This is a genomic window from Chryseobacterium sp. 3008163 (assembly GCF_003669035.1).
GTDB lineage: Bacteria > Bacteroidota > Bacteroidia > Flavobacteriales > Weeksellaceae > Chryseobacterium.
This window is the reverse complement of sequence record NZ_CP033070.1, coordinates 1-230,686: the sequence shown is the minus strand read 5'-3', so window position 1 is coordinate 230,686 and position 230,686 is coordinate 1. Positions and strand designations below refer to the sequence as shown.

At 35.1% G+C, this 230,686-nt stretch carries 180 protein-coding genes and 10 pseudogenes; 130 read left to right on the top strand and 60 right to left on the bottom strand.

The window, feature by feature from the left end:
* Positions 1-469: 469 nt before the first annotated feature.
* The 3 genes from EAG08_RS00900 to EAG08_RS00890 form a co-directional block, all read right to left on the bottom strand.
* Positions 470-2,560: a M4 family metallopeptidase gene (locus EAG08_RS00900; RefSeq protein WP_129533836.1), complete on the bottom strand. Its 2,091-nt coding sequence runs from the start codon at positions 2,558-2,560 to the stop codon at positions 470-472.
* Positions 2,561-2,647: 87 nt separating this feature from the next.
* Positions 2,648-3,463: a hypothetical protein gene (locus tag EAG08_RS00895; protein WP_129533835.1), complete on the bottom strand. Its 816-nt coding sequence runs from the start codon at positions 3,461-3,463 to the stop codon at positions 2,648-2,650.
* Positions 3,464-3,480: 17 nt separating this feature from the next.
* Positions 3,481-3,981 (bottom strand): RNA polymerase sigma factor, encoded by a 501-nt coding sequence (locus tag EAG08_RS00890; RefSeq protein ID WP_129533834.1) that lies wholly within the window; start codon positions 3,979-3,981, stop codon positions 3,481-3,483.
* 764 nt (positions 3,982-4,745) lie between these two features.
* Between EAG08_RS00890 and EAG08_RS00885 the strand changes: the two genes are divergently transcribed.
* The 31 genes and pseudogenes from EAG08_RS00885 to EAG08_RS00750 all read left to right on the top strand — a co-directional run bounded on the left by EAG08_RS00885 (position 4,746) and on the right by EAG08_RS00750 (position 34,024).
* Positions 4,746-6,146 carry a helix-turn-helix domain-containing protein gene (locus EAG08_RS00885; RefSeq protein WP_129533833.1) on the top strand — a complete coding sequence of 467 codons (1,401 nt, stop codon included), beginning with the start codon at positions 4,746-4,748 and terminating at the stop codon, positions 6,144-6,146.
* Between the two features lie 90 nt (positions 6,147-6,236).
* A complete protein-coding gene (locus tag EAG08_RS00880; RefSeq protein WP_129533832.1) occupies positions 6,237-7,292 on the top strand; it encodes a hypothetical protein in 1,056 nt (351 codons plus the stop codon).
* A gap of 360 nt (positions 7,293-7,652) precedes the next feature.
* Complete coding sequence (locus tag EAG08_RS00875; protein WP_129533831.1) at positions 7,653-8,513, top strand: T9SS type A sorting domain-containing protein; 861 nt, start codon at positions 7,653-7,655, stop codon at positions 8,511-8,513.
* 123 nt (positions 8,514-8,636) lie between these two features.
* Positions 8,637-9,077 (top strand): helix-turn-helix domain-containing protein, encoded by a 441-nt coding sequence (locus EAG08_RS00870; protein WP_129533830.1) that lies wholly within the window; start codon positions 8,637-8,639, stop codon positions 9,075-9,077.
* Between the two features lie 4 nt (positions 9,078-9,081).
* The gene (locus EAG08_RS00865) at positions 9,082-9,402 is read left to right on the top strand and encodes a helix-turn-helix domain-containing protein (RefSeq protein WP_129533829.1); all 321 of its coding nucleotides are present in this window, start codon (positions 9,082-9,084) and stop codon (positions 9,400-9,402) included.
* 72 nt (positions 9,403-9,474) lie between these two features.
* The gene (locus EAG08_RS00860; RefSeq protein ID WP_129533828.1) at positions 9,475-9,933 is read left to right on the top strand and encodes a hypothetical protein; all 459 of its coding nucleotides are present in this window, start codon (positions 9,475-9,477) and stop codon (positions 9,931-9,933) included.
* 492 nt (positions 9,934-10,425) lie between these two features.
* A complete protein-coding gene (locus EAG08_RS21225; RefSeq protein ID WP_164998501.1) occupies positions 10,426-10,563 on the top strand; it encodes a hypothetical protein in 138 nt (45 codons plus the stop codon).
* 104 nt (positions 10,564-10,667) lie between these two features.
* Complete coding sequence (locus EAG08_RS00855; protein WP_129533827.1) at positions 10,668-11,000, top strand: hypothetical protein; 333 nt, start codon at positions 10,668-10,670, stop codon at positions 10,998-11,000.
* 25 nt (positions 11,001-11,025) lie between these two features.
* The gene (locus EAG08_RS00850; protein WP_129533826.1) at positions 11,026-11,388 is read left to right on the top strand and encodes a hypothetical protein; all 363 of its coding nucleotides are present in this window, start codon (positions 11,026-11,028) and stop codon (positions 11,386-11,388) included.
* A 944-nt stretch (positions 11,389-12,332) separates the two neighbouring features.
* Positions 12,333-14,240 carry a polysaccharide biosynthesis protein gene (locus EAG08_RS00845; RefSeq protein WP_129533825.1) on the top strand — a complete coding sequence of 636 codons (1,908 nt, stop codon included), beginning with the start codon at positions 12,333-12,335 and terminating at the stop codon, positions 14,238-14,240.
* A gap of 220 nt (positions 14,241-14,460) precedes the next feature.
* A complete protein-coding gene (locus EAG08_RS00840) occupies positions 14,461-15,171 on the top strand; it encodes a polysaccharide biosynthesis/export family protein (protein WP_228446698.1) in 711 nt (236 codons plus the stop codon).
* Between the two features lie 7 nt (positions 15,172-15,178).
* Positions 15,179-17,533: a GumC family protein gene (locus tag EAG08_RS00835; RefSeq protein WP_129533823.1), complete on the top strand. Its 2,355-nt coding sequence runs from the start codon at positions 15,179-15,181 to the stop codon at positions 17,531-17,533.
* 56 nt (positions 17,534-17,589) lie between these two features.
* Positions 17,590-18,932: pseudogene (locus EAG08_RS00830) on the top strand (nucleotide sugar dehydrogenase).
* Positions 18,933-18,948: 16 nt separating this feature from the next.
* On the top strand, positions 18,949-19,860 hold the full coding sequence (locus tag EAG08_RS00825) for a nucleotide sugar dehydrogenase (protein ID WP_410493290.1): 912 nt from the start codon (positions 18,949-18,951) through the stop codon (positions 19,858-19,860).
* 2 nt (positions 19,861-19,862) lie between these two features.
* Positions 19,863-20,114 (top strand): UDP binding domain-containing protein, encoded by a 252-nt coding sequence (locus tag EAG08_RS23030; protein WP_410493289.1) that lies wholly within the window; start codon positions 19,863-19,865, stop codon positions 20,112-20,114.
* A gap of 213 nt (positions 20,115-20,327) precedes the next feature.
* Entirely contained in the window at positions 20,328-21,458 is a 1,131-nt protein-coding gene (gene wecB / locus EAG08_RS00820; RefSeq protein ID WP_129533822.1) for a non-hydrolyzing UDP-N-acetylglucosamine 2-epimerase, read from the top strand.
* Entirely contained in the window at positions 21,455-22,924 is a 1,470-nt protein-coding gene (locus tag EAG08_RS00815) for an oligosaccharide flippase family protein (RefSeq protein WP_164998500.1), read from the top strand. The genes wecB and EAG08_RS00815 overlap by 4 nt, the downstream gene beginning before the upstream one ends.
* A complete protein-coding gene (locus EAG08_RS22855) occupies positions 22,921-23,475 on the top strand; it encodes an acyltransferase (RefSeq protein WP_129533820.1) in 555 nt (184 codons plus the stop codon). The genes EAG08_RS00815 and EAG08_RS22855 overlap by 4 nt, the downstream gene beginning before the upstream one ends.
* On the top strand, positions 23,465-24,598 hold the full coding sequence (locus EAG08_RS00805; protein ID WP_129533819.1) for a polysaccharide pyruvyl transferase family protein: 1,134 nt from the start codon (positions 23,465-23,467) through the stop codon (positions 24,596-24,598). The genes EAG08_RS22855 and EAG08_RS00805 overlap by 11 nt, the downstream gene beginning before the upstream one ends.
* 15 nt (positions 24,599-24,613) lie before the next feature.
* Positions 24,614-25,753: a glycosyltransferase family 4 protein gene (locus EAG08_RS00800; protein ID WP_129533818.1), complete on the top strand. Its 1,140-nt coding sequence runs from the start codon at positions 24,614-24,616 to the stop codon at positions 25,751-25,753.
* Entirely contained in the window at positions 25,743-26,963 is a 1,221-nt protein-coding gene (locus tag EAG08_RS00795) for an O-antigen ligase family protein (protein WP_129533817.1), read from the top strand. The genes EAG08_RS00800 and EAG08_RS00795 overlap by 11 nt, the downstream gene beginning before the upstream one ends.
* Positions 26,920-27,720, top strand: coding sequence for a hypothetical protein (locus EAG08_RS00790; protein ID WP_129533816.1), 801 nt, complete (start codon positions 26,920-26,922; stop codon positions 27,718-27,720). The genes EAG08_RS00795 and EAG08_RS00790 overlap by 44 nt, the downstream gene beginning before the upstream one ends.
* Positions 27,721-28,149: a hypothetical protein gene (locus EAG08_RS00785; RefSeq protein ID WP_129533815.1), complete on the top strand. Its 429-nt coding sequence runs from the start codon at positions 27,721-27,723 to the stop codon at positions 28,147-28,149.
* Positions 28,150-28,297: 148 nt separating this feature from the next.
* Complete coding sequence (locus tag EAG08_RS23025; protein ID WP_129537184.1) at positions 28,298-28,705, top strand: glycosyltransferase; 408 nt, start codon at positions 28,298-28,300, stop codon at positions 28,703-28,705.
* A gap of 117 nt (positions 28,706-28,822) precedes the next feature.
* The gene (locus tag EAG08_RS22850) at positions 28,823-29,371 is read left to right on the top strand and encodes an acyltransferase (RefSeq protein ID WP_129533814.1); all 549 of its coding nucleotides are present in this window, start codon (positions 28,823-28,825) and stop codon (positions 29,369-29,371) included.
* Positions 29,368-30,573, top strand: a complete 1,206-nt coding sequence (locus EAG08_RS00770) for a glycosyltransferase family 4 protein (protein ID WP_129533813.1) — start codon at positions 29,368-29,370, stop codon at positions 30,571-30,573. The genes EAG08_RS22850 and EAG08_RS00770 overlap by 4 nt, the downstream gene beginning before the upstream one ends.
* Before the next feature lie 11 nt (positions 30,574-30,584).
* Positions 30,585-31,193, top strand: coding sequence for a sugar transferase (locus tag EAG08_RS00765; protein WP_129533812.1), 609 nt, complete (start codon positions 30,585-30,587; stop codon positions 31,191-31,193).
* Between the two features lie 784 nt (positions 31,194-31,977).
* A pseudogene (locus tag EAG08_RS21220) lies at positions 31,978-32,152 on the top strand (sugar transferase); the annotation flags it as partial.
* Positions 32,153-32,247: 95 nt separating this feature from the next.
* Positions 32,248-32,481: a hypothetical protein gene (locus tag EAG08_RS22845; protein WP_317126296.1), complete on the top strand. Its 234-nt coding sequence runs from the start codon at positions 32,248-32,250 to the stop codon at positions 32,479-32,481.
* The gene (locus tag EAG08_RS00755; protein WP_317126339.1) at positions 32,442-32,858 is read left to right on the top strand and encodes a NeuD/PglB/VioB family sugar acetyltransferase; all 417 of its coding nucleotides are present in this window, start codon (positions 32,442-32,444) and stop codon (positions 32,856-32,858) included. Before EAG08_RS22845 ends, EAG08_RS00755 begins: the two co-directional genes overlap by 40 nt.
* Positions 32,855-34,024, top strand: a complete 1,170-nt coding sequence (locus tag EAG08_RS00750) for an aminotransferase class I/II-fold pyridoxal phosphate-dependent enzyme (RefSeq protein ID WP_129533811.1) — start codon at positions 32,855-32,857, stop codon at positions 34,022-34,024. The genes EAG08_RS00755 and EAG08_RS00750 overlap by 4 nt, the downstream gene beginning before the upstream one ends.
* 283 nt (positions 34,025-34,307) lie before the next feature.
* Here the strand turns inward: EAG08_RS00750 and EAG08_RS00745 are convergent, their stop codons facing one another.
* The 7 genes from EAG08_RS00745 to EAG08_RS00715 form a co-directional block, all read right to left on the bottom strand.
* Complete coding sequence (locus EAG08_RS00745; RefSeq protein ID WP_129533810.1) at positions 34,308-35,183, bottom strand: helix-turn-helix domain-containing protein; 876 nt, start codon at positions 35,181-35,183, stop codon at positions 34,308-34,310.
* Positions 35,184-35,711: 528 nt separating this feature from the next.
* The gene (locus EAG08_RS00740) at positions 35,712-36,779 is read right to left on the bottom strand and encodes a hypothetical protein (RefSeq protein WP_129533809.1); all 1,068 of its coding nucleotides are present in this window, start codon (positions 36,777-36,779) and stop codon (positions 35,712-35,714) included.
* A gap of 14 nt (positions 36,780-36,793) precedes the next feature.
* On the bottom strand, positions 36,794-38,467 hold the full coding sequence (locus EAG08_RS00735; protein ID WP_129533808.1) for a hypothetical protein: 1,674 nt from the start codon (positions 38,465-38,467) through the stop codon (positions 36,794-36,796).
* A 53-nt stretch (positions 38,468-38,520) separates the two neighbouring features.
* Positions 38,521-39,555: a hypothetical protein gene (locus EAG08_RS00730; protein ID WP_129533807.1), complete on the bottom strand. Its 1,035-nt coding sequence runs from the start codon at positions 39,553-39,555 to the stop codon at positions 38,521-38,523.
* Positions 39,548-40,393 (bottom strand): molecular chaperone, encoded by an 846-nt coding sequence (locus EAG08_RS00725; protein WP_228446697.1) that lies wholly within the window; start codon positions 40,391-40,393, stop codon positions 39,548-39,550. Before EAG08_RS00725 ends, EAG08_RS00730 begins: the two co-directional genes overlap by 8 nt.
* 33 nt (positions 40,394-40,426) lie before the next feature.
* The gene (locus tag EAG08_RS00720) at positions 40,427-40,948 is read right to left on the bottom strand and encodes a hypothetical protein (RefSeq protein WP_129533806.1); all 522 of its coding nucleotides are present in this window, start codon (positions 40,946-40,948) and stop codon (positions 40,427-40,429) included.
* Between the two features lie 300 nt (positions 40,949-41,248).
* On the bottom strand, positions 41,249-41,701 hold the full coding sequence (locus tag EAG08_RS00715) for a hypothetical protein (RefSeq protein ID WP_129533805.1): 453 nt from the start codon (positions 41,699-41,701) through the stop codon (positions 41,249-41,251).
* 543 nt (positions 41,702-42,244) lie between these two features.
* Between EAG08_RS00715 and EAG08_RS00710 the strand changes: the two genes are divergently transcribed.
* The 41 genes and pseudogenes from EAG08_RS00710 (at position 42,245) to EAG08_RS21595 (ending at position 106,391) form a co-directional block, all read left to right on the top strand.
* Positions 42,245-44,833 (top strand): substrate-binding domain-containing protein, encoded by a 2,589-nt coding sequence (locus EAG08_RS00710; RefSeq protein WP_262696778.1) that lies wholly within the window; start codon positions 42,245-42,247, stop codon positions 44,831-44,833.
* A 516-nt stretch (positions 44,834-45,349) separates the two neighbouring features.
* The gene (locus tag EAG08_RS00705) at positions 45,350-46,660 is read left to right on the top strand and encodes a sugar porter family MFS transporter (RefSeq protein WP_129533803.1); all 1,311 of its coding nucleotides are present in this window, start codon (positions 45,350-45,352) and stop codon (positions 46,658-46,660) included.
* A 95-nt stretch (positions 46,661-46,755) separates the two neighbouring features.
* The gene (locus EAG08_RS00700) at positions 46,756-48,318 is read left to right on the top strand and encodes a glycoside hydrolase family 32 protein (protein WP_129533802.1); all 1,563 of its coding nucleotides are present in this window, start codon (positions 46,756-46,758) and stop codon (positions 48,316-48,318) included.
* A gap of 11 nt (positions 48,319-48,329) precedes the next feature.
* Entirely contained in the window at positions 48,330-51,431 is a 3,102-nt protein-coding gene (locus EAG08_RS00695) for a SusC/RagA family TonB-linked outer membrane protein (RefSeq protein ID WP_129533801.1), read from the top strand.
* 18 nt (positions 51,432-51,449) lie between these two features.
* On the top strand, positions 51,450-53,147 hold the full coding sequence (locus tag EAG08_RS00690) for a RagB/SusD family nutrient uptake outer membrane protein (protein WP_129533800.1): 1,698 nt from the start codon (positions 51,450-51,452) through the stop codon (positions 53,145-53,147).
* A 12-nt stretch (positions 53,148-53,159) separates the two neighbouring features.
* Complete coding sequence (locus EAG08_RS00685) at positions 53,160-54,554, top strand: DUF4960 domain-containing protein (RefSeq protein ID WP_129533799.1); 1,395 nt, start codon at positions 53,160-53,162, stop codon at positions 54,552-54,554.
* Positions 54,555-54,565: 11 nt separating this feature from the next.
* Entirely contained in the window at positions 54,566-56,107 is a 1,542-nt protein-coding gene (locus EAG08_RS00680) for a glycoside hydrolase family 32 protein (protein WP_129533798.1), read from the top strand.
* Positions 56,107-57,018 carry a carbohydrate kinase family protein gene (locus EAG08_RS00675; RefSeq protein WP_129533797.1) on the top strand — a complete coding sequence of 304 codons (912 nt, stop codon included), beginning with the start codon at positions 56,107-56,109 and terminating at the stop codon, positions 57,016-57,018. Before EAG08_RS00680 ends, EAG08_RS00675 begins: the two co-directional genes overlap by 1 nt.
* Before the next feature lie 786 nt (positions 57,019-57,804).
* Positions 57,805-58,530 carry an NUDIX hydrolase gene (locus EAG08_RS00670; protein ID WP_129533796.1) on the top strand — a complete coding sequence of 242 codons (726 nt, stop codon included), beginning with the start codon at positions 57,805-57,807 and terminating at the stop codon, positions 58,528-58,530.
* A gap of 15 nt (positions 58,531-58,545) precedes the next feature.
* The gene (locus EAG08_RS00665) at positions 58,546-60,030 is read left to right on the top strand and encodes a xylulokinase (RefSeq protein ID WP_129533795.1); all 1,485 of its coding nucleotides are present in this window, start codon (positions 58,546-58,548) and stop codon (positions 60,028-60,030) included.
* A gap of 106 nt (positions 60,031-60,136) precedes the next feature.
* The gene (gene xylA, locus EAG08_RS00660; RefSeq protein WP_129533794.1) at positions 60,137-61,465 is read left to right on the top strand and encodes a xylose isomerase; all 1,329 of its coding nucleotides are present in this window, start codon (positions 60,137-60,139) and stop codon (positions 61,463-61,465) included.
* Positions 61,466-61,650: 185 nt separating this feature from the next.
* Positions 61,651-64,407, top strand: coding sequence for a SusC/RagA family TonB-linked outer membrane protein (locus EAG08_RS00655; RefSeq protein WP_228446899.1), 2,757 nt, complete (start codon positions 61,651-61,653; stop codon positions 64,405-64,407).
* 13 nt (positions 64,408-64,420) lie between these two features.
* Positions 64,421-66,370, top strand: a complete 1,950-nt coding sequence (locus tag EAG08_RS00650) for a RagB/SusD family nutrient uptake outer membrane protein (protein ID WP_129533793.1) — start codon at positions 64,421-64,423, stop codon at positions 66,368-66,370.
* Positions 66,371-66,453: 83 nt separating this feature from the next.
* Positions 66,454-67,623 (top strand): mannonate dehydratase, encoded by a 1,170-nt coding sequence (gene uxuA, locus EAG08_RS00645; RefSeq protein ID WP_129533792.1) that lies wholly within the window; start codon positions 66,454-66,456, stop codon positions 67,621-67,623.
* 67 nt (positions 67,624-67,690) lie between these two features.
* Positions 67,691-68,505, top strand: a pseudogene (locus tag EAG08_RS00640) (SDR family oxidoreductase).
* 112 nt (positions 68,506-68,617) lie between these two features.
* A complete protein-coding gene (gene uxaC, locus EAG08_RS00635) occupies positions 68,618-70,036 on the top strand; it encodes a glucuronate isomerase (RefSeq protein WP_129533791.1) in 1,419 nt (472 codons plus the stop codon).
* 4 nt (positions 70,037-70,040) lie between these two features.
* Positions 70,041-71,048: a sugar kinase gene (locus tag EAG08_RS00630; protein WP_129533790.1), complete on the top strand. Its 1,008-nt coding sequence runs from the start codon at positions 70,041-70,043 to the stop codon at positions 71,046-71,048.
* Positions 71,045-71,680, top strand: coding sequence for a bifunctional 4-hydroxy-2-oxoglutarate aldolase/2-dehydro-3-deoxy-phosphogluconate aldolase (locus EAG08_RS00625; RefSeq protein WP_129533789.1), 636 nt, complete (start codon positions 71,045-71,047; stop codon positions 71,678-71,680). Before EAG08_RS00630 ends, EAG08_RS00625 begins: the two co-directional genes overlap by 4 nt.
* A complete protein-coding gene (locus tag EAG08_RS00620) occupies positions 71,681-72,967 on the top strand; it encodes an MFS transporter (RefSeq protein WP_129533788.1) in 1,287 nt (428 codons plus the stop codon).
* A gap of 22 nt (positions 72,968-72,989) precedes the next feature.
* Positions 72,990-74,708: a glycoside hydrolase family 43 protein gene (locus tag EAG08_RS00615; RefSeq protein WP_129533787.1), complete on the top strand. Its 1,719-nt coding sequence runs from the start codon at positions 72,990-72,992 to the stop codon at positions 74,706-74,708.
* A gap of 216 nt (positions 74,709-74,924) precedes the next feature.
* Positions 74,925-76,544: a glycoside hydrolase 43 family protein gene (locus EAG08_RS00610; RefSeq protein ID WP_129533786.1), complete on the top strand. Its 1,620-nt coding sequence runs from the start codon at positions 74,925-74,927 to the stop codon at positions 76,542-76,544.
* A gap of 91 nt (positions 76,545-76,635) precedes the next feature.
* Positions 76,636-77,508 (top strand): alpha/beta hydrolase, encoded by an 873-nt coding sequence (locus EAG08_RS00605; RefSeq protein ID WP_129533785.1) that lies wholly within the window; start codon positions 76,636-76,638, stop codon positions 77,506-77,508.
* A 35-nt stretch (positions 77,509-77,543) separates the two neighbouring features.
* On the top strand, positions 77,544-80,009 hold the full coding sequence (locus EAG08_RS00600) for a TIM-barrel domain-containing protein (RefSeq protein ID WP_129533784.1): 2,466 nt from the start codon (positions 77,544-77,546) through the stop codon (positions 80,007-80,009).
* Positions 80,010-80,065: 56 nt separating this feature from the next.
* On the top strand, positions 80,066-81,457 hold the full coding sequence (locus tag EAG08_RS00595) for a glycoside hydrolase family 43 protein (RefSeq protein WP_129533783.1): 1,392 nt from the start codon (positions 80,066-80,068) through the stop codon (positions 81,455-81,457).
* A 31-nt stretch (positions 81,458-81,488) separates the two neighbouring features.
* Positions 81,489-82,856, top strand: a complete 1,368-nt coding sequence (locus EAG08_RS00590; RefSeq protein WP_129533782.1) for a glycoside hydrolase family 43 protein — start codon at positions 81,489-81,491, stop codon at positions 82,854-82,856.
* A gap of 6 nt (positions 82,857-82,862) precedes the next feature.
* Positions 82,863-84,806: a glycoside hydrolase family 97 protein gene (locus tag EAG08_RS00585; RefSeq protein ID WP_129533781.1), complete on the top strand. Its 1,944-nt coding sequence runs from the start codon at positions 82,863-82,865 to the stop codon at positions 84,804-84,806.
* A 64-nt stretch (positions 84,807-84,870) separates the two neighbouring features.
* Positions 84,871-86,496, top strand: a complete 1,626-nt coding sequence (locus EAG08_RS21610; RefSeq protein WP_228446695.1) for a glycosyl hydrolase 115 family protein — start codon at positions 84,871-84,873, stop codon at positions 86,494-86,496.
* Entirely contained in the window at positions 86,493-87,398 is a 906-nt protein-coding gene (locus tag EAG08_RS21605; protein ID WP_228446694.1) for a hypothetical protein, read from the top strand. Before EAG08_RS21610 ends, EAG08_RS21605 begins: the two co-directional genes overlap by 4 nt.
* 91 nt (positions 87,399-87,489) lie before the next feature.
* The gene (locus tag EAG08_RS00575; RefSeq protein WP_129533780.1) at positions 87,490-90,237 is read left to right on the top strand and encodes a T9SS type A sorting domain-containing protein; all 2,748 of its coding nucleotides are present in this window, start codon (positions 87,490-87,492) and stop codon (positions 90,235-90,237) included.
* A gap of 242 nt (positions 90,238-90,479) precedes the next feature.
* A complete protein-coding gene (locus tag EAG08_RS00570; protein ID WP_129533779.1) occupies positions 90,480-93,107 on the top strand; it encodes a beta-glucosidase in 2,628 nt (875 codons plus the stop codon).
* A gap of 100 nt (positions 93,108-93,207) precedes the next feature.
* Entirely contained in the window at positions 93,208-95,190 is a 1,983-nt protein-coding gene (locus tag EAG08_RS00565) for an alpha-L-arabinofuranosidase C-terminal domain-containing protein (RefSeq protein WP_129533778.1), read from the top strand.
* Positions 95,191-95,399: 209 nt separating this feature from the next.
* Positions 95,400-97,097, top strand: coding sequence for a ribulokinase (locus tag EAG08_RS00560; RefSeq protein WP_129533777.1), 1,698 nt, complete (start codon positions 95,400-95,402; stop codon positions 97,095-97,097).
* 338 nt (positions 97,098-97,435) lie between these two features.
* Positions 97,436-98,134, top strand: a complete 699-nt coding sequence (locus EAG08_RS00555; RefSeq protein ID WP_129533776.1) for an L-ribulose-5-phosphate 4-epimerase — start codon at positions 97,436-97,438, stop codon at positions 98,132-98,134.
* Positions 98,135-98,251: 117 nt separating this feature from the next.
* Positions 98,252-99,748, top strand: a complete 1,497-nt coding sequence (gene araA, locus EAG08_RS00550) for an L-arabinose isomerase (RefSeq protein WP_129533775.1) — start codon at positions 98,252-98,254, stop codon at positions 99,746-99,748.
* A gap of 116 nt (positions 99,749-99,864) precedes the next feature.
* Positions 99,865-100,926, top strand: a complete 1,062-nt coding sequence (locus EAG08_RS00545) for an aldose epimerase family protein (protein WP_228446693.1) — start codon at positions 99,865-99,867, stop codon at positions 100,924-100,926.
* 3 nt (positions 100,927-100,929) lie between these two features.
* Positions 100,930-102,657, top strand: a complete 1,728-nt coding sequence (locus EAG08_RS00540; protein WP_129533773.1) for a sodium:solute symporter family transporter — start codon at positions 100,930-100,932, stop codon at positions 102,655-102,657.
* A gap of 123 nt (positions 102,658-102,780) precedes the next feature.
* The gene (locus tag EAG08_RS00535; protein WP_129533772.1) at positions 102,781-103,362 is read left to right on the top strand and encodes a Crp/Fnr family transcriptional regulator; all 582 of its coding nucleotides are present in this window, start codon (positions 102,781-102,783) and stop codon (positions 103,360-103,362) included.
* A gap of 63 nt (positions 103,363-103,425) precedes the next feature.
* A complete protein-coding gene (locus tag EAG08_RS00530) occupies positions 103,426-103,794 on the top strand; it encodes a DUF4260 domain-containing protein (RefSeq protein WP_228446692.1) in 369 nt (122 codons plus the stop codon).
* A 40-nt stretch (positions 103,795-103,834) separates the two neighbouring features.
* Positions 103,835-104,479 carry a 3'-5' exonuclease gene (locus EAG08_RS00525; protein ID WP_129533770.1) on the top strand — a complete coding sequence of 215 codons (645 nt, stop codon included), beginning with the start codon at positions 103,835-103,837 and terminating at the stop codon, positions 104,477-104,479.
* Between the two features lie 5 nt (positions 104,480-104,484).
* Positions 104,485-105,138, top strand: coding sequence for a cyclic nucleotide-binding domain-containing protein (locus tag EAG08_RS21600; RefSeq protein WP_228446691.1), 654 nt, complete (start codon positions 104,485-104,487; stop codon positions 105,136-105,138).
* A gap of 53 nt (positions 105,139-105,191) precedes the next feature.
* Positions 105,192-106,391 (top strand): DUF294 nucleotidyltransferase-like domain-containing protein, encoded by a 1,200-nt coding sequence (locus EAG08_RS21595; protein ID WP_228446690.1) that lies wholly within the window; start codon positions 105,192-105,194, stop codon positions 106,389-106,391.
* Positions 106,392-106,393: 2 nt separating this feature from the next.
* Here the strand turns inward: EAG08_RS21595 and EAG08_RS00515 are convergent, their stop codons facing one another.
* Positions 106,394-107,071, bottom strand: coding sequence for an NUDIX hydrolase (locus EAG08_RS00515; protein WP_129533769.1), 678 nt, complete (start codon positions 107,069-107,071; stop codon positions 106,394-106,396).
* A 515-nt stretch (positions 107,072-107,586) separates the two neighbouring features.
* Between EAG08_RS00515 and EAG08_RS00510 the strand changes: the two genes are divergently transcribed.
* The 6 genes from EAG08_RS00510 (at position 107,587) to EAG08_RS00485 (ending at position 118,050) form a co-directional block, all read left to right on the top strand.
* Positions 107,587-109,962, top strand: a complete 2,376-nt coding sequence (locus tag EAG08_RS00510; protein ID WP_129533768.1) for a glycoside hydrolase family 127 protein — start codon at positions 107,587-107,589, stop codon at positions 109,960-109,962.
* Positions 109,963-109,989: 27 nt separating this feature from the next.
* Positions 109,990-111,903, top strand: a complete 1,914-nt coding sequence (locus tag EAG08_RS00505; RefSeq protein WP_129533767.1) for a sialate O-acetylesterase — start codon at positions 109,990-109,992, stop codon at positions 111,901-111,903.
* A gap of 82 nt (positions 111,904-111,985) precedes the next feature.
* Positions 111,986-113,440 carry an MFS transporter gene (locus tag EAG08_RS00500; RefSeq protein WP_129533766.1) on the top strand — a complete coding sequence of 485 codons (1,455 nt, stop codon included), beginning with the start codon at positions 111,986-111,988 and terminating at the stop codon, positions 113,438-113,440.
* A gap of 272 nt (positions 113,441-113,712) precedes the next feature.
* Positions 113,713-114,834, top strand: coding sequence for an endo-1,4-beta-xylanase (locus EAG08_RS00495; RefSeq protein ID WP_129533765.1), 1,122 nt, complete (start codon positions 113,713-113,715; stop codon positions 114,832-114,834).
* 41 nt (positions 114,835-114,875) lie between these two features.
* A complete protein-coding gene (locus tag EAG08_RS00490) occupies positions 114,876-115,844 on the top strand; it encodes a glycoside hydrolase family 43 protein (RefSeq protein WP_129533764.1) in 969 nt (322 codons plus the stop codon).
* A 172-nt stretch (positions 115,845-116,016) separates the two neighbouring features.
* Positions 116,017-118,050 (top strand): alpha-glucuronidase, encoded by a 2,034-nt coding sequence (locus tag EAG08_RS00485; protein ID WP_129533763.1) that lies wholly within the window; start codon positions 116,017-116,019, stop codon positions 118,048-118,050.
* Between the two features lie 56 nt (positions 118,051-118,106).
* On the opposite strand, the gene EAG08_RS00480 is transcribed toward EAG08_RS00485, so the two are convergent.
* The gene (locus tag EAG08_RS00480) at positions 118,107-118,700 is read right to left on the bottom strand and encodes a hypothetical protein (RefSeq protein WP_129533762.1); all 594 of its coding nucleotides are present in this window, start codon (positions 118,698-118,700) and stop codon (positions 118,107-118,109) included.
* A gap of 177 nt (positions 118,701-118,877) precedes the next feature.
* Here EAG08_RS00480 and EAG08_RS00475 point away from each other — a divergent pair, with 177 nt between their 5' ends.
* From EAG08_RS00475 to EAG08_RS00450, 7 genes are all read left to right on the top strand, one after another.
* Positions 118,878-119,750, top strand: coding sequence for an AraC family transcriptional regulator (locus EAG08_RS00475; protein ID WP_129533761.1), 873 nt, complete (start codon positions 118,878-118,880; stop codon positions 119,748-119,750).
* 89 nt (positions 119,751-119,839) lie between these two features.
* Positions 119,840-120,493 carry a fructose-6-phosphate aldolase gene (gene fsa, locus EAG08_RS00470; protein WP_129533760.1) on the top strand — a complete coding sequence of 218 codons (654 nt, stop codon included), beginning with the start codon at positions 119,840-119,842 and terminating at the stop codon, positions 120,491-120,493.
* A gap of 3 nt (positions 120,494-120,496) precedes the next feature.
* Entirely contained in the window at positions 120,497-121,345 is an 849-nt protein-coding gene (locus EAG08_RS00465; RefSeq protein ID WP_129533759.1) for a transketolase, read from the top strand.
* A gap of 279 nt (positions 121,346-121,624) precedes the next feature.
* Positions 121,625-122,578, top strand: coding sequence for a transketolase family protein (locus EAG08_RS00460; RefSeq protein ID WP_129533758.1), 954 nt, complete (start codon positions 121,625-121,627; stop codon positions 122,576-122,578).
* 112 nt (positions 122,579-122,690) lie between these two features.
* Complete coding sequence (locus EAG08_RS21590) at positions 122,691-122,864, top strand: hypothetical protein (RefSeq protein WP_228446689.1); 174 nt, start codon at positions 122,691-122,693, stop codon at positions 122,862-122,864.
* Positions 122,786-123,877, top strand: coding sequence for a galactokinase (gene galK / locus EAG08_RS00455; protein ID WP_228446898.1), 1,092 nt, complete (start codon positions 122,786-122,788; stop codon positions 123,875-123,877). The genes EAG08_RS21590 and galK overlap by 79 nt, the downstream gene beginning before the upstream one ends.
* Entirely contained in the window at positions 123,837-124,919 is a 1,083-nt protein-coding gene (locus tag EAG08_RS00450) for a UDP-glucose--hexose-1-phosphate uridylyltransferase (RefSeq protein WP_129533757.1), read from the top strand. The genes galK and EAG08_RS00450 overlap by 41 nt, the downstream gene beginning before the upstream one ends.
* Before the next feature lie 477 nt (positions 124,920-125,396).
* Here EAG08_RS00450 and EAG08_RS00445 read toward each other — a convergent pair whose 3' ends face one another.
* The 3 genes and pseudogenes from EAG08_RS00445 to ccoN form a co-directional block, all read right to left on the bottom strand.
* Entirely contained in the window at positions 125,397-127,169 is a 1,773-nt protein-coding gene (locus EAG08_RS00445) for a hypothetical protein (RefSeq protein ID WP_129533756.1), read from the bottom strand.
* 147 nt (positions 127,170-127,316) lie between these two features.
* Positions 127,317-128,192, bottom strand: a complete 876-nt coding sequence (locus tag EAG08_RS00440) for a cbb3-type cytochrome c oxidase N-terminal domain-containing protein (protein ID WP_129533755.1) — start codon at positions 128,190-128,192, stop codon at positions 127,317-127,319.
* A gap of 24 nt (positions 128,193-128,216) precedes the next feature.
* Positions 128,217-130,495: pseudogene (gene ccoN, locus EAG08_RS00435) on the bottom strand (cytochrome-c oxidase, cbb3-type subunit I).
* A 302-nt stretch (positions 130,496-130,797) separates the two neighbouring features.
* On the opposite strand from ccoN, the gene EAG08_RS21585 reads away from it, so the two are divergent.
* Positions 130,798-130,971, top strand: a complete 174-nt coding sequence (locus EAG08_RS21585; RefSeq protein ID WP_228446688.1) for a hypothetical protein — start codon at positions 130,798-130,800, stop codon at positions 130,969-130,971.
* Positions 130,972-131,050: 79 nt separating this feature from the next.
* On the opposite strand, the gene EAG08_RS00425 is transcribed toward EAG08_RS21585, so the two are convergent.
* The 10 genes from EAG08_RS00425 to EAG08_RS00385 form a co-directional block, all read right to left on the bottom strand.
* Positions 131,051-131,455 carry a hypothetical protein gene (locus EAG08_RS00425; RefSeq protein ID WP_129533754.1) on the bottom strand — a complete coding sequence of 135 codons (405 nt, stop codon included), beginning with the start codon at positions 131,453-131,455 and terminating at the stop codon, positions 131,051-131,053.
* Positions 131,456-131,603: 148 nt separating this feature from the next.
* Positions 131,604-131,819 (bottom strand): hypothetical protein, encoded by a 216-nt coding sequence (locus tag EAG08_RS00420; RefSeq protein ID WP_129533753.1) that lies wholly within the window; start codon positions 131,817-131,819, stop codon positions 131,604-131,606.
* Positions 131,820-132,029: 210 nt separating this feature from the next.
* Positions 132,030-132,392, bottom strand: a complete 363-nt coding sequence (locus EAG08_RS00415) for a two-component system response regulator (protein WP_129533752.1) — start codon at positions 132,390-132,392, stop codon at positions 132,030-132,032.
* Between the two features lie 152 nt (positions 132,393-132,544).
* The gene (locus tag EAG08_RS00410; protein WP_262696777.1) at positions 132,545-133,669 is read right to left on the bottom strand and encodes a TolC family protein; all 1,125 of its coding nucleotides are present in this window, start codon (positions 133,667-133,669) and stop codon (positions 132,545-132,547) included.
* Positions 133,651-133,830: a hypothetical protein gene (locus EAG08_RS21580; protein WP_228446687.1), complete on the bottom strand. Its 180-nt coding sequence runs from the start codon at positions 133,828-133,830 to the stop codon at positions 133,651-133,653. Before EAG08_RS21580 ends, EAG08_RS00410 begins: the two co-directional genes overlap by 19 nt.
* A 96-nt stretch (positions 133,831-133,926) precedes the next feature.
* Complete coding sequence (locus tag EAG08_RS00405) at positions 133,927-136,356, bottom strand: ABC transporter permease (RefSeq protein WP_129533751.1); 2,430 nt, start codon at positions 136,354-136,356, stop codon at positions 133,927-133,929.
* 80 nt (positions 136,357-136,436) lie between these two features.
* A complete protein-coding gene (locus EAG08_RS00400) occupies positions 136,437-138,854 on the bottom strand; it encodes an ABC transporter permease (RefSeq protein WP_129533750.1) in 2,418 nt (805 codons plus the stop codon).
* A 115-nt stretch (positions 138,855-138,969) separates the two neighbouring features.
* Complete coding sequence (locus EAG08_RS00395; protein WP_129533749.1) at positions 138,970-139,692, bottom strand: ABC transporter ATP-binding protein; 723 nt, start codon at positions 139,690-139,692, stop codon at positions 138,970-138,972.
* 154 nt (positions 139,693-139,846) lie between these two features.
* Entirely contained in the window at positions 139,847-141,109 is a 1,263-nt protein-coding gene (locus EAG08_RS00390) for a S41 family peptidase (RefSeq protein ID WP_129533748.1), read from the bottom strand.
* A 7-nt stretch (positions 141,110-141,116) separates the two neighbouring features.
* Positions 141,117-142,358, bottom strand: coding sequence for an efflux RND transporter periplasmic adaptor subunit (locus EAG08_RS00385; RefSeq protein ID WP_129533747.1), 1,242 nt, complete (start codon positions 142,356-142,358; stop codon positions 141,117-141,119).
* 205 nt (positions 142,359-142,563) lie between these two features.
* Here EAG08_RS00385 and EAG08_RS00380 point away from each other — a divergent pair, with 205 nt between their 5' ends.
* The 4 genes from EAG08_RS00380 (at position 142,564) to EAG08_RS00365 (ending at position 148,892) form a co-directional block, all read left to right on the top strand.
* The gene (locus EAG08_RS00380; RefSeq protein ID WP_129533746.1) at positions 142,564-143,865 is read left to right on the top strand and encodes a DUF2268 domain-containing putative Zn-dependent protease; all 1,302 of its coding nucleotides are present in this window, start codon (positions 142,564-142,566) and stop codon (positions 143,863-143,865) included.
* 15 nt (positions 143,866-143,880) lie between these two features.
* Entirely contained in the window at positions 143,881-145,224 is a 1,344-nt protein-coding gene (locus EAG08_RS00375; protein WP_129533745.1) for a sigma-54-dependent transcriptional regulator, read from the top strand.
* On the top strand, positions 145,225-146,541 hold the full coding sequence (locus EAG08_RS00370) for a sensor histidine kinase (RefSeq protein ID WP_129533744.1): 1,317 nt from the start codon (positions 145,225-145,227) through the stop codon (positions 146,539-146,541). It begins immediately after the preceding gene.
* Between the two features lie 194 nt (positions 146,542-146,735).
* The gene (locus tag EAG08_RS00365) at positions 146,736-148,892 is read left to right on the top strand and encodes an outer membrane beta-barrel protein (protein ID WP_129533743.1); all 2,157 of its coding nucleotides are present in this window, start codon (positions 146,736-146,738) and stop codon (positions 148,890-148,892) included.
* Positions 148,893-148,986: 94 nt separating this feature from the next.
* Here EAG08_RS00365 and EAG08_RS22520 read toward each other — a convergent pair whose 3' ends face one another.
* The 3 genes and pseudogenes from EAG08_RS22520 to EAG08_RS00355 form a co-directional block, all read right to left on the bottom strand.
* Positions 148,987-149,505 carry a cytochrome-c peroxidase gene (locus EAG08_RS22520; protein WP_262696865.1) on the bottom strand — a complete coding sequence of 173 codons (519 nt, stop codon included), beginning with the start codon at positions 149,503-149,505 and terminating at the stop codon, positions 148,987-148,989.
* Between the two features lie 12 nt (positions 149,506-149,517).
* Positions 149,518-149,975: pseudogene (locus EAG08_RS22515) on the bottom strand (cytochrome-c peroxidase); the annotation flags it as partial.
* Positions 149,976-150,363: 388 nt separating this feature from the next.
* Positions 150,364-150,723, bottom strand: coding sequence for a response regulator (locus EAG08_RS00355; protein WP_129533742.1), 360 nt, complete (start codon positions 150,721-150,723; stop codon positions 150,364-150,366).
* 712 nt (positions 150,724-151,435) lie between these two features.
* On the opposite strand from EAG08_RS00355, the pseudogene EAG08_RS00345 reads away from it, so the two are divergent.
* A pseudogene (locus EAG08_RS00345) lies at positions 151,436-152,235 on the top strand (Cof-type HAD-IIB family hydrolase).
* A gap of 17 nt (positions 152,236-152,252) precedes the next feature.
* Here EAG08_RS00345 and EAG08_RS00340 read toward each other — a convergent pair.
* The 6 genes and pseudogenes from EAG08_RS00340 to EAG08_RS00315 all read right to left on the bottom strand — a co-directional run bounded on the left by EAG08_RS00340 (position 152,253) and on the right by EAG08_RS00315 (position 156,908).
* Entirely contained in the window at positions 152,253-153,230 is a 978-nt protein-coding gene (locus tag EAG08_RS00340; protein ID WP_129533741.1) for a hypothetical protein, read from the bottom strand.
* Positions 153,203-154,309 carry a hypothetical protein gene (locus tag EAG08_RS00335; RefSeq protein ID WP_129533740.1) on the bottom strand — a complete coding sequence of 369 codons (1,107 nt, stop codon included), beginning with the start codon at positions 154,307-154,309 and terminating at the stop codon, positions 153,203-153,205. Before EAG08_RS00335 ends, EAG08_RS00340 begins: the two co-directional genes overlap by 28 nt.
* 55 nt (positions 154,310-154,364) lie before the next feature.
* Complete coding sequence (locus EAG08_RS00330) at positions 154,365-154,733, bottom strand: hypothetical protein (RefSeq protein ID WP_129533739.1); 369 nt, start codon at positions 154,731-154,733, stop codon at positions 154,365-154,367.
* A 140-nt stretch (positions 154,734-154,873) separates the two neighbouring features.
* A pseudogene (map, locus tag EAG08_RS00325) lies at positions 154,874-155,637 on the bottom strand (type I methionyl aminopeptidase).
* A 183-nt stretch (positions 155,638-155,820) separates the two neighbouring features.
* Positions 155,821-156,321, bottom strand: a complete 501-nt coding sequence (locus EAG08_RS00320; RefSeq protein WP_129533738.1) for a hypothetical protein — start codon at positions 156,319-156,321, stop codon at positions 155,821-155,823.
* The gene (locus tag EAG08_RS00315) at positions 156,318-156,908 is read right to left on the bottom strand and encodes a class I SAM-dependent methyltransferase (RefSeq protein ID WP_129533737.1); all 591 of its coding nucleotides are present in this window, start codon (positions 156,906-156,908) and stop codon (positions 156,318-156,320) included. The genes EAG08_RS00320 and EAG08_RS00315 overlap by 4 nt, the downstream gene beginning before the upstream one ends.
* A gap of 229 nt (positions 156,909-157,137) precedes the next feature.
* Between EAG08_RS00315 and EAG08_RS00310 the strand changes: the two genes are divergently transcribed.
* Entirely contained in the window at positions 157,138-158,271 is a 1,134-nt protein-coding gene (locus tag EAG08_RS00310) for a 1-acyl-sn-glycerol-3-phosphate acyltransferase (RefSeq protein WP_129533736.1), read from the top strand.
* Here the strand turns inward: EAG08_RS00310 and EAG08_RS00305 are convergent.
* Positions 158,268-158,498, bottom strand: coding sequence for a hypothetical protein (locus EAG08_RS00305; RefSeq protein WP_129533735.1), 231 nt, complete (start codon positions 158,496-158,498; stop codon positions 158,268-158,270). The two genes, EAG08_RS00310 and EAG08_RS00305, sit on opposite strands and share 4 nt — an antisense overlap.
* A 321-nt stretch (positions 158,499-158,819) precedes the next feature.
* Between EAG08_RS00305 and EAG08_RS00300 the strand changes: the two genes are divergently transcribed.
* Genes EAG08_RS00300 through EAG08_RS00275 form a run of 6 tightly spaced genes read left to right on the top strand, consistent with a single transcriptional unit; the run spans position 158,820 to position 166,115 of the window.
* The gene (locus EAG08_RS00300; RefSeq protein WP_129533734.1) at positions 158,820-160,289 is read left to right on the top strand and encodes an ATP-binding protein; all 1,470 of its coding nucleotides are present in this window, start codon (positions 158,820-158,822) and stop codon (positions 160,287-160,289) included.
* Between the two features lie 4 nt (positions 160,290-160,293).
* A complete protein-coding gene (locus EAG08_RS00295; RefSeq protein WP_129533733.1) occupies positions 160,294-163,917 on the top strand; it encodes a response regulator in 3,624 nt (1,207 codons plus the stop codon).
* 15 nt (positions 163,918-163,932) lie between these two features.
* Positions 163,933-164,298: a response regulator gene (locus tag EAG08_RS00290; RefSeq protein ID WP_129533732.1), complete on the top strand. Its 366-nt coding sequence runs from the start codon at positions 163,933-163,935 to the stop codon at positions 164,296-164,298.
* Positions 164,299-165,129, top strand: coding sequence for a CheR family methyltransferase (locus EAG08_RS00285; protein WP_129533731.1), 831 nt, complete (start codon positions 164,299-164,301; stop codon positions 165,127-165,129).
* A 7-nt stretch (positions 165,130-165,136) separates the two neighbouring features.
* Complete coding sequence (locus EAG08_RS00280) at positions 165,137-165,709, top strand: chemotaxis protein CheB (RefSeq protein ID WP_185145174.1); 573 nt, start codon at positions 165,137-165,139, stop codon at positions 165,707-165,709.
* Positions 165,710-165,749: 40 nt separating this feature from the next.
* Positions 165,750-166,115 carry a response regulator gene (locus EAG08_RS00275; RefSeq protein WP_129533730.1) on the top strand — a complete coding sequence of 122 codons (366 nt, stop codon included), beginning with the start codon at positions 165,750-165,752 and terminating at the stop codon, positions 166,113-166,115.
* Positions 166,116-166,260: 145 nt separating this feature from the next.
* Here EAG08_RS00275 and EAG08_RS00270 read toward each other — a convergent pair whose 3' ends face one another.
* The 4 genes from EAG08_RS00270 to EAG08_RS00255 form a co-directional block, all read right to left on the bottom strand.
* Positions 166,261-166,854, bottom strand: a complete 594-nt coding sequence (locus EAG08_RS00270) for a hypothetical protein (RefSeq protein ID WP_129533729.1) — start codon at positions 166,852-166,854, stop codon at positions 166,261-166,263.
* Entirely contained in the window at positions 166,841-167,335 is a 495-nt protein-coding gene (locus tag EAG08_RS00265; protein WP_129533728.1) for an RNA polymerase sigma factor, read from the bottom strand. The genes EAG08_RS00270 and EAG08_RS00265 overlap by 14 nt, the downstream gene beginning before the upstream one ends.
* A gap of 286 nt (positions 167,336-167,621) precedes the next feature.
* Positions 167,622-168,317: a DUF421 domain-containing protein gene (locus EAG08_RS00260; RefSeq protein WP_129533727.1), complete on the bottom strand. Its 696-nt coding sequence runs from the start codon at positions 168,315-168,317 to the stop codon at positions 167,622-167,624.
* A 173-nt stretch (positions 168,318-168,490) separates the two neighbouring features.
* Positions 168,491-168,757 carry a hypothetical protein gene (locus tag EAG08_RS00255; protein WP_129533726.1) on the bottom strand — a complete coding sequence of 89 codons (267 nt, stop codon included), beginning with the start codon at positions 168,755-168,757 and terminating at the stop codon, positions 168,491-168,493.
* Between the two features lie 179 nt (positions 168,758-168,936).
* Between EAG08_RS00255 and EAG08_RS00250 the strand changes: the two genes are divergently transcribed.
* Positions 168,937-169,314: a hypothetical protein gene (locus tag EAG08_RS00250; RefSeq protein WP_129533725.1), complete on the top strand. Its 378-nt coding sequence runs from the start codon at positions 168,937-168,939 to the stop codon at positions 169,312-169,314.
* A gap of 103 nt (positions 169,315-169,417) precedes the next feature.
* On the opposite strand, the gene EAG08_RS00245 is transcribed toward EAG08_RS00250, so the two are convergent.
* The 6 genes from EAG08_RS00245 to EAG08_RS21575 form a co-directional block, all read right to left on the bottom strand.
* Positions 169,418-171,628 carry a xanthine dehydrogenase family protein molybdopterin-binding subunit gene (locus EAG08_RS00245; protein WP_129533724.1) on the bottom strand — a complete coding sequence of 737 codons (2,211 nt, stop codon included), beginning with the start codon at positions 171,626-171,628 and terminating at the stop codon, positions 169,418-169,420.
* 35 nt (positions 171,629-171,663) lie between these two features.
* Positions 171,664-172,641: an FAD binding domain-containing protein gene (locus tag EAG08_RS00240; protein WP_129533723.1), complete on the bottom strand. Its 978-nt coding sequence runs from the start codon at positions 172,639-172,641 to the stop codon at positions 171,664-171,666.
* Positions 172,638-173,231, bottom strand: a complete 594-nt coding sequence (locus EAG08_RS00235) for a (2Fe-2S)-binding protein (protein WP_129533722.1) — start codon at positions 173,229-173,231, stop codon at positions 172,638-172,640. Before EAG08_RS00235 ends, EAG08_RS00240 begins: the two co-directional genes overlap by 4 nt.
* A 226-nt stretch (positions 173,232-173,457) precedes the next feature.
* Positions 173,458-174,267, bottom strand: a complete 810-nt coding sequence (locus EAG08_RS00230) for a DUF4249 domain-containing protein (RefSeq protein WP_129533721.1) — start codon at positions 174,265-174,267, stop codon at positions 173,458-173,460.
* 4 nt (positions 174,268-174,271) lie between these two features.
* The gene (locus EAG08_RS00225) at positions 174,272-176,212 is read right to left on the bottom strand and encodes a TonB-dependent receptor plug domain-containing protein (RefSeq protein WP_228446686.1); all 1,941 of its coding nucleotides are present in this window, start codon (positions 176,210-176,212) and stop codon (positions 174,272-174,274) included.
* Between the two features lie 11 nt (positions 176,213-176,223).
* Positions 176,224-176,601, bottom strand: coding sequence for a carboxypeptidase-like regulatory domain-containing protein (locus tag EAG08_RS21575; protein ID WP_228446685.1), 378 nt, complete (start codon positions 176,599-176,601; stop codon positions 176,224-176,226).
* Between the two features lie 539 nt (positions 176,602-177,140).
* Between EAG08_RS21575 and EAG08_RS00220 the strand changes: the two genes are divergently transcribed.
* From EAG08_RS00220 to EAG08_RS00210, 3 genes are all read left to right on the top strand, one after another.
* Positions 177,141-179,645, top strand: coding sequence for a PIG-L family deacetylase (locus EAG08_RS00220; protein ID WP_129533720.1), 2,505 nt, complete (start codon positions 177,141-177,143; stop codon positions 179,643-179,645).
* Between the two features lie 100 nt (positions 179,646-179,745).
* A complete protein-coding gene (locus tag EAG08_RS00215; RefSeq protein ID WP_129533719.1) occupies positions 179,746-181,437 on the top strand; it encodes a sodium:solute symporter in 1,692 nt (563 codons plus the stop codon).
* A gap of 32 nt (positions 181,438-181,469) precedes the next feature.
* On the top strand, positions 181,470-181,988 hold the full coding sequence (locus EAG08_RS00210; protein ID WP_129533718.1) for a DUF2911 domain-containing protein: 519 nt from the start codon (positions 181,470-181,472) through the stop codon (positions 181,986-181,988).
* A 164-nt stretch (positions 181,989-182,152) separates the two neighbouring features.
* Here EAG08_RS00210 and EAG08_RS00205 read toward each other — a convergent pair whose 3' ends face one another.
* Positions 182,153-183,334, bottom strand: coding sequence for an MFS transporter (locus EAG08_RS00205; protein WP_129533717.1), 1,182 nt, complete (start codon positions 183,332-183,334; stop codon positions 182,153-182,155).
* A gap of 176 nt (positions 183,335-183,510) precedes the next feature.
* Here EAG08_RS00205 and EAG08_RS00200 point away from each other — a divergent pair, with 176 nt between their 5' ends.
* From EAG08_RS00200 to EAG08_RS00175, 8 genes are all read left to right on the top strand, one after another.
* The gene (locus tag EAG08_RS00200) at positions 183,511-185,601 is read left to right on the top strand and encodes a SusC/RagA family TonB-linked outer membrane protein (RefSeq protein WP_228446684.1); all 2,091 of its coding nucleotides are present in this window, start codon (positions 183,511-183,513) and stop codon (positions 185,599-185,601) included.
* Entirely contained in the window at positions 185,556-186,293 is a 738-nt protein-coding gene (locus tag EAG08_RS21570; protein WP_228446683.1) for a hypothetical protein, read from the top strand. The genes EAG08_RS00200 and EAG08_RS21570 overlap by 46 nt, the downstream gene beginning before the upstream one ends.
* An 11-nt stretch (positions 186,294-186,304) precedes the next feature.
* Positions 186,305-187,675: a RagB/SusD family nutrient uptake outer membrane protein gene (locus tag EAG08_RS00195; protein ID WP_262696774.1), complete on the top strand. Its 1,371-nt coding sequence runs from the start codon at positions 186,305-186,307 to the stop codon at positions 187,673-187,675.
* A complete protein-coding gene (locus EAG08_RS22505) occupies positions 187,663-187,764 on the top strand; it encodes a RagB/SusD family nutrient uptake outer membrane protein (RefSeq protein WP_262696773.1) in 102 nt (33 codons plus the stop codon). Before EAG08_RS00195 ends, EAG08_RS22505 begins: the two co-directional genes overlap by 13 nt.
* 2 nt (positions 187,765-187,766) lie before the next feature.
* Positions 187,767-189,197 carry a glycoside hydrolase family 30 protein gene (locus EAG08_RS00190; protein ID WP_129533716.1) on the top strand — a complete coding sequence of 477 codons (1,431 nt, stop codon included), beginning with the start codon at positions 187,767-187,769 and terminating at the stop codon, positions 189,195-189,197.
* Positions 189,198-189,364: 167 nt separating this feature from the next.
* Positions 189,365-191,587 (top strand): beta-glucosidase BglX, encoded by a 2,223-nt coding sequence (gene bglX, locus EAG08_RS00185; RefSeq protein ID WP_129533715.1) that lies wholly within the window; start codon positions 189,365-189,367, stop codon positions 191,585-191,587.
* Between the two features lie 191 nt (positions 191,588-191,778).
* Positions 191,779-192,588: a family 16 glycosylhydrolase gene (locus tag EAG08_RS00180; protein ID WP_129533714.1), complete on the top strand. Its 810-nt coding sequence runs from the start codon at positions 191,779-191,781 to the stop codon at positions 192,586-192,588.
* 90 nt (positions 192,589-192,678) lie between these two features.
* Positions 192,679-194,118, top strand: coding sequence for a glycoside hydrolase family 30 protein (locus EAG08_RS00175; protein WP_129533713.1), 1,440 nt, complete (start codon positions 192,679-192,681; stop codon positions 194,116-194,118).
* 565 nt (positions 194,119-194,683) lie between these two features.
* Here the strand turns inward: EAG08_RS00175 and EAG08_RS00170 are convergent.
* Entirely contained in the window at positions 194,684-195,244 is a 561-nt protein-coding gene (locus tag EAG08_RS00170; protein WP_129533712.1) for a tetratricopeptide repeat protein, read from the bottom strand.
* 187 nt (positions 195,245-195,431) lie between these two features.
* On the opposite strand from EAG08_RS00170, the pseudogene pepE reads away from it, so the two are divergent.
* From pepE to EAG08_RS00130, 8 genes and pseudogenes are all read left to right on the top strand, one after another.
* A pseudogene (gene pepE / locus EAG08_RS00165) lies at positions 195,432-196,123 on the top strand (dipeptidase PepE).
* Between the two features lie 5 nt (positions 196,124-196,128).
* Positions 196,129-197,004, top strand: a complete 876-nt coding sequence (locus EAG08_RS00160; protein WP_129533711.1) for a hypothetical protein — start codon at positions 196,129-196,131, stop codon at positions 197,002-197,004.
* Between the two features lie 47 nt (positions 197,005-197,051).
* A complete protein-coding gene (gene dacB / locus EAG08_RS00155; RefSeq protein ID WP_129533710.1) occupies positions 197,052-198,425 on the top strand; it encodes a D-alanyl-D-alanine carboxypeptidase/D-alanyl-D-alanine-endopeptidase in 1,374 nt (457 codons plus the stop codon).
* A gap of 7 nt (positions 198,426-198,432) precedes the next feature.
* On the top strand, positions 198,433-199,590 hold the full coding sequence (locus EAG08_RS00150; protein ID WP_185145173.1) for a sensor histidine kinase: 1,158 nt from the start codon (positions 198,433-198,435) through the stop codon (positions 199,588-199,590).
* A 76-nt stretch (positions 199,591-199,666) separates the two neighbouring features.
* Complete coding sequence (locus EAG08_RS00145) at positions 199,667-200,335, top strand: ABC transporter ATP-binding protein (protein ID WP_129533709.1); 669 nt, start codon at positions 199,667-199,669, stop codon at positions 200,333-200,335.
* Positions 200,336-200,408: 73 nt separating this feature from the next.
* Positions 200,409-200,984 carry a murein L,D-transpeptidase catalytic domain-containing protein gene (locus tag EAG08_RS00140; protein WP_129533708.1) on the top strand — a complete coding sequence of 192 codons (576 nt, stop codon included), beginning with the start codon at positions 200,409-200,411 and terminating at the stop codon, positions 200,982-200,984.
* Between the two features lie 28 nt (positions 200,985-201,012).
* A complete protein-coding gene (gene radC, locus EAG08_RS00135) occupies positions 201,013-201,690 on the top strand; it encodes a RadC family protein (protein WP_129533707.1) in 678 nt (225 codons plus the stop codon).
* Positions 201,687-202,580: a hypothetical protein gene (locus tag EAG08_RS00130; RefSeq protein WP_129533706.1), complete on the top strand. Its 894-nt coding sequence runs from the start codon at positions 201,687-201,689 to the stop codon at positions 202,578-202,580. Before radC ends, EAG08_RS00130 begins: the two co-directional genes overlap by 4 nt.
* Positions 202,581-202,586: 6 nt before the next feature.
* Here the strand turns inward: EAG08_RS00130 and EAG08_RS00125 are convergent, their stop codons facing one another.
* On the bottom strand, positions 202,587-203,378 hold the full coding sequence (locus EAG08_RS00125) for an FkbM family methyltransferase (protein ID WP_129533705.1): 792 nt from the start codon (positions 203,376-203,378) through the stop codon (positions 202,587-202,589).
* 170 nt (positions 203,379-203,548) lie between these two features.
* Between EAG08_RS00125 and EAG08_RS00120 the strand changes: the two genes are divergently transcribed.
* The 3 genes from EAG08_RS00120 to EAG08_RS00110 all read left to right on the top strand — a co-directional run bounded on the left by EAG08_RS00120 (position 203,549) and on the right by EAG08_RS00110 (position 207,869).
* Positions 203,549-204,061, top strand: coding sequence for a hypothetical protein (locus EAG08_RS00120; protein ID WP_129533704.1), 513 nt, complete (start codon positions 203,549-203,551; stop codon positions 204,059-204,061).
* A 23-nt stretch (positions 204,062-204,084) separates the two neighbouring features.
* Positions 204,085-204,696: an inorganic pyrophosphatase gene (locus EAG08_RS00115; protein WP_129533703.1), complete on the top strand. Its 612-nt coding sequence runs from the start codon at positions 204,085-204,087 to the stop codon at positions 204,694-204,696.
* A gap of 437 nt (positions 204,697-205,133) precedes the next feature.
* A complete protein-coding gene (locus tag EAG08_RS00110; RefSeq protein WP_129533702.1) occupies positions 205,134-207,869 on the top strand; it encodes a sodium-translocating pyrophosphatase in 2,736 nt (911 codons plus the stop codon).
* A gap of 77 nt (positions 207,870-207,946) precedes the next feature.
* Here the strand turns inward: EAG08_RS00110 and EAG08_RS00105 are convergent, their stop codons facing one another.
* Complete coding sequence (locus EAG08_RS00105) at positions 207,947-208,249, bottom strand: hypothetical protein (protein WP_129533701.1); 303 nt, start codon at positions 208,247-208,249, stop codon at positions 207,947-207,949.
* A gap of 130 nt (positions 208,250-208,379) precedes the next feature.
* Positions 208,380-209,519 (bottom strand): aminotransferase class I/II-fold pyridoxal phosphate-dependent enzyme, encoded by a 1,140-nt coding sequence (locus EAG08_RS00100; protein WP_129533700.1) that lies wholly within the window; start codon positions 209,517-209,519, stop codon positions 208,380-208,382.
* Between the two features lie 78 nt (positions 209,520-209,597).
* Between EAG08_RS00100 and EAG08_RS00095 the strand changes: the two genes are divergently transcribed.
* From EAG08_RS00095 to EAG08_RS00075, 5 genes are all read left to right on the top strand, one after another.
* Positions 209,598-210,653: a M28 family metallopeptidase gene (locus EAG08_RS00095; RefSeq protein ID WP_129533699.1), complete on the top strand. Its 1,056-nt coding sequence runs from the start codon at positions 209,598-209,600 to the stop codon at positions 210,651-210,653.
* A gap of 67 nt (positions 210,654-210,720) precedes the next feature.
* Positions 210,721-211,524 (top strand): GNAT family N-acetyltransferase, encoded by an 804-nt coding sequence (locus EAG08_RS22840; protein WP_129533698.1) that lies wholly within the window; start codon positions 210,721-210,723, stop codon positions 211,522-211,524.
* Positions 211,525-211,527: 3 nt separating this feature from the next.
* Positions 211,528-212,031 (top strand): endonuclease V, encoded by a 504-nt coding sequence (locus EAG08_RS00085; RefSeq protein ID WP_129533697.1) that lies wholly within the window; start codon positions 211,528-211,530, stop codon positions 212,029-212,031.
* 83 nt (positions 212,032-212,114) lie between these two features.
* Positions 212,115-212,606 (top strand): hypothetical protein, encoded by a 492-nt coding sequence (locus EAG08_RS00080; protein WP_129533696.1) that lies wholly within the window; start codon positions 212,115-212,117, stop codon positions 212,604-212,606.
* A 506-nt stretch (positions 212,607-213,112) separates the two neighbouring features.
* Positions 213,113-213,748 carry an NAD(P)-dependent oxidoreductase gene (locus tag EAG08_RS00075; RefSeq protein ID WP_129533695.1) on the top strand — a complete coding sequence of 212 codons (636 nt, stop codon included), beginning with the start codon at positions 213,113-213,115 and terminating at the stop codon, positions 213,746-213,748.
* 138 nt (positions 213,749-213,886) lie between these two features.
* Here EAG08_RS00075 and uvrA read toward each other — a convergent pair whose 3' ends face one another.
* Positions 213,887-216,679 (bottom strand): excinuclease ABC subunit UvrA, encoded by a 2,793-nt coding sequence (gene uvrA, locus EAG08_RS00070; protein WP_129533694.1) that lies wholly within the window; start codon positions 216,677-216,679, stop codon positions 213,887-213,889.
* A 395-nt stretch (positions 216,680-217,074) separates the two neighbouring features.
* Between uvrA and EAG08_RS00065 the strand changes: the two genes are divergently transcribed.
* Positions 217,075-218,886, top strand: coding sequence for a TonB-dependent receptor plug domain-containing protein (locus EAG08_RS00065; RefSeq protein ID WP_129533693.1), 1,812 nt, complete (start codon positions 217,075-217,077; stop codon positions 218,884-218,886).
* Between the two features lie 52 nt (positions 218,887-218,938).
* Positions 218,939-219,658, top strand: coding sequence for a DUF2490 domain-containing protein (locus tag EAG08_RS00060; protein WP_129533692.1), 720 nt, complete (start codon positions 218,939-218,941; stop codon positions 219,656-219,658).
* Here EAG08_RS00060 and EAG08_RS00055 read toward each other — a convergent pair.
* Positions 219,655-220,101, bottom strand: a complete 447-nt coding sequence (locus EAG08_RS00055; RefSeq protein WP_129533691.1) for a phosphohydrolase — start codon at positions 220,099-220,101, stop codon at positions 219,655-219,657. The genes EAG08_RS00060 and EAG08_RS00055 overlap by 4 nt on opposite strands.
* A gap of 102 nt (positions 220,102-220,203) precedes the next feature.
* Positions 220,204-220,500, bottom strand: coding sequence for a hypothetical protein (locus EAG08_RS00050; protein WP_129533690.1), 297 nt, complete (start codon positions 220,498-220,500; stop codon positions 220,204-220,206).
* Positions 220,501-220,703: 203 nt separating this feature from the next.
* Between EAG08_RS00050 and EAG08_RS00045 the strand changes: the two genes are divergently transcribed.
* The gene (locus EAG08_RS00045; protein WP_129533689.1) at positions 220,704-222,317 is read left to right on the top strand and encodes a Na+/H+ antiporter; all 1,614 of its coding nucleotides are present in this window, start codon (positions 220,704-220,706) and stop codon (positions 222,315-222,317) included.
* Between the two features lie 24 nt (positions 222,318-222,341).
* Here the strand turns inward: EAG08_RS00045 and EAG08_RS00040 are convergent, their stop codons facing one another.
* From EAG08_RS00040 to EAG08_RS00030, 3 genes are all read right to left on the bottom strand, one after another.
* On the bottom strand, positions 222,342-222,833 hold the full coding sequence (locus EAG08_RS00040) for a YdeI/OmpD-associated family protein (RefSeq protein ID WP_317126338.1): 492 nt from the start codon (positions 222,831-222,833) through the stop codon (positions 222,342-222,344).
* A gap of 94 nt (positions 222,834-222,927) precedes the next feature.
* The gene (locus tag EAG08_RS22835) at positions 222,928-223,782 is read right to left on the bottom strand and encodes a DoxX family protein (protein ID WP_129533687.1); all 855 of its coding nucleotides are present in this window, start codon (positions 223,780-223,782) and stop codon (positions 222,928-222,930) included.
* Position 223,783: 1 nt separating this feature from the next.
* Positions 223,784-224,107, bottom strand: a complete 324-nt coding sequence (locus EAG08_RS00030) for an ArsR/SmtB family transcription factor (RefSeq protein WP_129533686.1) — start codon at positions 224,105-224,107, stop codon at positions 223,784-223,786.
* Between the two features lie 173 nt (positions 224,108-224,280).
* Here EAG08_RS00030 and EAG08_RS00025 point away from each other — a divergent pair, with 173 nt between their 5' ends.
* The gene (locus EAG08_RS00025) at positions 224,281-225,078 is read left to right on the top strand and encodes a hypothetical protein (protein ID WP_129533685.1); all 798 of its coding nucleotides are present in this window, start codon (positions 224,281-224,283) and stop codon (positions 225,076-225,078) included.
* 8 nt (positions 225,079-225,086) lie between these two features.
* On the opposite strand, the gene EAG08_RS00020 is transcribed toward EAG08_RS00025, so the two are convergent.
* The 4 genes and pseudogenes from EAG08_RS00020 to EAG08_RS00005 all read right to left on the bottom strand — a co-directional run.
* Positions 225,087-226,205, bottom strand: coding sequence for a lactonase family protein (locus EAG08_RS00020; RefSeq protein WP_129533684.1), 1,119 nt, complete (start codon positions 226,203-226,205; stop codon positions 225,087-225,089).
* Between the two features lie 147 nt (positions 226,206-226,352).
* Positions 226,353-228,138: pseudogene (locus EAG08_RS00015) on the bottom strand (acyl-CoA dehydrogenase family protein).
* Positions 228,139-228,159: 21 nt separating this feature from the next.
* Entirely contained in the window at positions 228,160-229,341 is a 1,182-nt protein-coding gene (locus EAG08_RS00010; RefSeq protein WP_129533683.1) for a thiolase family protein, read from the bottom strand.
* Positions 229,342-229,447: 106 nt separating this feature from the next.
* Positions 229,448-230,686, bottom strand: a pseudogene (locus EAG08_RS00005) (enoyl-CoA hydratase/isomerase family protein); the annotation flags it as partial.

Here is a 230,686-nt window from a genome sequence, read left to right as displayed (position 1 = left end):
TCTATGTACAAGGTTCGTATCAGGATAGAATGGATATTTTTACTCTTTTTCACAGTGGCAACGGCATCATTAGCTTCTACTACTTACTGCAATAACAACTTCATCATAACGTCAATGTGTTCTTCATTAGCAAGCTTGAAGAGATATTTTTCAAAACCTATAAATCCATTTTCTTGTAGAAGAGTAGGGCTCTTAGATTTTGTTCTCAAACGCCCAACCAGACAAAATCTACATTTTTTTCTTTAGCTACTTCAATTGCTTTTCCAGATAGTATTTATCCTGCTTTTATTCCATGAAACTCTTTCAACACGTAAATTTATTCAATTTCTAACCCATTTTTATGTTTTATTTCAGCTTGTGAATCTTCGCAGTTTACTTTTAAGTAAGTGTATTGAAAATGAGATATGTAATAAGACAACCCCCGACAAATTTAGCCGAGGGTTGTCAGTTGTGTTTTAATCAATATATATTAACTAATAATAATCTTCTTTGAAATAGTTTTACCTTCTATTTTAATTTTTAGTATATATACGCCTCTCTGTAATTCGCTAACGTAAACCGTGACAGTTCCTTTTTCGAACTTTTGTGAAGGCTTTATAAGCTTTCCAGATAAATCATAAATTTCATAGCTACCATTACCTTGCAGATTAGATTCAATTGTAAACTGTCCGTTCGTAACAGGATTTGGATAAATTTTTATAAGATCTGAATCGGATTTTACAACATCACGTACAGATAATAAATTGGCACAGTTGCCTAATCCTACTGCACACCAAGCATTCTCAACCTGCTGTAATTCGTTTGATCCTGCTCCATACAAATCCGTTGCTGCCTGTTTAGATGCGGTATAGGCATTGGTGTATTGACTATTTGCTGTTAGATAAGTCGCTAAAGTTCTATATGCAATCTTTTCAGCTTTCTGAATGGTAATTCCTGTGACATTATAACTGGTTCCTGAATCGTTAGTGCCAGTTCCTCCTACAGATAACAAATAAAACCAAAAATTTCCCACTCCGCTGTTGGTGTGCACGCCGCCATTATCGGCAGATCCCAAAGCGGTATTTGCCCAATAGGTACCAAGATAGCTATCCGGTTGTTGTGATCCCAATGCTACGGGTCCCGAGTTTGGATTCGACATACTTCTTAAAAATGTAAAACCAAGAGCAGGGTTGGGAATTCCTTCACCTATATTCCAGTTGGGTGAAATTCCTGAATAAAATTCAATGGCAGCTCCGAACATATCTGCAAAAGCTTCATTTAAAGCTCCCGATTCTCCCTGATAAGCAAGGTTTGCCGTTCTGCTGACCATAAGGTGAGAATATTCGTGACCTGCAACATCTATTCCGACAAAAGGGCCAAAATATCCTGCCTGTCCCTGATACGCTCCGTTTCCATAAATCATTCCTACTACATTAAAGCCTTGTTGGGTTACATCAAATGCAGCAGCATTGGCGCCGTTAATGGGTTGCATTGGCGCTCCAGTAGTAGGATCGGCATTAAAATTTATATCGTAGTAATTTTTAATGATGGATCCGTTGCCATCATAGCTGTTCCTGTTGTGTCTCGCAATATAGTAGTCTTTTGATTTTTCCATAGCCCAATGTGCTTCTACCGGTGCTTTGGTTGTATTGGCAGTATAATTCGCTGTGGTGCTTGTTATTTCCGTGATTGTTCCTGTTAACTCATTGGTTGCAAGATTTGCGCTACCGTCCCATCCTGCACCATTTCTTGTGTGAATGTTTTTAGCATTATCCTTTAATCTGAATGCACCACCGTTAGAATCGACTGTGACTGTCTGATTTCCTTTATAATAGGTTGCACTTGTAGAAGGGGTATCAACAAATAACGGACTGTAGTCAAAACTGTTGACTAAATTTTTAGCGGGTAAATTCAGCTTGATTTGGAACTCCGGATTGTAATCATAAATTTTTGAAATCTTATTAACAATTTTTCCGGTAGTATTATCAATATAGTAGTCAAATGCTTTTAAAGATCCCAAAGCTGCAGCCTGTACTTTAGTGGCTGAGTATAGTTTAATTCCGTCTCTTGTGTTTACTTTAGCGATAACATTTTCGAAGTCTCCAAATGTCGTTTTATTATTTTTTATATCAGCGAATATGATGTTTTTCACCTCAGTCTGTGGTAATGGCTGAGAAATATTAATTTTAATCTCGTTGATGAGTTCTCCATTGACATACGTTACTTTGCCATCTTTTTCATGGAGATATACGACATCATCGTTTACTTTTATTCCTTTATATAAATGCTGATAAATACTTCTTTTAAAGCCGAGTTCATCAACAGAACTTGTTACAAATTGATAACTGTGATCTGAGTTTGTCTGAAACCATTTTCCTAAATGACTGACAAGGGCTTCCGTGGAAATATTTTGCCCTTCAAAACTTACCTGAAAATTTCCCATTGCAGATGTTGCCGTGATTGGTGGCAGATTTTGCGAAGAAACTTCCGTACGATGACTTTGTGCGTTTAAAGATTGGGAAGTAGCCCCCAAAGTCAACACAAAAGCCAAAGCTTTCACAATTGTAACTGTCTTTTTCATAATATTTATTTGATTAAATTCGACAGTTAGTATAAAAAAAGCAAAAATGTTACAATATCTGTTAATTATTTTTTTCTAGCAATACTATTAATGAAGATTATTAAGCGTTTGTCTCAAGGTCTCGAGATCGAAAAGATGCATTTTAATCCCTAGGAAAATGATGACCAAAATGATGATCAGGAAGGAAAAAATTATAAAAAAGTATCCTGAAATAAACCAAAGCACTGTATTGATAACATTCCCTTTCACACCTAATTTCTGCATCCAAAATCTTTGGCTTCTCTCAAACCATGATTTTCCTCTCCGGATTAATGGTTTTGTTTCTACATCATTGAGTTCGTCGATAATTCGTACAACATCTTCAATGTATTTCCCATACATGTAGTACATCCAGTATTTTAAGATAACTGAAATGACTAGAATGGTAATCACAAATGAAAAAATAAATATGGCAAGATTATATTTAAAATCGAACTGAAAATTGATATGGATCAGCGATAATAAAAATGCCATCGGAATATAAGAGATGTAATACGAAATATAAATCTGTTTTGAAATCAATAACTGCGTTTTTAGGCTGAAAAGATCATAGTTCGTATTGGTATTTTTGCGTTTCAGAAGTTGATAAAGCTTGAGAAACCTCGAGTAATAATATACAATGATCAATAAGGTCAGTACAGAGACCAGCATTGAGGTTATTCTGATATTATGATCGTCGCTAACGGACGGGAGCCCTGTGAAAAGAAAAGGCAGCGTAATGATCATCAGCCAGAATTCTGTCTGCATATTGATTCGGAGCATCTGAAGAGGCGAGTGAATCTCATTCTGTTTCTCAAGAGATGTATCAGGTAGAATCTGGCTGTTTTCTTTTTTCCAGAGTTCTTTAAAGTTATCTAAGTCCATGATGATGTATTAAACTTTTAAAAGTTTGTTTGTTTTTCAATAATATCTTTAAGCTTTGCTTTTGCACGGTTGAGTTTCACTCTTGCATTGACTTCCGTAATTCCCAATTGTGATGCAATCTCTTTGCCTGAAAAGTCTTCCAGAAAGAAAAAGATTAAAGCCTTATCAATGGGACTTAGTTCGTGAATGGCATCATACATGACTTTCATGTTCCGATCGTCCTCTTCATTGTAAATTTCATGATCTACCAGCAGATGCTCAATGCGCTGATTCTGTATAAAACTCCTTCTTTTTTCGCTTTTTAGAAATATGATTGCCGTATTGAGTGCGGTTCTGTATAGCCACGTCGAGAAACCGCTTTTTCCTTTGAACTCTTTGTAGGATTTCCACGCCTGATAGATGATCTCCTGATAGAGATCATTCTGATCGTCATAATTATCCATGTACATCTTTGAAATCTTGAAAATTACCCCTTTATGTTTTTCAATTTTTTCCAAAAACTCCTTTTCCTGTGACATTGTAGGTTCGGCTCTGCACAGTTAGTATCATTTTTTCAAAAATGTTACATATTATTAACAAATTAATTAAAAAGTTGATGTATTGAATTCGATTATTATAATAGTTTTAATTTGTTATACCATTTTTTGAAATTGTTTTCAGGATATATGTTGAAAAGTATCAGTTAAATCATTTTTTTTTGATTTGGAATAAAATCTTATCACTTTATTGACCAATAAACTAAAATTCTGATTTTGAAAGACAAAGAGGGATTTCTGGTCTTAAAATTCTTAAGATTGACTTCCAAACCATACCGGTTCCATAGATAATTAAAATATTTGAATGCATTTTTTTTACAAAACTAAAGAGTCGCTATTCAGCTTAACAAGATATTTGTCTAAAAAGACACTTCTTTCCGAATTCGGTTTTGGGAAATTTAACCATAAGAGAGTATCAAAATTTAATGTCTAATCAATCTAAAAATGTAGCATAAAGAGTATATAAATTTTGTTTAAAAATAGTTACAAGTTCAACTTGTATGTGTTAAAATTAGTAAGAAGCAGAAAACTAATTATCAATAATGATAAGTAATCTTAAAAAGAATTATTGAAGTCTTTGTATTTTTGTTGTTACATTAAGTATTTATAGTATTTTTGAATTATGGTAATATTTTTTATAACCGATCACTTTGTCCTCTAATATTAGTAGTGAAGTTATTTATTTCTGAGAGATTTATACAATTAAAACTTATTTAATCTGCTATTAGCGAAATTTATTTAATAAAATGAAGCTTTTTCTTGCGTATGTTTTCGGATTACTCTTTCAGCAACTGTCGGCACAGCATGCATCAGATAAGAATCAGATATTTCACAAAATAGATTCGCAAATGATTGTGAATCCCGCGAAAGCAAGAGATTTAATCAGTTTTGTTAAAATAAATTATAAAAATAAGGAGGTTCTAAATAAGTGTAACAGGCTTTTTGCCCAGGCTTATTATTATGAAAACAATTATAATGAAGCACTTCAGGAAATAATTCAAACAAAAGATCAACAAAATGTTGGCGGAGTTGTTTCTTATCGGAATATTTTATATTCAGCGGGTATCAAGAAAATAGATTTTGGCACAGATTATAATCAGAATTCTGAGTTTAAGCTTAACGAAGAAATTTTAAATGCAAATGAATTAATCTTACAGGGACGAAAAGAAAAAGCACTTAAAATAATTTTAAATATTCTCCCAAAAATCACTAATGAAAGTTTACATAATTATAGGGATAGTTTTAGTTTTGTCTTAATCAATTTGGGTGAAGATGATTGGATAAGTAAATCTCCTGAATTCCGTATTCCCGTTTTAAAAATTCTATCCTATTACCCTGATGATATGGGATTTGATATTTTAAAAAAGAAATTATATCCTGCAAATATTTCTGATGTCTGGTTAAAAAAAATCAAGAAAGAGATAAATAATACTACTAATTTCCAACTGAGAGCTATTTACTACAATTTTTTACTAGATTATTATCTTAGTAAAAAAGATGTTTCAAATTATATTTTAATCTCAAATCAAAGGGATGAACAAATCAGGATAAAGAATAAAGCAATAACGCAGGCTCGCTCTCAATGGATTTATTTGACTGAAACTAAGCACGCCGATGAATATATTTTTGCAAAGAAAAGAGGAATTATTATATTGATAAGTATAATTCTTTTATCATGCATTGTATTAATTCTATTGGTTGTCAAAATACGACAGGAAAAACTAAAGGGTAAAACATATCTGTTACTTTCAGATAAGTTAAAAAATTTGGTTAAAAAAAAGACACCTCAGGTCATTTCAGAAAACGTAAAACTTATTCTTTTAGAGAGGCTAGAGAAATTGGAATCGACGAATTTCTATTTGGATCCAAACATTTCTATCCAATCATTGGCTAATAAACTTGATTCCAATTCAAAATATGTTTCTGAAATCATCAATACTTACAAAAAGAAAAATTTTACAGCTTACATTAATGAGATGAGAATCGAGTATATCAAGCAGAAACTCAATAATGAATTGGTTTATCGAAGTTATAAAATAAAATATCTAGCAGAAGAGAGCGGATTTTCATCTCACAGTGTTTTTTCCTCTGTGTTCAAAAGTATCGAAGGTGTTTCTCCGGCGCAGTACATTCAACTTTTAAAATAATTAGTCCTGAGATTTATATATATACTTATTTTACTGTTATGTTCTGATGATATTTATTGTCAGAAATATGATTCTATAAATGTAAAAGAGATGGAGGAATATCTTATTTCAAATCCTGAAAAATCATATAATTTAGGTGTTAAAATATATAATGATAGCGATTTGGATGACAATTTCAGGACACGTTTATTATTTTCATTGCTCAATGTCTGTAATCAAACACGAAGGTTTAATGAGGCTATACGCTATGGAACAGAAGGGCTGAGTTTAGCAGAACAGGCAAATAACAACGTTTCTCAAGTAAAGTTTTTAGGAATCCTAGGAAACATTTATCAGTCACTTCAAGTCAATGATAAGGCTAAATATTATCTTAACAAAGCAGAGGGTATTCTTGAAAAAACTAAACTACCAAGTTCAATGCAGAATATTAAAGGCAATATACTCTATTTAAAAGGGATGAATTATGCCTATACGCTTGATTGTGATATAGCATTGAAATACTTCGACCAAGCAATTTCAGCTTATCGTTCATCAAATAATCCTTTATCTAAAATGAATGTCAAGTTGGCTTATCTTAATAAAGCAAATTGTTTAATAGAGATGAATAATCTGAAAGACGCAGAAATTTATCTGAACCTTTCAAAAGTAAATTATTCAGAAAGTGATTGGTCATCAGGTATTCATCAGATTTATTCTAATATATTAAATCAATCTGCTGACTTAAGTTTTGCTAAAATTTTAGCCTTGAGAAATGATTTTATTCAATCGAACAAAGTGTTGCTTTCTATTTTAAAACTCCAAGATAAACAAAATATTTCTGAGACCGATACTGATACTTATTTTCAGTTATCTCAGAATTTTTTGAAACTGAGAGATATTGAAAAGAGTAAATATTACGATGCTCTCTATCAACAGAAGATGGCAGAAAAAAATAAAATTCAGGTTGAGGTACTTAATAATCTACTCTTGCAAGATCAGAAAAACGCTGATCAAAAAATACAGGAACAAAACAATAAAATTTTAAAATGGTCCATTATTGTAATCTTGTTTTCTTCTGTTTTACTCCTTATTCTTACCATTACATTTCGGAAAATTAAGAGGGCTAATATTTTAATTGAGAAAGGTTTGTATAGTTCTGATAATTAATATTTTGTTGTTTTTTTTCTACTATAGAATTCATAGAATATTCATTAAAACTGATACCCTTCTTAATTTTCATGATGCTTTTGTTAGCTATTATTGCATTAAGATTTTAAGGTTATTGAAATGTAAAAATTGAAGATTAAAACTTCTTTTGTAAATCATAATTTTTTCATTCATGGATTCTTTTCTAAACATTCTGTAAATAAGTTTTCTTAATTACAGAAGTTTTTGGAGATGATAACCCATTACTTAACACAAAATTAATTACTTCCATATTTAGACTTTATAAGAGCTATTGGTTAAAATTCTCAAGTAATGTTTATGGTTAAAAAGCAAATAAGCTATATAAATTTTTAGAAAAATATGAAAACAATCTATTCTTTAGCATTAAGTCTGCTGGCTTATATTGGTGTACTTGGGCAAACAACAGTTTATTCACAAGATTTTGCGACGTTTCCCCCGCAAAATTGGTATTTAGGGTATTCATATGATGCCAATTTAGGAAATGGTCCAGAATATGAGGACTTGTACACAGTCTACTGGACACAAAGATCTTTTCTCAGCAATCAAACAATTAATAATCCTTCAATGTCAGTAGAAATATACAGCGGAGAACTTTCTTCTTGGGCAATTAGCCCAGCCAGTGATTTATCGGCTGGAGGATACAGTGTATCTTTTGATTTTGCATCTGGTGACGTATTTTATTCCAATAATCCTACAGGGCCTGCTTCTCAGACTGTAACAGATGATGTTTTCAAATTTTTGATTTCTCAGGATAATGGGGCAACCTGGCAAGAGTTGGAAAGCATTGCTTCTCCCAATATTGGAATACCCAATACCAGAACAACAAAAACATATTCTCTAAACAACTATACCAGTGCAACGACTAAGTTTGCATTCTATACATCAAACGGAACAGATCCTAATTTTGGAGTAGACTATATGCTTTATTTCGATGATTTTAAAGTGACCAACAACAATCTTTCCACTGCGGATATAAAACTTAAAAATAAGACGTTTCAGTTGTATCCTAATCCCACAAAAGGTTACGCTTACATAAAATCGGACAAGAAAATACATGTTGCCGAGGTTTACGACTTAACAGGAAAACTTATTTCTAAAGGAAAGGAGATTGATTTATCTTCAGTTTTGGCGGGAACTTACTTGGTGAAAGTCATTTTTGTTGATGGAACAATAGCCACAGAAAAGATTATTAGAAAGTAATTATAGTCTGGAAGGTAGTGTCTATAGCATAATTGGTTTGTTTTTAAATTTAAACTAAGTATTGTCACCTATGATTAAGCATGTGGTGTGGATATAAAGTTCATTCATATATAAAACGTGAGTATGTTTAATGAGCAAATAAAAGATATACATATCGGTAATTTTATAAAGCAGGCTGTATTTGAAAAAAATATAGAACTGACTAGGATCTGTAATTTTATGGAGTGCAATGAGGATGAAGTGCAAAAAATGTACACAGCTGAAGATCTTTCCACAAAAGTTTTACTAAAATTGAGCAAACTTCTCGAATATGATTTTTTTCGACTGTACACGTACCATCTTTTACTATACACATCTAATCCTATAGCAAAAAAAAATAGTAAAGCTATTAGATCCGAACTTCCTCAGTTTCGTAAAAGCATGTACAGTACTGAAATAATAATGTTTATACTTGAAATAATTGACAATAAAGAGATGACGTTGGATCAAATCGTTGCAAAATATAACATAGGTAGAACAACGATTTACAGATGGATGGCAAAGTATAAACGAACTGAAAAATAAGAGTATGGATTTTGAGGGTGTAAACTATAAAGTACTGTACACAGATCTGATTAATAAGAAATTTCCTGAGAAAATGAGGATATGCCAAAATATTCTTAAAAAAAAAGTATCTGTACTTGATGCTATTAAGATGAATGACTTATTATTCCCACAAAAATTGCTAGAAGATGAGCAGTTTAATCAAAAACATAAGTCTTATATGGAAGATGATATCATGAAAATACTGGAATATCAAAGAATAAATAATTTAACAAACACACAAGTAGCATTAAAATATAAGTTAAGTAGAAATACAGTTGCTAAATGGAAAAGATTGTTTTTATAGTTGCAATATCCTTAAATTAAATTCATGCATTACATGAAAAATTGACTCCTGATTAAAAAAACACCGTACGAAATGTTAGTAACCAATAAACACAGGGTAGTTAGAAAAACATATTTTCTTTTAATTATTCTGGCATTAATTCTTTGCTCAACAGTTATAGGTTTTGCTCTTAAATCTACAATCAACTATAATTTAAGGATACCATTATTGATACTGATGATAATAGTGACTGTTGCAATTTTTAATTCGATTAAAAACTTAAGGGTATTCCAGTTTGAAAATATAGGTTCTACGTTCAGTATCAAGTACTATCACCCATTTAAAGGAGGTATTATATCTCCTTACCTCGAATTTCCCATTTCTAATATTACAAGGTTTAAAATAGAAGAATATTTTTTTAAATCTGACCTTCTAAAAATTGATATTTTGATTAAAGAGAAAAAAAAAACTATAAAAATTAAGCTGAAAATTTCACACCTTAACAATAGTGACTATCGAAAAATGGAAAACTCATTAGAACAGAACTGTTAAATTACAAAATCGCTATTAAGGAAATGAATGAATTAGTTAAGTTAATTTTGAATCATCTTTTGCTGAATCAAAAGAACATTCAGCTATTATCATAACCTTGCTAATGCCGTTCTTAATGTAGGATACGAAAATAATGCAGATGTTTCTTTACAAAGAGGATAAATTAGAGCCTAGCCTTTTTCGTTAACTATATTGATTGTTTTGGAAAGGTATTATGAATAATCGATCTATCGATGGTAAAGCAATCCATTTAAATCTACTGAATATAACTAATGTGCTTATAAATAAAAATTGATGGCGAAACTGAGAAAGATTTTCTAAACCATTAGTTTTTAACAGGAGTTATGTAATAAAACAGTTTGATATCAAAGTTATGATAGTGGTGGCTGAAGATATTATTGATATGTCAGTAAATCTTTTTGCATAGGATTTACGAAACTTAGATAATTAAATTATTTTATAATAAAATCAAAATTTCACTTTTTAATTTTCATGAGCGTTCTTTCGCTCTTTAGATTGCAGACACCGGAATTGCTATATTATAAATTTGAAGGTACAGCATCAAGTATTCCTAATCTTGCCAGCAACCCTCCCGCAGGTACTCAAACCGGTGAGATTGTGGGAGTCTAAATTTGGAAACGAATACAAAGTATCAGGCAACCAGTTCCTTAGGGACTTTAAATTATTTTGACACAAAGTAGAATCTTAGTCTAAGAGGCTCGTGGAAAATGCATATGAAGTTACATAATTATGTACGCACAGATAATTCGGTATATTATCTTTTAGGGGATACGCTCAGCCCGGGAAGTTCTTTCAGAGTGTTTACAATTGGAATCCTATCGTCTGGGAATATCAATGCTATCAGGATTTTCGCTACCGGAATGAGGAGTGTGCTGATTACAAATGTTTTTCCTTCAAACAATCCCATAGATTTGATCGTTATTTATGACAGTGCTTTACAGCAGATGAAAGCTTATGTGAATGGCATCCTTAATTACCACTACTCAATCACTTCCGCTTGTTTTCAATTGCTGGCTTTTCCGTTTAGGTGGATTCGGTGGAAGTAGGACCGGAATGAAGACCGGAATGGTAATGGACGAATTCGGACTTTTCAACCGGGTTATAACAGATGCCGAAATAGTTTCTTTAAATAGTTTCTGTTCTGTCTTAAGCACTGGCGAAATGATAAAAAGTTCGGAAAAAAAATTACAGTGCACAAAGACACTTCAATCCTGGAAAAAGGAAATTTTGAAAAATACCAAATTTTTTATTATTCCGGCAGAGTGGTTCTTTCAGGTAATGAATCTTCAAATTCTATTAATATTGGCTATTTGCAGAAATGAAATTATATTGTTGGGTTTGACTCATCATCATCAGATATTTCTTCATTTTGAGTATCATCATGCTCATCGTCAGAGCTTCCATCAACAACAAAATCCATTAAAAAGTGATTAGTTCTAAATTACAATTATATATTTTGACAAAGTGTAAAATTAAAGAACATTAATTTCCCGAAAAAATTAATTTTTTTTAAGCTGAATATTTATAAATTTTAAGGGACGAATTCGAGACCGAAAATACATTAATCTGCTGAAACCTTTAGAATATGAGGTTTTTAAAATTGCTCGAATTCCCGTCCGTACTTATCATGATAAATTAAATAATCTAGATTTTAAACGACTATTCATACATCAAATTTTATTGGGCCTAAAAAATTAAAGTCTGCTAGGTCTTAAATCTCATATTTATATCACAATATTATTTTATGTGTCATTATATTGAAAATAATTATTTATGAATAAGATTTTGTATTTTTACAAATGAATTAGCTGCTTTAAATCTTGTTATTTTTGCAAATAATATGTTATTTTTTAATAGCTAAATTTGTAGCATGATCGTGGCAATGATGACTTTACAGTTAAAAAAAATAGATTTAATAGTGTTTTTTTACTATAGGTTCAAGTTCTTCTCTCTCCGCTGGTGGAGAGACTAAAATAAGCTGAAATGCTGTAAATATCATTGTTTACAGCGTTTTTTGTTTTTACGCAGTGATGAAAAATTGAAAAAGGTCACGATTTGTATGACCTTTTTAGTAATCCATCTTAAAAATTGGAAAATAGGTCACGAAAAATTCAAGGAAACCCCGACCAATAGACAGTTTAACGATTGTGCATCTTGCAGGAAATAGCTTTTTATCAAATTCAACCAAAATAAAAGGTCAATTTGATTTTTTAAGTTCAATGTAATAAAAACACATCAATAACTTCCTACATAAAAAATCATATAGTGTGGAAATAAAAAAATAAGCGGATGAATTAATAATAATTATTTATCTTTGCCTAAAATTGATAAGAAATCTATTATTGCATAAAATAATGTATTAATAAGCCTTTTGTAGTATGGAGAATGTATTTAGAATCAAGGAGTTAAGGTATGTGCCTAGGTGGCTGGTTTTTTTTATCGACGTTTCAATTGTTTCTTTTTCAATCTTAGTCTCAAATTTGTTTTTAGAAAATCTGGGCGTAGCGATAAATTTTAATGAATATCAGAGCCAAAAGATATTTCTAACTATTGCTGTAAACATTTTATTTATGCTGGTGTTTAAAACATATGCGGGCATTATAAGATATTCTACTTTCTTTGACTTTTTTAAGATTGTATGGTCGTCAAGCTGTACTATGATTGTAATGCTGGCGATAGATTTTACATCAAAATTGATATTTGGTATTTTTTTAGATTTGTACCACGAACTTTTTTTATTCTTTTTTATATCTGTTTTTCTAATGTTTTTCTTTAGAATGATGGTCAAGCGAGTGTTTAAGATATTCATGGCTCCTAAAGAGGCTTCGTCCAAAATAAGGATTGTGGTCGTAGGTATAGAGGGTGAATCTGTATCTTTAGGAAATGCTATTATTCATAATCCTACGCATCCTTATCAATTAAAAGGATTTGTTAATACAGAATCTACTTCTAAAAAAGCGATCTTACTGGGGTGTAAGATTTATAATAAAAGGGAGTTTCTTAAAATCAATAATTTAAGCAAACAGTTTGATGCAGTGCTCTTAAAAGGGTGTATGTTAAATTTTGAAATGGAAGAATGGACGAATTTTGCATTAAGTAAAGGGCTAAAGGTGTTAAAGGCACCTGTAATTAATAATACTCATGAAGGTAGTATAATAGGAGATATTCGTCCCATTCAGATTGAAGATTTACTTGAGCGTACACCTATAATAATTGAAAAAGAAAATGTCGGAAACTATCATTTTGATAAAAGTGTTTTAGTAACGGGCGGGGCTGGATCGATAGGAAGTGAAATTGTAAGACAAGTTGCTTTGTTAAACGCATCAATTATTGTTGTAGTTGATCAGGCTGAGTCTCCTTTGCATGAACTGAAGCTTGAGTTGTTAGAGAAATTCCCAAATCAAAGATTCAAATTTATATTGGCTGATATTTCAAATGTTTACAGACTTGAAAAACTATTCGAAGAGTATGACTTTTCAATAGTTTATCATGCTGCTGCATATAAACATGTACCTTTAATAGAAGATAATCCACATGAAGCTATTTTTGTAAATGTTGCAGGAACAAGAAATTTAGCACTATTATCAAAAAAATATATCGTTAACCGTTTTGTAATGGTTTCTACGGATAAAGCTGTGAATCCTACCAATGTAATGGGGGCTTCGAAAAGAACGGCGGAACTTTTTGTACAGTCTTTACAGAATTCATACGGGAATCAAACAAAATTTATTACAACTCGTTTTGGAAATGTTTTAGGGTCGAATGGTTCGGTGATACCACATTTCAGGAAGCAGATTGCGAAAGGAGGCCCTGTTACAATTACTCATCCTGATATCATCCGTTATTTTATGACTATACCAGAAGCTTGTGAGTTGGTTCTTCAGGCCGGAACAATGGGAGAGGGAGGTGAGATCTATGTTTTTGATATGGGTAAACCAATTAAAATTTTGGATTTAGCGAAAAAAATGATAAAATTATCAGGGTATACTCCGGATGTTGATATAAAAATTGATTTCATCGGCTTAAGACCTGGCGAAAAGCTTTACGAGGAACTATTAACCAATCATTCGACAACTGTCCCAACACATCATGAAAAAATCATGATATCAAAAGATCCGTTAATGGAATTTGACGATATAGAATTCTTATGCAAACAAATTATAAGATCAACTATAAAAAAAGATGGATTTCAGGTCGTTAAATTATTAAAGGTTATAGTACCTGAATTTATAAGTAATAATTCAGAATTTGAAATTTTAGATAAGATCCCTGAACATGAAGTCTAGCATAAAGGCTAGCCAGTTTAAATATACCAATCACCAAAATATAGAAGAAATTAGCATTAATGCCCTCAATTGGAATGAAAATTGCTTAGAAAAACGATTGCTTTAAAATTTGAGCGTTTAAATTTGCTAGAATAATTATCATATGAAAAGAACTATTATTACGTATATAGTACTGTTATTTACTTTATTATCCTGTAAACCAAAACAGAATATGGTTTACATGTCATCACAACATAATATGGAACAGGAAGTTGTGCAGGCAAAATTTCTGGGTCTCCAAATACAACAAGGGGATGTACTTTTGATTCTTGTTTCAGCACTAGATGAAAATGCTGTTAAGCCTTTTAATCTTAATACTGCCAATAAAGTAGGAAGTGAATCTCAAACGGGAATTAATCAATATGTACAGCCCAGTGAATATATGGTCAATGATGATGGATATATTAATTTTCCTGTTTTAGGAAACATCCATGCGAAAGGGATGACCCAAATACAGCTCAAAGATGATATTGAGATGCGTCTCAAAAGATATCTATTAGATCCTTTGGTGACCGTAACCTTGAAAAACTTCAATGTCAGCATTATCGGAGAAGTTAAAATACCAGGACAGAAACAGAGTGTATCGCAGAAGCTCAATGTATTTCAGGCATTAAGTCTTGCAGGCGATATGACGGATTTTGGAGACCGAAAAAATGTAAAAATTATCCGCACGGGTGATGACGGATCCGAACTGGTAATCAATCTAGATATGTCAAGGGAAGATATAGTAAGTTCACCCTATTACTATATGAAGCAGAACGATGTGCTTTATATACAACCAGACAAAAATAAACAAGTACAAGCAAATTCAAATCCTAACAGAGCGTTGACATTCCAGATCATTGGTGCATTATTGACCGCAGGTACTCTTATCATTGCTTTAACAAGATAATATAAATATGCAGCAGATACAATTTAATGATCAAGGGGAAGAGCCTTTAAATTTAAAAAAAATTAGTGGTAAATATCTTCGAAAATGGCCTTGGTTCAGCTTTTCAGTTCTATGTTTTATAATAGCCGCTTATCTTTATATTAGATACACAGTTCCTCAATATCAGTCTACTACGACTCTTAAATTCGACAAGAAACAGTCAGATATTACTTCTGCATTATCAGATCTTGATAATTTGGGAATAGGTCTTGGTACTGCAGATGAACTCAAAAGCGAAGTGGCTGTAATCACCTCAAGGCCCATTCTGAAGGAGGTTGTTAAAAATTTGAACCTGAATGTCCAGTATTTTAGCGGTGGTGAAATCAAAGATTCAGAATTGTTTACCAATTTACCTGTCACTGCTAAAATTATTGCTTACCATGAAAAACCGGCTAAAAAATTTGTTTCTTCAGAATATCTGATTAAAAAGAGTGACAATACAACATTTGTTCTTTGGAATGAAAAATATGGAACTATCACAGGAACGTATAACATACCAGTAAAACTTGATTTCGGAACCGTTATTTTCAATAAAAATAATGCAATCCCTTTTAAATCGAAATATATTATCGTGTTTTGGAATGAGATCGAAAGGGTTAAAAAATTAGAACAGAAAATCAATGTTGATCTTCCTGATCCAAAAGCAATGCTGATAAATATAAGTCTTGTAGGAGCGGTTCCTGAAAAGTCAGAAGCGATTCTTAATGAGGTTACCAAACAGTATAATCTGGATGGTCTGCGTGATAAAAATATGCAGTCAAAGAACACTCAGGATTTTATTGATAAAAGGCTGGAGGTTATTACCCGCGACCTTTCCGGTGTTGAAAATCAGAAGGAGAATTTTCAGAACAGCAACCGAATTTTTGATCTTCAGGCACAGGCACAGTTAGCGCTCCAAAATACCAGTGAAAATACGAAAGCGCTATTACAGCAGCAAACTCAGCTGGATCTGCTCAATTCACTTACAGCAGAAGCGTCCGGAAATAAGAACAATCAGCTGATGCCATCCAATTTAGGGCTCAGTCCTTCATTGGAAGGTGCTATTTCAAAGTATAACGAACTTTTGATCATCAGGAATAAAACACTTAAGCAGGCAACGAATGAAAACCCTGCTGTAGTGGAAATGAATAGAGAAATTGCTTCCTTGAAAGAAATTGTACAAGATAATATTCGTGAGCAGAAACAGTCCGTGCAGACATCTATTGCAAAGCTAAATGGTGAAATTTCTTCGAGCAATGGGTTGATGAACAAAGTTCCCGGTCAAACCAAAATATACAGAGGGATAGAACGTCAGCAAAATCTGAAAGAGCAGCTTTTTCTTTTTCTTTTGCAGAAACGAGAAGAAAACGCAATTAATTTATCAATCAATGTTCCCATAGCAAAGATTGTAAATCCAGCCTTTACTCAAGACACTGAGGTTGCACCAAAAAGAAAAGCAATTTTCTTAGCAGCAATAATCTTAGGTTTACTTTCCCCTATTGTGGTAATATACTTACTATCTATGTGGGATGATAAGATTTATAACCGAGATGATATCAAAGCTAAATCATCACTAGGTATACTAGCAGATATACCATCATTGAAATCGAAAGATATTCATTTGGTACAGCAGAATGATTTTTCAGAATTGGCCGAGTCCTTCAGGATTCTCGTGTCTAATCTTAAATTTGTACTTCCTACAAAAGATTCTGCAAAAGTTATCATGGTCACATCTTCTGTAAAAGGTGAGGGTAAAACACTCGTTTCAGTAAATCTAGCTTTGACCCTGGGAAACAAAAACGGAAGAAGTTTATTGATTGGTTCTGACGTTAGAAATCCACAGATTCAACGATATGACAGCGAGCCTGTCAAGAGAAAAGGATTAACAGAATATCTGTATGATGATACAGTAGATGTGGATAATCTTATTCATACATCAGACACCAATTCATATTGTGATGTTATTTATGCAGGTACAATTCCTCCTAATCCACAAGAGCTTCTTTCTAATGGTCGATATCAGAATCTGATTGAGAAATTATCCTCTAAATATGAATATATAATCATTGATTCTGCACCTTTAATGCTGGTTTCAGATACCCTCAGTATTGCTGATGTTGCAGATGCTACATTGTATGTTGTTAGATCTGGTATTTCCAGAAATGTGCTTGTAGATTTTGCCAATAATTTGGTGAAAGAAGCAAAAATTAAAAATGTGTCATTTGTAATCAATGATGTTTCTAAAAATGCAGGAGGTTACGGTTATGGATACAATTATGGTTACGGCTATGGCTACAGTACAGATCAAGGAAAAAGATGGTGGATCAAAATTTTCAAAAAATAATTAATGTAAGGCTTATAATTTATGTAATTGCATAATGAGCAATATTGTATACCAAAATGGATAAAGAAATTAAAATCAGCATCATTGGGTTAGGGTACGTAGGTTTACCTTTGGCTCGTTTGTTCGCTACAAAATATTCTGTTGTAGGGTTTGATATCAACCAACGTCGAATTGAAGAGGTTAATGCAGGAAAGGATTCTACATTTGAAGTGGAAGATGACATACTCCAAGCTGTTTTGATAAAAGAAAATCCGTTCGGTTATTCTGAAAATCTGGAAAGGTCATCAAATGTTTCTACAGATACTCTTGGAAATATGAAAGGATTGTTTTGTTCTTCCAATCCTGAAGACATTAAAGAAGCAAATGTTTATATCGTTACCGTTCCTACACCTGTTGATAAGCATAATCGCCCTGACCTAACGCCTTTATACAGAGCGTCAGAAACCGTTGGAAAGGTACTTAAAAATGGGGATGTAGTGATCTATGAGTCTACAGTTTATCCCGGAGTGACTGAAGAAGAATGTATCCCTGTTCTGGAAAAAGTTTCCGGCCTGAAATTTAATGTCGACTTTTTCGCAGGATACTCTCCTGAGAGAATCAATCCAGGCGATAAAACACGTACGGTAGATAAGATCTTAAAAGTAACGTCAGGTTCTACTCCTGAAATCGGTACGTATGTCGATGAATTATACAAGTCAATTATTACAGCGGGGACGCATTTAGCTCCAACGATCAAGGTAGCAGAAGCATCCAAAGTGATTGAAAATTCCCAACGTGATATCAATATAGCATTTGTCAACGAGTTAGCAAAAATATTTAATCTTTTGGATATTGATACCCATGCAGTTCTTGAAGCTGCCGGTACTAAGTGGAATTTTTTACCATTCAAACCCGGATTAGTCGGCGGGCATTGTATTGGGGTAGATCCATTTTATTTAGCACAGAAAGCTCAGGATGTTGGTTATTATTCCGAACTAATTTTGACGGCAAGAAGGCTGAACGATTCTATGGGATCTTTTGTAGCGTCTCAGGTCGTAAGAACAATGATCAAAAAAGGAGTCAATATTTATGGAGCAAAAATTCTTAATCTCGGCATCACTTTCAAAGAGAATTGTCCTGATGTAAGGAATACAAAAGCTGCTGACGTCATTAAAAGCTTAGAAGATTTTGATTTTGAAGTGACCACATTTGATCCCTGGGCAAATCCTGATGAAGTAAAGCATGAATATGGATTTCGGTCAATCAATTCTCTAGATGAGATCAAAGATAAATTTGACGCAATCGTTCTTACTGTAGCTCATCAAGAGTTTTTAGATTTAGATTTAAAGCTATTATTGAAAGATGGGGGGTTGTGTATGATGTAAAAGGAATTTTGGAAGAATGTGATAACCGCCTGTAGAAGCATGAATAGACAAATGAAAATTGCCGTCGTAGGCACAGGTTATGTAGGCTTATCGAATGCTGTTCTATTAGCACAAAACAACGAAGTTGTGGCAGTAGATATAGTTGCAGAAAAGATTGATATGCTTAATGCAAAAATATCACCTATTGAGGATAGTGAAATAATAGATTTTTTGACAAACAAAGATCTTAATTTCAGAGCAACTTTGGATGTTAAAGATGCTTTTGAAAATGCAGATTTTGTGATCGTTGCAACACCAACTGATTATGATACTAAAACTAACTATTTTAATACAAATAGTGTAGAGTCTGTTGTAAAAGATGTTAAGCAACATAATCCTAGTGCTATAATCATCATTAAGTCTACAGTGCCTGTTGGTTTCACGGAAGACTTAAAAAAGAGATTAGAATTTGATAATATTATTTTCTCTCCTGAATTTTTAAGAGAAGGTAAAGCGTTGTATGACAATTTATATCCTTCTCGAATTATTATTGGTGAGCAAAGTGAAAGAGCTAAAGTGTTTGTTGATTTGTTGAAAGAAGGAGCAATAAAAGATGATATTTTGATCTTATTTACCAATCCTACAGAAGCAGAAGCAATTAAGTTATTTTCAAATACTTATTTAGCTTTACGTGTTGCTTATTTTAATGAGTTGGACAGTTATGCACAGATTCATCATTTAGACAGCAAACAAATTATCGAAGGCGTAGGTCTGGATCCTCGTATCGGATCTCATTATAATAATCCTTCTTTTGGATATGGCGGGTATTGTTTACCTAAAGACACAAAACAATTATTGGCTAATTATGATGCCGTCCCCAATAATATAATTCAGGCCATTGTAGATGCAAACCGCACACGTAAAGATTTTATAGCGGAGTCTATTTTAGAAAAAAACCTAAAAAGGTGGGTGTTTATCGATTGATTATGAAATCAGGTTCTGATAATTTTAGGGCTTCAGCGATACAAGGAGTCATGAAACGAATCAAGGCAAAAGGTATTGAAGTTGAAGTGTATGAACCTGTTTTGGAAGAGGAAACTTTTTATGGGTCAAAAGTTGTCAGAGATTTGGAAAAGTTTAAATTAGAATGTGATGTAATCATCTCTAATCGTAATGCTCCCGAATTATCAGATGTACAAGATAAAGTGTATACAAGGGATTTATTTGGTAATGATTAGAAAGGTTTTTAAAAGTTTTATTCTAAGTTTTAAATCCTATGTATTGAATGAAATTTATGGATTTGAGAGAGAAATGCACATATTTAGAGTAAATGATTTAAAAGTAGTATAAATGATAGAATATAGTATGTTCAAAAATAAAATTTCATTAAATACAGGAGGTATAGCATCTTTTGAAAATATATTGTTAAAAAAGGTTTTCTTAATTAAGATATGAAGAAAAAAAATTTGATCATATTTGGAACAAGACCAGAAGCTATTAAAATGGCTCCATTGGTAAAGGAATTTTTAAAGTATGAACACTTTGAAACAAAAGTCTGTGTAACAGCGCAACATAGAGAAATGCTGGATCAAGTGCTCGATTTTTTTGATATAGAGCCAGATTATGATTTAAACTTAATGAAACCTAATCAGAATCTGTATTCATTAACAGCTGATATTATCATGAGATTAAAACCAATTTTAGAAGAATTTCAGCCTGATTATGTTTACGTTCACGGAGACACTACAACTACAATGGCTGCAAGCATCGCCTCCTTCTATTCTGGAGCAAAAGTATGTCATGTAGAAGCAGGTTTAAGAACTCATGATAAAAGATCTCCGTTCCCTGAAGAAATTAACCGTCAAGTAGCAGGTCGAATCGCAGACTATCATTTTGCACCGACTTCCCAATCCAAAGAAAATTTGCTGTCGGAAAATGTAAAAGAGGAAGACATTTTAGTAACTGGAAATACTGTAATTGATGCTCTATTAGATAGTTCTGATCGTGTAAATATAATTTCAAATCAGGAAATAGATCATTTGAAAACAATTGTAGATACTTCTAAAAAACTGATTTTGGTAACTGGGCATCGTCGTGAAAACCACGGTCAAGGTTTTATCAATATCTGTGAAGCATTGAAAGAAATTGCTATTTCAAATTCTGATGTAATGATTATCTATCCTGTACATCTGAACCCTAATGTAAAAAAACCTGTTTATGAAATTTTATCAGGAATTGATAATGTAAAACTAATTAATCCTTTAGCTTATCCTGCTTTTGTATGGTTAATGAGCCAGTCTTATATGATTATCACCGACTCAGGTGGTGTACAGGAAGAAGCTCCAAGCTTAGGAAAACCTGTTTTAGTGATGAGAGATACTACCGAACGTCCCGAAGCTGTAGAAGCAGGAACCGTAATTTTAGTTGGAACAGATAAAGATAAAATTGTATCCGAAACACAGAGCTTATTAAATGATACAAAACGCTATCAATCGATGAGTGAGCTTCATAATCCATACGGAGACGGACATGCCTGTCAGCGGATCGCAGAGTTTATATTACTAAGAAGTACTACAAATTGAATATAAAAGCTTTATATAAGAAGGTTTTAGGATCAGGAAACCAACAGAAAATAATAAAAGGGGTTTTTTGGTCTTTTTTAGGAACATTGATTTCTAAAGGTTTTGTTTTCATATCTCTTTTTCTTGTTGCAAGAATTTTAACTGTCGATGATTATGGTAGATTAGGATTACTTCAATCTTATATTAATACATTTACAACAATAAGTTTGGCAAGTTTTGGAATTACGGCAACAAAATATCTTGCTTTATATGCTGATACAGATAAAAAGAAAGCTAGTGAAATTTATTCTTTAACTAGGATATCCGTGTTCTTGTTGGCCGTTTTAATACTTATTTTATCACTGATTTTCAATAAACAGGTAAGTGGGTATATTGTTGGAAATCAAAAAATGTCAAAAGAAGTTTTTCTTTGTGCGTTTGCTATTTTCTTTTCTTCATTAAATGGACTTCAGACTGGAGCTTTAGCAGGTCTTGAGAATTTTAAAAGTATATCATATGTTAATATGGTGAATGGCATACTTTCTTTACCATTAATCTTATTTGCAGCCTATAAATTTGGTGTCTATGGAGTTATAATTGCTCTGGTGATCATTAATTTTTCCATTTGGCTTTGTTCTGCAGTTTTGCTACAAAAAGAATTAGATAAAAAACAGATAAAATTTACGGTAAAAGATTTACAAAAACATCTAGAAACCGTATATAACTTTACCTTACCTTCTTTCATTAGTAGTATGATGCTGAGCCCTGTAGTACTTATATGTAATTCTATGCTGATTAAAAACCATATAAATGGTTATTATCAGTTGGGAATCTATAATGCCACTTTTAATTTTTCACAGGTTGCTACTTTGCTATTGGGAGTCATTGGTCAGGTGACCTATCCTCTTGCTATGAAAAATTTCGGAAAAGATAATAAGAAATTTGATTTTTTTAATATAAATCAATCTTATGTTATAGGAATTTTACTTTTTTTACCTATTCTCATTTTACCTGATATATTTTCTAGTTTGTATGGTGGGAAATATCAGAATGGTGAAATGTACTTTACTTTGATCTTAGTCTCAATTTCCACTATAATTATTGCTCAGAGACAAGGTATTGCCAGAAACTTTGCTGCAGGCAATTTTATGTGGTTCAGTGTATTTTCAAATATGACATGGGCAGTAATTACAATTATTGCTTGCTATCTACTGATTGATTACGGAGCTATTGGAAGAGCATTAGGCTTTTTGATAGGATATTTTTTAAATACAATTATATTTATTCCTTTTTACCTTAAAAAAGGACTTATTAGTAAAAAACTGATCATATCCAAAGAACATTTTTTTCTGGTTATTATTGTCATACTATCCTGTTTAACGTTTAGATATATTGATAATATATTACTTAGGATTTTAATAATATTTAGTTTTTTAAGTATGAGTTTATTAACTTTTTACAAATGGTATAAATCTTATATAAAATGATAGGAGAAATTTTATTTAAACTGAGAAATTTTGTAGATAAAAAAATACATATTTATAAAATACATAGGTTGAAAGGTAAAAATAATATCAGTGGAAAATCTAAAATTTCCAAAGGATTTAAGTTTACGGATATAAATAATATAAATATTGAAGACTATGTATATGTAGGGCCTGATGCTTTTTTTTCAAGCTTTGGTAAAATTGTGATTAAAAGAGGTAGTATTATAGGCCCCAGATTAATTATTCATACAGCTAGTCATAATTATATCAATAATATTCAGGCAATACCTTATGATAAAGAATTACTTATCAAAAATGTTTTGATTGAAGAAAATGTATGGATTGGGGACAGTGTAATTATACTGCCAGGAGTAACAATCGGGGAAGGTTCGGTTATTGCTGCAGGAAGTGTTGTAGTAAAAGATATTCCTAAATTTTCCATAGCAGGCGGAAATCCGGCAAAAGTAATCAAAGAAAGACCAAACATTGACGATTACCTCAAGAATAAAGAAAAGGATAATATATATTTAAAATTAAAAAATGGAAATTAATATAGTTATCAGAGGTGGTTATGGATTTGGCAATTTTGGAGATGATGCCTTAATGTACACTATAACTACAGAATTTCAGGAAGTTTCTCAAGAAATAATATTGCTGTGCCAGTCAGCTTCCTATATCAATAAGATTTTACCTGGAATTAAGGTGGTTGACTACCACAAGCTCAAAGAACCAATTTATTCAAAATTATTAGTATATGGTGGCGGAACACAATTTTACCATTTTAAAAAAAATAAAATTAATAAAGGATTAATTAATAAGATATTAAATCCGAAGTATATTAAAAGCTATATTAATAAAAGGATTCTTAAAAAAAACTTTATTGAGAATAAATTTCAGATAAGCAATTATGCTCAAAACATCGCATTGGTAGGTGTAGGTGTAGGGCCTTTTGATGTTGAAAATTCATCAGTAGAAAAACAGACGGCGGATCTTTTCTCCAAATCTAAATTCATTGGTGTGAGAGATGCTTTTGCGATGAATAAAGCAAAAGAATGGGGAGTTAAAAATCCTATTTTATCTCCTGATATCTGTTACTCATTTAAAAGTAAATTTTTAGAAACCTACACTAATAATTCGGATGGAATAAAAAAAATAGGTATTATAGTTCGTGATTGGAATTACGCCAATGGTGGCGGAGAATATTACGAAAAACTTCTGAAAGCATCAGAAAAACTAAAGAATGAAGGCTATTTGGTTACTTATATTTTGTTTGATACACAATCTGACCCTTATTGGTATGGTAAAAAAGATGATCTAGATATGATCGTATGGAATCCTGAAAAAGACACATTTGATTCTTTTTTAGAAAAAATTTCAGAATTTGATATCTTTATTACAGCACGTTTTCATGGAGCTATTTTTGCCTCATTGCTACAGACTCCCTTTATTACCATTGAAGTAGAGCAAAAATTAAAATTTATTGCTGAAACTTACAATCAGAGTTCTTATTGTTGGGAAAAACCATTTGATCTGGAAGATCTTTATTCAAAGATTAATCTTATTAGTGAAAATTATAATGAAAGGAAAAAATCTGTTACTGAAAAGATGATAGAATTCAAAGATTTATCAGATCAAATGTTTATAGAATTAAAGAAATATTATAATCAGTTATAATAGAAATTAGAGACGATGAGAATACATATTTTTTATTTGGCAGTAATGGATCGTTTGGGTGATCATATTACTGTGGGCGGAATTCAAAATTATCTAATTGGGCTAGGAACAGCTTTAAAAAATGCAGGTTATGAAGTGAGAATCTATCAGGGGGCTGATCAGAACTTTGCATCCAGCTATAATAATATTGAAATTATAGGAAAAAAAAATGATCTTAAAAAATCTTTAAAAGAACAAACAAAGCAAGTCTTTGAACAGGTTAAAAATGAAATTTCTTATAATGATATAGTAATTTTCGGAACCGATAAAATTGCATTTAAATTAAAAGGTTATTCTAAAACTATATCAATACAACATGGGATTTCCTTTGATTACATCTCCTATAATGCATTCCCGTCATTTTTAAAAAATAATCTTATCGGAACTTTTTACAAATGGATGCAATGTTATAAAAATGCCCGAGACTTTTTGGTATGTAAAAACGTAGTATGTGTTGATTATAATTTTGTCAATTGGATCAGAACAATATTACCACGCAATTATTCTGAAAATACAGTTGTTATTCCGAACTACGCTAATCCTTCTAAAGAATTAAGTATTAATCATAAATCGAATGATAAAATTAGAATTCTGTTTGCGAGAAGATTTGAAATGATGAGAGGAGTATTTATCCTGATAGATATCGTAAAAGAGATCAGTTCCAGATACCAAAATGTAGAATTTACAATATGTGGAGACGGACCATTAAAAAATAAACTAAATGACGAGTTAGGAAGCTTTTCAAATGTAACAATAACAAAATATGGAATAGGAGAAGCAGAAAAATTCAATCTCGAGCATCATATCACTTTGGTTCCTACTTATGGAAGCGAGGGTACTTCTTTTTCATTGTTAGAAGGTATGGCTGCCGGAGCAGTTCCTGTAGTATCGAACGTAGGTGGAATGACTAATATTATCATTGATGATTATAACGGATATATCATGAATCCTGATAGTAAAAGTTTTATTAATAGAATAAGCGATCTCATTGACAATCCTGAAACATTAAGAAGAATATCTGGAAAAGCAAAAGAAACGGTTAGTGTTTCTTTTAATGAAAGAAAATGGGAAAAAGAATGGATTAAAGTAATAAATAAAGTCAGTAATGGAAGTTGAAAAAAAGTTTTATAATTTCTATGTAATCTTTTCTTTAGTTGGGTTTTTAATATCAAGCTTTATTCCTTCTATACTCAAAATTGAAGGTGGGGGTATTAATATCTTATATCGTATCATAATGTTATTATTAAGTGTTGTAATACTTATTACCACTCTCTTTTCTAAGAAATTTGATTATAGAGTATTAAAAGAATATCAACTTTTTATAGCTTTTTGGGTTATTTACTCTCTATTCCTCTTGAAAGATATTTATATAGATTCGGTAAAATTAGCTCCTAATAAATCGTTTTCAGAATATACCCAATTTGCTTTCGGCGTCGTTCTTATACCTTGTTTGGCATTAATCGTAATTGATTATAAAAAATTAAATTTCAAAAATATCCTAAATACTATATACTATATTGTATTTGTACTATTGCTTATTTCTTTAGTCTTGAGAAGTAACAGTAATGTTATTGGTCGTAATGTAGGAGATGCTGAAATTGGAGTTTTAGTTTATGGACAGTATGGTACTTTGTTGGCGTTGCTTTCAATTTACAAGCTATCAGTAGAAAAGAAAGGATTATTTTCTTTATTATATATTTTCGGAATTATTCTGGGTACGCTAATTATCTTTGTTTCAGCAAGTAGAAGTCCTTTCATTGCTTTAATATTATCTACTATTTATTTCTTTGTTATGAGAAAAGGAACTAAAGGATTGTTTTATTTAAGTATACCTGCAATTTTTATTACAGTATTTTTCTTTCAGATAATGGAATTTTTTGGAAGTATTTTTAAAAGTAATTTTCTTTCCAGATTATCATCAACTTTTGAGAGTGATAATGAAAGAGAAAAATTATTCAATGTAGCTTTCAATGAATTTATGGACTACCCATTTTTTGGAAAAAGTTTTGTCATACAAACAAAACCATATATGGGATCCTATCCTCATAATTTATTTATCGAAGGCTTTATGGCAACCGGCTTCCTTGTTGGATCGATACTAGTAGCATTATTTTTGTCAACAATTTTTAAGACTGGAAAATTTGTCATTCAGAAAAATCATTACACAGGATGGATTCCTATGATTTTATGCCAGTTTTTTATATTTAGTATGTTTTCTAACAATATATATTCTAATAATTTATTATGGTATCTTCTAATTCTAACAATAATTTCTTTTAAATATGAAAAATTTTATAATTCTATTAGTCCTGCTATTCGCATGTAACATAGAAGCTCAGGATTTTACAATTTTCACACAAAGTAAAAGATATAAAATACAATGTAAAAACTGTGTGCGAAATTATTATTTTTTTGGACAGTTTTATATTGATAAGAATAAGAAGAATATAATTGACTTAAAATCTTTAGAGGCAGGTATTAATACTATCATTCCCGATAAAAAAAGCTCCGATCTTATTGTTTTAGATATTGAAAATAAGGTTTATCAAGATGTCAAAACAAAAGAAAGTTCTGATCAAGGTTACCAATCAAATATTACTAAACTTGTGGAAATGATTTTGCTCGCTAAAAAGCTTAGGCCCAATGCTAAAGTAGTATTATATGGCGTGCCGTTTAATTTTAATTATAATTTCCAAAAAAATTATAATGACTTTGACAAATTAAAACCATTATTAGATGTAGTTGATTACTTAACACCGTCTTTGTATTTAATGTATTCAGGATTTGAAAAAGGAGATGATTATTTTAAAAATTATGTTAATTCTAATTTGGAACTTACTTTTCAATTGGCTGCAAGAGTAAATAAACCAGTTTTGCCGTTTATCTGGTATAAAATACATCCATATAATAAAATTTCAGGTGGAGGTGTTCTAAATGATAATCTTTATACAACTTATTTAAAACTAATAAAAGATTACAGATATGGAAATAAAAAAGTTAGCGGAATAATTTATTGGGAACCGGCTAAAGAAACTGTAAATATTAGTCAGAAATTAGATAGTACATTAAAAATTTTGAAATAGATGATTCTCCATATTGCAAACGATTTTAATTTAACTAAAGTACATAAAGAGCTATACTCTAATTTAGATAGATTAGGAATCAAACAAAAAATATTTACACCATTAAGAATTGAAAGCCAAATTGGAAACAACCACTTTTCTTTTACTCAAGCTGATTCTGAATATATTTATTCTGACAGACTAAAAAAATATCATAAAATTTTTTTCAATGAAAAAATAAATTTTTTATATAAAAGCTTAATTAGTAAAATTGATTGTAAACAAATTACTCTGACACATGCCACAACGCTATTTAGCGACGGGGCAATAGCATATCGATTGTTTAAGGATTATGGAATTCCTTATATAGTTGCAGTGAGAAATACAGATCTGAATTTATATTTTAAGTATAGAAAAAATTTAATAGGTTTAGGAAAAAAATACTGCTAAACGCTCAAAAAATTATTTTTATAAGTGATTCTAACAGGACTTTTTTTAATAATCTCTCAACATTAAAAAATATTAAGAAAGTCATTGAAAATAAAAGTACGGTTATTAATAATGGTATCGATGACTTTTGGCTTGATAATGTACAGAAATTAAAAAAAGAAATGAAGATTCTTTTAATTTTCTATTTATCGGAAGATTTGATAGTAATAAAAATGTAGAATTATTAATTAACGCTCTCAAAAGATTTAAGATCTCAAGTAAAAAACCGATAAGGCTTAATCTTATTGGAGGCACAGGCAACAGACATGACTCTGTTCTCAAGAAAATAGCTAACCAAGATTGGATACAATATCATGGACAGATTTTCAATAAAGAAGAGTTGAAGAACCATTATTCGGCAAATGATTTTTTTACAATGATATCTCATACTGAAACTTTTGGTTTGGTTTATATGGAGGCTTTATCTCAGGGTTTACCATTGTTATATACAAAGAACCAAGGTGTGGATCAAGCATTTGCATTTAACTTTGGTCAGGCTGTCGATTCAAAAAAATAAATAATATAGTTCTTCAATTAGAAGAGCTTTGTAAGAACGAATACCCTTTGATAAATAATATTGATTTTGAAGAATATAGATGGTCTAATATTGCAATTAAGTACTTAAAGATTTACAATGAAAAGAATTAAGAAATACTATTTTTTGTTATTATATCTGGTAAGACTGCCACTCAACATCATTAAAAAAAATGAGATTCACCGTACTACGAGGATTTCTGATAATAATAAAATTTCGGGAAGTCACATCGGTAAATATTGTTACATAGCCTGTAATACTGTAATGAATAATGTAGATATTGGAAACTATTGTTCAATTGCTTCTGCTGTACAGATTGGAGGAATGGAACATTCATATTGGTGGAATTCTACTTCAACTTTCTTAAGTGAGCAATGCATCTCTGATAAACGAACAAAGATTGGATATGATGTATGGATTGCAGCAGGTGCTATTATAAAACAAGGAGTAACAATCGGAGACGGTTCAGTAATTGGAGCTATGTCATTTGTAAATAAAGATGTTCCTCCCAATTCAATAGTTTTTGGTAATCCTGCGAAAGTTTATAAAGAAAGATTAAACCCTGAAACCTTTAAAAAATTAGTAGAATCAAAATTTTGGTTAGAAGAGCCATCAGCAGCAAAAAAAATATTAGACAGCATACAATGAATATCCTATACATTCATCAATATTTTCTTACTCCTCAGGAACCAGGTGGAACCAGGTCGTATTGGCTTGCCCAAGAGCTGATAAAAAACGGACATAAAGTCACGATGCTTACTTCATCAGCTAAATTTGCAGAAGAAATCAAAGAAATCAGTGTAGATGGAATTGAAGTAATTTATCTTAAAGAAGAATATGACCAGAATATGAGCATTACGAGAAGGCTGAAAGCTTTCGTGAAATTCATGTATAAGTCTTCGAAAATCGGCCTGATGCAAAAGAATATTGATTTAGTGATTGCAACTTCTACACCGCTAACCATTGGTGTTCCTGCACTTGTCTTAAAATGGTTAAAGAAAAAACCTTTTGTTTTTGAAGTAAGAGATCTCTGGCCGGAAGTTCCTATTCAGATGGGTGCCATTAAGAATAAGTGGATGATTAAAGCGACCCGTTCGCTCGAAAAGCTAATCTATAAAAATGCATCCCATGTCATTGCTTTGTCACCGGGAATGCAAGATGGAGTTCTTCAATATCTTCCTATCGATAAGACGTCCATGATTCCCAATATGGCAAAGATGGATGAATTTTGGCCCAGAGAGAAAAATAATCTTCTCATGGAGAAACTGGGTCTTCAAAAAGATTCTTTTAAAGTAGTACATTTTGGCTCGTTGGGCTTAGCTAACGGTGCTTACACTATTATTGAATCAGCACAGTTATTACGAGAAAGTAAAGATATAGAGTTTTTATTTGTTGGTGGAGGTTCTACGGAACAAGAATTAATAGAGGAAGTACAAAAACATAATTTAGAGAACGTTAAATTTTTAGGAAAGTTCCCCATGAAAGATGTCTCAGAAATTGTCAATTTTTCTGATGTTTCTCTGATCTCTTTCTTAGATCTTCCGATCCTTTATACCAATTCACCAAATAAACTTTTTGATTCTCTTTCGGCAGGTAAGCCTATTATCGTTAATTCAGCAGGATGGACGAAAGCAATTGCTGAAGACTATCGTTGTGGATATTATGTGAATCCGAAAAATCCACAGGAACTTGCAGACAAGATCTTGTTTTTACAGAGTAATCCAGATATTTCAGCGGAAATGAGTATCAATTCAAGAATGTTGGCAGAGACAGTATATGATAAATCTATTTTATGCAAACAATTTGTACAAGTGATTGAAAGTGTTTCAGATAATCTTAATAAAGGCTAATTATATAGAATATGCTATACAGAAAATACTTGAAGAGAGCTTTTGATTTTTTTGTTGCGTTCTTGGGATTAGTCATATTATCGCCTGTATTTATCATCGTAGTGATTGGGTTATATTTTGCGAACGATGGTAAACCTTTTTTCTTCCAAAAACGACCCGGCTTAAATGAGAAGATATTCAATATCATCAAGTTTAAGACAATGAATGATAGAAAAGATAATCAAGGCAATTATCTGCCTGATTCGGAACGCTTAACACCAATTGGAAGTTTTATACGTCAGACTTCTCTGGATGAGCTTCCACAATTGATCAATGTGTTGAAAGGAGACATGTCGCTTATAGGTCCGAGACCTTTGTTGCCACAATACCTTTCTTTATATAATGAATCTCAAAAACGAAGACACAATATACGCCCCGGAATTACAGGCTGGGCACAGGTGAATGGTAGAAATGCTATTTCCTGGACGATGAAATTTGAATTAGATATATGGTACATAGATAATGTATCGTTTACAACAGATTGTAAGGTAATGTTTCTTACTTTAAAAAAAGTAATAAAAAAAGAAGGCATCAACCAAGCACAACAGGCTACGGTAGAGGCTTTCAAAGGAAATAATTAATTCAGATAGAATATGTATATAGCACATTATGGGATTCAAGTTGATGAATGTTGGCTACAATTTTTGCGATATATGTCAGTTGAGGCTAATTATAGAATCAAATCATTAACAAAACGATAACATGTTAGCAGAATTGCTAATGATTCAATAATCAAAGATAAAGCATTATTAATAATTAATTCGGATTTATAATTTATTTATTGTAAATTATTAATATTAATAATGTAATTTTGATTAGAAATAAACAAAATTTATTTACAAAAAAGCGAAAATGGTAAGATTTTTGATGCAACAGATGTGGAGATTATAATAAGCGAGATGGCTAACATTATAAATTTCCATATAAATTATAAAGTATAAGAAGCTTTCTTGTAAGATTTGAAAACTAAAATATGATAGATGTGTAATCAATAATTAGTTTCAATAATTATGATTTATGAATTAAGGTAGGAATTACTACTACAAAACACACACAAAGAAAGAACGGAAAATTATTGATCTCTTTGAGATTATTGAAACAGCATTGATTTCAGAACCAAATTCTATACGAATTTGGTGAGATTTTGAAACTGCTTGGTAACATCTGATGTAATATCTTAAAAATTCCCAAAATTAGGAATTATAGATGCTGTTATTTGATACATGATGCTTTGTCATCAAAAAATAAAAAAATACACAAAAGATATAAAGGAAATTTATTAATCGATTTCAAATATAATAGAAAAGATAAATAAAATACTTACAGAGTTTGAAAGCTAAATTAATACGTATTACAACGCTATCTCTTTCTTTATATAATGAATCTCAAAAACAAAGACACAATATACGCTCCGGAATTACAGGCTGGGCGCAGTTGAATGGTAGAAATGCCATTTCCTGGACGATGAAATTTAAATTAGATATTATGGTACATCGATAATGTATTGTTTGCAACAGATTGCAAAGTGATGTTCCTTACTTAAAAAAGTAATAAAAAAGAAGGCGTAAACCAATCGCAATAAGCTAAGGTAGAGGTTTTTAAGGGAAATAGTTAATTTAAATTAAATAGTAAATAATGTTTTTATACGGAGCAGGCGGACACGGGAAAGTAATTGCAGAGATTGCAGAGGACGTCAATGTAAAGATCGATGCTTTTATTGATATTGATATATCTAAGCGACAAATTTTAGATTATAATATTCTACATGAAATTCCAAACAAAAATGTTGAATTAATCATTTCTATTGGCAACAATGGGATAAGAAAAAAATCGCAGCCCATTACAAGAATCTCAATTTTAAAAAATTAATTCATTCCAAAGCAGTAATTTCTAAAAGAGTTAAGATTGAAGAAGGGACTGTAGTAATGGCTGGGGCGACAATAAACTCTGAGGTAAAAATTGGTAAGCATTGTATTGTCAATACCAATGCATCAATCGACCATGATTGTATTTTGGAAGATTTCACCCACATTTCGCCGAATGCAGCTTTAGCAGGGGGTGTTTTTGTGGGATTGGGTACAAATATCGGTATGGGAGCTTCTATAATTGAAGGAATTACCATTGGAAAATGGTGTACGGTAGGTGCGGGTTCAGTAGTTATAAGAGATGTTCCTGATGGTGCTACAGTTGTCGGAAATCCTGGAAAAATAATAAAAATCACATCATTTAGTAATATAGTAGTATGAATTCAAAAATATGGCTCTCTTCGCCACACATGGGAGGAAACGAAACAAAATACGTAAAAGAAGCTTTTGATGCAAATTGGATAGCTCCATTAGGTCCCAATGTGAACGGGTTTGAAAAAGACTTAGAGAACTTCTTGAGCGGTGGGGTAAATGTGGCTGCTCTCTCTTCTGGTACTGGGGCTTTGCATTTAGCATTAATTGCATGTGGAGTAGAATCTGGTACAGAAGTGATTTGTCAGTCCATGACATTTTCAGCTTCTGCCAATCCAATTGCATATTGTGGGGCTTCACCTATTTTTATAGATTCTGAAAAAGATACTTGGAATATGTGCCCGATTGCTTTGGAAATAGCAATTGAAGACAGAATATCTAAAGGCAAAAAACCAAAAGCAATCATTGTTGTTCATTTGTATGGCATGCCTGCAAAAATGGACGAAATCATCGCAATTGCAAAAAAATATAGTATTTGCGTAATTGAAGATGCTGCTGAAGCATTGGGATCAACATATAAGGGTAAAGCGTGCGGAACGTTCGGACGGTTTGGTATCCTGTCTTTCAACGGAAATAAAATTATCACCACCTCTGGAGGAGGTGCGTTGGTTTGCCATACTCAGGAAGATAAAGATCAAGCAATTTTCTTATCTACCCAGGCAAGAGATGACGCTCCTCATTATCAGCATTCCCAAATCGGTTACAATTACAGAATGAGTAATATTATTGCTGGGATCGGTCGGGGACAGATGGAAGTGTTAAAAGACAGGGTAGAAGCACGCAGAAAAATGAATGATTTCTACATAGATATTTTCAAAGGTATTGAAGGTGTTGAAGTTTTTTCTGAACCGAGCGACGATTATTATTCCAATCACTGGTTATCAGCAATCATTATTGATGAAAGAATTGTGGGAAAAAACCGTGAAGATTTAAGGCTTGCCTTTTTAAACGAAAATATTGAGTCGAGACCTTTGTGGAAACCTATGCATCTACAGCCTGTGTTTGTTGATGCGCCGTACTACGGAACGAATGTTGCAGAAAAATTATTTGATGATGGTCTGTGCTTGCCATCTGGATCTAATCTTTCTGATTACGATAGGCTTCGTATCGAAAAAATTATTAAGGAATTCTTTGTCAATGAAACAAAGTTACCATATTCGTTGGTGAGTGAATAGTGGAAAGCTCATTCTGATGAATATTTTTAATTTTTGTAAAAAAGAGATTAAAATCAAAAAAGGAGACAACTATCAATTTAGTGTCTCTTTTTGATTTTTATTCTCGTATTAATCTGAAAGTTTAATAGGGTGTTTAAAGAAAAAAACAAGGACCACATTCTGAAAAAATAACTGCAGGCAACAATTAGGTCTGCTGAAGCGAAAGTCCAATAACAGTTTATCGTAGTGTTTTTTCTTTGGTCAATAAATAAGTTTAAGTTTTCTTTGATAAAAGGGGTGCTTGCTAAGTCGTAAATTCACGTATTTCAGAGGGTTTTTTACCTGTATGTTTTTTAACAAAGTTGCTGAAGTTTCCTTCATCACTGAAACCAAGGTCATAAGCAATTTCAGATATGGTAAAGCTTGATAATTTTATTGCCTTTTCGCATTCTGTTTTTACCTTGTCAATGATAAGTTGTTTAGCAGATTTTCCGTAAGCACGTTCTGTAATTTCGGTAAGTCTTCTAACAGAAATATTAAGTTCATGGGCGTAATGTAAAACTTTTTTATTAGAACGGAAGTCGCGTTGCAGTAAAACTCTAAACCTGTTTGCGAAAGAAACATAATCTAAGCGGTCGTCTTTTTCTGACTCTTGATTATCTAAATGTAAATAGGCATCTAATATTAATCCTTCAATAGCGTTGTGAGCTGCTGAAATGTAAAGGCTTTCATTCTTTGACTGAAACTTCATCAATCTTTCGATCAAAATTACCTGATTGTATTTATTAGTGCCAAAATAAGGGGCAATGAAAATTTCAGAATGACTGTTAAAAAATATCTGGGAATTTAAAAAAATACTGTCTTTGGATGTCTTGTCATAAAAAGCAGCAGAAAAAGCAATTACATAAATATGTTTTCCGTACGCATTAAAAATTTCAATATCTTTCTGTGGACCAATATAGATTGAATTGCCTCCTTTCACATTGTGCAGTACTCCTGAAACATATAAATCAAAATCGTTTTCTGCAATCAAAATGCAGAAATATTCGAAGGTGCTGAATTGATTTTTATAATTGTTGCGTCTGATAATATCACCAATTAAATTAATGCTGAATCCTATTTTCTTAAGTTGATCTGTGATTTTATACATCGAAATGGGAGATGTTATTTTAATTTTCAAAAATAATATTTAATTTCACAAATTGCTAATATAATATTAATTATTTGATGAATTTAATAATTTGGTCATAAAGCCGCGATAAATCCTTTACTGTAAGTGTTTTCATTGTAAATCAGATCTGGATTCTCAATATGATATCATTACTTGAATGATTTGTTTGGTAAATTGAAAGTAGTTTTTATTTAGCATGATAGATGTGATATTCTCTTGATATAGGTTATTGTAAAGCTTTTCTTATTCAGCGAATAGAAGCTGATAAATTATCGCCCGTGAAATTAAATCTAAGCAAATTATAATCTATATCATTTTTTTAAATTTATTATTTTAGCAATAATAAACAATTATTATTTGAATATGTTATAAGTGGGTAAATGTTGTCGGATTTTTTTAGTGGCTAAAATAAAAGCGAGGTTATTGATCTACGCTATTCATTTTCTAGAAAGATATAATTTTACGGCTCTTACGAAAATCGTATGTATTACGTGAGTTGCGTGAAGACATTAATTAGATGAATTTTATATTTTTGTTTCATTTAATTTCCAAATTTCTTCGAATGTATTTTTTCTCTTTTACTTTTATTACAAACTCAGGAAGCGTGTGAAGTTCACCTGCTTTCACTGAAAAATGAGTGCGCTCAGTTTCGCAGTAAGTATTCTGAGGAAGCGAGTTTGCATTGAGTGAAATGGTGTAATTTCCGATAGGTAAGAAAGAGATAAATTCACCATTGTCATCTGTACTTACGGTTTCAATTAAAATATCATCACGGAAAACATTAAGTGTAATTCCGTTGGCTCTTGGGTTAAAATCCACAGCCGTTTTATGGTCAAATTCATAATTGATGTGTCCTGCGACAGTTCCGTTCTGATGAAGTGGAATAGCGATTTCAAGCTTGTATTGACTGATATCCAACATTTGATCGTCATAATACCATCCTTCCTGAATGGATTGCTTTAAACGGTATTTTCCAAAAGGGACATTTTTATATAATATTTTTCCTTCAGGATCAGTTTTAAAGGCGATATTATTGATATTAATCAGATAATTTGAAGCAGTTTCTTCATCTGTATCAAATATATTATTGTTGTTTTTGTCATAGAAAGCAAAAGCATAAATGTCTGATTTTTTCTTTGTACTTAAAGTGGCTTTCTGTAAGTTTAAGGTAACTCCCGCTTCAATGGTGAAAATATTATTTCTCACATTTGCCGAAGAATAATTGTACAAAGATGAGTTCACAAAAAAATCATATACTCTTGCATGCCATTTCAGATTACAAAAAGCTGAAGGCGATTTTCCGTAGATATTATCGTCTGTATAAGAAAGTCCGGATGTGATGCCTAGTTTTTCTTTAAATGCATTGCTGCTATAATAAACAGAGGTGTTGAGTTTTTTATATTTTTCGTTTTTATCTGTGAGCTGTGAGAAAGCGTATTCAGATAAATAATAGCTTCCGATTTGATATTGAGAAGTGAAATTTATTCTCCTGTAATTGTAATTGAAATTTATTTTCCCCTGAAACTCTTGGTCTTCTTCATTGGGATATTGTGCAAAACCAAGATCCAAAGCCAAAATGGCAGAGTGTTTTTTATTTACACTCATCCAATTGGTGCTTTCTACAATTCTATGCGCTTGAATTGATAAATCATTTTTTGAAATTGCGGCAGAAAATTGTTGTAGGAATTTGACTTTTCAAATTGATACTGATACGCAAAAGAATACCCGATTGATCCTGTTTTAGCAAAATTCAATCCTGCCTCCATTTTTACATTGTCTGACGAAAGCTGAGTCTGGTAAAAATAATACTTAGGAGAATAATTAGAATAAAAAACATTTGCAAAAGCATAATGCTTTTTGAATACCATCAAATTAACGTTTTGCTGTATCTGTAAACTTCCTCTTCTGTTTCCAGGGTAATAATCTGAACTGTAGAAAATATTTCCGTTGAGATTTAATTTTTTAATAATTCCCGAATATTGAGATTCGAACGCTAGAGAAGGTTTTGTAATTCCATTTTGGTCATAAATGCTTATTCCTCCATACAATTTTGATGAGGTCTGCCAAAGATTGTTGAAGTTGTGAGTGAATTCCGTACCTAATAAATGATGTTTTGCTTTCTCGTATGGATCATTTTTAAATATATAAATTGATGACAGATTATGAGAAAAATTGTAAGGATTAAGAATTCCTTTCACATAAAAGCCGTATCCGTTTTGCAAAAAAGAATTTCTTTCCAATAAGCTGAAGCTCTGCTCGATAAAGCCAACTTCAATTTTTTTGTCTTTTGCGGAATTCAGAAAACTGTATTCTATTCCTCTTCCGAAAAGCGAAAGTTCCAGAAGTTTACTGATGTTTCCGAGTGTAAATTCGCTTTTTTCCCGACGGTAAGAAATATATGTATTGTTGATGATAGGATCAGTCTGCGAATTCATCATAAACATATTTCCGTTGATAAAAATATATCCTGAAGCAACATTAAAACCGCCACTTCCTAAAATCTGATACATATCGAGATCATTTCCGACTCTTCTGTAACTTGTTGTGATTGAATTTCTTGTTGTACTCGCAAAGCCATTTTGCTGCTCGTCCTGAAACTTTTGTGTGTGCGAAACACTTTGTACAGAAATTCTTGTGTTGCCAAATAATTCCTTATCGGGATCTTTAAATCCTGTAACGTTAATCGTGAAATTACTTTGTTTTAGAAGTTCTTTTGAAGGCAGAAAACTGAAAGTAAACGTAGAATCCTGTTGTGGGCGTAGCGTTCCGTGTTGTTCGATAAAATGATTGCTGTCACTGTAATCAGGAATTTTAAAAACCAATGTCGTTTGCTGCATTCTGTTTCCTTTATTGGAAACTTTTATTCTGATCTTTAAAGAATCAAGGTTGTTGTCTCTGAAGATTTGTTGATTTTCGGCAGTCATCTGTAAAATGCTGCTTTCCTGCACTTGGTGGATGACTGTTTTTTCGCCAATTTTCTGATCAAACTCGTTGGTTAAAATAAGATTGATCTGGGCGTCTCCTGCATCTGCATTGTTTCCAACAAAGAATTTAAGTGAAATAAATCTTTTTTCATTTTTTTGTAGATCAACAAAAATTTCCTGTCCTAAAATGGATCTGAATCCTGTCGGAGTAGATACTTTTAATTTTCCTTTAAAATTTTCATCCTTGTTGTTATCTATAATAATCACCAGGTCAAGAATTTTAGATTCTGCATTGTATGATTTTTCATGAATGTCAAACAGGATGTTTTCCGTTTTGTTTTGAGCCGACAAAAAGAGCGAACAGATCAATAACAGACAATTCGCAAAGTTTTTTATTAAATTTTGACTACGAACCGATAACATTATTGGGGAGTTATCTCATATTGTAAGGTCGCAGAATATTCATCAGGTTTTGCATTGATGAAATATTCATCATTGGGTTTCGTGAAATATTTGATTGTATAATCAAGATTTGCTCCCTGTGTTGAAGAGCCTTTTGCAATAATCTGTGAAGCTGTATTAAGAAAAACTGTATTGAAAGATGAACCTGCATTTTGCGTTGTCGGCAATAAATTCATCTGAACATTGCTGACTGGAATTGTTTTTCCGCTCGCTGATGTGAAATTATTTTGGATGGCTTTTACCGTTATCTGAAAATTTGTATTCGCTTTTACTGTAAGTGCATTCGGATAAGTAACGCTTTTGCCGTCTTTATAATCCTGCATACTGCTAAATTCCAAAAGACCGTTACTCGCGTTTCCATTAACTTTTAAGGAAAGTTCTGTGCTTGTAGGTGGTGTTCCTGTAAGTGCGCCGATCTGAAATTGAAACTGATGATCCATTTTTCCGATGATCATATTGTTTTGGTCATAAGCGGTAAATTCGATTGGAGCTGTAAAAGTTATCCATGCGGGATAATTTCCAAGATAGGCTCCACCGGCAACAATTATGCTGAATTTTATCTGCAAATTATAATATCCGTTGGGTTGACTTGGCTGGTTATATAATGGGGCATTTGATTGAGGAATTAATAAGAAATTTGCACCTTCCGTTACAATAGTGTTGGGAGGAATTCCTATTTCAGCTATCGTAGGAATAGGATTGGGATAAGCCTGACCTGTTGAAGAAACAGGTTGAAAAGATATTTTATTGGCAGGGAAAATATACGATCCGCTATTTGCTGTGATGGTGCTTTTCAGACGTGCTGACAATCTCCAATGGGGAATGTTGAAATTTCCGTTTCCGGCAATAGTCATGGTATATGCATCAGGATTTGTGTTTCCCTGATAAGAATTGATTTGAAGATAACTATTTGTCCAGGATGAATATGATACTTGAGAATATGATTGACCGCCAAGAAAAAACAGCATCATTAAAAAGATGAACTTTCTATTCATAACTAAAATTTAATTCACCCATTTCTAAATTTTCTGCATCTCCATAATCTATAAGTACGGACGCTGTGTATTTGCCTTTCTCCAGAGGAGTTGGAAGCGATATTTCCATTTCTCTTTTATTTCCGGGCATTGTGTAAAATATTACAGGATCTAAAGTTATTTTCTTACCATTACCAGTATTCAAAATGTCGGTGGTTACTTTACCATCGACCCATATTTCTGCCTGATTTTCAAAATTTAAGGTCAGTGTTTTTTTTGCTGCATCAAATTTTAAATCTGTTATTTCAATTTTTTTCTTTTTTGCTTCCGGTTTTTTATGGAAAATTTTAATTCCTGAACGGATGCTTACTTTTATATTTGCTCCTTTATTGTCAATATCATCAACGGGATTCATTTGACTTACATACAATAGAGCAGTATGAGCTGATAAATTTTCTTTTGGAAGGGTAGGTGAGGTGATAGTCATTTCAATATCACGTCTTTCTCCGGGTGCTAATGAAAAATAAGTATCTTCTTTTTTAATGGTAATCCATCCCGCACAAGAAGTCGGAAGTGAGTTGGCTGGATGCATTTGGTTTTCTCCCTTCAAGTCATATTCCCAGTCGCCGAGACTTACTGCAAGATCAAGACTGTTTTTTGCACTTACGTTAGTCACGGTTATTTTTTCGGTATTACTGATGCCGGTTCCTGATTCAAAATAAAGTCTGGGTGGGGAGACTGATATTCCGGTTTGTGCTTTTGCATTGAAGATGAATACAAAAAGAAAAGGCAGAATAGCTGAAATATATTTTTCATGAAGAAGTATGTAATGAAAGAGAAGTGCTGCAAAAAACTGCAACACTTCTTTTATTGATCAAGATTTCCCGGAATCTTATTGAGATACGATAGTGTAAGTCAGTTCAGTAGTGTATACTGTAGGGTCTTGTCCTGCAATATAGTTATCCAGATAAGTATTTGCACCTGCACCTTTATATTCAATGCTGATTTTCTTATCAACCCCTCCGTTTGAAGAAGATACTAAAGTTGTTTCATTAGCAGATAGTTGTACGTTTTGAGAGTATTGTGCACCGTTTACGGCATCAGAACCAGCTGTTGCTTTGATCTGAATTGTATTTGCCTGAATGTTTTTTCCACCGTTTTGCAAAGCAGAATTAGCACTTTTCACTTTTACCTGAAAACCACCGGTACTGAAGATGTTTAGGTGATCTACATTCATAGAGCTTACTCCGTTTGCATAATCATCTTTGGTAACGTAATTAAGGTCTACATTTTTTTGTGCGTTGTTCACGACTAATGTCTGGATCGGTTTCAATCTTACGTTAAGTGTAACGTTTTGTGCACTGAGGGTTCCTACACCTAATATTGCTATTGATGTAATAATGAATTTTTTCATTAAAGTTATTGTTATATTGTTTCTAAGTTTCGAGTGCAAAAGTATGATGACTTAGAGAAATACAGATTGTGAAAAATGACTTATTTTTTGTGAAAATTGACAAATAAATAATGAAACTTGTTTTTCTTTGCGTTTTTATAAATTTAAACATAATATTATATGATTAAATATAATTGGTTTTTTGATTTGGTTAAATATTAAATAAATTAATGTTTTTAATATTATGTAATTAAATTAATAATTTTAAAATTAAATTATTGTTACTTATTACATAGCGGAAATTAATATATTTTTAATTTGCTATTGTGTAATGATCAGATAAACAAGCATTCTATTGGTTTCAGATGTAAAGCATTTGTTAAGGACTTCCCTTTGAGTATGAGAAAGATGTGATGTGGGGATTTTCTGATTTATTGTAGAAGAGGTTTTTGAATAGACAAGCTTTGAATTAAATGAACAATCTTCTTTATTTTCAGTATGTTTAATGTCAGCGATGTCAGTTTGTGATGTCAGTTTTGCGTTAATCAATTTGATTTGATACCCGTATAGGTTAGATGCAGTCAATTCATTTCCGTAATTTACACTGTTGGACGTTTGGGAGTAATCGTTGCTTTTTGAATCTTCTGCAGTTGTAATCGACAGAACCTGAGACGGAAAAATTCTGATATTGATTCGAATTTGCTCTGCCGTCTGGGCCGATAAAAGTGCTGAAAGTCCCAAAAGACATAAAAAAAAGATACATTTAAAGTACATATTAATAAAATGAACTGGTTTGGTAACATAAATATAGTGATTTATGTTAAAGCTTGTTTAATTTTGTTCAATAATATTTTATAGCTGTTAATTTGATCATATTTTCAGAGTTTTCCATTAGCAATTCATAATTTCAACAAAGTATTCTGTCATTATCAAACCAATACAAAAGTTCTTTCAATAATCCATCTTTTATGTACGGTTTAATCACTTTAGCCGGAATCAAAAGATACCGTAATGTTTTCATTAGCAATAAAACAGCTTTACTATCGTGAAAATTGGCAACACAATAGAGCAGATTTAATACAAAATATTATCATTAAAAATTGCCTGTGTGCAACATCTTCATTAATATTGTGTTAATATGTTACCAATAAAATTTTTGAAATTTTTCAGTTTTCTTAAAGCCTACAGGATGTTATTCCTTCTGTTTTTCCTTGTTTTTTTTCTTGTAAAAAAACGCATAAAAATTCAGACAAAATTACTATCGGATTTTCTCAGGGCTTGGGAAATCATCCGTGGAGGCTGGCAATGAACCATTCTATGGAGATACAGGCATCACTTCATTCTGAAGTAGAGCTCAATATCCAGAAAGCAGAAAGTTCTGTTAATAAGCAGGTTCAGGATATACAAAAAATGATTGATCGTAATGTGGATGTGATTATCATCTCACCCATTGATCCCGAATCCTTGGTTCCTGTAGTGGAAAAAGCGGCTGCCAAAAATATTCCGGTTATTTTGCTCGACAGGAAGATCAATTCAGAAAAATATACGACCTATATCGGCGCAGATAATGTGGAGATTGGTAAAGAAGCGGCCAATTATATTCTTTCAGATTCCAAAAACTATAAAAAAGTAATCGAAATAAGAGGCGATGACCAATCTTCTCCAACCATAGAAAGAAGTCTTGGCTTTCAGGGAATCATCAGAAGTAATCCCAACACAGATCTGATAAAAACCTTTAAAGGCCTTCCTGCAGATGCTTTCAGGAAAACGCTGGATTCTTTGGGAAATCAAAGTTTGTATGTTTTTGCTTTTAATGATGAGCTTGCCACCACTGCATGGCAGGTTGCACGGAATACAGGTTTGGAAAATCAAATTAAATTTATCGGTGTTGACGGATTGAATACAAAAGACGGCGGAATACAAATGGTTCTGGATGGAAAGCTGAATGCCACTTTATTGTATCCGACAGGTGGAGCAGAAGCCATCGAGACTGCGATTAAGATTTATAACGGTGTTGCCGTTCCGAAACGCATCAAGCTCAGTACAACGATCATTGACCGAATGAATGCGGAAATTATGCGCAATCAGTTTGATAAAATCATTGAACAGCAAGGTGTTATAGAAAATCAGGTACAGGCGGTTAAAAAACAGATCGAGCTTTATTCTTCGCAAAAAGAATTGTTCCGATGGTCTGTAATATTGTTGATATTGATGTTTTGCCTGGTTGCTTATTCTATTTACCTTATTTATGCGATCAAGATAAAAAATAAGCAACTTACGCTTACCAATGAGAGAATTACTATTCAAAGAAACCAGATAGAAACCATTGCCAATGAGTTGAAAGACAGTAATGAAGCGAGGGTTAATTTTTTCACGGGATTGTCTCACGAATTTAAAACACCCATTACGCTTATTCTCAGTTCATTAGAATCTTTGAATGATTTCGGCAAAACCAAAGGGACGAAACCATCATATGAGTTGGAGCTGATCAATAAAAACTCCAACAGATTATTACGATTGGTAGATAATCTGCTGGATTTTAGAAAAATAGAAAATCAAACTTTTAATCTAAGAGTTTCAAAGACAAATATTTACGATTTTACTTATGCAATTTTTCGTGATTTTGAAAATGAAGCTAAGAAAAGAAATATCAAATTTGAAATTCATTCACAAAATAAAAACATTGAGCTCTACATCGACAGAAACCTGATGGATAAAGTCTATTTCAACCTTTTGTCCAATGCTTTCAAATTTACGCCGGACAATGGAAAGATTGAAATCACTATTCAGGAAAAAGGAAATCAGGCGGTCATCAGCTTCAAAGATAATGGAATCGGAATACCAGAAAAAGAGATCACTAATGTCTTTGAGGCTTATTTCAAGGGTTCCAACAACAGAAAAAACAGTTCAGGAATTGGGTTGCATCTTAGCAGACAATTTATAGAGCTTCATCTTGGGAAGATAGAAGTGAACTCTTTTCAAGGAACGGAGTTTGTGATCAGTCTTTATAAGGGAAACAAGCATTTCAACGAAGACCAAATGATAAAAGAACCCAGTCTCGAAGATGCTGAAAGTTTGGCAAAAGATGCTGTTTTTACAGGATTGGAAGATGAGACGATTATCCAAAATCAGGAATCTCAGGGCGAACGTTATTCGCTGCTTTTGGTGGAGGATAATTCGGATTTGTCTTTCTTTTTAAGCAAAAAACTTCAGAATGAGTTTGAGGTGATGGTTTCTGACGGTACGGATGCGATTGATAAGGCTTTGAACGAAATTCCTGATATCATCGTCTGTGACGTCAATCTTCCGGACAAAAATGGTTTTGAAATCTGTGAAATCCTAAAAAACGACCTTCGTACATCACATATTCCGGTCATTCTTCTGACAGCTCTGGACAATAAAGAATCTTACCTGCAAGGGCTGAAATCCGGTGTTGATCTTTATCTTACAAAACCTTTCAGTTACCCGATTCTGATACAGTCGTTGCGTTCGCTGCTTTACAACCGTGAGAAACTACGTTATTATTATACAAACAATATCGGCAGAATTGTGGACAGCAAGTCGTTCGGAAGCATAGAACAGACGTTTGTGAACAATCTGAATAATTTGATCAAAACCAATATAGACAATCCCGATTTTTCAGTAGAAAATCTTGCAGACCTGCTCAATATTTCCAGAATTCAGCTTTATAGAAAGGTAAAAGCTATGTTTGATGTGAATGTGAGCGATTATATCAACAATTTCCGTCTTGAACAAGCCAAATCAATGCTGCAAAATCCCGAACTGACAATTTCTGAGATTGCATACAAAACCGGTTTTTCTTCCCCGAATTATTTCTCCACCGTTTTTAAAAATAAGTTTGGTTTATCCCCGAATGCTTTTAGAAAGTCTGCAGGGAAGGAGTGATAAAGAAGTAAGAAATCAAATGAGCATATATTTGAATACAATAGTATAGTGACAAAATCTGAAGCTCTAATTTATATATAAAATCAATTTTTACATCTAATATTTTTACAATATTTAGCAGCAGCAAGTCAAACTGCTGCTTTTTTATTACACTTTCTCAACAATGCACCTTCATCCGGACGAATAAACATCTTTCGGAACGATTTATAATTCATAAAAGTTCCTGACCCAAAAACTATATACCTTGACCGGTTTTTCGGTTAAAATTTTCATAACATTAATTATTCTTAAATCTTAAAACACCAAAATACACGTAACATTTTTATAAAACAATGTTACATTTTTGAAACCTGATGAAAATTTAATAAAATTATTTTTAAATAAATTATTGATTTTCAGTTAATTGTAATTAATTAACAAATAATTAACCTTGCCGAAATATTTAGTTACATAATTAAACCCTCGGATTGCTACCTCGGGATATATTAGCCACAAACAAATAAATATTTTTAACAGATGAATAAAATTCTTATGTGGTCTATTACGGCAGCTTTGGCAGGATTTCTTTTCGGGTTTGATGTTGTAGTTATTTCCGGCGCAGACAAAAAATTACAGACACTCTGGAACAGCTCAGATGCATTTCACGGAGCGGTCGTGATGGGAATGGCATTATGGGGTACAGTGATAGGCGCCATTTTCGGCGGAATACCAACTAATAAATTAGGACGTAAAAAAACACTCTTGATTATTGGTGTTTTATATGCATTTTCTGCAATAGGGACTGCGCTTTCCAATGATCCTTATCTGTTTGCATTTTTCAGGTTTATGGGTGGTTTGGGTGTTGGTGCTTCTACGATTGCTGCACCGGCTTATATTTCAGAGATTGCGCCTGCAAAAGACCGTGGAAGAATGGTTTCACTATATCAGTTTAATATTGTTCTGGGGATTTTGATTGCATTTTTATCAAATTATTTACTAAGCGGTATCGGCGATAATGACTGGCGTTGGATGCTTGGTGTGCAGGCAATTCCCGCAGCTATTTATACATTATGTGTATTCACCATTCCAGAAAGTCCGAGATGGCTGGTTTCCCAATCCAGAATAGATGAAGCGAAAAAAGTGATGAAAATCCTGAGCCCAGATCAGGACTCTGAAACTTTGATCACGCAGATGGAAGATGACCACGCAGAATCGCCAAAGGAAAATATTTTTATGAAAAAATATCGTTTTCCGCTGATGCTGGCTTTTCTAGTAGCCTTTTTTAATCAGATGTCGGGGATTAACGCATTCCTATATTATGCACCGAGGATTTTTGGCGAAGCAGGTTTGGGCGAGAAAACAGCACTTCTCAGTAGTATCGGAATTGGTGTTGTGAATATGGTTTTCACTTTGGTTGGGGTCAATCTCATTGATAAAGTTGGGAGAAGAACATTGATGTATTGGGGTTCTGTAGGGTATATCATTTCTTTAGGACTGGTTTCTATGGCGTTTTATTTCCATTGGTCGGGATTGGCGATTCCAATTTTCCTTTTTCTTTTCATTGCTTCTCATGCTATTGGTCAGGGAACGGTGATTTGGGTCTTTATTTCGGAGATTTTCCCGAACCATCTTAGAGCATCGGGACAAGCTTTCGGTAGTTCCACACACTGGCTTCTGGCAGCGATCATTCCATCACTGATTCCTACATTGTTTTCTACCATCGGAGCAGGGACTGTGTTTTTGGTATTTACCATTGCAATGGTATTCCAATTATTATTCGTGATGTTTATGATGCCGGAAACCAAAGGTATATCACTGGAAAAATTAAGCAAAACACTGACGAAATAGATGTACAAATCAATATAATCATCGGGAAGAACACCTATTTAAATTGAATAAAGTGTTTTTTAAATAATTCAAAATTTCCTACTTAAATAATCATAATGAAGAAAATCATATCAACTTTAATCATCGCTGCAACGTTTTATTCCGGGCTCAACGCACAATCGGGCTCGAAAACGTCTGAAGAACAGCTTTACAGGCCCAACTATCACTTCACTCCTCAAAAAGGCTGGATGAATGACCCGAACGGTCTGTTTTATCTCAACGGAACTTATCACTTATTTTTTCAGTATACACCGTTTCAGAGTGTGCCGGATTTTGGTAAGATGCATTGGGGACACGCCGTCAGCAAAGATCTTATCAAATGGGAAGAACTGGCTCCTGCAATTGCCTATGATGAAAAGGGTGCAATATTCTCAGGAAGTGCAGTTGTGGATAAGGATAATACATCAGGTTTTGGCGATGGAAAAAATGTTCCGTTGGTAGCAATTTTTACCTACCACGATATGAAGAAAGAGAAAGCCGGAGAAATTGACGCACAGTCTCAGGCAATCGCTTATTCTTTGGATAATGGAAAAACCTGGACTAAATACAGCAACAATCCTGTGTTGAAAAATCCAGGAATAAAAGATTTTCGAGATCCGAAAGTTTTCTGGGATGCCAAAAGAAAACAATGGGTAATGGGATTGGCGGTACAGGACAGACAGCATTTTTATGCCTCAAAAAACCTGAAAGACTGGACCTTCCTTTCGGAATTTGGTAAAGATTTCGGGGGACATGGTGGGGTTTGGGAATGTCCGGATCTTTTCCCGATAAAGGTAGAAGGAACCAGTGAAGAAAAATGGGTGCTTATCGTTAACATTAATCCAGGTGGGCCGAACGGTGGTTCTGCCGCACAGTATTTTGTAGGAGATTTTGACGGAAAAACCTTCAAAATGGATGATGTTTTTACAAAGCAGCTGGAAAAAGAAAAAGTAGTCTGGCTGGATTGGGGACGCGATAATTATGCGAGTGTTTCTTTTGATAATGTTCCCGATAATAAAAGAGTAATTATCGGATGGATGTCAAATTGGGATTATTCACCGAATGTGCCTACAGAAAAATGGAGAGGAAGTTCTACTATTCCTCGTGAAGTGATTTTGAAAAGATCAAAAGAAGGTTACACTCTGAAAAATATTCCTGTTTCCCAGCTTAAAAATTACGAAGGAAAGGCCGTTAAAAAAGAAATTAACCTTGTTTCTGATAAAAAGCTCATCAGTAAAGGAGAAATAGATCTTTCTAAAGCAGTTATAGATGTTGACCTTAAGAAAATGACCAAAGGAGTTTACACTTTTGCTTTGAAAAATTCATTGGGAGAACAGGTGATTTTCGGAATTGATAATAACAAGCAGGAACTGTTTATTGACCGTACCAAATCCGGGAAAACCGATTTTAAGAACAATTTTGCAGACAGGATTTCCAAAGCGCCATTATCAAAAAGCTACCAAAATGCAATGCTCAAAATTGTATTGGATAAAACTTCTATCGAAATTTTCTTCAATAACGGCGAAAAGGTAATGACCGAAATCTTCTTCCCTAATGAAAGCTTTTCGGAACTAAGCTTATCCACAGATACCAAAGGAAGTACACTCAACATCAATGCCCATCATATTAATATAAAATAAAACACTATAGTATGAAGAAATACAAAATAGCCATCGCCTTTTGTCTTCTGCCTTTTTCGTATGTATTTGCGCAGGAAGTAATTAAAGGTAAGGTAGTTTCCTCAAATCAGAAACCGTTGAGCGGGGTTATCGTAACCGTTTCGGAAACAGGAGCCAATACCACAACAGACAGTAGCGGTGCATTTCAGATCAATGACCTGCAAAAAGGAAACACTTTAATTTTCACTTATCCGGATTATTCTACCCGTGAAGTAGTAGTGGATGAAAAGACAATTCTTAACATCGTTTTAGCTGCGGAGAAAATAAAAAGTATAGATGAGGTCATCGTAACCGGATATACCAAGCAGAAAAAAGCAGACATTACGGGTGCGGTTTCCGTGGTGGATATGAAAGATCTGAATAAGCAGGCTGAACCCAATCCGATCAAATCTTTGCAGGGAAGAGTAGCAGGTGTTAATATCACAGCCGACGGATCTCCTTCCGGCAGTAATACAAAAGTGCTGATTCGTGGGGTTGGAACATTGAACAATACAGATCCGTTATACGTAATAGATGGTGTTCCTACAAAAGCAGGAATGCACGAGCTTAATCCAAGTGATATTGAATCAATGCAGGTGCTGAAAGATGCATCTTCAGCAAGTATCTACGGTTCCAGAGCTGCCAATGGTGTTATCATTATAACCACCAAAAAAGGAAAAAAAGGGAAGATGAGAATCGACCTTAATTATTATACTGCATATTCACAATATACAAAGAAAACAGAGGTTCTTAACGCAAAACAATTCGGACAGATACTTTGGCAGGCCAATATCAATGACGGGCTGAACCCGAATAGTAACAATCTGAGCTACAGTTTTGACTGGGGTGTTCAGAATGGCATTCCTACATTGTACAATAGTTTCGTGCCTGAATATCTGGATGCCGGAAAAACGATTAAGTCAGCCAACACCAACTGGTACGATGAGGTTTCGCAGACTGGTGTTGCCAATTCACTGGATGTTTCTGCTTCGAGTTCTTCAGACAAGGGTTCTTACTACTTCTCTCTGGGATATTATGACAATGATGGAATCGTGAAACTTACCAATTTCAAAAGATTGTCTGCCCGTGTTAATACCTCTTACAACTTTTTTGAAGGAAAGCTGAAAATTGGTGAAAATTTCACCTTCAATAAAACCAATGAGCTGATGGATCCAGGCGTTTTGGATCCTGCTTTACGTGCTTTGCCTATCATTCCGGTTCATACTGTAGACGGAATCGGCTGGGGTGGACCAGTTGGCGGAATGAATGACAGACAAAACCCTGTCCGGCTTTTGGAATACAATAAAGACAACGGCTACCAATACCAAAGATTCTTCGGAAATGTCTATGCTGAATTGCAGCCTGTGAAAAATTTAACCTTAAAATCCAGCTTCGGAATCGATCTTTCCAATTATTACAAAAGAATGCTGCAAAGAAGCTATGTTTCGGGTTACCTGCAAAACAAAACCAATGCAGTAAACATTGACCAGTCAGACACCGAGAAATGGACTTGGTCAAATACCGCACAATACACCGCAAAAGCAGGGAAACACCATTTTGATGTTTTGGGCGGAATGGAAATGTATAAGGATACATTTAAAAATACTTGGTTGAGAAAAGAAGGATTCCTGATAGAAACACCGGATTATATGTATCCCGATGCGGGAACCGGAGATGCTTTCAACGGCGGAAGTTCCACGTATTACAGCCTATTGTCCTACTTCGGAAAATTCTCTTACGACTATGACAACCGCTACCTTTTCTCTGCAACAATGCGTTATGATGGCTCTTCAAGGTTCGGTAAAAATAACCGTTTCGGAACATTCCCTGCATTTTCAGCTGGATGGAGAATCAATAAAGAACATTTTGCAGAAAATCTTATTCCGTTTTTCTCAGATTTGAGGTTAAGAGCAGGTTGGGGGCAGACCGGGAACCAGGAAATCAGCAATTCGGCGGTGTATTCATTATATATAGCGAATTATGCGGGAGGAAACCCAACGTGGGCAACATCTTACGGTACGGCTTACGATATTTCCGGTGTCGGAAGCGGCTTACTGCCATCTGGATTTATTGCAACGCAGACAAAAAATGACGACCTGAGATGGGAAACGACCACGCAGACGAATCTTGGTTTAGATTTCGGATTCTTCAATCAAAAACTGACAGGGAGTGTCGATGTTTATAAAAAAGCAACAAAAGACATTCTTGTATTGCCACCTTATCTGGGGGTGATCGGAGAAGGAGGAGATCGATGGATTAATGGTGCATCTATGGAGAATAAAGGGATTGAAATTGCATTGTCTTATCAGAATGAAACCGCAGGTGGCTTCCGTTACGAAGTTTCAGGGAACATCTCGATGAACCGTAACAAAATTACTGCACTTCCACAATCTGTTATCAACAATTACGGTGGAAACGGAACCACGGATAATATCCTGGGACGCCCGGTTAACTCAATGTACGGTTATGTTGCCGACGGACTTTTCAGAACTCAGGCAGAGGTGGATAATTCTGCAAGTCAGTCAGGTAAAGGCTTGGGAAGAATCCGCTATGCAGATTTAAATGGTGATGGAATGATTGACGACAAAGATAGAACGTGGATTGGTAATCCGAATCCGGGATTTATGTATGGTGTCAATCTCAATTTTTCATATAAAAACTTTGATCTTTCAACATTCTGGCAGGGCATCGGCGATGTAGATGTCATTAATTCAAAAAAATATCAGACTGACTTCTGGAGCGTGGATGATGTAGGTTCCAATAAAGGAACAAGACTTCTGAATGCGTGGTCGCCACAGAATCCCAATTCAGATATTCCTGCACTTACTACAGTGGACAGCAATGCAGAATCCAGATTCTCATCGTATTATGTAGAAAGTGGAAGTTATCTGAAGCTGAGGGTTTTACAGTTGGGCTACACGTTCCCGAAATCTTTAATGGAGCAATATCACATCACCAATTTCAGGATGTATGCAAGTGTTCAGAATCTTTGGACTATAAAATCGAAAAGCTTTACAGGAATAGATCCTGAAACACCGGCATTCGGTTACCCGTTACCGCTGACGTTCAATTTTGGAGTTAATTTTTCCCTATAATTTTTAAATAATAAAAAAATGAAAAAGAATATACTTTTAACAATAGCTTTTGCCTTTTTGCTGGGAACAACTTCCTGCAACGATTTTCTGGACAATGAGCCGAGAGGTGTCCTGTCGGAAGCCGATGTGGTAACGCCTCAGAATGTGGATGGTTTTGTGGTTGCAGCCTATGCATCTCTCGGAAACGATCATTATGATACCCCTTTCAGTCTTTGGCCGTATGGAAACGTCCGTTCTGATGATGCGTACAAAGGAGGAAGCGGAACTAATGATATCCAGACTTTTCACTTTTTTGAAATTTCAAATAATATCCGTTCAGATTTTGGTGAATTAGACAGATTATGGTATCTCAATTATGTTGGAATTTCCAGATGTAACAAAGCGATTGCCGCGCTGAAGCAGCTTTCAGATTCTGAATATCCGAACAAGCAAAGAAGAATTGCTGAGATGAATTTCGTAAGAGGGCATTACTACTTTTTGCTAAAAACGTTATTTAAATATGTGCCTTATGTGGATGAAAATACACCGATTGATGACTATCCTAAAATCTCAAACAAGGCAAAGAACGACCAGCAACTTTGGGAAGCTATTGCTTCTAATTTTGAATTTGCAGCCGCTAATCTGCCTGCAACACAGTCGGAAGTGGGAAGACCAAAGAAAAGTGCTGCTTATGCTTATCTGGCTAAAGTAAGGCTGTATCAAGCGTATGAGCAGGATGATAACTATACGGTAACACAGGTAAATCCAGTTACGCTTCAGAAATCTATTGATGCTGCCAATCAGGTTATCGGAAATTATACATTGGAGCCTGACTTCGGGTATAATTTCCTTCCGGGAACACACGAGAACGGACCGGAGGCAGTTTTTTCCATTCAATATTCTGACAATGACGGAACGCTTTTCGGAAGGCTCAATTATGGTGATGTGCTTTCTCTGCCACAAGGTTTGGGATGCTGCGATTTTCATAAGCCAAGCCAAAATCTGGTGAATGCATTTAAAACTACACCTCTGGGGCTGCCGATGTTTGATACTTTTAACGATACGGATCTTAATTACAATCAACTAAACAGTTACAAAGTGGATCCGAGATTGTATCACACCGTTGCTTTGCCCGGACTGCCGTGGAAATATGAAGAAAACAAAATCTTTAAGGAAAGCTGGAGCAGAAGTCCCGGAACTTATGGATATTATTCTTCATTAAAGGAAAATGTACCTGTAGGATGCGGCTGTACCGTGAATGTAGACCCTTTCTATGGAAATTCCAAGAACAGAATCATCATAAGATATTCCGATGTTCTGCTGATGAAAGCGGAAGCCTTAATTGAACTCGGACAAATCAACGAAGCGTTGCCATTAATCAACCAGGTGAGACAGAGAGCAGCCAATAGTACAGTTCTTACAGGAAGTTATACTACCAACAATCTGATCAGCAAGTATGAGCCGGGCGTAAATTGCACGTGGAACCAGGATTTTGCAAGAAAAGCGTTGCGATGGGAGAGAAGAATGGAGTTTGCAATGGAAGGAAGCCGATTCTTCGACCTTGTGAGATGGGGAACTACGGCAGGAACGATGAACACCTATTATTCTGTCGAGAAAACTAAAAGATCTTTCTATTCTCAGGCAGGATTTGACCACGGAATTGAGGAATACTGTCCGATTCCATTGGCACAGATCAATTTCAGTCAGGGACTGTATAAACAAAATAACGGATACTAAAACAAGATACGAATGAAAACGATATTCAAAAAAACTCATATTATCATCATTCTGCTGATATCTGCGGCTTTTATCTGGTCTTGCGACAGTCAGGTGGAAGATGGGCTTGTTACGGATGTTTCAGTCAATATTTCCTCTTTTAAAGTGAACAATGTTTCAGGGGAAATTGACCATAAGAATGATAAAATCACAGTTATACTTCCTTATGGAACAAGTGTTAAGACATTGGTTCCGGTTATTGGAATTTCTCAGGGAGCAGTCGTTTCGCCGGCATCAGGAGCAACGATTGATTTTTCACAGCCGGTTAAATTCAAAGTAAAAAATGGCAACATCTACAAAGATTATCTGGTAACTGTAAAAGCTCAGGATCCGATCATCAGCTTTAAAATTAACGGATTATCGGCTACCATCAATAATTCGGGTAAAACCATTTCTCTTACAATGCCGGAAGGAACAAATCTTACCGCATTGCAGCCGGTAATAGAAACCGGAAATGGTGTCAGTATCAATCCTGCATCGGGAACAACCATTAATTTTACCAGTCCGGTTTCGTTTACTGTTTCTAATGGCAGTATAACGGAAGTGTATACGGCTAAATTAACAACGCCTGTTTCAGGACCGTCTATTGCATTCCTTGGAACGGCTGCTACAAGAACAGGATTGACAAATCCGGATGAGATTGCGGCTTCTGACTGGCTTTTCGGAAAATATTCAGGTGCGGTGTATGTTTCGATTGCTGATGTCGCAAGTAGTGCAGCAAATCTTACGGGAATTAATGTGATCTGGTGGCATTTTGACTCGGCTACCGCTCTACCGGGCGATGCGCTGAATACGAATGTAACTTCCAAAATCAAAACCTATTTGAATGGCGGAGGAAATATTTTACTTACAAGTTTTGCTGCACAATATGTTGATGCATTAGAAATAGTTCCTGCAGGAAAAGGACCGAATAATGTTTTCGGAGATTTTCTTCCGAACGGATTTATAGATACAGGAAGTGATTGGGGAATCTCTTTCAAAGGAAATGAGAATCATCCTGTTTTCGATGGTCTTCAGACGTACGAATCAGGGAAAGCTAATCTGCTTGAGAAAGGGACATTCCGTCTGAATCATACGGCTTGGTGGTTCCTTCCGGATTGGGGTGGATACGTAAATGGTGCCGGATGGAGAAGCCAGACAGGTGGTAATAATCTTGCCAGCGAGGCTTGGGACAATACTTTGGACGGACGTGTTGCCATTGCTGAATTTCCTGGCGGAACTGCCAACAAAAAATGTATGGTTATTTGTATGGGTGCCTACGATTGGTACAATGAAACAGTGAATGGAAACCCGAGCCAACCCAACTCGTTTCAGGATAACATCAAAAAGATGACGGAGAACAGTCTCAATTATCTTGTAACCCATTAATATCAGAACCCATGTCAATTAAAAAAATATATGCAGCAGCCGTACTTGCAATGGCAATATTCTCCTGTCAGAATCACGATTCTGACACAGAAGTTAATCCGGAAGATATTTACAGCAAAACCAATATCTTTCCGCAGCCGCCCAATCAATGGATGGGAGAGAGCAATCCTTATTATACAGAAGGTTATGCAGGCGATGTAATGCCTTATTATGAAAATGGGAAGTTTCATCTTTTCTTTCTTCACGATGCAAAAACAAAACCTGCGGGAGAAGGATTTCACGATATTCATAGCTTCGAGACCGGCAATTTTACAGATTTTACTTATCAGGGAAGACAGATTTCTTACGGAACGTCATCAGAAGCCGATTTTGGAGTGGGAACTGGAAGCCTTGTAAAGGTAGGAAATACCTATTATTACTATTATACCGGTCATAACGCCGTTGCTTCGTTCCTTTCAGGCAATCCACGGGAGAGCGTTCTGTTGGCAACAAGTACGGATATGAAAAACTGGACGAAAATCAAGAATTTTAAAATCACTGCTCCGGTAGGATATTATGATTATGAATTCCGTGACCCGCACGTTTTCTTTAATTCTGAAGACGGAAAATACTGGATGCTGGTCTCTGCTCAGACCTCTGATAAAAAAGCGGTCGTGCTGAAATTTACCACCATCAATCCGGCAAACGGAAATTGGACTGTAGAAAATCCGATTTATACGACTAGTTCTTCCGAAAATTATATTATGCTGGAATGTCCGGATCTTTTCAAAATGGGCAATTATTGGTATCTTGTTTTTTCTGAAAACTGGAGCAGCAATACAGGAACGCATTACCGTATTTCGACTTCACCAAACGGACCTTGGACAACTCCTCAAAATGACCGTCTTGACGGCTCTTATCTGTATGCTGCCAAAACGGTTTCGGATAATACAAACCGTTATCTGGTAGGGTGGACCGCAAGAAAAACTCCTGAAAATAATACCGGTGGAAAAGACTGGGCAGGAAATATTGTTGCTCACAGACTGATTCAGAATTCGGACGGAACACTGGCTGTGAAACCGGTTTCAGGATTACAATCTGTTTTTGGTCAGAATGCTGTGTTATCAGTTGATAAAATCACTGGAAACGCTTCTCAGAATGGGAGTAGTTTTAATTTATCTGCCAATTCCCAGGTCACTTTTTCAAAACTTCAAAAAGCCAATCAGATTACCTTTACCTTGAATGCATCTGAAGGAAAAGCAGGAATTATTCTGGCACAGGATACCGATGCAGGAAGCGGAGTTAAGATTGCATTTGAACCTGGAAATAACAGAATCGCAGCTTATGTAATGAATTCCGGGTCGGAGGATCTTATGAATTCTTATTCGTTAAGTTCGGTTTCAGGAACATCATATACTGTAACGGCTTCTATAAGCAACGACGTTTGTGTGATTTATATCAATGATAAAATAGCATTCACCAACAGAATTTATAATATTGTTAATAAAAAATGGAGTATTTTTAGTTCTTCAGAGAGTTCATTCAGTAATATCAATATCAAAAATCCCAATTAATGTTTATCAATAAGAAAATTAATGTAATAAGTTTTGGAGAAGTACTTTTCGATGTTTTTGGAGAAGAGAAAAAAATTGGCGGAGCTCCTCTCAATCTGGCTCTCAGAACAGCTTCGTACGGCTTTCCCGTGGCAATGATTAGTGCCGTAGGAAATGATGAAGATGGAAAGGTAATTCTGGATTACACCAAAGAAAATGCTCTTGAAACCGCTGGAATCATTGTTTCTCCGGAATATGAGACAGGAATTGTTCAGGTTTCTTTAAATGAACGTGGTTCTGCAACGTACGAGATCAAATTTCCTTCTGCGTGGGATTTTATCAGTGTTGATGAAAAAATAAAGGATACCGTAAAAGAGGCCGATGTGTTTTTTTATGGAAGTCTCGCTTGCAGAAATGAGGTTTCCCAAAAGACACTTTTCTCCTTATTAGATTCCAATGATACAATGTTTAAAGTTTTTGATGTGAATCTAAGAAAGCCATTTTACAATATTCAGATTCTGGAAAAGCTTATGAACAGGGCAGACTTTATCAAATTTAATGATGAGGAAATATTGGAAATTTCTGCCGGAATGGGATTTGAGTCCGATAATCTGGAATCAAATATCAAGTTTATATCAGAAAAAACAAACACTAAGGCAATCTGTGTAACTTTAGGAAAACACGGTTCTATCCTGCTATGGAATGATCAATTGTATAGACACGAAGGCTATCCCGTGAAAGTGGCAGATACAGTAGGGGCAGGAGATTCTTTCTTGGCCAGCCTGATTGCAAAATTGCTTTCAGATCAAAATCCGGATGATGCCTTAAACTTTGCAAGTGCCGTCGGTGCTTTGGTAGCGAGTTACTCTGGTGCAAATCCTAAAATAGAAAGTTCAGAGATTGAGACGTTTTTGAAGCGGAATGCTTATTAATCTGATCATTATATTCGTTAAAAAGACAGTACAAATAATTATTGTGCTGTCTTTTTTATTTAAATAACCGGTCTTATTCCATTACATGATAGTTGAAAAATTATGCCTATCCAATAGAAAAGATGGTAAACTTAATGATGCCGAAACTTCAAAAAGGTTGAAAATGAGTAAAAGTAGGTCTTTCTTTTTTAGGGGCAATTTAAAATTGATCTCAAAAAACTTCCAAAATTCAATAGAGATTACAATCTGTATTTTTCATTTAGCTGGGTTCAGTATCCAGTCATTTCGTGAGAATAGAGGGAAGAGCTTTCCTTCTATATTACATGATTTATAAGTGATTTTACAATGAATTAAGAACATATTCAACGTTATTATATTTGATCCGTGATTTTGTCAAAAATTGTAAAATGAGTCAAAATTTCATGATTAATGACATGTTTTGGTTAAAGTTGACTGCCATATTTTAGGTTTTATCCACGGAAATTTTCAATTTATTAACTTTTTGACAATAAATCTTACTTAGTTTTATTGCTAATGTTATCATATTCCTGAAATTAACGAAAATTAACTTAATAAGTGTGTAATTAACATTTAATACCTTTGGTATTAGATAATTGAGTATTTGTTATCATGTATATAATGATAAGCTTATCATCAAATTAATACAATTCTTATCATCAAAAGTAGCTATGTAACCGTTTGATATTTAATATATAATGTAATTTTATTTTTTTTTATCGATTGAATTTTTATATTTGTCATGTTACGTAAATGTTAACATTAGCTATGGCTCCAGAATTTATACATACATATGTTTCAGTTGACTGTGTTGTTTTCGGGTTTGACTCCGATAACAAATTGAATATATTATTGGTTCAGCGTCGATCTGATGACTCACCTGCCGAAATGCACAAAAAACTACCCGGTAGTTTGATATTCAGTAATGAGGATGTTGATGATGCGGCAAGTCGGGTACTTCATGAGCTGACTGGTATTAAAAAAATGATTTTGAAACAATTTAAATGTTATGCAGACCCTATGCGTGCGAGCAGTCAGAATGATATCAAATGGATGGATAAAGAGTACCAGCATAATATAGACAGAATTATTACTGTTGCCTATCTGTCTCTTTGCAAGATCGATCATAAAATAAACAGTTCAAAGTATAGCAATGTTGATTGGCATCCTATTGATAAAATACCGGCTTTACCTTTCGATCACAATGTTATTATACAAGAATCGCTCGGAGAGATCAGAAGATGGATCGATATTGATTTTACAATTATTTTCGAGCTTCTTCCAAAAAAATTCACAATCAGGCAGTTATATCAGCTCTACTGCGCATTAAGCGAAAAGAAAATTGATATCAAAAATTTCCACAAAAAAGTTTCTTCGTTTAGCTTTATTATACCATTAGATGAAATTGAAGAGAATGTTTCGCACCGTGCAGCGAGATTTTACAAGTTTGATGGGAAAGCTTACAAGAAAAATAATTCAAAATTAATTAAATAAATCAATTTTAATACGATGTATTTATTAGGATACGATATAGGTAGTTCTTCTGTGAAAGTTTGTCTTGTAGAGGCATCCAGTGGTAAAGTAGTAGCTTCTGATTTTTCACCTAAAAAAGAAATGAAGATCATCGCTCTGCAACCCGGATGGGCTGAACAAAACCCTGCTGATTGGTGGACCAATTTGAAGCTTGCGCATGAGTCTGTTATGCATCAGGCAGGAATAAATGCTGAAGATATCAAAGGCATTGGGATTACATGGCAGATGCATGGTTTGATATTGGTTGATAAAGATCAAAATCTTTTGAGACCATCAATTATCTGGTGTGATAGTCGTGCAGTTGAGTATGGTGAAAAAGCATTCACACAAATTGGAGCTGAAAAATGCTTGTCACATCTACTAAACTCCCCAGGGAATTTTACTGCATCTAAGCTTGCGTGGGTAAAGGAAAACGAGCCTGAGATATTTGATAAAATCGATAAAATAATGCTGCCGGGAGACTACATTGCGATGAAACTGTCGGGTGAGATCGGGATAACAATTGAAGGGCTTTCTGAAGGTATATTTTGGGATTTTAAAAATAACTGCATTTCTAAGGATGTTATTGAGCATTTTGGTATTCCTGAAAGTTTTTTCCCTGAAATTGTCCCAACTTTCGGTATTCAGTCAACCGTCTCAGCTATCGCTGCCGCTGAATTGGGATTAAAAAAAGGAACTCCGATATCTTACAGAGCGGGAGATCAGCCTAATAATGCTTTGTCTTTAAATGTTTTTAATCCTGGAGAAATTGCTTCTACAGCAGGAACTTCAGGGGTTGTTTATGGAGTTTTAGATCACTTAGATTACGATAAGCTTTCAAGGGTAAATACATTTGCACACGTTAATCATTCGGAGGAGCAAATGAGATTAGGAGTGTTGTTATGTATTAATGGAACAGGAATTTTAAACTCCTGGCTGAAACATAATTTTGCCACTTCACTTTCATCTTATGGAGATATGAATGAACTGGCCTCGCTTTCACCGATTGGATCAAAAGGGTTAAGTATTATCCCGTTCGGTAACGGTGCAGAAAGAGTTTTGGAAAATAAAGATACAAGATGTTCAATTCATGGTATCAATTTCAATATACATTCCAAAGGGGATGTTCTGAGAGCAGCACAGGAAGCTATCGTTTTTTCTTATGAATATGGGATGAATATTATGAGAGGGATTGGGATGAACATCAACGTAATTCGAGCAGGTAACGCTAATATGTTTTTAAGCTCAATTTTCAGGCAGTCGCTTGCCAGTGTGAGTAATGCTGTAATCGAGCTTTATGATACCGATGGTGCTGTAGGTGCTGCCAGAGCTGCCGGGATGGGAATAGGTTTTTATGCAGATTCGTCAGAAGCGTTTGCATCACTTGAAAAAATAGCAATCATAGAACCTGAACATGAAAAAAGAGATCAGTATTTAGAGGCTTACTCCGGATGGCAAGACCATCTTCAGGCGATTATCTAATCAAAAAAATATATAAAAATACACATACTTGCTGCATAGAAATTATCAGTGAGCAGGGAATTCCCACATCTTAAACGAAATTTTCAATTAATAAAATCAAACATATATGAACGTTTTAAAGTCAACAAAAGAATTTTTTTCAGGAATAGATCAAATCAAATTTGAAGGTAAGGAAAGTAGGAATCCTATGGCGTTTCGTCACTATGATGCTGAGAAGATGATTATGGGTAAGCCGATGAAGGAATGGATGAGATTTGCAATGGCATGGTGGCATACTCTATGCGCAGACGGCAGCGATCCATTTGGAGGTCCTACCATCCATCATCCATGGTCAACAGGTACAGATGCTATTTCTAGAGCAAAATATAAAATGGATGCAGGATTCGAATTTATGAACAAAATGGGCTTTGGTTACTATTGTTTTCATGATATAGACTTGGTAGATCCTGCAGATAATTGGAGAGATTACGAAAAGAATTTACAGGCCGTGGTAGACTATGCTAAAGAAAAGCAGAATGAAACTGGTATTAAGCTTTTGTGGGGAACGGCAAATGTATTTACCCATGAGCGATATATGAATGGAGCTTCTACAAACCCGAATTTTGATGTAGTAGCATGTGCAGGAACTCAGGTGAAGAATTCAATTGATGCTACTATCGCCTTAGGAGGAGAAAATTATGTTTTTTGGGGAGGAAGAGAAGGATACATGAGCTTGCTGAACACGGATATGAAACGAGAGAAGGAGCATCTTGCCCGTTTCCTTACAATGTCTCGTGATTATGCAAGACAACAAGGTTTCAATGGTACTTTCTTAATAGAACCAAAACCGATGGAGCCAACAAAGCATCAATATGATTATGATGCCGAAACTGTGATAGGTTTTCTTAAGAATTACGGATTAGAAAAAGATTTTAAATTGAATCTTGAAGTAAATCATGCTACACTTGCGGGTCACACTTTTGAACACGAATTACAGGTAGCGGTTGATGCTGGAATGCTTGGAAGCATCGATGCAAACAGAGGCGATAATCAAAACGGGTGGGATACTGATCAGTTTCCTGTAGATTATTTTGATCTTGCACAGGCATGGCTGGTTATTCTTGAAGGAGGTGGTTTAGGTTCTGGAGGGGTAAATTTCGATGCGAAAATACGTCGCAATTCAATAGATGCAGACGATTTGTTTATAGCGCATGTATCAGGAATGGATGCTTTCGCTAAGGGACTATCTGTAGCTGCTGATATTCTTGAGAACTCTGATTACAAAAAATTAAGGACTGAAAGATATTCTTCTTTTGATAACGGGAATGGTAAATCTTTTGAAAATGGTCAGCTGACTCTTGAAGATTTAAGAAAAATTGCACATGAGACTGGCGAACCTCAGCCGAAAAGTGGTAAACAGGAATTGTTTGAAGCTTTGGTAAATATGTATATCTAAAAGCAAAAATTTTAATTTATTATTTAATTTTTTGTTACCCCTAATATTAAAAACAATATAATAATTATGAACCTATTTTATTTAAATAAAAGCAATAAGGCAGCGATGTTTTTTGCAATGACTCTCCTTCCTTGCGGTATGGCATATTCTCAGGTTAAAAAGATACTGCAACAAAAGAAAAAAAAATTGAGGAAGTTGTAGTTATCGGATATGGTACTCAGAGAAAGGAATCTGTAACAGGTTCTGTTGCTACTGTTAAAGGAGATGCATTAAGAGAAGTTCCATCTGCAAATATTACACAGGCATTACAAGGTAGAACTGCTGGAGTAGATATTAGTCAGACCTCTACAAAACCAGGTGCTCCAATGCAAATTCGTATAAGGGGAGTACGTTCTTTAACAGGAGATAATAATCCCCTGATTGTTTTGGATGGAATCCCTTTTGTTGGATCACTTGGTGACATTAGTTCCAGCGATATAAAAAGTCTTGATATCTTAAAAGATGCTTCTGCAACGGCTATTTACGGTTCCAGAGGTGCGAATGGAGTAATACTTGTTACAACTAATAGAGGTGTGAAAGGACAGAAACCAAGATTTAGCTATAATTCTTTTACAGGTGTTCAGACATTGTTTTCAAGATATCCTATGATGGATGGTCCTAAATATGCAAAATTAAGAACAGATGCAGGTAATTTATACGGATTGGGAACGGATGAAACTTTAGGTACAAACACAGATTGGCAAGATCTATATTATAAACCAGCAATGATCACCAGCCAAGATGTTGGAGTTTCAGGTGGAACAGATGGGGGTAATTATAATGTGGGATTATCTTATTTTAAACAGAATGCTTTAGTTCCGATTCAGAATTATGAAAGATTTTCATTTAGAATTGGTTTGGATCAGCAAGTAGGTAAAAATTTCAAGTTTGGTTTTACAACCAATACCAACTATACTGTATCAGAAGGTAACGGTATTGCAGCTGCGCCTACTTTAGGTAATTCTCCTTTAGCAAATATATACAATCCGGATGGTAGTATTAAAAGAACGATTAGTACTGCTTCAAATGTTGACCAGGGTTGGGTATACATAAGAAAAACTGTTGAAAATTTGGGGGACAAATATGTAGATGAAAGTAAAGATTTTTCATCGTATAATAATATGTACGGGGAAGTTACTTTACCTCTCACTGGTTTAAAGTATAGATTAAATGTAGGATTAGATTATCGTACTTCAAACAGCGGAAACTACACTGGTGTGGGTGTGTTCAATGTTAATCCATTAGCACCATCTGGAGCGGGAAAAGGAAATAATCAAACGTATCACTGGGTTTTAGAAAATTTATTAACCTATGACAGAACTTTTGGTAAACATAAGGTTAATGCTGTAGCTTTATATTCTGCTGAGCAGAACAGATTCATTAGCTCTTATATGAGTGCCAGAAATGTTCCCGGCGACTTTTTCCAGTATTATAATTTAGGTCAGTCACCTCAGGCGGATATTTCTGTGAGACCGGAAGACCAAAACTACCAGCAATGGGGTTTGATGTCTTATATGGGTAGAGCAATGTACACATTTGATAATAAATATATGTTGACTGCGACATTTCGTGGGGATGGTTCATCCAGATTAGCTGAAGGAAACAAATGGCATACTTATCCGGCGCTTTCTTTAGGATGGAATGTTGCTAATGAATCATTTATGAAGAATTTCAGCTTTATAAATCAATTCAAGCTAAGAGCGGGATGGGGACAAACATCAAATCAGGCAGTTGCTCCGTATTCTACATTAGGTCAATTAACGGTTGTACCTTATAACTTTGGAACTGCAAATGGCACAGGTGTTTATGTAAGTCTCGCTCCTAATGCAAACTTAGGCTGGGAATATTCTAAAACACAAAATTATGGTGTTGATTTCGCATTTCTGAACAATAGACTGACAGGTACTGTAGAATATTATAGAACTAAAACAGAGGGTCTGCTACAATCTGTTGCATTACCACCTTCAGGAGGTCTTCCAACACAAACGGCAAATGTTGGTTCAACTGAAAATAAAGGTTGGGAATTTTCATTAAACGGCAGTATTTTCAATAATCCCGATGGCTTCTCTTGGGATGCAGGAGTCAATCTATACACCAATAGAAATCAAATTTTATCTTTAGCTTCTGGAAGGGATAGGGATGAAGGAAATCTCTGGTTTGTAGGGCATAACATCAATGCATTGTTTGATTATCAGAACATCGGACTTTGGCAAAACGGAGATCCTTATTTAAATATTCTAGAACCACAGGCGGGAGCAGCACCGGGAATGATTAAGGTATTATATACTGGTGGGTATAACCCAGATGGAACTCCAGTGCGAGCTATCGGACCCGCAGACAGGCAAATTATTGACACAGCTCCAGACTTTCAAGGTGGATTTAATATGCGTTTTGCATACAAAAACTTCGAACTAAGCACAGTTGGTGCATTCCAGCACGGTGGTGTTTTGATTAGTACATTGTATGGCTCCACAAGTTATCTTAACAGATTGACGGGTAGAGGAGGTAACGTAGATGTAGATTACTGGTCAGAAGATAATCCTAATGTAAGATATCCAAAACCAGGTGGTTTGAGGGAAGGTGATAATCCAAAATACTCTTCTACATTAGCAATGTTCGATGCCTCTTATCTAAAATTAAGAACAATAACATTAGGTTATAACTTAAAAAATGAATATTTAAAAGATCTAAATATCAGCAGTTTAAGAATTTATTTTACAGTAACTAATCCTGTTGTTCTTTTTTCACCATATCATAAAGAATCTGGTATGGATCCAGAACCGAATTCATTAGGAGATCAAAATCAGGCAGTGAACTCTGGTTATAGACAGAGACAATTGGTTATTGGTACAAATAATCCATCAACAAGAAACTATTTAATGGGACTTAATTTAACGTTTTAAAAAAAATAAGGTTATGAAAAATTTAAATAAAAGATTAGTTATAGCTTCCGTATTCTTATCATTAACTTTTACTGGATGTAATGAGATTTTAGATGAGCAGCCCAGAGCAAATTATACGGTAGATTTCTTCAATACTGAGGATGGCATAAGACAGGGGGTAACTGCACTTTATAGACATATGCGCTCACTTTATGGCAACGGTTATTTTATGAGCAATTGTCAAAACGGAACAGATGAAAGTACTTGGGGCCAGAGTGCAGACGGTAACTTCAAAGATCTTGATATGACAGGAAATACAGGAAGCCTTAATCCAAATTCATTTCCTCCAAGCATGATTTGGGGTTCGGTTTTTCCTTATATAAATACGGCAAACGGTATTATTGAAAAAGGACCAAGTTTCGGAATTGCAGAATCTCTTGTATCAGAGGCAAGATTTTTCAGAGCATTTGATTATTTCTTATTGGTTCAGACGTATGGTGGTGTTCCTCTAGATCTTGGATCGGGACAACTTGCATTCAATACTTCTGCCGTCACTACTTCCACAAGGAATACTGTTTCTGAAGTTTACACCAAAGCTATTTTTCCCGATCTTTTAAAAGCAATAGATAATCTTCCTGCGCAACCAAGAGTTACAGGAGGAGTTACAAAAAATGTTGCGAGATTGTTTTTGGCTAAAGCTTATTTAACATACGGTTGGTGGTTGCAAAATCCAAATTCCATCCCAACGTATCCGGAAACACCAAGAACCGATCCTGCTGGACATAATGCCCAATGGTACTTCCAGCAGGCTTATGACGTTGCTTTGGCAGGTATCAACAATCCTGGTCCGTACTCTTTGCAGCCTACTTTCTATGATGTTAATGTAGGATCTAATGATCGTAACAGCGAATGTATGCTTTACGCAGATCATACATCTGCAAGTACTTATTACAATGAGAGTGATCCTACAGGGTTTGGATCAGGTTGGTCGCCAGATAACTTTGCAGCATGGATACATACATGGAACTATACCAATTTGAAAAGTAGTAAAACGGCAGCTTGGGGTTCTTCGGATATTGTAAGTTCTGTTCAGAGAGCGGCTACGCAATCACTTGGTAGACCTTGGGTACGTATGGCTCCAACGATTGGTGTCATCAAGAACACTTTTGCTGACAAAACTTTGGATTCTCGTTATGACGGGACATTTGTAAGCACTTACAGAGGAAACTGGGAAAAAGCTGGTGTAGGTAATATTACTTTATATAATGCTAATAGTTTACCAGTACAACCTGGAGGTGCTATCCTTTCATTTTTAAATGATGACACCCAAACCCCAACCTATCCTGCTGGAGCAGGACAAAATGGTGTTGGTGCAGGAACGTTACCGGGAAGAGCTGATTGGGTAGTAGCGCCAAATGGTATAAGCAGAATGGTATATCCGGGTTTGTGGAAGATCGGAACGTACACCACACTCGATCCAAATGGATTGGGATATCCGAACGCTGGTTTGACAAGACCTTTCAACGTTGCTAAATTTTCTGAATTTTATTTTATTGCTGCTGAAGCGGTAGTAAAAGGGGCATCGGGTACAATGACGGCAAGAGATCTGATTAATGTGATAAGAGCTAGAGCAGGTAAATGGAAATTTAACAATGCACAAAATGCTCCTATGATTGCAGATAACAGTGCAGCAATGATTGCGGCAACTCCAACAACAATAACAGTTGATTATATCTTGGCAGAACGTTCCAGAGAATATTATGGAGAATTTTACAGATGGTATGATTTGATTCGTACTCAGAAATGGGAACAATATGCTGCAAGTTATCAGATAGGAGGGGTAAATTATGGAGATCATACTCCGACTACCTTCAACCGTAATATACAGAAATTCCATTATCTGAGACCGATTCCCCAAGGTCAGTTAGATAATATGAGTTTGAGTGCTGCAGAAAAGGCAAAATATCAGAATCCAGGTTATTAAATCAACAAAATACATTCTTATTAACAGCAGCAAAGTAGGTGTATCCATTGCACCTGCTTTGTTTTAATGAAAAAATAAAGATTATGGAAAAAACATGGCGTTGGTTTGGGAAGAAAGATAAAATCAAATTGGATATGCTCCGCCAGATTGGGGTGGAAGGTATCGTTTCAGCACTCCACGATATTCCAAATGGAGAGGTTTGGTCATTGGAGGCTATCAATGATTATAAAAATTATATAGAGAGTTTCGGACTTCGTTGGTCTGTAGTTGAAAGCCTTGCCGTGAGCGAGTCTATCAAATATGGAGGTGAAGATAGAGACCGATTAATAGAAAACTATATTCTGAGTCTTGAAAATCTGGGTAAAGCTGGCGTAACAACTGTTTGTTACAATTTTATGCCGGTCTTGGATTGGGCTCGTACAGATTTGTTTCATCAGTGGGAAGACGGTTCGTCGTCACTGTACTTTGATAAAGCCAAATTCGCTTATTTTGAAATTCATATTCTGCAAAGAAAAGGTGCAGAAAACGATTATAATTCAGACATTCTTCAAAAAGTAGAACAATTAAAAAATACCTTAACTGATGAAGATAATAATGATCTGATTGATTCTATCATTGTGAAAACGCAAGGTTTCGTTAATGGAAATATTAAAGAAGGCGACAAAAACCCAATACAATTATTCAAAAATCTATTAGCATTGTATGACGGGATTGATAAAGAACAGCTTCGCCAGAATATGAAATATTTCCTTGAAAAGATAATGCCTGTCTGCGAAAAGTGGAATATCCAGATGTGTGTACATCCAGATGACCCACCGTTTTCATTGTTAGGTTTACCAAGAATCGTGACCAATGAAGAAGATATCGACTGGCTCTTAAACTCTGTCAATAATCCTCACAACGGACTCACATTTTGTACAGGTTCTTTAAGTGCAGGTCTTCAAAATGATGTTCCGAAACTTGCCCAAAAATATGCTCACCGAACAAAATTTGTTCACTTAAGAAGTACAAATGTCTTTGACAATGGAGACTTTATCGAAGCTCATCATTTAGGTGGAAGAGGAAAATTAATTGAAGTAATCAAAATTTTTGAAAAAGAAAACCCTGATTTACCAATGCGTGTGGATCACGGTAGACTTTTGACAGATGATATTGATAAAGGCTACAACCCAGGCTATTCATTCTTAGGAAGAATGCTTGCTTTAGGGCAAATCGAAGGGGTGATGGCAGCTGTTAATTCTTATTCAAAATAAAATCAAAACAGAACCCAAAGAGTTCAATATTATCATTTTTCAAATATCAATCATCATTTATATTACAATGAACGAAATATTCAGCATAAAAGATAAAGTAGCAGTCATTACAGGAGCTTCAGGTGTTTTGGGCGGAAGCTTGGCGAAAAGCTTTATTGAAGCCGGAGCCAAAGTTGTTGCTCTTGGCAGAAATCAGGAGACTCTGGATTCTCGTGTAAAAGAACTGGCAGATTTAGGTGGCGATGCATTTGCGGTAGAAGCCAATGTAATGAATATCGAAAGTCTTGAAGCTGCTTCAAAAAAGTCCTAGAAAAATACGGTAAAATCGATATTCTGCTCAACATTGCAGGCGGAAATATTCCTGCTGCAACATTAGCTCCTGACCAATCTTTTTTCGACCTGAAAATGCAAGCCTGGAACGAAGTAACAGATTTAAATATCAACGGAACCGTTTACCCAAGCTATGTTTTCGGAAAAGTAATGGCAGAGCAGGGAAATGGAAGTATCGTGAATATTTCCTCAATGGCAGCATATTCTGCAATCACAAGAGTCGCAGGATATTCCGCAGCTAAATCTGCAATTACCAATTTTACCCAATGGCTCGCTTCAGATGTAGCTTTAAAATTTGGCGATAAAATTCGTGTCAACGCAATTGCTCCCGGTTTTTTCATCGGAGATCAGAACCGCGCAATTTTATTGAATCCGGATGGCTCTTTAACCGACCGAAGCAAAAAAGTCATCGCCAAAACCCCAATGGGACGCTTCGGAAATGCAGATGAACTCAACGGAGCTGTTCAGTTCCTTTGTTCAGATGCAGCAAGTTTTATCACTGGTGCTTTATTGCCTATTGATGGTGGTTTCAGTGCATTCAGTGGTGTTTAAGATTGATATTATTTTCTTCATATAGTTGCAAGGCCTTAGATGATATTATAGATTTCAATAAGGTCTTGTTTTTAAAGATTTTTACAAAATCAAATCATTTTTAAATTGAATAATGACTCATTCCATTAAAAATAAAGAAGTTTTCGGAGAATCATTTTTGCTGGAATCGGCAAAGGCAGAAAATCTATATTTCGGCTTTGCGAAAGATATGCCGATTATTGATTACCATAATCATCTTGAGCCCGATGTAATTTCAAATAATCAGAACTTCCATTCTCCAACAGCGATTTGGCTGGATGGTGATCATTACAAATGGCGGGCAATGAGAAATTTCGGAATTGATGAGCAATTCATTTCAGGCAATGCTTTAGACCTTGAAAAATTCAAAAAATGGTCAGAAGTTGTACCGTATACACTTCGTAATCCATTATTTCACTGGAGTCATCTGGAACTCAAAAATCCTTTCGGAATCAAAGAATATCTTTCACCTAAAAATGCAGATTCTGTTTATCATCAGATGAACGATAGTCTACAAACACAAGATTTCTTACCGCAATCTATTATTCAGAATTTCAAAGTGGAAGCACTTTGCACAACAGACGATCCTTCCGATGATTTGAATTATCATAAAAAATTAAAAAACAGCGATTTCAAAACTAAGGTTTTACCTGCTTTCCGTCCCGATTCTTACATCAACATAATCAATTTCGAACAATATTTGTCAGGCATTAAAAAGCTTGAGAATGTTTGCGGAATTTCAATTCAGTCAGTTTCTGATTTGTTGAATGCGCTTCAATCCAGAATCAATTATTTTGAAGAAATCGGGGCTAAAGTTGCCGACCACGGTTTTGAATATTTTCCAGATACTACAAAATGGAATATTGAATTAGAAATCGAATTTTCTGAATTTTTAAAAGGAAATAATCCAACATTCTCCAATCCGGAAGCGTTGTGTGGTTATCTGTTGAGAGAGCTTTGCAAAATGTACGCTGAAAAATGCTGGGTTCAGCAATTTCACGTCGGAGCAACTAGAAATAATAATTCCGAAATGCTCAGAAAAATCGGAATTAATACAGGTTACGATGCCATCAGCGAACAATATTTTGCCCAAAGATTGAGCGTTTTGCTGGACGAACTGAATTCTGCCGAACAACTTACCAAAACCATTATTTATAATCTTAATCCCACTTTCAATGAAGTTCTAGCGACACTTGCCGGGAATTTCAATGAAGGCGGAATTAAATCTAAAGTACAGTTTGGTGCAGCCTGGTGGTTTATCGACCAATTAGACGGAATGAAAAAACAGATAAACACGCTTTCCAACATCGGTCTTATCAGCACATTCGTAGGGATGCTGACCGATTCCCGAAGTCTCCTGTCATTTTCAAGACACGATTATTTCAGAAGACTTTTGTGTAATATGTTCGGCAGCGAGATGGAAAGAGGATTGCTTCCCAATGATGAAGAATGGGTAGGAAAAATCATTCAGGATATTTGTTATTACAACACGAAAAATTATTTTGAAATTTAATACAATGCAAGATTCATTTCTCAATAAAATATTATGTTTCGGGGAATTGCTTTTGCATTTCGCTCCAGATTTTGAAGGAAATTGGCTGAATAATCAGTCTGTGAAAATCTTCGTTGGTGGTGCAGAATACAACGTGGCTTCTGCGCTTGCACAATGGAATAATCAGGTAAAACTCCTTTCAGCTTTGCCTGATAATTTTTTGGGAAATCAATTGGAATCTCAATTAAAAAATAAAGGAATCGAAATTCTTGCAGGGAAAAACAACGGCAGAATCGGAACTTTTTATCTGTCTTCGGAAGGAGATATGCAGAACGCATCTGTTGTTTACGACCGTTTTCCGTCGGTTTTCACACAGTCGGATTTTGAAGCATTTAGTTTTGATGAAATCTTTTCAGAAGTAAAATGGCTTCATGTAAGCACTATTACGCCGGCTTTGAGTGAAAATGCGTATCAAAAATGTTTGGATTTAATGAAAGAGGCTAGGTCAAGAAACATTACCGTTTCTCTAGATTTGAATTACCGTGCTGCACTTTGGCAGGGTAGAAATCCTTCAGATAAAATTAAAAATCTGATGCCTTTTGTGAATGTTCTGATGGGAAATATCTGGTCGATTCAACAATTTTTGGACATTCCAATAGAGTATCAATTAAATGGAAATTTTAATGATAAAAACCTCTTAAAACAGGCGGGAAAATCTGCTTTGGAAATTCAGAAAATATATCCAAATGTCGAAATGATTGCCAATACATTCCGGTTTACGAGCGGTGAACAAGTCAATTATTTTGCGACTTTATTCGCAGATGATAAGCTTTTGGTTTCGCAGCAATATCAATCAGAAAGAATTGAGGAAAGAGTAGGCAGCGGCGATTCTTTTATGGCAGCTTTGATTCACGGAACTTTAAAAGGAAATTCTTCACAACAGATTCTAGAAGATGCTACAAAAGTCGCTTTCAAAAAGCTTTTTGTAAAAGGCGATACGATTAATAACAGCATTAATATTGAAAAATTATGAGTGTAATATTACAAAAAATAAAAGACCAAAAAATCGTTCCGTTGTTTTACAATGAATCGTTTGAGGTTTCAAAAAATACCGTAAAAGCTTTGTACGAAGCAGGAATTCGTGTGATAGAATATACCAACCGTGGCATTCAGGCATTAGAAAATTTCACAAAGTTGAAAGAATTCTCCGCCACAGAATTTCCCGGACTTTTATTAGGAATCGGAACCGTGAAAAATATAAAGGAAATGGATGATTATGCCAATGCAGAAGCAGATTTCATCATTACACCAGTTATCAACGAAGAGCTTGTAAAGCATTCTGTCGCAAAAAACATTAATTTGATTCCCGGTTGTTTTACGCCTTCTGATGTTAATCTGGCTTATCAGAACGGACTTCGATTGGTAAAGATTTTTCCGGCAGATGCTTTGGGTAAAAATTATATCAAATCTATTCAGCCCGTTTTTCCTGGAATGAATTTTATGCCGACCGGCGGAATCAATGCTGATGTTGAAGATATTACAGAATGGCTGAAAGGTGGCGCAATCGCTGTCGGATTGGGAAGTTCGCTTGTCAAAACAGAGTTTACTACAGAACAGCTGACTGAGAAAGTTCAGAACTTATTGCAACAACTTAATCAAAACTAAATGCAGGCTCCTAAAAATCATAACATCAGATGGTTTATGCTGTCTTTGGTCTTTCTCGCTACCACGATCAACTATCTCGACCGTCAGGTGATGGGTTTGCTGAAACCTGTTCTTGAAAAAGAGTTCAGCTGGGACGAAAAAGATTATAGCTACATCGTAATGGCGTTTACAACAACTTACGCCATCGGATATCTTGCGATGGGTAGGTTTATCGACAGAGTAGGCACAAAAATAGGTTACGCCGTTTCCCTGATTGTTTGGAGTCTCGCTTCTATTGGACACGGTTTTGTAAAAAGCACCGTTGGGTTTTTGATTGCAAGAAGCACACTCGGAATCAGTGAAGCAGGAAATTTTCCCGCAGCAATAAAATCAGTAGCAGAATGGTTTCCTAAAAAAGAAAGAGCTTTGGCAACAGGGATTTTCAATTCGGGAGCTACAGTTGGAGCTATTTTGGCACCGCTTCTCGTTCCGATTATTTTAGCGCAATATGGTTGGCGGGAAACATTCGTCTGGATTGGAGCGCTCGGTTTAATATGGATTGTCCTTTGGTGGAGATTCTATTCAATTCCGGAAAAGACTAAAAAATTAAGTCAGGAAGAATTAGAATACATCAAAAGTGATCAGGGTGGGAAAACGCAGGAACAATCTAAAGTGCCGTTGTCCGAAATATTAAAATACAAAGTCACCTGGTCTTTTGCTATTGGAAAAATTCTGACCGACCCGATCTGGTATTTCTTTATGTTCTGGCTGCCTGCGTATTTTTCAGACGTATTTAAAATGGATATGACAAAACCTTCCATTCCGTTGATCATAATTTACAGCGGAACCACGATTGGAAGCATCGGCGGCGGTTATCTCTCTTCATTTTTAATTAAAAAAGGCTGGGCAATCGGAAGAGCCAGAAGTTTTACAATGTTGCTATTTGCTTTGATGGTCGTTCCGGTAATGTTCTCAAAATATGTCGATAATATGTGGTTAATCACCATCATTATTGCTTTCGCCACCGCAGCTCATCAAGGATGGGGAGCCAATCTGATGACAACTGTTGGCGACAAATTACCCAACAATTATGTAAGTTCTGTCATCGGATTTGGTGGAATGTTGGGTTCAGCAGCAGGAATTGTTTTTCCTTTGTTTATCGGAATCGTATTAGATACTTTCAAGAAATCAGGAAATATAAACGGTGGATACAACATCATATTTTTCATTGCCGGCGTTTCTTACGTTGCGGCTTGGGGAATTATCTGGTTGATTAACAGAAAAAAAACAGAAATAATAATTAAATAACTATCACATAAAAAGAAAAAATATGGAACAGAACATCATGAATTGGGCATTTTTTAGGAATAAAACCAATGTACTTGCAGCGGCGGCTTTGCTTTCCGTGAGCAGCATTTCAGCACAGACTTTCTCAGACTTTTCCTACCGTGGAAATGATAAAATATACACAAACAATCCTTTGAAAGAGAATGAATTTTATTCGCCGATTCTTCAGGGCTGTTATCCAGACCCGAGTATTACCAGAAAAGGAGACAATTATTATCTCGTAAACTCTTCTTTTTCAATGTTTCCAGGCGTTCCTATTTTCACTTCGAAAGATTTGGTCAACTGGAAGCAGGTTGGTCACGTTCTCGACAGACCTTCTCAGCTTAAAGTTGAAAAAGGCGGTGTTTCCGCAGGAATTTACGCTCCTGATATCAAGTATAATAAAAACAACGACACCTTTTATATGATTACTACCCAGATTGCTGGCGGAATAGGAAATATGGTCGTGAAAACCAAAGACCCTGCAAAAGGTTGGAGCGAAGTCCAGAAACTGAATTTCGACGGAATCGACCCTGCCATTTTCTTCGATGATGATGGTAAAGCTTACATTGTTCATAACGATGCACCGCCTAAAGGAACTGAGCAATACAATGGTCACCGTGTCATCAAAATCTGGGATTATGATTTGGAAAAAGACCAAGTTGTTGCTGGTTCAGATAAAATCATCGTGAATGGAGGCGTTGACCTTTCCCAAAAACCGATTTGGATAGAAGGTCCACATATTTATAAAAAGAACGGAAAATATTTTCTGATGTGTGCAGAAGGCGGTACTGGAGGTAATCACAGCGAAGTTATTTTTATGTCAGATTCTCCAAAAGGTCCATTTGTTCCTGCACAGAACAATCCGATTTTGACACAAAGATATTTCCCGAAAGACCGAAAAGATAAAGTAGATTGGGCAGGTCACGCCGATTTGGTGGAAACTCCTGACGGAAAATATTTCGGAGTGTTTTTGGCGATTCGTCCCAACGAAAAAGGACGTGTGAACCACGGAAGAGAAACTTTCATTCTTCCCGTAGACTGGAGCGGAAAGTATCCTGTTTTTGAAAACGGTTTAGTTCCGATGAAACCAAAATTAAAACTGCCGGAAGGTGTGAAAAATCAGACCGGACAAAACGGGTTTTTCCCGAACGGAAACTTTACTTATAACGATAAACTGACCGATAAAAATCTGGATTATCGATGGATTGCAATGCGCGGTCCTCGCGAAAATTTTATTACAACGGTTAAAAACGGCGTAAAAGTCACTCCTTTTGAAGCCAATATCAAAGCTTTAGCTCCGATTTCGGCATTATTCCACAGATTACAGCACGAAGATTTTAAAACTTCTGTAATGCTTGATTTCAAACCGAAATCTGAAAAAGAATTAGCCGGAATTACTTGTTACCAAAGCGAAAGATTCAATTATGTTTTCGGGATTACAAAAAAGGATAAAGACTTTTACATCGTTTTGGAAAGAACAGAAAAAGGAGAATCTAAACTGATTGCCAGCGAAAAAATTTCACTTTCAAAAACTGTCAAATTTCAAGTTGTTGGTGAAAAAGATGACCTTAATTTCAATTACTCTTTAGATGGTAAAAACTTCAAAAATCTTGGAGGCCCGGTTTCCGGAGATATTCTTTCAACCGATGTTGCAGGTGGATTCACAGGAAGTTTGATTGGTTTGTACAGCACGTCGTCTAATGATATTATGCCAAATTAAAGAAATTATAAATAGGGATGGGCTTTAACCCATTCAATAAAAGGAAAACCAAATTGGCTTTAGCCAAAACTTAATATACAAATGTAGGTTTTGCCAGGTGAGCTTGAGAAGCTTAAAGCAAAACGGTTAGTATTAGCAATGTCACACTGAACTTGTCGAAGTGTTTCTTTTAAAATTGGATTAAAGAATTAAATCAACAATCAAAATACCAAAGTTTTGAAAATTAATAAACCATTTTATATAGTTTCTTTATACGGATTTATCGGGCTGAATCTCCTTTCAGCTCAGGTAAATCCTGCTCAGAAACAGCAGTCGACGACATTTACCAACCCTATCATTTGGGCAGATGCACCGGATTTGTCAGTCACCAGAAATGGCGATGATTTTTATTTGATAAGCACTACAATGCACCTGATGCCGGGAGCTCCGGTAATGCACTCCAAAGATTTGGTTCATTGGGAAATGTCAAGCTATGTTTTCAATACTCTGAATGACAATTCCAAATATGATTTGCTTGACGGAACGGTCTATGGTCGTGGTCAATGGGCATCTTCCATCCGTTATCACAAAGGGAAATATTACGTTTTGTTTTCCCCGAATGACGAGCCTTTCAAATCTTATTTCTATGTAACAGACAATCCGGAAACCGGCAATTGGAAACTGATTACCAGAACCCGACATTTTCACGATGCTTCTTTGCTTTTTGACGACGACGACAGGGGTTATGTTTTCACTTCCAATAAAGTTTTTGAATTAAGTCCTGATTTTAAAGAAGTTATCGGAAATCCTGAAGGAACGGTGGTTTTTGAAAAAGATTCTTCAGAAACCGGACTTCTGGAAGGCAATCAGATCATTAAAAAAGATGGAAAATATTATATGATGATGATTTCCTGGCCAAGAGGTGGAAAACGTCGTCAGGAAGTTTACAGAGCCGATAAAGCAACCGGACCTTACGAGAAAAAAGTGATTTTGGAAGACAACTTTTTAGGATTTTCTTATGCCGGGCAAGGTGCTTTGATTGATGATAAAAACGGCAATTGGTATTCACTGATTTTCCAGGATAGAGGCGGAGTAGGACGCGTCCCGATTTTGATTCCTGTAAAATGGGAAAATGATTGGCCTGTTTTGGGCGACAATGGGAAAGTTCCTTTAAAAGGTGAAGTTCCGCTTCCGCCGTTTAAACCGAAAAATAACATCGTGGAAAGTGATGAATTTTCAGATAAAAAACTAAAAATCCAATGGCAATGGAATCATAATCCAGTGAATAAAGCTTGGTCTTTATCCGAAAGAAAAGGATTTATTAGACTGAAAACCAATAGAATTGTTGATAATATTTATGCCGCCCCGAATACTTTAACGCAAAGAATGGAAGGAACAGAATCCAGTGCGATAGTTGCTTTGGATTTAAAAGGAATGAAAGACGGCGATGTTGCGGGATTCAGCTCATTCAACGGAGATTCAGGGATTTTATCGATTTCAAAAGAAGGTAATCAGAAGTTTCTCACTTTTTCAACGAATCAAGTCAGTTTAGATAATAAAACGAAAGCGATTACCGGAGTGAAAAAAGAAGAAAAAAAACGAGTTGAAATTAAATCTGATAAGATTTATCTCCGTATTGAAGCTGACTTTAACCTTGGAAAAGATTTGGCGGATTTCTCTTACAGCACCGACCAGAAAAACTGGACAGAAATGGCAAAAGACTACAAAATGATTTTCGATTACAGAAGATTTTTTATGGGATCAAAATTTGCGATTTTCAATTACGCAACGAAAAGTATTGGAGGTTTTGTGGATGTTGATTTTTTTAGAATTAAAGATTTTTCAACCATAAAATAAATATTTTAAAATATAATTAAAGAAAAAATAAATCTACCAGATATTATTTTTTATCTAAATTAATAAGTGTAAAAAATACAAATAAAAAATTATGAGTAAGTCAATCATATTTGTTTTAGGTTTTGTCTTGTCAGGAATCTTCATTTCTGCACAAACGCTTGATAAACAAGCACCGCAAGGTTTTGACGTTGAAAAGAAAGAAATTCCACACGGAAAAATTGATACGATTAACTACGAATCAAAAACGGTAGGAACTCAAAGGAAAGCGTTAGTCTACACACCGCCAGTCTTCAAAAAAGGGAATAAATATCCGGTTTTGTACCTGCTTCACGGTATTGGTGGCGACGAAAAGGAGTGGTTCAAAAACGGAACACCTCAAATTATTCTGGACAATCTCTATGCACAAGGAAAACTTACGCCGATGATTGTGGTTTTGCCGAATGGCAGAGCGATGAAAGACGATAGAGCGACGGGAAATATTATGGCAAAAGATAAAGTGAAAGCTTTTGCTACTTTCGAAAAAGATTTGTTAAACGACCTGATTCCATTTATCGAAAAAAAATATCCTGTTAAAAAAGACCGAGAAAACCGTGCGATTGCCGGACTGTCAATGGGAGGCGGACAAACCCTGAATTTTGGATTGGGAAATATCGACAAATTCGCCTGGGTTGGCGGTTTTTCATCTGCTCCAAATACGAAAGAACCTCAAAAATTACTCCCGAATCCTGCAAAAGCTAAGGAATTAAAACTGCTTTGGATTTCCTGCGGTGATCAGGATGGATTGATGCCTTTCAGCAAAAGAACAAGTGATTATTTGACGGAAAATAAAATCCCACATATTTTTTACATAGAACCGGGCGGTCACGATTTTAAAGTATGGAAAAATGATCTTTTTCTGTTTTCGCAATTGCTTTTTAAACCTATTGATCAGGAGGAAATCAGCAATCTATTAAAATCAGAGTAGCGATTACAATTGATAAAAATATAAATACCATAAAAATGAATTTCAGAAAAATAAACATAAATGCTTTCATTATCACGATGATCATTATATCGGGAATAGAGCAAAATGTGAGCGCACAATCTTATAAAAAAACAGATTCAGGCTTGAGTTTTTCTGCGGATAAAATGAATGTGGAAGTGAAGTTTTACGGACCAAACACGGTGAGAATTATCAAATATCCTTCTGGAAAATCATTTGTAAAAAACAGCCTGTCTGTTATTAAGCAAGAACAAAAAACGAAATTCTCTATTACAGAAAATAAAGATATTTTATTGATAAAAACAAATAATTTACAACTTTCAATCAACACAAGAAACGGAGAAATAGTCTACAATACTTTATCAGGAAATGAACTTCTGAAAGAAAAAAGTAGTGATTTTAAACCTTTTAATGATGCCGGAAATCCAACTTATTCTGTAACCCAATCTTTTCAGTTGGAAAAAGAAGAGCCGATTTACGGTTTGGGAATCCTTCAAAACGGAAAATTATCTCAGCGGAATCAGGACATCAGAATGGTTCAGAACAATACCTGGGATTTTGCGCCTTTTTTCCAATCTGTAAAAGGTTACGGCGTTTTTTGGGACAATTATTCTCCGACTCAATTTACCGATAATACTCAGAAAACGTCATTCGCCTCCGAAGTTGGAGAAGGCGTGGATTACTATTTTATGTATGGTGGAAATGCTGATGGAGTAGTTGCTGCAATGCGTGACCTTACCGGAAATGTTCCGATGTTTCCTTTATGGACTTACGGTTTCTGGCAAAGCAAAGAACGGTATAAAAGTCAGAATGAAATTGTAGATGTGGTCAAAAAATACCGTGATTTGAAAGTTCCTTTGGACGGAATCATTCAGGATTGGCAATATTGGGGAAATAATTACCAATGGAATGCAATGGATTTTATCAGTCCGGATTTTCCTGATGCAAAAAAAATGATTAATGATATCCACGGAATGAATGCGCATTTGTCTGTTTCCATCTGGTCGTCATTCGGACCGATGACCAAGCAATATCGCGAAATGGACACAAAAGGAATGCTTTTCAATTTCAAAACGTGGCCGGAATCTGGTCGGGAAGTTTGGCCTCCCGATATGAATTATCCTTCCGGTGTGCGTGTTTACGATGCCTACAATCCCGAAGCAAGGGATATTTACTGGAAATATCTGAACAAAGGCGTTTTCAGTCTTGGCGTAGATACTTGGTGGATGGATTCTACAGAACCTGACCATCTTAGCCAAAAACCAGAAGATTTAGATACAAAAACCTATCTCGGTTCATTCAGAAAAGTAAGAAATGCGTATCCTTTGATGGCTGTTGGTGGTGTCTACGACCATCAGCGTGCTGTGACAAGTGACAAAAGAGTTTTTATTTTAACAAGATCTGCTTTCGCTGGTCAGCAACGATATGGTGCGAATACTTGGTCTGGAGATGTTAATTCTTCCTGGGAATCCTTGCGCAATCAGGTTCCGGCTGGTCTTAATTTTACCCTGACCGGAAATCCAAATTTTAACTCAGACATCGGAGGATTCTTTGCCGGAACTTATAAAAAAGGCTGGAATGAAAGTTCGGGTTCAAAAAATCCAATGTTTCAAGAATTGTATGTTCGTTGGTTGCAATACGGAACCTTCACGCCCATGATGCGTTCGCACGGAGCCGATGTACCGAGAGAGATTTACCAGTTTGGAAAAAAAGGAGATATGGTGTACGATGCCGTAGAGAAATTCATCAGATTGCGTTACAGTATATTGCCTTACATCTATTCTGTTTCGTGGGATGTTTCCAAAAATCAGTCAAGCTTTATGCGACCGCTTGCAATGGATTTTGCAGAAGATAAAAAAGTCTGGGACATCAATAACGAATATATGTTTGGGAAATCTTTTCTCGTCGCTCCTGTACTGAATGCCCAATATACCCTTGAAAAAATAGTAAAAACCAATGAAAATGAAGGTTGGAATAAAAAAGAGGAGAGCAAAAAAGAGGGTTTAGTTTCCAATGTAGATTTTACACAAAATAAAACCGTCAAAGTCTATCTTCCGTCCGGTTCTGTTTGGTATGACTACTGGAACAATGCAAAATATAAAGGCGGACAGGAAATCGAAAAAAAAGTCAATATCCAAAGTATTCCATTGTATGTAAAAGGTGGAAGCATCATCCCTTTTGGTCCCGATGTCCAATATGCGACAGAGAAAAAATGGGACAATTTAATTTTAAAAATTTATCCGGGTTCAGATGCAGATTTTGTATTGTATGAAGATGAATTTGACAATTATAACTACGAAAAAGGCGACTATACCGAAATACCAATGCATTGGGATGACAAATCAAATACACTTACGATAGATGCCCGCAAAGGAAAATATACCGGAATGATTGAGCAAAGAAATTTTACTGTTGTTCTTCCGGATGGTAAGCAGAAAACGGTAGCTTATTCAGGTGAAAATGTTAAAGTGATTCTTAAATAGGATAGTCAAATTCTTGAAATACCAGGACGGAAGAATTAAATTCAAAAAAATTAATTATGATTAAGAAAACAGTTTTAAAATATACTTTAAATATTGGGTTGATGCTTACAGGATTTTCATTGTCTGCCCAAAATCCCATCATTCAGACCAAATTCACGGCCGATCCTGCGCCAATGGTTTACAAAGACACGGTTTTTCTGTACACCAGTCACGACGAAGATGATGCATTCGGATTCAAAATGAAAGATTGGCTGTTGTACACTTCAACCGATATGGTCAATTGGACAGACCACGGTGTTGTTGCTTCTTTGAAAGATTTCAAATGGACAGACCCGGAAAACGGAGCTTGGGCACCTCAGGTCATAGAAAGAAACGGCAGGTTTTATATGTATTGCCCGATGCCCGGACAAAGAGGAATCGGTGTTTTGGTGGCAGACAGTCCTTATGGTCCGTTCAAAGATCCTATCGGCAAACCACTTGTGAAAAATTCGAGTGACGATATTGATCCGACCGTTCTTATTGATGATGACGGACAGGCTTATCTGTACTGGGGAAATCCCAATTTATGGTACGTAAAACTGAATAAAGATATGATTTCTGCGGATGGACCAGTCGTAAAAGATCCTTCGATTGCCAAAGTCAAAGGTTCGCCAGATCCGTTTCATTATCAGGAAGGTCCGTGGGCTTGGAAACGCAACGGGAATTATTATATGGCATATGCCTCAACGTGTTGTCCGGAAGGAATCGGTTATGCAATGGGCAAATCGGCAACCGGTCCGTGGGAATACAAAGGAATGATTATGGACAGTGACAAGCGTTCCAACGGAAATCATCCCGGAATCATTGACTACAAAGGAAAATCTTACGTATTCGGTTTCAATTACAATCTCGGAAAACAAACCATAAGCAAGCATTATGAGCGCCGTTCTATCTGTGTGAGCGAACTGACTTACAATGCCGATGGCACGATTCAAAAGTTACCTTTTTGGAATCCAGAAGGGGTAAAAAGAATTGCGACTTTGAATCCGTATGAAAAAGTTGAAGCAGAAACTATTGCTTATAGTGAAGGCTTGAAAACAGAAAAAATGACCGAATGGGAAAGAAATAATCCTTACGACACTGGCAAGAAAATTACCGACCGAATGGTGGTTTCGTCTATCAACAATGGCGATTACCTCAAAATTCAGGGTGTTGATTTTTCCAAAGGAACAAAATTCCTGGAAGTATCGGTGGCCTCAATGAACGGCGGGAGTATAGAAATCCATACCGATGCGGTGGACGGACCAATATTAGGAACTGTACAAGTGACAGGAAAAGCAGAAGGCGACCTGTTTAAAACTATAAAATCTCAGGTAAAAAATATAAAAGGCGTGCACGATTTATACTTCGTATTCAAAGGAAGCAAAGACCTTTTCTACTTTGATTGGTGGAAATTCAGTTCAAATTAAAGTCAATTTTTAAAGCCAAATTGCTATGAAAATGAAAAAAAATATCATAAAAACAATACTAAATGGTCTGCTGATTTGCTATGGTGGAATTTTGTCTGCACAAAATCCCATCATTCAAACCGCTTACACCGCAGACCCTGCACCGATGGTGTTCAATGACCGTTTGTATGTTTATACCAGCCACGATGAGGATGATTCTACTTGGTTTACGATGAACAACTGGAAACTGTTTTCCACCAATGATATGGTCAACTGGACAGACCACGGCGTGATACTTTCCTATACCGATTTCGATTGGGCAAAGCGTGATGCGTGGGCAGCACAATGTATTGAACGAAACGGAAAGTTTTTTATGTACGTCCCAATGATTTCCAAAACCAACAATAAGGGTGCAATTGGAGTTGCAGTTGCCGACAGTCCGTTCGGTCCATTTCACGATCCGCTGGGAAAACCTTTAGTTCAGAGTGAATGGGGCGATATTGACCCGACGGTTTTCATTGATGATGACGGTCAGGCACATTTGTATTGGGGAAATCCTAAACTAAAATATGTAAAACTCAATGAAGATATGATTTCCTATTCGGGCGACATTGTTGAAGTTCCGATGACCGAAGAATCTTTCGGAAAACGAGAAGGCAATCCGGAAAGACCCACAAAATACGAAGAAGGTCCCTGGTTGTACAAGAGAAAAAATCTCTACTATCTCTTCTGGCCGGGCGGTGCGTTGCCTGAATTTATCGGCTATTCCACCAGCGAAAGTCCACAAGGTCCGTGGAAATATGGAGGAATCATAATGCCTGCGGAAGGAAAATCTTTTACCAATCATCCCGGCGTGATTGATTTCAGAGGGAAAACCTACTTTTTCTATCACAATGGTGCGTTGCCGGGCGGAAGTGGATTCACACGTTCGGTCAGTGTGCAGGAATTAGAATTTAATAAAGATGGTTCTATTTCACCTTTCAAAATGACCAATGGGATTACGAAAGCTATTGCAACCGTTAATCCTTACGCATTCAATCAGGCGGAGATGATTTCGTGGTCAGAAAATGTAAAATCTTATCAAAATAAAGTTGCGGGAGTTTTCATCAAAGCAAAGAAAAATGGAGCTTATTCGAGTGTGAAAAATATTGATTTTGGAAAAGATGGCGCAATAACTTTTTCTGCAAGAGTAGGAACCACGCATAACGGCGGAGTTACGATGGATGTTCATTTAGACAGTTTGGACGGACCGCTTGCAGGAACAATAAAAGTTCCGATGACTGGCGGAGATGACCGCTTTGAAACGGTTAAAATTAATTTAACCAACAAAATTACAGGTATTCATAATCTTTATTTCGTATTCAATGGCAAAGCTGAAAAAGATATTATGTTTTTTGACTATTGGATGTTTTCAAAATAAATTAGAATGAAAAAAATTACACTTTTATTTATATTATTCATAAGCTTTTGTTTTTTATCGAAGGTCAAAGCACAGGTTGCGGAAATTTCAAGTCCGGACGGAAAACTGAAACTGAATGTATTTTCAGAACAGGGAAAAGCATTGTATTCCGTTACTTTTCAAGGAAAAACAATGCTCGAAAAATCTCCTTTGGGATTGATAACCAATGAATCGGATTTTTCTAAAAATTTAAAATTCATCAACAGCAAAAAAGATAACGTTTCTAAAAAATACAGCAACGAGAAAATCAAAAAATCTGAAGTTGAGTATAAAGCCAATACATTGACCGTCAATTTTACCAATCAAGACCAATTCAATATTGGAATTGAGTTTCAGGTAAGTGATAATAATATTGCGTTTCGATATGACATTCCGCCAATGAAAGACCGATTCAGTGTTGTTGTGCAATCGGAAGTGACAGGATACAGATTTCCACAACAGACAACAACATTTCTTTCACCAATGATGAAACCGATGACCGGTTTTGCACGAACAGCACCAAGCTACGAAAGTGGCTACAAAGCCGATGCAGAATTAGGAACAAAAGCGGATTATGGTTACGTTTTCCCGGGACTTTTTCATATCGTAAACGAAGGCTGGATTTTACTTTCAGAAACTGGAGTTAGTAGTTTGTATTGTGCTTCTCATCTTGATACCGCTTCAGAAAAAAATCTATACCAAGTTGCCTATCCGAATATGGCAGAAAATAATGGTTTCGGAAGTTCGGGCGCAGCGATTTCTCTTCCGGGGAAAACACCTTGGAGAACCATTACCATTGGAGATTCGTTGAAACCAATTGTGGAAACTACAATTCCTTTTAATGTGGTAGAACCGCTTTACGAACCTTCGCAAAAATATCAGTTCGGAAAATCTACCTGGAGTTGGATTCTATGGCAGGATAACAGTATGAATTATGACGACCAAACCAAATTTATTGATTTGTCATCAAAAATCGGTTATGAATACATTTTGATGGATGCGCTTTGGGATAAAAATATTGGCAAAGACAGAATGAAAGAACTCGTTCAATACGCAAAATCCAAAAATGTGGATGTGATGCTTTGGTATAATTCCAACGGAGTCGCCAATGATGCGCCGATGGGACCAAGAAATAAAATGAATTCTTCCATCGAAAGAAAAAAAGAAATGAAATGGCTGAAAGAATTGGGAGTAAAAGGATTAAAAGTCGATTTCTTTGGCGGAGACAAACAGGAAACAATGCGTCTGTACGAAGATATTTTGTCGGATGCCAATGATTTTGGTCTGATGATTATTTTTCACGGAGCCACTTTGCCGAGAGGTTGGGAAGTGATGTATCCGAATTATGCAGGAAGCGAAGCTGTTTTAGCCTCAGAAATGCTTTATTTTTCAGAGGATGTCCGCAAGCAGGAAGCGTTTTTTGCCACTTTGCATCCGTTCATCAGAAATACGGTCGGAAGTATGGAATTTGGCGGAACTTTTTTGAATAAATTTTTGACTAAATCCAACAAAGAAAAAAATAAAAGACATACCACCGACGGTTTCCAATTGGCAACAGCTGTTCTTTTTCAGAATCCGGTTCAGATGTTTGGGGTAATGCCCAATAACCTGACCGATGCTCCAAAATTCCAATTGGATTTTATGAAAGAAGTGCCCACACTTTGGGACGAGACGGTTTTCATTGACGGTTATCCTGGGAAATATTCTGTGATAGCGAGAAGATATCAGGACAAATGGTATGTTGCGGGTATTAATGCAGAAAAAGCGGTTAAGAAACTGAAAATTGTTTTACCAATGTTTGCCGGAAAAACGGTGAAATTCATCAATGATGATACGCAGGGAAATTCATCAGAAAAACAGGTGAAAATAAATACCAAAGGAGAGTTCAATGTAGAAATTTGGACTAACGGAGGATTTGTGTTAAGAAATTAATCGTATTCAAACCTTCAAGGTTTTTAAAACCTTGAAGGTTACAAATAAATAAAAATATAAGATTATGAATCAGATAAAAATATTATTTCTCGTCGCATTCTTCGGTTTTTGTTTGCAAATCAGTGCGACAGAACCATTCATTATTACTGAAAAAAATCCGGAAAATATTGTCTTAAAAGAAAAATCGGTCAATCTTTCCATTTACACCAATTCCGGAATTGATAACGGAATTCTGAGGGCTGTCAAAAATCTCCAAACAGATTTCCAGAAAGTCACAGGCGAGCAACCTAACATTCTGAATCAGATTTCAGGAATGAATGCTCCTTTAATCATCATCGGAACTGTCGGAACACAATCTATCATTGATGATTTAATCAGACAAAAAAAAATTGATGGAAAAGCATTAACCGGAAAACGTGAAAAATACATCATCCAAAATATCAGCAATCCATTTCCCGGAGTTTCCGAAGCGATTGTGATTGCAGGCAGCGACAAACGGGGAACTATTTATGGGATTTACGAAGTTTCGCAGCAGATTGGCGTCTCACCTTGGCATTATTGGGCAGATGTTCCGGTAGAAAAGAAAGAAAATTTATATTTCAAAAAAGGAATTTATACCGATGGAGAACCTGCCGTAGAATACCGCGGAATTTTCCTGAATGATGAAGAACCTTCCCTTGGTGGTTGGGCAAGAGCAACTTTCGGTGGCATCAATTCTAAATTTTACGAAAAGGTTTTTGAATTGCTTCTTCGCTCCAAAGCCAATTATCTATGGCCTGCGATGTGGGGAAAAGCATTTTACGACGATGATGCTTTGAGTGGACCATTAGCCAACGAAATGGGAATTATAATGGGAACTTCGCACCACGAACCAATGGCACAGGCACAAGCCGACTGGCACAGATACATCAAAAAAAATAATCTTCCGAACGTTTGGGATTACTCAAAAAATGCTAAAGTGTTGCAGGAATTCTGGAAAGCTGGAATCGTTAGAAGCAAAAACTGGGAAAAATTAGTCACTGTCGGAATGCGTGGTGATGGCGATGAAGCAATGGGAGAGGGAATTAATATTTCCTTATTGGAGAACATCGTAAAAGACCAGCGTAAAATCATACAAAATGTGACAGGTAAAAATCCTAATAAAACGCCTCAGGTTTGGGCGTTGTATAAAGAAGTTCAGGATTATTATGATAAAGGAATGAGAGTTCCGGATGATGTGATTCTGCTGTTTTGTGATGACAACTGGGGCAACGTGAGAAAGCTTCCAGACCTTTCGAAACCCTTACACAAAGGCGGTTACGGGATGTATTACCATTTCGACTATGTAGGCGGGCCGAGAAATTCAAAATGGATTAATATTAGTCCGATACAACGGGTTTGGGAGCAGATGAATCTTTCCTATGAACACGGTGTAGATAAAGTTTGGGTTGTAAATGTTGGTGATTTAAAACCGATGGAATTTCCAATCAGTTTTTTCTTAGAAATGGCGTGGAATCCGAAACAATTTAATTCTAAAAATCTTTTAGAATATACCGAGAAATGGTCTGCTCAGCAATTTGGCGAAAAACATTCAAAGGAAATTGCCAGAATGATTAATCTTTATGCTAAATACAACCGCAGAGTAACACCTGAAACACTTGACAGCAAAACATTCAGTCTTCAAAATTATAATGAATTTGAAACGGTTTGAATGATTACAGAGCTTTGGCAGTAGATGCATTACGTTTGAAAGAGCAGATTCCTGCAGAATATCAGGATGCGTATTATCAGTTGGTTCTTTATCCGATTGATGCGTGTAGTAATTTGTACGAAATGTATTATGCAGTGGCAAAAAATAAAGAATTGGCTTCGAAAAATGACCTTAAAGCTAATTTCTATGCTGATAAAGTGAAAGAATGTTTCGAGCGAAATACTTATCTCGATAATAAATACAACAATGTAATTGCCAGCGGAAAATGGACGCATATGATGGATCAGATGAAGATAGGATACAAGGCGTGGTTCGACGGTAAAGAAAATATAATGCCTGAAATCACTTACGTTTCTGAAGCAAATGTGTCGAAGGAGAAAGTGTTCCAAGAGAAAAATGGTTATGTTTCTATCGAAGCCGAAAATTTTGCAAGAATGAATAATTCTGACCAAATTCATTGGGAAGTTATTCCTGATTTCGGTAAGACAAAATCCGGTATCACAACATTTCCACAAAATGCTTATCCGAAAGCTAATGAAAATACCTATCTGGAATACGATATTAATTTTGAATCCAAAGGCGAATTTGAGGTACAACTTTTATTAGCTCCAACTTTAAACTATAATCATAATAAAGGACTGCGTTATGAGATTTCATTTGATGATGGAACTCCGCAAGTCATCAATTTCAATGGTCACTATAAAGGTGAATTAGGAAAATGGCAGTCGGAACACATCATTAAATCAATCACAAAACATCAGATTTCGCAACCGGGAAAACATACTCTTCGTTTTAGAGTGCTGGAACCGGGAATTGTTTTAGAAAAGATTTTAATCAACACAGGCGGACTTAAGCCAAGTTATTTGGGAGCGCCGGAAAGTGAAATTTCAGAAAATAAATAAGCAATTTTCCACACATTTTATTTCAAAAAAACAATAATAACATATTGAGTTAAATTAAAATTTATGTCACATTTAAAATCAAATTATTACTATGAGAAAAATCGTCAATTTAGTACTTGCTGCCATGGCAGGTATCTTATTCACAGGGCATCTTAATGCACAGAGTACACAGACCGCAAAAGTAAAAATTGATAAGAATATTACTTATCAGAACATTACAGGATTCGGAGGATTCGTCTGCAGTCCGCAATTTGCCTACAATCACATGACAACCGCAGAAATTCAGAAACTCTGGGGAACCGGTGCTACTGATGGCGGATACAATATGCTGAGGCTGTATATTCCGGAAGACAGTTCCAACTGGCCACAGGTTTTGGCCACAGCACAATTGGCAAAATCAATGGGACTGATTGTATTTGCAAGCCCTTGGACAATGCCTGCAGCATGGAAAACCAATAATCACGTTAACGCAGTGTACACAGATACGAACGGAGTACAGCAGATTGGTTATCTGAAACCTGCAAATTACCAAGATTATGCTCTTCATCTCAACAGTTTCGTGACTTATCTGGCTACCAACGGAGTAACACTTGATTATATTTCTATACAGAACGAGCCTGATGAGATGGCACAATATCAGGGATGTATCTGGACTCCAACGCAGATTGCTACTTTCGTTAAAGACTATGGACATTTGATCAACTGTAACGTTATTGCTCCGGAAAGTGTCGGTTTTACAGATAATTTTGCAAATGCTTTTCTAAGTCCTGCAGTGATGGCAAATTTTGAAGTGTATGGAGGTCATCAGTATGGCTCTATGCAGTCGGTATACAAGCAATTTCAGAATTATAATAAACAAATCTGGCAAACAGAATATCTCATCAACTGGAATTCCAATACCACTGTACCTGCAAGAGACTTTAACTGGTCGATTGATGGTTTCACTTTTGCAAGGAGTGTAAACAATGCGATGCTTGGTAATATCAATGCATGGGTTCACTACGCATCAAAAAGATACTACGGAATGATGGGTGATGGAACAAATGGTACCGTAGCAGGTGAGATGACAAAAAGAGGATATATTTTATCACAGTTCGCAAAGACGACAACGGGTAAAAGGAGAATCGATGCTAAATGGGAAGTAGCCAATGGCACATTGGAAGGTTCATCATACATTTCACAGGATGGAAACCAGATTACACTGGTGGTCATCAATTCATCTTCAAACTCGTATAACCTGAAAGCAGATCTGCCGTTCTTTACCAATTCAGGAACCAGTACAACGACATCACAAACTTCGAACATGGTTTCTGCTCCATTCACATTTTCTGCCGATACTTTCAGACCGCAGATTACGGTGAGTCCTTCAAGCGTAATGACTTTTGTTTTTAATAAAAGTGGTGACAGACCTATTTCCTTAATGACAGGAACAGAGATGCATTATAATAAAATTGAAACTCAGACGACTACAAATCCGGCTTTCGGTACAGGGCATCAATTGTCTGGTCAGACAGTTACGTTTTACAATTCTACACCGCTTATCAGTTCAAATACTACCGCAGCGAACGGATATGTAGCATTAAATGACAGATATAATAAACTAATTTTTAATGTCCTAAGTTATATGACAAGCAATTTGCCAACTTCTTCTAATACAACATTATATTATGTAGACAGTAACGGAACACTGAGAAATCACAATTACGGAAGTGTAGCTTTTCCAACGCCGGGATCAGGCAGTTTTAATTTGGTATTTGATATATCCAGATCGGTACTGCCTTTTGGATGCAAAGGAATTATTGGGCTGAGAAGTGGAAATTTCAGTTCTATTCTTACATTAACGCTTGGTGATGTATATTTCAATGTAGGAAACGAAAGAGCATCTAAGTTTGAAGCTGCATATGCATCGACTGACAGTAATCTTATGGATGCATTAGAAAATGAATATTACACTTCATTGGATTTTAGAAATACAACCGGAATTAATGCAACATCAAGCTGGATTAGTACCTCTCAAAACCTGAACAGTTTATTTTACGTTAACAGTTCTGTGAACAATAACAACACAAACGTGGTATCCGGAACTGTCTGCAATACACTTACTCTTTCAGATCAAGGGAAGGACTTTCAGGTGCCATTTAATTTTAGTGCAACGGCAGCATCATATACAAGAAATTTCAGTGATTATGGTGTTGTATTACTGCCTTTTGAGGCAAGTATTCCGTTAGGAGTTACAGCATATACCATGATTCCTTCTGCAACGGGGGTAGCATCTACACAGATTACCAGTGGTATCATTCCTGCAAATACACCTGTACTCGTTAATGCTACGGGAAACATTAGTTTTGTTGGTTCAGGTAATGTATCAACTCCAAAAGCAATAACTGTAAATCAGGTGAATGGAGTTTATCATACGATAAAAGTTCCTGCCGGAGCGTACGTGCTTAAGACAGAAAACGGAGTTACTGGATTCTATAAAGTAGTTGCCGGGAACGAACCTTTTATTAATCCTTTCCAGGGATATATTACAGAAGAAAATACTTACACAAGCGCTTTTCTTCCATTGAATTTTGCTACACTTGCCGTTTCTCAGAATGAAATGATAAAAGATGAGGTGAGCGTTTATCCAAATCCTGCGCAAAATGAATTTTTTGTTGAACTTAAATCAAACACGGCAAACTATTCAATATTTGACGCAAAAGGAAGCTTGATTGCTGGAAAGCAGAAACTTTCTTCAGGTAAAAATAAAATTAATATTGCGAACCTTCCTTCTGGAGTTTATTTCGTTGAAATATCTGATTCCGGTCAAACGGTAACTCGTAAGTTGATTAAAAAATAATCTATTAAAAATTTAATTTCAAAGCCATCAGTTTTTCTGGTGGCTTTTCTTATGAGATTATGCGGAAGATTGATAATTATTTCGTGAATTAAGTATCCAAAATACTAAAGATAAAAAAAACAAGTGTATTTTATACATTTATTAAAAATAGAATCTTATATTTGCCTTTATCACATTCTAAAGCCACATCCATTGATTTTATTTAACCAAATGAATAAAATAATGGATTTAAAATCAACAATATGAATAAAATTCTGTTCACCTTATTTTTTGTAATGAGTAGCGTAAGTTATGCACAGAACTACAAACATCCCTTCCAAAACCCCAAACTTCCCGTTGAACAAAGAATTGACAACCTTCTCGGATTACTAACCGTAGAAGAAAAAATAGGGATGATGATGGACAATTCCAAAGCTGTTCCAAGACTCGAAATTCCCGCTTACGGATGGTGGAATGAGGCACTTCACGGTGTTGCAAGAGCTGGTACAGCGACTGTTTTTCCTCAGGCTATTGGATTGGCGGCCACCTGGGACGTTCCGGAACATCTCAAAACATTTGAAATGATTTCCGACGAAGCCAGAGCAAAATACAACAAATCATTCGATGAAACCAATAAAACCGGACGTTACGAAGGTCTCACATTCTGGACTCCGAATATCAATATTTTCCGCGATCCAAGATGGGGAAGAGGTCAGGAAACATACGGAGAAGACCCTTACCTGACTTCTGTTTTGGGCGTTGCTGCCGTAAAAGGTTTACAGGGAAATGACCCGAAATATTTTAAAACACACGCTTGCGCCAAACATTTCGCTGTTCACAGCGGTCCCGAATGGAACCGACATTCTTACAACGCAGAAGTTTCCAAAAGGGATTTGTATGAAACTTATCTTCCTGCTTTTAAATCTTTGGTTTTGGAAGGAAATGTAAGAGAGGTGATGTGCGCCTATAACGCTTTCGATGGGCAGCCGTGTTGCGCCAACAATACTTTGCTTACCGAAATTCTTAGAGGAAAATGGAAGTACGACGGAATGGTCGTTTCAGACTGTTGGGCTTTGGCAGATTTCTATCAGGAGAAATACCACGGAACCCATCCCGATGAAAAAAGTACTGCTGCAGATGCCTTAAAACATTCAACTGATTTGGAATGTGGAGATACGTATAACAATCTTAATAAATCTCTTGCAAGCGGACTGATTACCGAAAAAGACCTTGATATATCAATGCGAAGAATCCTGAAAGGTTGGTTTGAATTGGGAATGCTTGATCCCAAATCTTCCGTTCATTGGAACAACATTCCATATTCGGTGGTAGATTCAGATGAACACAAGAAACAGGCTTTGAAAATGGCTCAAAAATCAATTGTGCTGATGAAAAACGAAAAGAATATTCTTCCTTTAAATAAAAATATTAAAAAAATCGCAGTAGTTGGTCCCAATGCACACGATGGAATTATGCAATTGGGAAATTACAACGGAACACCTTCTTCTACCGTCACTATTTTAGACGGAATTAAAACTAAATTTCCAAACGCTGAAATAATTTATGAAAAGGGAAGTGAAGTAGCAGATCCTACCGCAAGAAATTCACTCTATCAAAATTTTGTCAGTCAGAAAAACGGACAAAAAGGAATGAAGGTAGAATTTTTTAACAATAATGAATTTAAAGGTCAGCCTGTAAATACATCAGTTAACAATACCGCAATTACGTATAACAGTTTTGGTGGAACACAACTCGCTGCAGGAGTTGCGAGAGAAAATACATCGGCAAAAATTTCGGGTGTTTTTAAAAGCAGTTATAATGGCGAAGTGATATTCTCTGCCGCAACATCAGATATTTACATGCTTTTTGTTGACGGAAAAGAAATTGCTACCAGAAAAGGTCCCGACGCAAGACATCCTTCGGAATTTCCTGTGAAAATGGAGAAAGGGAAAGAATATTTGGTAGAACTTCGACACAGCCAGAAAGGAAAATACGTAAGCATTGCCTTTGAAGTGTATAGAAAAGATCCAGTGAATTTTGCATCACTCAAACAAAAAGTAAAAGATGCTGACGTTATCATTTTTGCTGGCGGATTGTCGCCAAGTTTAGAAGGTGAAGAAATGTTGGTAAGCGCAGAAGGTTTCAAAGGAGGCGATAAAACCTCGATAGAACTTCCAAAAGTTCAGCGTGAATTACTAGCGGAATTAAGAAAAACCGGAAAACCTGTCGTTTTTGTATTATGTACAGGAAGTTCGCTTGGTCTGGAACAAGACGAAAAAAACTACGATGTATTGCTGAATGCCTGGTACGGCGGACAAGCCAGCGGAACCGCGGTTGCAGATGTTTTGGCAGGCGATTACAATCCGTCTGGAAAGTTGCCGATTACTTTTTACAAAAATCTGGAGCAACTAGATAATGCACTTTCTAAAACCAGCAAACATCAGGGTTTTGAAAACTACGATATGCAGGGAAGAACCTATCGTTATATGACCGAAAAACCTTTGTACGCATTCGGCCACGGTTTGAGCTATTCAAAATTTAATTATGGAGATGCAAAATTGAATAAAAACACCATCAGTTCTAATGAAAATATTATGATAACGATTCCGGTTACCAACATTTCAGAAAGAGACGGTGAAGAAGTTGTTCAGGTTTATGTGAAAAGAAATAATGATGCTTTGGCTCCTGTAAAGACTTTAAGGGCTTTTGAAAGAGTTTTGATTAAATCTAAAGAAACAAGAAATATCCAACTCATAATTTCCAATGAATCATTCAAATTTTATGACGAAAAATCCGATGATTTGATTTCAAAGTCTGGAGATTATACCATTTTTTATGGAGGAACTTCCGATGAGTCTGGATTGAAAAACCTTCAGTTGAAAGTAAATTAAACTCTTACAATTAAATTTAAATATAAATCAGTTTAAAAATATAGTTGTAGAGATGTCACACTGAGCGTAGTCGAAGTGTCTCTAAGATAAAAACGAATCAATGAAAACAAAATCCAAAATATTCACAATCGCTATTTCACTAAGTGTTGCATTTTTTTCAGCGCAAAATGGAAATGTCCAAAAGCACTTCCTCGATTTGGACGGAAAATCTACCAACATCAAAATCAAGCCAACGATGTATGGTATTTTCTTCGAGGATATCAACTTTGCAACAGATGGCGGAATTTATGCCGAACTCATCAAAAATCGAAGCTTTGAATTTGACGAACCGTTGACGGGCTGGAAACAACAAAACACGAAAACCCTTTCTCCGAGTTTAGATTCCGGCTTTTTGACTATTTATTCTGATAATTCTAAAACCAATAAAAACTACGCAAGAATAACCATTTACAATGATAAAAATTATATTTTGGAGAATGAAGGTTTCAGAGGAATCGGACTTCATCAGAATTCCAGATATGATTTTAGTTTCGACTTGGAAAATGTATCCGGAAATATTTCTGCACTCAACGCAAGTCTGATTGACGAAAACGGAAAGATAATTTCGACAGTTCCCATTCTCATCAAAGGAAAAGGCTGGCAAAAATATACTGCTGTTTTTTCTCCATCAAGAACGGTTGAAAAAGCAAAACTACAAATCACTTTTACCGGAAACGGCGTGGTAAATATGGATATGATTTCCCTATTTCCACAAGATACTTGGAAGGGAAGAAAAGGTGGTTTGAGAAATGATTTAGTTCAAAAATTATACGACCTGCAACCAGGATTTTTGCGTTTCCCCGGAGGCTGTATTGTCGAAGGCAGAACACTTGCCGAAAGGTATCAATGGAAAAAAACTTTAGGAAATGTCGCCGACAGAGAATATCTCATCAACAAATGGAGTTCAGGTTTTGCACATCGCCTCACTCCCGATTATTATCAGTCGTTCGGATTAGGTTTTTATGAATATTTCCAGCTTTCCGAAGATTTGGGAGCAGAACCGTTACCAATTCTAAGTTGCGGAATGGCGTGCCAGTTCAACACTGCCGAATTGATTCATTTGGAAGAATTAAATCCTTACGTTCAGGATGCTTTGGATTTAATCGAATTTGCAAACGGAAATGCTAATACTAGATGGGGAAAAATCCGTGCTGAAATGGGACATTCGAAACCATTCAATATGAAATATATTGGTGTTGGGAACGAGCAATGGGGAGAAGATTACATTGAGCGTTATAAAATTTTTGAAAAAGCTATTCACGCCAAATATCCGGATATTAAAATTATTTCAGGAAGCGGACCGTCGCCCGACGGAGAATTCTTTGAATATGGCTGGAAAGAACTCAAAAAACTCAATGCACAGATTGTGGATGAGCATTATTACAATTCACCGGAGTGGTTTACGAAAAATGCTGGAAGATATGATGCTTATGACCGTTCCGGACCAAAAGTGTTTGCCGGAGAGTATGCTGCACAATCAGTTGGTGTCGTTAAACCCGATAACAAAAATAACTGGCAGACCGCATTGTCGGAAGCTGCTTTTATGACAGGATTGGAAAGAAATGCAGATGTTGTTACGATGACTTCCTATGCACCGCTTTTTGCACACGCAGACGGTTGGCAATGGACACCGGATTTAATTTGGTTTAATAATTTACATTCTTACGCAACACCGAATTATTACGTTCAGAAATTATTTTCCAACAATAAAGGAACTGATTTAATTATAATTTCTGAAAACGGAAATGCCGTAAAAGGACAAAGCCAACTTTTTGCATCTGCAGTTCTAGACAGCAAAAAAGGTGAAACAATCATCAAAATTGTTAATACGGATTCTAAGGAAAAATCAGTTGAAATCAATCCAAAAAACATCAAATTAGGAAGCAAATTAACCAAAACAACCTTGACAGCTTTTCAACTTTCTGCCGAAAATAATTTCCAAACAGAAAATATAAAACCTCTTGAGGAGAATTCTTTAATTAAAAAAGGGAAATTTCCTGTTCAAATTCCACCCAATTCTTTTGTCGTTTTAAAGATAAAATAATCTCAAAGTACCATAAATAAAGGGAAAATTAAAATTAAGTGTAATATTTACATTTATTTAAAATAAAAATATATATTTGTTTTAATCTCTTAAACATATATATAAGGATTTTTTAAAGCTTATACATTTAGTATTAGAGTTGTCACCCTGAGCTTGTCGAAGGGTCTATCAAAACAAAACAATTATTAAAATTTAATTCATCGTTAAAAATGAAAAAATACGTTATCGGATTAGATTATGGAACAGATTCCGTTCGTGCAGTCCTGATTGATACAGAAAACGGAGCCGAGCTCGCAACATCCGTAAGCTACTACCAAAGATGGAAAGATGGAAAATTCTGTCAGCCGGAGCAAAATCAATTCCGTCAGCATCCGCTTGACCATATCGAAGGCTTGGAAAAAACCATTTCCGATGTTGTCAAAGAAAGTGGAGTAGCTCCTGAAAGTATTGTCAGCATTTGTATCGATACCACGGGTTCATCACCGCTTCCGGTAAATAAAAATGGAATTGCATTAGCTTTAACACCTGGTTTCGAACAAAATCCCAATGCGATGATGGTGTTGTGGAAAGACCATACATCAATTGATGAAGCAGAACAAATCAACCGACTTGCAAGAAATTGGGGCGGCGAGGATTACACCAAATTTGAAGGAGGAATCTATTCTTCCGAATGGTTTTGGGCAAAAATTCTTCACATCAATAGAGTTGATGACAATGTAAAAAATGCGTCTTACAGTTGGATGGAGCATTGCGATTATATTACTTTTCTCCTTTCCGACACTCAGGATTTGGCAACTTTCAAAAGAAGCCGTTGTGCAGCGGGTCACAAAGCAATGTGGCACGAATCGTGGGGCGGACTTCCTTCAAAGGATTTCCTTGGTCAGTTAGACCCGTCTTTAGCCGAACTTCGTGATAGACTTTACGATAAAACCTACACCTCAGACGAGGTTGCAGGAAATTTAAATCAAGAATGGGCAACAAAACTCGGACTGACAACCAATACGGTAATTGCAGTCGGAACTTTCGACGCACATTCCGGAGCAGTCGGCGCAAAAGTCGATGAGAACACACTCATCCGAATCATGGGAACTTCAACCTGCGATATTATGGTCGCACCCAATGAAATTATCGGAGATAAAACCGTGAAAGGAATTTGTGGACAGGTTGATGGTTCGGTTATTCCCGGATTGATTGGTTTGGAAGCGGGTCAGTCTGCGTTTGGTGATTTGTTGGCCTGGTACAAAGACATTCTGATGTGGCCAACGCAAAGCATATTGATGAATTCTAATATCATCGATGAAAATCAAAAACAACTTTTAAAAGAAGAAATAGAGAACAATCTCATCCGAAATCTCACTTTGGAAGCCGAAAAAATTCCTCTTTCCGAAACCGTTCCTATCGCCTTGGATTGGGTGAATGGACGAAGAACGCCCGATGCCAATCAGGAACTGAAAGCTGCTATCAGCAACCTTTCTTTAGGTACAAAAGCACCGCATATTTTCAAAGCATTGGTGAATGCGATTTGTTTCGGTTCCAAAAAAATCGTTGACCGTTTCGAAGACGAAGGCGTGAAAATAGAAAAAGTCATCGGAATCGGCGGTGTTGCCAGAAAATCACCATTCATTATGCAGACTTTGGCAAACGTCCTGAATATGCCGATTGTAGTGGCAGCGTCAGACCAGGCTCCGGCTTTAGGAGCAGCGGTTTATGCCGCAGTTTCAGCCGGAATTTACCCAAATGTACAGGAAGGAAGCCAGAAAATGGGTTCCGATTTCGAAGCCGAATATTTCCCGCAAGCAGAACACGTAGAAAAATATGCAGAATTAATGAGTCAATATCAAATTCTAGCCGACTTCACGGAAAACAATATCAAATCGAAAAAGAAGTTGAAAGTTGACAGTTTATAGTTGATAGAAATTTTAACTAGGATTTGATAGCTTCGTAGGAGCGCACTGTTAATAGCCAAATATAATTGTCCATACACATCAAGCCTCGTAGAGGCGACCTGTTAAATAGATTATAGTACAAAAACTAACGATTAAAATTTTTATGGCAGCTTTATCCGTCTTCCGCTCCCAATCTTTTTTGCCAACGCTTTTGCCAATACAAAAAAGGATTTCCGCTCAAGCCGTGCTGCAGACTCAGCATAAAACAAGAGAAGAATATAACCAACGGAATGACAAAAGAAACTTTAAAAAATAAATAAAAAACTTTGCGCTCCTTTTGCGTTAAAAAATATAATAAAATGAGCATCTATAAAGAACTCCAGAGAGAATGTTACGAAGCCAATATGCAGTTGGATGCCTTGAAGCTTGTCGTTTACACATTCGGAAACGTAAGTGCTGTCGACCGTGAAAAAGGCATTTTTGCCATCAAACCAAGCGGCGTTCCTTACGAACTTTTAAAACCTGAAGACATTGTGATTTTAGATTATGATGCCAATGTGGTAGAAGGAAACTTAAGACCGTCATCCGACACCAAAACCCACGCTTACCTTTACAAAAACTGGGAAAACATTGGCGGAATTTCCCATACCCACGCCATTTATTCCGTAGCTTGGGCTCAGGCACAAATGGACATTCCTATTTTCGGAACTACTCACGCCGACCATTTAACGACAGATATTCCGTGTGCACCGCCAATGCGTGATGATTTAATCGAAGGAAATTACGAATACAATACCGGAATTCAGATTTTGGATTGCTTCAAAGAAAAAGAACTGTCTTACGAAGAAGTCGAAATGGTTCTCATCGGAAATCACGGACCGTTTACTTGGGGAAAAAATGCGGACAAAGCTGTTTACAACAGCAAAGTTCTCGAAACGATTGCAGAAATTGCATATCGCACAAGACAAATCAACCCAAATGCGCCACGTTTGAAAGATTCGCTTATCAAAAAACATTACGAACGAAAACACGGCAAAAATGCCTATTACGGACAGTAAAGACTTTTCGCGGTAAACAAACCTTCAAGGTTTTTAAAACCTTGAAGGTTTAATTATAAAATAAAAAACATTAATTATCAATTATCATTTATCATTTATCATTTATCATTTCAATATATGTTAACACCTCTCAATACAAAAGAAATCTGGTTCATTACCGGAAGCCAGCATTTATACGGACCTGAAACCTTAGCTCAGGTTGCGGAACATTCAAGAAAAATCGTAGAAGCACTTAATATTTCTTCATCAATTCCGGTAAAAGTTGTTTTAAGACCAACCGTAAAAACTACGGAAGAAATTTTTCAAACGCTTACAGCCGCTAATTTTGCAAAAGACTGTATCGGTATTGTAACCTGGATGCACACGTTTTCTCCTGCAAAAATGTGGATTCGTGGATTGACTGCTTTGCAAAAACCAATGTTGCATCTTCATACACAGTTCAATCAGGATATTCCGTGGGCTACTATGGATATGGATTTTATGAACCTGAATCAGGCAGCTCACGGCGACCGTGAATTCGGGTTTATGGTAAGCCGTCTCCGAAAAAACAGAAAAGTGGTTGTAGGACATTGGGCAGATGAAAGAGTTCAGAAACAAATCGGAGATTGGTCTCGTGTTGCAGCGGGCTGGGATGATTGGCAGGGTGCAAAATTTGCCCGTTTTGGCGATAATATGAGATATGTTGCCGTAACCGATGGTGACAAAGTAGAAGCAGAAACCAAATTTGGATTTTCAGTAAATACTTGGGGAATCGGGGATTTGGTAAGTGTTGTCAATTCTATTGGTGATGGCGAAATCAAAACTTTGATGGAAGAATACGAAGCGTCTTACAAAATGGCGGAATCTCTTCTTTCAGGCGGAAGCAACAGAAAATCTCTGGAAGCAGCGGCCAGAATAGAATTAGGTTTAGAAAAATTTCTGAAAGAAGGTAATTTCAAAGGCTTCTCAGATACTTTTGAAGACCTTCACGGTTTGGAACAACTTCCCGGAATTGCCGTTCAAAGATTAATGGAAAAAGGATATGGATTTGCCGGAGAAGGTGATTGGAAAACAGCAGCTTTGGTTCGTGCAATGAAAACAATGGGACAAGGTCTGGAAGGCGGAAATGCATTTATGGAAGATTACACCTATCATTTAAATCCTTCAAATCCTTCGGTTTTGGGTTCTCATATGTTGGAAGTCGACCCTGTTTTGGCGGTTGATAAACCATCTTGCGAAATCCATCCGTTGGGAATTGGTGGAAAAGCCGACCCTGTTCGTTTGGTTTTCAATTCAAGAGGAAATATTGACTCTCTAAACGCCGCTTTGATGGATTTCGGAAATCATTTCAGGCTTTTAATTAATAAAACAAAAGCGTTGGAAATTACCGAAGAATTACCAAAACTTCCTGTTGCGAGAGTCCTTTGGAAGCCGCTTCCGGATTTGTACACAGCGGCAGAAGCTTGGATTTTGGCTGGTGGAGCGCATCACACGTGCTACAGTGAAAACATCAGTGCGGAGCAGCTGGAAGATTTTGCGGAAATTGCAGGAATTGAATCTCTTATTATCGATGAAAACACGAAAATCCGTGATTTTAAGAATACCCTTCGCTGGAATGAAATTTATTATCGTTAATCTTGCAAAATCATTCAGACTATGAAAAAATAAGTTATAACCTGATTATTATTGCACTTTTATGTATTTTCGGATGCAATAAAAAAGAAACTCATCAAAAAACGGATTCAGAACAAATGGAAAACATACAGGTTTCAGATTACGGAGTGACGGCAAAGGGCGATTCCATTAAAAAATATACCTTAACCAACAAGAACGGAATGAAGATGGAAGTCATCAATTTTGGCGGAATTATCACCTCACTCACAGCTCCCGACAAAAACGGAAAATATGAAGATGTCGTTTTAGGCTTTACAAAACCTGAAGATTATTTCAACGGAAATCCATACTATTTCGGAGCTTTGATTGGACGTTACGGAAACAGGATCGCCAATGCAAAATTCACTTTGGAAGGCAAAACCTACGACATCAACAAAAATGACGGACCCAATAGTCTTCACGGTGGAAAGGAAGGTTTTCATACCAAATTCTGGAATATTGAACCTGTAAAAGATGCTAAATTTCCAACGTTGAAACTGACGTACACAAGTGAAGACGGCGAAGAAGGTTATCCCGGAAAACTTACAACAACTGTTTTATATGCTTTGACAGACGAAGATGCCTTGGAAATTTCTTACGAAGCTACGACGGATAAAGCAACGGTTGTGAATCTTACACAACACTCATATTTCAATCTTTCAGGAGATTTCAAGAAAACCATTACAGATCACGAATTGCAAATCAATGCAGATCAATTCTTACCTGTAAATGAAACATTGATTCCGACTGGCGAACAGAAATCGGTAAAAGGAAGTCCGTTTGATTTTAGTATTTCAAAACCAATTGGAAAAGACATCAATGCTGATGACGACCAATTGAAAAAAGGGAAAGGCTACGACCACAACTGGATTCTGAACGGAAGCGGACTGAGAAGTATTGCCAAAGTATATCATCCTGCATCAGGAAGAGTGATGGAAGTTTTGACAGACGAACCGGGCGTTCAGTTCTATTCTGGAAATTTCTTGGACGGAAAATTCGAAACAAAAAGTGGTGGAAAAAATGAATTCAGAACAGGTTTCTGTCTTGAAACCCAGCATTTCCCGGATTCTCCAAATCAAGCTTCTTTCCCTTCAACTGAATTGAAGCCGGGACAAAAATATCAATCAAAAACGATTTATAAATTCTCAGTTAAAAAATAAAGTATGGGAAACTTAGCAACTATTGATATCATCATATTTCTTGTTTATTTTGTGGTGGTAGCCGGATATGGAATTTGGATTTATAATAGAAAAAAATCCGCATCTACAGGCAGTAAAGATTATTTTCTTGCCGAAGGTTCACTTACTTGGTGGGCGATTGGTGCCAGTTTGATTGCGTCCAATATTTCTGCCGAACAGTTCATCGGGATGAGTGGTGAAGGATTTTTCGTAGGAATTGCCGTTGCAGCTTACGAATGGATTGCAGCAATTGCATTGATTATCATTGCAGTTTGGTTCATTCCGATTTATCTTAAAAACAAGATTTATACGATGCCTCAGTTTCTTGAAAGGCGTTACAACAAATCGGTTTCACTGATTATGGCAGTTTTCTGGTTGTTCCTTTATGTCATAGTGAATTTAACTTCAATTCTTTACCTCGGAGCTTTGGCTATCGATACTTTATTGGGCGGAGACAACCTTCACATCATTATGATCGGATTGCTTTTAATGGCCTTATTGATTGGTTTGGGCGGAATGAAAGTAATCGGATATACCGATGTGATTCAAGTAGCTGTTTTGATTATCGGAGGTTTTGCCACGGTTTATATGGCACTTCAGATTGTTGACCAGAGAATCAACGGTGCGGCTGTAGGAAATGCTTTTGCAGGTTTCCAGACATTGATGAAAGAGGCACCACAACATTTTAAATTAATGCTTGATAAGCCGACAGTTACAACCACAACTTTAGCAATGCCGGAAAATCTGAGTGTTCAGAAATATGTAGTTTTGCCAGGATTGGCAATGTATTTTGCAGGTCAGTGGATTGTAAACCTGAATTATTGGGGATGCAACCAGTACATCACACAACGTGCTTTGGGAGCAGATTTGAAAACAGCAAGAACAGGAATTTTATTCGCAGGATTTTTGAAATTATTTATGCCGATTATCGTCATGCTTCCGGGAATTGCTGCTTATGTTTTATATACAAAAGGACATTTGCCAGGTTTCAATGGGGTAAAAGACGGTGCATATTCAGCTATTTTAGGGTTTTTGCCTTCTGGTCTTAAAGGTCTTGCAGTAGCAGCTTTGACGGCAGCAATTGTGGCTTCGTTGGCTGGAAAAGTAAACAGTATTTCGACGATTTTCACTTTGGATATTTATAAAAAATACCTGAAAGCAGATGCAACCGAAATTGAAATGGTAAGAACCGGAAGATGGGCAATTATTATTGCAATGGCCGTTGCTTTAGCGTTTACGTGGACAGATGTTTTGGGAATTGGAGGAGAAGGAGGTTTCACATTTATTCAGAAATATACAGGATTTATCAGTCCTGGTGTTTTTGCGATGTTTCTTTTGGGGATGTTCTGGAAGAGAACTACGGGAACTGCAGCTTTAGTCGGCGTTCTTCTTGGGTTTTTACTTGCGATTTTCTTCAACAGTTTTGCAGTAGATATTTTCGGGAAAGAAACTTGGTTATACACCGCTTTCACGTATGAAAAATTAGAAAATGGAGTAGTTCATACGATTACAGAAATTCCGTTCCTCATTAATATGGGTTGGTCATTCTTTATCACTGTTGCCGTAATGGTGCTGATAAGTTTGGCGGGCCCGAAAGTAAATCCGAAAGCTTTCGCAATAGATGCAACAATGTTCAAAGTAGATAACAGAACTTTGGTTATGATTGTAGTGACGGTTCTTTTACTGACCGCACTTTATGTGAGATTCTGGTAATTTTAAAATAAATTAAAAATAGGATGTCATTATTGGCATCCTATTTTTGTTTAAAACAAATAGCTAAGTGTTATAATCGGACAAATTTCTCTAAATTAGTTGTGGGAGATAATAAATGATACGATGGAAGATTTCAATAAATTGATGCAAGAAAATTTTGGACAGCTTACTCATCAGGAATTGGCTTTAATTTATTCATATTTTCACGAAGAAAAACTCAATAAAAATGATTTCTTTACAAAATCTGACGAGATTTGCGATAGATTAAGCATTGTAAAATCAGGAATCTTACGGGTGTATGCTTTGTCTGAGGGAGGAAAGGAAATTACCCAATGGCTTTCTACCGAAAATTTTTTGATGACAGAAATCAGGGGTTTCTTTTTTAATCAGCTTAATCGCTGGACAATACAGGCTTTTACGGATGTCGAATTATTAACGATTACCAAAAAGGACTATCATCAACTTTGTAAAGAATTTCCTAAATGGAATGAAATTGAGAAAAAGTTTATTATCAAATGTTTTGCAATGATTGAGGACAGAATTTTTTCTCATCTATCAATGACGGCGGAGGAAAGATATGCTTTGTATTTTGGGCAGAACAAAGCATTGTTTAATCAGGTTCCTTTGCAATATATTGCTTCGGTGTTAGGAATGACGCCTGAAACATTCAGCAGAATAAGAAGACGACAAACTGAAAATTCTTGATTTTTGTCAAGAGATATTGATTTTAAGTTTTAGACTTTTGTATGGTAATAAAAATCAACGAATATGATAAAGTCAATGAAAAATATTTTAACTCTTGAGGAACTTGGACAATTTCTTCTCTCAATATTTCTTTTCAGTCGGTTAGAATATGCGTGGTGGGTTTTCCCTGCCTGTCTTCTGCTGCCTGATTTATCAATGATTGGTTATCTGGTAAATCCTAAGATTGGTGCAGGACTCTATAATTTTTTCCATCATAAGTTGGTTGCAGTTTTCATTTTTGTGTTGGGTTTCTGGTTAAATAATCATCTATTCTCATTGATGGGTATCATTCTATTTGCTCATTCATCAATGGATAGGATTTTTGGTTACGGACTGAAATTCAATGATGATTTTAAGCATACTCATTTGGGTTGGATTGGAAAAAAAGATTAATTCATTCTTGAATGATTTTAAAAATTATTAAACAAAACCTTTGAAAAAACATCTCATTTTTATCGACACCGAAACCACAGGCATCCCAAAACGCTGGGATTTACCTTATTCTGAAACCGAAAATTGGTCTTCAGCAGTTCAGGTTTCATGGATTGTTTATGATGAAAACGGGGTCGAGATTAAAAGAGAAAATTGCTACATTGATGTTGACGATTTAAAAATTAGCGTCAAATCATTCAAAATACACGGAATTACCAAAGAATTTTTAAGCAAAAACGGACAAAACCGAAAATTAATTTTAGAAAAACTTTCGAAAGATATTCAAAAATATCAACCGCTCATTATCGGACATTTTATTGAGTTTGATATTGGTACGCTGAGCTGTGATTTTTACAGGTCGGCTTTAAGAAATCCTTTTCAGCAAAGTCATTTTTACTGTACAATGCTTAAAAGCAATGACTATAATTTGAATCCAAACGTCATTTGTCTTCGTTTGAACCAGCTTTTTGAATTTCTTTTCAATGAAAAAATGGAACGCTCTCACAATGCTATGATTGATGCGGAAATGACGGCAAAATGTTTCTTTGAAATCCGTTCCCGTGGAGAAATATCGGAAGATGAATTTCAGAAAATACATCATGAAATCCAATCTAAATTGAAATTTTTAACAAATAAAATGAAATAATGATTATGCAGGAAAAAGTTATTTCGTTATTAAAAATAACAGAGCCTTTTCATCTTTTACCTGAAACGGTTCTTGCCGAAATCTCAGAAACCCTTACCAAAACAGAGTTTTCCAAAGATACCCTTATTTATCGTCAGGATGTGACCGAGATGACCGGCGTAAGTATTATAGAATCCGGCGAGTATGAAACTTTCTTTTTCGACGCTTCAGAAAACAAAAGAGCAATTACCAAACATCATAAACCTTATTGTTTTGGCGGAATTTCCATTATTCTGAATAGGGTTCGCGCATTGAAATCTGCCATAGCCAAAAAAGGAACTGTGGTTTACACCTTACCCAGAAAGGAATTTTACGAATTATGCAATGCTTACGAAGATTTTTTCCACTATTTCACTTCAGATTTTGGTAAAAAAATGCTGGATGAAGAGTTTTCTCATTTTGTAAAAACACCTGCCACTTTCGAGGAAAGTTATTTCGCAGCCGACCAGTTGTATTCCAGGAAAATTGAAGGAATTGCATACAAAAGCATCGTTTCGTGCGAGGAAAATACGCCTGTTTTTGAAGCTGCTAAAATGATGGCAGCCAATAAAGTGAGCTGTATTTTTATCAAAAATCGGGGAGTGACGAGATTATTGGCTATGCAACAGATATTACTTTAAGGGATAATGTCATCGCCCGTTGTCTGGATTCAAGAATAGCCATTTCAGAAGTAATGGATAATCCGATTGTCAGTATCTCCAGCAATGCCTATTTGTATGAAGCGGTTCTGATGATGTTCAAAACCAAATCAAGGTATCTTTTGGTGAAAAATAAAGAAGAATATGTTGGTTTTCTGAACAGAAACCGTTTGCTGAGCGAGCAGGCGCAAAGTCCGCTCGTGTTTATCCAGTCGGTAAAGCAGGCAGAAAACACCGAAGAGCTCCGCAAAAAATGGAAACAGGTTCCGGATATTATCAATCAACTTTTAGGAAGGGGAGTGCACGGCGAAATTGCCAGTCAGGTCATCACCACGATTGCCGATACGATAACCGGAAAAGTAATAGAAAAAGTCATTAAGGAAATAGGAAAACCGCCTGCGAAATTTGCCTTCATTGTCACTGGAAGTGAGGGAAGAAAAGAGCAGACGCTGAGTACCGACCAGGATAACGGAATCATTTACGAAGACAAAGCCAATGAGCATCGGGAAATGGTGCGGGAATATTTTCTGGATTTTGCCAAAAAAGTTTCAGACGATCTCAATATGATTGGTTTTGAATACTGTAAAGGCGGTTTTATGGCAAGCAATCCAAAATGGACGCATTCCCTTTCACACTGGAAACGAAATTATACCCAATGGATTGAAGAATCTGTGCCGGAAAACGCAATGAAATTTTCCACATTTTTTGATTTCCGTTTTATTTATGGTGATGAAAATATTGTGAGTGAACTGAAAACTTTTATCAAAGAAAAACTCTTTTCGCCCAATCAAATTTTCTTTGCACATATTGCAAAAAATGCACTTCAATATGAACCGCCTTTGACTTTTTTTAAAAGAATAAAAACACAAACCATTGGAAAATCAGAAGTTTTTGATATCAAAACGGCGATGTCGCCAATTGTGGATTTGGTTCGTGTCTACGCATTGAAAAATCATCTGGAAATGGAAAATACAGGCGAAAGAATGAAAAAACTGACGGAAATTGGGATTTTCACGCAGCAGCAGTATAATGAAATGCATCAGTCTTATTATTATCTGATGGCGCTCCGCTTAAAAAATCAGGCAAATCAAATTAATATTGATAAAAAGAATCCTGATAATTATATAGAAATCAGCAAGCTCACCAAAATAGAACAAGTAACTTTAATCGAAATTTTCAAGACTATTGCTAATTTTCAGCTTGGAATTAAAGTGAAATTTACCGGAAGTTTCTAATCTTAAATTTTAAACATAAAACCTTCAGCGATTTTTTTGTTGTATTTTTCCTCATCGAAAGTATAGAGAAAAGAACCTTTTTTGGAAGAACTCATATCTTTCTCGTTCGTATTTACCAAGACATCCAGTGCATTGATTTTGCTTGTGAAATTCCGTTTGTCATATTTTTCATCAAAAATAGCTTCGTAAAGATTCTGCAGATCTTTCATCGTAAACTTCTCGGGAAGTAGCTCAAAACCGATTGGTCGTGTGGTTGCTCTTCTTCTAAGTCTCAGGACAGCGTCTTTTACCATTGCATTGTGATCAAAAATCAAATCCGGGTGACCTTTTAAATCAAACCATTTGGCACTATACTTCTCATTGATTTGAATAGAATCCTGAATGTTAATCAATGCATAATGTGATATCGACATAATTCTAGCACTGGGATCCCGATCAACTGCGGTGTAGGTATTCAATTGTTCGAGATAGATGTTTTCCAGACCTGTTAGCGCATTTAGAATACGATTGGCCGCCTGATCAGAACTTTCCTGTTCATTAATAAATCCACCCATCAATGACCAATCTCCTCTATTGGGTTCAAAATTTCTTTTAATCAAGAGAATTTTAAGATTTTCTCCATCAAAACCGAAAATAATACAGTCTACTGCGACAAAATGTTTAGGATAATTCTCTTTCATCAAAAATGATTTTGTGCAAAGTTAAGATTTTTGTTGCAACATTAAATGATTACCATTCATTAAATGTAATTACAACACTTTATATTCTCGTTTAAAATTCAACAATCTAAAAAATCGTGTCAGACGAAGCTTTTTCGGTAAAGATTTTCTCAAATATTTTGCTAAATTTTCTGTAAATGCTGTGAATCTAATGTAAATGGAATGTTAAAATAATGTTAAAATTCATTAATTCAATTAAATTTTTGGCTAAAGTTAAATAATCACCAATTACGATAAGGCATCGAATTAAAAAATAAAACCCTTTTTCAAACGAATCGTAATTATTTTGGTCACAGCGTTTTGAATATAGAAGCTTGATAACCTATAATTTGGATTATCTTTTTTTTTATGATAAGGTAGGCTTTTTACCTTATATTTTTGAAACTCCAAATCAGATTTAATCCCGAGCAATTCTAAAATTCTTTTATATATGAATACTTTCCGCTATTTTAGAAATGTAGAAATAACATTTATTAATGAACAAAAAATCACTGATATTATTTTTAGGCTTTACTTCGCTTGCTTTTGGGCAGGTAAAGAAAAATGTTAGCTACTTTCCGCTCAATAAGGTTCATTTGTCCGAAAGTGTTTTCAGTAAGGCAATGCAGACCGATGAGAAATATATCCTCTCTATGGATGTCGATCGTCTTCTTGCACCTTATTTAAAAGAGGCAGGACTGAAACCTAAAAAAGAAAACTATCCCAATTGGGAAAATACAGGATTGGATGGTCATATCGGCGGTCATTACGTTTCGGCTTTGGCATTGATGTACGCTTCAACAGGCGATGCAAAAATCAAGCAACGTCTGGATTATATGATTGATGAATTGGAGCGTTGTCAGAATCTTTCAGGAAACGGCTACCTTTCAGGAGTTCCGAACGGTAAAAAAATCTGGAAAGAAATTGCTGATGGAAATATCCGTGCTGCAACTTTCGGTTTGAATGACCGCTGGGTTCCTTTATATAATATTCACAAAATATATTCAGGTTTACGCGATGCTTATTGGTATGCCGACAGCGAAAAAGCGAAGAAAATGCTGATAAAACTTACGGATTGGATGGCTGATGAAGTTTCCGGACTTTCCGATACGCAGATTCAGGATATGTTGCGCAGCGAACACGGCGGTCTGAATGAAGTTTTTGCCGATGTTTACGACATCACAAAAAATCCGAAATATCTAAAGCTTGCCCGTCGTTTTTCTCATCTTGCCATTTTAAATCCGTTATTGATTCAGGAAGATAAACTCACAGGAATCCACGCCAATACACAGATCCCGAAAGTGATTGGTTTCAAAAGAATTGCAGATTTAGAAAATAATACAGAATGGAGCAATGCTGCCGATTTTTTCTGGACGAATGTCACTCAAAAAAGATCAGCGATTATCGGAGGAAACAGTGTGAGCGAGCATTTTAATCCCATTAATGATTTCAGCGGAATGATTAAAAGTATCGAAGGTCCCGAAACCTGCAATACGTATAATATGCTGAAACTTTCCAAAGAATTGTATGCGACGAATCCAAAATCGTCGTATGTAGATTATTACGAAAAAGCTTTGTACAATCATATTCTTTCAACACAAAATCCCGAAAAAGGCGGTTTTGTCTATTTCACACCAATGCGTCCCGGTCATTACAGAGTTTATTCTCAGCCAGAAACCAGCTTTTGGTGTTGTGTAGGTTCGGGAATGGAAAATCACGCCAAGTATGGTGAAATGATTTACGCCTATTCTGATGAAGATTTGTATGTAAATCTATTTATTCCTTCCATTTTAAAATGGTCTGAAAAGAAACTAGTTCTGAGACAGGAAAACAATTTCCCCGAAAATCCATCGACAAAACTAATTTTTGATGTCGCTCCAAAATCAAATATATATTTAAAATTAAGAGCACCGGAATGGGCAACTGCTTCTGAAATTACTATTTCAGTGAATGATAAAAATATGAATGTTCCGGTTGATACTGAAGGTTATTTTACCATCAAAAGAAAATGGAAAAAAGGAGATGTTATCGAAATGAAAATGCCGATGCATCTTTCCGCAAAGCAGCTTCCTGACCATTCGGATTATTTTGCTTTCAAATATGGACCTATCGTTTTAGCTGCCAAATATGGAAAAGAAAATCAGGACGGACTTTTCGCCAATGACAGCAGAGGCGGACATATCGCGCACGGTCCGCAGATTCCTTTGAATGAAATTCCTATCATTTTGGGAAGTTCAGATTCGGTTTTAAACCATTTGGAGACGGTGAATGGTAAGGATTTGACTTTCCGATTGAAAGGTTTGTATCCTCAGAATAAGTTCAGTAACGGATTAGAATTGGTTCCGTTTTACAAAATTCAGGAAGAGCGCTACATTATTTATTTTCCACAGGCGAATCAGGATAAAATTGAAATGATTCAAAAACAGAAAACCAAAGAAGAGGAGGAAATCAGAAGACTAAACAACATCACTACAGACAAAATTCAGTTGGGTGAGCAGCAGCCGGAATCCGACCATTTCATCGACAGCAAAGATTCCAACACTGGATATATGGAAGACCGCCATTTCCGTGAGGCTAAAGGCTGGTTCAGCTATCAGATGAGAAACAAAGATAAAAATGCAAAATACCTTTATCTTATTTATTTTGATGCCAACAATAACCGAGCTTTGAATGTGGAAATCAATGGAATAAAGGCAATTTCTAAAAATTTCGATGGAAAAATGGGCGGTTCTCCACAATCGTTATTAATCCCGATTCCGGAATCTGAAAATAGGAAACAGATTCTTAATGTGAAATTTAACACAAATGAAAAATCGCTTACACCGAAAATCATCGAGGTAAGATTGCTGACCCAAATGCCAGATAAAAACTAAAAATAAACTGCAGAATTCAAATTTGCTATGAAAAACAGAATCTTTTTTAAAATATTAATTTTATTCGTAGGCTCATTATGCATTTCTTTTATTAATGCAAAAATCAAACTTCCGGCACTGGTTTCAGACGGAATGGTTTTGCAGAGAAATCAAAAGCTGAATGTCTGGGGAAAGGCTGATGCCGGAGAAAAAGTGGAAGTGAAATTCCTCAACAAAAATTATAAAACTACCGCCGACCCAACCGGAAACTGGAAAATCACACTTCCCGAGCAGAAAGCCGGAGGTCCTTACACGATGACCATTAATGAAATCACATTGAAGGATATTCTCATTGGTGACGTCTGGCTCGCTTCCGGACAATCGAATATGGAACTGCCGATGCGTAGACTGACACCGCTTTATGCTAACGAAATTAAAAATGCGAACAACCAAAACATCAGATTTTTTACAGTACCTCAAAAATATAATTTTAAGTCACCTCAGACTGAGCTTGATGGAGGAAAATGGGAAGCGACAAATCCACAAACGATTCTTAATTTTTCGGGAGTTGCTTACTTTTTCGCAAAAGAATTAAGTCAGAAAAATAAAGTGGCGATTGGAATTATCCACGCAAGTTTAGGCGGTTCTCCGATTCAGGCGTGGATGGATGAAAATTCTCTAAAAAAATATCCCGAATATCTGGACGAAGCCAAAAAATGGCAGAACGATGATTTGATAAAATCTACAGAATCTGGCGAACAGGCGTTAAGTAAAGCTTGGTACACAGAACTCGACCAAAGCGATATAGGATTAAATCAACATTGGGAAAATTTCGACCTAAACGATTTTGACTGGAAAACAATGAATATTCCCGGTTCTTGGGAAGATAAAGAAGGTTCTTTTGAAGGTTCGGTTTGGTTCAGAAAAGAAATTAATTTAACTAAAAATCAGGCAGGAAAAGCTGCATTTTTAAATTTAGGAAGAATAAAAGATGCCGATGTGACGTACATCAACGGAACAAAAGTAGGCAATGTAACTTATGAATATCCGCCGCGTTGGTACGATATTCCGGCAGGCATTTTAAAAGAAGGGAAAAATGTGATTGCGGTAAGAATTTCCAACGGAAGCGGAAAAGGGCAGTTCATCGCCGACAAACCTTATTATTTGGAGATTGGCGGAAATAAAATCGATTTAAAAACCGAATGGAAATATAAAATCGGTGCCAAAATGGAAAAAATGGCTCCCGGACAAACCTTCATCCGTTGGAAACCAACCGGATTGTACAATGCAATGATTAATCCGCTTATCAATTATAATATCAAAGGGGCAATTTGGTATCAGGGTGAAAGCAATACCGGAAAACCAAAAGAATATGGCGATTTGCTGACCACAATGATTCTGGATTGGCGAAGTAAATGGAATCAGAAAGATATGCCTTTTTTCACAGTACAATTAGCCAATTTTATGGAACCAAAAACCCAACCTATCGAAAGTAATTGGGCAGAACTCAGAGAACAGCAACGCCAGGTTTCGTTGAAAGTTCCGAACACCGGACTTGCCGTAATTATCGATATAGGAGAGTGGAACGATATTCATCCTTTAAACAAAAAAACAGTGGGTGATAGATTAGCTTTACAGGCATTAAAAGTTGCCGACAAGAAAAATATCATCGCAGATGGACCGGTTTATCAGTTAATGAAAATTGAAGGAAATAAAATTATTCTTTCCTTTAAAAATGGAACTGATGATTTTGCATCTGTTTCAGAGCTGAAAGGTTTCGCTATCAAAGGCAAAGACGGAAAATACGAATGGGCAAAAGCCAAAATCAAAGGCAATAAAATCATTGTCTGGAACGACACCATTTCAAATCCCGTTTCAGTAAGATACGACTGGGCAGACAATCCCGACGGAAATTTGAAAAACAAAACAGGACTTCCTGCATCGCCTTTCACTACAGAATAATCAATAAACTAAACATAATAAAAATTAAGACAAAAGATTTTAGTCTATCATCTATTTGTCTGTCATCTAATATCTAATTTATATGAACAACTCATCTCAAAAAATATCTGTCGTTGAAAAAATCGGCTACAGTTTAGGAGATTTAGCCGCCAATCTGGTTTTCCAGACTTTGGTGACGTATTTAGCTTATTTTTACACCGATATTTACGGATTAAAACCGGAAGATGCATCCATCATTACGCTTACGGTTGGTTTATTGGCTGGTTTTGTCTTCAACCCGTTGATTGGAGCTTTAGCAGACAGAACCCGTACAAAATGGGGGAAATTCCGTCCGTGGATTTTATTAACGGCAATTCCGTTGGGTGCCGCGGCACTTTTTGCGTTCAGCACACCCGATTTTTCTTACAAAGGAAAAATGATTTATGCGGCAATTACTTACTCTGTTTTACTATTACTTTACGCAGCCAATAATTTACCTTATGCGGCTTTAAGTGGCGTTATCACAGGTGATATGAGCGAAAGAAACAGTATTTCTTCTTATCGTTTTGTAGCTGTGATGTTTGCCCAATTCTTTGTTCAGGTATTTATGCTGCCGATTATTTTATCTGCAGGTCACGGCGACAAAGCAGCAGGAATCGAGGTGGTGATGACCTGGCTGGCAATTATCGGAACGGTGATGTTGTTAATCACTTTTCTCACAACCAAAGAAAGAGTCATTCCAAAGCCGGAACAGGAATCTACTTTAAGCGCTGATTTAAAAGATTTAAAGAAAAACAAGCCGTGGATTATTATGTTGATAGTTACTGCGTTGATTTTCATTACATTGGCAATGAAAGGCGGTTCGTATGTTTATTATTTCAACAACTATGTAGACGAAGCTTCACTTCAGCAATTTATTTCGCCGATTACCAATTTCTTCAATTCCATCGGGATGAATTTCTTTGGAGAAGACCCCCGTTCAGCAGGTTTCGGATTGTTCAATGCAGGCGGAATCATTATGATGATTGTCGGGATTACTTTCTCCAAAAAGTTCGCTGATAAATATGGTAAAAGAGATGCATTCATCGCTTCATTGTTTATTTCAACATTATTTGTCTTAGCATTTATATTTTATCCGCCAAAATCGGTTGGGTTAATGTTCTTGTCGCAGATTCTACACGGTTTCTTCTACGGAATCGGAACACCATTACTGTGGGCGATGATTGCGGATGTTGCAGATTATTCAGAATGGAAAAACAACAGACGTGCAACAGCAATTATTTTTTCAGCAATGATGGTCGGTTTAAAGGTTGGCTTAAGCATCGGAAGTTCATTAGTTGCATTAATTATCGGAAAATACGGTTATATTTCCTCAGAAGGCGCAGTCAATGTGATACAGCCGGAAACTGTTTCCGCAGGAGCCAAAATGTTGGTCAGCGTATTTCCGTCCATCCCGTTCTTTTTAGCTTGCGGATTACTGATGTTCTACGAAATCAACAAGAAAAAGGAAATCGAAATCGAGCACGACCTTAAAGAAAGAAGAAAAGCGAAAGATTAATAATAAATGTTTTTAGGGCAGCTTTATCCGTCTTCCACTCCCGCTTTTTTGTTCCACTTCGCTCCACAAAAAGAGCTCCGTTCAAGCCGGGCTGCGAGTGATACGGTGTTAAAATCTGTGTCGAGGCTTGAAACCGTGAAAAAGCTTGAAAAAAGAACGTTATGTGAATTTTTTGTATTTCTTCGCTGAGTTTACGCCTTTGCGAACTTAAAAAAGCATAGTAGTCAAAAAAATCTTTGCGCGCTTTGCGTTTAAATTTAAAAAAAATAATTATGAAAAAAATAGTAGCATTATTAGGAATTTTAACCTTGACCGTCTCCTGCAAGACAGCCAACTCAGCAACTTCCAACGATTCCCTTAAAAAGGCATTCAAAAATAAATTCTACATAGGAACAGCGATGAGTCTTCCGCAGATTAATGAAACAGATGTAAAGTCTGTAGAAATTATTAAAAATCAATTCAATTCTATTGTTGCAGAAAACTGTATGAAATCGATGTTCCTTCAACCTGAAGAAGGCAAATTCTTTTTTGATGATGCCGATAAATTTGTGGCTTTCGGAGAGAAAAACAAAATGTTCATCATCGGTCACACGTTGATTTGGCATTCGCAATTACCAAAATGGTTTTTCGTAGACAAAGACGGAAAAGATGTTTCTCCGGAAGTTTTAAAACAAAGAATGAAAAGTCACATTACCACCGTTGTCACCAGATATAAAGGTCGCGTGAAAGGTTGGGATGTGGTGAATGAGGCTATTATGGAAGATGGCTCTTACCGTAAAAGTAAATTTTATGAGATTCTTGGAGAAGAATTTATTCCTTTAGCATTTCAGTATACGCAGGAAGCAGACCCAAATGCAGAACTCTATTACAACGATTACAACGAATGGCATCCCGGAAAAGTGAAAACGGTGAGCAAAATGGTTCAGACTCTAAAATCTAAAGGAATCCGAATCGATGGAGTAGGAATGCAGACCCACGTTGGACTTGATACACCAACCCTTGACGAATACGAAAAAGCAATTCTTGACTACGCAGCAAACGGCGTAAAAGTAAATGTTACTGAAATGGAAATCAGCGCACTTTCGTCACCGTGGGGAACTTCTGCAAACGTTTCGGATAAAGTAGAATATGAAGCAAAAATGAATCCTTACACAGCGGGACTTCCAGAAAATGTAAAAACAGAATGGGAAAACCGTTATCTGGATTTTTTCAGATTATTCCTGAAACATCAGGATAAAATCAGAAGAGTAACATTGTGGGGAACTACCGATGCCCAATCCTGGAAAAACGATTTCCCGGTAAAAGGCAGAACCGATTACCCGTTACTTTTCGACCGCAATAATCAGGCGAAACCTGTAGTAGAAAAAATCATTCAATTAACAAAAGAAAAATAAGTCTAATATCTAGTTTCTAAAATCTAACTTCTAATTAAACAATGAAAAAAGCAAAATATCTATTCCCGAAAGATTATATGGCAGACCCATCTGTTCACGTTTTTGAAGGCAAAATCTACATTTATCCATCACACGACCGTGAAAGTGGCATAGAAGAAAACGACAACGGTGACCATTTTGATATGAATGATTACCACGTTTTTTCACTTGATGATGTGGAAAACGGCGAAATTACAGACCATGGTGTTGTGCTTTCGGTAAAAGATATTCCTTGGTCGGGAAGACAGTTGTGGGATTGTGATGTGGCGTTCAAAAACGGCAAATATTATATGTATTTTCCTTTAAAAGATAAAAATGACATCTTCAGAATTGGCGTTGCGGTAAGCGACAAACCTTATGGACCTTTTATTCCGGAGAAACATCCGATGATGGGAAGCTACAGCATTGATCCTTGTATTTTCGATGAAGATGGAAAACATTATATGTATTTCGGTGGAATATGGGGCGGACAATTGCAACGTTACAGAAACAACAAAGCTTTAGAATCTGCAGTAATTCCAAATGATGATGAACCTGCAATCCCTTCAAAAGTGGCTTTGTTGAGCGATGATATGTTGGAATTCGGAGAAGAACCAAAAGATGTTCTGATTCTTGACGAAAACGGGAATCCTTTGCTTCACGGCGACAAGCACCGCTTTTTCGAAGCTTCGTGGATGCACAAATACAATGGCAAATATTATTTCTCATATTCTACCGGCGACACACATTTGATTTGCTATGCAACCGGCGACAATCCATATGGTCCATTTACTTTTCAGGGAGAAATTCTGACGCCTGTCGTTGGATGGACAACCCATCACAGCATAGTTGAATATCAAGATAAATGGTATTTATTCTTCCACGATTCTGTTCCAAGCGAAGGAAAAACCTGGCTTAGAAGTATGAAAGTAGTAGAATTAGAATACGATGAAGATGGTAAAATTAAAACCATTCAGGGCTTACAAGAATAATCAATAAAAAGTCCCGAAGGGACGATTTAACGAAGAATAGGATGAAATCCTATTATCAATAGGAATGGGTAATGTCATCCTGAGCTGAGTCGAAGGAAGCCCATTCAAAAAGACAACCTACAAATTTGGCTTTAGCCAAAACTTATAAAATTTGAAATCGAAAAACTCTCCAATGCAAAATTTCCGACTGTACATCCTAATATTTCTAATGCTTCCGTTGACGATTTTCGCAGAAGACGGCAGCCAGCTTTGGCTTAGGTTTCCGGCAAAAAATGGAATTTCATCAGATAAAATCATTTCCAAAGGAAACAATCCGACTCTGAATATCGCCAAAAAAGAATTGATGAATCATTGGCAAGGTCAGGAAGTCGAACTTCGGACAGACAAATCATTAAAAAATCTGAAAGGAGGTTATACGATAAAATCGGTTCAGAACAAATTGGTTATTTCTGCCGAAAAAGAAATCGGATTGTTGTACGGAGTCTACCATGTTTTGCGTTTACAACAAACTAATTCAGCTAAAACAAATCTGAATATTACCGAAAAACCATCGTACGATATCAGAATTCTCAACCATTGGGATAATCTTGACGGAACTATTGAACGTGGTTATGCAGGACATTCACTTTGGAAATGGGAAGATTTGCCAAATACCATTTCGCCGAGATATAAAGAATATGCAAGAGCGAATGCATCCATCGGAATTAACGCAACCGTTCTCAACAATGTGAATGCTTCACCAAATATGCTCCGTAAAGACTATCTGGAGAAAGTAAAAGCACTTGCAGATATTTTCAGACCTTATGGAATCAAAGTTTATTTGTCAGTCAATTTCTCATCACCGAAAGTTTTAGGTGGACTGGAAAACTCTGACCCGTTGAACAAAGATGTTCAGAAGTGGTGGAAAGACAAAGCTTCCGAAATTTATAAATTAATTCCTGATTTCGGAGGATTTTTGGTAAAAGCCAACTCGGAAGGACAGCCGGGACCGCAGGATTACGGAAGAACTCACGCAGACGGCGCCAATATGATGGCAGATGTTTTGAAACCTTATGGCGGAATCGTGATGTGGAGAGCATTTGTTTACAGTCCAAGCAAAGAAGACCGTGCAAAACAGGCTTATCTGGAATTTGTACCTCTTGATGGAAAATTCAGGGATAATGTGATTGTTCAGATTAAAAACGGACCAGTTGATTTTCAGCCTCGTGAAGCATTCAATCCGCTATTTGGAGCATTGAAAAAAACGCCGGAAATGGTTGAATTTCAAATTACTCAGGAATATTTAGGTTTCTCAAACCATTTGGTTTTTCTCGCACCTTTGTTTAAAGAGACTTTAGATAGCGATACGTATTCTGACGGAAAAGGTTCTACGATTGCCAAAATTACGGACGGAACTTTAAGACCAGCAAAATTGACCGCAATTTCTGCTGTCGCAAACATTGGAGAAGATAAAAACTGGACAGGTCATCATTTTGCGCAAGCCAATTGGTATGCTTTCGGACGTTTGGCGTGGAACCACGAGTTGACTTCAGAACAGATTGCAGATGAATGGATTAAAATGACATTTACCGATAATGAAAAATTCCTCAAACCGGTAAAAGAAATGATGCTCACTTCAAGAGAAACTGCCGTAGATTATATGATGCCGCTTGGTCTTCATCATATTTTCGCAGGTGGACATCATTATGGGCCGGAACCTTGGGGTGATTACAAAGGCGGAAGACCTGATTGGTCACCGGTCTATTATCATCAGGCAAATGCGCAAGGTTTAGGATTTGACAGAACGAAATCCGGAAGCAACGCAGTTTCAGATTATTTTTCTCCATTAAATGAAATCTATAGAAATATCAAAAGCTGCCCGGAAAACCTGATTCTCTGGTTCCATCACGTGCCTTGGGATTATAAAATGAAAGACGGTAAAACTTTGTGGGAAGAATTATCTTACAAATATGATACAGGTGTAAAAAATGTCAGAGATTATCAAAAGGTTTGGGATAAAATGCAGCCTTATGTTGATGAAGAAAGATTCCAACAAATTCAATCAAAATTAAAGATTCAGGCTAAAGATGCCGTTTGGTGGAAAGATGCGTGTCTGTTGTATTTCCAGACGTTTTCAAAAATGCCGATTCCTTATGATATCGAACGACCGATTCACGAATTGGAAGATCTGAAGAAGATTAAACTCAATATGGGACATCATAACTAAAAAAAAGCAGCTCTTCCGAAAAGGTAGAGCTGTTTTTAATAAATATGAATTTTATATTATTTAAGAGCAATAATTTTACTGAATATATTACCATTTTTCTCAACTGCAATGATGTAGTTTGGAGAGGTCTTGGGGTCAAGTTTGAAAGTTAAACTAAGCTTGCCGTCTTTTGAAAATTTAGTTTCACTGTAATACACATTATCAAAAAAATCCTGAACGGAAACGTTTACAGAGCCTTCCATATCTTCCATATTCAGTTTTACAATATTATTATTGATTGTAAATTCCGGTTTGGTGATTTCACTTACCGGAGTTTTTTCAACCATCAGATTTTTATTTTGGATACTGATTTTATATTTTTCAATTTTATAATCAGATTCTGCAACCAGATAATAGGTTCCGTCGGCTAAAGTTTCAAGATTATATGATTTCGAAATGAAATTTTGATCTCCTATTTTCTCAGAATAGATTTCCCCCTCATTATCATTGTATACAAACAAAGAAATATTTTGTGCATTGTTTACTTCAAAACTAAGGGTTTTAGAATTTACATTTCCGAATGATACAGAAAAGTCTCTGTCTTTACTCATTACATCTGCTGAAGTTAAAAGAAACACAACAAATAGACTGATTTTTAATAAATTATTCATAATAAAAGTGTTTTATGGTTACTGATATTGATACTGCAAATGTATAGCGTTTCCTTGTTGAATTTTATAATGCAATTTTCATATTTATGTTCTATATTAACCTAAATTGTATATTAATTAAATATTAATAGTTAATTTTGTAAATGTTATTTTGTAACTTTGATTGATCATTAAATTATGAAACATCACAGTCCTGCATTTGAAGCTATCAATCCTAATATAGGAAGCAGTTTTACGAGTCTTAAGTTTCAGAGAAACGAGAATATAAAATCCCACGTTTGGCATTATCATCCTGAGATTGAATTGATTTTGGTAAAAGGAGGTTCTGGCAAAAGGCAGATAGGAAGTAATATTTCTTACTTTACGGAAGGCGATTTGGTGCTGATTGGCAGTAATTTGCCGCATTGTGGTTTAACCAACGAAAATACTAATAACGATTATGAAATAGTGATTCAGTTTAAACCTGATTTTCTGGGTGAAAAGATTTGGGAAAATCCTGAAATGAAAAAAATTCACGCAATGTTAGAAAAATCAAAAAGCGGAATGGTCTTTGGCGACGATGTGAAAAAAGTAATGAGAAAAAAGATTTCCCAGATGCATCAGTTAGAATCCTTAGAAAAGCTATTGAAGTTTTTTGAAATTCTGCACGAGCTTTCTGTCACAGATGATTATAGAATTCTCAACGCTGGAAAATATTATCTGCAAACTCAGGTCGAGGATAACGAGAGAATCAATCATATCTTTAATTATGTAAAAGATCATTTTAAAGAGCAGATTACGTTGGACGAAATTGCCGGTTTGGCGAATATGAAAGTGCCTTCTTTCTGCCGTTATTTCAAGAAAATCACCAACAAAACCTTCACTCAATTTGTCAATGAATACCGTATTACACATTCTCTCAAACTGCTTGCCGAAAAACCTTTAAGCATTACAGACGTGTGTTTTGAAAGCGGGTTTAATAATTTCAGCTATTTTAACAAAACTTTTAAGGAATATATCAAGAAAAGTCCTTCCCAGTACCGTAAAGAGTTTAATTATGTAATGGAATGATACTTTTTCTTCAAAATAAATTAAACTAAAATTGTTTATTTCATTAGTTAAGTGTATTTTTAACACTTAAAAGAATTAAACAATATTTTATGAAATTTTTTATAGACACAGCCAACTTAGAGCAGATAAAAGAAGCTAACGACCTCGGAATTCTGGATGGCGTTACAACCAATCCATCCTTGATGGCAAAAGAAGGGATCAGCGGAACAGAAGCTATTTTGAAGCATTACAAAGACATTTGTGATATTGTTGATGGTGCTATCTCAGCGGAAGTCCTTTCTGCAACTTACGAAGAAATGATTGCAGAAGGCGAAATTCTTGCCGCGATTCATCCAAATATCGTTGTGAAGATCCCAATGATTAAAGACGGCGTGAAAGCTTTAAAATATTTTTCCAATAAAGGCATCAAAACCAATTGCACCTTAATTTTTTCGGCCGGACAAGCTCTTTTGGCAGCAAAAGCGGGTGCGAGTTACGTTTCTCCGTTTTTGGGAAGATTGGATGATATTTCGACAGACAGTTTGAATCTTATTGAAGAAATCCGTCTTATTTTCGATAATTATGGCTTCGAAACTGAGATTTTAGCAGCTTCTGTAAGACACAGTATGCACATCATTAATTGCGCAAAAATTGGTGCCCATGTTGTGACTTGCCCGATTCAGCCGATTCTTTCCTTGCTAAAACATCCTTTGACAGATTCAGGCTTGGAGCAGTTCATCAAAGATTCACAAAAAATGCAATAATTTATGGAACACGATATTTCAAAACTTAATCATATCGCTTCGCAGGTGAGAAGGGATATTGTAAGAATGGTTCATGCCTGTCAATCCGGTCATCCCGGCGGTTCGTTGGGTTGCACAGACTTTTTGGTCGCACTTTATTTTGATGCGATGAAAAGAAAAGAAGGATTTGATATGAAGGGTAAAGATGAAGATGTTTTTTATCTTTCCAATGGTCATATTTCTCCTGTTTTTTATAGCGTTTTGGCACACGCAGGTTATTTTAATAAGTCAGAATTGGCAACTTTCAGAAAACTGAATTCAAGATTACAGGGACATCCCACGACACACGAGCATCTTCCGGGAGTTCGCATTGCTTCCGGTTCTCTGGGACAGGGAATGTCCGTGGCAATTGGTCACGCAGTTGGTAAAAAACTGAACAAAGATGAAAATATCGTGTTCACACTTCACGGCGATGGCGAGTTGCAGGAAGGACAAAACTGGGAAGCCATAATGTACGCCTCTCACAACAAGGTTGATAATCTCATCGCAACCGTAGATTACAACGGTCAGCAGATTGACGGTCCTACTTCCAAAGTGCTTTCTTTAGGTAATCTTAAAACAAAATTCGAAGCCTTCGACTGGAAAGTTCTCGAAGTAGAAAACGGAAACGATATGGAAGAAATTCTTAAAGTTCTGGACGAAGCAAAATTATTGACCGGACAAGGACAACCTATTTGCATTCTCCTGAAAACAGGAATGGGTCACGGTGTCGATTATATGATGGGAAGCCACGCCTGGCACGGAAAAGCACCTAATGATGAGCAATTGGCAAAAGCTTTAGGGCAACTCGAAGAAACTTTAGGAGATTATTAGACTTTAAATTTGGGCAGCTTAATCCGCCTTCCGTTCCCGCTTTTTTGCAAATTCCCAAGGCTTTTTCCATTGCTGAATTTGCAAAAAGAGCTCCACTCAAGTCGGGCTGCGAGAGATTCGCTGTTCAAAAAAACATCTAAAATCTAATGATTAAATTCCTTTGCTGAGCGAAATCGAAGATTCGACGAAGTCAAACGCCTTTGCGAACGAAAAATATTCTCAATACAAAAAAAATCTTTGCGCTCTTTGCGTTTAAACAACCATCAACAGATAAAAAAAATGAAAAAATATACCTACACAGAAAAAAAAGATACCCGAAGCGGTTTCGGAGCCGGTCTTGCAGAATTGGCAGACAAAAATCCTGATGTCGTAGCACTTTGCGCCGATCTTATCGGTTCTTTAAAAATGGAAAAATTCATAGAAAAAGCACCGGAACGTTTCTTCCAGATTGGAATTGCAGAAGCCAATATGATTGGGATCGCAGCAGGATTAGCCATTGAAGGAAAAATTCCATTCACAGGAACTTTTGCCAATTTTTCTACAGGAAGAGTGTACGACCAGATTCGTCAGTCGGTGGCGTATTCTGATAAAAATGTAAAAATCTGTGCATCTCACGCCGGATTGACTTTAGGTGAAGATGGTGCAACACACCAGATTCTGGAGGATATTGGCTTGATGAAAATGCTTCCCGGAATGACAGTTATTAATACTTGCGATTACAATCAGACCAAAGCAGCAACGATTGCCATCGCAGATCATGAAGGACCGGTTTATCTCCGTTTCGGAAGACCTGTAATTCCTGTTTTTACCGATGAAAATCAAACTTTTGAAATCGGAAAAGCCTGGATGGTGAATGAAGGAAAAGATGTAACGATTATTGCAACCGGACATTTGGTTTGGGAAGCGATAAAAGCAGGCGAAATCCTGGAAGAGCAGGGAATTGATGCTGAAATTATCAATATTCACACGATCAAACCTTTGGATGCTGAAGCGATTTTAAAATCTGTAAAGAAAACGGGTTGCGTTGTGACTGCAGAAGAACACAACAGATTTGGCGGTTTAGGAGACAGCGTTGCTCAACTTTTGATTACAGAATATCTTGCACCTCAGGAATATGTTGCCGTAAACGATAGTTTCGGAGAAAGCGGAACACCAGATCAATTGATGGAAAAATACAGTTTAACTGCAAACGACATTGTTGAAGCCGCAAAAAAAGTAATGAAAAGAAAGTAATTGCTTGATTTAAAATATGCCACGAATGCAGGAATAAATTTTATATTTTTTCCAAAAAAACATTCGTGTATTCGTGGCAAAAAAGATTTAAAATCATAAATTGCAGTCACCTATGCAGGAGAAATTAATCAAACATACCAAAGAGGCATTTCAATCAGCCTTTCAATCTGAACCTGAAAGTTTTTTCTGGCTCCCGGAAGAATTAATATTATCGGTGAACACGTTGATTACAGCGATGGTTTCGTTCTTCCAGCCGCCATCGACAAGCATATTTGTTTTGCCGTAAAAAAGGTGGATGACTCAGAAAACTGCACTTTTTTTGCGAAGGATTTTAATGAATCTTTTAGTTTTAATATTCATCAAAAGCAAACTCCGGTTTCGCAGACCTGGGTTAATTATTTGTTGGGTGTTTTCAATGCCATTCAGGAAAGCGGGAAAGAGATTGGCGGTTTGCAGATTGCCTTCAGCAGTACGATTCCGATGGGTTCCGGTTTGTCTTCGTCGGCAGCTTTGGAATGTGGATTTGCCTATATTCTCAACCAGATTTTTGATTTAAATTTATCTAAAAAAGAATTGGCACTTATTGGTCAAAAATCCGAACATACCTTTGTTGGTGTAAAGTGCGGAATTATGGACCAGTTCGCATCCGTTTTCGGAAAAGAACATCAAGTAATAATGCTCGACTGCAATTCTTTGGAGCATCAGTATTTTGAAGCCAATATCGACGGGTACAGTCTGCTGCTTTTCGATAGTTGTGTAAAACATACGCATCTGACTTCCGGCTATAACGACAGGAGAAATGATGTCGATAACGGTAAAAAAGTTTTGTGGGAAAAGTTTCCAGAAATAGAAAAATTCAGAGATTTTAGCTTTTCAATGCTGGATGAAGTGAGAACTGAAATAGGGGAGACATCTTATAAAAGATGTCTGTATCTTCTCAAGGAAATTAAAAGAGTTGAAAAAGCAGCCAAAGCATTATCTGAAGGCGATGTGAAATATTTGGGAGAACTTCTTAACGAAACTCATTCCGGACTTTCAACAGAATTTGAAGTAAGTTGCGGAGAATTGGATTTTATGGTGGAAGAAACTTTAAAAGAAAACGGCGTTTTGGGTGCAAGAATAATGGGTGGTGGCTTTGGCGGATGCAGTATCAATCTTATAAAAGATGAAAATGTAGATGAAGTGATTAAAAACATCAGTGCAAAATACAGAGCAGATTTTGATATCGAAATGAAAGTGTACCGTGTAAAAATATCAGATGGAATTAGAGAATACAAAAGGAATGAATTCGTCATTTAATCAAAAGCAGCACCCTCACAGAAGATACAATCCGCTTTTGGATGAATGGATTCTAGTGTCTCCGCAACGAGCCAACCGACCTTGGCAGGGACAAACTGAAAAAGTAACCGAAGAAAAACTTCCTGCTCACGACCCGAATTGCTACTTATGTTCGGGAAATGTACGTGTGAATGGTGATAAAAATCCTGATTATAAAGGTGTTTTTGTTTTCGAAAACGATTTTGGTTCTTTGATGAAAGATGATGTTGAATTTTCTGATGAACGGTCAGATTTTTTTTCATTAAAACCGGAGCGAGGAATTAATAGAGTCATTTGTTTTTCGGAAAATCACAGCCTGACTTTGCCAGAAATGGAAGTCGACGACATCAAAAAAGTGGTAGATGTTTGGCAACAGCAGTACGAAAATTTGGGAGCTGAAGATTACATCAATCATGTTCAGATTTTTGAGAACAAAGGAAGTGTGATGGGTTGCAGTAATCCACATCCTCACGGACAAATCTGGGCGCAGTCTTCAATTCCGTCAACGGTTTTGAGAACTCAGGAAAATCTTAAAAAATACTTTGATAAAAACGGAAGGTCACTTCTGGAAGACTATGTTAAAAAAGAATTAGAAGCCGAAGAAAGAATCATTCTTGAAAATGAAGATTTTGTTGCATTAGTTCCGTTTTGGGCAGTCTGGCCTTACGAAACAATGATTATCAGCAAAAGAAGAGCGGAAAATATCCTGCAGTTTTCTGATTCAGAAAAGCTGTCTTTAGCTTCAATAATAAAAGATTTAACCACAAAATACGACAATCTTTTTGAGATTTCGTTTCCATATTCAGCAGGAATCCACCAATCTCCAACAGATGGGAAACTACACCCAGAATGGCATTTTCATATGCATTTTTACCCGCCATTGCTACGAAACGCCGAAGTGAAAAAATTTATGGTCGGCTACGAAATGCTGGCAGAACCACAACGTGATATTACCCCAGAGCAAAGTGCAGAGATTCTTAAAAAATTATCACTGATACACTATCGAAAGAAAGACAGTTTGTAAAATTTATTTAAGAAATTTTAAGGCTTTCTAAAGTAAACAGTATTTCTATTATTTAACCTCCATCAATATGGAAGTCCCTGCACGGCCAGAGAATTGAAAGCAAAGGGAATAAGTACCTCACGCCCTTTTTTTGCAACCTGAGAAGTATTGTGAAGAAAAAATTTAAAAAAACCACCAATTAGCTACGCCGAACCACTTCGTTAGGTTTCTTCTCACCGATACCCTGTTGTAGAGAATTATATGAATTAGAATTTTTAGGTTAAAAACAGCAAATAGGTCTGGGTGTCAGATATTATCTATATCCATACAGGTCTGGTTTGGTTGTACCTTATTACGGTCATTGATCTGTTTGACAGAAAGGTTATTTTCGTCAATAACTGGAAAAAACATTACCCGAACTATGAGCGGAATTGCGAAGCATATCACGAATAACAAAATAAAAACTAATGAGTAAAAGGAAATTGTTATGACAATGCTTTATTCCAATAACAATAATTTATATTTTTGAAGTTCAGCAGCAATAGTCTCAGCTTGTGGTCTGAAAAATGATAAATTTTTAAACATCTCATCATAATAAGCAATCCCATTCAGTATATTTTGTTTAAAATAATTCCATTTTTTTTGTTCCGTTAAATTTGTTTCAGATAGTTTTGAAATATGCTTTTTAAAGTAATCTACGTACATTTTTAATTCGTTAACAAACATATTTGGACGATAAGAGGATGAAAGGATATTACCATTTCCATAAATATGCTGTATCATTTGTGAAAGAGTCACTTCACTGTCGAAATAAGCAAGATTAGGCCCCGGGCAAATAACTACTCCTTGTTTTTCACCTTTTATTTCGATTCCGTGTTCTAAGTAAGCCGCATTTGCGAGACCTACACATAAGCATGATTTCTCTATAATTTCCTCTTTTTCTTTTGAAAATTCTTGTGAATTCTTAATATCTTTAGTTTTCAACAGCTCATCAAGCTTTAAATTCTGAAACTTTTTAGATGCTGTACAAATGCCTTTAGGTGAATATTCTTTATTTAAAGCCAATAATTTTTTAGGACAAGAGCTGCCATAATTCTTTTTTGATTTCCTGAGAATTTCATTGGATGAACCTCTTACTGTGTTAAATGGAACTCCTAATGGCGATATATTACTAAGGTAAAAATCATTCTCTTTTGACATTGCTAATAGTTTTCGGGTTTCAAAATCTACAGACGTTGCTTCCGGAACCAGTAAAAACGGTGAACCCCAGCCTACACTATCAATATTATAATTTTCTAAAAGAAATAGATGTTCTTCAGCAGTTCCCACTCCTCCTTGTACCGTAATTTTCATTAAAGGCGGTTTGCTGGGAATATGTTTGTTTTTATTTTGAAGTGACGACACCATTAAAGTGAAAGCAGACTCAATCAGCTCATGTTTTCTTTGCTTGAATTCTTCTAAAATAGGTCCCAGTAAAAAACCATCTGAAGCAAATGCATGTCCGCCACAGTTTAATCCTGATTCGATTCTGTACTCACTGACCCACAAACCTTTTTTCGCCAAAAAGTTACCTTGAATCATGGCAGATCTGAAATCGCTGACCTTGATAATGATTTGCTTCTTAAGATAATCGTTATTATCCGGATAAAAATCCTCAAATTGTTCTATATAACTATATAATTTAGGATTAAAACCGGCAGAAAGTACCATTGAAGAAGATAATTTACTTTTTGCAAAACCACGCAGAGATGAGTGAGCATCATTGTAGATATTAGGCAGCTGTTCATTTTTGAGAAAGTTTTCCTTGTCGACTTTAGTCATAATGTTAACGTCAATGCTGCCAGGAGAAAGGTGGTCGTTTACATAGTTTTTTAAATCTGCCATTTGATCTCCTTTGCTCGAAATAAATTGCTGCAATTGTGCTTTTATTAATGAGGTATTGGGAAGTATGGCAACAAAGTTTTTCAGGGTAACTATATTGCTTATAAGATCTTTTTTGAAAGCTTGAAATTTATTATTGACAATATCATCTACCATGTTAAGATATGCTGTTATTCTTTCACAGCGGTAATCATAGGTTTTTGTTGAAATTGCTTTGTATTTTATATTAAACTTCTCACTGTAAAAGCTTCTCATTTTTTCGATAATCTCATCATCAATAATAGAAATCACAGATGATATTCCTAAATGAGCCAGACGAATAGGGGTATCGATAGTGTAAGCTAATCCCATCACAGGAATATGGAAGTTGTGTATAGGTTTGATATTCATTTTAAAGTGAAGTTGTTTGTAGAGTTTTAAAAAATGCCCTTGTCAAAGCAAACTCATTGAGATGGAAAAAGTGAATAGTTTAGAAATTTTGTAAACTAAGACAAAGGCAATATTTTAATTATTGATTTATGATTTTGATGAAATATACTACTCCCAATTGGCTGCTTTACCTTGAGGTGCCGCACCACCCAAAGCCTCAGTAATTGGTGATTTCTCCTGATTGATGTGATAAATGTAAGCTGCAACTTTCTCTGCATCTCGTCCTGTAATAGTACCATCTTTGATGAATGGTCGCATGGTTGGATTATTTGGCGAGCCATTTTCAAGCATCCAGAATACATTTTTGAAAAGACTTTTTTCTTTAATATTGATCCAGTAGGTATCGGTTAGATTGGGACCAATTCCGCCTTTCCCTGAATCTGAATGACACGATACGCAATTGGTTTTGAAAATCTGTTCACCTTCTGCAATATTATCTGCATTGTATTTTGCAGTTTCTATATCAATTTGCGGGGCAGTTTTTTCATACTCTGCGATTGATGCAAGCATGGTTTTGGTTTCTTTGTCATATTCGGCATCAGGATGAGCATAATCTGTGAATGCAAATGCAATGATGTAGACAACACAGAAGACAATTCCGAAATAGAAAAGACCAATCCACCATTTGGGTAAGGAATTATCAAGTTCTGTGATTCCGTCGAAACCATGGTCGATAAGAAGATCTTTTTCCTCAGTCTGAGATTGTTTTTTAAAGGCAGAGTTCCAAAGTTTCTGAAAATAAGGTGTTGATTTTTCTGTTAAATATTCCTTTTTCTCATCATCTGATAGCCTGTTGAAATTTTCGTTTTCTACTAAATCTCCGATAGAGTGCATGATGAAAAGCAGAATGACAACAATCACAAGCAATGCCCAAAAAAATGGTGAAGTAAAGTAACCAGAATCTGATACGAACATCTCGAATGCCATAAAGGTAAATCCTAATGTTACTGCGATGTATATTGATATTGGGGTTCTCGTTTTCATTTTAATTAAAATTTTTACGATTCATTATTTTACGCTTGCCGTTTTGATGTCGGTTGTTTTGATGTCTGTTCCTAATCTTTGCAAATACGCAATCATAGCGATAATTTCTCTTTGCTCAAGGGGAACAAATGTATTTCCTTTGGCGGTTTTTTCTTCTTCCATCTGATTTTTCACATCAGCCGCTTCAGAATAAATTCGCTTGACAATCGCTGCAGATTGATTATTTGCCCATTGGTCTGCAGAATCGATTTGAGCTTTTGTATAAGGTATATCGAAAGTGTTTTTCATTAACTTTATTTTGTCAACCATTTGTGAACGATCCAGCTTATTGGTAATCAGCCAAGGGAAACGTGGCATGATAGAGCCTGCTGATGTAATTCTTGGGTTGTACATGTGCTTGAAGTGCCATGAATCAGGATTTCTGTCGCCTTCACGATGCAAATCCGGACCTGTTCTTTTTGATCCCCATAAAAATGGTCTGTCATAAACGAATTCTCCTGCTTTGGAATACTGTCCGTTTTTACCGTCAAATCTCATTACCTCATCTCGGAAGGGTCTTATCATTTGAGAGTGGCAAGAATTACAGCCTTCTCTTATGTATAAATCTCTGCCTTCCAATTCAAGTGGAGTATAGGGTTTTACTGCTGATATTTGGGGTAAATTACTCTTTACCGTGAGTGTAGGAACGATTTCTACCAAACCACCGATTGCAATGGCAACAAATGCTAATATGGATAGGAGGTGAGGAGTTCTTTCGAGCCAAAGATGTACGCCTTCGCCTTCTTTTCTTGCACTTCCTACATTGGCCAAAGCTGGTGCTTCTGCTGGAACTTCTTTTTGAAATGAACCTGCTTTGATGGTTTTAAAAACATTGATAACCATTAGAATAGCTCCACTCAAATAAAATAATCCGCCTAAAAATCTTAATTTAAAATAAGGAATAATTGCAGTCACCGTATCTAGCCAGTTTTTCCATAATAAGGTTCCGTCCGGATTAAATTGTTTCCACATCAAACCTTGTGTAAATCCTGCGATATACATTGGTACGGCATAGAAAATAATTCCTAATGTTCCCAACCAGAAGTGCCAGTTGGCGAGTTTTTTAGACCAAATTTCGGTTCTCCACATGATCGGTACCAAGTAGTAAACCACACCAAATGCCATAAAACCATTCCATCCTAAAGCTCCTAAATGTACGTGACCGATAACCCAGTCTGTATAGTGACCAATTTTATTCAAAGACTTAGTTGCTAAAAGTGGTCCTTCGAAAGTAGCCATTCCATAACACGTAATTGCCACTACAAAAATTTAAGAATAGGATTTTCTCTTACTTTATCCCAAGCACCTCTTAAAGTTAATAATCCGTTCAGCATTCCACCCCAAGATGGTGCAATCAACATGATTGAAAAACCAGTTCCCACCGCCTGAGCCCAAGCCGGTAAAGCAGTGTACTGAAGATGGTGAGGCCCTGCCCAAAGGTAAACGAAGATCAATGACCAAAAGTGAATGATTGATAATTTGTAAGAAAATACAGGTCTGTTTGCTGCTTTTGGCATAAAGTAATACATTAAACCTAAAACCGGTGTTGTTAATACGAATGCCACTGCATTATGACCGTACCACCACTGTACCAAAGCATCTTTTACTCCTGCGTAGGCAGAATAAGACTTCCAGCTTGTGAATGATAATGGAACTTCAAGATTATTGAAGATATGCAGCATGGCAACAGCAATCCACGTGGCAATATAGAACCAAATCGCTACATATAAATGACGCACTCTTCTTTTGGCAATCGTTCCAAACATATTGATTCCGAAAATAACCCAAGAGAATGTGATCAAAATATCAATCGGCCATTCGTGCTCAGCATACTCTTTTGAAGTGTTGATTCCCATTAAAAATGTAATCACAACGGCAATAATCATAATTTGCCAAGACCAGAAATGAATCCAGGAAAGTGTATCGCTGTACATTCTGGTTTTCAGAAGTCTTTGCATACTGTAATATGCACCGCAAAAGAAAGAATTACACACAAAAGCAAAAATAACAGCACTCGTATGAAGCATTCTGATTCTTCCAAAACCTAAAGCTCCCTGCGAATTAATAAGCCCCTGAATGTTTCCGCTTCTTAAACTTTGGATAGTTGTATCATCAGTTCCGAATAAAAATTCTGGCAATTCCGGATAAAACAGCATTAAAGCGGCCGTCAATCCTAAAATAAAACCAATAATTCCGAATACGATAGTGGCATAGAGGAATGCCCTGACAATATTATTGTCATAGTGAAATTTTTGCGTCTCCATAATTCCTGTTTGTTGTAAAGAATGATTTTATTTCCTAGAAAACACTTTAAATAAAGGCTTTGCCGAAGTAAAAATAAATATCATGTTACGTGTCTAATGTTTTTTCAAAGGTAATGAGTAACTTTGGTAGAGACTATTAGCTTAGCTTCTAAAATATACCAAAAACTACTAAAGATAAACGGGATGAAAGTGTGTGGACAGAATATCAGAAAAATCAGAAGAGATCGGGATTTAACGCAGGAGTACATGGCATTTGAGATGGGAATTTCTCAAAAGCATATTCTGATATTGAAAACTCAAAAGTGAAAATCAATCTTGAAATACTTACCAAAATTTCAAAAATTTTAGATATAAAACCTTCAGATATTTGTAGCATTTCTGATCAATGTAGTGGCGGGGATTATGAAGAAAAGTATAAAGATTTACTTGAATTTATGAAAAAAAATAATCTTCCATTGCCAGAAAAGCACTTATAATGCTGTTGATTTCAGAAAAGAAACAATAGAAATGGTTTTTAATAATTATGATGTTCTTAGAAAAATGAAGTCATTTATATTATTGAAAAATAATTTTATAATGTCCTTTTTCGTCTTTTACATCAATACCCACACCTTTAAAGGTTAGTTTATTAATTTGGTAACCATCACAACCACCTTTGAATTCTGACGACTCTATTGAAAAATTAAACATCTTAAGTGAAGAATAAAAAGTATAGTTTTTTGTACCATTGTAAGCACCCACATTTTCTAAGATAACTTTTCCGTCATCTGTTTTTGTAAGCTTTACCCCAACTTGATTTTCGTCACTGATTGAAAAGGGGTCAAGAGTTCCATTGGTAATCAGGTTTTTGTCATCGGCATCAACGAATTCAAAAACGATCGGCATAGGTGCATTATAGCATTCTTCGCCGCAAGCTGTGAAAACAAAGGTCATTAAAAGAAAAAGTACTATTTTTTTCATAGGATAAAGATTAACTCGGTGAAATGTAAAGTTAATCATTAAACTTTTGTCTCCAAAATAAAAAACGTTGCAGTAGGAGAGTATGAAAGGAGTTATTTGGCTTGCAAATAATTATAAAGATTTGAGTAGGGGAAAACTGTGTAAAAATTTACTTCGGCAGCATAATCATTCTGGCGTTTCCACCTTCACGAATGACGATCAGTTTTCTGTTCACCATGTTTTGCAGGAATGCATTTCTCTCAGCAATTGGGAGGTTCAGGATATGATCAAAGTCTCCGAAAAAGTTCCCATTATTTCCACCGGTTTCTTCGTGTTTTTTTCTTACTAATAGAAGTATCTGGTTTTCCATTTCTACTGAGTCCATAGCTTTTTTATTGATTAAAAAAATGTAGTTGATTACAAATATAGGTTTATAAAATTGTGAAAGAATGCCAATGGAATTTTAAGTTTTAAAAAATAAAACATGAAAATAGCTGTTGGAACTTTGCTCTAAAAAGATGTTGAAAATTGATCTAAATTATTCTATGAAACTCTTATTTTGTTTTATTAAAAGAAAGACAAATCATTTCTCTAACTAAGAATCCGTATTTTTTTTAACGACTTCAATCATATCATCAATTCCAAATGGTTTGCCAATAAAGTCATCAGCCAGACATTCTGCCGCCTCGGAAGCAATATTATTAGATGTCGACGTAAGAACAGCAGGTATTTCTTCAGTATCAGGATCAGATTTTAATTCTTTGATAACCTGCGAACCTTTTACAGAACCTTTTATGTGATCATCTACAATTACAATATCCGGATCTATTTTATCAATATTCTTTATGGGATCTGTAGTCAAAGATCCGGTCACATCAAATCCTTCTTCCTCCAGCACCTGATCCATTATTTGAAGGATATCTTTATTATCTTGTACAAGTACAACTTTCTTCTTCATTTTAAATGGTAAATAATACTGCGAATATAATCAATATTTGTATATTATTGAGCGTACTTTTGAGGGTGAAATTATTTTATTTAAGGTTTTTAAAATCTAATAGAAATACCAATCATCATCTGTGGTTTTGTAACGAATTGACGTTTTTTGTTTTACAAATCAGATTGTAAGACCTTTAGCAATTCAGTTTGCTGCATCACTTCATTTTTACTGCTGATCAGATTGTAATTTGCCTGAAGCCAGTTATTTCTTACCACAAAAAAGGTATATGCATCCATCAATCCTTCTTTGTATTTTTCTTCAGACTTTTGGAAAGATAATCTTTGGTTTTCAAAATTCGATTTCAGCAGGGTGTATTTCTCTTCAGAATTCTTAAACTGTGCTTTTATGGAATTAATGCTTTTTGTGAAATTATTGATGACAATTTCCTTTTCGTAGTTATAATTGATGATATTCAATTTTGCAATTTCAACATTATTTTTAACCTGTAATTTATTAAATACAGGAATAGAAAGCCCGAAAGCAACCTGTTGACTCTTATTTCTTTTAAATTGATCAGAAAACAAATCTGCAGGCTCGCCTAAGGTTTTACTATAAAAACTTGACCAGTTGTATAACCCGTTGATTGTTGGTAAATAGGCAGATCTGGCAATACTTATATTTTTTTCTGCTGCTTTCGTATCTGCAATTACCGTTTTATAAGCCGGATTTTTCTCCAAAAGAGTTCTTACAAATTCGGGATCATCAAAATTAAAGGAAGCCAGATTTTCCTCATCCATTTGAAATTCGATAGAGTCATCGCTTATTGCCAAAGCATTCAATAAATTTATTTTAGAAAGATCCCGTGAGTTTTTGGCAGAAACCCACTGTTCCTGCAGCGTTCCGAGGTTGGCTTTGATGTCATAAACATCGCTTTTCGGGCGGTTTCCGATCTCAACTTCTTTTTCGGTACGTTTGATCTGATCCTCGATTCCTGAGATTTGAGTTTCCAGAACTTCGAGCCAGCTTTTGCTGTTTTGATAACTGAAAAACATTTGAATGACATTCAGTTTTACTTCATTCTGAGCCTGTTTCATTTTATAGATTGAGCTCTCTTTATTGATTTTAGACAATGAAATATTGAGGTAATTTCGCCAGTTCAACAATTCCCAGTTGGCTTGTACGTACACATTGTCATATTGGGTGTTAATCGCTTCTCTTTGGTTATTATTTTGATTAATACCTAATCCGAAATTATAATTATGATTAAGTCCCGCTTCTATTGACGGCAGCAGCATTCCTTTTGCGGCAGAAATCTGACGTTCATTTTTTGAATATTTACAGTAGCCTGCTTAATCAGTGGATGATTTTTAGCCGCATAATCCAAGCTTTCTTGAAGCGTCCAACTTTGCTGAGCGGGAAAGAGATTGATTATTAGTATGAAGAATAGTTTTTTCATTTTTTTTTGAATTATTTGATAACCGTGTAAACCACCCCGTCAAAAATTCTTTCGAATTTTCGCCACCCTTCCAAATGAGGGGAATATGATTCGTGGTTATTCGTATTTCAAATGTTTTACAAGATTTATTTTTGTGGCTCGATAAGCTTTAAAACTAACGACAATAAACGTCAACAGGAGAAGTGAAATCATGCTTAAGACATAAGGCCAAACCGGCATATCAATTCGGTAAGAGAAATCTTTCAGCCATTCATTCATTGCATAATATCCAAACGGAATGCTTATTAAAACAGCAATTACACAAATCAGTAAAAATCTTTTCGTTAAATCCCAGATAATTGTTTTTTCGTCTGCACCTAAGGTTTTTTTGATGGCCACGTCTTTTAATTTTTGTTCAATTAATAATGATGAAAGTGCGAATAATCCTAACAATGCGATAACAAGCACAACAACATTTAGTATTGTAAAAAGAGTCTGTTGTTTTTGAAATTTTTCGAAAGTTTTGGCAAATTGTTTATCTACAAATTCATAATTGATAGGGTAGCCCGGTTCAGCTTTTGTGAGCCAGAATTCTTTGATCTGCTCTAACGTTCCGTTAATATCATCTCCCGAAAGTTTGATCTGAAGATTTCCCATATTATTTTTTGCCCAATTTCTATCATAATTAAAAAACAGCATGGGTTCTACAAGTTTATCAACACCGTTGATATGAAAGTCTTTCAAAACACCGATAATCTTATATTTCTTTTTCTGTTCCCAACCCGGAAAAACTTCTTTTCCGAGAGCCTGATCTTTATTCCAACCCATTTTTTTGATAAATGATTCGTTGGCAACGGTTCCGGAAATCGTATCAGAAGCATAGCGAAGATCTATATCTCTTCCTGAAGCAAATTTCATCTTATAGAATTTAAAATAATTGTGATCAATAGCTCCTACAAGAACATTCTCCACTGTTTTTGTAGTATCTAAAGCATTTTTCACAAGTGATGCATTTGCCATTCCTAATCCGATAGAGTTTACCGAACCAGTAACGTCTTCTACACCCGGAATTTTTAATACTTCGTTTTTCAGACGTACATACTTTTTAAAATTATAATCATTCTCCCAATCTGTTTTATTAAACTGAATGTTCACAACCTGATTTCCTTTAAAACCTAGGTCTTTATTCATCATATATTTTACCTGAGAATGAATGATCAAAGAGCAAATAATAAAAAATGAAGAGATTATGAGTTGCAAAGTCAGAATAGAATTACGCAGCCAAACACGGTTTCTACTTCTCGAAAAATTTCCTTTCAGCGTATTAATCGGTTTAAAATTTGAAAGATATAATGCCGGAATTAATCCTGAAATTAATGAAAAGACGATTAAAAGTAAGCCGCTGTAGATGAATAGATTGGTGTCATTCAGCTTTATTTCTTTCCCTAAAAACTTGTTGTATGAAGGAAGCAAAAGCTCTACCATTGCAAAAGCCAAAATGTACGCTGTAAAACAGATGATAAAAGTTTCCAGCAAAAACTGAAGAATCAACTTTGATTTAGTACTTCCAACAACTTTTCTCACACCCACTTCTTTTGCCCTTTGCGATGCCTGTGCTGTTTTAAGATTAATTAAATTGATGCCTGACAAAAGCAATATCAATGCAGATAATCCCAAAAGAATTATGATTGATTTTTTGTCGCCTTTATCAATTCCTTCACTTTTGGCATCCAGTTTCATTTTGCTTATTGGGGTGAGATAAACTTTTGGGCTGTTCTTTTTATCATATTTTTCGCCCCATTTTTCGGAACTTATTTTTTCCTGTTGAGATTGCTGATCAGAAAGTTTCTTTTCTAAAGCGGCAATATCTGTTCCCGGTTTTATTTTAAAATATCCTACATAGCTGTAATTTGTCCATTCTAAATTCTGTTTATCAATATTGGGATGTCTCATTATAAACCCAGGACGAAATACTGTATTTCCTGTTGGGATTTTATAAACAGCAGTCACAACGTAAGATTTGTTTTCAGAATCATCAAGCTTCAATGTTTTACCGATACAGTCTTTATATTCATCTCCGAATAAAACCTTTGCTGTTTCTTCAGAAATTGCTATTTTGCTGTCGTCACTTATTGCATTTTTAAAACTGCCGGCAACTCTTTCCATCGGAAAAAAATCAAAATAAGAATCTGTTGCTCTCGCATTGGTTGTATAAGCCGACTTATTTCCATACATCAATCGTACTTTATACCCATTCCATGAATTTGCAATAGCGAAATCTTCAATCTCAGAAAATTTTTCTTTTGAAACAGTTAATTCCGGATAACTGGAAACTACCATTGTACCAAAAGATGAGTTTCCATTTTCAACTAAATAAATATTGTCCTTATTCGGAATCCAGTCTTCATAAGATTTTTCGTCCTGCCAATGAATAAAAATCAATAGAAAAACACACAAACCAACACTTAACCCCAAAATATTGATGATTGTGGAAAGCCAGTTTTTTCTATAGTTGATTAATGCTATCTTAAGCCAGTTTTTTAACATAGTTGTTGGTTTTTGGTTGTCAGTTGATGGTTTTTGAGAATAACCTCCATTAACTATCAACCGACAACTATTAACAAATTTTACTCGTACTTCAGATATTTTATCAGATTCACTTTAGTAGCTTGGTAGGCTTTGATGCTTACAACAGTAAACGTTAGCAGAAGTAAAACCAAAAGGCTGAGAATGAATGGTAAGATGGGCATATCGATTCGGTAAGCGAAGTCCTTCAGCCATTCGTTCATCAGATAATAACTGATCGGAATACTAATGATCACAGCGATTAACGTAATCCAAAGAAACTGTTTCGTCAAACCAAAAATCAGGGTTTTGTCGGATGCGCCTAGCGTTTTTCTGATGGCAACATCTTTCAACTTCTGTTCAATCATTAATGACGACAAAGCGAATAATCCAAGTAAAGCCACCATCAAAACCATTGCATTTAAGATTGTAAAAAGTGTTTGTTGTTTCTGATATTTTACAAAACTCTCGGCAAATTTTTTATCAATAAAATAAGAATCGAAAGGATAGCCTGGCTCTACATTTTTCTGCCAGTAAGATTTGAGTCTTTTTATCGTTCCATCGATGTCATCAGGCTTTAATTTTAATTGAATGTTATACACCCCAAATCTTTTCCAAGTAGTTTCTTTATAATGGAAAAATGTGATTGGTTCCACCGTACTTTTCGGATTCCAAATATTAAAATCGTTCACAATTCCTACAATATGATACGGTTTGTTATCAAAACCCGGACGAATTTCATTTGTCAAAGCTTCATCATCTGTCCATCCAAATTTCTTAACAAAAGCTTCGTTTACCATAACATTTGCAATTGTATCGGAAGCTAAATTAGGATTCAGCCAGCGTCCTTTTTTCAGTTTTACATTCATAAATTGGAGATAATCAAAATCCATAGAACCGTGTTGAGCATTGATACTTTTATCTCTAAAATCTACGTTTGAGCTGCTGAATCTGCCACTTCCGGGAACTGCTTCTCCGAAAGAAATACTTTCAACACCTTCAATTTTACTTAACTCATTTTTCAAACGTTCATATTTCAGCCAAGGTTTTTCTACGTTCTCGCTAAAATTAACATACAATATTTGCTTCCCACTAAAACCAAGGTCTTTATCCATCATATATTTTACTTGTGAGTTTACAACTAAACCTCCTATAATGAAAAATGAAGAAATAATTAATTGCAAGGTCAGGATTCCATTTCTCAACCAAACGCCGTGTTTGCTTCTGGCGAAATTTCCTTTCAAAGTTTCAATAGCTTTGAAATTTGATAAATAGATTGCTGGAATTAATCCGGAAATCAAGGTAACCGCTAAAACCATCGAGAAAGAATAAAAGTAAATATGCCAATCATTCATCACGATTTCTTTGGCATAAAACTTATTGAAGCTTGGTAAAAGAAGCTCTGTCAAAGCCAAAGAAAGAAGATATGAAGCGAAACAAATGATAAATGTTTCCAATAAAAATTGAAGAACCAAACTTGATTTTGTACTTCCGATGGCTTTTCTTATACCGATTTCTTTGGCACGCTGAGAGGCCTGAGCTGTTTTTAGATTAATAAAATTTATGGCCGAAAGAATGACAATCAAAATAGAAAGTGTCAGCAAAATCATCATTATTTGGAGATCGCCATTTCCGAACCAATAAGCTTTTGCGTGCAGTTTTAATTTATCTAATGGTATCAGTTCACAAGTATTCGGACCATATAGTTCCATATATTTCTCAACAGTAACACCAGGAGCTCCTTCCTCATTGAGTTTTGCTCTATGTTCGAAAACTTCTTTTACCAATTTATTTTGCACAGCAACTATATCAGCATCATTTTTCAACATAAAAAAACATCCGTAATTAAAACTTCCCCAAGCTTCTTTATCATTTTTTATCTGTTCATAAGCCAGAATTATAAATTCAGGTTTTATGATAGTATTTTCCTTTGGCAATTCATAAACTGCAGTTACAGCATAATTTTTACCATTAAATTTCACGCTTTCTCCTGCAACATTGGTTTTCCCGAAAATATTTTTGGCTGAAGTTGTAGAAAGAGCAACCGCATTTCCGCTTTTTAGAGCGTCTTTAAAACTTCCTGAAATCAATTTAAATGGAAAAAAATTGAAGAAATTTTCGGAAGTCGCTATTCCGTCTTGTTGATAAACCGTTTTGTTTTTGGTTGTCATCTTGAAACCCATTCCTGACGAACTAAAAAGAACAAAATCTTTCACTTCTGGAATTAGCTTCGCAGCGCGTTCCGCCATAGGGATAGAGATATTGCTTCCGTAAGTATTATCTTTTTTATAATAACTCTGAATCCCATAGATTTGATCCTTCTTCGGATTCCATTTTTCAAAGGATTCTTCGTCATTCCAATGCATTAGGATGAGCATAAATCCTGTCAAACCGATGGTCAATCCAAATAAATTGATGATGGTGGAAAGCCAATTCTTTTTATAATTAATAAAGGCAATTTTGAGCCAATTGTTTAACATAAGTGATAGTTTATGATTGATAAACGATTTTATAAACCTCAGAGAAACAGAATGGTTCCGAATCTCTGAGATCAGTTATAAAATGGATGAATGAATGTAATTTTTAAAGAATCGATTACTCGAAAATCTTTGCATCTGCTTTTTCAAAAACATCTTTTCTTTGGGAAGAATGTTCTTCTGAGAAAATCTCACCGTCTTTCATATTTACAATTTTAGAAGCATAGCCTGCGTCGTAAGAAGAGTGCGTTACCATTGCAATTGTAGAACCCTCTCTGTGAAGTTCTGCGAGAAGATTCATCACTTCGTTTCCGTTGGAACTGTCTAGATTTCCGGTGGGCTCATCGGCAAGAATCAGTTTAGGTTTTGTAACCAAAGCCCTGGCAACAGCCGCTCTTTGCTGCTGTCCACCGGAAAGCTGCTGAGGATAATGTTTTGCGCGGTGCGAGATATTGATCTTTTCCATTATCTCTTCAACACGTTTTTTTCTTTCGGAAGAAGAAACGACGTTGTAGATTAAAGGCAGTTCTATATTTTCAAAAACAGTCAGTTCATCAATCAGATTAAAATTCTGGAAAATGAAGCCGATGTTTTTCTTTCTGATATCAGATTTTTTCTTTTCAGAAGTTCCGATTGTTTCAATCGATTCAAACTGATAAGAACCGGAAGAAGCGCTGTCCAAAAGCCCAAGAATATTGAGGAAAGTAGATTTTCCGCAACCTGAAGGTCCCATGATTGCTACAAATTCGCCTTCTTTGATATTTAAGCTTACATTATTAAGCGCATTGGTTTGAACGTCTTCAGTTTTATAAATTTTTGAAAGATTTTGAATATTGATCATTTTATTAATTTTTTTAAAGGTTTATTTAAATAACTCATTGCTTCAAATAATTGTGAATCATATTTGACAGGATATAAAACATCATTCAAATTTCTTTTAACAATAATATTTGGCTTTATTCCAATTCCTACAAATTCTTCTCCGTTAGGTAATGTTACTTTTTTGTACAAATCCAGGCAGTGGTGTTACCGGGTAGATCTATTTGTAATGGTTGACCTGTGCTTCCATTGGTAAAATCTCCAACTCTGATTATATTCTTTTCATTAAACAAATAAATTAGAAAATCTTCCGCAGCAGAAGCTGTATTGTTGTTTGTAAGTATCACCGTTGGGACTGAGAATTTAACATTTGACTTAACGATTGTTGGCTTGTACTCAAAATTGTGAAATTTTGTTCCCAAATAGGCTTTATACAAATTAGTGGCTTCTTCTTTAGATAATCCCCATTGATGCTTTCCATTGATGGTATCTTGAGCCGTTAGGAATGAACCAATTGCTCTTTCTGTCGGTATAATTTCTCTGCTGTAATTTTTAGCACCGTAGATTGTATCACTCTTCACAAAATACTTCGCAATATTTAATGCGTTTTTGCCACTACCACCACCATTATTTCTAAGGTCTATAATTATTTTTTTTGCCTTTTTAAGTTCAGTTAATTTTGATTCAAAACCGCTTACAGCAATAGCATCATCAAAGGTTTTGATGACAACATAAGCTACATCATCTTTCATCCATTTAAATTCGAAAGCACCATTATTTGGCAACGGCTCAGAACTTAATTCTTTCTCTTCGGTCTTGGAATGAATCAAATGGAACTTTTTAATTTCACCTTTTGGAGTTTTTATTTCTATATCAAATTGATCACCAGATAATCCTGATAATAAATTATAACTCGCTTGATTATTCAAATCATTTTCCGTAGAAGTGGATATATATGGAGTTACAAATTTTTGTTGATATTCATTAGCTGGCAGACCATTCACTTTTACAATTTCGCTCCCAATAGGAATTTCTTCTGCCTTGCTTTTATTTACATCGTACACAAATATTTTCCCTTGTACATTGGTCAAAAAAAGACGGTACGCTCCAAAATGAGTAGTCATTATCTGACTTTGAATAGCCTCGGGAAAATAAACTTTTGTATGCCCATCTTTTAGAATTGAACATAACTTTTGAAGTTCTCTAAAATATTCGTAATCATTTTTAGTTTTTTGAACATTTTCAATCGCTTCTTTATAGGCATCATCCCATTTTTGCGGTTCTACTTTGTACATATAAACAAAGTTGTAATTCGCATCGCTCCAAAACTTAGAAAGACCATATATCTTATCATTTGCAGATAATGTATTGGGAATCTGACTCTGTATAAGATTGCAGATAAAAAAAACAGAACATAATATTAATAATTTTATTTTCATAATACTTTTATTTTTGAATATCTAATATTTCATATTTCTTCAATTCGGTGTAATCTGATATAATGATGGTTTCTCCTTTTTTCAGTCCCGAAACAACTTCATAGTACATTGGGTTTTCTCTCCCAAGGCTGATATTTCTCTTCGCAGCTTTATTATTTTTTACCACAAAAATCCATTTTCCATTGGTGTCTTTGTAGAAATTCCCTTTCGAAATCATCATACTTTGTGTATCGGCAGAGAGTTTCAGCTTCACTCCAAACGTCATCCCGATTTTTAGGTTTTCAGGTTTAGCATCAACGAAATTAAGTTCCACAGAAAACTGCCCATCTTTCACTTCTGGAAGAATTTTGGTAATAATGACTTCAAATTGTTGTACATTAATTTCCAAACTTCCTTTAATTCCGTTTTGAAGCTTGTTGATGTAATATTCATCCACTTTTGCAATCAATTTATAACCACCCATCAAATCTACTTTACCAATGCTTTCGCCAGTCGTTAAATTTTGCCCCAACGAAATATTAAACGATGATAATCTTCCCGAAACGGGTGACATAATCAGGAAATTATTTTTATTAGAACGAAGGATGTTCAGACTTTTATCCATTTGATTGATAGAATTATTAATGGCTACAAACTGAGAATTTCTGGAATTTTTTTCACTTGAAGCTCCTTTTTCCACAATCATTTTTCTTTGTTTCTGATAATTCAGATTTTGAAGACTGGTGTCATAATCTGTTTTCTTTCCGATTTCTGCATCATATAATCTTTTTTGAAGATTGAATGACTGTAAAGCTGTATTATAATCATTTTGAGATTGAAGTAACTCTTTGTCCTGATTGAATTCCTGATTTTTCAGTTCCAAAAGTGAGCTTCTCATCTGGTTGATTTGTTGCATAATTCCGGTTTCCTGATTGAGGTAATTAAATTCTGTATTAGGATTGTAAACTCTTGCGATGGGTTGGCCTTTGGTTACCATTTGTCCGTCCTCTGCAAAAATTTCCTTTACAGCGCCACCTTCCAAAACATTAACTAAAGATGAATTCAGAGATTGTGTTTGCGCTGTAACCATCAGCATGTCTTCAAATCTTCCTCTCGTCACTTCTTCTACCTGAATGTCTTCAAGTTTCACATTGTAAGTTTTTTTCTGATTCAAAAAATACAATCCAAAAACCGAAACTGCCAACGCAGATGCAATGATGATTAATATTAATTTTAGTTTAGATTTCTTTTTTACTATTTTCGTATCCATATTTAAGATAACTAATTTACTTACAATATATTAGACAAATCAAATACCAGAGATTTAAAAATTTGTAAGCATCTGAAAATCTGAACGAAAATAATTTTAAATATTTTTAAACTGTTCATTAACGGACACTATTCGTGCGAAAACGGACAATTTAATTATAAATGATGAATTTGAAAGCAACTAAACACTATTGTAAAAACTGTACATGAAATATTTAAAACTATTTTTACTGACTTTGCCTGTTTTGGGGTTTGGACAGAAAATAATCTTCGATGATATCATTAATTTTTGGAAAGCATACGACAAAGTTATTATTGAAAAAGATTCGGCAAAACAAATTAGTTTAATTAAAGATTTATATATTAATAAAGCCACTCCGGGATTAAATGGAATTATGAAAGCAAGAAATTATTCTGCTGAAGAATACGTATTTGCCATCAGCCAATATCCTAAGTTTTGGAAGTCAATTCGAACTAATACATTAAAATCTAATCAGTTTTCAAAAGAAATACAAAACGGAATTGAAAAACTGAAAACAATTTATCCTGTCTTAAAACCAGTAGATACCTATTTTGAAATCGGAATTTTAAGAACAGGGGGAACCACGATAGATGGTATGTTGTTGATAGGAAGTGAAGTCGCTTTAGCGGATCAATCAGTCATTACAGAAGAATTTGATGAGAGATATCCGCATCTTCGAAGCTATTTTAATACAAATCCTATCAATGATGTGGTGTTTTTGAATGTCCACGAATATATCCATACCCAACAAAAAGAAACGATCGGAAATACACTTTTGTCACAAACGATAATGGAAGGAGTTGCTGAGTTTTTAGCAGAAATTGCTTTAAATGAAAAGTCGCCCAATCCTCAAATTGCATTCGGATATAAAAATGAAGAAAAAATAAAACGTGAATTTGAAAAAGAAATGTTTTCGTCAAATATTTACAATTGGTTGATGAATACGCCGGACAATCAGTTTAGAATGAGAGATCTAGGATATTTTGTTGGATATGCAATCTGTAAAAAGTATTACGAACAATCTTCTGATAAAAAAAGTGCAGTAAAAGAGATGATTCAATTAGATTATAATAATGAGTCAGATTTGATGAATTTTGTTGACAGATCAAAATATTTCCCCAAACTATTAAAGTTATACAAAATTGAATTTGAGGGAAATCAACCAAAAGTACTTTCAGTTTCTCCAATTAAAAATGGCAGCAAAAATATAAAACCGGGAATTATACAATATTCAATTAATTTTTCGCAGGAAATGGATACCAATTTTAGACGCTTTGATTATGGACCTTTAGGAGAAACAGCAATTTATAAATTTAAAAAACTAATTGGCTGGAGCAATAATAATCAAACATTAACATTAGAAATTGAAGTAGAGCCCAATAAGAAATATCAAGTTTTAATAGCAGATGGGGCAAAAGGTTTTAAAAATAAACAAGGAATTGTCATTAAACCTTATCTGTTTGAATTTGAAACAGGATCAAAATAATTTATACTTACTGAAATGCGAAAAAAAGAAGCACATATTTTAATTGTTGATGATGACGAAGATATTTTGTTTTCGGCAAGAGTCTGGCTCAAGAAATTTTTTACCGAAGTCACTTGTCTCAGTCAGCCGAAAAATATTCTGAAGTTTTTGTCTGAACAACAAGTTGACACCGTACTTTTGGATATGAATTTCCGGAAAGGTTTTGAAAACGGACAAGACGGATTGTATTGGATGCAGGAAATCAAAACTTTGGAACCCCAGCTTCCAATCATTTTGATGACTGCGTACGGCGAAGTGGAATTGGCTGTTGAAGCTCTGAAAAACGGTGCTTCCGATTTTATTTTGAAACCTTGGAATAACGAAAAATTATACGCTTCTGTGAATCTTGCAGTAGATATTTCAAGAAAAAATAAAAAACTCAATCAGTGGGAAAATGTCAGCATAAAAACCAATCAATATCAGTTAGACACGCAGTCTTTTGCAATGCAGGAAGTGATGGGACAAATCACGAAAGTTGCGCCGACCGATGCTAATGTTTTACTTTTAGGAGAAAACGGAACGGGTAAGTATGTTTTGGCAGAACATATCCACGAATTATCTGAACGTAAAAATCAACCTTTTGTTCACATCGATTTGGGAAGTCTTTCTGAGAATCTTTTTGAAGCAGAATTATTTGGTTACAAAAAAGGCGCTTTTACCGATGCCAATCAGGATTATTCAGGGAAGATTGAAAATGCGCAGAACGGAACGGTGTTTTTGGATGAAATTGGTAATCTCCCGCTTCATCTTCAAACCAAATTATTAAGTTTAATTCAAAACCGAAAACTAACGAGAATCGGAGAAAATAAGGAACGAAATTTGGATGTCAGATTTATTTTTGCAACTAATGAAAACCTTAAAAAAGCAGTTGCAGAAAGTCGTTTCAGAAAAGACCTTTATTATAGAATCAATACTGTAGAGCTTCAAATACCAAGTCTGAGAGAACGTTTGGAAGATATTCCTACTTTAGCGAATTATTTCCTTGAAAAGTACAAACAGAAGTATCACAAACCCGATTTAGATTTGAATGAATCTTTGATTAACGAATTGACAACTTATTCATGGCCGGGAAACATCCGTGAACTCGACCATTGTATCGAGAGAAGTGTGATTCTTTCTAATGAGAAAAACCTGAAATTGCTGATGCCTCAAGATGAAGAGTCAGAGAAAACGATCATCAATCTCAACATCGAAGAAATGGAAGGAATTCTTATAAAAAAAGCGTTGAAGAAACATAGAGGAAATATTTCTCTCGCAGCGGAAGATTTGGGATTGTCGCGTGCGGCACTTTATAGGAGAATGGAAAAATTTGAGTTATAAATGAACAAGCAAAAATTTATCTGGCTTTTATTTATTCTTCTGGCGATTGTCAGTGGAATTTTCGCCTTTGATTTTTATTCGAAAAATAAGTTGATCAATTTCGGTTTGTTTACCACAATAAGTATTGGATGTGTTATTCTGGCGCAAGTCTCCGCTTTATCTTTCATTCAAAAAAGTGAAAAAATAATGCTGGCTATTCAGAAAAAAGACTTTTCTCTTTTCCCTATTGCAGAAGGTAATAGTTTGGTTGATAATGCTGTAAGACTCTACTATCAAAGCAAAGAAGAGCATCTCTCGCTGTCTTCGTATAAACTTTTGTACGAAGAAATTTTGAATCAATTGGAAATTGGGTTAATGATTCTTTCTGAGAAAAATAATCATTGGGAAGTATTTTATGTAAACCCGGTTTTTCTTGAAATATTGCAAATCCCGAAATATAATTCCTGGGAATTATATGAATCTAAGTCGCCGGAATTTTATAAAATTATAGACGAAACTCATTATGAAAATTCACAGGAGTTTTTTGATATTTCGATCAATGAAAATGTAAAGCAATCTTTTTCTCTTCGTACCAAGAAAGTTCAGAACGTCAAAAATCGTTTCTGCATCATCAGTTTGGAATCTGTGCAGAAGATTATTGAACAAAAAGAAAAATTGGCCTGGAACAATCTAATGAAGGTGATTTCGCACGAACTTCTCAATACTTTAACACCTGTCAATAGCTTAATTCAAAACTTAGAATATATTGCCAATCAAGATGTTGTAGAGAAAGAGGATCAGCAGGAGATGAAGGAAAGTTTAACCATCATCAATTCAAAATCAAAACAATTGCTGAATTTTGTGGACGATTACCGACAAGTCGCTGAACTTCCGAAACCGGTTTTTAAAATGATTTCTCTGACCAGTATTGTAGAATCTGCACTCAGTTTTCTAAAGCCAGAGTTTGAGAAAAACCATATTACCATCATCAATTCATTAGAAAATCAAACCATCTATGCTGATCAAAAAATGATTGAAAGATGTCTGATCAACCTTTATTTAAATGCTATCTATGCCGTTGTTGACTCCTCTGAAAAAATTATAAAAACAGAAATCAAGATTATTAATAAAAGAACAATTCTGAGCGTAGAAGATAATGGAGTAGGAGTTTCTAACGAAATAAAAGATAAAATTTTCCTTCCTTTTTTCACTACAAGATCAAGCGGTTCGGGAATCGGGCTTACCTTAAGCAAGAGTATTATCGAAGCGCACAAAGGTTATTTAAATTATAAACCTTTAGAGCAAGGAAGCCGTTTTGAAATCTGGTTTTTGGAATAGGTCTTGATAATCTGGTGTTTTCGTATTTGTAACGGAATCCTATTCTGAGAAAAAATATTTTTAAAAATAATAATTTACAATTGAGTATAAGCGAGTTAGCTATAATAAAACCATCTTAACTAAATTTAACACATACCTGATGTAACAAAATTTCCCTTTACGGTGTCTTATAATTGAAAAAAACTCAGTTTTTAATGAAAACTATATTAGCACCAATTATTTTATTAGCGGGAACTTTAGCTTTCGCACAAACAACAAAAGATACTGTACAGTCGAAAGAGAAAGAAATTGAAGCTGTTACGTTAACCTATAAAAAACCTACCGTAGAATCAAAAGTAGACCGTACTGTTTTTAATGTTGCCAACAGTTCTATTCTTGCAGGAAACACCACTTGGGATGTGTTACGGATGACCCCATTGCTGAGTGTTGATAATAATGATGCTTTAAAAGCCGAAGGCGAATCTGTAACCGTTTACATCAACGACAGAAAATCTGTTTTTACCGGAAAAGAGTTGAAAGAATATCTACAGACTATTCCTGCAGATAACCTTATGAAAATTGAGGTAATTACAAGTCCGTCTTCAAGATATGAAGCAACAGGTTCTGTGGTCAATATTGTTTTGAAAAAGCGTGATGACGAAGGGATGAAGGGCAGTATAACCTTTAATAACAGACAGAATACTCAAAATTCTCAGTACACCAATTTTAATTTAAACTATCATAAGAAAAAATTTACACAAACCCTTATTGGAAGTTATAGTGATAACACTTTTGTGCAGAAAAACTCTTTCCTGAACACTATTTATGAAAATAATATCGTAACAGATGGTTCTACAAATAGCGTCTATAAAGGGAAAAATCCTTCACTGTCATCTACGTCAGAATTTGAAATGAACGACAAAAATACAATGGGAGTAATCCTGGAATTGTATCAGGGGAAAAGAAATAACTCATCTGAAGCGGATGCGATAAGAACTGTGAATGGTGTCTTTGATCAATCTTATGACCAGGTTCAAAATTCTTCATCACTCAATCGTAACGTCGGAACCAACTTTTTTTATAAATATTATGACAAAGAGAAGAATAGGATTTTAGATATTAATTTTGGTGCTAATTATGACGGAGAATCTGATAATAGTTATTTCCTCAAAAATACAATATTTAGTGAAAAACCTTCCTCTGTTAATGAAATAGGAGTTCTGTCTGATGTTGAAAACAGAAACTATTATGCTAAAATTGACTACACACAGCCTTTAGGTAAAGAAGGTGGTAATCTTGAAGTAGGAGGTAAGATAGATTTTAATAATAATGTGATACCCAATGATTTGTTTGGGAATCAGTTAGATGGTCTCAGCAAAAGAGACGTTTTCCATTATGAGGATAATATCAATTCAGTGTATGCAAATTACTCTAAAACATTCTTTAAGAAATTAGAAACCAGATTTGGTATCCGATATGAGCATATCGATTACAAAATGCGTCAGGATGTCGCAGGAACTTCGAGAAAAGACTCTTATGGTGCTTTCTTGCCCAATATTTTGGTTAAATATTCTTTTTCCGACAAATATGATTTAAGCTTGACTTATAACAGAAATCTTTGGCGACCATGGTATTCGGAATTTAATCCGTTTATGCAGCCGACGAATGACGGATTTTACACCCGTGGAAACATAGATTTAAATCCTAATCCCAGCGACAGATTATACATGAAGTTCGGATTCTTAAAGAAATACTTTCTTTCTGCAAGATATATGTATACCAATCAGGATTATTGGACGGCATATCTGACCGAAGGTGATAAAATTATTTCACAGGAAACCAATTTCAGCGGTAAAGTGCATAAATATTATGTGTATGCCAATACGAATCAGACATTCTTTAAAAATAAATTGAATGTAAACCTTGGCTTTGGATGGAATTATCTCGATAACAGTGATTTTAATTCAAGAAACGGGCTTAATGAAGCTAGAGATTATCTGAGCTATTGGGCAGGATCAACCAATGTTTCTTATACCAATTTATTTAATAAAAATATCAATCTAAGTGCATGGGTAGAAGTTTCAAACCAAAACAACGGAAATTCCTTTGCAAACAGAACCAATGTTTTTCATAATATTTCGGCAACAAAAATCTTCCCTAAAACACAAATGGAAGTTAGCTTGCAATTGGTTAATATCTTCAGCAGACCCAATTTTGATTCTACCAGCTTTAACCAAATCGGAACTTTTAGAAATTCTACCCAATCTGACTGGTACGGTTTCTCACTTTCCTTTGTGAAAAGATTTGGAAATCAAAAAGTGAAAGAAAATACAAAAACCGATGTTGAGAAAAATAGTGGAGGAGGTAAATAACACAATGAAAATGATAACGGATGGTAAAATTTACTGTCCGTTTTTTTTAATGAATTTTAAATAAATACATTGAAATTCAATGAGTCTGAAAATTTTATTTTGGAAGTTCCGGCGGGGTCAATCTTTGGGTTTTAGTACTTAATGTTCCCAAAAAAGCTTCTAATTGAGTAATTTCTTTTTCGTTCAAATCTAAAAACTTCAGCATTTCAGATTTTTGCGATGTTAAAGTAATTCCTTCGTGAACGGTTGATTTTTTCTGAGATATTTCAGAATTTCCTTTGCTGTAAAAATTAAGAACCTCTTGCAAAGAAGTAAGTGATCCGTTGTGCATCCACGGACCTGTACGAGTCACCTCTCTTAATGTGGGTACTCTGAATTTACCTGCATCATTCGGATCTTTAGTGACTAAATATTTTCCTAAATCTTCCTGTTTTGAACCTAATAAAGAAGTTCCGTCATTTTCAAATTGATTGTTCGAAAAATATCCTGAGCTGTGACAGTTCATGCATTGTGCCTTGGTACGAAAAAGGTGCAGCCCCATCACCTCGTCATCAGAAAAAAGAGCAGCCTGCCCATCAATAAATTGATCAAACTTACTTTGAGGACTTATCAATGTTCTCTCAAAAGTTGCAATTGCTTTTCCTATCTTGTCTTTAGTAACCTCTTTACTCCCGAATGCTTTTTCAAAAGTACTTCATACCCTTTTATTTTCGCAATCTTCCCTGTGGCAATGTCAATATGCTGATTCATTTCTCTTAAATCTTCGATAGGGATGTGGGATTGCTTTTCTATGCTTTCAGCTCTGCCGTCCCAAAAGAGAGATTTTGCAAAAGCTATGTTCATTATGGTCATTGCATTTCGGGTGCCCAATTGGCGGTCGTGCCCAAAGGATAGGGTTCTGTTATCTGTCCAGCCTAATTCAGGGTCGTGGCATGAAGCGCAGGCAATTTGATTAGAAGCTGATAATCTTGGATCAAAAAAAAGGGTTTTGCCCAATACTACTTTATCAATCGAGTAGGCATTATCTTTCGGGAATTCCACTTTAGGTAAATGTCCTATATCAGAAAAATGAGGTATTGCCATCTCATCAAGTATAGGTTTTGGCCATTTTGAAGAGTCACCTGATGAATAGAGCTTTCTGATTTTATCAATGAAAGATTGGTCATGAGATATCTCCTTGTAAACATTGGTTTGCAGGCAGTTATTTAAACAGAAAAAACCAATGAGTAAAATCAAAATCCAGCTTAAGGCATTCTTCATTCCCAGATATTTTTCAGCAAAAATAATGATTCTAAAATTGCATCATGATTCTTTTCGTCGTTAATTTGTTTTACAAACGATTATTAAATTTGATTGATAAAAAAATTAATATCTCGAAATTAATTAGGATGATTTAAATAAAAGCTCCAAAGTCATTAAATTTTGGAGCTTTTATTTGTTTTGAGATTATTTATAAAGTAAAAATAATAACCTATTGAGTTGTCAGTTTTTCTATTTTCACAAGAACATCATCAATATCGAAAGGTTTTGGGATAAATTCATCTGCTTGGCAAGACTGAGTTACATTCTCAGCTTTAGCGTGTGCGCTGATAATCATTACCGGGATATTTGAGGTTTCAGGTACTTCTTTAAGCTGATTGCACAAATCTGTACCTAAACCATCCGGCAGCATAACATCCAAAATAAAGATATCGGGAACTACAGATGGGTCTCTGTTGTTGAATGCTTCCACAGTTGAGAAAGATCTTACGTCATAATTTTCGAATGACAGGAGCAACTGTAATGCATCTCTGATGCCTGTCTCATCTTCTACGATAAATATTGTTTTCATATACCGTTGCTTGGCAAAAACAAAGCCAACATATCACAGAGATAATAAAAATTTATAAAAATATTTTCAAATCATAGAATGATCTTGATAATGTAAAATCGGAGAAAAAAAACAAAAGGCAAAACAGTGAAGTTTTGCCTTTGTTAATATAAAGTGAAATGGTGTGGTGTCTATTTATAAGTAATTATTTGATTGGTGTATTTCTCTTGTCATTTTTCTTATTTCAAAGATAGATTCGTTTCGTTCAATTAGCAAACTTGTGCTGTCATGATTTATAAATTCTTACGTAAAAATTCTTTAAAACGGCTTTTCAGGATATTCAGGCAATGATTTTTTATTTTTAATTAATAGTTTCAATAAAAAATATTTAGGAAAAATTTATAAATAAATCCTTAAATCAAGTGAACTTTATATTGGTAATATTAAATTTCATCCGACGATTATCATTGTTTTTATAAATGTATTAAACTATCAATGTTCAGCTACATCATTCCTTTAGAAGAAACTGAAGCGAATGTTACACATCGAGCCGCAAGATATTATAAGTTTGATACTAAAATATATAAGAAGAACAACAATAAACTTATCAAATAAATTCAAACTGTTTTATTGTTAAAATAATGTTATCATTTCCTTTGATGGGCAATATTTCAGCTATTATCCACTATATTTGATATTTAAAGAATGTTTCTGCAAAGAAAATAAATGATTTATGAAGGATATTAAAATGATCGTGACAGATATGGATGGGACTTTTCTCAATTCAAAACATGAAGTAAGTCCGGAATTTCCGGAAATCTATGAAGAACTTAAAAAAGAAATATTCTTTTCGTTCCCGCAAGCGGAAGGCAGATGTTGGGAATTACCAAATATTTCGGAGACAAAGAAAATGAAATGGCTTTCATCGCTGAGAATGGCGGCTACATGATTTATAAAAATGAAGAATTGTTTGCTGATAAGCTGGAAGAACAATACGTTGAGGAAATTATCACAACCATAAGAGGAATTGAAGGAGCTACTGTGGTAGTTTCCGGTAAAAAGAGAGCTTATTACGAATCAACGAATCAAGATTTTATTGATTATATTGCTCAATTCTATACAGGAAATCAGTACGTTCAGGATCTTACGAAAGGTGTTGATGACAGCATTTTTAAAATCGCGATTTATCATCCCGAAGGTTCCGAAGAACACTTATATCCTACACTAAAACAATTCGAAAAATACAATCTTGAGGTTGTTGTTTCAGGCAAATTTTGGCTAGATATTATGAATAAAGATATCAACAAAGGAAATGCGCTTGAAAAACTTCAGAAAACATTAAATATAACTCCGCAACAGACCATGGTTTTCGGAGATTACATGAATGATATCGAAATGTTGAAAAAAGCAGAGTACTCTTACGCCATGGAAAATGCACATCCGTCGGTAAAAGAGGCAGCGAAGTTTGAGGCTTTATGCAACAATAACTTTGGAGTAATGCAAACAATAAAAACCTATCTTAATTCAAACTAAGATAGGTTTTATATAATTTAAATTAGATATTTTTTCAATCCTTCCATAATTCCCTGCCAAAGCATACTGAAAAAACTTCTGTCGGATTCTCGCTTTTTCTCAATCACTACGTGGTCAGGTTCACCTGTAGATTCGTTTTTCACAAACCAGTTGGCAACTTTTGAGAGAAGCTTTCTTTCGTTGCCTTTTTTATTCAGAAAATTCACATACATTTCATTGTACTTAAAGTAGAAATTTCCTGCAATACCTGCATTGGTTCCGTAATAATCAAATTTTAGGTAATCAATATTTCCATCTAAAGTCACGTTCAGATACGGTCGTACAAATAGATTTACATTTTCTGCAGAAAGCTTCAGGATTTTTCCGTTGATGGTAAATTTATCCTCCAGATTCATTACATCAAATTTCCAATTTACCTGAGTATCTGCTTTTCCGTAAAAAGCGAATCGAGCGTCAGCGTTAATTACGGTTGGTCTGCCTTTTATCTTTCCGTTGTTAACATTCGTGATATTAATTCCAAATTTGTCGAAAGTTAATTTCCCTGGAATATTACTGTTCTCAGCATTCTCTTCATATTCCAAACTAGAATTTTTGATGGCAACATTTTTTACAAACATCGGCATTTTCATTCCACGCAGTTTTTTGCTGAAGAGATATCTCGCTTCGGTATCATCGGGTGGTGCGAGATCATGATAAATATTACAGTCCAGACCATCAATATCAACCTTGCTGATGTCAATTTGTTGATTTTTAAATAATTTTGAATTAAAATCTGTAATTCCGATTTTTTTCACTGTAATCGTATACAGATCACTTTCTTTCGCAATCACTTTACTGAAACCTGCTCTCGAATATTTTGGAAGATATTTTAAATCTTTAATCTCCGTCTGTTTTCCGGAATTTTTCACATCACCTATTTTTAATGTGTAGTATTTTCCAGCATCCAAAAATACTTTCTGAGCAGTTATTAAATGACTTGAGAAATTGATTGGCAAATCTTTTTCAGCTGCTCATTGTTTGAAACAATATTATTCAGCTGAATATCAAATTTACCAACAGCTAATTTTTCTTTACCCAAACTGCTTTGTGAAATTTTACCATTTGAAATTTTAATGAAACCAAGTTTTGCATTGAATTCAGGAGTTTCAGATTTTCCTTTTTTCGGCTTCGATTTTTGAGTAGCAGAGATTACTTTAATGTCTGGAGTTTTAACTTCCAAACCGTCAAACTGAATATTCAGTTTCTGACCGATATATTTGGTTTTATTGTTGATGATTTTTATTTCATCTGTAGTCACATTAAATAAATCTTTATGAGCACTTTTTCCCAACGCAATCATCTGGAATTTTTCAACGATAATATTTGAATTACGGGAAGAAATTTTCTTAATTTTTAATGCCTGAAGATTGTTGGCTTTAAAATAAATATTGTCTGCTTCGATATCGTGATTGGTAAATCTGAACGGAATTTTTTCTTTCACCGTATTTTTATCAAAAACAATATTGGTCAGTTTAAAATTAAAGTTGTCAACCGAAGCCGTTTTATCTTTATTAGCCTGCAGTACAGCTATTTTACCCTTTTGAAAATCAATGTTTTTCAATCCGATTTTCATTTCAACTTCTTTTGGATTCTTATCTTTTTCTACAATGTTCTTTCCTGTTGATGTCACTTTCAAATCAGGATGGGTAAAAGTAATATCTGAAACAATCAGAGAATCTTTGCTGATATTAAAATCTGTTGCCAAAAGACGCTCAGAAGAAAAATCAAAGATATTTTTGGCATTGTAATTCTCAGGCTTCTGAATGGGCTGAAGATGAAATTTTCTTAAATCTAACGTTTTATTAGCCGCAAATATCTGATCTGCATTGATTTGATAGAATTCGTTGACACCAATATGAACTTCCTTGGCATCAATTTTAAATTCTTTGAAGGCTAAAGGAATTTTTGAATCATTATCGTTTTGCTCAATATCTTTTAGTTTGATATTGATGTTTTTCCCCATGAAGACGGGTTTCCCATCAGCATTCGTAATATCAGCGAAAACATTGCTAAACACGATGTTATTGATATGCAAATCTGTTTTTTTGTAGACTTTTTTTCTTTATCTGTCTTTGGAGCCAATTTAATTTTCACATCGGAATCCGACAGCAGAAACTGGTCGGCATGATACGATTTATTGAACAAAGCTTTCCAGATACTGAAATCATGAATTTCAATTTTTTTATCGTTCCTTGTATCTGTGTAATTTTCTTATCATTCGGATTTTTTGTAGAAATTTTCAGATCAGTTGCCGAAAAATCACCCGAAACCAAGCTCAAATCGAAGTTTTTCAATTGAAGTTGGTACGGTGTTTTTTTATTGATTAAATCTGGAAGCTTTCTTTGTAAAAAAAAGTTCAGTGCAAAAGGGAATACCGCAAAAATTATAACGATTACGACCGCAATTCTTATCAGCCATTTTTTGCGGTTACTTTTCTGGTTAGGCTTGTTTTTTTCCATCAGTGATTAGTTCAGATTTGTTAGCTAAACAAAACGTATTCCAAATCACGTAAATATCGTTATTAAAACAATTTATGGATTATAATTTTTTAAAAGTAAATAAAATTTAGTGAAAATTTAATTCAAATAAAAGATTAATCTTAATTAAATATTTCATTTTCTTGTGTAAGAATAATAGGTTTTCCGTCGGTGATCATGATGGTGTGCTCGTGTTGCGCCATATATCCGCCCTTGTCACCAACCATTGTCCAGCCGTCGTTCAGTTCTGTTGCATACGATGAGTCTGTCGAAATAAAGGTTTCAATAGCCACTACAGAATTCTTCTTGAATCGTCTTTGGTCAAAACGGTTTTATAATTCATCAGTTCTTCTGGTTGCTCGTGCAAACTTCTTCCGATGCCGTGCCCACCCAGATTTCTAATCACTCTGTAACCTCTTTTTTTAGCCTCGGTTTCCATCAAATGTCCTATTTCAGAAATTTTCACACCGCCTTTGATGTTACTGATCGCTTTTTTCAAAATTTCTTTGGAAGCATCTACCAATTTCTGATGTTGATGAATATCTTCACCAACGACAAATGAAGCGCCGTTGTCTGACCAATAACCATCGAGTTCTGCGGACACATCAATATTAATTAAATCTCCTTCCTTCAAAATTTTCTTCTCTGAGGGAACGCCGTGACAAAACTCATTATCAACACTGATGCAGGTGTGTCCTGGGAATCCGTAAGTTAAAAAAGGGGCAGATTTTGCTCCCAGATCCGATAAAATTTTTGCTCCATATTCGTCCAGGTCTTTGGTTGTCATACCCGGTTGAGCGTATTCAATCATCTGTTTTAAAGTAAATGCAACAGCATGACTGGCCTTCTGCATTCCGATTAATTCTGATTCGTTTGTTATTGACATTGTGTGTTTAGATTTTTTTAGTTTAAAATACTATGTACTAGATGATAATTATTACAATGACAGCTAAAAATTGAACTATAAAATCTCATCCCAAACCACAAAATTAGCAATTTCATTTTGCCTAATAAAATCCATCTGCTTTGTACTCGAAAATTTCAAATTACTTATGTATACTTTTATTTATTACCAAACATGAGCTAAATAAACAATGAGATAACTCAAAATACAAATGAAACTGTTTGTATTCAATGGTTTAAATATATTTTGTCTCGAGTTTTCATGCTTCACAAGATAATTTGCAATCGCCCAAAAAGCAACGGAGAAACCAATATCCCAAAAATCAAACCGTCCGTTAGTCAATTTGAACAGCTGAAAAAATTCTAAACCTATTGAAAATATTAACGGCAAAAAAAGGAGATTAATTTCTCTATTTCCGATTTTCAAGAATAAATTTTTAGATGTTAAGGTGATGCAGAAAACCCATAAACCTTCAGGCAACGAGTTGATGATGTGTTCGTTCAGTGTTAAATTACTAATGATACATTCTTTCAGCCCAAAGTATCTATCCAATGAAATTAACGAAATAAAAAGATCAGTAACCACCGTTTTTTCCGTTCGGTAAAATAGATAGATGAACAAGCTGATCGCTAAAGATACAATGATTAAAAAATATTTCTTTTTCACGACTTGCAGTAAATTAGAAGTTTAAAATATGAAAAAGTACCAAAATTAACCTCTTTCTCTAATCTGTACTTTTCTAAAGTTTTCAATTCTTCAGCATGAAAAACAGATTTAAAGTGAAATATTTTAGAGAAAAAATGAAAAGAGTAATCGACCAATCTCAGCCAGTTTTTAGGAGTAAAATGATTGAGAATGAATATTTTTCCGTTTGGTTTTAAAACTCTGTAGCTTTCTTCCAGTAATTTCTCAGGATTGTCTACGACAGCGATTGTGTGTGATAATACGATGTAATCAAAGCTTTCATCTTGAAATAGAAGGGTTTCTCCGTTCATCTGTAGCAGATTGATATTGCTTGGATTATGTTTTTTGGCAATTTCAAGCATATTCAATGAGGTGTCGATGCCTGTGATCCCATGAGTCTTGTAAAGAGGAAGATGAGCGCCGTTTCCAACGCCTATTTCAAGCAATTTCCCAAACGGAAGAGTATTGATTTCATGGAACAGTTTTCGTTTTTGTGGTTTTAAAAAAATATCTACCAAAGGGTAGAAAACTGAAAATTTATTGTAAAAATTGGCTGTTTGCTGACTCACTTTTTAAATTCATTTGGTTTTTTTAGACATTCATAAAACAAATACGAATTCACTTTCTGGAAATCTAATTTAATTAAAATACTTGAGTTGGAAAAAATGCCTTTGATGTTTTTAATTTTTTCAAAAAATAGAAAGGTATTCGTTACATACAAATGTCATTTGAACTTAGCAAGGACACGTCAATAATTTTTTGTTCTTTTGCAAATTGTTTTTAAACCTTAGAAATTCCATGTCGAAGTTTGATAATATCAGATCTTTTGATGACTGCGAAGTCAATGAAGCAGTGAAAAGTATAGTCCGCCATCCCATGATGAAAGCGCTGATGAATTTCACATTTCCTGAAACTGATGAAAAAATTTGGTCAGAAAATTTGAAAGAAACACATTCAATACGCGATTTTCAGAAGAATTTTATCTCGCATACCATTCGAAAAATTTTAGAAACGAGTTCGCAAGAGTTGACTCATTCGGGATTTGATCAATTAGATAAAAATACTGCTTACCTTTTTGTGTCTAATCACAGAGATATTATTTTAGATACCTCATTGCTGAATTTGATTTTATTAGAAAATGGTCATGTGATGACCGCTTCAGCCATTGGAGATAATCTGGTTCAACAAACGTTTCTCCACAAATTAGCGAAACTCAACCGAAATTTCTTAGTACAAAGAGGATTGCCGCTTCGTGAACAATTGAAAAGTTCAAAGCTGATGTCTGAATATATTTATCAACTTTTATGTGTGGAAAATCGTTCAGTTTGGATTGCCCAGCGTGAAGGTCGTACCAAAGACGGAAATGACTCAACGCAGCAAGGTATTCTAAAAATGCTTGCGATGGCATCCGAAGGAATTTCACTCGCAGAATTTTTCAAAAAGATTAAAATTGTTCCGTTATCGATCTCTTATGAATATGATCCAACGGATGTTTTGAAAATGCCCCAACTTTTAGCAAAGCATAAAGATGAAATTTATGTAAAAGCCAAAGATGAGGATTTCAATACCATGATGAGTGGAGTATTGGGTCAGAAAAAACGTATCCACCTTCATGCAGGAAAAGTTTTAGAGTCAGAATATGATGAAATTGCAGCTCAATACGACCATAAAAACCGACAATTACAAGCCATTGCGCAGGTGATTGATGATTCTATTATTCAAAACTATCAGCTTTGGCCAACGAATTTTATCGCTTATGATTTGCTTCATCAAACCCATCAGTTTTCTCAGAACTACTCCGATAAAGAAAAACAATTATTTGAAAGAAGGCTCGAAATGAGAATTGATATTTCAGACAATGTTTTAAAAGAGGGTTTTTTAGCGATGTATGCAAATCCGGTAATCAATAAAATGAAATCCGGAAAGATTTAATTATTGTCCTCTTTCTTAAAACTCACCACCTGATACTCGTTATCCGTGCAATATTTTTTACAGCTTTCATCATCGAAGGCTTCAGGATCTTTTGAAAAATCTTCAATATGTTTGAAACTTTCGTCAGTGTTTGCAGGAGTGATGACGATGTGATATAATTTTAGCAGAGATTCATCTGCATTTTCTAAAGATTCTTTTTTGTGCTGAACGGCTTCTTGGTAAGTCATGATTTCAATTTTTTTTAGCGAGAACATAGAACAAACTGTGCCAAATTTATTATTACAAAACCTTTCAAGCATAGTTTTATTTTAACGATTGATAATTTAAAAGGTGAATTACGAATTTAATTTAGTTCTTGTGGTATTGAAACTATTGAGAATGCATAGTATTAATACTTTATCAGTAAAATATTATATATTGTTAGTTTTCCTATTTTAGTATTTACGACGTAAATATTCCTAAAATAATCCTGTGTTTTTTAAAAATTTGTAAGTATTTTTGGTAGCTTAATAAAAGTGTAACCTGTTTACCAGATTATTTTATGTCTTATGATTTTAATTGTTGATGATAACCAAAACAATATTTTTTCGCTAAAAAAATTATTAGAGTCTAAAGACTTTCAGGTTGATACCGCAAGTTCAGGAGAAGAGGCCTTGGGTAAGGCATTGAAAAATAATTATGCATTGATTATTTTGGATGTTCAGATGCCAGGAATGGACGGTTTTGAAGTCGCCGAAACTTTTGCCGGATACAGCAAAACCAAAGAAATTCCTATTATATTTTTATCTGCCGTCAATACTGACAAAAGATTTATTACCAAAGGGTACAAGTCGGGAGGGATAGATTATGTGACAAAACCCATCGATCCGGATATTCTGATGTTAAAAGTAAAAACTTTCTACAATCTTCAGGAGAATAATCTTGCGATGAAGAAAGCTCAGCAAAGCCTGGAATTGGAGGTAAAGGGAAGAAGAGAAGCACAGGTTTCTATGAAGTCTGAAATTGATCACTTTCAACTTATGCTGGAAGCTTTACCGCAAATTGCATTTACTTTAAATGAGGATGGTATCGTCAACTTCGTCAACAGAAAATGGTTTGAATATTCTGAATCTGACCAGCATTTTCCCGAAACCCATGTTGATGATCTGAATATTGAAGAAGAGTTTCAGCGTTGCAGAAAAAAAGGAATGGCGCTCGAGTTAGAAGTAAGAATTAAAAATAGAAATACCGACGATTACAGATATCATTTGCTAAGAATGTCGCCTGTTTATCAGAATGAAAAATTAAAAAACTGGGTCGGAACGTTCACCGATATTGAAGACCAGAAAAAGGTGGAAAAAGAAAAGGATGAATTCCTGAGTATTGCCAGCCATGAACTGAAAACTCCTTTGACCAGTATTAAGGCATATATGCAGTTGCTGGATCGTAAACTGAAACGCAATACAGAAAATAGTGAAGGAGTTTTCGTAACTAAAGCTTTAGATCAGATAGAAAAGCTAAACACCTTGATTACTGATTTGTTAGATGTTTCTAAAATCGAAAATGGTAAGCTTAAAATCAATAAAAAACCTGCAGATTTAGAAAAACTGATCAATAATACGATTGATACGATTCTACAGACCAACGATAATCCGAATGTGAAAATTGACCGCCACATCGGAAAAATTAATCAACTTATTCCCTTTGATGCCATCCGTATCGAGCAGGTTTTAATTAATTTTTTAACCAACGCTATCAAATATTCCCCGGAAAACAATCAGGTGATCGTTACAACGTTTGTAGATGACGACGAAGTGAAAGTAAGCGTCACCGATTTCGGAATTGGGATTCCGGAGTTTAAGCAGGATGCAGTTTTCCGGAAATTTTATCGTGTTGAAGAATCATCAGTGCAGTTTCAGGGAATGGGCATCGGTTTGTACATTTGTTCTGAAATCATCAAGCAGCACCACGGAACCATCGGTCTTTCGAGTAAAGTAGAAGAAGGTTCTACATTTTATTTCACATTACCTTTAAATTAATTTTATGCCGAAAAAAGTGATAAGAAACCTCCAGTTCGGAATTGGATTTTCTCTATTAATTTTAATTGCGAGTTCGGTCGCATCATACTTAAGCATCCAAAATCAGATGCAGCACCGCGAAAGCGTTTCTAAAAGCAGAAGATCAGTTACCGCTGTGAAAGACGTTCTAATCGCACTTTTAGATGCTGAAACCGGAAACCGTGGCTATCAGCTGACCGGAAAAGAAAGTTTTCTTGATCCTTACAACCGAAGCTTAGAAGCATATTCTCAGTCGATAGAAAAGGCAAAATCGCTGGATATCACAGAGACTTCTCAGTTGGCTCGTCTTAAAGATTTGGAGAAAAATGTTGATGGGAATATCAAGAACCTTAAGCTTTTTGTTGAGAACAGAAGAAAAGGGATTGCGATGACGCAGGAGCAGATTGAAATGAGCAAATTGTACATGGATAAATGCCGAGCTCTCGTTCAGGACTTTGTACAGTTCGAGGAAAACGGACTTGAGAAAAAAAATAAAGATCTTGACAGATCATCCAACACAACTGTTCTGTTTATTGTTTTTTCATCTTTGGCAGCAATGATCGTAACAATCTTTTTCTATGTTAAATTGCGTAATGATTTGATTCGTAGAGATAAACTAGAAAAAGAATTAAAGGCGAAAGATATTGAAATTTCAAAACGAGTAAATGTTATTCAACAAGTTGCGAACAGAGTTTCTAACGGTGATTACAACCAAAGAGTGGAAGATGAATACGACGGAGATTTGGGTGATCTAGTAGATTCATTAAATCATATGACTGATTCTCTGAAAATATCTTTTGATAAAATAAATAAAAGCGATTGGAGGCAGAAAGGCTTGGCTTTGTTAAATGAATCTTTGGTCGGAAATAAATCGGTGAAGCAGGTTACTAATGACGCTCTCAGCCAATTGATCGATTATGGAAACTGTATCAACGGTGCTATTTATCTGATGGATGATGGAAAATTGAAGTTGAGCAGCTCGTTCGGTTTAGAAAACAGTATGAAGCAGATCTTCGAGTCTGGGGAAGGAATGGTAGGGCAGGTTTTTGCACAGAAAAAACCGAAAGCATTCAATGATTTAAATGAAAATGATTTTGCAGTCACTTTTGCAAGCAGTAAAGTGAAAATCAATGCTATTTTATTGGTTCCCGTAATGTCTGACCGTTTGACGATTGGAGTTTTGGAAGTAAGTTCAAATGAAAACTTTGATCAGTACAAAATCGATTATTTTGTAGAAAGTTCCAGAAATATCGCCATGGCTTTACGATCTGCAAAAAGTCGTGAGAAAGAACAGCGTTTATTGGAGGAAACTCAGGCTCAGTCGGAAGAATTGCAGGTTCAACATTCAGAACTGGAAAATCTGAATACAGAACTCGAAGCACAGACTCAAAAATTACAGGCTTCAGAAGAAGAACTGAAAGTGCAGCAGGAAGAACTGATGCAAACCAATACCGAACTAGAAGAGCGCTCAAAATTACTGGAAGAAAAAAATCAGCTGATTGCTGAAAGAAATATTGAAATTCAGAGAAAAGCTGAGGAATTAGCTTTAAGTACGCAGTATAAGTCTGAGTTCCTTGCAAATATGTCGCATGAACTTCGAACGCCTTTAAATTCAATTCTTCTTTTGTCACGTTTGATGGCTGAAAATCCTGATGAAAACCTAAATGAAGATCAGATTGAATCCGCAAAAGTGATTCAAAGTTCAGGAAGCAGTTTACTGACTTTGATTGACGAAATTTTAGATTTAGCTAAGATAGAATCTGGGAAAATGTCTTTGGAATATCAGGATGTTGTGATTGATGAAGTCGTAAAAGATTTGAAAAATTTAATGAATCCTTTGGTTAAAGAAAAAGGAATTGAATTTAATATCAACATTGAAGATGATTTAGCTAAGACCTTAGAAACAGATCGTCTGCGTTTGGATCAGGTTTTGAGAAATCTTCTATCGAACGCTTTGAAATTTACAAAAGAAGGAAGCGTAAATTTAAACATTAAAAAAGATCCTAAAAATAAAGATTTCATTATTTTCTCTGTAAAAGACACAGGAATCGGAATCCCGGAAGACAAGCAGAAAATTATTTTTGAAGCGTTCCAACAAGCTGACGGATCTACACAACGTAAATTTGGAGGAACCGGTTTAGGATTATCTATCAGCCGTGAAATTGCCAAATTGCTAGGCGGTTATTTAGATTTAAAAAGTAAAGTCAACGAAGGAAGCGAGTTCAGTTTGATCATTCCAATAAGCGAAAGTCTGAAAGGAAATCAGATTGCTTCAACTGGAAATTCAGATCAGAATTTAGTGGATGTCATTTTAGAAGATGTTGAAGAAATCAAGCAGATTATTGATTATCAGGAAAATGAAATTGAAACGGTATTCAAGCACTTGGAAATTCCAGAAGATGTTGATGATGACCGAAATAACATTTCAGAAGGTGATAAGGTAATATTGATCGTTGAAGACGATACCAATTTTGCCATCGCATTACTAAAGTTTGCCAGAATGCAAAATTACAAAGGTGTTGTGGTTGTGAGAGGCGATCTAGCGTTATCTGCAGCGATGCAATACCGTCCTGCAGCAATTTTATTAGACGTTCAGCTTCCTGTAAAAGATGGCTGGAAGGTAATGGACGAGTTGAAATCTAATTCTCAGACAAAACCAATTCCTGTACACATGATGTCGTCCCTTCATGTGAAGAAGGAAAGTTTGATGAAAGGAGCAATTGATTTCATTAATAAACCTGTTGCGATGGAACAGATGACAGATGTTTTCAAAAAAATTGAAGATGCCCTTAAAAAATCACCGCAGAAAGTTCTAATTGTTGAAGAAAATGCCAAGCATGCAAGTGCTCTTTCTTATTTCCTGAGCAATTTTGATATTTCGTTGTCGGTAGAAGATAATGTGGAAGACAGTGTAAGAGCTTTCAACAAAGATGGAGTGGACTGTGTAATCCTTGATATTGGAGCAAACAGGAGAAACGCTTACAAAATTATTGAGTCGATTAAAAGCTATGAAGGTTTAGAAAATCTGCCAATCATTATTTTCACAGAACGAAATTTATCAACTTCTGAAGAATTACAAATCAAGCAATATGCTGATTCTATTGTTGTTAAAACAGCACATTCTTATCAGAGAATTCTAGATGAAGTCGGTTTGTTTTTACATTTGGTTGAAGAAAAAAACAGCTCAGTAGAAACTATCAGAAATAAAACTTTAGGTTCATTAACAGAAGTTTTGAGCGGTAAAAAAATACTGATTACCGATGATGATGTCCGCAATATATTCTCATTAACGAAAGCTTTAGAGAAATATAAAGTGGAAGTTGTTTTGGCAATGGATGGCGTTCAGGCTTTAGAGCAAATCAAAGAACATCCTGATGTAGACGTAGTTTTGATGGATATGATGATGCCGAATATGGATGGCTACGAAACCATTCAGGAAATCAGAAAAATGCCGAAGTTCAGAAGACTTCCAATCATTGCTGTAACGGCAAAATCGATGATTGGTGACCGTGACAAGTGTATTGAAGCGGGCGCATCAGATTATATCACAAAACCTGTAGATATCGATCAGTTGCTGTCTCTGTTGCGTGTTTGGTTGTATGAAAGTTAAATCACAGATACTCTCATGAAAAAGAAAATTTTGATAGTGGATGATGATCCACGTAATATATTTGCTCTAAAATTAACATTAAAAGCCCGCGGTTTTCAGATGGAAACTTCTACAATGGCGCAGGAAGCGATTCAGATTTTAAAAGATAATCCCAGCATTGATTTGGTGTTAATGGATATGATGATGCCTGAAATGGATGGCTACGAAGCTGTGAAAATTATTCGTCAAACGCCATCAATACAACATATTCCGGTAATTGCAGTCACTGCTCAGGCAATGGAAGAAGACCGTCAGAAATGTCTGGATGCCGGAGCTCAGGATTATGTGAAAAAGCCGATTGATGTTGATAAATTATTAATAGCTATAGAAAAACTGTCTTAAATGCTGGAGCCAAGTATCGTAAAGGACGAAGAAATCGAATTTCTGATCAAAGATGTGTACGACCTGTACGGATACGATTTTTCTTTGTACAGCAGAGCATCGTTCAAAAGACGTGTCAACCGGATATGTCTGATTGACCGTTTTACCAGCTTTGCAGAATTGCGCTATACGGTTCTAAATGATCCGGATTATCTCAAGCACTTCATCGAAGAAATTACGGTAAATGTGACGGAAATGTTTCGTGATCCTTATTTTTTCAAAAAATTGAGAGAAGAAATTTTGCCACAGTTGGGAACTTATCCTTTGATCAGAATTTGGGTTGCAGGTTGTTCTACTGGCGAAGAAGCATATTCGATGGCGATTTTGTTGAAAGAAGCTAACTTATATCATAAATGTTTGATTTATGGAACTGATATTAATCCTTCGGTTTTAGAAACGGCAAGATCAGGTGTTTTTCCGATGCATCAGATGAAAGTGTATTCTGAAAACTATATGCTTTCTGGCGGAAAAGAAGATTTTTCAGATTATTACACGGCCAATTACGACAGCGTAAGATTTGATAAAAGTCTGCAGGAAAAACTGATTCTATCGACGCATAATCTGGTTTCAGACAGCTCGTTCAACAGCTTTCAGTTGATTATTTGCAGAAATGTTTTGATTTATTTTGAAAAAGCTTTGCAGGAACGTGTTTTCAACCTTTTTGATGCCAGTTTAGAAAATTTAGGATATCTCGCTTTAGGTTCAAAAGAAACTTTACGTTTTTCCAATTTAGATAAATCATATCATCAGATTGAAGACCAGAAAATCTGGAAAAAAGTAGATCACCAATAGATTCAGCATGAAAACACAAATGAGCCATACTGAATTAATAGTCATCGGAGGATCTGCGGGAAGTCTTCAGGTGATTATGGAAATGATCAAAAAGCTAGATGAAAATATGAACTTTCCGATTGTTTTGGTTGTTCATAGAAAAGCCTACTCAACGAGTATTCTGCCGACTTTATTGCAGCAATTTACTTCAATGAAAGTGATTGAAATTGAAGATAAAACAGAGCTGCAGAAGAATGAAATTTACATCGTTCCTGCTGATTATCATTTGTTGTTTGAAAGTAAAAATACAGTATCACTCGACAGTTCAGAAAAGATGAATTACTCGCGTCCGTCAATTGATGTGACTTTCAAATCTGCAGCTGAAACATTTGGTGAAAGTGTTATCGGAGTTTTGCTTTCAGGAGCCAGTGCAGATGGAGTGGAAGGTTTAAAATATATTAAAAAAAATAAAGGAAAAGTCTGGATTCAAAATCCGGAAACTGCTGAAGTTGATTACATGCCGAAGCAGGCAGTTGAAAAGATAAATTACGATTTGCTGTTTGAATCTAAAGACTTAGCAGAGTTAATTAATCAGCTATAAGTAGTAAAATAATTTCAATTAAATAAAAAAAATAAAATATATGAACAAGAAGAAAATTTTGATTTTCGATGATGATAAAGTGATTCTTGAGGTGATCAGCATCATTTTTGAAGAAGGCGGCTATGACGTTGAGATTTCAGAAACGTCGCACGACATCATACAAAAGGTTTCACAGTTTCAGCCGGACGTTATTTTGATGGACAATTGGATCCCAAATATTGGTGGCGTTGAAGCAACGAAACTTTTGAAAAGTCATGAAGAATACAAAAACATTCCTGTAATCTATGTAACTGCCAATAACGATATTGTGGCTTTAGCAAAAAGTGCACAGGCAGACGATTATGTTGCAAAACCTTTTAATCTTGAGGATTTAGAGGAGAAAGTGGCAAAACATATTAAAAATTGATAAGATATCTATCGATATGAATTGATGAAAATCTTCAATTAAAGAGATTGAGGATTTTTTATGAACAAAATTTCATATAAGCAAAGGTAATTTCAAACCTGTTGTGCATTCTATAGGTGTAAAATGAGGTTTGTTGGCTGGTTATTTATTCTCCTAAATCTTTTTCAATGGTTTCCAAAGAATCAATAACTTTTGAAATCGTTTCATTGTGCTTTCTGATTTGTCTCGGTCTTATGAAAAACCAGACAATTACCAACCATAAGAACGTTAATCCGTAAACTAAAAATACACTCGTTATTGACATTAATAAAGCAAACTCATAGAAGTAAAAGGCAAAACCAGCTGAAAGCAAAATGTAATGGATACTAATCCCTTTCGTTTGCATAAAAAGCTTCTGACGCTGTAGTTTTTTCAAAGAAGAAAGGTATTCCTGATTGCTGATCGATGGATTTATTTTTCTAATTACGTTGATGTTTTGAAAAAATAAGTAAATGTAAAGTGCCAACGCAATAAGAATTAAGATGATCCCTAAACTGGTTGTAAACATTTTAAAATCAATTACATTCCAGATGAAGATAATTCCAAAAGCTGTACCCATCAGCCACAACATCAGAAGAATTGTTCCGCTTAATTGTTTTTTTCTGTATTTTTCTGCGGTAGATTTTATTTCCTGTATGTTAGGAATCTCTACATTTTTCTTGTTCCAGATGTCTTGAAAATTGATGTTATCTGTTTGCATAATTCTTAAATTTTAGGGTTAATTTTTCTTTGATTCTGTGTATTTTGACTCTGACATTGGCTGGCGAAATTCCTACGACTTCAGCAATTTCAGCCTGTTTCATTTCTTCCAGTTCCAGAGAGATGATGATTCTGTCCAATTCTGGTAATTCTGAGATGCATTGGTAAAGAAAATCTGTTATTTTATCCTGTTCTAGTTTGTTATCCTTTTCGGAATTGTCTCTGATCTCAGAAGGAAGTTCACTTCTGGGCATTCGTTTTTCGATATTGATCTGTCTTAAGCAAATGTTAGTAGCAATTCTATAAATCCATGTTCCGACTGCAGCTTCCTGCCTGAATTTGGGCAATTGCTGGAAAACTGCCACAAATGTTTCCTGACAAAGATCTTTTGCCGCATCATTATCATTCACATAACCCATACAAAGACGAAATATCTTCTTCCAATAATCGTGGTATATTTCTTCAAAGTTTAAAACCTGCATTGTCTTGTTTTGAAATTTAGAGTGTAATAAACAGAAAATGTTACACTTTTAAACATAAAAAAAACGTCCTAAATTCAGGACGCTTTGTTTTTTTTAACAGAATATCATTTTTTATATTTATTGATTGCAAATTTTGTCCTGCAGTCATTCGAGTTACTGCCTTAATGTTTATTGTAACGGTAATATAAGTGCAATCTACATTATTATAGTCACAATCTTGGTAGCTATTAATTCAAAGGAGAAAATTCCCATAAGATCTAATTTGATAGTGATTTCCAGTTGGATGTTAGGTTATTCTTTTTTTATAGCTCGCTTCCACCCAATTTTCTTTACTGCAATTTTTGCAGGTTCCGGCATTTCCGACTTGTTTTTCTTCTGTATATCCGCAAAATGTACAAGAGTAATGACCTTCTTTCGAAATATTTTTTAAAGGATAATCTAAAGAATGCGGCATTACCGGCAGGCCAAACTTGATATCTTTTTCATCATAAAAAAACACACTGATATCTCCAGAAGTCTCTTCAATAGCTGTTTCTATCTGACCCAAATGTGAAATTCCTTTCAATCGTAATTCAGAAAAAAATTCGTCGCTACCCAAATTTTCTTTTTTGAAATTATCAACTAAAAAGACACCGTCTTGTATGAGAAATATCGGTTTTCCTTCAAGTAAATTTTCAAACTTTTTAAACCTTCCGATAAGATAAGTTAACAGACTGTAAACCAAAATAATGACAACGAAAACAATAATCGAAGACATGATTCCCACATCTTTATAAAACATAGGATCTCCAGCTGCAGAACCCAACCCGATAATAACGACCAGCTCAAAAACAGATAATTGTTTAACCCCTCTTTTCCCTAAAACCCTTAAACCAATAATAATGGTAAGAAACATGATGATGGTACGTAAAATAATTTCAAGCAGAAAAACCCATTCTTCGCCGCCCAAAAAAAATTCTTTCCAGCTAAAATTTAAAAACATTGAGAGAAACATAGTGTTATAATTTCGGTTGTAAGGTCAAAAAATAAGCCAATGAAAAATTAATTAAATTAAAAAACCTTCGAATCTGAAATTCAAATTCGAAGGTTCTCACTTTTAATATAAATTGCTTAAAAACTTTATTAAAGTTTAATGTCTTGTAAATTTCTGAAAATTTATTTCAAATCGAAATAACATCCATATTTACTCTTCTGGATTTTAGATGTAAAATCATCAAATGCCGGATAGCGTATTCCTGTTGCAATATCAATAACAATCTTATTTAGATTTGGTTTTAATTTTAATTTTATTTGATCAAAACTATAATTATCAGCTTCGGATAAAAAGGCTTTAATCTCATTAAAATTAATACCATTTTCAGCAATCGTTTTTTTTGCCTTCTGAAACGGCATATCGTCTAGAAAAAATTTAATTCGTTCCATAAATTTTGATTTGGTAGTAATTGCTAAGATACGAATTTTAATTGATGTAATTATGATTACAATCACATTATCAACACGATATAATTATTTACTCAAGTAAATATTGAATTTAATTATTGACCAATCAACTTTTCTTAAATGGTCTCGATTTTGTCTTTATTAAAGATAAAATATTCATTATGAACACCAAAAACATATCAAGAATTGCCCTCGGAACTATGCTCGTTACAGCAGGAATTGCTCACCTTACTTTTGCCAGAAAAGACTTTCAGGCTCAGGTTCCCGAGTGGGTTCCGTTACAAAAAGATGACACTGTTATATATTCCGGAATTGTTGAAATTGCTTTGGGCGCAAGTATTATTGCTACCCCGAAAAAATACCGTTCAACATTAGGTAAAATCACTGCCGTTTTTTTTACAGCTGTCTTCCCGGGAAATATTTCGCAGTATCAAAATAGAAAAGATGCCTTTGTCTTAGATACCGACAACAAAAGAATGGCTAGATTATTTATGCAACCGCTTCTTATTGCATGGGCTTTGAAATCTTTGGGTAGATAATTTCTAAATTAAGCTTTAAACTAAACCGCAACAATAGATCTAATTCAACTATTTTGCGGTAAAATTTATATTTGCCGGATTGGAAGTAAATTAAAATATTAAACTAAAAAAACTGATCCGGAGTAATCGGTAAATTCCTGAAACGTTTTCCGGTTGCATTATAGATTGCATTGGCAAGCGCCGGGGCAGCTCCAATAATTCCTACTTCACCCAAACCTTTTGCTCCGCTTGGGTTAAGATTTAAATCAGGTTTATTGATAAACGCAACTTCAATTATTGGTGCGTCTGCATTGACAGGGAAGTGATATCCAGCCAAATCGTTGGCAATAAGACTTCCTAGTCTTTCATCAACCGACATTTTTTCCATCAAAGCCATGCCGATTCCACCAACTGCAGCGCCGGAAATTTGATTGGCAGCCGGTTTTTGATTAATGATTTTCCCACCATCTACAACGACAACCATTTTATCAACGACTACTTTTCCTGTTTTGGTATTTACTTTAACCTTGCAAAAATGTGCTGCTGACGAACAAAAAGAAAACTTCTTCCTCTCTTCACCCGCTTCTGATGAAGCATCTACTTCAATTAGATTTAAATTATTTTTACTGAAAATATCATGATAAGAAAGGAAATTATCACCTTCTTTCTGAAAAGAAATGCCTTTGTCTGAAAGTATGATATCTGCAACTGAAGCATTTTGAAATTTTTGATTTGACACAGAAGCATATTCAGCAAGCTTTAATTTTAATGCGTCACAAACTGCAGCCACAGCTCCACTGATTGATGATAAACCTGTACTTCCGCCCTGACTTCCAGCAGGTGGTAAATCTGAATTTCCTAATTCAATTTTTATTTTATTTCGTGAAATACCGGATCGCTCATGCATAATATTCACCATTCCTGTTCCAGTTCCAGTTCCGATGTCGGTCATTGCGGTTTGTAAAACGACATTTCCATCTTTGGTCATCTTAATTCCTGCTCCGGCTTTGTTTCGTCCGGCATTCCACATTCCGACTGCCATTCCGTAGCCAATTTTCCAATCACCTTCAGTAGTTGCTGGCGGTGTAGGTTTGCGTAAATTCCAGCTGATCATTTTGGCACCTTTTTCTATGGCTTCTTTCAGAAAATTCGTAGACCAAGGCAATCCCGTTTCCGGATTTTTTTCGATGGCTAAATTTTTATATCTAAGTTCAACAGGATCCATTTTCAACTGATAACTCAATTCATCTAAAGCAGATTCGACTGCAAAATCGCCAGTACAGTCGCCGGGACCACGCATCCATGTTGGTGCACTGAGATTTAACGGAACGACTGCATTTTCAGTTTTAAGATTGTCAAACTGATAGATCAATCTCGTCACTCTTGTTATTCCATCGCTAAAAGAATCATAAATAGCACAACCATTTTTCGCCTGATGCACAACTCCTGTGATTTTACCATCCTGATTGGCACCTAACTTTATTCTCTGCCAAGATGCAGGTCTGTAGCCCACAGAGTGAAACATCTGAGGCCTTGTCAGCATCAACTTGACGGGCCTGTTCACTTGTTTAGCTCCCAAAGTTGCAACTAGAGCATGAGGCCACACTTTTAAACCAGAACCAAATCCGCCACCTACAAACTCGCTGATGACTTGTATATTATCTGTAGGAATTCCGAACAGTCCGGAAAAAGTTTTCTGCACGCCGTTAACTCCCTGATTTTTATCGTGTAGTCTTAATTTATCTTCTGCGTACCAATGTGCAATCGTTGCATGCATTTCCATTGGATTGTGAATTTCCGCTGCAATATTATATTGTTGGTCTATCGTAAATGCTGAATTGCTCCAACTTTTTTCATCGCCTCTTTCCTTTCCGGCAGGTTTTAATTCGACCTTATTTTTAGCCTGATTAAAATCGACTTCAAACGGTGCGGTTGTATATTCTACTTTAACTAAAGATGCGGCGTAAGTCGCTTCTTCCAGAGTTTCAGCAATTACTAAAGCAATAGGTTGCCCTTTAAAATAAATCTTATCGGTATGGAAAACCGGAAGTCCGAATTTTGATTCTTTTATCTTTGTTTCATCCGAAAATCCCGGAACTAAAGGTTTTTTCAGGTGAGAAATAATATCAAGTAATCCTTCAGACTGTTTTGCAGCATCTGTGTTGATCGATTTGATCGTTCCTGATGCGACTTCACTCGTCACCAAAACGCCATAACAGAGGTTGTCTACTTTATATTCGGCGGCATATTTCCCTTGCCCTTTTACCTTTGCAATTCCTTCTACACGACCTTCAATAGGCATTGCAAAATCAGTTTCATCGTCAAAAAATCCCATTTTTTACTTTTTTAAATTATTAGAAATAAAACTGTTTATAATTTGGAAGCATTTTGCAAAGCCAGTTCGATAGCTCCCTTCAACATCGGAACTTTGTAACCGTTATGAGCCAGAGGCTTTACTTTTTCAGTTGCGATTTCTGAGGCTTTTTTAAACACTTCTTCAGACGCTTTTTTACCTTTCAGATAATCTTCTGCTTCGTACCATCTCCAAGGTTTGTGAGCGACACCACCTGAAGCTAGTCTTGCATCTTTGATTGTATTTCCTTCCATCTGCAAAGCTGATGCAACAGAAATCATCGCAAAAGCGTAAGAGGTCCGTTCACGTAACTTTACGTAAGCATATTTTTTATAAAATTCATTTTTCGGAACTTCAATATGAGTGATTAAAGCGTTTTGAGGTAAATTATTATCTAACCATGGTGTATTTTCCGGCAATTTGTAGAAATCTTTAAATGGGATCATAAACTTTTCGTTTTTAGAAGTAAGTCCATGAACATTGGCATCCAACGCACTTAGAGAAATACATAAATCTGATGGATGAACTGCAACACATTGGTCATTGTAACCCACAACAGCACTCATTTTATTATCCCCAATCAAAGCACTACAACCACTCCCTTTTTTCCTTTTGTTGCATGGAGTGGTCACATCATAAAAATAAGGACATCTCGTTCGCTGCAAGAGATTTCCTGCTGTACTTGCCATATTTCTGATTTGCGGTGAAGCTCCCGCTAAAACTGCTTTAGTGATTAAGGGATAGTTTTTCAGTAAATCAGAATTTGTAGTTAATGCTGTATTCCGAACCATCGCTCCAATATTGACTGACTTTTCAGACCATTTAATTTCGCTAGACAAGGCCGATGAAACATCAACCATTCCGTCGGGTTGTGCGATATTTTTCTTGAGAAGATCGACAATATTAGTTCCACCTGATATAAAATCTCTGTTTGAAATCTTTAATTTTAAAGCTTCAGCAGAATTTTTTGCTTTTTCAAATGTAAATGGTTTCATAATGCTGCAACTTTTTGGATAGATTCTACAATTCCGTTGTAGGCACCACAACGACAAAGGTTTCCGCTCATGAATTCTTTAATTTCTTCTACAGAATTGGTGTGACCTTCTTTTACACAGGCAACCGCAGACATGATTTGTCCAGGAGTGCAATATCCACACTGAAATCCGTCACATTCTATAAATGCTTCCTGCATAGGATGAAGCTGATCACCGGTGGACAAACCTTCAATTGTGGTTATTTCTTTACCGGGAACCATCGCCACCAGAGTAAGGCAGCTTAATGCTCTTTCACCGTCAATATGAACCGTACAAGCTCCACATTGCCCGTGGTCGCAGCCTTTTTTCGTTCCGGTAAGATTTAGATTTTCACGAAGAACATCTAACAAGGTTGAGCGGCTGTCTGTTTTAATTTCGTGTACTTTTTTATTAACAGAAATTTTTATGGGTAAAATACTTTTCTTGGGAAGAATAAAGTCTTTTACATCCTGATAAAAAGCTTTTACTGACGTTGGAATTGATGCGAAAATTGCTACAATAGCCGTGCTTTTCAGGAAGGATCTTCTGCTTTGATTGGTAGAGTCAGACATATCTGATGTTTTTTAGGAGAGACTTGGTAAGTTTTATTTGAATTTAAACTCAATGACTAATTCAATTATTTCAAATTTAATCAAAACTTTATGCAAAACTTATGATTGAATCTAAACTTCTAGCCTCAGAGTCTAATTTATAATGGAAATAAATTAAATAATTCATAACACAAAAAATCCGACAAAATATTTTCTGTCGGATTGTATTTTTAAGTTTAAAATGATATTACTGAATCACATAACTCTTTTTGCTGACTGTATGTGCCGAAAAATATCCTAATGCACCATTACTGATGTTGCTTGGCGGGTTTGACGGTGTTATTCCTCCACCAGGACCGCCACCATCGATAATTTGTAATAATGAGGAAAAATAGGTAAAAACGTTGGTATCAATACATTGCATTTCTACATTGATGGTGTCACCTACTTTTGTTTTTTCACTTTCACCGTCTTCATCGTCATTTGGAAGCAACAAAGGTCTTTGGTTGAGCATTCCATTGTTAACATTATCAGAAAATGCTTCAAATGTTTTTTTCGGGTTATTGTTTAAAGTATAGCTAAAAAGATACCTGTTTCCTAACGCAATCGGATCTGTAAAAATAGGCAAAAGAGTATAAGACAATTCCCCCGCAACCAAGAATGAATCCTGCTGCAAATCCTCAAGCACAACAGGTTGTGGCATAGTGCTCGTCGCTGTATATTCTTTTCCTTCTGCCGAAATTTTTAAAGAATAAGTTCTACCCGGTGCGGTTGTAAAAGTCGTGGTTTCGTAAATCCCTTGACCCACATGATGTAAGGTTTCGGTTTGTCCGGTGTTATCACTTAAAATAACGACAGCATTACTCACAATTGGATATATATTATTTTCTGTAAATGCTACTGATTTGGTAATTTTCACCTGATAAGGCCCAGGTTGATTGGTTACGTTAGCTTCAATGACGATATTTCCGCTTTGATCCTCTAAATCTAAGTCAATTTCTTTCTCACAACTAGTGAATAAAAACAGTGAAACAATAATTAAAAATATGTTTTTCATCAAATTAAAATTTAAAATTATACGTTATATTCGGAACAAACTTGAAGAGTGAAGTCTGCATTGCTCTGGTTGTTCCAGGATTATCTGGGTTGTCTTCGAAGGCAATGGTGTAGGCATTTTCTCTTCCGTACACATTATAAATCCCGAAAGACCATGAGCTTTTCCAACGTTTGTTTTTATTGGGTTCGTAGGTTGCGCTCAAATCCATTCTGTGGTAAGCGGGCATTCTGTCAGCATTTCGTTTGCTGTATTGGAAAATCGTTTGTCCAAGCAAATCATACTTCCCAGTCGGGAAAGTCACTGCATTTCCTGTGCTGTACACAAACAACCCCGAAAAAGACCATTTAGGATTTAGCTCGTATGTCGCAACAACCGATAAATCGTGGGTTTTATCCTGTCTGGCGTTGTACCAATTGTTATCGTTGATTCCGTTTATTTTTCTTTCCGTTTTTGATAAGGTGTAAGAAATCCAGCCTGTCAGTTTTCCGTTTTTCTTTTTTGCAATGACTTCTAAACCGTAGGCTCTGCCTTTTCCAAACAACAATTCACCTTCAACATCAGCTGCTGCGTCAAACGTAATTTCAGCACCGTTTTTAAAATCAATCTGATTCTGCATCGTTTTGTAATACACTTCTGCATTGATTTCGTAATTATTGTTGTTGAAATTTCTGCTATATCCAGCACTGATCTGATCTGCAATCTCAGGCTTCACCGAATAGCTGCTTCCAATCCACTGATCGGTAGGGTTTCCGCTGCTGCTGTTGCTGAGCAAGTGAAGATTCTGAGTATTTCTTGCGTATCCACCTTTGATGCTGCTCACCTCATTGATTCTATAGTTGGCAGTAATTCGTGGCTCCAAATTAACATATGTTTTTCCGAATTTTCCTTTTTCTAAAAATCGGCTTTCGGTTAAAACTCCATTGTCATAGGTATTAAAAGTATCTCCACCCAAAACACTGAACATCGACAGTCTTAAACCATAATTCACCGTCAACTTTTCTGTAGCTTTAAAATCATCATTAATATACAATGCGTTTTCCCAGGAATATCTTGAATTTCTCGGAAAACTACTTACACTCGTTCCCGAAGCACTGCTCGGCGTAATGGTATGATAGATAGACTGTAAACCAAAACGAACAGAATGTTTATTTCCCGCAAACCACGAGAAATCCTGCTTTAGATTCCAGTCTTGGATCTGTGAATCTAATCCGAACGTATTGTCGTTACTCGTAAGACTGACTTTGTAATCGTAATTACTGTAAATAAATGAAGTATTCGAGAATAATTTACTGTTGATGATGCTGTTCCAACGCAAAGTTGCTGTCGTATTTCCCCAATCGGTTGAAAATGTATTCCCTAACCCCAAAACATCTCTTCCGAAATATCCAGAAATATACAAACGGTTGTTTTCATTGATCTGGTAATTAGCTTTTAAATTTAAATCATAAAAATAAAGCTTGCTGTCTTTAAAATCATCAGTCGCTTTCAGGAAAACATCGGCATATGTTCTTCTGCCTGAAACAATGAATGAAGATTTTTCTTTCTGAATTGGTCCTTCTACACTCAATCGACTGCTAATCAAACCAATTCCTCCGTTGACGTTGTAATCTTTGTTGTTTCCGTCTTTCATTTTCACATCCATCACCGAAGAGAGTCGACCGCCATATTGCGCCGGACTGTTTCCTTTAATGATACTTGCATCCTTCAGTGCATCACTGTTGAATGTGCTGAAAAATCCTAGTAAATGCGATGCATTGTAAACCGGTGCTTCATCCAATAAAATTAAATTCTGATCGGTTGCGCCTCCTCTTACACTGAAACCACTGCTGCCTTCTCCATTGCTTTTGATTCCGGGTAAAAGTTGAATCGTTTTCAAAACATCTTTTTCACCAAACAAAACAGGAAGTTTTTCGATGCTTTTGATGCTCAAAGTTTCGGTTCCCATCTGAGCTGAAGTCAGATTTTTATCTTTTTTACTGCTGAAATAATGACTTCATCAATTTGTGCAGTTCTTTCTTTTTCCTGGCTCAGAATCAAATCTAACTTTACATTCTGATCAAGCTGTATGGTCTGTCTATAGTTCTCGTAACCTCCATATGCAACAGCAATTGTATAATTTCCCTGCGGCAGAGAAAGTGAATAAAAACCATATTCGTTGGCTGTGATATTGATCGTTGGGTCTTCTTCTACTTTGATGGTGGCTCCGATGACGAGTTCACCATTCTTTCCGTCTCGTACCGTTCCACTGATCGTTCTCCGTTCCTGAGCAAAAGCTGTAATGCTGAAAACCGAAAGCCCGATTGTGGTAAAAATTCTACAATAGATTGCTTGCATTCTTCGATGTTTATTAAGAAAATAGTTTATTGAAAGCCTAAAGATAAGCTTTTATTAAGTGGACTTTAAAGTGAATAAACGGATAAATATATTTTAAATTACCTGTTGTGCATTTAGCAAAGAATAAAAAAGATTGTTTATTTAGTTAGATAACTATGTATTTAATTGATTGTAAATATATTAAGTATGTTTATAATTTATTTAAAATTATGAAATTATTTTAAAATGAATTGACAAAGTCTTGTGGTCATATCAAATCTATAAAACAAATAGAATTCCAAAACTTTCTGACCTGGAGCTTGTTGCCCTTAATATAACCGCAGAATATATGTTTTTATTGAATTGTCTATATCTAATATATTTAGTTTTGCGAAATTCAGAGTCTAATTATATGCATTTGTGTCCTTATTTAAGTTTATAATAAATCATGCGTTATAAAATAATATCGATTTTTAAATCGTCAGCAAAAAACGTTTTGCTTTTCTTTGAAGGTTGAAAGAAAAACGATTTACTTATATTTGCCCGCAAAGCAAATTCAAATGTTCAAAAACGTAATCACTGTATTTATCCTTGGCTTCTTTACGGTTTTTGGTTCGGCCCAACAGGTTCGGCCCTCAAAATCATCTGAAATTTACCGCGAACTCAAAACCCTTAAACAGCTGCCTAAAGTTCTTTATCTTGCGGCTCATCCCGATGATGAAAATACAGGATTACTTTCCTGGTTAATCAACGACCAAAATGTAGAAACAGGCTATTTGTCTTTAACCAGAGGTGATGGTGGTCAGAATTTATTAGGCACAGAGCAAGGTGCAGCGTTGGGTTTAATCAGAACGCATGAGCTTTTGGAGGCAAGAAAGTTAGACGGCGCCCAACAGTTTTTTACTCGTGCGATTGATTTCGGGTTTTCTAAAAATACTACCGATACCTTTAAACAATGGGATGAAAATAATATTACAGCTGATGTAGTTTGGGTCATCCGTAAATTCCGTCCTGATGTTATCATTTGTCGTTTTCCGCCTACTGCTGCGGCAGGTCATGGACAACATGCGGCTTCGGCTGTGGTTGCGGAAAAAGCTTTTAAGCTGGCAGGTGATAAAACAGCTTTCCCAAATCAACTAAAATATGTCAACGTATGGCAGCCAAAACGCGTATTGTGGAATACTTTCCGTTTTGGTGGGGTCAATACGACAGCTGAAAATCAACTGAAAGTTACCGTTGGGCAATATGATGCGCAACTGGGAATGGGCTATGGTGAACTGGCAGGATTAAGCAGAAGTTTACATAAAAGCCAAGGTGCAGGAACACAGTCTGTGGCCGGCATCAGAACTGAATATTTTAGTCACGTTGCTGGTGAGCCTGCAAAAGCATCACTTTTTGACGGAGTCGTTAAAACCTGGACTGCAAAAGGAAAGGCTGATATTGACCAATCATTAGATCAAATTATTTCAACTTTCAATTTCAATAATCCAGACCAGAGCTTGCCCGCTTTGCTTGTTTTGAGAAAAAAGGTGATGGCATTGAAAGATTCAGACCTAAAAAAGGATAAAATTAAAGCTCTTGACAATATAATTCTAAGCTGTGCGGGATTGATGGGCGAGGTAGTGACCAATCAGGCTGAAGCTGTTGCCGGGGATCACTACAATTTCAGATTAAATCTGATTTCAAGAGCTACAAATCCTGTTGTTTTAGAAGATGTAAAATGGTTAGGTGAATCAGAAAGCTTCAACAGAAAATTATCAAAAGATTCTTTAATTACCATTCAGCATGACATTCAGATTCCTGCAGATGCAGCACTCACAGAACCTTACTGGCTGGCAAAACCTCCCACGAATGCGGCAACTTTCTCTGTTCCGAATGATACTTTAATCGGTTTGCCTGAGGCAGAATCACCACTGAATGTTTTGCTTGGTTTAAAAATCGGCTTGGAAAAGTTTCAGGTTAAACTTCCTTTATCTTTCAAGAAATTAGACCCGGTTCGTGGTGATGTGGTCGAAGCCTTGCGCATTGTTCCTGCATTGGAACTTAAATTTACACAACCACTTTATTTAGTTAAAGAAAATGAAGATCTACATTTGAGTTTAAATCTTAAGGTTAATTCCGCCAAAAAGTTCAGTAATGGTAAAGTAAACCTGATGTATAACGGAGAACGGCTAGGCGGTTCTGATGTAAGTTCGCTCAATGGAAAAGATACGACCATCGATTACGTTATTCCAAAAGCTAAGCTTGCCGCAATACATTCATCCCGTTTGCAATTGGATGCCAATTTTGTTGCAGATGGTGTCACTTATAATAAAAAACAGGTATTAATTCAGTACCCGCATTTACCTTCCTTACAATATTTTTCGCCTGCAAGTGTAACAGTAATGAAAGGCGATATTCAGGCGAAGGTTAAAAAAGTGGGGTACATAGAAGGTGCGGGCGATTTCATTCCTGAGTTCCTTCGCATGACAGGTATTCAGGTAGATGTATTGAAAGACGAAGATTTTTATGGCAACATAGATGAATCTGGCGGAAATGATAGTCAAAACAAGCTATCGCAATATGATGCAATCGTACTTGGTGTTCGTGCAAACAATACAGAGAAAAAACTGGGTCGCTGGATGCCTTTTTTATGGTCTTATGCAAAAGCCGGAGGTAATCTAGTGATGCAGTATAACACCAATCAGGATACAACCGTTAACCAATTGGGGATGTACAATTTCAATATTGCCAATAAACGGGTTACCGAAGAAAATACTGTGGTTACGTTTTTAAATCCAAATCATAAATTACTGAACTTTCCGAACAAAATTACTGCTGATGATTTTAAAGGTTGGGTACAGGAGCGCGGCGCCTATTTTCCTGATCAATGGGATGTAGCGTATGAACCTCTTTTTGAAATGCACGATATAGGTGAAGAACCTCTACAAGGATCAGCTTTATATACCAAATACGGTAAGGGTAATTTCATTTATACACCATTGGCATTTTTCAGACAACTACCTGCGGGAAATGTTGGGGCAGCACGTTTATTTTTAAACTTTTTATCTGCACAGAAAAACTGATGAAAAATCAACTTAAAAATTGGAACACCTGGTACATACTATTAGCAGTTGCTTTAGTATTTCAGATCGCATTTTATTATTTCTTTACTAAATTCTGGGCATGAGTACGATAGATTGGACTGTTCTTATTTGTACACTTGTTGCAGTGGTTGTTTACGGCGTATTTATCGGTCGTGGCCAAAAAAGCAACGAATCCTACCTGAAAGCAGATAATAAAATGCCCTGGTACATTGTGCTGATAGGTATCATGGCTACGCAGGCAAGTGCCATTACTTTTCTTTCGGCACCGGGTCAGGCTTATACAGACGGCATGCGTTTCGTTCAGTATTACTTTGGTTTGCCTTTGGCGATGATTGTGATCTGTATCACTTTCATTCCTATTTTTCAACGCTTAAATGTTTACACGGCTTATGAATATCTGGAAAACCGTTTTGATAAAAAAACAAGGGTTCTCACTTCACTGCTTTTTCTTTTTTCCAGAGGCTTATCAACAGGAATAAGCATTTACGCTCCGAGTATCATCTTATCAAGCGTTTTAAACTGGAATATTTATGTAACCAATGTTTTAACAGGCGGTATTCTGTTGATTTACACCTATGTTGGTGGAGCAAAAGCAATCGCTCACACCCAAAAATTACAGTTTCTCATTATTCTGGGAACCATGGCTTTTGCAGGGTATTTGCTTATCCAGAATATGCCGAACGGAATTGGTTTTAAGGATGCGCTTTATCTGGCGGGGAAATCCGGAAAACTCAATGTAATCACTACAGAATTCGATTGGAAAGATAAATATAATATCTGGAGTGGGCTGATTGGCGGTTTTTTTCTGGCACTTTCTTACTTCGGTACCGACCAGAGTCAGGTCGGGAGGTATATTACTGCGAAAGACAATACCAATGCAAAAATGGGCTTGCTGTTGAATGGGTTGGTTAAAATTCCGATGCAGTTTGCTATTCTCCTGATTGGTGCCTTGCTTTTCGCTTTCTTTTCTCTGAAACCGGCTCCGATTTATTTTAATGAACGATCTTATCAGCATTTAAAGGAAACACAACCTGAACAGGCTGCGGTTTTCGAAAAAGAGCATCAGGATTTACAGATAAAATTTAATTCAGAATCAAAGGAAATTTTAAAGCTGAAAGAAACTCAATCTCCTCAACTTAAAGAAAGAATTCAGGATTTTAAAAACACACAAACTGAAGTGAAAGAACTTCACGGCAGAGTAGAAGAAGCGATTAATCATTCGAACTTTAACGCTGAGAAAACGGATACGAATTATATTTTCCTTTATTTCGTGAAAAATACCTTGCCTGTAGGAATGATCGGTTTACTATTTGCTGTCATATTTCTTGCTAGTTGGGGATCAATTTCTGCTGCGCTGAATTCCCTTGCTGCCTGTTCTTTAAAAGATGTTCATCTGATCTTTAAAAAAGAAATTCCTGATGATGCAACCGAATTGAAGTATAGTCGCCTGCACACTTTAGCCTGGGGGATCTTCTCAATCGGTGTAGCCATGTTTGCCACTCAAATGGGTTCCCTTATTGAAGCGGTTAACGTATTAGGTTCTCTTTTCTACGGTCCGATATTGGGCATTTTTCTGGTCGCATTTTACTATAAAAAAATCACAGGCTCAAATGTATTTATTGCTGCAATTTTATCAGAAATTGTGGTTATTGCCGTTTATAACTTCGATATCGTTTCTTTCCTTTGGCTTAATGTAATCGGGGCAGCTGCTGTTATTATATTTTCGGCAATCGGGTTACTGTTTTATAAACCGAAAGCCGTAAATTCGTAAACGAACAAAGTAAACATACAAACAAAAATATTATGAAAACCATCATTAAATCTGCTGTCGTCGTTGTTGCGACAATGACGATCTCCTTGAATGCCTTTGCACAGGACACTAAAAAACCTGCCAGCCCTGCGGCTACTGCAACCGGAAAAATTAAGGATGCGACAATCACAATAGCTTATAACAGTCCTTCTGTTAAAGGACGTAAAATCTGGGGTGACTTGGAAGCTTACAACAAAGTTTGGCGTGCAGGTGCCAATGAAGCAACTACTTTCGAAACCGATAAGGACATTACCGTTCAGGGTAAAAAATTGCCTGCTGGTAAATATAGTTTTTTCTTAATCCCTAAAGAATCAGGAACCTGGACTGCGATTTTTAACAAAGAGGCAAAACAATGGGGAGCTTATAAATATGAAGAATCTAAAGATGCTTTACGTGTTGATGTAAAAACAAAAGCTTTACCAGCAACACAGGAAACTTTAATGTATAAAATAAACAATAACGGATTCACAATGGATTGGGATAAAATTTCAGTTCCTGTAGAGATAAAATAAATGTAAATATAAGAAATTAAAATCCCGTTCGTCCGGGATTTTTTTGTTTAAAATTTTGATAATATACCAAAGATTACTATTGTAATTTCTTATGATATTGTCTCTTTTATCTTACACAACATTCAGAGGCAAACCCATCCAAAAATGGCAGATCGAAAAACTCCTTATTTAAATGCATTATTTTTAAAATAAAAATAGGCTAATACGGAAACTATTATTACTGCTCCCAAAATGTAAAGAGAGTAATAGGTAAGTATTTGATTTTTAAATAATAATGAAATCGTCATTGAGTTTAAAGAACTGCTTACTGAAGACACAATTACAATTAGAGAAGTGAAAGTATTGATTTTATCCTTATCAATTTTAGCAATCATCTTCGAGTTAATTACCGGATATAGAGGTGAAAGAAATAATCCGATGACGGGAAATAGAAATAATAGAACTTTCGGATGTTCTGTAAAATTAAATTGAATGATTGAGATAACCACCAGCAAAAATATAATCATGAATAAACACATCATGAAATATCTGGACAATGAAAATTTATGAATAATCTTTGATGTGATTGCTCTGCCTGTGAAGGAGAAAAGTGCTAGAAAAGAGGAGGCCTGCAACGCAAAAAAAGAATTGACTTTCAAATGGTCTTTGTAAAAAGCTGGAAGCCAAGAATTAAAGCTCTGCTCGATAAAAATTATAAAAAAACTGACCGCAAAAAAAAGGATAAAAGGCAATTTCCCGAATTCAGATAAGTCTGGGAGGATTTTGTTGCTTTTATTTTCCGGTTCAGCAATTTTAGCTTTTATAAAAAGGAAAACCGTGAAAAAAGAAATGAGGGAAATAGACATAAATCCAAATTTCCAATATTCTCCAAATTGACTTGAAATTAGCCACCCAAAACCCGTGTTCACAACAAAAATACCAATCATGAAAGATGCTTCTACACTATTCATGGTTTTTGCTAAAGATTTTTCTTCGGTCATATTATTTCGGATAATCCCGTAAACACAGATTTTCCCAATCGCAAAACAAGTCCCAATAATTGCAAACCACAGCTTGAAAAACCAAAATACTTCAACAAAAGGTAAAAATAATGAGCAAGTACCAACTAACATTAATGCAAAAATCAAGGATTTTTTAGTCCCGAATCTGCTGATGAAATTAACGGCGAAAAGTGAAAAAATGGCAATTGGTATATCTTTAAAAGATTCTAAGAATCCCAATTTATCGTAAGTGATATTTTGTTCTGAAAGCTGCAGTATCACAATCCCCATACAGTTTAGAACCATTGAAAAAACTAAGAAGGTAAGCTTTAGCGGAAGAGAAATATTGGGTTGCTTAACACTCATTTGGGGATTATTTTTAACGTTTTTAAGTCAATATTAACTAATTATTACCACGTATTTATGTCTTTGAGACCCCAAAAATAGTGGAAATATTAAAATAATTATTAAATAAATGTTAATTAATCAAAAAATATATATTTTTATTGTCTCAATTTGAGAATTAAAAAAACTAACTGTATATGAATGTACAAATATCAAGAAGTTTAGGAATTATCGCCGCACTTTATTTTACGGCAAATTTCAATGCACAGACTACGCCACGAGATACTGTTCAAAAAGAGCAGAAAATTGAAGAAGTAGTAGTGATTGGTTATGGATCGGTAAAAAAATCAAACTTAACGAGTGCGGTTTCTACCGTAAAAGCTGAAACGTTTGATGACAGACCAATTTATAATGTCGGACAAGCATTACAAGGAAATGCAGCCGGTGTAAATGTCATTCAGTCTTCAGGTAAACCGGGAGCTGCGATAGATGTTAAGATTCGAGGAAATAACTCTATTTCTTCCAGCGTAAATCCTTTATATGTTGTTGACGGAATTCAAACTTTTGATATCAGCGGAATAAACCCTGATGATATTACCGACATGACGATTCTGAAAGATGCAACTTCTGCAGCTATTTATGGTATTAATGGTTCTTCTGGGGTTGTGATTGTAACAACTAAAAGAGGAAAAGCCAATAAACCACAATTAGCATTCAATGCCTATTGGGGAATGTCTAAAACGGTAAACAATATTGATGTTTTAAATTTAGACCAATATAAAACTTTAATGTCTGAAATTAATCCTTCATACCTTACAACTATTAATAATCATCGTTATGAAGGTATTAATACCAATTGGAGAGATGAAGTTTTCAGAACTGGTTTTGATCAGAATTATAATGTAAATTATTCTTTTGGAAACGAAAAAGTAAGAGCTTACACAGCATTAGGTTACCAAGGAATTGACGGGATTATTGACCCAGCAAGATTTGACAGAATCTCTGCAAAAATGAATTTAGATGCTAAAATTACCAACTGGTTGAAATTAACAGGTAATTTTAATTATATCAATACGACTCTTAAAAATACAAATGACAATTTAGGTACTTCCAGAGGTGGAGTTATATTAAGTGCTTTAAATACTCCTTCTTTTTTACCAATTTACGGAAGTCAGCTAGCTGTTAGAGAGACTGATACTGCAGGTAATTATTTGGATGGCTATAAAGATGGTCAGTTTGCTTTAAACCCATTTCAGTCTTCTTGGGAAAATCCGGTTGCTTATCAATCGAGAAAGAATGAAACGCAAACGCAGCGTTTTATGAGTAATTTAGGGTTGGAAGTTAATCTGCTTAAAAATTTAGTTTGGAAGCCAACTGTATCATTTGATTTAATTGATGTTACAAATGACCAATTTACTGACGGTTATCAGACAAGTTACGGACGACAGCAAAAAGGAATTGGTGGTAAATATTTATCAACTTATCAGGATTTGAATGTTGAAAATACGTTAACCTACACCATAAAATCAGGAGTTCATGATTTAGCTTTATTAGGAGGAAATCAGATCCATGAGAAGAGAAATTCTTGGCATAATTATGATGGTAACAATTTCCCTGAAGGCACAACTTTCTTTGATTATAATACAGTAATCGATAACAAGCGTGAAAGTCTTGTAAAAGAACATCTGAGAGAATTATCATTCTTTGGAAGAGCACTTTATACCTATAATAATAAATATACAATTATGGGAGTTTTTAGATATAACGGAAGTTCAGCTTTAGCTCCTGGAAATAAATGGGGATTCTTCCCGGGTGTTTCTGGTGCATGGACGGTGTCAAACGAAGATTTCCTTGCTGATAACAAGATTTTATCAGAATTAAAAATACGAGGAGGATGGGGACAAAGTGGTAATGCATCAGGAATTCCGCCTTATTCTCATTATAACCTTGAAAGAAATTCACGTGTAGGTCCAGATGGTGTCTGGTACAGTTATCAGTGGGATAGTAGTGACTTGGGTTGGGAAACAACTACGGATGCAAACATAGGTTTAGATTTTGGCTTCTTAAGCAATAGAATTAAATTGAGTGTAGATGCTTATAAAAGAAAAACCAAAGATTTGATTGTTCCTATTTCATTCGAAAGTGCTGGTATCGGAAACATTCTGAAGAATATTGGTAGCATGGAAAACAAAGGTTTAGAATTCGCTTTAAACACGCAGAATTTCAAAGGAGAAAACTTTAATTGGAGCACAAATTTCAATATTTCATTTACAAAAATAAGGTATTAGATTTAAATTATAGACCAAACATTGACGTAGCAAATATTGAAACGGTTGGAGCTAATTTAGTAAGATTTACACCTGGTCAGGCAATAAGTTCTTTTTACGGTTATCAAGTGAGCCATGTCGATTCTCAAACAGGTGATTTGATATACAAAGATAATAATGGAAATGGAATTTTTGACCCAAATGACAGAACAATAATAGGAAATCCAAATCCGGATTTCAGTTTTGGTTTCAGTAATAATTTCTCATATAAAAACTGGTATTTAGACGTATTAGTAACCGGATCTTATGGTGGCGAAATTTATAATGCTTCAAGATTTGATTTGGAAATGATGAACGATTTTAAAAACCAATCTGCAGTAGTTTTGAACAGATGGACAACACCTGGGCAAATCACTAACACACCCAGAGCAAATTCCACAAGCTCACAGTATGTTTCAGACCGATTTGTCGAAGATGGTTCTTTCCTTAAAATAAAGAGTGCAACACTTGGGTATAATTTCTTAAGTCCCTTCAAAGGTGTAAGTAAGATAAATCTCTATGTTACGGGACAAAATCTACTAACTTGGACAGATTATACAGGTTTTGATCCTGAAGTAAATGCATTCAATACAACAAATGGTGTTTCAGGGGTTGACTACGGGACTTATCCTCAGGTAAGAACTTTTATTTTCGGTCTTAAAGCTAATTTTTAATTTAAATTCTTATGAAAATTAATAAAACAATATACTATTTTCTACTTGGAGCAACTTTAATTCTAGGAACAACTTCTTGTAGTGATTATTTGGATACGGAGCCACTTACTGATAGAGCAGTGCCGAATAATGATACTCCCTACACAAAAGCGGATGAAGCGGAAGGTTTGATGACTGTTATCTACACAGATTTGGGTAACGAATACTGGCAGTTAGATTATTTTTTTAATGGTGATGCGCAAACGGATATAGCTCATGCAGGAAGTGATAATATTCAAAATTTTCAAATTGATGAGTACAGAATTATCGCAACCAATTCAAACGTTAACAGAGACTGGAATTATTTGTTCAGATTTATCAATAATTGTAATAAAGTTCTAAATTACGTAGATAATATTTCGGATCCTGCACTTTCAAATTCTCGAAAAGCGGAAATGAAAGCTGAAGCTGCGATTATGCGAGCAATGTACAATTTCCACGGCGTACAATTGTGGGGAGATTTTCCTTTAGTAACAAAAGCAGTTGTTGGAGTAAATGCAGATAATTTCGATGAAGTTTACAGTCAAGTTTATCCTGCAAGAAAACCTGTGAATGAAGTTTATGCTCAAATAATCTCAGATTTAGAAGGAGCTTTAGCAAGTGCACCTGCAAGTTCAAATAAATACAAAGCTACACGAGGTTTAGCTTTATCATTATTGGCAAAAGTGTATGCAACAAAGCCAAATCCTGATTATGCAAAAGTGGTTGATTATACAACACAGTTAATGGGACAAGGATATTCATTACTTCCTGTTTATGATCAACTTTTTGATGGAAATCACGAAGCCAATGCAGAATCTATTTTTGAATCTAATGGAAATGCCGGAACGATTTGGGCATGGGGGTCTTCAATGTTTTATGGGACAGACTGGAAGAAATTCAATACACCTTCGTATGATTTAGTAAATACTTTTAATACAGAAGGAGATAATGTCAGAAAAAACTCAAGCGTTTGGTTTTCAACTCATGTAGATTGGTCTGATAATTTTTGGCCAAGCAATAATTTTCCTTTTATGTATAAAATGAGAATTACTACAGGTCATCAGAATTTTTATGTAATGAGATATGCAGATTTATTGTTAATAAGAGCTGAAGCTTTAGTTCATCAGGGGAATTTTGCCGATGCTGCTACTTTGGTTAATCAAGTGAGAGGTAGAGCAAGTTCAAGTTTAGCTCCAGTTACGATTACCAGTACAGATGATGGTATTAACAAAATTCTAAAAGAAAGAAAATTAGAATTAGCATTTGAAGGTCATCGTTGGTTTGATTTGAAACGAACAGGAAAAGCAATTGAAATACTTTCTCAACAAAAAATGCTGCAGGTAATTTATTGCCTTACGTAAATAATTTAAATCAAAACAGATTATTGTGGCCAATTCCACAGACACAATTGGATAATAACCCTAATTTAATTCAAAATCCTGGATATTAAATATGTCAAATAAGAATTCATATAGTTTCTTTTTAAAGAGTACTGCACTGCTATTTAGCGGTGTGGTACTTTTATCTTTAACTTCATGCAAGTCAACAATCACTAAAAAAGATCAGGTTCAATCTTGGCTTACAAAAGGAGATGAGAGCATAAAATTGCAGCAACAATTACCGTTAGTTTTTGTAAATACAACCAATAATTTTCAGAATATTGAAATTGACGATTCTCAAAAATTTCAATATGTTGATGGTTTTGGATATACATTAACGGGCGGAAGTGCCGAAGTAATTAACCGCCTTTCTCCATCTAAAAGAAAAGCATTGTTAAACGAACTTTTCGGGAAAGATAAAAATTCTATATCTATCAGTTACTTGAGATTAAGTATTGGCGCATCTGATTTGGATGGCGAAGTTTTTTCTTACGATGATTTACCTCAAGGTCAAACTGATCCAACGTTATCTAAATTTAGTTTGGCGAGAGATAAAGATTTAATTGCGATGTTAAAAGAAATTTTAGCCATCAATCCAAAAATAAAAATCATTGCCGCTCCGTGGTCACCACCGGTTTGGATGAAAGATAATGGTAAATCGATTGGTGGAAGTTTAAAACCTGAATTCTACGATACATATGCTAAATATTTCGTAAAATATATTCAGGGAATGCAGAAAGAAGGAATTACAATCGATGCGATAACTCCTCAAAACGAACCTTTACATCCCGGAAATAACCCAAGTTTATTGATGGTTTCAGACCAGCAGAGAGATTTTATTAAGCAAAGTTTAGGGCCAATTTTTAAGTCAAACAAGATTAAAACTAAAATTGTCGTTTACGATCATAATTGCAACAAACCCGAATATGCCATTAATATTTTAAATGATGCTGAAGCAAACCAATATATTGACGGTTCAGCTTTTCATTTATACGAAGGTGATATTTCAGCATTGAGCACTGTTCATAATGCTCATCCAAATAAGAATTTATATTTCACAGAACAATGGACGGGTGCAAAAGGCACCTTCAATGAAGATTTAAACTGGCATACCAAAAATGTAGTTATTGGTTCTATGAGAAATTGGAGCAAAATTGCTTTAGAATGGAATCTTGCCAACGACACTGAATTTAAACCACATACTCCTGGAGGTTGTACAGAATGTAAAGGTGCTATCACAGTTTCGGATAAAGAAAATTTCACGAGAAATGTGGCGTATTATATTATTGCCCATGCATCAAAATTTGTTCCTATCAATTCTCAGAGAATTTCCTCAACGCAGACAGATAGCCTTTCAACAGTAGCCTTTAAAACTCCTGAAGGAAAAATAGTTTTGATTGTTCAGAACTATAGCAAGACAGACGAAAATTTTAATATTAAATATAACAACAAAACAGCTCCCGTAGTCATTACAGGAAGTTCGGTTGCCACATATATTTTTTAAAATCATATGCAAAACAATTAGCAAATTTTTAATTTATTAAACTTTGTGTTCTTTGTTAAGTAGAATGCCTTTGCGAACTTAAAAATCAGCAGAATTATTTGCAAAAAAATCTTTGTGGACTTTGCATTAAAATTAATTTAAAGCTTCCAGCAAAAAAATAAATTAAAATGAAAAAACTTTATTTCATACTAGCATTTACAGCATTTGGACTCAATGCCTTTGGACAAAAAACAATTGACCAGAAAGTTTCTGAGCTTTTATCTAAAATGACTTTGGAAGAAAAAGTAGGGCAACTCGTTCAATACAGTGGGTTTGAATATGCAACAGGTCCTCAGAATTCCAATTCTGCAAATGTTTTGAATGAAATAAAGCAAGGCAAAGTGGGATCTATGCTTAATGTAGCAGGAGCAGAAGAAACCAAAAAGTTTCAGGAATTAGCTTTAAAATCAAGATTAAAAATTCCAATGCTATTCGGTCAAGACGTGATTCATGGTTACCGAACTACCTTTCCTATAAATCTTGGTCAGGCTGCGAGCTGGGATTTGGGATTAATCGAAAAATCTGAACGAATTGCTGCAACAGAAGCTTCTGCGTACGGAATTCACTGGACATTTGCACCGATGGTTGACATTGCAAGAGATCCTAGATGGGGTAGAGTGATGGAAGGTTCAGGTGAAGACACATATTTGGGAACTCAGATTGGTTTAGCAAGAATCAGAGGTTTTCAAGGAAAAGGACTTGGAAATATTGATGCTATCATGGCTTGTGCAAAGCATTTCGCAGCGTATGGAGCAGCAGTTGGTGGAAGAGATTACAATTCTGTTGATATGAGTTTAAGACAATTGCACGAAACGTATTTGCCACCATTCAAAGCGGCGGCAGAAGCAGGTGTTGCCACTTTTATGAATTCTTTTAATGACATCAACGGAATTCCGGCGACGGCTAACAAATATATTTTAAGAGATTTATTAAAAGGTAAATGGAACTATCAAGGTTTTGTGGTTTCAGATTGGGGAAGTATCGGAGAAATGGTTCCTCACGGTTACGCAAAAGACAATAAAGAAGCTGCAGAAAAAGCAATCATTGCCGGAAGCGACATGGATATGGAAAGCCGTGCTTACATGGCTGAACTTCCAAAGTTGGTTCAGGAAGGTAAAGTTGATCCAAAGTTGATTGATGATGCGGCAAGAAGAATTTTAGTTAAGAAATTTGAGATGGGATTATTTGATGATCCTTACAGATTCAGCAACGAAAAAAGACAGAAAGAACAATTAAACAATCAGGAAAACAGAAAATTCGGGAGAGAATTTGGTTCAAAAAGTATTGTTTTATTGAAAAATCAAAAAAATATTCTTCCACTTTCAAAATCGACTAAAACTGTTGCTTTAATCGGACCTTTCGGGAAAGAAACCACTGCCAATCACGGTTTTTGGTCGGTTGCATTTAAAGATGACGATCAAAGGATTGTTACCCAATTTGATGGAATCAAAAATCAGTTAGACAAAAACTCAACTTTACTCTATGCAAAAGGTGCCAACGTTGATGATCAGGACAAATCGATGTTTGCAGAAGCTGTAGAAACGGCAAAAAAAGCAGACGTTGTCATCATGACTTTAGGTGAAGGTCACGCGATGAGCGGTGAAGCGAAAAGCAGGAGTAATCTCCATTTCACGGGAGTTCAGGAAGATTTATTAAAAGAAATTGCAAAAACAGGGAAACCTATTGTCTTAATGATCAATGCCGGACGACCTTTGGTTTTTGACTGGGCAGCAGACAATATTCCTACAATTATGTACAATTGGTGGTTGGGTACCGAAGCAGGAAATTCAATTGCAGATGTACTTTTCGGAACAATAAATCCTGGTGGGAAATTGCCGATGACCTTCCCAAGAACTGAAGGACAAATTCCTGTTTATTACAATCATTACAACACAGGAAGACCTGCAAAGAATAATACAGACAGAAATTACGTTTCGGCTTACATCGATTTAGATAATGATCCGAAATTCCCTTTTGGATATGGTTTAAGTTATACTCAATTTAAATATTCCGATATGAATTTGAGTTCAACAAATCTTAAAGGAAATCAAACTTTAAATATCAATGTAAAAGTTTCTAATACTGGAAATTACGATGGGGAAGAAGTGGTGCAATTGTACATCAGAGATCTGTATGGAAAAGTAGTGAGACCTGTGAAGGAATTGAAAGGTTTCCAAAAAGTTTTCATTAAAAAAGGAGAAAGTAAGACAATCAATTTTACATTAACTCCGGAAAATTTAAAATTTTACGATGATGAATTGAATTATGACTGGGAAGCGGGAGAATTTGACATTATGGTCGGAACCGATTCTCAAAATGTACAGACTATGAGGATTAATTGGACAAAATAAAAAATACTGAGAGCGGGATAAAACCCGCTTTTGGTGGTAGAGGACTTAGCGTTTTTTATAAGAATAATAATAGAAAGCATTGTTTGTCATTCTGAACAAAGCGAAGCGGAGTGAAGAATCTATTTTTTTTTAAATATAATAGAGATTCTTCGTTCCTAAGAATGACAAAATCAAAGTTTAATCTTAAAATCATGAAAATAAAACTTCAACATATTTTTCAATTAATCATCGGAGGAGCTTTGGCTTTCTGTGTTGAAGGTTGTGCTTCAAATAAACCAGATTCCAGCAGAAAATTAATCTGGAATGATGAATTTAATAGAAATGGTTTACCAGATTCCACAAAATGGAATTATGATGTTGGTGGTGACGGTTACGGAAATAATGAAGCTCAGTTTTATACCAAAAACCGTTTAGAAAATGCTAGAGTTGAAAACGGAAATCTTGTCATTGAAGCTAAAAAAGAAATTTGGGAAAAGAATAAATATACTTCGGCAAGATTGTTAACGAAAGGAAAATTCTCCTTTCAATATGGAACGGTTGAAGTTCGTGCTAAACTTCCTAAAGGTCGCGGAACGTGGCCTGCCATCTGGATGATGAGCGAAAATATGAAAGAATGGCCCGATGACGGGGAGCTTGATATTATGGAACACGTTGGTTTTAATCAAGGTTATATTCATGCTTCCGTGCATACCAAAAAGTACAATCACATTATCGGAACTCAGAAAACTGATACATTGTTTGTAAAAGATGCTAGTGAAAAATTTCACATCTACAAAGTAGATTGGACACCTGAAAAAATTGATGTTTATATAGATGATCAAAAGTTTTTCACCTATGAAAATAAAGAAAAGACATATGAATCTTGGCCTTTTGATCAACCCTATTTTATCATTTTAAATCTTGCTGTCGGTGGATTTTGGGGCGGAAAAGAAGGAATTGATGACACAATCTTTCCTCAGAAATATTACATTGATTACGTAAGAGTATATAAAAATGATTAGTATTAAATTCCCCTCCAAAGGAGGGTGGCGAAAATTCGATAGAATTTTGACGGGGTGGTTAATTATATATAAGAATAGAAAGAAGAAATAATGAAGAAACTAGTAGTAAGTTGTTTTGTAGTAGGAGCTTTTTTTAATGCAAATGCTCAGAACTACTGGAAAAATAATGCAGGGAAATCTGCAAAAGTAATTTTCACCAATTCTAAGACCAACGAAAAAATGGTTGATAAAGGAACGGTGAAGTTCGAAAAAATGGCTCAGCCAAAAGAAACTGATGCCTGTATTTTTGTAGATCCCGATTTTAAATATCAGAAACTTATCGGAATTGGTGGTGCGATAACTGATGCCTCTGCCGAAACTTTTTATAAACTTCCAAAAAATAAGCAAAAGGAAATTATCGAAGCTTACTACGGAAAAAACGGCTTGGGATATACCGTTGTCCGTACCAACATGAACTCATGTGATTTCTCCAGCGATTCTTACACGTATGTGACAGAAAATGATAAATCCCTTAAATCTTTCAATGTTGCTCATGACGAGAAGTTTAAAATTCCGATGATTAAAGAAGCTCAAATGGCAATTGGAAAAGATTTTACCTTCTACTTTTCTCCCTGGAGTCCACCAGCTTGGATGAAGTCTAACAAGAATATGCTGAAAGGAGGCAGACTGGAAAATGCTTTCTACCAAACTTGGGCAGATTATTATGTGAAATTCATCAACGAATACGAAAAAAGAGGGATTAATGTTTGGGGATTGACGATTCAGAATGAGCCGATGGCAACGCAGACTTGGGAATCTTGTATTTATACAGCGGAAGAAGAAGGTGAGTTCTTGAAAAACAATCTTGGGCCAACACTTTGGAAAAACGGTTTCAAAGATAAAAAAGTGATGATCTGGGATCACAATCGTGATTTAATTTATCAAAGAGCAACAACAACACTAAGCGATCCTGAAACTTCAAAATATGCACATGGGATCGGCTATCACTGGTATGAAACATGGAATAACAAAACTCAGTTGTTCGACAATTTATTAGAAACGCAAAGAGCTTTTCCTGATAAGTTTTTAGCGTTTACGGAAGGTTGTAAAGAGCAATTCGATATGTCAAAAATTTACGATGTAAGCTTGGGCGAATTGTATGGAAGAAATATGATCAACGATTTCAATAAGGGAACTGCTTTATGGACAGATTGGAATGTTCTTCTTGACGAAACAGGCGGGCCAAACCACGTTGGAAATTTCTGTTTTGCACCAATTATTGCTGATACAAAAACCGGAGAAGTTCATTATACGTATGAGTATTATTATGTTGGTCACGTTTCCAAATTCATTAAACCAAATGCTCAAAGAATCGGAAGTTCATCCAACAGAGCTGCTCTAACTTCAACAACTTTTATGAATGAAAACGGACAGTTAGTTACCGTTATCATGAACGATTCTGACAACGATATAGATACTAACTTTTGGATTGAAGGAATGTCGGCGAAGTTATCTGCACCTGCACACTCTATACAGACTGTAATTTTATAACACTTCATATTAATGTTTTTTTATCAGAATCGGCGGCACCTTTGGTGCCGCCGATTTGGCGATAGTAGAGTATATGAAAAATAATCTTGCATGATCTGTAATTATAATTATTTCCGGAAAATTATTAGGAATTGTTTTTTGTGTTAGATTGCTTATGCTTTTAATATAAATTAGGATTTTGGATATCCTAATTTAGCGTCCAGTTCAAATTAAGCATAAAGCCTTAATTTTAATATATGAAACGAGAGCGAAAAATTTATGATCCAGCTTTTTTTCAATTGAGAGTGAAAGAACCAATATCTCGGAATTAGCAGCTAGAGGACTTTAAAGCTACGTTACTTTATAAATGGTGAAATGAATAAAATATGGATTCATTAAAAATCATGAATACTGAAGATGATAATATTACACAATGTCTATTGTAGCATACTCTACTAATTCCTCCAATAATACCGCTTCCTCGAATACTATTATTGGAATTCCTTTAAAAAGAATTCAATAAATTTATATTTCAATATTATTTTATTCAATAAAGCCAAAGCAATTGCCTTGGCTTTATTTTTAACTATGAATTTAAAGCTTGGTTGAGTTTTACAGCATCCTGATTTGTAGGATCGTATTCTATAGATTTAGCAATATGTTCTTTTGCTTTTGTAGGATCGCTTTTTTGTTCTGCAAACGCAATATAAAAGTACGCATAAGCAAGATTTTTCTTATTCTGTTCGATCTCTGTAGGTTTTACAGTCGCGATATATTTTTCGTATGCAAGTTTTGCATTGGCATCATCTTTAGCAGATTGATATGCATAAGCTTGGCTGTAATAAGAAGGCGCCCAATCTGGTAACAAGACAGATATTTTTTTCCATGTATCCACTGCATTTGTCCAGTCTGATGCATCCTGATACGCTGTAGCCAATTTTGCTAATGCTTCCGTATCTTTCGGATTTGCCTCAATTTGCTTTTTTAACCCCTCAATCACGGGATTTGTTTGTACCTGAGCTGTAGTAGAAGCAGTAACTTTCACACTGTCTGTTTTTGGCGAAGTTTGGGCAACAAGAGCTCCTGTACTTCCTATCATCATTAAACCTACAAATAATTGCTTAGTATTAATTTTAATCGTTTTCATATTTCTTACATTTTTAAAATTGTAAATATTGAAGTTCAAGAATAATTCCATTAAAAAGAAAGTTTTAGAACCTTTAAGTTTTTTTTGAAGGTATTAACAGTTATCACACTTTTTTTAGCGTATTTTTTGATTCTTACCTTGTTTGAGTTTATCTTTGTTTCATAACAAATCTATTATCTTTCATCTTATGAACATTATATTAGCCTCGACTTCTACACTTTTTGGTGGAGAGTATCTTGAATATTTAAAAGAAGAACTTATTGATTTATATAAAGGAATTGACGAAATCATCTTTATTCCATTCGCAAGACCCGGCGGGATTTCACATGATGATTACACCGCAAAAGCAAAATCTTTTTCGAAACAATAAATATTAAAGTAAAAGGGTTGCATGAATTTGAAGATAAAATCGAAGCCCTAAATTCAGTAAAAGGATATTTTACTGGCGGTGGAAATACATTTTTATTAGTTAAAACGTTACATGAAGAAAATCTGATGTCTGTTTTAAAGCAAAACGTAGAAAACGGAAAAGCTTATTTAGGATGCAGTTCCGGAAGTAATATTGGCGGACAAAACATGAAAACCACGAACGATATGCCCATTGTTTATCCATCAAGTTTTGAGTGCATGGGATTGGTTCCTTTCAATATCAATCCGCATTATCTCGACCCCAATCCGGATTTAAAACATAACGGAGAAACGAGAGAAACCCGTATTAAAGAATTTTTAACCCAAAACGACATCAAAGTTGTCGGACTTCGTGAAGGAAACTGGATCAGACGAATAGGTGATACAATTACTGTTGATGGAAGCGAACTGACGAGGATTTTTGAGAAAGGGAAAGAGCCTTACGAAATTGAATCAGGAACAGAACTTTAATCATTATGGAATTTTCTAAAGACGCAATAGATCAATTTATTGAAAGCAATTTATCAAACTTTTCGATAAATGGTTCAGGGTGGCATTCGTTAATTAGAGAAATGCTATATGAATTCTGTATTGCTGGTTGGAATTTAGATGAAAAAGTATTTGGAAAAGAAAAATTTGGAGGATTACGTTGCTACATTTCATCTCCTGATGAAGCTTTAAATAAAAAGATTCAGGAAATTAAAAGTAAATACATAAGACTCTCAGGAAAAACTTGTGAGAAATGCGGAAAGGAAGGAAAAGGTAGATTTGTAAATTCTTGGGAAACAACCCTATGCTTTGATCATTATGTGGAAACGATTAATATTCTTGAAATTGATAATGATGATGTGAAAATTAATGACAAATATGTTTTTAATACTAATGAAATTAGTAGAATTGATGTTCGGAATTCCTACAGTCAAATGACATTATATATTTCATCTTCGTTTACGGATAGAGAAAAAACATTCCACTTTGCCCGTTGGGAACCTAATTTTTATTTGTTATTAAATTCAATTCCTCAGCATCTTTTTTCAATTGAAGATAAAACATATGTTAAGTCAATGTTCGAAAATTTAAAAGATTGTGAAATTTGCGGATATAAATCAGTTTTTGAAAATCGTTGCTTAAGATGCATTAAAGAATCATGGAATAATTCTCTTTTAAAATATTATGACAATAAATTGGAATACATAAAAGAAATCCAGATGGATCTTTTTATTGATGAAGATGACGACGAAAAAGTTAGACAGTTTGACAAATCATTTGAAAAACTTCCGGATTTTAAATTTCTCTTTAATGATGAAGAACTCGAAAAATACAAGAAAGAGTTGCAAGAAATGGATTTATAAATAAAATTGCAATAATTAAAAATTATATTTGAATAAACATTTCTTTCATGAAAAAATCGTTTGCCGTATTTATACTTTCAACCCAAATAATTTTTGCTCAAAATATCAGCCAGAAATTAGATGATGCCACAAAAAATCTGATGAACTCTTCTACAGCAGTTTCATCAAGCTTATCTTTTTACGTTTCAGATGAAAATGGAAATTTAGTTTACGAATATCAGGGAAATAAAGGTTTATCAACGGCTTCTACGCAAAAAATATTTACCGCAGCCGCTGCTTTGGAAACTTTAGGTAAAAATTACACTTACAAAACGACGTCAGCATATTCAGGAACGATTTCTAATGGAAGTTTAAACGGAAATCTCTTCATTACTTCAAACGGAGATCCTACATTGGGAAGTTGGCGTTATGAAGGCTATAAGCCTGAAAATTTCAAACAAAAATTGTTAGAAGCCATCAAAAAATCAGGAATTACAAAAATTTCCGGTGATTTGATTATTGATGATTCTTATTTTGACCATCAGACAATTCCCGGAGGCTGGCCATGGGATGATTTGGGTAATTATTATGGCGCCGGAGTTTGGGGAGTTAATTGGCGCGAAAATCAGTTTGACATCAATATCAACGGAACAGATTTTAAAAGTTTCTCTTATCCTTTAGCCGGAATCAAATGGCTGAATGATCTGAAAGCAACGGGAAGTTCAGATCAAAGTTTGATTTTTACAGCTCCACATTCTGATGTTGCTTTAATTAATGGAAGCTTACCTGCCGGAAAAGTAACCACAGTTTCAGGTTCTGTTCCGAATCCGCCGTTGCAATTGGGTGTAGAAGTTCAAAAATGGCTGAAAGATTCCGAAATTGAATTTTTGGGAAAAGTTCTGACAAATTCTCAAATTGAATTGGACGGAAAATCTGCTCTAAAATTTCCTAAATCTAATATCATTCTTACTTACGAATCACCGACATTAGATAAAATCGTTTACTGGTTTCTGAGAAAATCTGTGAATATGTACGGGGAAAATTTAATCAAAACTTTAGGCAAAGAAAAAAAAGGAAACCCAAGTTTCAAAAGCGGAATTGCTTATCTAAATGAATTCTGGAAATCAAAGGGAATTAATTCAAACATGATTAATTTTGCTGATGGAAGCGGACTTTCACCACAAAATTATGTCTCTGCAAAAGCGGAAGTGCAGGCCTTAATTTATGCTAAAAAACAGGCTTGGTTTGAATCTTATTACGACGGATTTCCTACTCAGGACAACGGCATGAAAATGAAAAGCGGAACAATGAGAGATACAAAATCTTATGCAGGTTATCACACTTCAAAAGATGGAAAGAAATACATTTACGCCATTATCATCAATAATTATCAGGGAAGCGGAAGTACAGAATTGCAGAAAATTTTAAATGTTTTAAAATAAAATTTAATTGAAAAAAAGATCCATATTTTCCAGATTCAACAACTGGTTTATTTTTTCTCTGATGACCTTAGTTGTCATTGCAATTGTCATTGCATCTACTCTGGTAATTAATTACTTAAGAAAGGAGGAAGTGCGAAGAGTTGATATTTTGGTGAGTGCTATAAAATTTCAGCAGGAAGCTACAGCCCCAAGTTTGGAAGTTCAGTCATTGCTTCTGACAATTTATAGTTCAAATACTTCGATTCCGGTTATTATTTTAGATAAAAATGATCAGATTATTGAGCACAAAAATATTTCAAAAGAATTTGACAATAATGATCAGGAGATTGTTTCTTTGGCAAAAAGAATGGCGAAAAAATATCCGCCTATTGAACTTGAATTTTCTAATGGCAACAATCAGTTTCTTTATTATGATAACTCAAAGATTCTGAATAATTTACAATATTCTCCATTTCTTTTAGGCTTCTTTGTGCTTTGTTATTTCCTGTTTTCATTTTGGTTTTTAAGAACGGTAAAGAAAACTGATGAAGGCTATCTTTGGGCAGGTTTAGCAAAAGAAACAGCGCATCAAATTGGAACTCCATTATCATCAATGATGGGCTGGATGGAAATTATGAAACTTGAAAATACGGATTCTGACGGTGTACAGGAAATAGAAAAAGATATAGAAAGATTAAGGACAATTTCTGAAAGATTCTCTAAAATTGGTTCGGTTCCCGAGTTGAATGATATGAATTTCAATGAAACCATTCGGGAGAATTATGATTATTTAAAAACAAGAATTTCAAAGAAAATAAACTTTACGCTTTTGCTTCCAACATATAATATTTTGGTTCCGCACAATAAAATACTGATGAGTTGGGTGATAGAAAATTTAGTCAAAAACGCCGTGGATGCAATGAAAGGTGAGGGTGTTTTACAAATGTCGGTTTTTGAACGCAACAAAAATATTTTAATAGAAGTAAAAGACAACGGCAGCGGAATGACAAAATATCAGGCTCAAAACGCATTCAAACCAGGTTATTCGACAAAAAAACGTGGTTGGGGATTGGGTTTAAGTTTAGCCAAAAGAGTAGTGCAGGAATACCACAACGGTGACATAAAAATTTCTCAAACTGAAGTAGGAAAAGGAACAACCTTTAGAATCATCATTAAAAAAGGATAATTTTTTAATTAAATCAATGATACTAAAAGCTGATCACAAGAAGCTAAAAGCAAAAAAAAATCACTATTTTTGAAGCATGATTAGAGCAAGTAATATCCATAAATCTTATGGTAATCTGGAAGTTTTAAAAGGAGTAGACCTTCACATCAAAGCGGGTGAAGTCGTTTCTATTGTTGGAGAATCCGGAGCGGGAAAATCTACACTTTTACAGATTTTAGGAACTTTAGACAGCCCTTCAAACCCTAAAAACTATCATACAGAAATTGAGCTCAATGGAGAATCATTTATCAACATGAGTGATAAGCAGATTTCGAGATTCAGAAATCAGAACATTGGCTTTGTATTTCAGTTTCATCAGCTATTGCCGGAATTCACAGCATTGGAAAACGTTTTAATTCCAACAAAAATTGCAGGAGCCAATGAAAAGGAAGCGATTGAAAAAGCGTATGATTTATTTGAAGACTTGAAAATTGCTCAAAGACTTCATCACAAACCGAATCAGTTGTCGGGTGGTGAAGCGCAAAGAGTAGCTGTGGCAAGAGCTTTAATAAATTCTCCTAAAATTATTTACGCAGATGAGCCGACGGGAAATTTAGACTCAAAAAACGCTGACGATTTACACAGATTGTTTTTTGATTTGAGAGATAAATATAACCAGACTTTTGTAATTGTAACACATAATCCCAATTTAGCTGAAATCACAGACCGAAAATTGGTCATGAAAGACGGACTGATTATAGAATAAGTTTATTACAATTAGCTTTTGCTGATAGCTTTAAATACTACATAAATTTGTAAAAAATTAAACACAATTTCTGATGATGAAACAATTTATTTTCTTGTTTCTTTTTATTATTTCATGTTCCAAAACCCAATCTCAACAGAGTCAGTTGGTTTTGCCGGCAACAAAAATATCAGAAATTAAAGATTTTCTGAAAGGAAAAAATTACAACCAGGAAATTGCCGTTTTTATTAATTTTAAAATGCATTCCGGGAAATACAGATACTTTGTTTACGATTTAAAGAATGATAAATTTTTGCAGAAAGCAATTGTTTCTCACGGTTCTGGTTCTGTAATATCCAGATCAAATGATTTGAAATTTTCTAATGTAGAAGGCTCTTATCAATCTTCTTTAGGAAAATATGAAATCCGTGAAAGTTATGTAGGCAAGTTTGGCAAAGCTTACAGATTACAAGGTCTTGATTCTACCAATAATAATGCAATGCAACGTGCCATCGTTCTTCATTCTTTTGATTGCATTCCAAATCAGGAATCTGAAAATTTAGCTTGTTTAAGTCTTGGCTGTCCCATGTTATCAAAAATTGCCTTTAATCAAACTGCAAAATATATTGACCAATCAAAAAAGCCAATTATTTTATTTGCGTTTTATTAAATCTAAAAACTAATATCTAAACTAAATCATGTCTATAAAATTTCTTGCCGAAGACGACAGACCCAGAGAAAAATTTTTACTGAAAGGTAAAAATTCACTTTCTGATTCTGAACTTTTGGCAATTATCATGGGCAGCGGAAGCAGAGATGAAACAGCAGTGGAATTGGCAAGAAAAATATTATCATCGGTTGATAATAATTGGCATCAATTAAGTTTATTGACAATAAAAGATCTAACTAAATTTAAAGGTGTGGGCGAAGTAAAAGCAATTTCCATCGCAACTGCTTTAGAAATAGGAAGACGAAGAGCTGCACAAGAAATTCCCGAAAAACCACAAATTTCAAGCAGTAAAGATGCTTATCAAATTCTGAAACTTCATTTGGCAGACCTCAGAACAGAAGAGTTTTGGGCAGTTTTTCTGAATCAGAGCAACAAAGTAATCCATATTTCACAGCTCACACAAGGCGGAATCAACCAATCAATTGTGGATATTCGTATTGTTTTTAAAACAGCCTTAGAACATTTTGCTACGGGAATTATCATTTCACATAATCATCCTTCAGGCAACTTAAAACCAAGCGCTGAAGACATTAATATTACAAAAAAGATACAGGAAGCAGGAAATCTCATGAAAATTCAGCTTCTTGATCATCTCATCATTACCCAAAATTCTTATCTAAGTTTCGCAGACGAAGGCATATTATGATTAGAAGACTGAAATACAACGAAATAGATTTTGAAAAATACACGAATTGCTTAGAAAATTCTGAACAACGAAAATACTCTGCAACAAAAGATTTCTTAGATATTACTTCAGAAAAAAAATGGGAATTGCTGGTTTATAATGATTATGAAGCGGTGATGCCGGTTCCTTATATCAAAAAATTGGGGCTGAAATTTATAATTAATCCAAAACTTTGTCAGCAACTTGGAATTTTTTCGAAAAAGGATGACGTATTTATTAATGACCAGTTTTTAGATTTTTTTGAAAACAAATATAGAATTTGGTATTACGCTTTCAATGATTCTAATCAATTTACTCAAACTTTAAAAAGAAGAAAAAATTATCTTATCAATCCCGAAAACTATGAATTGGTAAGGCAAAGATATTCGCCTAAACGGAAAAGAAAATTAAGATTAGATACTGAAATTCTTGAAAATTCAGAGATTCAAAAAATAAATTTCAAAGATGCCGAAAACTTTATCACTGAAAATTCACTGGGTGCTAAAGATGAGAATGATAAAAAGAAATTCATGAAAATATTTTCAGAATTGGAAAAAGCAAAACTTTTGGAAATAGTTGTTTTTATCTATCGAAAGAAAATTATTAATGCTTTGGCATTGTACAGTAACGAAAGTACAGTTGCATTACTTGGAACTTTTAATGATAAAAAATCAGTAAAACTATCCGGATCATCTTTTTTAATAGATTATATTATTTCTAAAAATATTGATTCTAAAACATTTGATTTTGAAGGAAGCGAAATTCCCTCCATTGAAGAATTTTTCACGGGTTTTCGCCCAATTTTGAAAACGTATCCTGTCCTAAGCAATTCCAAAAAAGACTTACTTAAAAATATTTTAAAAATCGGGTAATCTTTTTTAATTATTGTAGCCTTTTACCACTGTAAAAACAAAATGCTCATCACGCATTATTTTAAAACCAAAAGGTTTCAGATCTTTTTCTAAATCTGATGCGGTATAGGGATTGTGAATTTCTATAATGATGTTTTCAACGCTAGATAGCCACGAATTATTTTTACTTAACAAACCAATTTCACCACCTTCAATATCGATTTTCATTAGATCAATATTTGACAGATTATAAGTTTTTTTCAGACTTTGAATAGAAACTGCTTTTGTTGAAATACCTGTTTCAGAAATTCTCTGATTGTAAGATAATTCATTCTTTGAAAAATTGACAAAACCATCCTCAAAGTATGCTGCAGCATGAATACATTCTATATTTTTAAAGGATTTCGTATTGCTTTTAAGCAGTTCGAAATTTTCTGTAGAAGCTTCTACTGCATATATTTTCGCATCAGGATATTTTAAAGATAAGTAGGTCGATGTTATTCCAATGTGCGCTCCCAGATCAACAATTATTTTAGGTTCTTTCTTTAAAATTGAAAGATGTTCAGCATACGTTTTTTTCCAATAAACTTCGTAGAAAATATCAATATCACCCTTAAAAGTTCTTAAATAAAAATCGAAACTTTTTTTTGCAACTTTTAAATGATAAACAAAAGTTTCATTGTTGTTTAAATCCAGATTCTTTTTCTTAAACCTTGAACTGTATCTCTTAGAATTTACAATCAGTGATATCCAGGATTTTAAACTGTTGGTGATTTTTGAGGTGAAAGCTAATTTTGAGATATAATTATTAAGAGACATTTCTATGATTTTGCGTAATAAAGCTGTAAATTTAGTTAAATTTTATTCTTAATAATGATAATTTTATCCGTTGCATATTTACTTTAAACCGCTGACTCAACTGCATTTATTAAAACTTATTAAAATGGTGGTTAAATAACAAATATTTAGTAATTTTGCTTCCTCAAATTATGACAAATTTTTCAGACTATTTACCGTATGCATTTGCATTGATTGTGGCGATTCCATTTTTGGTTTTGCTGAGACAATTTGTCTATACCTACATCAATCTAAAAAATCAGGAGATTAAGTTACTTTCTGTAAAATCAAATTCTGAAAATAAAACCCATTCTTACGAAAGAATGACGCTTTTTTTAGAGCGAATGAAACCCTCTAATCTAATTCAGAAATTTGATAAAGATTTAGCGGCTCACGAGTTTGTTTTTTTAACAGAACGTACCATCAATGAAGAGTTTGAATACAATTCGTCTCAACAATTATACTTAACGAAAAATTCATGGCAGAATATCGTTGATTCTAAAAACGCCATCATAGATTTGCTTCACAAAACTTACGAAAGTTTGAATAACAACCCTAATCTTAATGAATTTAAAACCGTTTTCATCATGAATTATATGAATGGAGATGATTACATCGGGGCAACCATTGAAGATTTGAGAAGAGAAATTTTAATAATTGCTTAAACTATAAAAATAAAGATAAATAAATGATTCCAAATTTTAAAGCACATCCGTGGCATGGGATTTCTGCAGGAGAAGATGCGCCAAACGTTGTCAACGTTTTCGTGGAAATTGTTCCTTCAGATACGATTAAATATGAAATTGATAAAGCTACAGGATATTTAAAGGTTGACAGACCTCAGAAATTCTCAAACATCATTCCTGCATTATACGGTTTCGTTCCAAGAACGTATTGTAATGAAGAAGTAATGAAGTTAGCTGTAGAAAGTGGAGCAGATGACGTTACAATGGGAGATCATGACCCTTTGGATATCTGTGTTTTGAGTTCTCACAACATTCATTCTGGTGGTTTATTGATGGAAGCTATTCCAATCGGTGGTTTCAAAATGATTGACGGTGGTGAAGCTGATGATAAAATCGTTGCAGTAATGGTAAGTGACCACGCTTTCGGACATTTCAGAGATATCGCTGAACTTCCAGAAGCAGAAGTGAAAAGATTGATGCACTACTTTTTAACGTATAAAAACCTTCCAGATGAGCCTGCTAAATGTAGAATTCAGGAAGTATACGGAGCAGAACACGCTAGAAAAGTGATTATCGCTTCTCAAAACGATTACGCAAGTAAATTCGGAGGATAAAATTCTCTAAATGATAAATTAAAAGAGTAAATGGATTTCATTTGCTCTTTTTTTGTCTCGATTTTTCAATAATCAATTATAGATTAACAATAATATTTTTTGGCGCCTTTTTCCGCCCGTAGTTTATCCTGAGCGAAGTCGAAGGGGTTCCCGCTTTTTTTTCTTTCATTGCGAAGATAACGAAAGTGTCTACTAAACATTTTGCCCAATCGCAATGAAAGAAAAAAGAGATCCACTCAGGTCAGGGCGTGTGCAATTCTACGGGTAAGAACGATATCCACAAATGAAAATTTCCCATTTTTTCTGATTAATATTAAAATTTTTTCAGAGCCACTCAACCTGATTAATAGACTTTTAAGGAATTTACATCATTTTTAATTTTATGAATAGATTTATTTGGTATATTTATTATTCTATTACCAAAAAAATATTAAACTATGGATCTATTTTATTTAGTGCCAATTTTTGGTGTTATCGCATTACTCTACACATTTCTCCAAAGCAATTGGGTAACCAGGCAAAACGCAGGAAATGAACGAATGAAAGTCATCAGCGGACACATCGCTGACGGCGCAATGGCTTTTCTGAAAGCCGAATACAAAATTTTAGCTTATTTCGTCGTCATTGTCGCCATTCTTTTGGCTGTCATGGGAACGACGAATTCAAATTCTCACTGGAGCATCAGTATTGCTTTTGTGATTGGTGCCGTATTTTCAGCTTTGGCAGGATTTATCGGGATGAAGATCGCAACAAAAGCCAATGTAAGAACTGCTGAAGCCGCAAAAACTTCACTTTCGAAAGCTTTAAAAGTTTCTTTTGCCGGAGGTTCGGTGATGGGAATGGGTGTTGCCGGATTAGCAGTTTTAGGATTAGGCTCGCTCTATTTAATTATTAAACAGATCTTTGCTCCAGATGCAATGGTTAATTCTCATGAAATGGAGAGAGCCATCGAAATCCTAACTGGATTCTCTTTAGGAGCAGAATCAATCGCTCTTTTTGCGAGAGTAGGAGGTGGAATCTACACAAAAGCTGCGGATGTAGGTGCAGATTTAGTAGGAAAAGTGGAAGCAGGAATTCCTGAAGACGACCCTCGAAATCCAGCTACCATTGCCGATAATGTCGGGGATAATGTAGGAGATGTTGCCGGAATGGGTGCCGATTTATTCGGTTCTTATGTTGCGACAGTTTTAGCAACAATGGTTTTAGGGCGTGAAACGATGTCGGACGATGCGTTCGGAGGTTTCGCTCCGATACTTTTACCGATGCTAATTGCCGGAACAGGAATTATATTTTCAATGATCGGAACTTTATTCGTTAAAATTAATGATGATGAAGATTCTTCTACATCAAGTGTTCAGAATGCTTTAAACCTTGGAAACTGGGGAAGTATTGTTATCACGGCAATCTCATCTTATTTCTTGGTTAATTATTTATTACCCGAAACCATGGTTTTACGTGGTTTAGAATTTACCAAAATGGGAGTTTTCGGAGCCATTATGGTTGGGTTGGTTGTGGGAACATTGATGAGTATCATCACAGAATACTACACAGCAATGGGTAAAAGACCGGTTAAAAGTATTGTTAAACAGTCTTCTACAGGTCACGCCACCAATATTATTGGCGGACTTGCCGTTGGAATGGAATCTACCTTTTTACCTATCATTGTTTTGGCCGGAGGTATTTATGGATCATATTTATGTGCCGGACTATATGGTGTTGCTATTGCAGCAGCCGGAATGATGGCTACAACAGCAATGCAGTTAGCAATTGATGCATTCGGACCGATTGCAGATAATGCAGGTGGAATCGCCGAAATGAGCGAATTACCAAAAGAAGTTCGTGAGAAAACAGATATTTTAGATGCCGTAGGAAATACAACTGCAGCCACAGGAAAAGGTTTTGCAATTGCTTCAGCAGCATTGACAGCTTTAGCTTTATTCGCAGCATTTGTAGGGATTGCAGGGATTGACGGCATTGATATCTACAGGGCAGACGTTCTCGCAGGTTTATTTGTTGGTGGAATGATTCCTTTTATCTTTTCATCGTTGGCAATTACAGCAGTAGGACAGGCTGCAATGGCAATGGTAGAAGAAGTAAGAAGGCAATTCAGAGAAATACCTGGAATTTTAGAAGGAAAAGCGGAGCCTGAATACGAAAAATGTGTGGCTATCTCTACAGAAGCTTCACTCAGAAAAATGATGCTTCCAGGAGCCATTGCGATTATTTCACCACTTTTGATAGGTTTCATTTTTGGGCCTGAAGTTTTAGGTGGATTTTTAGCCGGAGCAACAGTTTGCGGAGTTTTAATGGGAATGTTCCAAAATAATGCAGGTGGTGCTTGGGATAATGCCAAAAAATCATTTGAAAAAGGTGCTAAAATAAATGGAGAAACATACTACAAAGGTTCAGAACCACATAAAGCATCAGTAACCGGAGACACAGTGGGAGATCCTTTTAAAGATACTTCCGGACCGTCGATGAATATTTTAATTAAATTAATGTCAATTGTTTCGTTGGTGATTGCGCCAACTTTAGCAGTGATGCACAAAGATAAAATTGAAGCCAACAGACAGGCTAAAATTGAAAGCCTAACAGGAATGACAGCTCTTCATTCAGTAAACCAAAACACTGCAGGTGTGAACGCTGTAGTTGCTCCACAAGAGATAATGGGTCAGCTGAATGAAAATGGTGATTTTGTGTACAATACAGGAACCATTCAGGAAGTTAAACTGAAAGGTGGAAAAACCATTTCTTTAGGAAACCAAAGCCAGCTTTATGTAATGTATGATCAGATTAAAAATAATAAGCAGACAGTTTTAGATCCAAATTCTTGGTACACGATTGAAAACTTATATTTTGAAACGGGTTCAAGTGATTTAAAAGCAGGTTCAGAAGCTCAATTGATGAATTTAGCGGAGATTTTAAATGCTTATCCTAATGTTAAAATAAAGTTAGGTGGATACACAGATAATTCGGGAAGTGAGGAAGCGAACAAGCAATTATCTAACCTGCGAGCACAGACTACAAAGCTTAAATTACTAGAATTAGGAATTGCTGCGGACAGAGTAGAAGCCGAAGGTTATGGCTCACAATATCCCGTTTGTGAGGCCAATGATACGGATGAATGTATGGCAAAAAATAGAAGAATTGATGTAAGAGTCTTGTCTTTATAATTAAAATCAACAATTAAATAAAATAAAACACCGCAATTTATATGCGGTGTTTTATTTTATTTGTACAATTATTCACATTATCTTCTTTCTAATATTTCAGTACATGTATTTCTTCCTTCATTGCACCAATATGTATATATAAATTCTTTTTTGTCACTTCGAATTATTTCATGTGCAGTCTTTTTTCCGACAAAATCAGTACTATCTTGAATAAATAATTTTGATTCAATTTTTGTAATTTCAGTTTCGAATTTGCAATCATTTAGTATTTTCATTTTACTTGTGATGATTATAAGATTATCTCCCCAAACTTCCTTCATTGTATTTCTTGTAAATCTAACTTTATAAGTTTCCCCACTATCAGATTTTGATGTTGACAAAGTAACATTTTTCGGTATTTTACAATTATGATGATTTTTATTTTGAGAATAAGTTTTAATACTAAAAAGAAGTAAAATAAGTAGAAGATTTTTATTCAATAGCATTATGAAAACGGTTTTTAGGTTTATATCATAAATTTTTCCTCAAATGCTCCAAAGCCTGAATAATCACATCATCTTTTTTAGCAAAACTAAATCTTATGTAATCTGAATCTTGTTTTGAATTGTAAAACGCAGAAAGAGGCAGACACGAAACTTTTTTCTCCACAGTCAGCCATTTTGAAAACTCCACATCGGTCATGGTTTTTGAAACGTTTCTGAAATTCACTAATTGAAAAAAGCCACCTTCAGATTTTTGTTCAATTTGGAGCGAAGTATCTTTCATCATTTCATTAAAAATATCTCTTTTATTTTGCATGATTTTTTGATTATCAGACGGATCAAAAACCTCCAAATATTTTGCAATTGCATATTGACAAGGCGCATTTGAACTGTAAGAAATATATTGCTGGTGGCATCTGAAATTCTCAAGCAATTCTTCTGATGCTAAAAGATAACTGACTTTCCAGCCGGTTGCATGGAACATTTTACCAAAAGAAAATATAGAGAATGTTCTTTTCTTAAGTTCAGGATGTAGAAACGGACTGTAATGAGCAATTCCATCATAACAATAAATATCATAAATTTCTTCTGAAATCAAATAAATCTCCTGATTTTTAATCAACTGGTAAAGTTGTTCCCAATCAGACTTTGTCCACGTTTTTCCTGTAGGATTCTGTGGAGAATTGATGATGATTGCTTTTGTCTTCTCTGAAATACAATTTTGAAGTTTCCCCCAATTTATTGCAAAATCATTATCAAGATCATAATATACAGGAACTCCTCCGTTAAGGACAATAGACGGAGCGTAAGTATAGTACGATGGCTGGATGACAATTACTTCATTACCAAAATTCAATATTGATTTTAATGAAGTATACAATGCAAAAGTAGAGCAGGGAACGATATTAACTTCTTCTTTTTTTAATGTTAAACTGTTCGTTCTTTTTAAATTAAACTTAATGATATTTTCTATAAGCAAAGGGCTTCCTGAGAGAGACTCATAACTGTGACTGATGATGTCGGCTGATTCTTTGAGATAATAGCGTAAACGAGGGTCAATTTCAAAATCGGGTAGGCCTAATGATAAATCATAACTTTGATGTCTTGAAGCAAGTTCAGACATTTCGGTGAAAAATTTAAAATCATTAAATCCGTAATTTTTTTTCATCTTGTTGATCAAATTTATAAAATTGATTCTTAGTTAAAGTTAAATTATTTTTATTATTTTTAGAAAAATAATTTACGAATGAAAAAATTTCTGATTTCTATATTGTCTATCGTTGTTTTATCAAGCTGCGGAACTTCAAAAGTTGCCACCAACGGTCAAAATACGTCGAACTCAGCCAGTTCAAGTTCATCTAAAACTGACAAGGCATTTCAGTCTGCCTATCAAAACATTAAGCTTGAAGATTTAAAGAAAAATCTTTACGTTATTGCATCTGATGAAATGGGTGGTCGAGACACAGGAAGTGCGGGTCAGAAGAAAGCAGGAGAGTATATGATTAATTATTATAAAAGTCTCGGTATCTCATTTCCGAAAACTTTAGGCTCATACTACCAGAAAGTTCCTTCTGAATATATGAAAAAAAGAGGTGGTGAAGACTTACCTGATTCAGAAAATATTTTAGCATTCATTGAAGGGAGCGAAAAGCCTGAAGAAATCATCGTGGTTTCTGCACATTATGATCACGTAGGAACACAAAATGGGGTAGTTTATAATGGAGCGGACGACGATGGAAGCGGAACGGTTGCCGTAATGGAAATTGCAAAAGCTTTCCAAAGTGCTAAAAAAGCTGGAAACGGACCCAAAAGATCTATCTTATTTCTTCATGTAACCGGTGAAGAACACGGACTTTTCGGCTCTGAATATTACTCTGATAATCCGGTTTTTCCTTTAGCAAATACGGTTGTTGATTTAAATATAGATATGATTGGTCGTGATGATCCTGAAAACAGAGGCAAAAATTATGTTTATGTAATTGGATCTGAAATGCTAAGTTCTGAGCTAAAAGTTATTAATGAAGCTGCAAACAAAAAGACGGTCAATTTAGAATTAAATTATAAATACGATGACCCGAAAGATCCTCAGAGATTATATTACAGATCAGATCATTACAATTTTGCTAAAAACAATATTCCGGTAGCATTTTATTTTGACGGAATTCATGAAGATTATCATAAACCAACGGACGACGTTGAAAAAATAGACTACTCGATGTTACAAAAAAGAACACAATTGGTTTTTGCTACGGCTTGGGAAATTGCCAACAGAGAAGCAAGAATTGTGGTTGATAAAAAATAATTTAAACTCAATATTTACATTAAAACCTATAAGAATTTTCTTGTAGGTTTTTTAAACTTAAATTTAAATGATTATACGAGAAGCCAATATCGAAGATATTCCACAGATACAGATTGTAAGAAATGCTGTGAAAGAAAACACATTGTCTGATCCCAATTTGGTTACTAATCAGGATTGCGAAGAATTTCTGACAATAAGAGGCAAAGGCTGGGTTTGCGAAATTGATCATTTGATTGTAGGGTTTTCAATTGTAGATTTAAAAGAAAATAATATCTGGGCATTATTTCTTCATCCCGATTTTGAAAATAAGGGAATTGGCAGGAAATTACACAATGTAATGCTCGATTGGTATTTCTCTAAAACAAGTGAAACCGTTTGGCTGGGTACATCACCCAAAACGAGAGCAGAAATCTTTTACAGAAAATCTGGCTGGCAAGAAAAGGGAATGCACGGCAAGGAAATTAAATTTGAAATGACTTCTGATAACTGGAAAAATAAAATGAAACAAAATATAAAATCAATCCGGCCTTTTATAGGATCTAAAAATTTTGAAGAAAGTAGAGCTTTTTACAGAGATTTGGGCTTTGAAGAAATGGTTCTCGAAAACAACTTTTCGGTATTTAAAAAACAGGAAATCGCTTTTTATCTTCAGGATTATTACGCAAAAGAGTGGATAGAAAACACGATGATTTTCGTAGAAGTTGAAAATATCGATGAGTTTTACACTGAACTTGCATTGCTCAATTTACCCACAAAATATGCAAGCTCAAAGCTCTCTCCAATTCGAACAATGGATTGGGGAAAAGAGTGTTTTCTCCATGATCCCGCAGGTATTTTATGGCATTTTGGAGAGTTTTTCAATAAAGATTAAATCATGATTTACGCGTTTGACACTTATTATTACGAAGACTTTGCAAAGACTGTCTGTATAGCTTTTGAAGATTGGAATTCAGAACAAGAGAACGAAATTTTTAATGAAAAAACAATGATTACTGCAGAGTACGAAAGCGGTGCGTTTTACAAAAGAGAGCTTCCTTGCATTCTAAGTTTGCTAGAAAAGATTCAATTAAAACCTAATGACATCATCATTGTCGATGGTTATGTTACTTTGAATGATGAAGGGAAAATTGGTTTGGGTGGTTATCTTTTTGAGGCCCTAAACAGGAAATTTCCTGTCGTTGGAATTGCCAAAAACGGATTTTCTTCTCCCGATTCAAAGCGGAGGGAAGTTTTCCGAGGAGAAAGCAAGACGCCCTTGTTTCTAACCTCAATAGGAATCGACGTTGATGAAGTACAAAAAAAGGTTGAGAAAATGCATGGTAATTTTAGATTTCCGACCTTATTAAAAAAACTTGACCAACTGACGAGAGAAGAATAATATTTTAATTTTAGGGTTTATAATTTTTATAAAAAGTTTGATTTATTTGTCTTAAATTTTATTTTTGTGAAAAATAAATACAAATGAAGAAAATAATTACAACAACTTGTCTGTGTCTTTCTGTTTTTGCTTTTTCGCAGAAATATTATAGTAAGATTAGCGATACAAAGATAAATCACGAAAGACTCGAAATTAGCAAGAATTTTATAGATACTTATTTGAATAAATGTGAAAATAGTGATTTTACAAAATTTGATCAATTCACATTAAGTAAAAGACTTGAAAAATTCTTTTTAAACGAAATCGAAAAATCATGCAAAAAGTCGGTTGAAATGTATGGCAAATTGAAGGTTCTTAATTTCAATTCTGCTTATCTGAATAAATATACCAAAAACTTTGATCCATTAGATTTGTATATTTTTGATGTACAATCAGAGAAATTACCGGATATAAAATACATCAGTGTTTGGGTTTATCATGATCAGAATGTGGTTTCCGGAATTTGGATTTCAAAAGAAAAACCTTTAGGTAAATCTAAACCGAAAGATAATGACAAAAAAGAATCTGCCCTTTAGAGGCAGATTCAGTAGATAGATCTCATTTTTTTTAATTAGACAACAACAAAAAAGCACAGCCGACGATGCTGTGCTTTAAATTTATTTCAAATTTAATTGCAATTCCGAAAACGAAGAGAGCAAAAATTGATTTCATTTCAGTTTTATTACATAGTAAATGTAAGAATATTTTTAATACGCAATAACAATTTAATGTTAAAATTAACAACTTATCCACATTTTTTGTGGATAAGTTTAGAATCGCTTTCTTAAGGTCATTTCAAATACGATTCCGCAATATTTCTTTTGAATTTACTTTATGATTATCATATTCAGTTTTAAAAGACTATATTTGGTTCATTAATATCTCTTTATAAATATTACAATTTTATTCAAGCGCATTTTATATGTCTTGAAATCTTAAGGTTCAAATTTTCTGAACCCAAATAATCTATTATATTAAAATTGAAAGGTAAAAGCAGGTTGCTATTTATGACTTTGCTATTGCCACAAATAAAGAGATCATTATGAAAACAAATAGAATTGCCGTAATCGGCGGAACGGGAAAATCAGGAAAATATCTTGTTCAGCAACTTCTGGAAAAAGGGTATCCAATCAAACTATTACTTCGAAATCCCGAAAATTTCACCTTAGAAAATCCTTTGATCGAAATTGTAAAAGGTGATGCACGAGATTTTGAGGCGGTAGACCATCTTATCAAAGATTGCAGTGCTGTGATTAGTAAAATTGGTCAGCCGGTTGGTGAACAATCAATCTTTACTGATGCTACAAAAAATGTGATACAGTCGATGAATTCACACGGGATTACAAGATATATTGCTATTACGGGTCTGAACGTTGATACTCCACTTGATCATAAAAACGATAAGGTAAAAATTGCAACCAATTGGATGTATGAAAATTATCCAAAAACAACAAAAGACAAACAGGATGAATATGAGATTCTTGTGAGCTCTAATCTAGATTGGACTTTGGTAAGACTTCCGTTGATCATCCCGACTTGCGAGTCTTTTCCTACAGAAACGAATTTAGAAGATTGTAAAGGTGAGAAAATCAGTGCTACAGATTTGTCAGAATTTTTAGTTTCTCAGATTGAGGATAAAACTTTTATTAAACAAAGTCCGTTTTTGTATAATGTTTAATTTTTTTTAAACCCAAAATTCACTGATTTTTTCACAAATAAAACAATATAAAATCATTAATTTTAGTAATTGTCAAATTTGTGATATTAGTGTTTAAATCAAAAAAATAGAGCCTCAATTTGACGCTCTATTTGTATTTTACTGTTCCAGCTTTTCTTTAATATACTTCGCCGTATGCGATTTTTTGTTCTTAGCTAAATCTTCCGGCGTTCCGGCGAAAACAACTTCTCCACCGTATTTTCCGGCTTCCGGACCGATGTCGATAATGTAGTCGGCAGATTTCATAATATCGGGTTGATGTTCAATGACGATTACTGAATGTCCAAGGTCGATTAAAGCCTGAAGCGATTTTAACAATTTCTGAATATCATGAAAATGCAATCCCGTCGAAGGCTCATCAAAAATAAATAAGGTCTTGTCTGTTGTCACACCTTTTACAAGGAAAGATGCCAGTTTCACACGCTGTGCCTCACCTCCGGAAAGGGTAGATGAGCTTTGTCCCAGCTGCAAATATCCCAAACCAACTTCCTGAAGCGGAGTAAGTTTTGTGACGATTTTATCTTCTTTATTATCTTTAAAAAATGTCAAAGCTTCATCAACCGTCATGTGAAGAATATCCGAAATGTTTTTTTCGTCAAACCTCACTTCAAGAATCTCGTTTTTGAAACGCGTTCCTTTACAAACCTCACATTCAAGTTCGATATCAGCCATAAACTGCATCGAAACATTGATGACCCCTTCACCTTTACATTCATCACATCTTCCGCCGTCAACGTTGAAAGAGAAATGTTTCGGCTTGTAACCCATCATTTTAGAAACTTTCTGTTTTGAATATAAATCTCTGATATCATCATACGCTTTCAGATACGTCACAGGATTTGAACGTGATGATTTTCCGATAGGATTTTGATCGATTAATTCAATATGCTTAACCAGTTTTATCGGGAATTCCACAGAATCATAATCACCTTTTTTTCCGCCCATTCCAAGCTGAATCTGAATGTCATTCGTGAGGATTTCTTTCATCAAAGTAGATTTTCCGCTTCCTGAAACTCCTGAAATCACAACCAGACTTTCTAAAGGTACATCAACATCAATATTTTTAAGATTGTTGGTTCTGGCACCTTTTATATGAATAAATTCTTTTGTTTTTCTGCGTTTCTCCGGAACTTTTATTTCTAATCTTCCTGTAAGATATTTTGAAGTCAGCGTATCTGCATCTTTCAATTCTTTATAATCTCCTGCGAAAACCAACTCACCACCCAAATATCCTGCTTCCGGACCAATATCGATGATGTAATCTGCGGCTCTCATCACATCTTCATCATGCTCTACAACGATTACGGTATTTCCTAAATCTCGAAGATTTTTTAAAACTCCAATCAGATTTTCAGTATCACGAGAGTGTAAGCCGATTGAGGGCTCATCTAAAATATAAATAGAACCTACCAAAGAACTTCCCAAACTTGTAGCAAGGTTAATTCTCTGACTTTCCCCACCGGAAAGTGTATTTGATGTTCTGTTAATCGACAAATATCCTAAACCGACTTTCAGTAAAAACTCCAATCGGGTAGTGATTTCGTATAATAATCTCTTAGCAATATCTTTATCGTGCTGAGATAATTTCAAACTGTTGATCATCGGCGACAACTCATCTAAAGGAAGCTCAATCATTGACTGAATATTGTGTCCGTCAATTTTCACCCAGGTCGTTTCCTCACGCAAACGCAAACCTTCACAAGTTGGACAAAGCGTTTTTCCACGGTAACGGGATAACATGACACGGTATTGAATTTTATATAAATTTTCTTCAAGCATTGCGAAGAAATTATTCAGAGAAGGAAACGTTTTGCTTCCGTCACCTTTCCAAAGGTAATTTTTCTGCTCTTTGGTTAATTGATGATAAGGCTTATGAATAGGGAAGTCTTTCGCCTTTTTAATGAAATCTTTCTTCCATTCGCTCATCGTTTCACCTTTCCATGAAGCGATAGCATCTTCAAAAACAGACAAAGCTTTATTTGGAATGACTAAATCTTCATCAATACCAATTACTTTACCGTAACCTTCACAGGTCGGACAAGCACCATAAGGATTATTAAAACTGAAAAAATGAACGTTTGGTTCAAGGAATTCCAATCCGTCAAGCTCAAATTTGTTAGAGAACTCTTTACTTTCCGCTGTTTCAATGTTCTTTAATGAACAATATCCACGACCTTCGTAAAAAGCCATTTGGATGGAATCTGCCAAACGCTGAAGAAAGCTTTCATCATCTTCATATGAAAAACGGTCGATGACCAAATTGATCACCATTCCTTTTTCAGGCGCAAACCCGAAGCTTTCCAAATCTTCAATTCCGGCAACATTTCCGTTTACTTCCAATCTTGTGAAACCTGCAAGCTTTAAAATATTTAAATTTTCAGTGAAATTTTCAATATCATATTCCAACGGAGCGGTTAAGAGAAATGCGGTATCACTTTTTGCTGATTTTATGTAATCAATCACATCAGAAACCGAATCTTTTTTCACTTCATCGCCGGAAACAGGAGAAAAAGTTCTACCAATTCTTGCAAAAAGAAGCTTCATATAATCGTAAATTTCTGTAGAAGTTCCTACCGTAGAACGCGGATTTGAAGAAATCACTTTCTGCTGAATCGCAATCGAAGGTGCTAAACCTTTGATGTCATCAACTTTAGGTTTTTCTAACTTCCCTAAAAACTGACGGGCGTAAGAACTCAAACTTTCCACATAACGTCTTTGTCCCTCAGCATAAATCGTGTCAAAAGCCAAAGAAGATTTTCCGCTTCCGGAAACCCCTGTGATGACGATTAATTTATTTTTCGGAATTAATACATCGATGTGTTTCAGGTTGTTAAGGTGTGCATTTTTAACGAAAACCTGTTTTTTTATATCTATTTCTGTAATTGGAGCCATAGTAAAATTAAGACCAACAAAAATACGAAATTTTGACGGATTTAATTAAAATAAATCAACTGTAAAATAAGGATATTTCATGATGAAAATTTAAATTTTTGCTTCAAAAACATCTTATAAAAATGATATTCTCTCAATATGACATTTTTAGAATTAATAACACTTTACTATTGTTTGATATATATTTTTATTGTAAAATTGCACCATTAAATTAGTGTTAAAATGAGAGAATTTTTCAGACATTTGTATACACATTTAATGAGAAAAAGATAATTTACTTTTTAAAATTCCCTTTAAAGATGCACATTGCGGCATCTTTTTTCATGATATCTATCATTTGTTACTTAGATAAAGTCTCCTAATTTTGAAGGCTGCAAAATAAACTAAAAGTAAAAATGAACAAACAACTACTCGCAGTTTTTTTCCTGGCCGGGATATACAGTATCAACGCTCAGGAAAAAACAACCGAAATTGATTCAATAGAAATTCAGGGAAAATTCATTTCAACTCCATATAAAAATGCCAATCAAAATATTTCTGTTATTACGAAAGCAGATATTTTAAATTCCCCGGCAACCAGCATCGACGAAATCCTGCAGCAGATCCCCGGAATGGATATCAGAAGGAGAGGAGCTAACGGAGTACAGAGTGACATCGGATTTCGAGGAAGTTCGTTTGAGCAGGTTCTTTTGCTTCTCAACGGAATCAGAATGAATGATTCTCAGACCGGTCACAACTCGATGAACGTTCCGGTAGATTTGGAAGATGTTGAAAGAATTGAAATCATCAAAGGTCCTGCAGCAAGACGTTTCGGGCAGAATGCTTATGCTGGAGCCATCAATATCATCACGAAAGCCAACCCAGGAAAAAGAGTGAAAATAAGAGCTGAAGGTGGCGATTACGAAACATATGGACTTGGTTTGAATGCTAATTTTGGAAATGATAAGTTTTCAAATTTATTGCAGGCAAATTCAAATTCTTCGCAAGGCTACAGACACAATACAGATTTTGAAATGAAGAATGTTTTCTATCAGAATCAATTAAAAATAAAAGACGGAAGTATAAGATTACAAGCCGGTATTTCAGAGAAAAAATTCGGGGCAAACGGTTTTTATTCTTCACCCAATGCTACTGAACAATACGAAGAACTTCAGGCTTCTATCGTAAGTTTGTCTCATCAGCAAAGCTTTGGTAAGTTTAAATTAAACTCGAATGTATATTGGAGAAGAGGGCAGGATATGTATCTTTTCAACAGAGAAAAGCCTGAGATTTACAGAAATATGCACATCGGAAACAATGTGGGTGGAGAAGTAAATTCAAGCTATACTTCAAATTTGGGAACCACCGGTTTGGGCGTTGAGTTGAGAAAAGAGTTTTTGGCTAGTAATAATTTAGGCCACAGAGAACGATTTGTTTCTCAGGTTTTCTTTGAACATCATTTTTCGTTATTAGATAAAAAACTGAACATTACACCGGGAATTTCCTGGGCTAATTATTCTAACGAAGGAAACTTCTTTTATCCTGGATTAGATGTTGGATATTCTTTTTACGAGAGCAACAAAATATACGGAAATATCTCAAAAGTACATCGTGTACCAACTTTCACAGACCTATATTATACCAGCAAAACAGAACAAGGAAATGAAAACTTGCTACCTGAAAGTGCAGTTTATGCAGAAATTGGGTATCAATATCAGAACAAAAATATCTTAGGAAAAGTAAGTGGTTTCTACAGAGGCTCATCAGATGCTATCGATTGGGTAAAAAACTCTTTACAAGATCCTATCTGGTATGCAAAGAATGTCGGTGATACAGAAATTAAAGGTATCGAAGCTGAATTGAGTCATCAGGTTTTTGATTGGATGAAATATACTGTGGGTTATACTTATTTAGATAATAAATTTAAAGAATTCAATGATAGTTTTTCCAGATATGTTCTTGATAATCTAAAACATCAATTCATATCAAAACTTCAATTTAAGATTCGTAAAAAAATCACAACTGAATTGCTTTACAGATATACCGAAAGGGTAAATTTAGGAAGTTATAATACCTTAGATCAGAAAACGACTTTTACTGAGAAAAACTTTTCATGTTATATTCTCGTTAATAATATCACAGATTCTAAGTATACTGAAACTTTTGGCGTACCGATGCCTCAAAGATGGTTTCACCTTGGTTTCACTTACAATATTAATATTAAGTAAACTTAACATTACGGCATTGTTAAATCATTTACTTTTGCAAAAATTTTTTTGGATGAAACTTATTACAAGTCTTGGTTTTGTTTTGATGATGAGCTTTTTTAATGCTCAGGAACATATTTCTTCATTTAATGCATTGACTATAACGTATAAATTTCATCCAAAATTTTTCTTGTATGCAGAAGGACAATCAAGAGGGATCGAAGAATACACTTATCCTGATTATTACGAAATAAAAGGAGGTTTAGGATATAATTTGACCAAAAATCATAAACCGTTTGTCGGCTTAGGTCGATATGCAACCTATAAAGATCATGCAATTAATAAAGAAGAATTTCGTGTTTGGTTGCAGGATGTAATTGATATTAAAAAAGGAGTTGTAAAGTTTGAAAACAGATTTCGTGCGGAAAAATCATGGTTTTATGAGCCGCAGACTGACAAAAGATCTGAAAGAATGCGTTACCGTTACCGTTTGAATATCTCAGTTCCTTTGAATGCGAAAAAAATTGCACCGGGAACTTTATTCGCTAATGTTTATGATGAGATTTTTATTGTAACACCCATGAAACCTGCATTTGCAAGAAATAGAGTATATGGTGGTTTGGGTTATCAGGTTGATGAAAATTTCGGTTTTCTGAGTGGTTACTTATGGCAGAGAGAATTTGAGGCAAAAGGAAATAAAAACGTTCACTTCATTTATTTAGCCCTAAACATCAACATCGACGGAACAAAAAGCGAAGAAACAAAAACATATCATTTCCCGGGAGCAGATTAATATTTTTCAGAAAGATAACGGTAAGCTTTTAGATATTTGTTGAATCTGTGAATGTCTTTTGATGTCAATTCGCGGTTTACTCGGCGCAAATCCATATTATCACGAAGGTCATTTAACTTTACAGCAACAGCCAAAGGAGATCTTTCAGTTCTTTTTACAAAGTCATCATAGATTTCATCGTCATCATATTTCGTAAGACAGCTGATTGCGTAAAGAATATACTCCGGAAAACCTTCATCTCTTAAATAGGCAAGGCTGAAATCTTCAGGATTATCTTCTACAACGTCATGTAAAACTCCTACAATTTTCTCATCCATCGTTTTTCCGTATTCCATCACACGCATTACGTGGGCGATGTACGGAGCGTGGTATTTGTCTTTCTGACCTTTATGTGCTTTATCAGCAATTTTTATGGCTTTATGTAGCAGTTCTTCTTTTGTCATCTTGTAAAAATAGAGTACAAAAATATAAAACAGCCTTTATAAATTCTATCTTTTTCTCAATAATTTTAGAATATGTTATCAACAATCAATTGGTTTCAAAAATTACTTTGTTGCCAGTTTTTTAGTTTTAAAAGAATCTAATGAATTAAGAATTTTAAATTGGGTATTGCTTTTTACCGTAGCTTTCAAACTTGAATAAATTTCAGGATTTTCTGGTTTAGCAACAGGCATTTTATACAATTTTACCAAAGTGCTGTCGATAGAAGTTGGTTCAGTTTCAGTAATAATTGGTGAATTGAATTTGTGAAGATCCAAACTGTCTCTTCTTAATGGCTCAAGAGTGGTCTGGGCAGAAAATATGCCTGAAACCAATAAGAATAAACCGAAAATAATTTTCATAAAAATTTGTTTGATTTAAAATTATAAAAAATATTTTAATTTCAAATGAATTTATAATATGAAAATTATTTGCTGTAAAATAAAGAATAATTAGTTTTGCGAATAAATGATGAAACCGTATTGCTTCCATTACTATTTCTATTAAAGTGGTCAACCGTCAATTCATCTGAAAATACTTTTGATTAATCAAAATTTAAAGATTTATGCACCATAATTTACTTCTTATTCTTTTTCTTCTTTTTGCAGTAATGATGCTCGTTTTGCTGGCAAAAAAATTAAAAGTTGCTTATCCTATATTTTTAGTGATTGCAGGTTTAGCGATTAGTTTTATTCCGGGAATTCCTGTTCTGAAGCTTGATCCGGATATTATTTTCCTTCTTTTTCTGCCGCCACTTTTGTATGAGGCAGCATGGTATACTTCATGGACAGATTTTTGGAAATGGAAAAGACCGATTACACTTTTGGCTTTCGGGCTCGTGTTTTTCACGTCTCTGGTTGTTGCGTATATTTCATCATCCATGATTCCCGGATTTACCTTGGCACTCGGATTTTTATTAGGCGGAATCGTTTCTCCACCCGATGCTGTAGCAGCTGCAACCGTAATGAAAGGTTTAAAAATTCCAAAAAGATTATTGACCATTTTGGAAGGTGAAAGTTTAGTGAATGATGCTGCTTCTTTGATTGTCTTCCGTTTCGCTCTAGCTGCGGTTCTTACAGGAACATTTTCTATGCAACAGGCAACGGGACAGTTCTTTCTTGTTGCAGGAATGGGAGTAGTGGTAGGAATAATTGGTGGGAATGTTATGTATGCAATTCACCGCTTTTTACCCACGAATCCTGCTATTGATGCAGCATTGACAGTAATGACTCCTTACATTCTTTTTTTGGCGGCTGAGCAATTTCATTTTTCCGGAGTGATGGCGGTTGTTTCTGGAGGATTATTTATTTCGTGGCGCTCGCACGAGCTTTTCAAAACAGGAAGCACAAGATTAAATATGCTTGGAGTTTGGACGACAATGATTTTTGTAATGAATGCTTTGGTTTTCATTTTAATCGGATTAGAACTTCCTGAAATCGTACAAGGATTAGGAAGTCATTTGGTTTTTAAAGGTTTAAAATATGGAATCATTATAAGTTTGATTGTGATTGCTTTACGATTCTTGTGGGTCTATCCGGCTGCTCATATTCCAAGGTTTTTGTTTAAAAGTATCAGAAAAAATGAGCCAAGTCCCGGATGGAAAGGCCCATTGATTACTAGTTATGCGGGAATGCGAGGTGTGGTTTCTTTGGCGACGGCTTTATCAATTCCCATCTATTTAGATGATAAAGGAACATTGTTCCCGGAAAGACACATGATTATTTTCATCACATTTGTGGTCATTTTTATTACTTTGGTTTTCCAAGGATTAACGCTTCCATTAATCATTAAATGGATCAATATTAATGAAATTGATGCCAAAATTCCTGAAGATCAGCAGAGAAAAAAAATCCAGATTCGTTTGGATGAATTAGGTTTAAATTATATCAATGAAAATTATCAGACTAAAATTTTTCAAAATGATCTGATTGAATATTACAAAAACAGCCTCGAAAACGAAATTTCAAACAATCAGAAAAGTTTTGATTCTGTAGAATGCCGCGACACAAAAAAAGAGGAAGTAGAGCAGTACCATCACTTGCTTTTGGAAATTTATGCACTTCAGAGAAAGGAATTATTTAAAATGAGAAAACACAAAGAATTCGAAGATTCAGAAATCAGAAAAGCTGAATTACAGATTGATCTGAATGACCTGAAAGTAACAGGAAATGAGCACTAGAGACTAAAAGGTTTAAACTAATTTTCAATCATCAATTCCTTTTCCGTCCAGAATTTTTTGGTAATATTTTTCGATTCTTGCTTCTCTTGTTTTTGCTTGTTTGGCTTGTGAAAAGTAAAATAAATATCCTTTTTGCCGTCCCGGTGTCAAAGCATAAAAAGCTTTATTCGCTTCATTGTTATTGTCTAAAACCTTCTGAAACTCTTCGGGAACTGCATAATCTTTAGCAGATTTCATAGCTACTTTTTCATCTGATTTTTCAATTTCGACAGCTTCTTTCACATAAGATTTAATCAAAGATTTTAATTCTTTAATCTCAGAAATATTTGTAAAGCGTAGCTGTCGGGCAGATTGTACGTTTTCAGTCTGTTGGATCAGGATGTTTTCAGGATCTTTCAACAAAACCCCTTTGTGAAAAAGTAATGCACAATATTCTTTAAACCCATGAATCAACACTACATTTTTTCCCTGAAAAGTGTAGCAGGGATGCATCCATTTATAATCTTCTTCAAGCAGTTTGTTTTCAAGGAGAATTTCTCTTAAAAGATAAAATTCTTCATTCCATTTTTTAGCTTTTTCAAAAAAAGTTCAGCTTCGGTTTGCATAATTTTTAAGAATTTATAGAAGTTAATTTTCTGTCAGCAGGTCTGAAAATCCATGAAAGAACCGTTACCATCAACAGTATCATTGAAGGAAGAGCTTCTGTAAATGGTTGCTCAACAAGCAAATGAGAAATTGCTGCTCCCGACATTGCAAAGAAAAATCCTGCATAAGCCCATTCTTTTACCAATGGTAGTTTTGGAAGCAAAATGACAATTACTCCTAAAATTTTCCATACACCTAAAATCGTTAAAAGATATAACGGATAACCCAATTTAGTGACAATTTCATTATAACCGCCAATTTGAAAAGCTTGTTGTATGCCACCTGCCAACATTCCGATAGAAAGGAAAATAGTTGTTACCCAATATATTACTGCATTTCGTTTCATAATTGATTTATTTTTTAAATTTAAAACTACTTCTTGAAGGCGGTCATGAGCCATACCTAAACCTTGCGCAAATGGCATTTTCAAAAGCTGATTGCGGAATTCTACAGATTTGAAGATGATCTGCATCGTGAGTTTACTTGATTCTTCATTTATTTTTTCAAATTCAAAAAACTCCAGCTGAACAGGAAAAGAGCTATTTTCCATCTCAAAAGTTCTTGTAATTTTTTGGTTCGGAACAAATTCAAGAATGACACCGTTAGCAGAAAATACAACTTGTCCGTTGTGAGAAGTTTCAAAACGCCAGCTTCCATGCGGTTCGTTTTCTAACTTTTGTACTTTTGTCCCCATCCATTGCTCTACGATCTCAGGTTCTTCGTAGGCTTTGAAAAGCAGATCTAAAGGAAGATCAAAAACTCTGGTGATAATCAATTCTTGCTTATCGTCTTCGGCTGTGATTTTTGTTTTTAATTCCATTTTATTTGTTTTTTTTATAGTTTTTCATTACAGATTCTAATGTGTTGAAACGGTCATCCCACATTTTGCTGAAAGGCTCAATAAAATCTGAAATTTGTTTCATTTTATTAGGATTAAGGTGATACAAGATTTCCCTTCCGTTTTGTTCTTTTTTTAGCAATTCACATTCGGTAAGGATTTGTAAATGCTTTGAAACTGTTGGTCTTGCCGTATCAAAATTAGAAGCAATCGCACCCGCTGTCATCGATTGAGTTGCCACCAAAAGAAGGATTGATCTTCTCGTAGGATCTGCAATTGCCTGAAAAACATCTCTTCTAAGATTCATACGCTTTGCTTTTAGATTTAATTAAAATGTACATTCTTTTATGTAGCTATTTGACTACAAATATAAATGTAGTTATTTAACTACGCAAATATTTTAATAAAATTTTCATTTACGTTACAGCTAATGATAACAAATACCCTTTAATGCTTATCTTCAACATTTAAATTGATCTTATGAAATATTTTTTCAGCCTTTTTACATTTTTAGTATGCTCAACAATGGTTTTCGGGCAAAACGAAAATTCATCAACTTCTACTGAGAAAAACATTGAGAGCGGAAGTACCTACAAAAAATATAAGAACGGAAAACTAGATAGTATCATCGTTACAATGGCAGCTGTAAATTATGGGAATGCCTTACTTTTTTCAAAATCAAATGATGAAATTCGCATTACCAATGTAGCCGATAAAAATTCTGTCATAACGATTGTATTAAAAAATAAGAAACAAATCAGAACTTTGTTCTATAAACAACAGCCAGCCGTCATTGTTGAAAATATAGATTTTGACATAGAAAATCTACCGAAGAGCTCGGTTATTTCTAGCTTAATTTCAGATAATATGGTTTTCAGCAATACCTATATTTCTAACGATAAAATTTTCGGCGATGATTTTCCCGACAAAACTTTTAAGCTTTTTCACGGGCTCAGAGTTCGTCCGGATTTAGATAATTTAGATGCTATCTTTGAAAATATCGGAGATTTTTTCAGCGAAGAAGATGCACTCTTAAAAATTTTCTATGGCAGGTATGCTGAGAAATTTGCTCCTCAGGTTTTAGCTTTTTTGAAAACAGATGCTTCAGGCAAAATAAAAGACGGTATTTTTATGGATTTTAAAAACAAAAATATCAATGAAAAGAATAATTACAACATTTATAAAAACGGAAAAATTATAAAATCCGGAGCAGAAAATCTAAGCAAATTTCAAAATATTTATATGGAATATCGAGAGAAAGCAGATCTGAATCAGTAATTCTCAAATTAATAAATTTTCGTTTTCACACAAGAAACATTTTTAATTTTCACAGATTTTCCTACTTTTTTAAGTACCCCGGTTTCTAAATTTCTTTTAAAAACGACTACTTTATTACTTCCTGTATTGGCGACAATAACAAATCTGCCAGTCTCATCTATAGTGAAAGTTCTGGGATGTTTTCCGTGTGTTTTTTGATAACCAACAGTTTCTAAAGTTCCATTTGATTGAATTTTAAAAATGACAATATTATTTTCTTTTCCTCTGTTAGTAGCATACAAGAATTTTCCATCGGGAGAAATATGAAGATCTGAACTTTCAAATCCATCCTTAATTTTTGCAGGATGTGTAGGTTTTTTTTGAATTTCTTTAAGCATGTTTTCTGTAAAATCATATACAGAAATTTCACCTGCCATTTCTTCAATGCAATATGCTGTTTTTCCATTTTTACTAAAAATCAAATGCCTTGGCCCAGTTCCAGGTTTCGTCTTTATGAAACTGCCTTGTTCTATATTTAAAGGTTTTAAATCAGTATTTTCAAAAGGATATATTCTGATTTTGTCAGCGCCTAAATCGGTGAAAAATAGTGAATTAAAATCTGGTGAAAAAACAGCAGAATGAATATGTGCTTTTGCTTGTCTATCAGGATTTATACTTCCTTCAGAAAACTTTAAAATTTGTGCTAAAGAATCTATTTTTCCATCTTCCAAAAGCGGATAAACTGAAACGCTTGCATCGGTGTAATTTCCATTCACCAGCCATTTTCTATTTTTATGAACGCTTACATAAACCGGATTTTCGCCACCACTTTCCTGACTGTTCATAAATTTCAAAGTTTTTTCTTCTTTATCAAAACGAAAAGAGCTGACCGTTCCTCCATTTTCAATTTTGCTCTCCGAAGATGCATAAATATATTTTCCGTCTTCAGAAATTGTAATGTAAGATGGGTTTACAACACCTTTTATTGAAGTAGTTTTTGTAAGTTTTCCTGTTTCATTATCTAATTGATAAACATAAATTCCTTCCGAATCTTTTTCCCAATTATAAGAACCAAAAAAGACAAATTGTTGCTGAGAATAAAAGTTTGCAAAGATAAAAAGAGCTAGAAGTTTTAGAAGGTTTTGCATTCAGGAAATTTTTGAATTAAGAATTTGCAAGCTAAAGAAAACTGTTGGATTTGATAATGTACATTTTAATGAATTAGACCTTACGTTTTATTAAATAAAAAACGCTCCATAAAATGAAGCGTTCAAAATAATATTTTATTCAATATTCTAATAATGTCCCTTCCCAATAAAATGTGCAGCCACTTTTTCAGTTAGTCCTACAACATTCGGGTGGTTGGTATATTTTGTAAATCTTCTTAAACCTGAAAGCATCATTCTTTGTTCGTCGCCTTCTGCGAAAGAAACAATTCCTTCTTTGGCAGCTGAGATTATTTTTTCGATTGCTTTGTAAAGATTCAACTGAGCCATTGCAACTTCTACAGAATCAGCAGAGAAATGTTTTTCAGCTCTTAGCACTGCAGATTCTGCCATGTAGATTTGGTTAAGAATTTCAGAAGCATTTAATAATAAATGCTGTTGCTTCTCAATATCCATCATGTATTTTTGAAGGGCAGCTCCTGAAACCATTAAAAATACTTTTTTAAGATTTGCCAAAATTGCTTTTTCCTCGCTCATCAATTCAGAATAATCAGGAACTTCAAATGAAGGAATTCCCATCAATTCTTTAGAAATTGCCATTGCAGGAGAAAGTAAATCCAATTCACCTTTCATTGCTTTTTAATCAGCATTCCTACGGCCAAAAGACGATTGATTTCGTTGGTTCCTTCATAGATCCTTCCAATTCTTGCATCTCTCCATGCAGCTTCCATTGGAGTGTCTTCTGAGAATCCCATTCCACCATAAATCTGAATTCCTTCATCGGCAGTAACCTGAGTAAGATCTGATACGAAAACTTTAAGAATAGAAGCTTCTACTGCGAACTCTTCAACACCTTTCAATTCAGCTTGTTGATGATTCATTCCTCCAGAAACCAATTCTTCAATCTTATCTTCAACATTTTTTGCTAAACGGTAAGAACCAGCTTCACTCACGAAAACTCCGGTTGCCATTTCTGCCAATTTCTTTCTGATGGCTCCAAAAGTTGAAATAGAAACCCCAAATTGTTTCTTTCATTCGAATATTGAATCGAATGGTTCAAGATTCTTCTTTGTCCGTCAAGATTGGCAGCAGCTAATTTGATTCTACCAACATTCAATGCATTCAAAGCGATTTTAAAACCATTGTTTCTTTCACCCAGCATATTTTCAACAGGAATTTTCATGTCATTGAAGAATACCTGACGGGTAGAAGACGAACGGATACCTAATTTGTGCTCTTCTTCACCAAAAGTTAGGCTGTTTGGATCTTCCAATTCTGAACGGTTGATCACAAAACCTGTAATGTTTTTATCATCATCAATTTTTGCGAATAATGTGAAAGTATCTGCAAAACCTGCGTTTGAAATCCACATTTTTTGTCCGTTGATGATATAATGCTTTCCATCCTCTGACAATTTTGCTCTTGTTTTCCCTGAATTTGCGTCTGAACCAGCATCCGGCTCAGTCAAGCAATAAGCACCGAATTTTGTTCCTGTAGCTAGATCCGGAAGATATTTCTTTTTCAATTCTTCACTTCCGTAAAGAAGAGTGGGTAATGTTCCAATTCCGGTATGTGCTCCGTAAGCTGTTGCTAATGAGCCATTTCCTCCTGAAACGTAATCGCAAGCCAACATCGTACTTACGAATCCCATCCCAAGACCTCCATATTCTTCAGGAACGGTGATTCCAAGAAGTCCCATTTCGCCTAATTTGCGCATTGTTTCTTCAGTCAATGCATAATCTTTTTTCTCAAAACGATCATGATGCGGAATTACTTCTCTGTCGATAAATTCTTTCGCAGAATCACGAAGCATTTTTTGTTCTTCTGAAAGTTCTTCTAAAGTGAAGATTTCGTTTGCAGCAATTTCTTTAATTAAAAACTCACCTCCTTTCAGTGTTTTATTAATTGTAGTCATTATATTTTGTAGTTTTTTTAGTTATAATAATTCAAAGATTGAAGCAGCACCCTGCCCAGTTCCCACACACATAGAAACCATTCCGTATTTATTTCCACGTTTTCTCATTTCGTCAAGGAGTTGAACGGTTAATTTCGTTCCTGTACAACCAAGCGGGTGACCAAGAGCGATGGCACCACCATTGACATTTAAAATATCAGGATTTAAACCTAATTCTTTTTTAATTGCAACCGATTGAGAAGCAAATGCTTCATTTAATTCAATCAATTCAATATCTTTTAATTCTAAACCAGCTTGCTTTAGTGCTTTTGGAATGGCATAAATTGGTCCCATTCCCATGATTCTTGGCTCAAGTCCGGCCGCAGCGTACGCAACTAATCTTGCTTCTGGCTCCAATCCTAATTCTTTTACCATTTCTTCAGACATCACGATAACGAAAGCTGCACCGTCACTCATTTGAGAAGAATTTCCTGCTGTCACACTTCCTCCGTTTGCAAAAACGGGCTTTAATTTAGCTAAACCTTCCAAAGATGTGTCTAATCTTGGGCCTTCGTCTACAGAAAAATCAAACTTTTTAGTCTGCATTTTCTGATTTTCATCCAAGAAATTATACTCAACAGGAATTGGTATGATTTGATTCGCAAATTTACCTTCCTGATTTGCTTTTAAAGCTTTTTGGTGAGATTCGAACGCAAACTGATCTTGTTCTTCACGGGAAATATTAAATTGTTTTGCTACTTCTTCCGCAGTATAACCCATTCCCCAATAATAATCAGGATTGGTTTTTGCGATTTCAGTTTCCGGAACGGGTTTGTAACCACCCATCGGAATATAAGACATTGATTCTGTACCACCTGCGATAATACAATCAGCCATTCCTGCCTGAATTTTTGCCGAAGCAATAGCAATCGCCTCACTTCCTGATGCGCAATATCTATTCACAGTGACTCCCGGAACTTTGTCGGTATTTAATCCCATCAAAGAAATTAAACGTGCCACATTTAAGCCTTGTTCAGCTTCCGGCATTGCATTTCCAACGATTAAATCGTCAACTCTGTCTTTGTCTAATTGCGGAACAGCTGCCATCAGTTTTTCGATTACTATTGCTGCCATTACGTCGGGACGCGTGAAGCGGAGTGAGCCTTTTGGAGCTTTTCCGACTGCTGTACGAAATCCCTTGATTATATATGCTTGTCTTGACATTTTTTTATTTATTTTAATTTAAACATACATTTTGCCATGCTAAAAGCATCTAAGCTTAGATTCCTGTGGAATGACAAACTTCGTGTTAAAATATTTATAGTTATTAATTTCTCAACGGTTTTCCTTTCTGTAACATAAACTGAATTCTCTCCAAAGTTTTCTTTCACCACAAAGCTGAAGGAAAGTTTCTCTTTCAAGGTTCAATAAGTATTGTTCGGTCACAACTGTTGGTTCTGAAAGATTTCCACCTACCAAAACGTTAGCTAATTTATCTGCAATCTTTTTATCGTGTTCAGAAATATATTTTCCGGTTAACATCTGATCGGTTCCTACGTAGAACATACCTAGAGCATCTTTTCCAAGAACTTTTACGGTTTGCTCGATGGGTTGAGTGTAGCCTTGTTCAGCCATTAGTTTTGCAACTTTTTTAGCTTCGGCAATCTGACGTTTTTTGTCTACAACTACAATGTCTTTTCCTTTTTCAAGAATTCCCATATCATAAGCTTCATAAGCAGAAGTGGCAACTTTACCCATTGCTATATTCATGAAAGCCTCACGAAGTCTGTTATTTTTCACATCATCACTGTGGAACTCTCTTGAAGTTCTTAAAGCAAATTCTTTCGTTCCGCCACCGCCGGGAATTACACCAACTCCGGTTTCAACTAGTCCGATGTAAGTTTCTGCTGCTGCAACCACTCTGTCTGCATGCATGGTCATTCACATCCACCACAAGAGTCATTCCGTGAGGAGCAACTACTACAGGAATTGAAGAATAACGAACTCTCATCATCGATTTCTGGAAATAAGCGATTGCCATATTCAAATCATCCCAATCTTGCTCAATAGCCATCATTAGAATCATCGCTAAATTTGCTCCAACAGAGAAATTTGCACCTTGATTTCCAATAACTAAACCGTCATATTCTTTTTCGGCTAAATCAATCGCTCTGTTTAATCCATCTAAAACTTCGCCTCCAAGAGAATTCATTTTAGAACGAATTTCAAAGTTGATAATTCCGTCGCCTAAATCTTCAATAGAAGCTCCTGAATTACTCCAAAGTGTTTTATTTTTTCTGATATTATCTAAAATGATGAAAGCATCTTGTCCCGGAATTTTGTTGTATTCACCTGAATTTTTATCAACGAAAATACTTTGTCCATCTTCATTTACTTTATAGAAATTCTACATTCTTAACCCAGTCTGAAACTTCGTAGCCAGCTTCTGTAGCCAATTCAATTCCTTTTGAACTCCAACAGCGTCCCAAATTTCGAATGGTCCGTTTTCCCAACCGAAACCAGCTCTCATTGCATCATCGATTTTGTAAACTTCATCAGAAATTTCCGG

Bases quoted from the DNA above. Each gene is read 5' to 3' on its own strand.
- EAG08_RS00900 (WP_129533836.1), bottom strand. From the start codon at position 2,560: ATGAAAAAGACAGTTACAATTGTGAAAGCTTTGGCTTTTGTGTTGACT.
- EAG08_RS00895 (WP_129533835.1), bottom strand. From the start codon at position 3,463: ATGGACTTAGATAACTTTAAAGAACTCTGGAAAAAAGAAAACAGCCAG.
- EAG08_RS00890 (WP_129533834.1), bottom strand. From the start codon at position 3,981: ATGTCACAGGAAAAGGAGTTTTTGGAAAAAATTGAAAAACATAAAGGG.
- EAG08_RS00885 (WP_129533833.1), top strand. From the start codon at position 4,746: ATGAAGCTTTTTCTTGCGTATGTTTTCGGATTACTCTTTCAGCAACTG.
- EAG08_RS00880 (WP_129533832.1), top strand. From the start codon at position 6,237: ATGGAGGAATATCTTATTTCAAATCCTGAAAAATCATATAATTTAGGT.
- EAG08_RS00875 (WP_129533831.1), top strand. From the start codon at position 7,653: ATGAAAACAATCTATTCTTTAGCATTAAGTCTGCTGGCTTATATTGGT.
- EAG08_RS00870 (WP_129533830.1), top strand. From the start codon at position 8,637: ATGTTTAATGAGCAAATAAAAGATATACATATCGGTAATTTTATAAAG.
- EAG08_RS00865 (WP_129533829.1), top strand. From the start codon at position 9,082: ATGGATTTTGAGGGTGTAAACTATAAAGTACTGTACACAGATCTGATT.
- EAG08_RS00860 (WP_129533828.1), top strand. From the start codon at position 9,475: ATGTTAGTAACCAATAAACACAGGGTAGTTAGAAAAACATATTTTCTT.
- EAG08_RS21225 (WP_164998501.1), top strand. From the start codon at position 10,426: ATGAGCGTTCTTTCGCTCTTTAGATTGCAGACACCGGAATTGCTATAT.
- EAG08_RS00855 (WP_129533827.1), top strand. From the start codon at position 10,668: ATGAAGTTACATAATTATGTACGCACAGATAATTCGGTATATTATCTT.
- EAG08_RS00850 (WP_129533826.1), top strand. From the start codon at position 11,026: ATGGACGAATTCGGACTTTTCAACCGGGTTATAACAGATGCCGAAATA.
- EAG08_RS00845 (WP_129533825.1), top strand. From the start codon at position 12,333: ATGGAGAATGTATTTAGAATCAAGGAGTTAAGGTATGTGCCTAGGTGG.
- EAG08_RS00840 (WP_228446698.1), top strand. From the start codon at position 14,461: ATGTCATCACAACATAATATGGAACAGGAAGTTGTGCAGGCAAAATTT.
- EAG08_RS00835 (WP_129533823.1), top strand. From the start codon at position 15,179: ATGCAGCAGATACAATTTAATGATCAAGGGGAAGAGCCTTTAAATTTA.
- EAG08_RS00825 (WP_410493290.1), top strand. From the start codon at position 18,949: ATGAAAATTGCCGTCGTAGGCACAGGTTATGTAGGCTTATCGAATGCT.
- EAG08_RS23030 (WP_410493289.1), top strand. From the start codon at position 19,863: ATGAAATCAGGTTCTGATAATTTTAGGGCTTCAGCGATACAAGGAGTC.
- wecB (WP_129533822.1), top strand. From the start codon at position 20,328: ATGAAGAAAAAAAATTTGATCATATTTGGAACAAGACCAGAAGCTATT.
- EAG08_RS22855 (WP_129533820.1), top strand. From the start codon at position 22,921: ATGATAGGAGAAATTTTATTTAAACTGAGAAATTTTGTAGATAAAAAA.
- EAG08_RS00805 (WP_129533819.1), top strand. From the start codon at position 23,465: ATGGAAATTAATATAGTTATCAGAGGTGGTTATGGATTTGGCAATTTT.
- EAG08_RS00800 (WP_129533818.1), top strand. From the start codon at position 24,614: ATGAGAATACATATTTTTTATTTGGCAGTAATGGATCGTTTGGGTGAT.
- EAG08_RS00795 (WP_129533817.1), top strand. From the start codon at position 25,743: ATGGAAGTTGAAAAAAAGTTTTATAATTTCTATGTAATCTTTTCTTTA.
- EAG08_RS00790 (WP_129533816.1), top strand. From the start codon at position 26,920: ATGAAAAATTTTATAATTCTATTAGTCCTGCTATTCGCATGTAACATA.
- EAG08_RS00785 (WP_129533815.1), top strand. From the start codon at position 27,721: ATGATTCTCCATATTGCAAACGATTTTAATTTAACTAAAGTACATAAA.
- EAG08_RS22850 (WP_129533814.1), top strand. From the start codon at position 28,823: ATGAAAAGAATTAAGAAATACTATTTTTTGTTATTATATCTGGTAAGA.
- EAG08_RS00770 (WP_129533813.1), top strand. From the start codon at position 29,368: ATGAATATCCTATACATTCATCAATATTTTCTTACTCCTCAGGAACCA.
- EAG08_RS00765 (WP_129533812.1), top strand. From the start codon at position 30,585: ATGCTATACAGAAAATACTTGAAGAGAGCTTTTGATTTTTTTGTTGCG.
- EAG08_RS22845 (WP_317126296.1), top strand. From the start codon at position 32,248: ATGTTTTTATACGGAGCAGGCGGACACGGGAAAGTAATTGCAGAGATT.
- EAG08_RS00750 (WP_129533811.1), top strand. From the start codon at position 32,855: ATGAATTCAAAAATATGGCTCTCTTCGCCACACATGGGAGGAAACGAA.
- EAG08_RS00740 (WP_129533809.1), bottom strand. From the start codon at position 36,779: ATGAGTGTAAATAAAAAACACTCTGCCATTTTGGCTTTGGATCTTGGT.
- EAG08_RS00730 (WP_129533807.1), bottom strand. From the start codon at position 39,555: ATGAATAGAAAGTTCATCTTTTTAATGATGCTGTTTTTTCTTGGCGGT.
- EAG08_RS00720 (WP_129533806.1), bottom strand. From the start codon at position 40,948: ATGAAAAAATTCATTATTACATCAATAGCAATATTAGGTGTAGGAACC.
- EAG08_RS00715 (WP_129533805.1), bottom strand. From the start codon at position 41,701: ATGTACTTTAAATGTATCTTTTTTTTATGTCTTTTGGGACTTTCAGCA.
- EAG08_RS00710 (WP_262696778.1), top strand. From the start codon at position 42,245: ATGGAGATACAGGCATCACTTCATTCTGAAGTAGAGCTCAATATCCAG.
- EAG08_RS00705 (WP_129533803.1), top strand. From the start codon at position 45,350: ATGAATAAAATTCTTATGTGGTCTATTACGGCAGCTTTGGCAGGATTT.
- EAG08_RS00700 (WP_129533802.1), top strand. From the start codon at position 46,756: ATGAAGAAAATCATATCAACTTTAATCATCGCTGCAACGTTTTATTCC.
- EAG08_RS00695 (WP_129533801.1), top strand. From the start codon at position 48,330: ATGAAGAAATACAAAATAGCCATCGCCTTTTGTCTTCTGCCTTTTTCG.
- EAG08_RS00690 (WP_129533800.1), top strand. From the start codon at position 51,450: ATGAAAAAGAATATACTTTTAACAATAGCTTTTGCCTTTTTGCTGGGA.
- EAG08_RS00685 (WP_129533799.1), top strand. From the start codon at position 53,160: ATGAAAACGATATTCAAAAAAACTCATATTATCATCATTCTGCTGATA.
- EAG08_RS00680 (WP_129533798.1), top strand. From the start codon at position 54,566: ATGTCAATTAAAAAAATATATGCAGCAGCCGTACTTGCAATGGCAATA.
- EAG08_RS00675 (WP_129533797.1), top strand. From the start codon at position 56,107: ATGTTTATCAATAAGAAAATTAATGTAATAAGTTTTGGAGAAGTACTT.
- EAG08_RS00670 (WP_129533796.1), top strand. From the start codon at position 57,805: ATGGCTCCAGAATTTATACATACATATGTTTCAGTTGACTGTGTTGTT.
- EAG08_RS00665 (WP_129533795.1), top strand. From the start codon at position 58,546: ATGTATTTATTAGGATACGATATAGGTAGTTCTTCTGTGAAAGTTTGT.
- xylA (WP_129533794.1), top strand. From the start codon at position 60,137: ATGAACGTTTTAAAGTCAACAAAAGAATTTTTTTCAGGAATAGATCAA.
- EAG08_RS00650 (WP_129533793.1), top strand. From the start codon at position 64,421: ATGAAAAATTTAAATAAAAGATTAGTTATAGCTTCCGTATTCTTATCA.
- uxuA (WP_129533792.1), top strand. From the start codon at position 66,454: ATGGAAAAAACATGGCGTTGGTTTGGGAAGAAAGATAAAATCAAATTG.
- uxaC (WP_129533791.1), top strand. From the start codon at position 68,618: ATGACTCATTCCATTAAAAATAAAGAAGTTTTCGGAGAATCATTTTTG.
- EAG08_RS00630 (WP_129533790.1), top strand. From the start codon at position 70,041: ATGCAAGATTCATTTCTCAATAAAATATTATGTTTCGGGGAATTGCTT.
- EAG08_RS00625 (WP_129533789.1), top strand. From the start codon at position 71,045: ATGAGTGTAATATTACAAAAAATAAAAGACCAAAAAATCGTTCCGTTG.
- EAG08_RS00620 (WP_129533788.1), top strand. From the start codon at position 71,681: ATGCAGGCTCCTAAAAATCATAACATCAGATGGTTTATGCTGTCTTTG.
- EAG08_RS00615 (WP_129533787.1), top strand. From the start codon at position 72,990: ATGGAACAGAACATCATGAATTGGGCATTTTTTAGGAATAAAACCAAT.
- EAG08_RS00605 (WP_129533785.1), top strand. From the start codon at position 76,636: ATGAGTAAGTCAATCATATTTGTTTTAGGTTTTGTCTTGTCAGGAATC.
- EAG08_RS00600 (WP_129533784.1), top strand. From the start codon at position 77,544: ATGAATTTCAGAAAAATAAACATAAATGCTTTCATTATCACGATGATC.
- EAG08_RS00595 (WP_129533783.1), top strand. From the start codon at position 80,066: ATGATTAAGAAAACAGTTTTAAAATATACTTTAAATATTGGGTTGATG.
- EAG08_RS00590 (WP_129533782.1), top strand. From the start codon at position 81,489: ATGAAAAAAAATATCATAAAAACAATACTAAATGGTCTGCTGATTTGC.
- EAG08_RS00585 (WP_129533781.1), top strand. From the start codon at position 82,863: ATGAAAAAAATTACACTTTTATTTATATTATTCATAAGCTTTTGTTTT.
- EAG08_RS21610 (WP_228446695.1), top strand. From the start codon at position 84,871: ATGAATCAGATAAAAATATTATTTCTCGTCGCATTCTTCGGTTTTTGT.
- EAG08_RS00575 (WP_129533780.1), top strand. From the start codon at position 87,490: ATGAGAAAAATCGTCAATTTAGTACTTGCTGCCATGGCAGGTATCTTA.
- EAG08_RS00570 (WP_129533779.1), top strand. From the start codon at position 90,480: ATGAATAAAATTCTGTTCACCTTATTTTTTGTAATGAGTAGCGTAAGT.
- EAG08_RS00565 (WP_129533778.1), top strand. From the start codon at position 93,208: ATGAAAACAAAATCCAAAATATTCACAATCGCTATTTCACTAAGTGTT.
- EAG08_RS00560 (WP_129533777.1), top strand. From the start codon at position 95,400: ATGAAAAAATACGTTATCGGATTAGATTATGGAACAGATTCCGTTCGT.
- EAG08_RS00555 (WP_129533776.1), top strand. From the start codon at position 97,436: ATGAGCATCTATAAAGAACTCCAGAGAGAATGTTACGAAGCCAATATG.
- araA (WP_129533775.1), top strand. From the start codon at position 98,252: ATGTTAACACCTCTCAATACAAAAGAAATCTGGTTCATTACCGGAAGC.
- EAG08_RS00545 (WP_228446693.1), top strand. From the start codon at position 99,865: ATGGAAAACATACAGGTTTCAGATTACGGAGTGACGGCAAAGGGCGAT.
- EAG08_RS00540 (WP_129533773.1), top strand. From the start codon at position 100,930: ATGGGAAACTTAGCAACTATTGATATCATCATATTTCTTGTTTATTTT.
- EAG08_RS00535 (WP_129533772.1), top strand. From the start codon at position 102,781: ATGGAAGATTTCAATAAATTGATGCAAGAAAATTTTGGACAGCTTACT.
- EAG08_RS00530 (WP_228446692.1), top strand. From the start codon at position 103,426: ATGATAAAGTCAATGAAAAATATTTTAACTCTTGAGGAACTTGGACAA.
- EAG08_RS21600 (WP_228446691.1), top strand. From the start codon at position 104,485: ATGCAGGAAAAAGTTATTTCGTTATTAAAAATAACAGAGCCTTTTCAT.
- EAG08_RS21595 (WP_228446690.1), top strand. From the start codon at position 105,192: ATGGATAATCCGATTGTCAGTATCTCCAGCAATGCCTATTTGTATGAA.
- EAG08_RS00515 (WP_129533769.1), bottom strand. From the start codon at position 107,071: ATGAAAGAGAATTATCCTAAACATTTTGTCGCAGTAGACTGTATTATT.
- EAG08_RS00510 (WP_129533768.1), top strand. From the start codon at position 107,587: ATGAACAAAAAATCACTGATATTATTTTTAGGCTTTACTTCGCTTGCT.
- EAG08_RS00505 (WP_129533767.1), top strand. From the start codon at position 109,990: ATGAAAAACAGAATCTTTTTTAAAATATTAATTTTATTCGTAGGCTCA.
- EAG08_RS00500 (WP_129533766.1), top strand. From the start codon at position 111,986: ATGAACAACTCATCTCAAAAAATATCTGTCGTTGAAAAAATCGGCTAC.
- EAG08_RS00495 (WP_129533765.1), top strand. From the start codon at position 113,713: ATGAAAAAAATAGTAGCATTATTAGGAATTTTAACCTTGACCGTCTCC.
- EAG08_RS00490 (WP_129533764.1), top strand. From the start codon at position 114,876: ATGAAAAAAGCAAAATATCTATTCCCGAAAGATTATATGGCAGACCCA.
- EAG08_RS00485 (WP_129533763.1), top strand. From the start codon at position 116,017: ATGCAAAATTTCCGACTGTACATCCTAATATTTCTAATGCTTCCGTTG.
- EAG08_RS00480 (WP_129533762.1), bottom strand. From the start codon at position 118,700: ATGAATAATTTATTAAAAATCAGTCTATTTGTTGTGTTTCTTTTAACT.
- EAG08_RS00475 (WP_129533761.1), top strand. From the start codon at position 118,878: ATGAAACATCACAGTCCTGCATTTGAAGCTATCAATCCTAATATAGGA.
- fsa (WP_129533760.1), top strand. From the start codon at position 119,840: ATGAAATTTTTTATAGACACAGCCAACTTAGAGCAGATAAAAGAAGCT.
- EAG08_RS00465 (WP_129533759.1), top strand. From the start codon at position 120,497: ATGGAACACGATATTTCAAAACTTAATCATATCGCTTCGCAGGTGAGA.
- EAG08_RS00460 (WP_129533758.1), top strand. From the start codon at position 121,625: ATGAAAAAATATACCTACACAGAAAAAAAAGATACCCGAAGCGGTTTC.
- EAG08_RS21590 (WP_228446689.1), top strand. From the start codon at position 122,691: ATGCAGGAGAAATTAATCAAACATACCAAAGAGGCATTTCAATCAGCC.
- EAG08_RS00450 (WP_129533757.1), top strand. From the start codon at position 123,837: ATGGAATTAGAGAATACAAAAGGAATGAATTCGTCATTTAATCAAAAG.
- EAG08_RS00445 (WP_129533756.1), bottom strand. From the start codon at position 127,169: ATGAATATCAAACCTATACACAACTTCCATATTCCTGTGATGGGATTA.
- EAG08_RS00440 (WP_129533755.1), bottom strand. From the start codon at position 128,192: ATGAAAACGAGAACCCCAATATCAATATACATCGCAGTAACATTAGGA.
- EAG08_RS00425 (WP_129533754.1), bottom strand. From the start codon at position 131,455: ATGAAAAAAATAGTACTTTTTCTTTTAATGACCTTTGTTTTCACAGCT.
- EAG08_RS00420 (WP_129533753.1), bottom strand. From the start codon at position 131,819: ATGGACTCAGTAGAAATGGAAAACCAGATACTTCTATTAGTAAGAAAA.
- EAG08_RS00415 (WP_129533752.1), bottom strand. From the start codon at position 132,392: ATGAAGAAGAAAGTTGTACTTGTACAAGATAATAAAGATATCCTTCAA.
- EAG08_RS00410 (WP_262696777.1), bottom strand. From the start codon at position 133,669: ATGCTGCTGCCGTCAATAGAAGCGGGACTTAATCATAATTATAATTTC.
- EAG08_RS21580 (WP_228446687.1), bottom strand. From the start codon at position 133,830: ATGAAAAAACTATTCTTCATACTAATAATCAATCTCTTTCCCGCTCAG.
- EAG08_RS00405 (WP_129533751.1), bottom strand. From the start codon at position 136,356: ATGTTAAAAAACTGGCTTAAGATAGCATTAATCAACTATAGAAAAAAC.
- EAG08_RS00400 (WP_129533750.1), bottom strand. From the start codon at position 138,854: ATGTTAAACAATTGGCTCAAAATTGCCTTTATTAATTATAAAAAGAAT.
- EAG08_RS00395 (WP_129533749.1), bottom strand. From the start codon at position 139,692: ATGATCAATATTCAAAATCTTTCAAAAATTTATAAAACTGAAGACGTT.
- EAG08_RS00390 (WP_129533748.1), bottom strand. From the start codon at position 141,109: ATGAAAATAAAATTATTAATATTATGTTCTGTTTTTTTTATCTGCAAT.
- EAG08_RS00385 (WP_129533747.1), bottom strand. From the start codon at position 142,358: ATGGATACGAAAATAGTAAAAAAGAAATCTAAACTAAAATTAATATTA.
- EAG08_RS00380 (WP_129533746.1), top strand. From the start codon at position 142,564: ATGAAATATTTAAAACTATTTTTACTGACTTTGCCTGTTTTGGGGTTT.
- EAG08_RS00375 (WP_129533745.1), top strand. From the start codon at position 143,881: ATGCGAAAAAAAGAAGCACATATTTTAATTGTTGATGATGACGAAGAT.
- EAG08_RS00370 (WP_129533744.1), top strand. From the start codon at position 145,225: ATGAACAAGCAAAAATTTATCTGGCTTTTATTTATTCTTCTGGCGATT.
- EAG08_RS00365 (WP_129533743.1), top strand. From the start codon at position 146,736: ATGAAAACTATATTAGCACCAATTATTTTATTAGCGGGAACTTTAGCT.
- EAG08_RS00355 (WP_129533742.1), bottom strand. From the start codon at position 150,723: ATGAAAACAATATTTATCGTAGAAGATGAGACAGGCATCAGAGATGCA.
- EAG08_RS00330 (WP_129533739.1), bottom strand. From the start codon at position 154,733: ATGGAAAAAAACAAGCCTAACCAGAAAAGTAACCGCAAAAAATGGCTG.
- EAG08_RS00310 (WP_129533736.1), top strand. From the start codon at position 157,138: ATGTCGAAGTTTGATAATATCAGATCTTTTGATGACTGCGAAGTCAAT.
- EAG08_RS00305 (WP_129533735.1), bottom strand. From the start codon at position 158,498: ATGACTTACCAAGAAGCCGTTCAGCACAAAAAAGAATCTTTAGAAAAT.
- EAG08_RS00300 (WP_129533734.1), top strand. From the start codon at position 158,820: ATGATTTTAATTGTTGATGATAACCAAAACAATATTTTTTCGCTAAAA.
- EAG08_RS00295 (WP_129533733.1), top strand. From the start codon at position 160,294: ATGCCGAAAAAAGTGATAAGAAACCTCCAGTTCGGAATTGGATTTTCT.
- EAG08_RS00290 (WP_129533732.1), top strand. From the start codon at position 163,933: ATGAAAAAGAAAATTTTGATAGTGGATGATGATCCACGTAATATATTT.
- EAG08_RS00285 (WP_129533731.1), top strand. From the start codon at position 164,299: ATGCTGGAGCCAAGTATCGTAAAGGACGAAGAAATCGAATTTCTGATC.
- EAG08_RS00280 (WP_185145174.1), top strand. From the start codon at position 165,137: ATGAAAACACAAATGAGCCATACTGAATTAATAGTCATCGGAGGATCT.
- EAG08_RS00275 (WP_129533730.1), top strand. From the start codon at position 165,750: ATGAACAAGAAGAAAATTTTGATTTTCGATGATGATAAAGTGATTCTT.
- EAG08_RS00270 (WP_129533729.1), bottom strand. From the start codon at position 166,854: ATGCAAACAGATAACATCAATTTTCAAGACATCTGGAACAAGAAAAAT.
- EAG08_RS00265 (WP_129533728.1), bottom strand. From the start codon at position 167,335: ATGCAGGTTTTAAACTTTGAAGAAATATACCACGATTATTGGAAGAAG.
- EAG08_RS00260 (WP_129533727.1), bottom strand. From the start codon at position 168,317: ATGTTTTTAAATTTTAGCTGGAAAGAATTTTTTTTGGGCGGCGAAGAA.
- EAG08_RS00255 (WP_129533726.1), bottom strand. From the start codon at position 168,757: ATGGAACGAATTAAATTTTTTCTAGACGATATGCCGTTTCAGAAGGCA.
- EAG08_RS00250 (WP_129533725.1), top strand. From the start codon at position 168,937: ATGAACACCAAAAACATATCAAGAATTGCCCTCGGAACTATGCTCGTT.
- EAG08_RS00245 (WP_129533724.1), bottom strand. From the start codon at position 171,628: ATGGGATTTTTTGACGATGAAACTGATTTTGCAATGCCTATTGAAGGT.
- EAG08_RS00240 (WP_129533723.1), bottom strand. From the start codon at position 172,641: ATGAAACCATTTACATTTGAAAAAGCAAAAAATTCTGCTGAAGCTTTA.
- EAG08_RS00235 (WP_129533722.1), bottom strand. From the start codon at position 173,231: ATGTCTGACTCTACCAATCAAAGCAGAAGATCCTTCCTGAAAAGCACG.
- EAG08_RS00230 (WP_129533721.1), bottom strand. From the start codon at position 174,267: ATGAAAAACATATTTTTAATTATTGTTTCACTGTTTTTATTCACTAGT.
- EAG08_RS00225 (WP_228446686.1), bottom strand. From the start codon at position 176,212: ATGGGAACCGAAACTTTGAGCATCAAAAGCATCGAAAAACTTCCTGTT.
- EAG08_RS21575 (WP_228446685.1), bottom strand. From the start codon at position 176,601: ATGCAAGCAATCTATTGTAGAATTTTTACCACAATCGGGCTTTCGGTT.
- EAG08_RS00220 (WP_129533720.1), top strand. From the start codon at position 177,141: ATGTTCAAAAACGTAATCACTGTATTTATCCTTGGCTTCTTTACGGTT.
- EAG08_RS00215 (WP_129533719.1), top strand. From the start codon at position 179,746: ATGAGTACGATAGATTGGACTGTTCTTATTTGTACACTTGTTGCAGTG.
- EAG08_RS00210 (WP_129533718.1), top strand. From the start codon at position 181,470: ATGAAAACCATCATTAAATCTGCTGTCGTCGTTGTTGCGACAATGACG.
- EAG08_RS00205 (WP_129533717.1), bottom strand. From the start codon at position 183,334: ATGAGTGTTAAGCAACCCAATATTTCTCTTCCGCTAAAGCTTACCTTC.
- EAG08_RS00200 (WP_228446684.1), top strand. From the start codon at position 183,511: ATGAATGTACAAATATCAAGAAGTTTAGGAATTATCGCCGCACTTTAT.
- EAG08_RS00195 (WP_262696774.1), top strand. From the start codon at position 186,305: ATGAAAATTAATAAAACAATATACTATTTTCTACTTGGAGCAACTTTA.
- EAG08_RS00190 (WP_129533716.1), top strand. From the start codon at position 187,767: ATGTCAAATAAGAATTCATATAGTTTCTTTTTAAAGAGTACTGCACTG.
- bglX (WP_129533715.1), top strand. From the start codon at position 189,365: ATGAAAAAACTTTATTTCATACTAGCATTTACAGCATTTGGACTCAAT.
- EAG08_RS00180 (WP_129533714.1), top strand. From the start codon at position 191,779: ATGAAAATAAAACTTCAACATATTTTTCAATTAATCATCGGAGGAGCT.
- EAG08_RS00175 (WP_129533713.1), top strand. From the start codon at position 192,679: ATGAAGAAACTAGTAGTAAGTTGTTTTGTAGTAGGAGCTTTTTTTAAT.
- EAG08_RS00170 (WP_129533712.1), bottom strand. From the start codon at position 195,244: ATGAAAACGATTAAAATTAATACTAAGCAATTATTTGTAGGTTTAATG.
- EAG08_RS00160 (WP_129533711.1), top strand. From the start codon at position 196,129: ATGGAATTTTCTAAAGACGCAATAGATCAATTTATTGAAAGCAATTTA.
- dacB (WP_129533710.1), top strand. From the start codon at position 197,052: ATGAAAAAATCGTTTGCCGTATTTATACTTTCAACCCAAATAATTTTT.
- EAG08_RS00145 (WP_129533709.1), top strand. From the start codon at position 199,667: ATGATTAGAGCAAGTAATATCCATAAATCTTATGGTAATCTGGAAGTT.
- EAG08_RS00140 (WP_129533708.1), top strand. From the start codon at position 200,409: ATGATGAAACAATTTATTTTCTTGTTTCTTTTTATTATTTCATGTTCC.
- radC (WP_129533707.1), top strand. From the start codon at position 201,013: ATGTCTATAAAATTTCTTGCCGAAGACGACAGACCCAGAGAAAAATTT.
- EAG08_RS00130 (WP_129533706.1), top strand. From the start codon at position 201,687: ATGATTAGAAGACTGAAATACAACGAAATAGATTTTGAAAAATACACG.
- EAG08_RS00125 (WP_129533705.1), bottom strand. From the start codon at position 203,378: ATGTCTCTTAATAATTATATCTCAAAATTAGCTTTCACCTCAAAAATC.
- EAG08_RS00120 (WP_129533704.1), top strand. From the start codon at position 203,549: ATGACAAATTTTTCAGACTATTTACCGTATGCATTTGCATTGATTGTG.
- EAG08_RS00115 (WP_129533703.1), top strand. From the start codon at position 204,085: ATGATTCCAAATTTTAAAGCACATCCGTGGCATGGGATTTCTGCAGGA.
- EAG08_RS00110 (WP_129533702.1), top strand. From the start codon at position 205,134: ATGGATCTATTTTATTTAGTGCCAATTTTTGGTGTTATCGCATTACTC.
- EAG08_RS00100 (WP_129533700.1), bottom strand. From the start codon at position 209,519: ATGAAAAAAAATTACGGATTTAATGATTTTAAATTTTTCACCGAAATG.
- EAG08_RS00095 (WP_129533699.1), top strand. From the start codon at position 209,598: ATGAAAAAATTTCTGATTTCTATATTGTCTATCGTTGTTTTATCAAGC.
- EAG08_RS22840 (WP_129533698.1), top strand. From the start codon at position 210,721: ATGATTATACGAGAAGCCAATATCGAAGATATTCCACAGATACAGATT.
- EAG08_RS00085 (WP_129533697.1), top strand. From the start codon at position 211,528: ATGATTTACGCGTTTGACACTTATTATTACGAAGACTTTGCAAAGACT.
- EAG08_RS00080 (WP_129533696.1), top strand. From the start codon at position 212,115: ATGAAGAAAATAATTACAACAACTTGTCTGTGTCTTTCTGTTTTTGCT.
- EAG08_RS00075 (WP_129533695.1), top strand. From the start codon at position 213,113: ATGAAAACAAATAGAATTGCCGTAATCGGCGGAACGGGAAAATCAGGA.
- uvrA (WP_129533694.1), bottom strand. From the start codon at position 216,679: ATGGCTCCAATTACAGAAATAGATATAAAAAAACAGGTTTTCGTTAAA.
- EAG08_RS00065 (WP_129533693.1), top strand. From the start codon at position 217,075: ATGAACAAACAACTACTCGCAGTTTTTTTCCTGGCCGGGATATACAGT.
- EAG08_RS00060 (WP_129533692.1), top strand. From the start codon at position 218,939: ATGAAACTTATTACAAGTCTTGGTTTTGTTTTGATGATGAGCTTTTTT.
- EAG08_RS00055 (WP_129533691.1), bottom strand. From the start codon at position 220,101: ATGACAAAAGAAGAACTGCTACATAAAGCCATAAAAATTGCTGATAAA.
- EAG08_RS00050 (WP_129533690.1), bottom strand. From the start codon at position 220,500: ATGAAAATTATTTTCGGTTTATTCTTATTGGTTTCAGGCATATTTTCT.
- EAG08_RS00045 (WP_129533689.1), top strand. From the start codon at position 220,704: ATGCACCATAATTTACTTCTTATTCTTTTTCTTCTTTTTGCAGTAATG.
- EAG08_RS22835 (WP_129533687.1), bottom strand. From the start codon at position 223,782: ATGGAATTAAAAACAAAAATCACAGCCGAAGACGATAAGCAAGAATTG.
- EAG08_RS00030 (WP_129533686.1), bottom strand. From the start codon at position 224,107: ATGAATCTTAGAAGAGATGTTTTTCAGGCAATTGCAGATCCTACGAGA.
- EAG08_RS00025 (WP_129533685.1), top strand. From the start codon at position 224,281: ATGAAATATTTTTTCAGCCTTTTTACATTTTTAGTATGCTCAACAATG.
- EAG08_RS00020 (WP_129533684.1), bottom strand. From the start codon at position 226,205: ATGCAAAACCTTCTAAAACTTCTAGCTCTTTTTATCTTTGCAAACTTT.
- EAG08_RS00010 (WP_129533683.1), bottom strand. From the start codon at position 229,341: ATGTCAAGACAAGCATATATAATCAAGGGATTTCGTACAGCAGTCGGA.